General features: G+C 42.9%; 199 protein-coding genes, 1 tRNA gene, 1 CRISPR repeat array, 2 riboswitches and 1 other annotated feature. Of the genes, 86 read left to right on the top strand and 114 right to left on the bottom strand.

Annotation, left to right across the window (positions count from 1 at the left end; genetic code table 11):
* Positions 1-219: 219 nt before the first annotated feature.
* The 3 genes from pgsA to uvrY form a co-directional block, all read right to left on the bottom strand.
* Positions 220-777 carry a CDP-diacylglycerol--glycerol-3-phosphate 3-phosphatidyltransferase gene (gene pgsA, locus MHN79_RS01520; RefSeq protein WP_239171390.1) on the bottom strand — a complete coding sequence of 186 codons (558 nt, stop codon included), beginning with the start codon at positions 775-777 and terminating at the stop codon, positions 220-222.
* A gap of 83 nt (positions 778-860) precedes the next feature.
* Positions 861-2,693, bottom strand: a complete 1,833-nt coding sequence (uvrC, locus tag MHN79_RS01515) for an excinuclease ABC subunit UvrC (RefSeq protein WP_239171389.1) — start codon at positions 2,691-2,693, stop codon at positions 861-863.
* Positions 2,693-3,337, bottom strand: a complete 645-nt coding sequence (gene uvrY, locus MHN79_RS01510; protein ID WP_114785643.1) for a UvrY/SirA/GacA family response regulator transcription factor — start codon at positions 3,335-3,337, stop codon at positions 2,693-2,695. The genes uvrC and uvrY overlap by 1 nt, the downstream gene beginning before the upstream one ends.
* Positions 3,338-3,686: 349 nt before the next feature.
* On the opposite strand from uvrY, the gene MHN79_RS01505 reads away from it, so the two are divergent.
* From MHN79_RS01505 to MHN79_RS01495, 3 genes are all read left to right on the top strand, one after another.
* Positions 3,687-4,172, top strand: a complete 486-nt coding sequence (locus tag MHN79_RS01505; RefSeq protein ID WP_239171388.1) for a DUF3015 domain-containing protein — start codon at positions 3,687-3,689, stop codon at positions 4,170-4,172.
* Between the two features lie 108 nt (positions 4,173-4,280).
* Complete coding sequence (locus MHN79_RS01500) at positions 4,281-6,131, top strand: DUF4105 domain-containing protein (protein WP_239171387.1); 1,851 nt, start codon at positions 4,281-4,283, stop codon at positions 6,129-6,131.
* A gap of 53 nt (positions 6,132-6,184) precedes the next feature.
* Positions 6,185-8,548: a DNA polymerase II gene (locus tag MHN79_RS01495; RefSeq protein WP_239171386.1), complete on the top strand. Its 2,364-nt coding sequence runs from the start codon at positions 6,185-6,187 to the stop codon at positions 8,546-8,548.
* A 9-nt stretch (positions 8,549-8,557) separates the two neighbouring features.
* Here the strand turns inward: MHN79_RS01495 and MHN79_RS01490 are convergent, their stop codons facing one another.
* A complete protein-coding gene (locus MHN79_RS01490) occupies positions 8,558-9,325 on the bottom strand; it encodes a nucleotidyltransferase domain-containing protein (RefSeq protein ID WP_152430238.1) in 768 nt (255 codons plus the stop codon).
* 136 nt (positions 9,326-9,461) lie between these two features.
* Here MHN79_RS01490 and yeiP point away from each other — a divergent pair, with 136 nt between their 5' ends.
* A complete protein-coding gene (gene yeiP / locus MHN79_RS01485; RefSeq protein ID WP_239171385.1) occupies positions 9,462-10,028 on the top strand; it encodes an elongation factor P-like protein YeiP in 567 nt (188 codons plus the stop codon).
* A 2-nt stretch (positions 10,029-10,030) separates the two neighbouring features.
* A complete protein-coding gene (locus MHN79_RS01480) occupies positions 10,031-10,351 on the top strand; it encodes an HI1450 family dsDNA-mimic protein (protein ID WP_239171384.1) in 321 nt (106 codons plus the stop codon).
* 96 nt (positions 10,352-10,447) lie between these two features.
* On the opposite strand, the gene ihfA is transcribed toward MHN79_RS01480, so the two are convergent.
* Positions 10,448-10,744: an integration host factor subunit alpha gene (gene ihfA, locus MHN79_RS01475; protein ID WP_114785549.1), complete on the bottom strand. Its 297-nt coding sequence runs from the start codon at positions 10,742-10,744 to the stop codon at positions 10,448-10,450.
* A 568-nt stretch (positions 10,745-11,312) separates the two neighbouring features.
* Here ihfA and MHN79_RS01470 point away from each other — a divergent pair.
* From MHN79_RS01470 to MHN79_RS01445, 6 genes are all read left to right on the top strand, one after another.
* A complete protein-coding gene (locus MHN79_RS01470) occupies positions 11,313-11,552 on the top strand; it encodes a hypothetical protein (RefSeq protein ID WP_114785550.1) in 240 nt (79 codons plus the stop codon).
* A 181-nt stretch (positions 11,553-11,733) separates the two neighbouring features.
* Positions 11,734-12,285: a septation protein A gene (locus MHN79_RS01465; protein WP_239171383.1), complete on the top strand. Its 552-nt coding sequence runs from the start codon at positions 11,734-11,736 to the stop codon at positions 12,283-12,285.
* 112 nt (positions 12,286-12,397) lie between these two features.
* A complete protein-coding gene (gene yciA / locus MHN79_RS01460; protein ID WP_160926987.1) occupies positions 12,398-12,796 on the top strand; it encodes an acyl-CoA thioester hydrolase YciA in 399 nt (132 codons plus the stop codon).
* 111 nt (positions 12,797-12,907) lie between these two features.
* On the top strand, positions 12,908-13,204 hold the full coding sequence (locus MHN79_RS01455) for a YciI family protein (RefSeq protein ID WP_239171382.1): 297 nt from the start codon (positions 12,908-12,910) through the stop codon (positions 13,202-13,204).
* A gap of 1 nt (position 13,205) precedes the next feature.
* Positions 13,206-13,595 (top strand): GspS/AspS pilotin family protein, encoded by a 390-nt coding sequence (locus MHN79_RS01450; protein WP_239171381.1) that lies wholly within the window; start codon positions 13,206-13,208, stop codon positions 13,593-13,595.
* A gap of 390 nt (positions 13,596-13,985) precedes the next feature.
* The gene (locus MHN79_RS01445) at positions 13,986-14,201 is read left to right on the top strand and encodes a hypothetical protein (protein WP_239171380.1); all 216 of its coding nucleotides are present in this window, start codon (positions 13,986-13,988) and stop codon (positions 14,199-14,201) included.
* Between the two features lie 30 nt (positions 14,202-14,231).
* On the opposite strand, the gene MHN79_RS01440 is transcribed toward MHN79_RS01445, so the two are convergent.
* Positions 14,232-14,480 (bottom strand): DUF1289 domain-containing protein, encoded by a 249-nt coding sequence (locus MHN79_RS01440; RefSeq protein ID WP_239171379.1) that lies wholly within the window; start codon positions 14,478-14,480, stop codon positions 14,232-14,234.
* Positions 14,481-14,665: 185 nt separating this feature from the next.
* Here MHN79_RS01440 and MHN79_RS01435 point away from each other — a divergent pair, with 185 nt between their 5' ends.
* The 5 genes from MHN79_RS01435 to MHN79_RS01415 all read left to right on the top strand — a co-directional run bounded on the left by MHN79_RS01435 (position 14,666) and on the right by MHN79_RS01415 (position 19,552).
* Complete coding sequence (locus MHN79_RS01435) at positions 14,666-15,112, top strand: META domain-containing protein (protein ID WP_239171378.1); 447 nt, start codon at positions 14,666-14,668, stop codon at positions 15,110-15,112.
* A 359-nt stretch (positions 15,113-15,471) separates the two neighbouring features.
* Positions 15,472-16,614, top strand: a complete 1,143-nt coding sequence (locus MHN79_RS01430; RefSeq protein ID WP_239171377.1) for an ABC transporter substrate-binding protein — start codon at positions 15,472-15,474, stop codon at positions 16,612-16,614.
* A 20-nt stretch (positions 16,615-16,634) separates the two neighbouring features.
* On the top strand, positions 16,635-18,341 hold the full coding sequence (locus tag MHN79_RS01425; protein WP_239171376.1) for a thiamine ABC transporter permease: 1,707 nt from the start codon (positions 16,635-16,637) through the stop codon (positions 18,339-18,341).
* The gene (locus MHN79_RS01420) at positions 18,307-18,954 is read left to right on the top strand and encodes an ATP-binding cassette domain-containing protein (RefSeq protein ID WP_239171375.1); all 648 of its coding nucleotides are present in this window, start codon (positions 18,307-18,309) and stop codon (positions 18,952-18,954) included. The genes MHN79_RS01425 and MHN79_RS01420 overlap by 35 nt, the downstream gene beginning before the upstream one ends.
* Complete coding sequence (locus MHN79_RS01415) at positions 18,947-19,552, top strand: CDP-alcohol phosphatidyltransferase family protein (RefSeq protein WP_239171374.1); 606 nt, start codon at positions 18,947-18,949, stop codon at positions 19,550-19,552. The genes MHN79_RS01420 and MHN79_RS01415 overlap by 8 nt, the downstream gene beginning before the upstream one ends.
* Here MHN79_RS01415 and MHN79_RS01410 read toward each other — a convergent pair.
* The 3 genes from MHN79_RS01410 to MHN79_RS01400 form a co-directional block, all read right to left on the bottom strand.
* Positions 19,545-20,495: a class I SAM-dependent methyltransferase gene (locus tag MHN79_RS01410; protein WP_239171373.1), complete on the bottom strand. Its 951-nt coding sequence runs from the start codon at positions 20,493-20,495 to the stop codon at positions 19,545-19,547. The genes MHN79_RS01415 and MHN79_RS01410 overlap by 8 nt on opposite strands.
* Positions 20,496-20,510: 15 nt before the next feature.
* On the bottom strand, positions 20,511-21,203 hold the full coding sequence (locus tag MHN79_RS01405) for a TIGR01621 family pseudouridine synthase (RefSeq protein ID WP_239171372.1): 693 nt from the start codon (positions 21,201-21,203) through the stop codon (positions 20,511-20,513).
* Between the two features lie 127 nt (positions 21,204-21,330).
* A complete protein-coding gene (locus tag MHN79_RS01400) occupies positions 21,331-22,761 on the bottom strand; it encodes a sodium-dependent transporter (protein ID WP_160926967.1) in 1,431 nt (476 codons plus the stop codon).
* 396 nt (positions 22,762-23,157) lie between these two features.
* Here MHN79_RS01400 and cls point away from each other — a divergent pair, with 396 nt between their 5' ends.
* The 4 genes from cls (at position 23,158) to MHN79_RS01380 (ending at position 28,055) form a co-directional block, all read left to right on the top strand.
* A complete protein-coding gene (cls, locus tag MHN79_RS01395) occupies positions 23,158-24,612 on the top strand; it encodes a cardiolipin synthase (protein WP_239171371.1) in 1,455 nt (484 codons plus the stop codon).
* 123 nt (positions 24,613-24,735) lie between these two features.
* A complete protein-coding gene (locus MHN79_RS01390) occupies positions 24,736-25,929 on the top strand; it encodes a cystathionine beta-lyase (protein ID WP_239171370.1) in 1,194 nt (397 codons plus the stop codon).
* 333 nt (positions 25,930-26,262) lie between these two features.
* On the top strand, positions 26,263-27,189 hold the full coding sequence (locus MHN79_RS01385) for a triacylglycerol lipase (RefSeq protein ID WP_239171369.1): 927 nt from the start codon (positions 26,263-26,265) through the stop codon (positions 27,187-27,189).
* A gap of 11 nt (positions 27,190-27,200) precedes the next feature.
* The gene (locus MHN79_RS01380) at positions 27,201-28,055 is read left to right on the top strand and encodes a lipase secretion chaperone (RefSeq protein WP_239171368.1); all 855 of its coding nucleotides are present in this window, start codon (positions 27,201-27,203) and stop codon (positions 28,053-28,055) included.
* A gap of 123 nt (positions 28,056-28,178) precedes the next feature.
* On the opposite strand, the gene MHN79_RS01375 is transcribed toward MHN79_RS01380, so the two are convergent.
* From MHN79_RS01375 to MHN79_RS01360, 4 genes are all read right to left on the bottom strand, one after another.
* On the bottom strand, positions 28,179-28,982 hold the full coding sequence (locus MHN79_RS01375; protein WP_239171367.1) for a transporter substrate-binding domain-containing protein: 804 nt from the start codon (positions 28,980-28,982) through the stop codon (positions 28,179-28,181).
* 180 nt (positions 28,983-29,162) lie between these two features.
* The gene (locus MHN79_RS01370; protein WP_239171366.1) at positions 29,163-29,738 is read right to left on the bottom strand and encodes a hypothetical protein; all 576 of its coding nucleotides are present in this window, start codon (positions 29,736-29,738) and stop codon (positions 29,163-29,165) included.
* A gap of 120 nt (positions 29,739-29,858) precedes the next feature.
* Entirely contained in the window at positions 29,859-30,500 is a 642-nt protein-coding gene (locus MHN79_RS01365; protein WP_239171365.1) for a hypothetical protein, read from the bottom strand.
* Positions 30,490-33,171 carry a DUF2235 domain-containing protein gene (locus tag MHN79_RS01360; RefSeq protein ID WP_239171364.1) on the bottom strand — a complete coding sequence of 894 codons (2,682 nt, stop codon included), beginning with the start codon at positions 33,169-33,171 and terminating at the stop codon, positions 30,490-30,492. The genes MHN79_RS01365 and MHN79_RS01360 overlap by 11 nt, the downstream gene beginning before the upstream one ends.
* Before the next feature lie 360 nt (positions 33,172-33,531).
* Here MHN79_RS01360 and MHN79_RS01355 point away from each other — a divergent pair, with 360 nt between their 5' ends.
* Both MHN79_RS01355 and MHN79_RS01350 read left to right on the top strand, forming a co-directional pair.
* On the top strand, positions 33,532-34,152 hold the full coding sequence (locus MHN79_RS01355) for a hypothetical protein (RefSeq protein WP_239171363.1): 621 nt from the start codon (positions 33,532-33,534) through the stop codon (positions 34,150-34,152).
* A 76-nt stretch (positions 34,153-34,228) separates the two neighbouring features.
* A complete protein-coding gene (locus MHN79_RS01350; protein ID WP_239171362.1) occupies positions 34,229-34,489 on the top strand; it encodes a type II toxin-antitoxin system Phd/YefM family antitoxin in 261 nt (86 codons plus the stop codon).
* Here the strand turns inward: MHN79_RS01350 and MHN79_RS01345 are convergent.
* From MHN79_RS01345 to pspA, 7 genes are all read right to left on the bottom strand, one after another.
* Positions 34,482-35,054 carry a DNA-3-methyladenine glycosylase I gene (locus MHN79_RS01345; protein WP_239171361.1) on the bottom strand — a complete coding sequence of 191 codons (573 nt, stop codon included), beginning with the start codon at positions 35,052-35,054 and terminating at the stop codon, positions 34,482-34,484. The two genes, MHN79_RS01350 and MHN79_RS01345, sit on opposite strands and share 8 nt — an antisense overlap.
* A 64-nt stretch (positions 35,055-35,118) precedes the next feature.
* A complete protein-coding gene (locus MHN79_RS01340; RefSeq protein WP_239171360.1) occupies positions 35,119-38,220 on the bottom strand; it encodes an efflux RND transporter permease subunit in 3,102 nt (1,033 codons plus the stop codon).
* A complete protein-coding gene (locus MHN79_RS01335; protein ID WP_239171359.1) occupies positions 38,213-39,298 on the bottom strand; it encodes an efflux RND transporter periplasmic adaptor subunit in 1,086 nt (361 codons plus the stop codon). Before MHN79_RS01335 ends, MHN79_RS01340 begins: the two co-directional genes overlap by 8 nt.
* A gap of 1 nt (position 39,299) precedes the next feature.
* Positions 39,300-40,331: an efflux RND transporter periplasmic adaptor subunit gene (locus MHN79_RS01330; RefSeq protein ID WP_160926940.1), complete on the bottom strand. Its 1,032-nt coding sequence runs from the start codon at positions 40,329-40,331 to the stop codon at positions 39,300-39,302.
* Between the two features lie 199 nt (positions 40,332-40,530).
* Complete coding sequence (gene pspC, locus MHN79_RS01325) at positions 40,531-40,920, bottom strand: envelope stress response membrane protein PspC (protein ID WP_239171358.1); 390 nt, start codon at positions 40,918-40,920, stop codon at positions 40,531-40,533.
* Positions 40,913-41,146: an envelope stress response membrane protein PspB gene (pspB, locus tag MHN79_RS01320; RefSeq protein ID WP_239171357.1), complete on the bottom strand. Its 234-nt coding sequence runs from the start codon at positions 41,144-41,146 to the stop codon at positions 40,913-40,915. The genes pspC and pspB overlap by 8 nt, the downstream gene beginning before the upstream one ends.
* Positions 41,147-41,285: 139 nt before the next feature.
* On the bottom strand, positions 41,286-41,954 hold the full coding sequence (gene pspA, locus MHN79_RS01315; protein ID WP_239171356.1) for a phage shock protein PspA: 669 nt from the start codon (positions 41,952-41,954) through the stop codon (positions 41,286-41,288).
* Positions 41,955-42,167: 213 nt separating this feature from the next.
* Here pspA and pspF point away from each other — a divergent pair, with 213 nt between their 5' ends.
* The 7 genes from pspF to MHN79_RS01280 all read left to right on the top strand — a co-directional run bounded on the left by pspF (position 42,168) and on the right by MHN79_RS01280 (position 49,321).
* Positions 42,168-43,169 (top strand): phage shock protein operon transcriptional activator, encoded by a 1,002-nt coding sequence (pspF, locus tag MHN79_RS01310; RefSeq protein ID WP_239171355.1) that lies wholly within the window; start codon positions 42,168-42,170, stop codon positions 43,167-43,169.
* Positions 43,170-43,284: 115 nt separating this feature from the next.
* Positions 43,285-44,904: an ABC transporter substrate-binding protein gene (locus MHN79_RS01305; RefSeq protein WP_239171354.1), complete on the top strand. Its 1,620-nt coding sequence runs from the start codon at positions 43,285-43,287 to the stop codon at positions 44,902-44,904.
* Positions 44,904-45,866, top strand: coding sequence for an ABC transporter permease subunit (locus MHN79_RS01300; protein WP_239171353.1), 963 nt, complete (start codon positions 44,904-44,906; stop codon positions 45,864-45,866). The genes MHN79_RS01305 and MHN79_RS01300 overlap by 1 nt, the downstream gene beginning before the upstream one ends.
* Positions 45,853-46,740, top strand: coding sequence for a putrescine export ABC transporter permease SapC (gene sapC, locus MHN79_RS01295; protein ID WP_114785584.1), 888 nt, complete (start codon positions 45,853-45,855; stop codon positions 46,738-46,740). The genes MHN79_RS01300 and sapC overlap by 14 nt, the downstream gene beginning before the upstream one ends.
* Complete coding sequence (locus tag MHN79_RS01290; RefSeq protein ID WP_152430204.1) at positions 46,740-47,738, top strand: oligopeptide/dipeptide ABC transporter ATP-binding protein; 999 nt, start codon at positions 46,740-46,742, stop codon at positions 47,736-47,738. The genes sapC and MHN79_RS01290 overlap by 1 nt, the downstream gene beginning before the upstream one ends.
* The gene (locus MHN79_RS01285) at positions 47,735-48,520 is read left to right on the top strand and encodes an ATP-binding cassette domain-containing protein (protein ID WP_114785586.1); all 786 of its coding nucleotides are present in this window, start codon (positions 47,735-47,737) and stop codon (positions 48,518-48,520) included. The genes MHN79_RS01290 and MHN79_RS01285 overlap by 4 nt, the downstream gene beginning before the upstream one ends.
* A 30-nt stretch (positions 48,521-48,550) precedes the next feature.
* Complete coding sequence (locus MHN79_RS01280; protein ID WP_239171511.1) at positions 48,551-49,321, top strand: DUF2927 domain-containing protein; 771 nt, start codon at positions 48,551-48,553, stop codon at positions 49,319-49,321.
* Positions 49,322-49,350: 29 nt separating this feature from the next.
* On the opposite strand, the gene MHN79_RS01275 is transcribed toward MHN79_RS01280, so the two are convergent.
* Both MHN79_RS01275 and MHN79_RS01270 read right to left on the bottom strand, forming a co-directional pair.
* A complete protein-coding gene (locus tag MHN79_RS01275; RefSeq protein WP_239171352.1) occupies positions 49,351-49,740 on the bottom strand; it encodes a DUF2750 domain-containing protein in 390 nt (129 codons plus the stop codon).
* A 62-nt stretch (positions 49,741-49,802) separates the two neighbouring features.
* Positions 49,803-50,708, bottom strand: a complete 906-nt coding sequence (locus MHN79_RS01270) for a manganese-dependent inorganic pyrophosphatase (protein ID WP_239171351.1) — start codon at positions 50,706-50,708, stop codon at positions 49,803-49,805.
* Between the two features lie 185 nt (positions 50,709-50,893).
* On the opposite strand from MHN79_RS01270, the gene MHN79_RS01265 reads away from it, so the two are divergent.
* Positions 50,894-52,108 carry a putative manganese transporter gene (locus MHN79_RS01265; RefSeq protein WP_239171350.1) on the top strand — a complete coding sequence of 405 codons (1,215 nt, stop codon included), beginning with the start codon at positions 50,894-50,896 and terminating at the stop codon, positions 52,106-52,108.
* A gap of 12 nt (positions 52,109-52,120) precedes the next feature.
* Here MHN79_RS01265 and MHN79_RS01260 read toward each other — a convergent pair whose 3' ends face one another.
* The 10 genes from MHN79_RS01260 to MHN79_RS01215 form a co-directional block, all read right to left on the bottom strand.
* A complete protein-coding gene (locus MHN79_RS01260) occupies positions 52,121-53,641 on the bottom strand; it encodes an EAL domain-containing protein (RefSeq protein WP_239171349.1) in 1,521 nt (506 codons plus the stop codon).
* 185 nt (positions 53,642-53,826) lie between these two features.
* Positions 53,827-54,462, bottom strand: a complete 636-nt coding sequence (hisIE, locus tag MHN79_RS01255; protein ID WP_239171348.1) for a bifunctional phosphoribosyl-AMP cyclohydrolase/phosphoribosyl-ATP diphosphatase HisIE — start codon at positions 54,460-54,462, stop codon at positions 53,827-53,829.
* Entirely contained in the window at positions 54,459-55,232 is a 774-nt protein-coding gene (hisF, locus tag MHN79_RS01250) for an imidazole glycerol phosphate synthase subunit HisF (protein ID WP_239171347.1), read from the bottom strand. The genes hisIE and hisF overlap by 4 nt, the downstream gene beginning before the upstream one ends.
* Positions 55,214-55,951: a 1-(5-phosphoribosyl)-5-[(5-phosphoribosylamino)methylideneamino]imidazole-4-carboxamide isomerase gene (gene hisA / locus MHN79_RS01245; RefSeq protein ID WP_160926910.1), complete on the bottom strand. Its 738-nt coding sequence runs from the start codon at positions 55,949-55,951 to the stop codon at positions 55,214-55,216. The genes hisF and hisA overlap by 19 nt, the downstream gene beginning before the upstream one ends.
* A 12-nt stretch (positions 55,952-55,963) precedes the next feature.
* Positions 55,964-56,578, bottom strand: a complete 615-nt coding sequence (gene hisH, locus MHN79_RS01240) for an imidazole glycerol phosphate synthase subunit HisH (protein WP_239171346.1) — start codon at positions 56,576-56,578, stop codon at positions 55,964-55,966.
* A gap of 14 nt (positions 56,579-56,592) precedes the next feature.
* The gene (gene hisB, locus MHN79_RS01235; protein ID WP_239171345.1) at positions 56,593-57,666 is read right to left on the bottom strand and encodes a bifunctional histidinol-phosphatase/imidazoleglycerol-phosphate dehydratase HisB; all 1,074 of its coding nucleotides are present in this window, start codon (positions 57,664-57,666) and stop codon (positions 56,593-56,595) included.
* A 64-nt stretch (positions 57,667-57,730) separates the two neighbouring features.
* Complete coding sequence (gene hisC / locus MHN79_RS01230; protein ID WP_239171344.1) at positions 57,731-58,771, bottom strand: histidinol-phosphate transaminase; 1,041 nt, start codon at positions 58,769-58,771, stop codon at positions 57,731-57,733.
* A gap of 5 nt (positions 58,772-58,776) precedes the next feature.
* Positions 58,777-60,072: a histidinol dehydrogenase gene (hisD, locus tag MHN79_RS01225; RefSeq protein ID WP_239171343.1), complete on the bottom strand. Its 1,296-nt coding sequence runs from the start codon at positions 60,070-60,072 to the stop codon at positions 58,777-58,779.
* 5 nt (positions 60,073-60,077) lie between these two features.
* A complete protein-coding gene (hisG, locus tag MHN79_RS01220; protein ID WP_239171342.1) occupies positions 60,078-60,974 on the bottom strand; it encodes an ATP phosphoribosyltransferase in 897 nt (298 codons plus the stop codon).
* 44 nt (positions 60,975-61,018) lie between these two features.
* Positions 61,019-61,146: a sequence feature (His leader region), on the bottom strand.
* Positions 61,147-61,312: 166 nt separating this feature from the next.
* On the bottom strand, positions 61,313-62,914 hold the full coding sequence (locus MHN79_RS01215) for a Na+/H+ antiporter NhaC family protein (protein WP_239171341.1): 1,602 nt from the start codon (positions 62,912-62,914) through the stop codon (positions 61,313-61,315).
* A gap of 115 nt (positions 62,915-63,029) precedes the next feature.
* Positions 63,030-63,211: riboswitch (Lysine riboswitch) on the bottom strand.
* A gap of 608 nt (positions 63,212-63,819) precedes the next feature.
* Here MHN79_RS01215 and MHN79_RS01210 point away from each other — a divergent pair.
* Positions 63,820-64,227 carry an H-NS family nucleoid-associated regulatory protein gene (locus MHN79_RS01210; protein WP_152430190.1) on the top strand — a complete coding sequence of 136 codons (408 nt, stop codon included), beginning with the start codon at positions 63,820-63,822 and terminating at the stop codon, positions 64,225-64,227.
* A gap of 87 nt (positions 64,228-64,314) precedes the next feature.
* Here MHN79_RS01210 and MHN79_RS01205 read toward each other — a convergent pair whose 3' ends face one another.
* The gene (locus MHN79_RS01205; protein ID WP_160926892.1) at positions 64,315-65,619 is read right to left on the bottom strand and encodes an inosine/guanosine kinase; all 1,305 of its coding nucleotides are present in this window, start codon (positions 65,617-65,619) and stop codon (positions 64,315-64,317) included.
* 263 nt (positions 65,620-65,882) lie between these two features.
* On the opposite strand from MHN79_RS01205, the gene mnmA reads away from it, so the two are divergent.
* The 3 genes from mnmA to purB all read left to right on the top strand — a co-directional run bounded on the left by mnmA (position 65,883) and on the right by purB (position 69,149).
* Positions 65,883-67,004 carry a tRNA 2-thiouridine(34) synthase MnmA gene (mnmA, locus tag MHN79_RS01200; RefSeq protein ID WP_152430188.1) on the top strand — a complete coding sequence of 374 codons (1,122 nt, stop codon included), beginning with the start codon at positions 65,883-65,885 and terminating at the stop codon, positions 67,002-67,004.
* A gap of 11 nt (positions 67,005-67,015) precedes the next feature.
* A complete protein-coding gene (gene hflD / locus MHN79_RS01195) occupies positions 67,016-67,633 on the top strand; it encodes a high frequency lysogenization protein HflD (RefSeq protein ID WP_160926890.1) in 618 nt (205 codons plus the stop codon).
* 145 nt (positions 67,634-67,778) lie between these two features.
* Positions 67,779-69,149, top strand: a complete 1,371-nt coding sequence (gene purB / locus MHN79_RS01190) for an adenylosuccinate lyase (protein WP_239171340.1) — start codon at positions 67,779-67,781, stop codon at positions 69,147-69,149.
* 71 nt (positions 69,150-69,220) lie between these two features.
* On the opposite strand, the gene MHN79_RS01185 is transcribed toward purB, so the two are convergent.
* The 9 genes from MHN79_RS01185 to htpX form a co-directional block, all read right to left on the bottom strand.
* Entirely contained in the window at positions 69,221-69,760 is a 540-nt protein-coding gene (locus MHN79_RS01185) for a DUF3833 domain-containing protein (protein WP_239171339.1), read from the bottom strand.
* Positions 69,760-70,305 (bottom strand): chalcone isomerase family protein, encoded by a 546-nt coding sequence (locus tag MHN79_RS01180; RefSeq protein ID WP_239171338.1) that lies wholly within the window; start codon positions 70,303-70,305, stop codon positions 69,760-69,762. The genes MHN79_RS01185 and MHN79_RS01180 overlap by 1 nt, the downstream gene beginning before the upstream one ends.
* Complete coding sequence (locus MHN79_RS01175) at positions 70,259-70,780, bottom strand: DUF2878 domain-containing protein (protein WP_239171337.1); 522 nt, start codon at positions 70,778-70,780, stop codon at positions 70,259-70,261. The genes MHN79_RS01180 and MHN79_RS01175 overlap by 47 nt, the downstream gene beginning before the upstream one ends.
* Positions 70,781-70,802: 22 nt before the next feature.
* On the bottom strand, positions 70,803-72,050 hold the full coding sequence (locus tag MHN79_RS01170; RefSeq protein ID WP_239171336.1) for a cyclopropane-fatty-acyl-phospholipid synthase family protein: 1,248 nt from the start codon (positions 72,048-72,050) through the stop codon (positions 70,803-70,805).
* A gap of 15 nt (positions 72,051-72,065) precedes the next feature.
* Entirely contained in the window at positions 72,066-72,845 is a 780-nt protein-coding gene (locus tag MHN79_RS01165) for a DUF1365 family protein (RefSeq protein WP_239171335.1), read from the bottom strand.
* Between the two features lies 1 nt (position 72,846).
* Positions 72,847-74,127, bottom strand: a complete 1,281-nt coding sequence (locus MHN79_RS01160) for an NAD(P)/FAD-dependent oxidoreductase (protein WP_239171334.1) — start codon at positions 74,125-74,127, stop codon at positions 72,847-72,849.
* Positions 74,128-74,143: 16 nt separating this feature from the next.
* Positions 74,144-74,869: an SDR family oxidoreductase gene (locus MHN79_RS01155; protein ID WP_239171333.1), complete on the bottom strand. Its 726-nt coding sequence runs from the start codon at positions 74,867-74,869 to the stop codon at positions 74,144-74,146.
* On the bottom strand, positions 74,866-75,285 hold the full coding sequence (locus tag MHN79_RS01150; protein WP_239171332.1) for a nuclear transport factor 2 family protein: 420 nt from the start codon (positions 75,283-75,285) through the stop codon (positions 74,866-74,868). The genes MHN79_RS01155 and MHN79_RS01150 overlap by 4 nt, the downstream gene beginning before the upstream one ends.
* Positions 75,286-75,477: 192 nt before the next feature.
* Positions 75,478-76,338 carry a protease HtpX gene (gene htpX / locus MHN79_RS01145; RefSeq protein WP_239171331.1) on the bottom strand — a complete coding sequence of 287 codons (861 nt, stop codon included), beginning with the start codon at positions 76,336-76,338 and terminating at the stop codon, positions 75,478-75,480.
* A gap of 321 nt (positions 76,339-76,659) precedes the next feature.
* On the opposite strand from htpX, the gene MHN79_RS01140 reads away from it, so the two are divergent.
* The gene (locus MHN79_RS01140; protein WP_202408479.1) at positions 76,660-76,827 is read left to right on the top strand and encodes a hypothetical protein; all 168 of its coding nucleotides are present in this window, start codon (positions 76,660-76,662) and stop codon (positions 76,825-76,827) included.
* 64 nt (positions 76,828-76,891) lie between these two features.
* Here MHN79_RS01140 and bioD read toward each other — a convergent pair whose 3' ends face one another.
* The 4 genes from bioD to bioB are packed head-to-tail and all read right to left on the bottom strand — an operon-like array spanning position 76,892 to position 80,562.
* A complete protein-coding gene (gene bioD / locus MHN79_RS01135) occupies positions 76,892-77,578 on the bottom strand; it encodes a dethiobiotin synthase (RefSeq protein WP_239171330.1) in 687 nt (228 codons plus the stop codon).
* A complete protein-coding gene (gene bioC / locus MHN79_RS01130) occupies positions 77,575-78,378 on the bottom strand; it encodes a malonyl-ACP O-methyltransferase BioC (protein WP_239171329.1) in 804 nt (267 codons plus the stop codon). The genes bioD and bioC overlap by 4 nt, the downstream gene beginning before the upstream one ends.
* Complete coding sequence (locus tag MHN79_RS01125; RefSeq protein ID WP_239171510.1) at positions 78,378-79,523, bottom strand: 8-amino-7-oxononanoate synthase; 1,146 nt, start codon at positions 79,521-79,523, stop codon at positions 78,378-78,380. Before MHN79_RS01125 ends, bioC begins: the two co-directional genes overlap by 1 nt.
* Positions 79,510-80,562: a biotin synthase BioB gene (gene bioB / locus MHN79_RS01120; RefSeq protein ID WP_239171328.1), complete on the bottom strand. Its 1,053-nt coding sequence runs from the start codon at positions 80,560-80,562 to the stop codon at positions 79,510-79,512. Before bioB ends, MHN79_RS01125 begins: the two co-directional genes overlap by 14 nt.
* 121 nt (positions 80,563-80,683) lie before the next feature.
* On the opposite strand from bioB, the gene bioA reads away from it, so the two are divergent.
* Positions 80,684-81,961, top strand: coding sequence for an adenosylmethionine--8-amino-7-oxononanoate transaminase (gene bioA / locus MHN79_RS01115; RefSeq protein ID WP_239171327.1), 1,278 nt, complete (start codon positions 80,684-80,686; stop codon positions 81,959-81,961).
* Between the two features lie 64 nt (positions 81,962-82,025).
* On the opposite strand, the gene MHN79_RS01110 is transcribed toward bioA, so the two are convergent.
* Together MHN79_RS01110 and MHN79_RS01105 are read right to left on the bottom strand one after the other, a co-directional pair.
* Positions 82,026-82,691, bottom strand: a complete 666-nt coding sequence (locus MHN79_RS01110; RefSeq protein WP_239171326.1) for a DUF2057 family protein — start codon at positions 82,689-82,691, stop codon at positions 82,026-82,028.
* 73 nt (positions 82,692-82,764) lie between these two features.
* Complete coding sequence (locus MHN79_RS01105; protein WP_239171325.1) at positions 82,765-83,865, bottom strand: porin; 1,101 nt, start codon at positions 83,863-83,865, stop codon at positions 82,765-82,767.
* Positions 83,866-84,382: 517 nt separating this feature from the next.
* Here MHN79_RS01105 and dinG point away from each other — a divergent pair.
* The 6 genes from dinG to xthA all read left to right on the top strand — a co-directional run bounded on the left by dinG (position 84,383) and on the right by xthA (position 89,981).
* Positions 84,383-86,455, top strand: coding sequence for an ATP-dependent DNA helicase DinG (gene dinG, locus MHN79_RS01100; protein WP_239171324.1), 2,073 nt, complete (start codon positions 84,383-84,385; stop codon positions 86,453-86,455).
* 12 nt (positions 86,456-86,467) lie between these two features.
* Positions 86,468-87,247 (top strand): TSUP family transporter, encoded by a 780-nt coding sequence (locus MHN79_RS01095; RefSeq protein ID WP_239171323.1) that lies wholly within the window; start codon positions 86,468-86,470, stop codon positions 87,245-87,247.
* On the top strand, positions 87,244-87,789 hold the full coding sequence (locus tag MHN79_RS01090) for a primosomal replication protein (RefSeq protein WP_239171322.1): 546 nt from the start codon (positions 87,244-87,246) through the stop codon (positions 87,787-87,789). The genes MHN79_RS01095 and MHN79_RS01090 overlap by 4 nt, the downstream gene beginning before the upstream one ends.
* 1 nt (position 87,790) lies before the next feature.
* Positions 87,791-87,949, top strand: coding sequence for a pleiotropic regulatory protein RsmS (rsmS, locus tag MHN79_RS01085; protein ID WP_239171321.1), 159 nt, complete (start codon positions 87,791-87,793; stop codon positions 87,947-87,949).
* 20 nt (positions 87,950-87,969) lie between these two features.
* Positions 87,970-89,082: a cupin domain-containing protein gene (locus MHN79_RS01080; protein ID WP_239171509.1), complete on the top strand. Its 1,113-nt coding sequence runs from the start codon at positions 87,970-87,972 to the stop codon at positions 89,080-89,082.
* Between the two features lie 92 nt (positions 89,083-89,174).
* On the top strand, positions 89,175-89,981 hold the full coding sequence (gene xthA / locus MHN79_RS01075; RefSeq protein ID WP_160926850.1) for an exodeoxyribonuclease III: 807 nt from the start codon (positions 89,175-89,177) through the stop codon (positions 89,979-89,981).
* A gap of 94 nt (positions 89,982-90,075) precedes the next feature.
* Here the strand turns inward: xthA and fabV are convergent, their stop codons facing one another.
* The 6 genes from fabV to MHN79_RS01045 form a co-directional block, all read right to left on the bottom strand.
* Positions 90,076-91,278 carry an enoyl-ACP reductase FabV gene (fabV, locus tag MHN79_RS01070; RefSeq protein WP_239171320.1) on the bottom strand — a complete coding sequence of 401 codons (1,203 nt, stop codon included), beginning with the start codon at positions 91,276-91,278 and terminating at the stop codon, positions 90,076-90,078.
* Positions 91,279-91,455: 177 nt separating this feature from the next.
* Entirely contained in the window at positions 91,456-93,747 is a 2,292-nt protein-coding gene (locus MHN79_RS01065; protein WP_239171319.1) for an acyl-CoA dehydrogenase, read from the bottom strand.
* 57 nt (positions 93,748-93,804) lie between these two features.
* Positions 93,805-94,431 (bottom strand): TetR/AcrR family transcriptional regulator, encoded by a 627-nt coding sequence (locus MHN79_RS01060; RefSeq protein WP_160927789.1) that lies wholly within the window; start codon positions 94,429-94,431, stop codon positions 93,805-93,807.
* Between the two features lie 332 nt (positions 94,432-94,763).
* On the bottom strand, positions 94,764-95,171 hold the full coding sequence (locus MHN79_RS01055) for a GtrA family protein (protein WP_239171318.1): 408 nt from the start codon (positions 95,169-95,171) through the stop codon (positions 94,764-94,766).
* Positions 95,164-96,570 (bottom strand): glycosyltransferase family 39 protein, encoded by a 1,407-nt coding sequence (locus tag MHN79_RS01050; RefSeq protein ID WP_239171317.1) that lies wholly within the window; start codon positions 96,568-96,570, stop codon positions 95,164-95,166. Before MHN79_RS01050 ends, MHN79_RS01055 begins: the two co-directional genes overlap by 8 nt.
* A complete protein-coding gene (locus MHN79_RS01045; protein WP_239171316.1) occupies positions 96,560-97,567 on the bottom strand; it encodes a glycosyltransferase family 2 protein in 1,008 nt (335 codons plus the stop codon). The genes MHN79_RS01050 and MHN79_RS01045 overlap by 11 nt, the downstream gene beginning before the upstream one ends.
* Before the next feature lie 200 nt (positions 97,568-97,767).
* Here MHN79_RS01045 and MHN79_RS01040 point away from each other — a divergent pair, with 200 nt between their 5' ends.
* The 5 genes from MHN79_RS01040 (at position 97,768) to MHN79_RS01020 (ending at position 101,530) form a co-directional block, all read left to right on the top strand.
* Positions 97,768-98,442, top strand: a complete 675-nt coding sequence (locus MHN79_RS01040) for a response regulator transcription factor (RefSeq protein ID WP_239171315.1) — start codon at positions 97,768-97,770, stop codon at positions 98,440-98,442.
* Position 98,443: 1 nt separating this feature from the next.
* Positions 98,444-99,703, top strand: a complete 1,260-nt coding sequence (locus MHN79_RS01035; RefSeq protein ID WP_239171314.1) for a HAMP domain-containing sensor histidine kinase — start codon at positions 98,444-98,446, stop codon at positions 99,701-99,703.
* A gap of 66 nt (positions 99,704-99,769) precedes the next feature.
* Positions 99,770-100,663: a pyridoxal-phosphate dependent enzyme gene (locus tag MHN79_RS01030; RefSeq protein WP_239171313.1), complete on the top strand. Its 894-nt coding sequence runs from the start codon at positions 99,770-99,772 to the stop codon at positions 100,661-100,663.
* 102 nt (positions 100,664-100,765) lie between these two features.
* On the top strand, positions 100,766-101,077 hold the full coding sequence (locus MHN79_RS01025; protein WP_239171312.1) for a DUF1496 domain-containing protein: 312 nt from the start codon (positions 100,766-100,768) through the stop codon (positions 101,075-101,077).
* A 51-nt stretch (positions 101,078-101,128) separates the two neighbouring features.
* Positions 101,129-101,530 carry a PPC domain-containing DNA-binding protein gene (locus tag MHN79_RS01020; protein WP_239171311.1) on the top strand — a complete coding sequence of 134 codons (402 nt, stop codon included), beginning with the start codon at positions 101,129-101,131 and terminating at the stop codon, positions 101,528-101,530.
* A gap of 106 nt (positions 101,531-101,636) precedes the next feature.
* Here MHN79_RS01020 and MHN79_RS01015 read toward each other — a convergent pair whose 3' ends face one another.
* The 4 genes from MHN79_RS01015 to MHN79_RS20965 all read right to left on the bottom strand — a co-directional run bounded on the left by MHN79_RS01015 (position 101,637) and on the right by MHN79_RS20965 (position 115,572).
* Positions 101,637-106,169: a hypothetical protein gene (locus tag MHN79_RS01015; protein ID WP_239171310.1), complete on the bottom strand. Its 4,533-nt coding sequence runs from the start codon at positions 106,167-106,169 to the stop codon at positions 101,637-101,639.
* Positions 106,170-106,392: 223 nt separating this feature from the next.
* Positions 106,393-106,794, bottom strand: coding sequence for an apolipoprotein A1/A4/E family protein (locus MHN79_RS01010; protein ID WP_239171309.1), 402 nt, complete (start codon positions 106,792-106,794; stop codon positions 106,393-106,395).
* 230 nt (positions 106,795-107,024) lie between these two features.
* On the bottom strand, positions 107,025-107,969 hold the full coding sequence (locus MHN79_RS01005; protein WP_239171308.1) for a hypothetical protein: 945 nt from the start codon (positions 107,967-107,969) through the stop codon (positions 107,025-107,027).
* A gap of 82 nt (positions 107,970-108,051) precedes the next feature.
* Positions 108,052-115,572, bottom strand: coding sequence for a M91 family zinc metallopeptidase (locus MHN79_RS20965; RefSeq protein WP_239171307.1), 7,521 nt, complete (start codon positions 115,570-115,572; stop codon positions 108,052-108,054).
* Positions 115,573-115,886: 314 nt separating this feature from the next.
* Here MHN79_RS20965 and MHN79_RS00995 point away from each other — a divergent pair, with 314 nt between their 5' ends.
* On the top strand, positions 115,887-116,987 hold the full coding sequence (locus tag MHN79_RS00995; RefSeq protein ID WP_239171306.1) for a hypothetical protein: 1,101 nt from the start codon (positions 115,887-115,889) through the stop codon (positions 116,985-116,987).
* 98 nt (positions 116,988-117,085) lie between these two features.
* On the opposite strand, the gene MHN79_RS00990 is transcribed toward MHN79_RS00995, so the two are convergent.
* The 15 genes from MHN79_RS00990 to ptsP all read right to left on the bottom strand — a co-directional run bounded on the left by MHN79_RS00990 (position 117,086) and on the right by ptsP (position 136,779).
* Complete coding sequence (locus MHN79_RS00990; RefSeq protein ID WP_239171305.1) at positions 117,086-117,904, bottom strand: hypothetical protein; 819 nt, start codon at positions 117,902-117,904, stop codon at positions 117,086-117,088.
* 540 nt (positions 117,905-118,444) lie between these two features.
* Positions 118,445-118,915 (bottom strand): hypothetical protein, encoded by a 471-nt coding sequence (locus MHN79_RS00985; protein ID WP_239171304.1) that lies wholly within the window; start codon positions 118,913-118,915, stop codon positions 118,445-118,447.
* Positions 118,905-119,816 (bottom strand): hypothetical protein, encoded by a 912-nt coding sequence (locus tag MHN79_RS00980; RefSeq protein WP_239171303.1) that lies wholly within the window; start codon positions 119,814-119,816, stop codon positions 118,905-118,907. Before MHN79_RS00980 ends, MHN79_RS00985 begins: the two co-directional genes overlap by 11 nt.
* Before the next feature lie 258 nt (positions 119,817-120,074).
* Positions 120,075-121,690: a CRISPR direct-repeat array (repeat unit 32 nt; unit sequence GTTTCAATCCACGCACCTGTGGGAGGTGCGAC).
* 176 nt (positions 121,691-121,866) lie between these two features.
* Positions 121,867-122,160, bottom strand: a complete 294-nt coding sequence (gene cas2 / locus MHN79_RS00975) for a CRISPR-associated endonuclease Cas2 (protein ID WP_239171302.1) — start codon at positions 122,158-122,160, stop codon at positions 121,867-121,869.
* A gap of 12 nt (positions 122,161-122,172) precedes the next feature.
* Positions 122,173-123,204, bottom strand: a complete 1,032-nt coding sequence (gene cas1c, locus MHN79_RS00970) for a type I-C CRISPR-associated endonuclease Cas1c (RefSeq protein ID WP_239171301.1) — start codon at positions 123,202-123,204, stop codon at positions 122,173-122,175.
* Positions 123,201-123,824 carry a CRISPR-associated protein Cas4 gene (gene cas4, locus MHN79_RS00965; protein WP_239171300.1) on the bottom strand — a complete coding sequence of 208 codons (624 nt, stop codon included), beginning with the start codon at positions 123,822-123,824 and terminating at the stop codon, positions 123,201-123,203. The genes cas1c and cas4 overlap by 4 nt, the downstream gene beginning before the upstream one ends.
* Complete coding sequence (cas7c, locus tag MHN79_RS00960) at positions 123,824-124,693, bottom strand: type I-C CRISPR-associated protein Cas7/Csd2 (protein ID WP_239171299.1); 870 nt, start codon at positions 124,691-124,693, stop codon at positions 123,824-123,826. Before cas7c ends, cas4 begins: the two co-directional genes overlap by 1 nt.
* A gap of 16 nt (positions 124,694-124,709) precedes the next feature.
* Positions 124,710-126,677 (bottom strand): type I-C CRISPR-associated protein Cas8c/Csd1, encoded by a 1,968-nt coding sequence (gene cas8c, locus MHN79_RS00955; protein WP_239171298.1) that lies wholly within the window; start codon positions 126,675-126,677, stop codon positions 124,710-124,712.
* Positions 126,674-127,378: a type I-C CRISPR-associated protein Cas5c gene (gene cas5c / locus MHN79_RS00950; RefSeq protein ID WP_239171297.1), complete on the bottom strand. Its 705-nt coding sequence runs from the start codon at positions 127,376-127,378 to the stop codon at positions 126,674-126,676. The genes cas8c and cas5c overlap by 4 nt, the downstream gene beginning before the upstream one ends.
* A gap of 348 nt (positions 127,379-127,726) precedes the next feature.
* Positions 127,727-130,201, bottom strand: coding sequence for a CRISPR-associated helicase Cas3' (cas3, locus tag MHN79_RS00945; RefSeq protein WP_239171296.1), 2,475 nt, complete (start codon positions 130,199-130,201; stop codon positions 127,727-127,729).
* A gap of 581 nt (positions 130,202-130,782) precedes the next feature.
* Complete coding sequence (locus MHN79_RS00940; RefSeq protein WP_239171295.1) at positions 130,783-131,910, bottom strand: HNH endonuclease; 1,128 nt, start codon at positions 131,908-131,910, stop codon at positions 130,783-130,785.
* Between the two features lie 3 nt (positions 131,911-131,913).
* Positions 131,914-132,525 (bottom strand): class I SAM-dependent methyltransferase, encoded by a 612-nt coding sequence (locus tag MHN79_RS00935; RefSeq protein WP_239171294.1) that lies wholly within the window; start codon positions 132,523-132,525, stop codon positions 131,914-131,916.
* 237 nt (positions 132,526-132,762) lie between these two features.
* Positions 132,763-133,704, bottom strand: a complete 942-nt coding sequence (gene pfkB / locus MHN79_RS00930; RefSeq protein ID WP_239171293.1) for a 1-phosphofructokinase — start codon at positions 133,702-133,704, stop codon at positions 132,763-132,765.
* Positions 133,705-133,767: 63 nt separating this feature from the next.
* Entirely contained in the window at positions 133,768-134,238 is a 471-nt protein-coding gene (locus tag MHN79_RS00925; RefSeq protein ID WP_239171292.1) for a heme-degrading domain-containing protein, read from the bottom strand.
* Between the two features lie 30 nt (positions 134,239-134,268).
* Positions 134,269-136,779 carry a phosphoenolpyruvate--protein phosphotransferase gene (ptsP, locus tag MHN79_RS00920; RefSeq protein WP_239171291.1) on the bottom strand — a complete coding sequence of 837 codons (2,511 nt, stop codon included), beginning with the start codon at positions 136,777-136,779 and terminating at the stop codon, positions 134,269-134,271.
* 432 nt (positions 136,780-137,211) lie between these two features.
* On the opposite strand from ptsP, the gene MHN79_RS00915 reads away from it, so the two are divergent.
* The 4 genes from MHN79_RS00915 to MHN79_RS00900 all read left to right on the top strand — a co-directional run bounded on the left by MHN79_RS00915 (position 137,212) and on the right by MHN79_RS00900 (position 140,222).
* Positions 137,212-138,285 carry a PTS fructose transporter subunit EIIC gene (locus MHN79_RS00915; protein ID WP_239171290.1) on the top strand — a complete coding sequence of 358 codons (1,074 nt, stop codon included), beginning with the start codon at positions 137,212-137,214 and terminating at the stop codon, positions 138,283-138,285.
* Positions 138,286-138,357: 72 nt separating this feature from the next.
* Positions 138,358-138,681 carry a PTS fructose-like transporter subunit IIB gene (locus MHN79_RS00910; RefSeq protein WP_239171289.1) on the top strand — a complete coding sequence of 108 codons (324 nt, stop codon included), beginning with the start codon at positions 138,358-138,360 and terminating at the stop codon, positions 138,679-138,681.
* Positions 138,682-138,811: 130 nt separating this feature from the next.
* Positions 138,812-139,669, top strand: a complete 858-nt coding sequence (locus MHN79_RS00905) for an NAD(P)-dependent oxidoreductase (protein ID WP_239171288.1) — start codon at positions 138,812-138,814, stop codon at positions 139,667-139,669.
* 217 nt (positions 139,670-139,886) lie between these two features.
* Positions 139,887-140,222 carry a fructose PTS transporter subunit IIB gene (locus MHN79_RS00900; RefSeq protein ID WP_160926794.1) on the top strand — a complete coding sequence of 112 codons (336 nt, stop codon included), beginning with the start codon at positions 139,887-139,889 and terminating at the stop codon, positions 140,220-140,222.
* Here the strand turns inward: MHN79_RS00900 and MHN79_RS00895 are convergent.
* Positions 140,219-141,088 (bottom strand): AraC family transcriptional regulator, encoded by an 870-nt coding sequence (locus MHN79_RS00895; RefSeq protein ID WP_239171287.1) that lies wholly within the window; start codon positions 141,086-141,088, stop codon positions 140,219-140,221. The genes MHN79_RS00900 and MHN79_RS00895 overlap by 4 nt on opposite strands.
* Before the next feature lie 245 nt (positions 141,089-141,333).
* Between MHN79_RS00895 and MHN79_RS00890 the strand changes: the two genes are divergently transcribed.
* Both MHN79_RS00890 and manA read left to right on the top strand, forming a co-directional pair.
* Positions 141,334-142,101, top strand: a complete 768-nt coding sequence (locus MHN79_RS00890) for a phytanoyl-CoA dioxygenase family protein (protein ID WP_160926790.1) — start codon at positions 141,334-141,336, stop codon at positions 142,099-142,101.
* 50 nt (positions 142,102-142,151) lie between these two features.
* A complete protein-coding gene (gene manA / locus MHN79_RS00885; RefSeq protein ID WP_239171286.1) occupies positions 142,152-143,339 on the top strand; it encodes a mannose-6-phosphate isomerase, class I in 1,188 nt (395 codons plus the stop codon).
* 92 nt (positions 143,340-143,431) lie between these two features.
* On the opposite strand, the gene MHN79_RS00880 is transcribed toward manA, so the two are convergent.
* A tRNA-Ser gene (locus tag MHN79_RS00880) sits at positions 143,432-143,519 on the bottom strand.
* Positions 143,520-143,690: 171 nt separating this feature from the next.
* On the bottom strand, positions 143,691-146,117 hold the full coding sequence (locus MHN79_RS00875) for a hybrid sensor histidine kinase/response regulator (RefSeq protein WP_239171285.1): 2,427 nt from the start codon (positions 146,115-146,117) through the stop codon (positions 143,691-143,693).
* 122 nt (positions 146,118-146,239) lie between these two features.
* Here MHN79_RS00875 and MHN79_RS00870 point away from each other — a divergent pair, with 122 nt between their 5' ends.
* Positions 146,240-146,812, top strand: coding sequence for a UPF0149 family protein (locus tag MHN79_RS00870; protein ID WP_239171284.1), 573 nt, complete (start codon positions 146,240-146,242; stop codon positions 146,810-146,812).
* 69 nt (positions 146,813-146,881) lie between these two features.
* Here the strand turns inward: MHN79_RS00870 and MHN79_RS00865 are convergent, their stop codons facing one another.
* The 4 genes from MHN79_RS00865 to MHN79_RS00850 all read right to left on the bottom strand — a co-directional run bounded on the left by MHN79_RS00865 (position 146,882) and on the right by MHN79_RS00850 (position 152,634).
* Positions 146,882-148,105, bottom strand: a complete 1,224-nt coding sequence (locus MHN79_RS00865) for a serine protease (RefSeq protein WP_239171283.1) — start codon at positions 148,103-148,105, stop codon at positions 146,882-146,884.
* 299 nt (positions 148,106-148,404) lie between these two features.
* Positions 148,405-149,445 carry an ion channel gene (locus tag MHN79_RS00860; protein ID WP_239171282.1) on the bottom strand — a complete coding sequence of 347 codons (1,041 nt, stop codon included), beginning with the start codon at positions 149,443-149,445 and terminating at the stop codon, positions 148,405-148,407.
* Positions 149,446-149,594: 149 nt separating this feature from the next.
* The gene (locus tag MHN79_RS00855) at positions 149,595-150,371 is read right to left on the bottom strand and encodes a 2,3-dihydro-2,3-dihydroxybenzoate dehydrogenase (RefSeq protein WP_239171281.1); all 777 of its coding nucleotides are present in this window, start codon (positions 150,369-150,371) and stop codon (positions 149,595-149,597) included.
* Positions 150,372-150,507: 136 nt separating this feature from the next.
* The gene (locus tag MHN79_RS00850; RefSeq protein WP_239171280.1) at positions 150,508-152,634 is read right to left on the bottom strand and encodes a condensation domain-containing protein; all 2,127 of its coding nucleotides are present in this window, start codon (positions 152,632-152,634) and stop codon (positions 150,508-150,510) included.
* 395 nt (positions 152,635-153,029) lie between these two features.
* Here MHN79_RS00850 and MHN79_RS00845 point away from each other — a divergent pair, with 395 nt between their 5' ends.
* The 7 genes from MHN79_RS00845 (at position 153,030) to MHN79_RS00815 (ending at position 162,821) form a co-directional block, all read left to right on the top strand.
* Complete coding sequence (locus MHN79_RS00845) at positions 153,030-153,974, top strand: iron chelate uptake ABC transporter family permease subunit (protein ID WP_160926774.1); 945 nt, start codon at positions 153,030-153,032, stop codon at positions 153,972-153,974.
* Positions 153,971-154,924 (top strand): iron chelate uptake ABC transporter family permease subunit, encoded by a 954-nt coding sequence (locus tag MHN79_RS00840; RefSeq protein ID WP_275435831.1) that lies wholly within the window; start codon positions 153,971-153,973, stop codon positions 154,922-154,924. Before MHN79_RS00845 ends, MHN79_RS00840 begins: the two co-directional genes overlap by 4 nt.
* 56 nt (positions 154,925-154,980) lie before the next feature.
* Positions 154,981-155,949: a siderophore ABC transporter substrate-binding protein gene (locus MHN79_RS00835; RefSeq protein ID WP_239171279.1), complete on the top strand. Its 969-nt coding sequence runs from the start codon at positions 154,981-154,983 to the stop codon at positions 155,947-155,949.
* A 108-nt stretch (positions 155,950-156,057) separates the two neighbouring features.
* Positions 156,058-158,244 carry a TonB-dependent receptor gene (locus MHN79_RS00830; RefSeq protein ID WP_239171278.1) on the top strand — a complete coding sequence of 729 codons (2,187 nt, stop codon included), beginning with the start codon at positions 156,058-156,060 and terminating at the stop codon, positions 158,242-158,244.
* A gap of 73 nt (positions 158,245-158,317) precedes the next feature.
* Positions 158,318-161,452: an amino acid adenylation domain-containing protein gene (locus MHN79_RS00825; protein ID WP_239171277.1), complete on the top strand. Its 3,135-nt coding sequence runs from the start codon at positions 158,318-158,320 to the stop codon at positions 161,450-161,452.
* 3 nt (positions 161,453-161,455) lie between these two features.
* On the top strand, positions 161,456-162,214 hold the full coding sequence (locus MHN79_RS00820; RefSeq protein WP_239171276.1) for an alpha/beta fold hydrolase: 759 nt from the start codon (positions 161,456-161,458) through the stop codon (positions 162,212-162,214).
* A 127-nt stretch (positions 162,215-162,341) separates the two neighbouring features.
* On the top strand, positions 162,342-162,821 hold the full coding sequence (locus MHN79_RS00815) for a GNAT family N-acetyltransferase (protein WP_343283921.1): 480 nt from the start codon (positions 162,342-162,344) through the stop codon (positions 162,819-162,821).
* A gap of 97 nt (positions 162,822-162,918) precedes the next feature.
* Here MHN79_RS00815 and angU read toward each other — a convergent pair whose 3' ends face one another.
* Positions 162,919-164,244, bottom strand: a complete 1,326-nt coding sequence (gene angU / locus MHN79_RS00810; RefSeq protein WP_239171275.1) for an anguibactin biosynthesis histamine N-monooxygenase AngU — start codon at positions 164,242-164,244, stop codon at positions 162,919-162,921.
* Positions 164,245-164,366: 122 nt separating this feature from the next.
* Entirely contained in the window at positions 164,367-167,225 is a 2,859-nt protein-coding gene (locus MHN79_RS00805; protein ID WP_239171274.1) for a condensation domain-containing protein, read from the bottom strand.
* Positions 167,226-167,533: 308 nt separating this feature from the next.
* Between MHN79_RS00805 and MHN79_RS00800 the strand changes: the two genes are divergently transcribed.
* From MHN79_RS00800 to MHN79_RS00770, 7 genes are all read left to right on the top strand, one after another.
* Positions 167,534-168,400: an isochorismatase family protein gene (locus MHN79_RS00800; protein WP_239171273.1), complete on the top strand. Its 867-nt coding sequence runs from the start codon at positions 167,534-167,536 to the stop codon at positions 168,398-168,400.
* Positions 168,401-168,483: 83 nt separating this feature from the next.
* Positions 168,484-169,644, top strand: coding sequence for a histidine decarboxylase (locus MHN79_RS00795; RefSeq protein WP_239171272.1), 1,161 nt, complete (start codon positions 168,484-168,486; stop codon positions 169,642-169,644).
* Positions 169,645-169,758: 114 nt separating this feature from the next.
* Complete coding sequence (locus MHN79_RS00790; protein ID WP_239171271.1) at positions 169,759-171,369, top strand: ABC transporter ATP-binding protein; 1,611 nt, start codon at positions 169,759-169,761, stop codon at positions 171,367-171,369.
* Positions 171,366-173,021, top strand: a complete 1,656-nt coding sequence (locus tag MHN79_RS00785; RefSeq protein ID WP_239171270.1) for an ABC transporter ATP-binding protein — start codon at positions 171,366-171,368, stop codon at positions 173,019-173,021. Before MHN79_RS00790 ends, MHN79_RS00785 begins: the two co-directional genes overlap by 4 nt.
* Positions 173,022-173,210: 189 nt before the next feature.
* On the top strand, positions 173,211-174,278 hold the full coding sequence (locus MHN79_RS00780) for a 3-deoxy-7-phosphoheptulonate synthase (RefSeq protein ID WP_239171269.1): 1,068 nt from the start codon (positions 173,211-173,213) through the stop codon (positions 174,276-174,278).
* Between the two features lie 385 nt (positions 174,279-174,663).
* Positions 174,664-175,845, top strand: a complete 1,182-nt coding sequence (locus MHN79_RS00775; RefSeq protein WP_239171268.1) for an isochorismate synthase — start codon at positions 174,664-174,666, stop codon at positions 175,843-175,845.
* Positions 175,846-175,859: 14 nt separating this feature from the next.
* Positions 175,860-177,467: a (2,3-dihydroxybenzoyl)adenylate synthase gene (locus MHN79_RS00770; protein ID WP_239171267.1), complete on the top strand. Its 1,608-nt coding sequence runs from the start codon at positions 175,860-175,862 to the stop codon at positions 177,465-177,467.
* Positions 177,468-177,525: 58 nt separating this feature from the next.
* Here MHN79_RS00770 and MHN79_RS00765 read toward each other — a convergent pair whose 3' ends face one another.
* Positions 177,526-178,392 (bottom strand): isochorismatase family protein, encoded by an 867-nt coding sequence (locus MHN79_RS00765; RefSeq protein ID WP_160926743.1) that lies wholly within the window; start codon positions 178,390-178,392, stop codon positions 177,526-177,528.
* A 201-nt stretch (positions 178,393-178,593) separates the two neighbouring features.
* Positions 178,594-179,349, bottom strand: a complete 756-nt coding sequence (gene vctC, locus MHN79_RS00760) for an iron chelate ABC transporter ATP-binding protein VctC (protein ID WP_239171266.1) — start codon at positions 179,347-179,349, stop codon at positions 178,594-178,596.
* Positions 179,350-179,703: 354 nt separating this feature from the next.
* Here vctC and MHN79_RS00755 point away from each other — a divergent pair, with 354 nt between their 5' ends.
* Positions 179,704-179,859, top strand: a complete 156-nt coding sequence (locus MHN79_RS00755) for a DUF5993 family protein (RefSeq protein ID WP_239171265.1) — start codon at positions 179,704-179,706, stop codon at positions 179,857-179,859.
* Between the two features lie 11 nt (positions 179,860-179,870).
* Positions 179,871-180,410 carry a disulfide bond formation protein B gene (locus MHN79_RS00750; RefSeq protein ID WP_152430118.1) on the top strand — a complete coding sequence of 180 codons (540 nt, stop codon included), beginning with the start codon at positions 179,871-179,873 and terminating at the stop codon, positions 180,408-180,410.
* A 70-nt stretch (positions 180,411-180,480) separates the two neighbouring features.
* Here MHN79_RS00750 and nadA read toward each other — a convergent pair whose 3' ends face one another.
* The 16 genes from nadA to MHN79_RS00670 form a co-directional block, all read right to left on the bottom strand.
* On the bottom strand, positions 180,481-181,542 hold the full coding sequence (nadA, locus tag MHN79_RS00745) for a quinolinate synthase NadA (RefSeq protein ID WP_239171264.1): 1,062 nt from the start codon (positions 181,540-181,542) through the stop codon (positions 180,481-180,483).
* Positions 181,543-181,678: 136 nt separating this feature from the next.
* Positions 181,679-182,449, bottom strand: a complete 771-nt coding sequence (ybgF, locus tag MHN79_RS00740; protein WP_239171263.1) for a tol-pal system protein YbgF — start codon at positions 182,447-182,449, stop codon at positions 181,679-181,681.
* A 15-nt stretch (positions 182,450-182,464) separates the two neighbouring features.
* Positions 182,465-183,004 (bottom strand): peptidoglycan-associated lipoprotein Pal, encoded by a 540-nt coding sequence (pal, locus tag MHN79_RS00735; RefSeq protein ID WP_160926733.1) that lies wholly within the window; start codon positions 183,002-183,004, stop codon positions 182,465-182,467.
* Positions 183,005-183,040: 36 nt separating this feature from the next.
* Entirely contained in the window at positions 183,041-184,381 is a 1,341-nt protein-coding gene (gene tolB, locus MHN79_RS00730; RefSeq protein WP_239171506.1) for a Tol-Pal system beta propeller repeat protein TolB, read from the bottom strand.
* Positions 184,382-184,414: 33 nt separating this feature from the next.
* Positions 184,415-185,401 (bottom strand): cell envelope integrity protein TolA, encoded by a 987-nt coding sequence (tolA, locus tag MHN79_RS00725; RefSeq protein WP_239171262.1) that lies wholly within the window; start codon positions 185,399-185,401, stop codon positions 184,415-184,417.
* A 13-nt stretch (positions 185,402-185,414) separates the two neighbouring features.
* Entirely contained in the window at positions 185,415-185,858 is a 444-nt protein-coding gene (locus tag MHN79_RS00720; protein WP_239171261.1) for an ExbD/TolR family protein, read from the bottom strand.
* A 4-nt stretch (positions 185,859-185,862) separates the two neighbouring features.
* A complete protein-coding gene (gene tolQ / locus MHN79_RS00715) occupies positions 185,863-186,561 on the bottom strand; it encodes a protein TolQ (RefSeq protein WP_152430111.1) in 699 nt (232 codons plus the stop codon).
* Positions 186,551-186,970 (bottom strand): tol-pal system-associated acyl-CoA thioesterase, encoded by a 420-nt coding sequence (gene ybgC / locus MHN79_RS00710; RefSeq protein WP_239171260.1) that lies wholly within the window; start codon positions 186,968-186,970, stop codon positions 186,551-186,553. The genes tolQ and ybgC overlap by 11 nt, the downstream gene beginning before the upstream one ends.
* A gap of 162 nt (positions 186,971-187,132) precedes the next feature.
* Positions 187,133-187,435 (bottom strand): cyd operon protein YbgE, encoded by a 303-nt coding sequence (gene ybgE, locus MHN79_RS00705; RefSeq protein WP_239171259.1) that lies wholly within the window; start codon positions 187,433-187,435, stop codon positions 187,133-187,135.
* Positions 187,428-187,535 carry a cytochrome bd-I oxidase subunit CydX gene (gene cydX, locus MHN79_RS00700; protein ID WP_000270285.1) on the bottom strand — a complete coding sequence of 36 codons (108 nt, stop codon included), beginning with the start codon at positions 187,533-187,535 and terminating at the stop codon, positions 187,428-187,430. The genes ybgE and cydX overlap by 8 nt, the downstream gene beginning before the upstream one ends.
* A gap of 12 nt (positions 187,536-187,547) precedes the next feature.
* Positions 187,548-188,684 (bottom strand): cytochrome d ubiquinol oxidase subunit II, encoded by a 1,137-nt coding sequence (gene cydB / locus MHN79_RS00695; protein WP_239171258.1) that lies wholly within the window; start codon positions 188,682-188,684, stop codon positions 187,548-187,550.
* Positions 188,685-188,701: 17 nt separating this feature from the next.
* Entirely contained in the window at positions 188,702-190,288 is a 1,587-nt protein-coding gene (gene cydA / locus MHN79_RS00690; RefSeq protein WP_239171257.1) for a cytochrome ubiquinol oxidase subunit I, read from the bottom strand.
* 455 nt (positions 190,289-190,743) lie between these two features.
* A complete protein-coding gene (ruvB, locus tag MHN79_RS00685; RefSeq protein WP_114787158.1) occupies positions 190,744-191,748 on the bottom strand; it encodes a Holliday junction branch migration DNA helicase RuvB in 1,005 nt (334 codons plus the stop codon).
* A gap of 20 nt (positions 191,749-191,768) precedes the next feature.
* On the bottom strand, positions 191,769-192,386 hold the full coding sequence (gene ruvA / locus MHN79_RS00680) for a Holliday junction branch migration protein RuvA (protein WP_239171256.1): 618 nt from the start codon (positions 192,384-192,386) through the stop codon (positions 191,769-191,771).
* Positions 192,387-192,473: 87 nt separating this feature from the next.
* A complete protein-coding gene (gene ruvC, locus MHN79_RS00675) occupies positions 192,474-192,995 on the bottom strand; it encodes a crossover junction endodeoxyribonuclease RuvC (RefSeq protein WP_114787156.1) in 522 nt (173 codons plus the stop codon).
* A 68-nt stretch (positions 192,996-193,063) separates the two neighbouring features.
* Positions 193,064-194,797: an alpha-galactosidase gene (locus MHN79_RS00670; RefSeq protein WP_239171255.1), complete on the bottom strand. Its 1,734-nt coding sequence runs from the start codon at positions 194,795-194,797 to the stop codon at positions 193,064-193,066.
* Between the two features lie 143 nt (positions 194,798-194,940).
* Between MHN79_RS00670 and MHN79_RS00665 the strand changes: the two genes are divergently transcribed.
* A complete protein-coding gene (locus MHN79_RS00665) occupies positions 194,941-195,693 on the top strand; it encodes a transporter substrate-binding domain-containing protein (protein WP_239171254.1) in 753 nt (250 codons plus the stop codon).
* A gap of 44 nt (positions 195,694-195,737) precedes the next feature.
* Here MHN79_RS00665 and torA read toward each other — a convergent pair whose 3' ends face one another.
* Genes torA through torE form a run of 3 tightly spaced genes read right to left on the bottom strand, consistent with a single transcriptional unit; the run spans position 195,738 to position 199,637 of the window.
* Positions 195,738-198,200, bottom strand: a complete 2,463-nt coding sequence (gene torA / locus MHN79_RS00660; RefSeq protein ID WP_239171253.1) for a trimethylamine-N-oxide reductase TorA — start codon at positions 198,198-198,200, stop codon at positions 195,738-195,740.
* Positions 198,201-198,224: 24 nt separating this feature from the next.
* Entirely contained in the window at positions 198,225-199,409 is a 1,185-nt protein-coding gene (gene torC / locus MHN79_RS00655) for a pentaheme c-type cytochrome TorC (RefSeq protein WP_239171252.1), read from the bottom strand.
* 48 nt (positions 199,410-199,457) lie between these two features.
* Entirely contained in the window at positions 199,458-199,637 is a 180-nt protein-coding gene (torE, locus tag MHN79_RS00650; RefSeq protein ID WP_160926710.1) for a trimethylamine N-oxide reductase system protein TorE, read from the bottom strand.
* 417 nt (positions 199,638-200,054) lie between these two features.
* Here torE and MHN79_RS00645 point away from each other — a divergent pair, with 417 nt between their 5' ends.
* Entirely contained in the window at positions 200,055-200,849 is a 795-nt protein-coding gene (locus MHN79_RS00645; protein ID WP_239171251.1) for an ABC transporter permease, read from the top strand.
* Positions 200,850-200,979: 130 nt separating this feature from the next.
* Here the strand turns inward: MHN79_RS00645 and focA are convergent, their stop codons facing one another.
* The gene (focA, locus tag MHN79_RS00640; RefSeq protein WP_239171505.1) at positions 200,980-201,822 is read right to left on the bottom strand and encodes a formate transporter FocA; all 843 of its coding nucleotides are present in this window, start codon (positions 201,820-201,822) and stop codon (positions 200,980-200,982) included.
* A 287-nt stretch (positions 201,823-202,109) separates the two neighbouring features.
* Between focA and MHN79_RS00635 the strand changes: the two genes are divergently transcribed.
* Complete coding sequence (locus MHN79_RS00635; protein ID WP_239171250.1) at positions 202,110-202,352, top strand: TIGR02647 family protein; 243 nt, start codon at positions 202,110-202,112, stop codon at positions 202,350-202,352.
* 1 nt (position 202,353) lies between these two features.
* Here the strand turns inward: MHN79_RS00635 and MHN79_RS00630 are convergent, their stop codons facing one another.
* Positions 202,354-203,040, bottom strand: coding sequence for a transporter substrate-binding domain-containing protein (locus tag MHN79_RS00630; protein WP_239171249.1), 687 nt, complete (start codon positions 203,038-203,040; stop codon positions 202,354-202,356).
* A gap of 246 nt (positions 203,041-203,286) precedes the next feature.
* On the opposite strand from MHN79_RS00630, the gene MHN79_RS00625 reads away from it, so the two are divergent.
* Positions 203,287-204,108 carry an NAD-dependent epimerase/dehydratase family protein gene (locus tag MHN79_RS00625; protein WP_239171248.1) on the top strand — a complete coding sequence of 274 codons (822 nt, stop codon included), beginning with the start codon at positions 203,287-203,289 and terminating at the stop codon, positions 204,106-204,108.
* Positions 204,109-204,205: 97 nt separating this feature from the next.
* On the opposite strand, the gene clpA is transcribed toward MHN79_RS00625, so the two are convergent.
* Together clpA and clpS are read right to left on the bottom strand one after the other, a co-directional pair.
* On the bottom strand, positions 204,206-206,479 hold the full coding sequence (clpA, locus tag MHN79_RS00620) for an ATP-dependent Clp protease ATP-binding subunit ClpA (protein ID WP_114787148.1): 2,274 nt from the start codon (positions 206,477-206,479) through the stop codon (positions 204,206-204,208).
* A gap of 41 nt (positions 206,480-206,520) precedes the next feature.
* Positions 206,521-206,841 carry an ATP-dependent Clp protease adapter ClpS gene (gene clpS / locus MHN79_RS00615; protein WP_114787147.1) on the bottom strand — a complete coding sequence of 107 codons (321 nt, stop codon included), beginning with the start codon at positions 206,839-206,841 and terminating at the stop codon, positions 206,521-206,523.
* 466 nt (positions 206,842-207,307) lie between these two features.
* Between clpS and cspD the strand changes: the two genes are divergently transcribed.
* On the top strand, positions 207,308-207,529 hold the full coding sequence (gene cspD, locus MHN79_RS00610; RefSeq protein WP_114787146.1) for a cold shock domain-containing protein CspD: 222 nt from the start codon (positions 207,308-207,310) through the stop codon (positions 207,527-207,529).
* Between the two features lie 91 nt (positions 207,530-207,620).
* Here the strand turns inward: cspD and MHN79_RS00605 are convergent, their stop codons facing one another.
* Entirely contained in the window at positions 207,621-209,846 is a 2,226-nt protein-coding gene (locus MHN79_RS00605; protein ID WP_239171247.1) for an NADP-dependent isocitrate dehydrogenase, read from the bottom strand.
* 287 nt (positions 209,847-210,133) lie between these two features.
* Between MHN79_RS00605 and MHN79_RS00600 the strand changes: the two genes are divergently transcribed.
* The gene (locus MHN79_RS00600; RefSeq protein ID WP_239171246.1) at positions 210,134-210,826 is read left to right on the top strand and encodes a pseudouridine synthase; all 693 of its coding nucleotides are present in this window, start codon (positions 210,134-210,136) and stop codon (positions 210,824-210,826) included.
* A 61-nt stretch (positions 210,827-210,887) separates the two neighbouring features.
* On the opposite strand, the gene aspS is transcribed toward MHN79_RS00600, so the two are convergent.
* Complete coding sequence (gene aspS, locus MHN79_RS00595; RefSeq protein ID WP_239171245.1) at positions 210,888-212,666, bottom strand: aspartate--tRNA ligase; 1,779 nt, start codon at positions 212,664-212,666, stop codon at positions 210,888-210,890.
* A 262-nt stretch (positions 212,667-212,928) separates the two neighbouring features.
* On the opposite strand from aspS, the gene MHN79_RS00590 reads away from it, so the two are divergent.
* The 6 genes from MHN79_RS00590 to MHN79_RS00565 all read left to right on the top strand — a co-directional run bounded on the left by MHN79_RS00590 (position 212,929) and on the right by MHN79_RS00565 (position 219,219).
* The gene (locus MHN79_RS00590) at positions 212,929-213,795 is read left to right on the top strand and encodes a DUF72 domain-containing protein (RefSeq protein ID WP_239171244.1); all 867 of its coding nucleotides are present in this window, start codon (positions 212,929-212,931) and stop codon (positions 213,793-213,795) included.
* A gap of 190 nt (positions 213,796-213,985) precedes the next feature.
* On the top strand, positions 213,986-214,723 hold the full coding sequence (gene cmoA / locus MHN79_RS00585) for a carboxy-S-adenosyl-L-methionine synthase CmoA (protein WP_239171243.1): 738 nt from the start codon (positions 213,986-213,988) through the stop codon (positions 214,721-214,723).
* A 65-nt stretch (positions 214,724-214,788) separates the two neighbouring features.
* On the top strand, positions 214,789-215,763 hold the full coding sequence (gene cmoB / locus MHN79_RS00580; RefSeq protein ID WP_239171242.1) for a tRNA 5-methoxyuridine(34)/uridine 5-oxyacetic acid(34) synthase CmoB: 975 nt from the start codon (positions 214,789-214,791) through the stop codon (positions 215,761-215,763).
* 212 nt (positions 215,764-215,975) lie between these two features.
* Positions 215,976-216,722, top strand: coding sequence for a RimK/LysX family protein (locus MHN79_RS00575; RefSeq protein ID WP_239171241.1), 747 nt, complete (start codon positions 215,976-215,978; stop codon positions 216,720-216,722).
* 8 nt (positions 216,723-216,730) lie between these two features.
* Positions 216,731-218,236 (top strand): inactive transglutaminase family protein, encoded by a 1,506-nt coding sequence (locus tag MHN79_RS00570; protein ID WP_239171240.1) that lies wholly within the window; start codon positions 216,731-216,733, stop codon positions 218,234-218,236.
* Positions 218,237-218,238: 2 nt separating this feature from the next.
* Positions 218,239-219,219 carry an alpha-L-glutamate ligase-like protein gene (locus MHN79_RS00565; RefSeq protein WP_239171239.1) on the top strand — a complete coding sequence of 327 codons (981 nt, stop codon included), beginning with the start codon at positions 218,239-218,241 and terminating at the stop codon, positions 219,217-219,219.
* A 63-nt stretch (positions 219,220-219,282) separates the two neighbouring features.
* Here the strand turns inward: MHN79_RS00565 and mukB are convergent, their stop codons facing one another.
* The 4 genes from mukB to cmoM are packed head-to-tail and all read right to left on the bottom strand — an operon-like array spanning position 219,283 to position 226,564.
* On the bottom strand, positions 219,283-223,737 hold the full coding sequence (gene mukB, locus MHN79_RS00560; protein WP_239171238.1) for a chromosome partition protein MukB: 4,455 nt from the start codon (positions 223,735-223,737) through the stop codon (positions 219,283-219,285).
* Entirely contained in the window at positions 223,734-224,456 is a 723-nt protein-coding gene (mukE, locus tag MHN79_RS00555; protein WP_239171237.1) for a chromosome partition protein MukE, read from the bottom strand. Before mukE ends, mukB begins: the two co-directional genes overlap by 4 nt.
* On the bottom strand, positions 224,437-225,777 hold the full coding sequence (mukF, locus tag MHN79_RS00550) for a chromosome partition protein MukF (protein WP_239171236.1): 1,341 nt from the start codon (positions 225,775-225,777) through the stop codon (positions 224,437-224,439). Before mukF ends, mukE begins: the two co-directional genes overlap by 20 nt.
* A complete protein-coding gene (gene cmoM, locus MHN79_RS00545; protein WP_239171235.1) occupies positions 225,770-226,564 on the bottom strand; it encodes a tRNA uridine 5-oxyacetic acid(34) methyltransferase CmoM in 795 nt (264 codons plus the stop codon). Before cmoM ends, mukF begins: the two co-directional genes overlap by 8 nt.
* Positions 226,565-226,678: 114 nt before the next feature.
* On the opposite strand from cmoM, the gene elyC reads away from it, so the two are divergent.
* Positions 226,679-227,497, top strand: a complete 819-nt coding sequence (elyC, locus tag MHN79_RS00540; protein WP_239171234.1) for an envelope biogenesis factor ElyC — start codon at positions 226,679-226,681, stop codon at positions 227,495-227,497.
* Between the two features lie 41 nt (positions 227,498-227,538).
* Here elyC and torR read toward each other — a convergent pair whose 3' ends face one another.
* Positions 227,539-228,240, bottom strand: a complete 702-nt coding sequence (torR, locus tag MHN79_RS00535; RefSeq protein ID WP_239171233.1) for a two-component system response regulator TorR — start codon at positions 228,238-228,240, stop codon at positions 227,539-227,541.
* Positions 228,241-228,438: 198 nt separating this feature from the next.
* Here torR and torD point away from each other — a divergent pair, with 198 nt between their 5' ends.
* On the top strand, positions 228,439-229,086 hold the full coding sequence (gene torD, locus MHN79_RS00530; RefSeq protein ID WP_239171504.1) for a molecular chaperone TorD: 648 nt from the start codon (positions 228,439-228,441) through the stop codon (positions 229,084-229,086).
* A 216-nt stretch (positions 229,087-229,302) separates the two neighbouring features.
* Positions 229,303-230,310: an HTH-type transcriptional repressor PurR gene (gene purR / locus MHN79_RS00525; RefSeq protein WP_160926671.1), complete on the top strand. Its 1,008-nt coding sequence runs from the start codon at positions 229,303-229,305 to the stop codon at positions 230,308-230,310.
* 139 nt (positions 230,311-230,449) lie between these two features.
* A riboswitch (cyclic di-GMP riboswitch) is annotated at positions 230,450-230,536 on the top strand.
* The last annotated feature ends 150 nt before the right edge of the window (positions 230,537-230,686 follow it).

Here is a 230,686-nt window from a genome sequence, read left to right as displayed (position 1 = left end):
ATCGTTTCGCTTTTTGTTGCGTTCCTCTTGGGTACGGGATGCATTCTACGGATTCGAACTAATGAGTCAACACTATTTTTTATTTTTTGAATCGTTTGTCTAATTAAGCGTCAAAAAGCGTTAATTTGATTAATTTAGTCGCACAAATTCGTTGAATTTAACTAAGTTAGCTGTCGTAAAGTCTATACGATAACAAAAAAACGGGCCTAAGCCCGTTTTTCAATGGTGTTCCTCATTGAGAAGGTCATCTTTAGCAGCAATCAGATATTGAGCCATTGACCAGTAGGTCAGCACAGTAGCCACATATAGGCTAATATAGCCCAGCCATACCATCCAATCATCGTATCGCCAAATAAGTACCCACAGAGCAAACATCTGGCTGAGCGTTTTTACTTTGCCCACCCAAGAGACAGCGACGCTGGCTCGTTTGCCTATCTCAGCCATCCACTCTCGAAGCGCTGAGATAATGATCTCACGAGCAATCATAGTCACCGCAGGAATCGTCACCCAAATACTATGATAATGCTCGGTAATTAAAATCAGTGCACTCGCGACAAGCACTTTATCGGCTACGGGATCGATAAAAGCGCCAAAACGAGACATTTGTCCAAGCTTGCGTGCGAGCATTCCATCAAGCCAATCGGTGAAACCCGCGACCCAAAACACCATGGCAGCGGCAAGAGGTGCCCAACTGTAGGGAAGATAAAAAACAACGACAAACACCGGAATAAGAAGAAGTCGTAATAAAGATAAAATGTTTGGGATCGTTAAACGCATATTTATTGAGGCTCTTATCGTTTGCGTATCGTTATTGTTCTGTTCACTGCTTCACAACAGGACTCTATGGTGCGTGATTTTTTCTATTGTTTCAATGCTTGATAAATGTTTTCTGCTAAAGAGATACTAATCCCCGGAACTTTGGCGATTTCTTCCACGCTTGCGCGGCGAAGCTCTTGCAGCCCGCCCATAAACTTAAGCAAAGACTGACGACGTTTGGGCCCGACGCCTTCTATACCCTCCAACACACTGGTTTTTCTGGTTTTACCACGTTTTGCTCTGTGACCTGCTATGGCATGATTGTGGCTTTCATCTCGAATGTGCTGCATTAAATGCAGTGCAGGCGCGTCGCTTGGCAAGTGAAACTCTTCTCCTTGCGGTGTAATTAACGTCTCTAGACCGGGTTTTCGAGTCACACCTTTAGCAATGCCTATCAATCGAGGACGTTTTGGCCAGTCATACCAATAGTTGGAAATAATATCGACGGCACGATTAAGCTGCCCTTTTCCACCGTCAATAAATACAATATCTGGGATTCTTTCCACATCGATTTGTTTTGAGTAACGGCGTTCAAGCACTTGGCCCATGGCGGCATAATCATCGCCACCCGTAATTCCAGTGATATTATAGCGCCGGTATTCCTGTCTTAGCGGCCCTTCTTGGTTGAACACCACACAAGAAGCAATGGTACTTTCACCTTGAGTATGAGAAATATCAAAACATTCCATACGTAAGATACTATCCATATTGAGCAGTTCTCGAAGCGCCTTGAAGCGCTGCGAAATGGTCATTTTATGATTGATTTTGCTGGTCACCGCCGTCAAGGCATTGGTATTAGCCAGTTTAAGATATCGCGCCCTTGGGCCTGTTGGATTCATATGAAAATGAATCTTACGCCCTGCAATATCACACAAGGCTTGTTGCAATGGTTTCGCATCATCTATCAAATCAGCATTAGCAATAATTCTTGCAGGGATAGTACGTGCTTCGTTATGACTCAAGTAGTACTGACTAAGAAAGCTGTAGAAGACTTCTTGCTGGCTTGTATTACTGGGGATTTTGGGAAAATGGCTGCGACTGCCAAGTACTTTCCCTTGGCGAATCATTAAAATATGAATGCACGCGACACCATTTTCTTGAGCAAAGCCGAGCACATCCATATCTTCCTGAGAATCATGAGACACAAACTGCTGCTCTTGGACACGGCGTATCGCCTGTATTTGGTCGCGCAGCTTTGCGGCATCTTCAAATCTAAGTTGTTGGCTCGCTAGCTCCATCTTTTCAACAAGTGTAGATAAGACTTGCTGATCTTTGCCTTGCAGAAATAATCTAACCAAATTGACTAACTCTGCATAGTCTTGATCTGAGATGATGTCACTAACACAAGGTCCTGCGCAGCGACCGATTTGGTACATCAAACAAGGCCGAGTACGATTACTATACACAGTATCTTCACACTGTCTCATAGGAAGAATTTTTTGGATCAAATGCAGTGTTTCACGTACCGCTCCTGAATCTGGATAAGGCCCGAAGTATTCTCCCTTGCGTTTCTTTGCCCCGCGATGCATCGAAAGTCGAGGGTGTTTGTGCCCACTGATAAATATGTACGGGTAGGACTTATCATCTCTTAGCAACACATTGTATTTGGGCAGGTATTGCTTAATGTAATTGTGCTCTAATATCAGAGCTTCAGTTTCTGTATGAGTGACAGTGACATCAATTTGAGCAATATTACTCACTAGCGCGCGAGTTTTTTCACTATCAACTTTGGTACGGAAGTAACTAGAAAGGCGTTTTTTGAGGTCTTTGGCTTTTCCTACATAGATCACAACAGCCTCAGCGTTATACATTCTGTACACGCCGGGCTGATGGGTGACCGTCTTTAAAAAAGAAGCCGAGTCAAAAGGGTCGGTCACTACAAAGTCTCAGTATCTAACATTCCATGGCGAATGGCTAAATGGGTCAGCTCAACATCACCATTAATACCAAGCTTGTTAAATAACCGGTATCGGTAACTGTTCACTGTTTTAGGGCTTAAATTAAGTTGCTCGGATATATCGGTAACTTTTTGTCCTTTGGTGATCATCATCATTATTTGCAACTCACGCTCAGAAAGCTCTGCAAACGGATTCTCTGACGCAGAAGAAAATTGGCTCAATGCCATCTGCTGCGCGATATCGGGAGAGATATAACGCTGACCACTATTTACAATACGTATTGCGTTGACCATTTCATCTGGCCCCGCCCCTTTTGTCAGGTACCCTGCCGCACCTGCTTGCATCACTTTGGTTGGAAACGGATTCTCCGTATGAACAGTTAAAACGATGATCTTCACATCAGGATTAAAACGCAAGATTTTCTTGGTTGACTCTAAGCCCCCAATACCCGGCATGTTCATATCCATTAAAATGACATCAGTATGATTTGCCCGACACCACTTTACTGCGTCTTCACCGCTTTCAGCTTCCCCTGCTACGTTCATTCCACGGACGTCTTCAATAATACGTCGTATCCCTGTGCGAACCAGCTCGTGATCATCTACAAGGAAAACATTTATCAAACTTGTATCTCCACACTTTTTAATTCGCTCTGCAGCCACTAATAAAAGTGGATAACAGCATAGCTGCTTATTCTAACCTAATTATGGTTTGTTACTTAATCTGAATATGTGCCCAAACGCAAACTTTAGCAAGTACTTATTTTCATAACTGCAGCTTAACGCCCTAATAACACAATTATTGATAATTCTAGCCGTATATTACTGTAATAGCTACAAATTCAGCTTATAAACACATTCTCTTATCAGCGCCTTTGCAAGGAGCCAAAATCTAAACTATGACTAGAGGGTGCATTGTTCAGCAGCACATTTTATACGGAATTATCAAGACATTATTTTCTAAGGATATGTTATGAAAAAGCTTCTAGCAGCGACAGTTTTGGCCACTACATTACCTTTGTCTGGTTTGGCATTGGCAGACTCAGATGTGGGCTGTGGTTTCGGTACCATGGTATTTGATGGTAGTGAAGGAAAAGTGCCCAAAATTCTTGCAGCAACTACAAACGGCCTATTGGGCAACCAAACTTTTGGTATTACGTTTGGTACTCTAGGTTGTGATGGTACGGGTAAAGTCACCTCTTCAGAAAAACTCGCTATGTTTATCGATGGAAATATAGATAATCTCGCTCGTGATATGGCAAAGGGTCAAGGCGAAACCTTAGCGACACTCTCCGAAGTATGGGGAGTTGACGATGCTGACAAAGCAAAATTTAACTCTTTAGTACAAGACAACTTCTCTGATGTCTTTGTTTCAGAGAATGTTACCTCTCAAGAAGTTTTCGCTAATCTCAATAATGTAGTTGCAAGCGATAGCGAGCTTGCTCACTACGCTATCTAAGCTCGGTTACATCTTAATGCCACTTAGTCGAGTGGCATTTTCTCTCTATCAGCCATCAGGATAGGTCAAATTCCATCGCCATCAACAAAATATAAGAAGCTTTCCTTTATGAAGTCGTACCTTATCAAAAGTGCCTCACTGCTTAGCTTATATCTGTTTGTTCCAAACGCCTTTTCTGCCAACAAACTTGAGGTCAAGATGCTGGCTCAAGATCCCTATTGGCTCAAACTAGGCCATTACCTACCCAGTTTCTTATCCGGCTACCAAAGTACCATAGATAATGAACCATTCTTTATTTCGCCAAATGGCAAGCACTCACCAGAGCAAGAATTACAAGCAACCATAACCAAACTTTACTCAGAGGATCAAGAAATTGCCAAAGAGATGCAATGCCGTTTCCCAGCAAGATACTCTTGGCTAGAAAGCCTGCAAGGTAGACAAGCCACACTCTCATGCCCTGAATTAACCACGTGGAGAGAAATCATTGATCCAGAAGGCCTGACACTCGTATTCCCGACAGCATTTATGAATAACCCCTCTTCCATGTTCGGTCATACTCTGCTCCGTATCGATGCCAAGGATCAGACTCGACATAAAGAATTAGTCGCCTTTGCTGTCAACTTTGCCGCAGAGCCTGACAGTCAAGACAACTCTGCAGCATTTGCTATCAAGGGCTTAATTGGCCAGTACCCTGGTCGATTTGCCGTTATGCCCTACTATAAGAAAGTTCGCGAATATAACGACATTGAGTCAAGAGATATTTGGGAGTACAAGCTAAAACTTACCCCAAAAGAAGTAGAAAAAATATTACTCCATTTGTGGGAGATGCAAAACGCTGAGTTTGACTACTACTTTCTTGATGAAAACTGCTCTTATCAATTGCTGTCTTTGCTGGAAATTGCCCGAGAAGACTTGGCTCTAACAACAGAGTTTTCGGTGCAAGCAATTCCTTCAGACACAGTTCGCGTTCTCGCTGAAAACGATTTACTGGAGGCCCCCTATTATAGAGCCGCTTTCGGAACTCGACTTTTACATCAAGCCAATGAAGTCGATACGCGCCTGTTTGAAGCAGCTAAAAAGGCGACCCAAGGTAATTACCCAGATAAGTCTGAATTCTCAGATACAGAAAGAGCAGCAATACTAGAGCTTGCCTATGAATGGCTGAATTTCCAGCTTTATGATCAGGGTTTAGAGCGAGACCCAACCGCAAAAAGGCTAACTAAGCTCCTTTATCTAAGAAGCAAAATAAAAGTCCCTTCCCCATTTTCACCTGTTGAACAGCCGCTCGTCTCACCAGAGCAAGGTCATGCTTCTGCTCGATTTGGTTTGGGTTATCAATATTGGGACGACAAAAGCAATCAAACTACTCTGGAATGGCGAGCCGCGTATCATGACCTATTTGACTCTCAAGATGGCTTTATCGCGGGTGCGCAAATTAATTTTCTCGATACACAACTGACGCTCAGCCAAGAGGGCACAACTAGGCTGGATAGGTTTTACCTCTTCGATGCCATGGCGCTCGCCCCCAGCAACAGAGTTTTTAACAGCTGGTCTTGGAACATACGTACTGGGATGGATCGCCAACCAAAATCGGACGCCATGGACGAACGCTGGTTTGCCCAAGGCGGCTATGGTAAATCGTGGGGAGATTCAGATAAAACACATGTTTATACGCTATTATCCGGTGAGTTAAACGGTGGAAAACTCACTGACTATGACCTCGTTTCGGGAGTAGGTATTGAAGCTGGTGCTTTATTCCAGATAGCCACAGAGCATAGGCTTGGTTTACAAGCGCAATATCTTGCACTCATACATTCTGATCAAGATTCCCATTCAAACCTAAATATCAGTTGGAATTGGTCACTCACCTCCAATTTTGCGCTCAGAACTCAGATTGGTTATAAGCAATGGTATTCGGAAGATATTGGCATTAAGGTGAGTGGATTAATTTACTATTAGACTATTAGAGGCATGTGCTAAGCTAGCGGCGAATTACTATAAGAGCATTCCAAATGTCAATACAACATGGATTTTTGTTGACTCGCCAAGCCAGAGACATCTCAGGTCAAACCCAGATAGAGCTCTGGCTAAAAACAGAGAACGGCCCCGTTCAGCTCATTATCAACGGGGAAAAGTCTGTATTTTTTATTCCTCAAGAAGAGATGTTGCCATGCCAAACCTTGGTACGCTCTTTACACATTAACGCTGAAATCAAGGCCGTACCGCTTACCAGCTTTGATGGTATAAAACTCGCCGCTTGCTATTGCCAAACCATCAAGCAAGCACAACTACTCAGCCAAGAGCTCAAACAAAAGGACATACTGGTTCTTGAAGATGATATTCGTCTTGCAGATCGTTATTTAATGGAGCGCTTTATTCAAGGCGGCCTTGAATTTTCTGGAATACCAGAGCAAAAGCGAGGCTACACAAAGTTTCATCACACTCAATGCCGAAAATACGATTATACACCACAGTTAAAAGTGGTTTCCTTAGATATTGAGTGCTCAGAAAAAGGCATACTGTATTCGGTTGGGCTCGATAGCTCGATGGACAGTCGAGTCATCATGATAGGTCCCTATCAGGAATCGGAGACTCAGATCGAGTGGGTCGAAAACGAGCGCCAACTCTTAATTGCCATGATACGCTGGTTTGAACAATTTGACCCTGACGTCATTATTGGCTGGAATGTGATTGATTTTGATTTTCGAGTTCTGCACAAGCGCGCTCAGTGGCATAAGCTCAAATTGAACATAGGCCGAGCTAAACAGAATTGCTTCTTTCGAACCTCCTCAAATACCCAACAAGCTTTTGTGTCTATTCCGGGTAGAGTCGTGATGGACGGCATTGACACACTTAAAACGGCGACCTTTCACTTTCGCAGTTGGTCACTTGAATCTGTCTCTCAAGAGTTATTAGGCGAAGGGAAAAAAATCCATAATGTCCACGATAGAATGGATGAAATAAACCAGATGTTTCTTAAAGATAAGCCTTCTTTGGCAAAATATAACCTTCAAGACTGTGTCCTGGTAAATAAAATATTCTCTCAAACTCATTTACTTGAGTTTGCTATTGAGCGCTCGAAACTAACAGGCGTAGAGCTGGACCGTGTCGGAGGCTCAGTGGCAGCATTCACTAATTTATATCTGCCTCAACTTCACCGAGCAGGCTATGCCGCTCCCAATTTACACTCTGAGAACTGGTTCGCAAGCCCTGGTGGTTATGTCATGGATTCAATACCAAATCTTTATGATTCTGTTTTGGTACTTGATTTTAAGAGCCTTTATCCATCAATAATTCGATCGTTTCTGATTGACCCTATGGGCTTAATCGAAGGACTAAAATTAGAAGTTGGCAAGGGCGAACATCAAGCGGTAGAAGGTTTTCGAGGAGCACAGTTCCATCGCAGTAAACATTTTCTTCCGGCTATGATTGAAGATCTTTGGGCAGCTCGAGACCAAGCTAAAAGCAATAGCGAAGACGTATTTTCACAGGCCATTAAGATTATCATGAATTCATTTTACGGTGTGCTTGGGTCTTCTGGCTGCCGTTTCTTTGATACTCGCTTAGCATCAAGTATCACAATGCGTGGGCATGAAATCATGAAACAAACTAAGCAGTTAATTGAGCAACAAGGTTATCAAGTGATCTATGGTGATACCGATTCAACCTTTGTTGCCTTAAACGGTCAGTTCTCACAAGTGCAAGCTGATAAGATAGGGCTAAAGCTCGTAGACTGCATTAACGATTGGTGGACAAAGCACCTCAAAGAAAAATATAACCTGACCTCAATTCTTGAGATCGAGTATGAAACGCATTACAAAAAGTTTCTTATGCCCACGATTCGAGGCCAAGAAACAGGATCAAAAAAACGTTATGCCGGACTCATTGGCGACGGCGAGTCAGAAAAAATTGTATTCAAAGGTCTAGAAAGCGCTCGTACTGATTGGACTCCTCTATCCCAACATTTTCAGCGCCAGCTCTATTCGATGATCTTCCATGAACAAGATCCCTCAGACTTTGTTCGAGAGTTTGTCGAGCAGACATTAGCTGGAGAGTTCGATTCAGAAATGGTGTATCAGAAGCGCCTTCGGCGCAGACTCCATGAATATCAAAAAAATATTCCTCCACAAGTAAAGGCCGCTCGCTTAGCCGATGAAATAAACTCACAATTGGGAAGGCCTCTTCAATACCAAAATAAAGGCAGAATTGAGTATGTGATTACTATTAACGGGCCAGAGCCGCTGGAATACTTAAAAAGCCCTATCGATTATCAGCACTACATCGATAAGCAACTTAAGCCTGTCGCAGAAGCCATTCTGCCATTTGTGGGAATCAATTTTACTAGCCTATACGAGCCTCAGCTTGGTTTGTTCTAACAGAGATTGCTAGCCAATACGAAACTCTGTTTTTTGATACTGCTTGACCAGCCACTCTCCAAAGCCATCGAGGATACCTATAACAGAACGCTTGGCAATAAAACGACCTGACAGCAAAATCCCCAAGCGTTCTATCTCTACTTGCTTTTCTGGATAATAACGCAAAAAATTATTCCCGCACTCAATGGGATCATCAAACCAATTTTTGTCTTTATACATCACAAGAGAATAGCTGGCTCGAAGTAGCTTTTTCGCAATGATCACTTGGGCCTTGATTTGGTCTTCTGGTGTCGCTGAGCGCGCTATTCGATTACGATACACAGCAACCCAATTTTCGACATCCATGTTCCAGTGCTTGGCAACCTCCCAACTCGGTTCATAATCCCCAAAGCATTCTGCTAGGTTTTCACCGTAAACACAAACTGAACAATGGCGCAGCTGAAAGCCCAAAGAGAATATACTGTCAAGACTAGCGACTTCTTGAGCTAAAGCATTTGTTAGGGAAATCCCGTTGATAAATGGGTAAGCTTTTTGAAAACGAAACTTTATCGAATTAAACAAGGTTGTTCTTGTATCACTAAAGCTCTCATTTGACACTACTAGAGCATCAAGATTAGACAGGTTGGGTTCAGCTCGCTTTCGAGCAACACTCCCATAAATGTATACACTATGGAGATTCTCTCCCAGCCCACTCTTTAGAAAAGTCACAAGCTCATCCACCGCTGGCTGATACATTTCCTGAAGTGGCTGGTTAGGGTCGATAACTGAAAGATGCATATAATTGACTACATTAATTTTTAGACTCTGGTTCTTCTAATGTTCGCCCACACATTGGAACGAATCAAGATATTCCTTCGTTTAAACTCTGTGTATATAATACGACAATTCCATTCCATGCTAAGGATATATATTCATGCCAAGGGCAAGCGAGCTTAAAAAAGGTTTTGCTATCGAATCAAACAGCAAAACACTGCTAATCAAAGATATTGAAGTCACCACTCCTGGAGGTCGAGGAGGAGCAAAAATATATAAATTGCGCTGTTTGGATTTGTCTAGTGGTGGACGCGTCGATGAAAGGTTCAAGTCTGATGATGTGGTCGATACTGTCGACATGTTCAAACGAGCGGTTGCATTCTCATATATAGATGGTGATGAATACATATTCATGGACAATGAAGACTATACCCAGTTCACATTTAAGAAGTCTGATATTGAAGATGAGTTGCTATTTGTTACCGAGGAGATTCAAGGTCTTCACGTCATTGTTGTCGACAACAATGCCGTTGGTCTTGAGCTTCCCGCTTCCGTTGAGCTTGTGATTGAAGAAACGGATCCATCTATTAAAGGTGCTTCTGCTTCTGCAAGAACAAAACCCGCTCGCTTTGCGACTGGTTTGACAGTACAAGTTCCCGAATACATTGCAACAGGTGATCGTATTGTGATCAATACGGCTGAACGCAAATATATGAGCCGAGCGTAATTATGTCCACACTGATGTCCTATGACGACGCCATAGAAACAGCTTATGATATATTTCTCGAGATGGCACCAGACAATCTCGAACCTGCCGATGTCATCATTTTTACTGCGCAGTTCGATGACAGAGGAGCAGCAGAATTGGTTGAAACTGGCGATGACTGGTCACACCATGTCGGGTTCGATGTTGATAAAAGTCTGTACGCTGAAGTGAGAATAGGCTTAGTCAATGAGGAAGACGATACTCTTGATGACGTGTTTGCCCGTCTGCTAATCAGCAGAGATCCGGAACATAAGTTTTGCCACGCTCTGTGGAAACGTGACTAAACTAAAATACCACATATAACTAGAAGACGGGTCTAGTATCACTCCGTCTTCTAGAATATTAGTGTCCCAACTGAATAAGCAGTCAGCTTAAAAACTTCAGCCTTTCACCTTTGCATTTTCAACGCGAGCCTTCAATTTTTGCCCAGGGCGGAAGGTAACAACGCGGCGAGCACTAATTGGAATGTCTTCACCTGTCTTTGGGTTTCGACCCGGTCGTTCATTTTTTTCGCGTAGATCGAAATTTCCAAATCCAGACAGTTTTACCTGTTCGCCACTTTCCAGTGCCTTACGAATCTCTTCGAAAAACGCCTCAACCGTTTCCTTGGCATCCCGTTTACTGTATCCGAGCTTTTCAAACAGGTTCTCAGCCAAATCGGCCTTTGTGAGCGCCATAAAACTTTCCTCAAAGCTGTGTTTAACATTGCTGCCGTTTTCGGCAGCGCCAAAGCATTTTGCTCAGCCAATCAACAACATATCGGCCACACTTGGGAAAGTGTATGCCAACCTTCTGATTTACGCCAACTTTTTTATTGGCTGAATACGCCTTTAATGTTAATTCTATCATAATGAAAAACACATTTCATCCAGTACTGGTTCATTAAAAGCTTAATTTTCAATATATTAAAATGAAGAATAGCTTAATAATCAAACATGAAATAAGTGGTATCGGAGAAAATAAAATTTGTTCTTTTTTTCAATCTCAAAACGACTTGCAATTTGAAAACTGTCTGTTAACGACAAAAAGCAATAAGAATTGTGAATTTACATCCTCCGTTACTCGACTCCACGCTTTATCCTAACTAATTAAAAAGTATGAATAAAACTATGATAGGAGATAAACAATTAGCATTTGGCATTCATTATGCTTTGAGTAACTTATCAATCATAAGTGGCAACATTTTGTCGAAGCCACACCCTTTCTGAGCAGTTATCAGATTGGCATAGCTAGGAGAGGCCTGATATGGAACTTCATCGTCATACGTACTACAGACTTATTCATCATGGGATCAAATGTTTATTGGTAGATAGACTCGGCCACTTTACAGAGCATGAATACCATGACTACTTAAACCACATGACAGGCAAATCAAGCTGCTTTGCCATGAGTAACGAGGAGCTAAAGGTAGCCGTGTCAAATCTGCGAGAAGAGGGTTACCTCGAAGACATTAAACTCATGATCTCATCTCTAGAAGTGTATTAACAAAAAGCGGCTTGGCTGACCTTAGTCAGCTAAGCCGCAAAAAAACAGAGTCAAATAACTAGTTCTTCACTAGACATGTACCTAAGTTCCAACAAGTTTGTCTCATAATGCTTCCAAGGCCTATTTTCATCGCCCATATTTAGTTAGACTGTCTCCAATGTTGAAACTTTAGAAATTTGCAATGAAACAACTATTAGATTTTATCCCACTAATTATCTTTTTTGTGCTCTATAAGATGCAAGACATATATGTTGCGACTGGAGCACTGATTATTGCTACAGCAGTTCAGGTCATACTCACCTACTTGCTGTATAAAAAAGTAGAGAAAATGCAATTAATTACTTTCGTCATGGTTGCTTTGTTTGGCGGCATGACGATTTTCCTTCACGATGACAACTTCATCAAATGGAAAGTAACGATAGTATATGTGGTTTTTGCTCTTGGTCTTGCCATCAGTCATGCCATAGGTAAATCGGCAATCAAAGGGATGCTAGGCAAAGAGATTAGTCTCCCCGATAATGTGTGGGCAAAAGTAACTTGGGCTTGGGTTGTATTCTTTTCATTTTGTGCGGGCCTCAACATTTATGTCGCATACGAACTTCCCCTCGATGTATGGGTCAATTTCAAAGTATTTGGACTGTTAGCTGCAACCTTTGGTTTTACCGTCATTACTGGTGTTTATATATACAAACACTTACCAAAACAAAAATCCGAGTCGAATCCTGGTGACTAGTTTCATTGTGAATTGATATAATCATATTTAGATACGCAACAAGATCTAAATATCTCCCTAAGGGGCTTTTAGCGACCATTTTGGTCGCTGTTTTATTTTATGGATGTCAATTATGAGTCAAACCATCAGTTCTCCGCGTGGTCAACTTCTACTACGCACTTTAGCCATGCCTGCAGATACGAATGCGAACGGTGATATATTTGGGGGTTGGATAATGTCGCAACTCGATTTAGCAGGAGGTATTCTGGCAAAAGAGATTTCGGGAGGACGTATTGTCACTGTATCTGTATCTGGTATCACGTTTAAAAAGCCAGTCCGCGTTGGTGATGTCGTATGCTGCTACGGAAAATGTCGAAAAATCGGAAGAAGTTCGATGAATATCGACTTAGAAGTATGGGTAAAGCCCATAAAAGAGCATGGCATAGGAGAACGCTTCATGGTCTGTGATGCAACATTTAACTATGTTGCGATAGATACAGAAGGTAGACCTCGCGCAATCGAACAGAACTAATTTCACAGTTTATTGTCAGACCCTCTTTTAAAAGCTGTTACATTCTGTACAGTTAGGCTTAAAAGGCTTTAGGCAATGCCTCTCAACAAATTTAAATATGAGGACAGCAATATGTGGTACGTAATTTTTTCTCAAGATGTTGAAGATTCGCTCGAAAAAAGACTGGGTGCTCGACCTGCTCATTTAGCTCGTTTACAAGAGCTTCAAGACGAAGGCCGTCTACTCACGGCTGGCCCTATGCCAGCGATAGACTCAAATGACCCAGGTGAAGCTGGCTTCTCAGGTTCAACCGTTATTGCAGAATTTGAATCACTCCAACAAGCGCAAGACTGGGCAGATGCAGACCCTTACGTTGATGCTGGTGTTTATAAACAGGTGACAATTAAGCCGTACAAAAAAGTGTTCTAAAATGAAATTCAATATTATCCTCGGAATACTAGCAGCCTCTATAGTTGCTGGATGCTCCTCTTCAGGAGAACAACGTCAGCTTGAAATGTTAGCTCATAGCAGAGCCAGTGTAATCGCTGCAGAGCTTCCAATGGAGGTAGGCCCACTTTCTATCTTAAGAGCCAATTCTAAGGGGACTATGATAGAAATAATGATGGTTTACAATCAGGATGCCCCAAAAGCAAAACCAATTCAACATGTGCTCAAGACTAGCATTCAGAGTTACTGCAGCGATGAGGAAACTAAAGATAACTTGGATGTAGGCCTAACCTACAGAATAAAAATGCGCAATACTAGAGGTCAGTTAATGGTTGACCAAATTGTCTCGAAGCAAACATGTCAGGCCAAGTAATCACCTTTTCATACTCTAAACTGGGGCTTCGATAGCTGCAGCCCCAGCATGTCAAGAAAGGAAAGTCATTACTGTAATGACTTTCCTTTGCTCTATGCACGGCCATCATTTTAATCCTTTCTTCAAGATATTTTTTAAAACCCCTAGTGACATGGCCACAGATGAATATCATTCCATCGGTTGTTTTATGAACTTTTTATGACAGACAAAGTACTTCCTACATCGGTCTAATTATCTAAGTACAAGTTAGTCAACAATATTATCACTAGTTGATAAGCCAAATGCATATTGACTCAAAAGTAATCCATAACTTTCCACGATTTTCCAGTGTTGACGACTAACTTTCCCACTCCTAATGTTTGAGTGTGAGAGCAACGACAGGTGCCGCCAATGAAACGCGCAAGCAACTCCTACCGTTTACAGTTAATAAAAGAGATTGCAACAAAGAAAGAAAGGTTAGAGTGTAATGATCCTATGGCGAGCTATATCCATGAGCTTCTCGACACCAAGTCCAATCCTCAAAATCAGAACGAGCATCCTCATAGGTTTCATGGCAACCATTTCGATGAAAATATTGGCGGTTGGGTCAGTGATGACTGGGAATAGAAGCCCCTACAGACCATACATGGTGGCACGCTAAAACAAGTCTTGCTGGGGATTAATTGGTGACAGCGTCACTTCTTGTTCTTCCCTGTTGTTTGCCAATTTTCGCCTGTAACGTTGACGACAAAGCTTTATGATATGTAGCTGCTCTGCTGGCGAAAACGATAACCAATTGAAGCGCTCTTCTCGCTTGCGCATGCAGCCTTTACAATACCCCTTATCATCCGTGGTGCACACTCCTACACAAGGACTCGGCACAGAAAAAAGTTCTAACTGTTCCATAATATCCTCTCTGTACAGGTTTATTGCGCTAGATTGTACGTTCAATCGCTTAGCATATTACACTACGAAATGATAAATAAACCATGACTCTAGACTGACAAAACCTAAGCGTTTTCACCTATACTTTGAGGCATAAAAATCGTCTAATTGTCGATATAGGTATTTATATTCCGGAGTTTCCTACTATGAAGTTTAGTCCAAAAACATTACTTGCTGCTGTTGCTCTCCCTATTATGATGACAGCATGTGCAAGCAATGGTAGCGGCGAAAAACAAATTACAGCCCAAGATCTTCAGCATCATAATTGGGAACTGGTTAGTGTTGATGGTGAAATGATACCTTCAGTCGAAGGGCATAAAAAGCCGCGTCTAGAAATTGGTGAAAAGCTAATGGCAAATGGCAACGCTGGCTGCAATAATTTCTTTGGCCAAGCAGAGTTAAAAAATAACCAGTTGCGCATCGCCAAGATGGGCATGACGATGAAAATGTGTATCGGCGAATCAATGAACCTTGAGCAAACATTTTCTAAAACATTGTCACAATGGAGTGATATCACTCTGACTAAAGACAGCTTGGTACTAATGAACGAGACACACACTCTCACATTCAAGCTAAAAGACTGGAAAAAATAAGTTTAAACACCTCCCTTAACTCAAGCCCTTATGCTCTTCCTGTTCATAAGGGTTTTTCATATCCGACTCTAAACCTTCTGACTTTAATCTCACTTTTATGACTTACCGTGTTCATTGAGACACTGAATATTTGGGTAGAAGCCAAGAGATACATCAACTTTCCATAGATTTGTAAGAATACTTTATCGCGAGCAAACCTCAACGACCAGCAATCAACTAGCTTTGAGCAAGACTGGTTGTTTTTCCTTCACTTATCTCAAATAGTTAAAAAAAATAAATTTTTTCCGTCATAATGAATGAAAGCGACGGATAGAACGGTCTATCAAGGCGTCGGGAATACGATTTTTAAAAGGACCATCATGACAAAGCTGATCACACTTTTTTCTATTTTACTTTTCTCTCTAAACCTGATGGCAGAAACCAGTTGGCAAGACGTAACGCAGAAAGCAAACGGACAAACTGTTTACTTTCATGCTTGGGGAGGTAGTCAAGAAATTAACAACTACCTTAGGTGGGCAAACAAAAGGCTACAAAAAGAATATGGTGTGACACTCAAACATGTAAAGGTGTCTGATATCGCTGAAACGACCTCTCGTTTGATAGCAGAAAAAGCGGCCGAAAAAAACACACAAGGAAGCGTCGATTTGGTCTGGATCAATGGTGAAAACTTCAAATCCATGAAAAACAACCAATTATTATTTGGCCCTTTCGTTGAACGCCTACCAAACTGGGAAAAAGTGAACAAATCACTTCCTGTTGATAGCGATTTTTCAGAGCCTACAGAGGGACTTGAAGCTCCATGGGGAGTAGGCCAGCTCGTCTTTATCCATGACAAGGTCAAGTTAAACAATCCTCCCGCATCTTTCAATGAAATGCTTAGCTACGCAAAAGCGTTTCCAAATCGATTAAGCTACCCCAAGCCACCCGCCTTTCATGGCACAAGCTTCCTAAAGGCCTTACTTATCGAACTAACCAACAATGACCCTTCCCTATCGCAGCCAGTAGACAAGGTCGATTTTAATGCAGTCACTAGTTCGTTATGGCAATATTTAGATGAATTTCATAACGTTGCGTGGCGTAAAGGGCAACAATTTCCCGCAAGCGCGGCAGAAACCGTACAGTTGCTTGATGACGGCCAACTGGATCTTGCCATCACCTTCAACCCAAACTCTGTCTATTCTTCTCAAATCAGTGGCAATTTAGCCAAAACGACCGCCGTTTATGCAATGGATGCAGGTGCGCTTTCTAATATCCACTTTTTGGCTATTCCGTGGAATGCAAATGCCAAAGAAGGAGCGCTTATCGCTATTAATTTTTTGTTAAGCCCTGAGGCACAATCTCGAAAAGGTGACATCTCTGTATGGGGAGATCCATCAGTCCTAAACAACCAGTTCTTGACTGGAAGTGCTCAAAAAACTTCTCTATTTAAGTCGATTGCTGAACCACATCCAAGCTGGCAGACCGCGTTAGAGGATGAATGGCAAAAACGCTACGGCAACTAGAGCTGCAATGATATAGCCAAATGTATAGAGCCGCATATTTAGCATTAATCCTTATTTGCATTGTGCCGACTGTCCCTGGGCTAGTCGGTGTCATGCTCTCATCGTTAGGATACGTTCCACCAGTTGGACTATTCGATTGGTCATTGTCCCATTACGCCAATTTTTTTTCTTGGCCGGGGATCCATAAATCGGTTCTACTGACCCTATTTAGCGCTATTGTAAGTACCTATCTCTCGTGTTTTATCTGTTTTGCGATTTTGCAAAAGTTATGGTTAGGCAGACATTGGTCAAAAGTAGAAACTCTGCTTGCTCCCCTACTGGCTATGCCTCATGTTGCGTTTGCGATTGGTTTTGCATTTCTTTTTGCCCCGACAGGTATACTGGCACGCGTTTTAGTTGAGCTCACGGCTTTCACTCCAGATACACAAAACTCAGCATGGTTGGTACATGACCCTTATGCACTGGGCTTAACAATAGCGCTAACATTAAAAGAAGTGCCTTTTCTCCTTTTGATGAGTATTCCTGTTTTACATCAACTAAGCGTAGATCGAGTCCATAAGGTCAGTACTTCGCTTGGTTATTCACCGATACAAATGTGGTGGAAAGCCATTTTACCTCAGTGGCTAGTCAAGATGCGCTTTGCTCTGTTTGCTGTGATTGCTTACGGCGTATCTGTCGTTGACTTAAGTTTAATCCTTGGCCCAACCAATCCTCCTACACTTGCCGTTTTAGTATGGCAATGGTTTAGCGACCCAGATCTCTCCCTCATCCCACGAGCGGCAACCGGTGCCGTGATGCTCTTTTGCATAGCAAGTTTGTTATTAGCATTGGTTGTTCTAATAGAAAAAGTCGTTGTAGGATCTTGGGGAAATTGGCAGTTTTCTGGGCGACATGGCACTAATCTGCCTGGTAAAAGTGTATTTACTTTTTCAGTAATCTTGGCTGGGATTATGCTGCCACTGATGATCATTTGGAGTTTCGCTCAACGCTGGCGTTTCCCAGATATGCTTCCATCTCGCTATAGTATGAGATTTTGGACCAATGAGTGGGACAATATCCTCCCTACCATAGGGCAAAGTCTTGCTATTGCAGCCATGACGGCATGTATCGGCTTAATATTCGCCGTATTGGCACACGAATGTCGACTCAAGTTTAAAATACATTTACCCAAATATATTATTGCTTTACCTATGCTTATCCCTCAGCTTTCTATATTATTTGGCATTCAAGTAGCCAGCTTGTATTTGTCAGACAGCAGCTATTATCTATGGGTAATCTGGTCACATGTATTCTTCGCATTCCCCCTCATGTATTTGGCACTAGATGGCCCTTGGCATAGTTATAACCATCAATTTAGTAAAGTCGCACTAAGTTTGGGCCAAACGCCCCTCATGGTTTTTTTCAAAGTGAAGGTAAAATTGTTACTTCCCGCCATTTGGTATGCTTGGGCAGTTGGTGCCAGTGTCAGCTTAGCGCAATATTTACCGACTCTCATGTTGGGTGGGGGTCGAATCACAACAATAACCACAGAAGCCGTGGCTTTGTCGAGCGGCTTTGACAGGCGAGTCACCGCTATTTATGCCATTTGGCAAGCGTTGCTGCCATTTATTTTCTTCGCTACAGCTATTGGAATGAGTGCATTAGCAGGGCGTCGAACATACCGTAGAAAGACCAAAAGGGATACCGTTTCACATGACGCTGTCATTAGAAAACATCGCCATCTATAAAAATAATGGCGACAAACTGTTGTCAGACATAACATTTTCGGCCTCTGCAAACGAAGTGATCTGCCTAATGGGGCCAAGTGGGTGTGGAAAGTCTACATTGCTGAGTTTGATTGCTGGCCACTTAGGCCCTGAGTTTACTCACTCAGGTCATATTATGCTTAACGGACGAAATCTGGAAGTACTTGAACCACACAAAAGAAAGGTCGGTATTCTCTTTCAAGATGATCTTTTGTTCCCACACTTAAACATCTGGCAAAATCTCGCATTTGCCCTTCCAAACCATGTTAAAGGTGAGCAAAGGTATCAAGAAGCGCTATCGGCACTCAGCAAAGTCGAGCTTTCGCAGTTGGCAGAGTCTTTTCCTGACCAGATATCAGGAGGCCAACGCGCCCGAATTAGCTTGGTCAGAATGCTTCTTGCGAAACCTGATCTTGCATTGCTAGACGAACCCTTTAGCAAGTTGGACAAAGCGCTCAGAACGCAATTTCGCGACTGGGTCATGGAACAGCTCGCTCAAGCGAATATTCCAACCATTATGGTAACCCATGATGAGGACGACGTGCCGAAACATGGACGAGTGTTTACCTGGCCATGGAGTCTTTGCAATGCTTGATAGATTCAGTATAAAAATCATTCGCTCTCCACTCGCTTTATTGGCCGCCGGAATAGATAAGCTAGGAGTAACTGCCAACCAAACCACTCTTTTTGGCTTTGGAATAGGTGTGCTTGCCTTCCCCGCATTATATTTTACGCACTATGATCTGGCTTTAATTCTGATACTCCTCAATCGACTGTGTGATGGTTTAGATGGAGCATTAGCAAGGCGACAAGGGATCACTGACGCTGGCGGTTTTCTCGATATCAGCTTAGATTTCCTATTCTACTCTCTAATCCCATTTGGGTTTGTCGTCGCCAATCCAGAACAAAACGCGGTGGCAGGGGCATTTCTGATTTTTTCTTTTATCGGCACAGGGTCTAGTTTTCTCGCGTTTGCCGTCATGGCAAGTAAACGAGGGATTGAAAATCCAATCTATAAAAACAAATCGCTGTATTACATGAGTGGGCTAACAGAAGGCACTGAGACAATCGCTTGCTTTGTTGCCATGTGCCTAGTGCCTCAGTACTTCGCTATTATTGCCGTTGTGTTCGGTATTGCGTGCTGGTTTACAACCATAACTCGTATCTACTCAGGCTTTCAAACTCTTAAGTAGTCTCAGGGTGGTGCTCAAACAGCATCACCTTAAGGGCCGCATCACTGTCGATGTCTGAAAACTCCACTGGGTTGTCAAGGCGAGACTGATAGCGGATCTGCGGCGCCGCTTCTTGCATACTGGTGATCAAGAAATCGCCACTGACTTGTGGTGAGTTAACACAAGCCAATACTTTGCCTCTGTCAGCAAGTAACTCAGGGAGGCGACGCAGAATTCGAATATAATCTTTGCTCAGAGCAAAGCTGCCTTTTTGAAACGAGGGCGGGTCGATAACGACTAAGTCATAGGGACCTAATTTTCTGATTTTCCCCCATGATTTAAATATGTCGTAAGCCAAAAACTTCACTTGACTAAGGTTGTGGTCATTGAGTCTGTGATTATCTCGACCTTTATTCAACGAGGCTCTGGCCATATCAACATTCACTACCTGAGTCGCACCTCCTTCAATCGCCGCAACCGAGAATCCGCAGGTATAAGAAAACAGGTTGAGTACTCTTTTATTGCTCGCATGACTCTTAACCCAGTCACGGCCCAAGCGCATATCAAGGAACAAACCAAAGTTTTGATTTCGGCCAATATTCAACTGATATTTCAAACCCGACTCGATCACGATAGGCTTATCATTGAGTTCACCAAACACCACTTCCAAAGGCGCACCATCAAGATAACGATGCTGAATAGCTGCACAAGTTACCCCTTTCGCACGCCATGAGTCAGTTTGAGATAAGGTATCAATTCCCGCTTTTAGCACCTCGATGAAGGCTTCTTCAACGGGCTTAAATAGATTAATTAAAAGCTGACTGTCTACCCAATCGCACGTTATCTGCTCAAGTCCGGGGTAAACACGGCCTCTGCCATGAAACAAACGCCTAACTTCATCGGGTGCATTGAATAGTGCATCACTGACATGAGAAAAGAAAATAGGCAGCTTTGAAACCTGCATAGAAAAGTCCTGTTGTTATTTTATTGTTGGCCATGGCAAGTCCCAAGGAGAAAGCCAAGTTTGTATACTGTCACTTACACTTGTTTGGTGCCATTTCTCTTTGTCACTTGTCCAGTCTCTTGGATCACAGACAAACCGGAAGCTTTCACCTTGAAAATCAAACATAATCACAAAAGCGTGCAAGTATCCCCTGCTAGCTTGGCAGGAAGGATTGTAGATAGTATCACCAACGATTGGTGAACCTATCGATTTTAGAGCAACACGAATTTGATGGGTTTTTCCGGTAAAAGGTTTACAAATAAAGAGACGCTCTCCAGGCTCAGCACTGACCGAAAAGAATTGGGTGATAGCCGGATTAGACTGAGTATTTAAGAGTTTCCATGCGCTGCGGCGTGAACGTTCCATATCTCCTTTTACTAGGCCTTGCTTCTTTTTCGGCTTCTTACTGCCAATTGCCAAATAGAACTTAGCAACCTTGCGCTCTGCAAATAACTGTGAGAGCTCACTGGCAGCCTGCCTATTTCGCGCTAGTAGCAAAATGCCCGAGGTCATTTTATCTAATCTATGTATTAGATATAACGGCTTCCCATCTAATGACCTTGCCACTTCCTGAAGCAACATAGTATCACCATCATCTTTGTGAACTGACACTTGCGGGTGTTTATTGATGACGACAAAGTCGGAGTGACAAAAAAGAATATCAAACATAAAACGGCAACTTTAATTAGAAGGCATGAGTATACCTGTTATGCCTGCTAATTCCAGAAATTGGTGGGCGAGATAATAAAACAGGGGCCCAAGACCCCTGTGATTCTGGAATAGAGTCGAGTATCTATTAAAGCTTCTTAGAAAAGAGACCTGCGATAGCTATGATTCCAATGCCAAGCAACATGATCGCGCCTTTGCCGCTATCAAAACCTGACTTTATACCCATGACAGCAACGATGGCGATGGCAACAGGGATAATGTACTTAACTAGGTTATACCATAAGCCAAACAGTGGGAAAGGCACCTCACCATTGTTGGTGATCTCTTTCTCTAGATCCGCTTTGTTCAAACGCCATCCAGCAAAAATACACACCAACATTCCGCCTACCGCAAGGAAAATCTTGTCTGTGAGCAAGTCAAATATGTCAAACGCACCCGTGCCAAATAGCGTTGGACCTACTCCACCTAATGAAAGAGAGGCAAAGACACACAAAACTGACATCACAGCACTTGCTGAAAGTACCGCCGTTGAGCGCTTCATACCTTTTTCATCGATAAGGTAAGAAACAACCACTTCCAGTAGAGAAACAGAAGAAGTCAACGCCGCAACCGTCAAACCAATGAAGAACAACAAAGCAAGCAGAATACCAATGGCTCCGCCCATTTCAGCGAAAAGCTGAGGTACAACAACGAAGACCAAACCTGGACCTGCTGCCGGCTCCATACCAAATGCGAACATGGCAGGGAACATTGCAATACCCGCTAAAATAGCCACACCTGTATCCATCGCAGTGACCATACCTGTTGTCTGAACTAAGTTTTCTTTCTTCTTGAGGTAAGAGCCGTAAGTCATCATACAACCCATGCCAAGGCTAAGAGAGAAAAACGCTTGTCCTAGAGCGGCAAGTACCACACTACTATCGACTTTAGAGAAGTCTGGAGTAAACAAGAATTTAAGTCCAGCAGACGCTCCAGGAAGGGATAAACCTTTCACTGAAACAATAATCAGTATGACGAAAAGGAGTGGCATGAGTACCTTACCAGCCTTCTCAATACCACCTGATACCCCTCTCATGACGATAACAACATTCATCAAAAGATAAATGCCCATCCACATAATGGGTTGGATAGGATCTGAGATAAAGCCGCCAAAGCTATCTCCAATGGCACTCGGGGCACTCAGTAGTCCATCCCCGACCTTAAAGATATAGGCTAATGCCCAACCACCAACAACTGGGTAGAACCCCATGATGAGTAGACCACTTACCACGCCCATCACACCAGTAAATGTCCAACGGCGATCGGTCGATTTAAACGCACCAACCGCAGACAAGCCTGTTTTCCGTCCTATTGCGAACTCCGTCAGCATGACACTAAAGCCAATAAAGATGACGAAAACTAGGTATATGGCAACAAACGCACCACCACCACTTTCACCCGCAGTGTAAGGAAACTTCCATATATTGCCCAGACCAACCGCAGAGCCTGCAGCTGCCATTACGAAGCCTAATTTTGAACCCCACGTATCCCGAGGTTGCGTACTTGTACTCGTAGCCACGATTACTCCATTTATTAAGTTGTGTTTGCATACGTTAGGCGCTAAAAAGTGAGTGTATATATTTATATACACTATGAGAATTTTCATGAAGCCCTAACAACATGGCAATTAAAGCAGCTCTAAATTATAATTGGAAGGCCACCGTATAAAAAATGATAAATAATTAACATTTAGAACAGTTGAATTGTTGCTTTTTAACTATACGTTTCTTTTTACACATTAAGTATTAACACACCTTTAACATATTAATTGAGCTAGGCTCAATTACGTACAGCACGGATCACATTACTCAAATCAAATCTATGCTGACAAATGTTTATTGTTGTTGGGAACAACTCGCTTTACTATTTAACTTCTATCGCATTTATCCAATGAATTGATTTAAGTAGAAATTGAATGGAAAAGTTTTATCACTTTCTAACCTTAGCAAGCATCGCTGTGTATTGGTTGCTTGTTGTAGGCGTCACTCTGCGTGTTGTCTTTCAAAGGCGAGCTGTCAGTGTCTCCTTAGCTTGGTTAATGATCATCTATATCATCCCTATTGTGGGCGTTTTCTGCTATTTCTTATTTGGTGAGTTGAACCTAGGTAGAAAAAGAGCAGACAGAGCAAGAGAAATGCTCAAACCCTTTGCGAATTGGTTTACCAAACTCAATGATTGCCATGCGCACGACACACGGAATTTTGGTCGACATATCTATCGTATCGATGAGCTTTGTAACAACCGTCTCGGGCTGCCAGCTCTGAGCGGCAACACCCTCGCATTACAAGACTCTCCTGAACAGATTCTTCATTCCATCATTGACGATATTGAACATGCTCAAACCAGTATTCGTATGGTGTTTTACATCTGGCATCCCGGTGGCTTAGCCGATGCCGTTTCATCTGCCTTGATACAAGCATCAAAACGAGGCGTCAAAGTAAAACTGCTGCTTGACTCTGCTGGCAGCCCAAGATTTTTTAAAAGTCACTGGGTAGCAATGATGAGATCAGCCGGCATCGAGATAGTTCAAGCGCTTGAAGTCAGTCCTTGGCGAATTTTTTTGCGCCGTCTCGATTTACGCCAACACCGTAAAATCATAGTCATCGATGACGAGATAGCGTATACAGGCTCTATGAATCTGGTCGACCCAGCCTACTTTAAGCGAGGATCAGGAGTTGGCCAATGGATTGATATCATGGTGCGAATCACTGGGCCGACAGTTAACGTATTGTCAGCCATACATTGCTGGGATTGGGAGGTCGAAACAGGATCTCGTTCGCTCCCCCAGCCCCCAGTTTCCCGTTTAAGTGCCGATGACCCGTTACACCCAATACAAGTAGTCCCATCTGGCCCGGGAATGCCCGATCATTTAATATCGCAAGTACTCACCCTAGCAATGAATCAAGCAAACCGATCGGTGCGAATCACGACACCTTATTTTGTCCCCAGTGCTGGACTGCTTGAAACCCTAAAACTGACGGCTCAACGAGGCGTCATCGTTGAGTTGATAATCCCCCATAAAAATGACTCTTTGATGGTTCAATGGGCATCAAGAGCGTTTTATTCAGAGCTTCTAAAATCTGGAGTTAAAATTTTTGAGTTCTATGGTGGATTACTGCACACCAAATCTGTCGTGATCGACCAAGAATTTTGCTTAGTTGGCACAGTTAATATGGACATGCGCAGCCTATGGCTTAATTTTGAATTAACGCTTGCGATAGACGATCAAGCGTTCACTGAAAAAATGCACCTTTTGCAACAAAGTTACATCGAATCTTCTCATGAAGTGGTATTCAAAGACTGGCAAAAGCGCTCACTCTATTCTCGCTTTCTTGAACATGTTTACTACCAATTTAGCCCTTTACTCTAGGTATCAATAGCATTAAATAATTACAGATAACGCAATAATATAGAGAAACCCTCCGCAGCCGCTTGATATTCATGCATTGGCGTGGTTTAAATAAAGCAATGCATTTTTCGATAAGGACTTCCAATGCCTAAAGGCAAACAAACCCAATTAATCACTGCAGGGCGAAAGCAAAAGTGGACCAAAGGTGTGGTCAATCCCCCTATCCAGCGCGCATCGACTATCGTCTTTGAAACTGTGGCAGACAAGCGCCACGCCACAATCAACCGTGGTAATAAAGAGCTTTTCTACGGGCGACGAGGCACCCACACCCATTTCGCTTTCCAAGACGCTATGGCAGAAATCGAAGGTGGCGCGGGTTGTGCGTTATACCCATGTGGCACCGCAGCAGTGACTAATGCAATCCTCTCTTTTGTCGGAACCGGCGATCATATTTTAATGGTCGATACCTGCTATGAGCCGACCCGTGATTTTTGCGACAAAATCATGAAAAAAATGGGGGTGGACACCACTTACTACGACCCAGTTATCGGTAAAGATATTGAATCCCTCATCCAACCGAATACAAAAGTGCTTTTCTTAGAATCTCCTGGCTCAATTACTATGGAGGTCCAAGATGTTCCTACCCTTGCCAAGATTGCTCACAAGCACGATATTATCGTCATGCTCGACAATACTTGGGCTGCAGGTGTGCTATTCAATCCATTTGAGCATGGCGTCGACATTTCTATACAAGCTGCAACCAAGTATATTATCGGCCACTCAGATGTGATGCTTGGAACAGCAGTCGCCAGTGAAAAATACTGGGAACAGCTAAGGGAGCAAAGCTATTTAATGGGCCAATGCGTCTCGCCCGATGATGTCTATCTTGGACTGCGTGGCTTAAGAACATTAGATGTACGCTTAAGACAACATGCTGAAAACAGCCTTAAGGTTGCAAAGTGGCTTCAATCAAGATCAGAAGTAGATCATGTCCGCCACCCTGCCCTCGACACCTGCCCTGGTCATGAGTTTTTCAAACGGGATTTTAACGGAGGAAATGGCTTATTCTCCTTCGTTCTCAAAAACAGTGTACCTCAGGCAACCACGGCACTTTTAGATGGCATGACACATTTTAAAATGGGCTATTCGTGGGGTGGCTTTGAGAGCTTAATACTAGCTAACGAGCCCAATAGCTTTAAAACTTTACGACGTGTTGCGAATCCAAACTTTAATGGAACACTGGTTAGGCTGCATATAGGTTTAGAGAATGTAGACGACCTTATCGATGATTTAGAGAAGGGTTTAGAGCGCTACACCGCGAGCATACAAAATCAATAAACCCAAAAGCAGGATGTTGTTTTTCATCTATGCACCTTCCTGCTGTTATCACTCTCCCACATCATCTTTTCTTACCCAAGCTTCTTTCAGCAAATGAAAACTGATAGCACCACTTATTACGCCCAATCCACATGAGTGACATCATGTTAACAGCATGAAATTATTGAATATATTATCATTAAAATAAAAAGTTAAATTTATGTTAATATTTTGTGTTGTTTTTGTTTTTCAATTCGCAAATATCAAGGCAGAATAGACCTCAAACTTCGTATAAATGTTTGCCTCTTCTAATGTTTATTTACTCATCAGAGGTCAAACCAGAAGAGGTCAATTTTGAAAAACAAACTCGTACTTACTTTGCTCTGTTTCGTGTGTCTGGGGCTACCCACTTTGACTAACGCCAGCGGCTATACACAAACCAAGTATCCCATTGTGCTCGTTCACGGATTATTTGGCTTTGATACACTTGCCGGCGTTGATTACTTTTATGGCATTCCACACGCCCTTGCCCGAGGCGGCGCCGACGTTTATATCGCACAAGTTTCGGCAACCAACAGTTCAGAAGTACGCGGAGAACAACTGCTTGAGCAAGTTGAACTCTTACTGGCAGCCACTGGGGCTGAGAAAGTCAATCTATTCGGACACAGTCAAGGCAGTCCTACAGTTCGTTATGTGGCTTCAGTTAGACCCGATTTAATCGCTTCGGTTACCAGTATTGGCGGGGTTAATAAAGGCTCAAAAGTCGCTGACTTAGTGCGTAATACCGTGCCAAGAGACTCACGATTAGAAGCGCTGGCCGTTAAGCTATCGACAGGGCTAACAACAATCATCGGGCTTTTATCTGGCGGACGTGATCTTGACCAAGATCCGCTGGCAACCCTTGATGCGTTAACGACTGAAGGCTTAGCAAGATTTAACCAACACCACCCTCAAGGGGTGCCTAATACAGAATGTGGCAACGGGGAGTTTCTAGAAACGAACGGCGTCTACTATTACTCTTGGACAGGTGCTTCTTCCTTCACCAATATATTTGACCCTATTGATACGCCCTTAGCGATTCTTGGTCTCGCCTTTGATGGGCCTAACGATGGCTTGGTTGATGTGTGCAGCTCACACTTAGGCCAAGTCATTAGAGATGACTATCGAATGAACCATCTCGATGAGACTAATGGCCTGCTCGGTATACATCATCTATTTGAAACCGACCCTGTTTCTTTATACCGCCAACATGCCAATCGCCTAAAGCTACAAGGTTTATAGAGGATAAAGTTATGAATACCACTACTCTTGCCACGTTTGGATCCATCTCAATCTTGACGGGAGTGGTGTATTTTCTTTATCACTCACAAGACTCTGAGTCTCACATAACTCAGTCACCGTCACAAAGTGATACCCATATCGATACTTCTTCAACTCGAGATCTGCTCGACTATACGTTAACCAGCATGGGTGAACAGGATCTTACCCAAATCAGAGAGCGTTTATTTTCAGCCCCACAGCATGAGAAAGACTTAGCGATCGATGAGAGCCTGTTTGATACCTTCATCCTTTATAAAACGGCATTAGCTGAATTAGAGCCAAATGAATTTCACACTCTCAATCTATCAGCCTTACAACAACTCAACCAACAAATCCAAGATCTGCAAAACCATTATTTTACTCCGCAGCAAATTACCCTTTTGTTTGATGAGGAAAATCGCCTGCGCCAACTGGCCATCGACAAGATAGACATCAACACCAGTGACTTAGACCAAGCATCTAAAGCGCAGCTGCTGCAAGAAACGTTAGCTAATCAACCAGACTATATTCAACGCGCCGAACGAGATAACTTGCTGATGGCACAACTCAGTCAATCTCTTAAACAAGATCGACAAAACAAATACTTAACCCGAGTTAATCTCGTCGGTGAAGAAGGTGCGCAAAGACTTGAACAACTTGACCAACAAAGAGAAACATTTAACCAAAGCTTGGAAAACTACCTAGAAAAGAGACAAGACATACTTTCTTCCTCAGGCTTATCTGACGATATTAAAAATGACCAAATTGCAGATCTGAGGCAGCAAAGCTTTGATACTAAGCAATGGCGAAGAGTAGAAGCGCTAGAGCGTATTTATGATCAGCAGTGAAGTCCCAATCAGATCAACTAAGTCATCGACCTTTAAGGCTCATCATGGCTATCGGAGGCAGACATAATAGGTGAGTATGCTGCTACAAATTCAAGGATATTATTCACTCAGGCACACACCAGTCTAACGTGGTATCGAGTATTGATTGAGTGTTTCGGCCGTAAGCGGTGGAGAGGAGATAGACCATGGATTTAACTTGCTTTCTAAATAGCCTTGTTTTGAAAAAACCCTCAATGCCGCTTTATTGAATTTTTCGACAAACTTGATATCGGTTGTTGCCTTGGGGAATGCCACAAAGTACAACAGACGTTTGTCTTTCCATGCATACCTAACGCCCTCAATACCAAACTGTTTTGCACGAAATTCTCCTAACGAGCGGTTACTGTAATAGGCATCAATTCGGTTTGAGTCCAACATTCTCATTAAGTTGCCACTCTCATCTCTTTGAATCATGATTTTCATTGGTTTCAGCCCTTTATCAACCAATATTGCATTTAGATCTTCCAATGAATTCGATGTGTTTGATGGGCCAAAGACACCCACATGTAAGCCTTGAAGATCCTCGACAGTTTTAATGGCGGTTTTGTTTTCTGCTGAAAGGAAAACACCATATTCGGTCATCATAAAAGGAACGGAGAAATAAAAGTTTTCCGCCCGACTCTCAAACCAAGCAATTGGATATATAGCATCACCTTTACCTTCTGATATCAGAAACTTAGATCTTCTTGTTGGGAAGGTTTCAAAGCTGCACTCACTGCCTAACTCCAAACATACGTCATCGATCATATCTCGAAATGGACCAGAAGGGTGGCCTTCAAACTTGTAGCTAAATGGCGGAAACTCAAAAGTAAGAAAGCTTGTATTAGATGCGTAAGTCTGAAATGAGCCCAGCATTAGAGTAAGAATTACCGTACTTATTTTTGCCATCAAGCTGCCACCAATCTTGTACTAAACACTATGCAAGTTTAGCCTCAGTTCGTAACTAGGGTGTGGCAATTCGAGAAATTATTGGGTAGTTAACATAGCTTTGTTCAATACTTGCGATAGAGGCTTATATCACGATTGTACGTTTTCACCGCCAGTAAAACCTAGATGCCACTTAATCCATTAACCTTCAAATGGTTTGTCGGATATCTCACCCATACCTTCATAAAGAACAACTGATGTAGAGTAACCAAGCTTACTGAATGGCGTAGGTTTAACCCAACCATTGGGATCGGCATTATCGCGAACGGTGCAGTCATTTTGCTGGCGAGAGCTATTACAAGAGTATTTATACAGCACCATGATTCTAGGCCCATCAACCAGCACTTGCATTACAGGATTAGCTTTATGATTTTTATAGTAATTAGTTATAGTTTCGATCTTTTCCTTGGCCAGTACACTATCAATTACATCGTTAATACGATACCATTTCTTGTCATATATTTTCTCATAATCTCCCCACTCTGGTTTCCAACGTTTTTTCCATTCATCGGCCCAATAGCCACCTCCCCAACCACTCTCCCAACTCCCCTGAATTGCAGCCGGTATGCCAATACCAACATTAGAACTCTTACAGCAGCCCTGCACACCACCGTGTGCAAAATTACCGACGCCATCATAAATATCAGTAATCCACATATCACGTATAAACTGAGGGCCTCCTAGAGAACCTGACTGGCTGATTTTAGATACTGACACTGGCTCCTCACTAGAACAGCCAGCTAAACATATTGATAGGCAGGTTAGGATGAGCGCTCTAGTTATCATGCTATCACATACGTTTTTAGCGCCAATAAGACCTAAACGCCACTCAATCCATTAACCTTCAAATGGTTTGTCGGATATCTCACCCATACCTTCATAAAGAACAACTGATGTAGAGTAACCAAGCTTACTGAATGGCGTGGGTTTCACCCAACCATTGGGATCGGCATTCTCGCGAACGGTGCAATCATTTTGCGGGCGAGAGCTATTACAAGAGTATTTATACAGCACCATGATTTTAGGCCCATCAACCAACACTTGTATTACAGGAATGGCTTTGTGATTTTTGTAATAGTTTGTCATGGTCTTGATTTTCTGTTTTGCTAATTCGCTATCAATCACATCATCAACCCGATACCAATGTGGTGTTTCGTAAAATGGCCCCCAGTCATTGTTCCATTTAGCGCGCCATCTTTCTTTACTTTTAAAATCTACTCGCCAACCTTGCCGCCATTCGCCTTTGATTGCATTTGGCACACCAATACCAATTGAAGCACTCGCACAACAACCTTGAACCGCACCATAAGCGAAATTGGCGCCACCACCATAAATATCGCTTACCCACATATCTTTAATACCATGTGGTCCTGACAAACTGCCTGCATGACCTATCTTAGCTACGACGACTGGTTTTTCTTTAAAACAGCCAGTTAACAAAAGTGATAAAAAAATTATGGGGAGTGTTCTAACTATCATTGGTAAATACCACTCGTTTTAGTTGGTTAGATTCAGTTGTTACACCATTGACGGTTTTTTCGTAGAGAGTGTCAAACCCGGGGTTAATTACCGTATCGTGAGGTCTATGAATCCAATCTCGATCATTTTGGCGAATTTCTGCCATCCAATGTTCTGGGGTTATGCTACCAAGAGGCTGAGCTAAAAGCTTGTTATTTAGGGCAGTTAGTGAGACATCACTGCCAGTTAATACATCAAAATCTTGCGGTAATTGATAATCATCCATTTGCCACTTAATACCCATGACTTCACCTTGTTGTCTCATGCGCTCTAAAGACAAAGCTGATAAGCCATTACTGATAGGGTGATACACATAGTAATACAAACTTTGATTCACTTCTTTTAATACACCATACCGACCTTTTGCTCGGCACTCCTTCTCCCAAGCTTTCGCCTCTTTATCGATTAACACTTGCCTGCGACTCTCCGCAGCATGAGCATGTTGAGGGTTAGAACGGCGAATAGTTTCTGAGAATAAACCACTGATTGACTCGGTTTTGATCAATTCTCGATTAAAAGTGGCAGAGCGCGGCATACCATAACGCTCCGGCAAGCCTTGTTTGTCGTATTGATGCTTGGATGGGTAGCCACCACCAATGTCCGTATGACATCCCGCAAACGCCTCTTCATAAAAATGGCCTTGGAGCATACCTTTATTGCAACGCAGCGAAGTAAGCGGAAAATTTTTACGATATTCGTGATTGGCGGTGATATGAAACACTCGTTCGGCACACTTGGCATCAAGATCTAATTGGAAGTTACCTTCTTCATTATCCCCTGCCTGATAAAACGAGCCAACAGTATCAAACAAACCAACAAAACGAACACTGCAAGTGCGGCTTTCATCAGGGTAATAACCATGCTTTTCCTCAACGCTCTCGTCATCAATATGAGCGAGTAAATTCGGGAAAACCTCGCCATAAGATTCGCCATTTCGCGGCTTATTGTAATCAGGCAACCCATCTTTAATCGCATTTACAAAATGGCGAGCCAGCGCCGCCCCACGACTAAAACCAAACACATCAAATTCTATATGAGTAATGTTTTTAAACTCATCACTATCCACTAAGCTGTCAATAATATCGTAATACTGCTTGGTCCAGTTTTGCCATTTATAAAACGCGCCTGTCTCGCCTGAAATCAACTCCAATGTTCCATTGACAATATGATTAAGCGGCGGTGCAAGAAAAACCGACGCTGAAGGCAGACGATTTGGCTCCACGCCGAACGCTTGGCCTAAGTCGCTCTCATCGTCGCCTTCATCAATCATCGTTGGGTTTTGCCAAGCATCATCAACGGTACCCACTCCCGAGACATAAATTTTCTGCGAATCATCATCTAGTGGATAAGCTTCAAACAATCGTGCAACATTGGTGCGCGATTTAACCCCACGGCTTTCTTTGTATAAATCGTTGAGACGATTTTGGCCTGTGCCATCAAAAAACACACCAATACGCAGCGTCTTTTCCTGTACTTTTTGCACATTAAAAACAGGACTATGCTCTGGTATGCGCGCATCTTCAAAAAGATGCAACACCGAGGGCGATAGCTGGGGTTTAGCGTACTGCCCCCATACATTGCCATAAGGATAAGCTTTGCCAACGGTAAAGTCAGTTTGGGGACAAGGCTGCTCTGCTATTGATGTACCTGACTCAAAAAAAGCTTGCTCGCTGACATTTAGTGTATCCCCTGCTTTTAATGACATGGGATCACTTTCGTAAGCAGGGTTTAACTTCACCAGCGATTTGGGTGTAAGACCATATTGCGGCGCAATATCAGACCACATTTCAGGCTTACCATTAGACTTAATGCCAACGATATGAGTTTGTCTTGTGTTTTGAACCTCCTTCTGATTGACTTGTTCTCTTCCCAGTAAAGGCTCAGAGCACGCTGCAACTAGGGCATTGACATCGATTTTAGTCGCGTTTTCATCCAACCACGCTGGGTTAATTTCAGCCAGTTCATCATTGGTGAGTTTTTGACGGCGATAAAAGATATGTTGAGGCGCTGGCGGAGCCTGCTCTATTTTCACAGGCACCATTAACGTAGTGTAGGTGTGCTTGCTGATAAGCTCTTGACTGATCCCACTCGGTGCTGAGCGGGTAATTTGCCAAGCACTGCGACCTTTGCCGAGTATCGCCATTTCATAGACTAGCTGGCCATCATCAAAGTAATAATAATAACCGTGCGCTGCATGACCTAGCCTGTCATCACTCTCGACCACAGGGGTAAAAGGAATAAACTCGGCATTAATATGCTCAGAGTCGATAGGCTTTGGCGAAAGAGTATAAGATTGACTTATCCCCATATTTAAAAACCGCTCACAGATAAGTGATTTCTGCTCTGGTTTAAAGCATTTGGCAGTCAAAATAGTATGGCGATGAGGCTGTATCTCTTCGGCTTTTTTCCAGCTCTGGATGCGTGTTTCTTCAGGGGTTTTAGCCAAGCTGAACACACCCGTTTGCAAGGTGCTTAAACTGTCTTTTGGGGCATGAATTTTAATCCGGCATTCAAATTTTGCCACAGGGGTATTGTTGGTTTCAGCAATACGAGGTTGCGGCGATAATTTGATCTCTTCTTGAACAGGTGCATACCCTGCTCTTCGTGTTGGTCTAGGAAAATGTAGCGGCATACTCAGCACTCAACAAAGACAAAGGCCGTATTGTATCAATGCGCCATTAATTGCACATTAAGCGAAATGACTAATTTGGTAGGCATTTAGCCTAAACGGTAAGGAATTTGGAGTGCCTCTAAGATTTGGTGAGTTAAGAGTAGGTACTGGTTGGATAGGTTTTTATTCACTTGTTGCTAACTCAAAGCTCATACAAAAAGCTCTTCTAACGCCATTTCAAGCGCTTTTCCACTACCACCTCCCGGTTTTAGCGTATTCCATGTTCTTGATTACTCCTTACAACACTGCGCACTTGACTGCACATTGGTGGAAACTATCATTTTTAACAGCACAAACTTGCTATACCCTAAGGACGAAAACATGACCTGTGTAGACGTAGTTCAAGTTATAAAGGACCTAATTTTAGCAGGAGCAGCACTTACAGGGGCAATAGTTGCTGTTAAAGGATTAGGTACATGGAAAATGCAGCTAAAAGGACAGTCTGAATATGAGTTATCGCGAAGAATATTGGTCACTTTGTTCAGATACCGAGATGCGATCAATGGAGTGAGACATCCCGCTATGTGGGCACACGAGATAGCGAGTCCATCAGAGGAAGAAGCTAATGGCATGAATCAAGACGACATTAAATATTATGGTACTTCAAAAGCTTACCAAAACCGTTGGGTAAAAGTTCAAGATCAAAGAACTAATTTATACACAGACTTGGTTGAAGCTGAAGTAATCTGGGGGGATGAATTGAGTAAACTCTTTAAAAACGTATTTGATCTTGAGCATAAATTATTCACCTCCATTCATCAGTATCTGAAGCTGATTAATCCAAAAACTAGTAATGCTTCGAAAAAGGTTATAAAAATAGACTCTGAGATAATGTATGACGACCTAGGAAAAACGCCAGATAATTTCAAGTGTGAGATGCTAACAGCGATTAGTGCTATTGAAGACTATATAAAACCAAAGTTAAACCATGAAAAGGGGTAACAGAGTAATTGTTTCAATAGGCTTCTACTATTAGTGATAAAATACCTTATTTGTTTATTTCAACGGATCTGCTGTTATGAAAATACACCTCACTCCCTCACTAAAACGTCAAGCAACTAAAATTCTTGCAGATCTCCACAATACGAAAGAGCCTGTCTTAATTACCGAACATGGTAAGCCCTCAGCCTATTTAGTTGATGTTGAAGACTATGAATTTATGCAGAATCGATTAGCGATACTTGAAGGGATTTTACGAGGTGAACACGCGATAGCTCAAGGAGACTTTGTTAGTCACTCAGAAGCCAAGAACCGATTTTCAAAATGGTACACTAATTAGTTCCACCATTAACTCCCCTCTTCGGGCACTCCAACAAATGGTCATTGACCATGCCGACGGCTTGCATAAAGGCATAGCAGATGGTTTCACCGACAAATTTAAAACCATTCTTTTTTAAAAATTTACTCATAGCTTTGGATTGCTCTGTGGAAATGGGGACTTGCTCCATGGTGCTCCAGTGGTTGACTATGGGTTTGCCATCGACAAACTGCCACAAGGCGTTTGATAGGCTGCCGTATTCTTTCATCAGAGCCTTTGCGGCGCGCGCGTTACTAAAGACTGAGTTGATTTTTCCTTTGTGTTTAACCACATCAAATTGGTTGATGATCGCTTCGACCGATGTTTCATCACACTTGGCTAATTTGTCGATATCATAGTTTTGAAATGCCGCGCGGTAACCTTCTCGCTTTTTCAAAATCGTGATCCAACTTAAGCCTGCTTGTGCACCTTCTAGGGTAATAAACTCAAACAAGACTCGGTCGTCATAAACAGGAACGCCCCATTCTTTGTCGTGATAGTCTCTTTCGAGCGGATGATTCATTGCCCAAGCGCATGTGGTATCCATTTTCTTTCCTACGTCACTTATTAGTAGCGCCTCACTGTGGAGGCGCTTTTCTCTATCAATTCAATTAATTTGGCACTTGTACTTTATGGAAAATTCGATAGAGCACTGGCACAACAATTAGAGTCAATACGGTGGCAAACCCTAATCCAAACATAATGGTCACCGCCATGGGTTTGAAGAAGATATCAGGCAATAGCGGGATCATACCCAAAATAGTCGTGATTGCCGCCATGCACACAGGGCGCACACGGCTGAGCGAGGCATCCACTACCGCAAGGTAAGGATCTTTACCTGATTGCATCTCGATCTCAATTTGGTCCAAGAGAACAATACCGTTTTTCAGCAGCATTCCCGACAGGCTCAAGAAACCCAGCAGCGCCATAAAGCCAAATGGCGTATTCAGCGCAAGAAGCCCGGTTGTTACCCCTATGATGGCCAGTGGTACTGTGAGCCACACAATCAATGGCTCTTTGACTGTATTAAACAAGAATACTGTGATGAGGAACATAAATAAGTAACCCATCGGCATAGTGGTGAAGAGCGAGGCTTGCGCATCACCAGAAGACTCATACTCCCCGCCCCACTCCAGCGCATAACCTGAAGGCAGTTTAAGCGCTTCAATTTGAGGTTGCAGCCTCTTTTGCAATGTGGCGGCTGTTTCTTCTCCGAGCAAATCTGGGTCTGCCATTACAGTCAGCATACGCTTGCGGTTTTTACGCACTATGATCGGGTCTTCCCAACGCATGTCATAACCTAAGGTGACTTGCTGAAGTGGAATGTATTCACTCAGCGCTGGGCTCCAGATCTTCATGCCTTCGATGTTGCGAATATCAATCCGCTCTTCTTCAGGCAAACGCGCCACAATCGGCATTAACGTCGTACCATCGCGATACACACCCACAGACTTACCAGAGAAAGACATTGCCAAGAACTCATCAACATCAGCTTTGGTGATGCCATAGCGCCTTGCCTGACCTTCGTTAAATTGTGGCTCTAGCACTTTAGTTCGCTCGCGCCAGTCATGACGAATATTGGTCGCACCTGGGTCTGCGTGCATAATGTCTTCGATCTGTTTTGCGATGCTGCGCAGCACAGTGGGATCGGAACCAATCACACGCGCTTCAATTTTTGCGCCGCCCCCTGGGCCAAGTTCAATTTGCTTGAGCTTGTAGTTAATTTCAGGGAAATTTTGCTCCACATGCGCCCTAAAGTTGGACATCAAGGTTGCCAACTGCTCGTAGCTTGTCACCCGAGTCGTAATTTCACCATAAGCGGCATAGCTCTTTTCTGGCGCATAGGTCAGCATAAAGCGCTGCAAACCTTTACCTGCCGTGGTGGTGATATGCTCAACCCCTTCTTGGTCAGATAACCAAGACTCCAGCGCTTTAAGCTTGGTATTGGTCGCGCGAATATCCGTGCCCTCTGGCAGCCAAATATCGGCCTGAAACATAGGCGTAGTCGATGATGGGAAGAAAGACTGCTTCACAAAAGTAAAACCATAAATGCTTGCAGCAAGACCTAGAACCATCACAACTACGGTCAGCCAAGCGCGCTTCATACAAAATTCAAGGAACCCTTTGTAAAGGGTAAACACCATGCCTTTGTATGGATCGTTATCTTCGCCATCGGCATTGATTTTTTGCCCTTTAAAAAACATATCGGCAAAAAATGGCGTTAAAGAAATAGCGGTAAACCAGCTGAGCATCAAAGAGATAAGTAAAACCGTAAATAAGGTTCCACAATACTCTCCGGTTGAATCTTCCGATAAACCGATTGGCGCAAATGCGGTTACGGCAATCACGGTTGCACCGAGCAATGGCCATTTAGTTTGCGTGACAATATCGGTCGCCGCCTGCATTCGCGATCGCCCTTTTTGCGTGCCTATCAATATGCCTTCGACCACCACAATGGCATTATCAACCAACATACCAAGCGCGATCACCAATGCACCAAGAGATATACGTTGCAGATCAATCGCAAAGTACTTCATGAAAATGAAGGTACCAAAAACGGTCAGCAGAAGAATAAGCCCAATCAGTAGTCCAGAGCGAAGCCCCATAAAAAACAGCAGAACGATAATAACGATCGCAACCGCTTGACCAAGGCTGACCACAAAGCCGCTGACGGATTTGTCGACTTCTTTGGGCTGGCTATAGACTTCAGCAATCTCAACACCAACTGGCTGTTGGTATTTAAGCTCGGCAAGTCTTCGATCAAAGCGCTTACCCACTTCCACCACATTCACGCCTTGGGCAAAAGAAATGCCGACGTTAAGTGCAAGATGGCCGTTAAAGGTAATGATGTTATCTGGAACATCCACATAGCCGCGCTTGATTTCGGCTACATCTCGTAAGTAAATCAAACCCTGGGCACCGCTTTCTGTGATGATCAAGTCACCAAGCTGGTCGACGTTTTCAAACTCTCCCGTTGGTTGGATGCGGATATACTCATCGCCCACTCGAATTGCGCCAGCATCAGACACCACGTTTTGAGTCGACAACAAATTAAAGAAGGTATTGGGAGCCAAACCAAGACTGCTTAAGCGTTTCATCGAGACTTCAATAAACACCTGCTCTTGCTGCTGGCCCGATACCGATACCTTGCTCACGCCATCAATTAATTCCAGCTCTCGGCGCAGATAATCGACATAATCGAGCAGCTCTTTATATGAATAGCCATCACCTGTCACCGCCAGCAAGATGCCGTACACATCGCCAAAGTCATCAATCACTTTAGGGTCATTGACACCGGGAGGAAGCTGCACTTTGAGATCGTTGACTTTACGACGCAACTCATCCCAAATTTGTGGCAGGTCATCAGGCCCATAGTTGTTTTTCATCGAGACCGTAATTTGCGACAAACCACGGCTGGAGATGGAGTTCACTTCGTCAACATAGGTTAATTGCTGAATGGCTTTTTCAATCGGATATGTGACCTCTTCTTCGACCTGCTGCGGCGTTGCCCCTGGGTAAGAGGTCACCACCATGGCATCTTTAATAGTAAAGGCAGGGTCTTCTAGGCGCCCCAGACCAAAGAAAGCCGACACACCACCGATAAGGAAAATCAGCGAAATCATCCAGCTAATGACGCGATTACGAATGAAATAGGCGGCGATACCAGTAATGTTTTCATCTTGCGAAGACTGATGGTTTACTTGCTCACTCATTTCCCGTCTCCTGCTTAATCACTTCCACTTTCATTCCCTCTTGTAGTCTTGAAATGCCAGCAACAACCACTTGCTGCTGGTCTTTCAAACCGCTAACCACTTGCAAATCCGTTTTAGTGACTTTGCCAACGGTAACTTTTTGCTTACTCACTGTGTTGTTTTCACTCAGCAGCCAAACAAATTTATTGTCTCTACCTATATCATCCCCATCAGCATTGAACACAGCTTCAATCGGGATTAATACGCCATTGCTTCGGCTCATACCAATCTGATAGTTGTCTGTGGTCACCTCCACTGCCATACCATCTAAAATGTATTCTTGCTCTGGCATGGGCAGAGCTAAGGTAACGGTATAAGTGCCCGTATTCGGATCTGGCTCTGTGGTAAACTCTTTAATCTTTGCTGGGTATTCATTACCACTTGGCACTTTTACCAAGGCTTCGATACGAGACAAAGTCTCTGGCTCAGGCTGATTGGTGTAGAGGCTATCTGGAAGTTGAATCAGCACTTCAACGCTATCTATGCTGTGTATATTGACTACCTGCTGGCCAACCTGAACATTTTCAAATTGATCAAGATTAACCCGTGAAATAATCCCGTCCACAGGCGCTAATAGTTTGGTGAAAGATAATCTCAGCTCAGCGAGCTCCAATTCACTTAAAGCGATCAGGCGATTAGCGGCAATTTCATCGAACTGAGAACGCGCCAACAAGCCTTTAGCAACCAGAGGTTTTGAGCGTTTATATTGGCTATTGATGACTGAGTACTTAGCGCTCGCGTTATCAACATCTAGCTGATAGTCAGTTGGATCAAGCTCGGCTAGCACATCGCCTTTTCTCACTCTGTCGCCCTCTTTGACATTGAGCTTGCTGACTTCACCAGAGACTCGAAAACTCAAAGGAGCGCGCTCGGCGGCATTAGCTACCGCCGGAAAGTACAAACTGTCTTGCTCTACATCACTGCTGACTTGCACCGCTTTGACTTTAGGTATACCAAAGTCAACATACTCGACTTTCTTGCCACACCCAGTAAGAGCGATAGCGCAAGCGAGCACACTAAGACCTATAGATAACTTCATGTTATAGCCCTCTCTCCTTGACCCACTCACGAACCTTAATGCCGGGTTCAATGCCGTTCACTCCGGAAACAATAATAAGATCACCATCATCAAGACCACTTTTCACCTGACGCTTATCATCCAGTACTATGCTGACTTTCTCGACCACGCCAGAGGAGTCAACGCGCCAAACACACGTTTTTCCATCTTGTTCAAAAATGGCGGAGCTAGGAATTTTCGTCGCACCGATAGAATCGACTTTAACGTTCACCTCACCTGCCATTCCGGGAAGGATCCCTATATCCAGCGGACGCTCCATCACCATAGTCACTTTATAGGAACCAGTTTTGGGGTCTGCTTCTGTGTCTACCTCTTGGAACTCCAGCAGATAGCTCTTTTCAGGAAAAGCATCAAACTTCATGGTTGCGGTGAGATTAATTCCAGATGCGAAACGGTTTAACAAATGATCGGGCAACTGAAATTGCACCTTCATTAGACTATTGGTCTGGATGTTCATCACGCCTTGTTTGGCAGCGATATATTGATAAGTTTCAGCGGGTACAATTGATACTGTGCCATCATAGGGGGCGATAAGCTTGGTATAACGTAGGTTGGCGCGGGCCTGTTCTAGTGTCGCTTTTGCTGAATTGTGATTGGCTTTGGCTTGGTCAAAGTCTTGCTCGGACACCACTTTATCAAGGCGCAATTTTTTGTATCGCTCGTATTGAACATCGGCAAGGCGAAACTGAGCTTCCGCTTGCTTAGCAAGTAAGGCGTATTCATCCGGATTCAAGGTTGCCAGTACTTGCCCTTTCTCAACAGGTTGACCAGCTAAAACATCTATCGATTGCAGTTGGCCGGGAACTCGAAAGGTCAAAACGGCTTTATCGCCAGCTTCAGATGTCGCGGGAAAATGTCTTTCAAATTGTGCATTACCGACTGAAACAGTAAAGAGTTTTGCGGGCCGAGAGTCAGGTTCAGGAACGGGAGGTAACTCTTTACCGCAACCACCCAATAAAGCGGCTGCGGCAAGAAGCAATAGCTTTGATTGCATAATCAGTCATCCAATAGTCACATAGAAGTATTTAGGCCTGCGTCTTTTGGTTGAATGTTCGCCAACACAAAAACCAACCTAAGAGGTCAACAAGGCCAAAGATAGATGAATGATTATACGACTGCCAAATACTTACCAGTAAATTATTATAATAATTAGTTATTTTCTGTTAAATGTCACTCTAGCTCCCACAATTGATTTATAAACGACTAAATTCCTTGTTTACTTTGAAGGTTTCAGAGGTGACGTATGCTTCTATTTCGCGCACCTTACCTTCTAGTTGCTCAAAGTCGTTTTCAATCGTATTTAGCAATGCATCAGGAGTCTGGCCTTGTTGCCAAGGCTTGTTTTTTAGCTTGTGCTCCTGCTCGGCTTTAAGGGACATCACATAGTTATCAGGTTGCTTTTCTATCATAAAGGTCATGGCTATATAGGCGAGCAGCACTAGAAAGCTTCCCCCCAAAAGAGCGGCTGAGATGACTAGGATTCTGACAAGCCAAACTTCGCAACCAAAATAGTTGGCAATGCCAGCACATACACCGGAAAGTTTGCCGTTCTGTGTATCTCTATATAGCTCTCTGTTATTCATAACGGCGTCTCCAGTTAGGCGTTTCTGTATCTAGTATTCGCTCAAGAGTGTCGACACGTTTTTGCATCTGTTCTGCCTTTTCAGACAGTGTTTGCAGCCGATTAAAATCCTCTTCTGACAGGCCACCAGCGGTTTTTTTCTTGCTGCGGTAATGCAATATCAACCAAAGTGGTGCCACAAAAATCAAAAAAACAATCAATGGCCCTGCTAAAAAAAATGATGACATATAAAACTCCTAAATACGGATTGCTTAGCTCGATTGTCTGCCCTTAGCTAAGCAAGGATAACCGGTTTTTTGCGCTGTTATCGATGAAAGCAATTCATCTACCGATAACAGCTTGTGTGAGGCTGGATTTAATCAGTTACTACTTTTTGCCTTTGACTTGCTGCTTTAGGCTTTCAAGCTCTTTTTCAATGTCATCTTGAGCTTTAAGTTCAGCGAACTCTTGATCTAAAGACTTGGCTTCACCGGATTGCGCGTAGACATCGGCTTCAGCTTCCAACTCATCAATTTTTCGCGAGTACTGCTCAAATTTTGCCATGGCTTCAGAAGTACGTGCTGTATGCAAATGTTTTTGCACGTCACGGCGCCCTGTCGCGGTTTGAGAGCGAATCGCCAGCGCTTGCTGTTTGGCGCGAGTTTCTGTGATTTTACTTTCTAGCTTGGAGATTTCGCCAGTGAGTTTTTCGATTGTCTCCTCAACCAGCGTTTGTTCTGTGTGCAGGCCCTTGAGCATATCCTGCAATTTCTGCTTTTCTATCAGAGCGGCTCTGGCCAAATCTTCGCGCTCTTTGGTAAGCGCCAGCGTTGCTTTGTTTTGCCACTCATCAATTTGTTCATCAATCGCGTTAACTTTTCGTGCAAGCTCTTTTTGATCGGCTAAGGCTTTTGCTGAGTTAGTACGAACTTCAACCAGTGTGTCTTCCATCTCTTGGATGATAAGACGTATCATTTTTTCTGGATCTTCAGCCTTATCCAGTAGCGCGCTGATGTTTGAATTCACGATGTCAGCAAAACGAGAGAAAATACCCATGACTTAGCTCCTTATCCAATACTCTGGCCATTGTTGTTATAGCCAGATTATCAACATTATTCAGATGAATGTAATCCTTATTTCTATTCCAAGATACATGCCAATTTAAAAAGCCATATAAAACAAATAGTTAATATATTTTGCATTGATAACTCGATTCGTCTATGATGAATTTAACCAACATTAGGTAAATTTCACCAAGAGAGCGAGTGAATGCAACAAAACCTTATCGGCGAATCTCCAGCCTTTCTTGAAGTCCTCGACAAAGTCTCTAAACTCGCCTCAATAGAAAGACCCGTACTTATCATTGGAGAACGGGGAACCGGTAAAGAGCTTATCGCTCAGCGTTTGCACTACTTGTCTAAGCGCTGGGACCAGCCCCTCATCTCCCTCAATTGTGCCACTTTGAGTGAAGGCCTGATTGACTCTGAACTGTTCGGTCACGAACAAGGCGCTTTCACTGGCTCCAAGGGAAGACATAGAGGTCGCTTTGAGCGTGCTGAAAATGGCACCTTGTTTCTTGATGAACTAGCCACTGCGCCACTCTTGGTTCAAGAAAAACTGCTGAGAGTCATTGAATACGGTCAATATGAACGAGTGGGTGGGCACCAACTCCTTAACGCTAATGTTCGCCTCATTTGCGCTACCAATGCCAACCTCCCTGAAATGGCTGCAAAAGGTAACTTTCGAGCTGATCTGCTTGATCGGCTTGCTTTTGACGTGATTCATTTGCCGCCACTGCGCCAAAGAAAAGCGGACATTCTGTTACTGGCCGAATATTACGCCATTAGAATGTGTCGTGAGCTCGATCTTGAATACTTTGTTGGTTTCTCACAACACGCTGAACAAGCGCTACTTGACTATCAATGGCCGGGAAATGTCCGTGAACTAAAGAATGTTGTTGAAAGAGCCGTATACCAGAATAGCCGTCATCATGAGCCTATCGATAGCCTGATATTCGACCCCTTCATCAATCAGTGGCAAGAAGCCCAACCGATTGACGAGAAAAAAGTACCCATAGAGACAACAAACACAACCAGCTACCACTTCCCAATGGACTACAAAACATGGCAGCAAGATCAGGATATCGACCTACTCACTGCGGCATTAATGCAAAGCAAGTTTAACCAACGTAAAGCTGCCGATATGCTGGGTCTGAGCTATCATCAGCTAAGAGGCATGATAAGAAAGTATGACATTTCAACTGTGAGCTGATTTGTCTTATTGGACATAAAAGTCAATAAACCCTAACTAACAATGGTAAATTACTGAACTATTAGGGCATAATGGCACGTTATATCGTGCTTCGCCCATAACAATCGTTCTCGCTATGAAAGCATTTATTCAACTGACATTAAGTCTGTGTGGCCTTACCTTACTCTCCGCTTGTGGTGATGGCATTGATCACAATAAGATTCGTAAAACTGGCTTCGTCTACTGCGGCCAGGGTGGCCCTGACAGCTTTAATCCGCAACTTGTCGATAGCGGGATCGCTTCAGAAACCCTAAGCCCGCAAATTTTCGATACGCTGTTAACCCTTGACCCTAACAACTTCAAGCCAGTGGCAAACCTTGCGACCCGTTGGTCAGTAAATAAGGAAGGGACAGAGTATGTGTTTGATTTGCGTGAAGATGTCTCTTTTCAAACTACGCCATGGTTTTCACCGACACGCACACTGAACGCTGAAGATGTGGTCTTTAGCTTCAAACGTATTATCGATGAGAAACACCCTTATCATACTGTGGGGAATGGGCTCTATCCTTGGTTTAGCGGTATTGATTTCCAAGACCTTTTACTCGATGTTAAAGCACTCTCAGATCATCAGGTGCGCTTCACTTTGAGCCGCCCAGACAATACGTTTTTATCTAATATCGCGACCAGTCATGCGGTCATTCATTCAGCAGAATACGCCAGAAACCTCATGCTCGCCGATGACAAACCTAAAATAGACAGCCACCCTGTTGGTACTGGGCCGTTTTACTTAAACGATTATCAGGTAAACGACCTGATACGACTGAAACGTAACAATAGCTATTGGCAAGGCCAGCCCAAAATGAGTCAAATCGTGTTCGATATTTCTCATCGCGGCACCGGAACTTTAGCCAAGCTACTACGCAATGAATGTGACGTATTAAGCTCCCCCCTATCAAGCCAAATCCCGACGATCAAAAAACAAGAGAGCATCAAGCTTATGGTAAAGCCGGCGATGAATATCTCCTTTATCGCTGTCAACACCACTAATCCTGCACTCAATGATGCTAGAGTGAGAAAGGCGCTAAACTACGCCATCAATCGCCAGAACATACTTGAATCTGTCTATTATGGTACTGGTAGCCAAGCGTACTCGGTGCTTCCACCTAACTCTTGGGCCTATTTGAAAGACAGTGTCCAAATTCGCTACGACAGAAACTATGCCATTGCTTTACTCAAGGAAGCAGGGTTCGGTAAAGGTTTAGAGTTAACCATGTCGGTCCCACTTGAGCCAAGAGCCTATAACCCAAGCCCAAGAAAAACAGCGGAATTAATTCAAGCAAATTTTGCCGATATAGGCATCAAATTAAAGCTACTCACAGACGATCGCTTCGATCGGACTAACGTTGCTAATAACCAAGAAGTTGATCTCTATCTAACGGGCTGGATCGCCAATACAGGTGACCCTGATAACTTCCTAAGGCCTTTACTGTCTTGCGACTCTAAAAAAGTGGGGCTTAACGTCTCTAGCTGGTGTAACGCCGATTTCGACTTTTTGCTCGATCTAGCGCTTGAGGTCGACAAACCACGCTACCGACTCAATTTGTATAAACAAGCGCAAAACATACTTAACGAAGAATTTCCTGTCATTCCTCTTAGTCACGGGATGCAATTTCAGGCTTACGATTCGTCATTAAAAGGATTTAAGGTGAGCCCATTTAATGTCCAGCCTTTTGATACCGTAGAGAGGATAAAATAATGTTTCTCTACACGCTTAAACGCTTTAATCTTTTTATCATCACCTTACTTATCCTGTCTATGGTCGGCTTTAGTTTGCTTAGATTGGATCCTGACTCACCTTGGCTTATGGAAAGTTTTTGGCAAGGTTGGATGACCTATGTAGGTGAGTTAATGCACCTCAATTTCGGCGTGACCAAAAATGGGGTACCGATAGTGGATGAACTTGCTGTCGTGTTTCCAGCCACTCTTGAGTTATGCTTAATCGCTTTCGTTTTTTCTCTTCTGATTGGTATTCCAGTAGGGACGCTGGCTGGGATGAAACAAGGGAAATGGATCGATACTGCCATTTCATTTACTTCTATGTCAGGTTATTCAGCCCCTATTTTCTGGGTCGCACTGCTTATGATCATGGCATTCTCACTCCATTTTGAGTTTTTCCCGGTTGCAGGACGTTACGACCTCCTTTATGAAATCGACCACTTTACTGGATTTGCTGTCATAGACTCATTTTTAACTCAAGGTGAATACCGTGCAGATTCGCTCAAAAGCGTACTTGAGCATCTGATACTACCATGCTTGGTTCTGGCCTTAACACCAACCACTCAAGTTATCGGTTTGATGAGGGCATCGGTTGCCGATGTCATGAGCCAAAACTATATTCGAGCGGCAAAAATTAAAGGGCTTGCGACCTACGAAATTGTCACCCAACATGTGTTAAGAAACGCCATTCCCCCGATCATTCCTAAGATCGGGGTGCAGTTATCAAGCATGTTAACCCTCGCGATTATTACCGAATCCATTTTCAACTGGCCCGGTATTGGACGATGGCTATTAGATGCTTTATCTAATGAAGACTATGTTTCGATTCAAGCAGGGGTTATGGTAGTGGCAACCTTGGTACTGACGGCCAATATTTTATCGGATCTAATGGGTGCTATGGTCAACCCGCTAGTAAGGAAAGAGTGGTATGCTAACCGATAATATTTATCAGGAAGAGCGCATTCCTACGCAATTCGAGCGGTTCTGGCGCAGTTACCGTTCGAACGGGCTTTCAATGTTTGGACTATGGTGTCTGGGAATTATCATCATCATTACCCTAACCTCACCTTGGCTCACACCACATGATCCTCAGGCTCAAACTGGCGAACTGCTCATCCCTCCGTCATGGGATCCTTCCGGTACTGTGGAATATTTTCTAGGAACCGACGACCTAGGACGAGACATTCTTTCTCGCCTAATTGTCGGGTCTCAGCTTACTTTTGGTGCAGCGGTTATCATTACACTCGTCGCTACAATCGTAGGTTGCTTAATCGGTATTTTGGCGGGAATGACGAAAGGCCTGTTATCGAGTGTTCTCAACCACTTGCTCGATACGATAATGTCAATTCCTTCACTTCTGCTCGCTATCATATTTGTCGCTTTTCTTGGCTTTGGCGAGTTTAATATCCTCCTTGCGATATGTTTAGCCTTGATCCCTCGTTTCGTTCGTTCCATTTATATTGCGGTGCACACCGAAGTTGAAAAAGACTACATCATCGCCGCCCGTCTTGATGGCGCAAACGACTTTTATCTACTTTGGAACTCTATATTGCCCAATATACTGGTCGTTATCGCATCAGAAATTACTCTTGCACTATCAATAGCCATTTTAGATATCACAGCGCTTGGCTTTTTGGGGTTAGGCGCTCAAGCCCCGAGTACAGAATGGGGGGCCGTGCTTGGCGATTCCGTTGAGTTGATTTACCTAGCACCTTGGACAGTTACCTTGCCTGGTTTAGCCATTATGTTTACCGTTGTCGTGATCAACCTCGTGGGTGAAGGGGTCCGCCAAGCTCTCAATGCAGGGATAGAATAATGCCATTACTCGATATTCGTCATCTAACGATAGAAATTGAGACCCCTCAAGGGTTAGTAAAGGCGGTCGATCGCATGAGTCTAACCATGAACGAAGGTGAGATTCGTGGCTTAGTTGGAGAGTCAGGCTCAGGTAAAAGTCTTGTCGCAAAGGCCATTGTCGGTGTTTGCAAAGAGAACTGGAAAGTCACCGCTGATCGGATGCGTTTAGGTAATGTTGACTTGTTGCAACTCACAGCCAAAGAGCGTAGGCGAGTCATCGCCAGAGATATCGCGATGATATTTCAAGAGCCTTCTACGTGTCTTGACCCTTCTGAAGAAGTCGGCAAACAGTTAATCGAGTCCATACCCTCACATGCATTCTCAGGAAAATGGTGGGAGCGATTTAAGTGGCGTAAAAAACAAGCGATTACCTTATTGCACAAAGTAGGAATTAAGAATCACGTCGAGATCATGTCAAGCTATCCCTATGAGCTCACTGATGGTGAGTGCCAAATGGTTATGATAGCCATGGCGATCGCGGCTAAACCAAAACTTCTTATTGCCGATGAGCCGACCAATGATCTTGATCCTATCACTCAATCGCAAATATTGCGCTTGCTCAGTCGTATGAATCAAATCAATAACACATCGATCATGTTGATAGGACATGATCTTACAACAATCACGCAGTGGGCAACGAGAATTACCGTTATGTACTGTGGGCAATCTGTGGAGTCAGCCGACACGAAAAAGATTCTTGCCCAACCCAAGCATCCTTATACCGTTGCTCTGCTTAAAGCAATGCCAGATTTCAGCGAAGCTATTCCGCACAAACAGAAACTTGAGTCTCTACCGGGAGCCATACCTCCATTACAGCACTTACCTATTGGGTGTAGGCTTGGCCCACGTTGCCCGCATGCACAGCGCCAGTGTGTTGAAATGCCTAAAACTCGTCGAGTAAAAACACACAAATTCGCCTGCCACTTCCCGCTGAACATGGAGAAGAAAAAAGTATGAGTGCCTTACTAGAAGTCGATCAGCTCAGTAAAACCTTTGTCACCAGAGCGGGGCTTTTCCATAAAAAAGTTCATCAAGCCGTTAAACCAGTCAGTTTTAGGCTTGAAGTAGGACAAACATTAGGCTTAATTGGTCAGAATGGTTCAGGTAAATCAACACTTGCGAGAATGCTTGCGGGGGTCATTGAACCGACAGAAGGTGAGATAAAAGTTAATGGTGAGCGATTAGAGCACAAAGATTACTCTACCCGCTGTAAACTAATCAGGATGATATTCCAAGATCCCAATACCTCTCTCAATCCACGGCTGCAAATTGGGCATCTTCTCGAAGGACCACTGAAACGAAACACCGAGATGACACCCGAAGCGAGAATGTCGAGAGTAAAAGATGTGTTGCTTAAAGTGGGCTTACTTCCTGAACACGCCTACTTTTACCCTCAGATGCTCGCGGCAGGCCAAAAGCAAAGAATATGCTTAGCACGAGCTTTAATACTTCAACCTTCAGTCATCGTTGCTGACGAAGCGCTCAATGGATTGGATATGGCGATGCGCTCGCAAATCATTAATCTGTTCCTCGAGTTACAGGAGGAAATGGGCGTATCCTTCATATACGTTTCTCAGCATTTAGGCGTGGTGAAACACATCACAGACCAAGTGATGGTGATGCATGACGGTAAAGTCGTTGAAGCTGGCAATACTCAGGAGATCCTAACCTGTCCAAATAACATTATCACTCAACGTATGGTTGAGAGTCATTTCAACAAAGCCACATGCTTTAAATAAAGGCTCAGGGTAATGTACTGCGCACCACGGATGGTATTAGGCTTGTTACTTAGCTTGGGTGCAACTAGCAACGCCCTATGTGCGAACCAAACTTGGCTAGATACTGACTTTGTCAAACAAGCGTTTTTAGAAGTCGCGTTAAAAAATGAGTATTCTCAGGGTATCCAGCGTCTAACCAAATGGAACAAACCAATCCGAATATGGATTGAGCATAAAGTCGCAGATCAAGCTTTGCATAACCAACTGGCAAATACCCATATTCGCGATCTCTCCTCGATTACAGGACACAGGATCACGAGAGTGTCAAAACGAACCGATGCAAACATTGTGTGGATCTATACCCAGCAATCGAAGTGGTACAATGATATTAAACGAGAACTTGGAGAGGAGGCACTGAAGTACGCTCATGGCGCAATATGTAAAGCGGGATACAGAACGAACAAGACGACCAATGAAATTGACTCAGCAGTGATTATTATACCGGTTGATCAAGCAAGGGAACACGGTAAGCTGCTAGCTTGTATTGTTGAAGAAGTCACCCAAACAATGGGACTCCCTAACGATTCAAAAGCCGCCTACCCCTCCATATTTAATGATGAAACGCCCGAAGACCTGCTTTCTCCATTAGACGTGATATTGCTTAAAATACTTTACGAGCCAGAGCTAAAGTCAGGTATGAACTTGGTCGATACAAAACGCGCGGTCGATATTATACTCAAACGCTATCAGAACCAAGGTGTGTTGAAAAATGCAGTCAAAGAGGCGAAATCAACGGAGCTGTATAAGCTTATCGCCTACTGATATCACCTAAGTGTGGATTAGTAAATCAACTAACGTTTTTTCTCTGCCTTTCTCAGTTCGAATTCAAATTCATCTGGGTATACAACCAACCCTTCTTCATTCTGGTTAGGAAAGACCACCACTGATAAATCATCATCTTCTAAGCCACGTGTCCAACGACTGAACCACTTTGCGGTAGAAATGCACTCAGCTTTGCAGTGTTCCCATTCTCCTGTCGCCCATAAACTAGCAAATTCATGATGAGGCCAAATAGGGACACAATCTTCGTCTTCGGTATTAAGCATCACACAGCCATGCTCATCAGTGAGTATCCAAACCTTCTTGTGCTTAACGATTTCTTTGATTGCGTAGCTAAATCGCTCGTCTTCACGCATTTTAAGTACAGTTTCAATCTCTTGTGCTGATAGTGATTGTGACATTGAGTTTTCCTTAAATAAAACGCCTACATTTCTGCAGGCGCTTGACGATATTGACTAAGTAATTATACCAGTTCAGTTTGTAGCCAAGGCCAACCTTGTTTCTTACGACTCAAGGTATTTTCCATCATAAGCATGCCATCACACTCATGTTTAGCCAGTTTCTCTGCCCATTCCCCCTTATACAATAGTCGAGTTTGTGCAGTCGTAATATCGGTCAACATAACGGCAGCAAAAGCGAGATTATCTTGCACGCAGCGACGCTCTAAATCTTGCTCTAGCGCATCAATCATGCCATCAACCTGTTCTAGAGTTGCCAGTTCAACCTGACCTACCACGACATCACGACCATTGAATGGATAGCCTTTAAGATCTTTCTCAACTAACTCAGCAGCAGATAGCCCTTCAATGTTTGTTTTAGCGATCAATAAATCTTTTATGAAACTGTCAATATCACAAACATCTGCTATCTTGGCTAGCTCCTCTACTGCATCTTTATCTTTTTGCGTGCAAGTTGGAGAAGCAAAGCCAACCGTATCAGATAAGATGGCGGACATCATTAGTTTTGCTATTTGAGGGGTGATTTCATGCCCTTCAATTTTAAACATGTTGAAAAGTACAGTGTTGGTACAGCCTACTGGCCAAATCCAAGCTTCCATTGGATTAATCGTCATCACATCACCTAGCCTGTGGTGATCAACAATACCCAAAATTTCTGCCTCAGCCACGTCATCTGGAGCTTGGGCTAAATCTGAGTAATCGACTAACCAAATTTTTTCACCCGCAACAGAAGTGCGAAGCTCTGGTAGTTCAGCCCCAGCAACTTCAAGAATATGTTGAGTTTCGCGGTTTATTTCACCTTGGCGAATCGGCATGGCATCCAAACCACGTGCTTTTAGTAACTCAGTAGCTACTAATGCACTACAAATACTGTCACTATCAGGGTTCTTGTGACCTACAACTAGAATCATCTTTTTTCCTACTACGACTAAAATAGGCCCATATTGGGCAATTACTCACAAAGCGGGATACTTTACCTGAATTTTGAGATTTGTCATGGGTTAGAAAAAATAAATGCCCAAATCACAATTTTTTGTTGCAATAAGTGTCACACAAAACTAAATTGATAAGCATTATCATTTGCATTTGTAGCTCAATGAATTCGGTTAGACTCTCTTTCTCTCTGCCTGCATGGCTGAGCTTTTCCCAATTTCGTCCAGCCTATAAAAGGCTCCTGTTGCCGTCCATACTCATCGCCTTACTCTTAAATGACGCAACGCGAATGGTAACGGTAGTAACCCTCTCTGATGCTTTCTGGGCTGTTTCGGCTTATGTCGCTTTCACCCTTGCGATTTATCATTACCTCTCCCTATGGATGAGTAAAGACAATAAAGTCGTTAATCTCTACAAGAGTTCTCGAGCCTATCAAGTGCTGTTTGCCTCATTGCTTGGTGCCCTTCCGGGGTGTGGAGGCGCCATCATTGTGACCACACAATTTGTCAGTGGTAAAGTGGGCTTTGGTGCAATTGTCGCTGTATTGACATCAACAATGGGCGACGCTGCCTTCTTACTTATCGCCAGTAAGCCTGATATAGGCGTTCTGGTTGTCAGTATAGGTATTGTCGTTGGGTGCCTGTCTGGTTGGGTAGTCAATGCTATTCATGCCGATGACTTCTTACGTCCACTCAATCAAGATACCAGAGAAAGCTCTCAAATCTGCCTATCCCATAGTAACCAGCACAGTAGTTTTGAGAAAAAAGCCATTAACCTTCAAGGTGCATTTTGGAAATGGCTAATCGTTCCAGCGACCGTTGTTGCTTTATTGGGATCATTTCAAATCGACATTAATCAACTGCTTGCTTTACCCTCAGAGACGATGGAGTGGCTAGGAGCAATACTCATTGTGATCAGCATGTTACTTTGGTCGCTGACCAAAGAAATCAAGGATTATCGCTCTACTGTGTCTGAAGACACAAAGACCGTCACCTCTCACCCGTTACAAAAGGCGGCTCAAGACACCAATTTTGTTACCGCTTGGGTGATAGTCGCATTCATGTCTTTTGAATTATTGACTGCATTGGGTGATATCGACCTTGCAAGTGCCTTTTCTGGGTGGGGAGTGTGGATGCCTTTAGTCGGCCTTGCCGTGGGTATACTGCCTGGTTGTGGACCGCAAATACTGGTAACGAGTCTTTATATCTCAGGAACTGTTCCTCTTTCCACACAACTAGCCAATGCAATATCAAATGACGGCGACGCGTTATTCCCAGCAATCGCTCTTGCTCCAAGAGCTGCCCTTGCTGCAACCTTTTATTCGGCAATACCTGCCTTAATTGTGGGTTACAGCTATTACTTTATGTTTGAGAGGTAGCCATACATCAGATTAGCCGGAGTGTTGAATAAATTGGATAAAATCTTTGATAGGCATTGGCTTAGCAAAATAATAGCCTTGTAAACAATGAATATTGCGAGCTGTAAGATATTCAACTTGTTCAATGGTTTCGACACCTTCGGCTACAGTTGTCATCCCAAGCCTTGAGGCGAGATCCAACAAGTTTTCAACGATATGTGCAGACACTGAGTTTGTGCCTATCATGCGAATGAAACTTTGGTCGATTTTCAATACGTCAAACCGAAACTGATGCAAATACTTCAAACTCGAATGTCCAGTGCCAAAATCATCTATCGCTAACTGAATCTTGTTATCATGCAAAGCATTAAATAAGTTGCTAGCTTCCTGCGTATTTTCAATTAATTCTCGCTCTGTCAGCTCCAAGCATAATCGAACTTGATTGTGTGAGAAGGCGTTAAGAAACCTTAGGCTATCTGCCAAGAGATCAGAATTCACGCAGTGCTTAGCTGAGATATTAAATGATATTGTAAAACTATCGCTCAGTAACTTTTGATGAGGCGAAATCTGATCGCTCACCTGAGTCATAATTGATTGAGTCATTGGTATGATTAGGCCAGTCTCTTCCGCTAGAGGGATGAACAAATCAGGGCGGACAAGACCTTCTTGTGGGTCATCCCAACGCATTAATACTTCAGCACCGACAATCCTGTATTGGCGGTCAACGTAGGGCTGAATATAAGGGACAAACTCTTTGCTATGAATAGCTCGTTCTATCTTGTCCTTCATGGAATCGGGTTTTCCGGTAACCCAGTAGGTATACCAAGCGATTGCTGCGCAAAAGAGTATCAAAATAGCCATTGCGGTCTGCTTATGAGATACCATAAAGTCTAAATAGTCGTCATGTGATAACCATACACCCAAGGAGTATGGATAATGTTTGGAGTTGACTACTAAGGTGCTTTTTATCGGGCTTGTACTGACTTTACCTGTTTTATCTATCCAAGAATCGCCAATTTGTAAGTGAATCAATCTTTCTTGGCTAGTCAAGGTCAAAATATTTTTTAGGTAATAGCCAGCAACAGAAGAAGCAACGCTCACATTGCCATGAGTCATTACAAAACTAAGGGCAGGCTCCTTTGGATTGATAGGGGAGCTTGGTATAAGGACTAAAGAGTTATCAACCAGCCTATAATCGGGTAACGGAGAGTCAACTTTTCCAAGTAACGAACTGCAATATATTCGTCCATCTTTGATCAAAGTTATCATTCTAACATCGGGGATGATGACAACTAAGTCTCGAATATAAGGCAAAACCTCATCGCACTGCCCATGAGTAAACGGGTATGCTCTTTGAGCCGCAGCGTCCGCATTCCACAAAAGTCTATCAAGTAATACAATGCCAGATTGGAGCGAACGATTGGTTTCACGCTGTAGGCTGTCCTGTGCCAAAGCAAATAGAAGAATAGTACCAAGAACAACAGGTAGTAAGAATGCAAAAGAGGTAAGAACAAATCGTGTCAAAAGTGGGGCTGCCCTAAAGAAGTTGATCATTATCTCTTTCTCGATAATCAGTTAAGGCAATTATAGGCGTTGATTGTTTAGTATTATAAATATCAGTTGAAAATAGAACTAAATAAGTTGCTATTTACCCCCTACCCACATGTTGCATAGGCAGAAGATAAATAGCTTAAGTCACAGAAAAACAAGTCTAGAGTGAAAGTTAGGTAAAAACACCGTTAACCATGACGCTGCTTTAATTTGTTAATGACATCGTTCATTGAGAGGCCCTGATCCTGAAGTAATACCATAAGGTGATACACCAAATCTGCAGATTCACAGACCAACTCGGACTTGTCTCCCGATGTCGCAGCTAACGCGACCTCAACCCCTTCTTCACCCACTTTTTGCGAAATACGCTTAGTTCCTTTAGCGTAAAGGCTTGCCGTATAGGAAGATTCCGGATCGGCATTTTTTCTCGCTTCAAGCAAGCGCTCCAGTTGATTAAGCCATACCATTTGTGACTCTTCTTGAGGATCAATATCCCAACAAGTGGTGTTGCCTAAGTGACATGTAGGGCCAATAGGTTCAACTTTAACGAGCAGGGTGTCGTTATCACAATCTAAGGAAATATTAACCAGCTGTAACACATTGCCCGATGTCTCTCCTTTAGTCCAAAGGCGCTCCTTAGTTCGGGAGAAAAACGTTACCTTGCCTGTTTCGGCGGTTTTAGCCAACGCCTCCTGATTCATGTACCCCATCATAAGTACTTGGCTGGAACAAAAGTCCTGTATGATCGCGGGCACAAGTCCATCGACTTTACTCCAGTTGATTCGCTCGATTAGCAAGCTGGCTTCTTCCACTTTAAATGTCATAGCCGTACCTCAATACCCTGTTGTTTTAAATATTGTTTCAATTCACCAATATTAATCACTTGTTTATGGAAAACGGAGGCCGCTAACGCACCATCAACACTCGCTTCTAGATAGGCCTTAGCAAAGTGCTCCATTGTACCTGCCCCACCCGAGGCTATAAGTGGCACATTACACACCTGACGTACCATGTTGAGCTGCTCTATATCGTAACCATTTCGCACACCATCTTGGTTCATCATGTTAAGTACGATTTCGCCCGCACCTCGCTTTTGCACTTCTTGAACCCAATCACGAGTTTCCCACAACGTGGCCTTTGTGCGTTGTTCGTCACCGGTATACTGATAAACCTGATATCGACCTGAGGTTTTATCAAAATACGAGTCGATGCCGACCACGATGCACTGAACACCAAACTTATCCGCCAGTTCAGTAATCAATTCCGGCTTTGCTAGTGCGGGAGAGTTGATGGAAACTTTATCAGCACCAAACTCTAATATTCTCGAAGCATCTTGCGACGATTTAATACCACCAGCGACACAGAAAGGGATATCAATCACTTCAGCAACTCTCGCTACCCAGCTCTTATCCACTACACGGCCATCACTTGAAGCGGTGATATCGTAAAACACCAACTCGTCCGCTCCTTCTTCAGCGTATCGTTTTGCCAAAGGCACAATGTCGCCAATGATCTCATGGTTACGAAACTGAACACCTTTGACAACCTGCCCATCACGAACATCAAGACATGGGATTATTCGCTTTGCCAGCATGCAAATGCCTCCTCTGTTGTAAACTTACCATCAAGCAACGCACGACCAACAATCACGCCTGCCACACCACAGCCTTTCAAGGCTTCGATATCAGCAAGTGAACCTATTCCCCCTGAAGATTGAAACTGTACCTGCGGATACTGTTTACATAAATCAACATAAAGCTCAACGTTTGAGCCTTGCAAAGTGCCATCACGTGAAATATCGGTACACAGAACATGTTTTAAGCCCACTTTTAAGAAGTCTTCAATAAGCGCCTCAATGGTTACGCCAGAGTCTTCTTGCCAGCCGGAAACTGCTACCTTACGTACTCCATCTTGATCGATATTGATATCCAAAGCGAGAACGATTTTTTCAGCGCCATAGTTTTCCATCCAACCTTTTACCAGATCAGGTTGTTTAACTGCCGTCGAGCCAACAACAACTCGCTGCGCTCCTGCCTCTAGCAAATCCACGACATCTTGCTCGGTGCGAACACCGCCACCAATTTGAATATTTGCTGGAGTACTTGAAAGCAGCTTCGCAATCAAATCAAGCTGACGCGCAGCCGTATCTTTTGCGCCAGTCAGATCAACTAGGTGAAGCCAATTTGCACCCGCTTGGTGGTATAAGTTAAATTGTTCCACTGGATCCACTTTGTATTCGGTCACTCGACCATAATCACCTTGATAAAGGCGAACCACCTGTCCTTCGATTAAATCAAGAGCTGGAATAATCACAATCAATCCCTTTTATAGTTCTAAGAAGTTTTGGATAAGCTTTGCCCCTGCTTTCGAAGAGCGTTCAGGGTGAAACTGGACACCAAAATAGTTGCCGCTTTGCACCGCTGCTGAAAAAGGGCTGCCATAATCACTTTCAGCTATCGTGTCACTGCCGACTGGCATTGCAAAGCTGTGTACAAAGTAGAAATATTCCCCTTCTTCAATACCTTTAAATAAGGGATGACCTGTTTTAGCAGATACTGTATTCCAGCCCATATGAGGTAAAGGCAAATCGTCTGCCTCGAGCCGAATCACCTCGCTATCACAAAGTCCAAGACACTCAACAAACTCATCTGCTTTCTGGCCTTTTTCTTGAGAGGCCTTGGCCAAAAGTTGCATCCCTAAACAGATACCCAGAAGCGGCTTTTCGACTTGTTTAACCAAGCGGACAAGATCACGTTGTTGAAGGTTTTTCATCGCTTCACTTGCGGTGCCAACTCCGGGTAAAAACAATTTATCGGCCGATAACACAACCTGAGGATCACTTGAAATAGTCACTGGGTAACCCAGGCGTTCGATGGCAAACTTTACCGACGACACGTTGGCACAACCTGTATCGATAATAACCACTTTCTGTTCTTTCACTGCATGGTTCTCCTTCAAAGTACGCCTTTACTACTGGGTAACTCAGTACCTTCAACTTTAATCGCTTGGCGAACTGTGCGGCCAAAAGCTTTAAACAGACTTTCAACAATGTGGTGGTCGTTGTCGCCAGATGAAGAAAGATGTAGCGTACAAGCTAGTGTGTCTGTTAACGACCTGAAAAAGTGTCCAACCATTTCAGTAGATAAATCTCCTACTTGTTCACGGCTAAACTTCGCATCGAACTTCAAGTAAGGACGACCAGACAAGTCCAACGCGCATTGGGCCAAACACTCATCCATGGGTAAACTGAAGCCAAATCGACCAATACCACGTTTATCACCCAAGGCTTCTTTCAGTGCTTGTCCCAAAGCTAAAGCGGTATCTTCTACTGTGTGGTGATCGTCAATATGCAAATCACCATCGACTTTACACGCCATCTGAAACCCGCCGTGTGTCGCAATTTGATCCAGCATGTGATCAAAAAAGCCTAGTCCGGTTGAAATATCATTGCTTCCTTGCTGATCAAGGTTAACCGCAACTTTGATATCTGTTTCTTTAGTGGTGCGCACTACTTCTGCAACGCGTGCTTTGATAGTTAAGTCGTTGACAATCTGCTGCCAGCCCATTGTCTGTGGATTATATTGAATGCCTCTGATGGCCATATTTTCTGCTAATTGCAAATCCGTCTGACGATCACCAATAACAACTGAGTTCTGAAAATCAACCTTGCCTGCTCTGAGATACTCTTTAACAAGCCCTAGTTTGGGTTTGCGACACGAACAGTTGTCATGTTCAAAGTGTGGGCAAATCAGCACATCATCAAACTTTACCCCTTGAGATTCGAAGATGTCCATCATCATAGTATGTGGTCCATCGAAATCTTCTTGTGGGTAACTGTCTGTACCTAACCCATCTTGGTTGGTGACCATAACAAGACGATACCCCGCCTCTTGCAAGGACAATAAACTTGGAATGACAAAGGGCTCAAACTTGAGTTTGTCTAATCTATCTACCTGAAAATCAGTAGGTGGTTCTACTATCAAGGTTCCATCACGGTCGATAAAAAGGATTTTTTGTTGTTTGCTCACTCGAATTTCCTTATTGCAATTTTTAGCGCTCACCTTTAGTCAACGCACTTTATTTTTTCACTAACTATGAGTAGTAATTTCTTATAAAACCGAGCGTTTTTTCACACTCATCACGGTTACCAACACTGATACGCACACAGTTCTCAATCGGTGAATTGCGTAAAATAACACCTGTGTCCCATGCCGCTTTGAATAGGGCATCGCCATCTGGAAACTTAACCAATAAATAGTTACCCCAGCCTTCAAATACCTCTAGGCCCGAAATCATAGATAAGCCAACTTGCAAATAAGCGCGGTTGGCATTCAAATCCAGCACTTGGAATTTGGTTCGTGCTAAGCCCGCTTCAGACAGTGCTTGTGTGGCGATTTCGGAAACAGGAACTGGAACTGGGTATGGCGCAATGACTTTGAGCAGCACCTTGATTAGGTCTTGATTTGCTAGGGTAAATCCACAGCGCAGTCCTGCAAGAGCAAATGCCTTGGATAAAGTGCGCAAAATGGCCAGATTTGAGTATTGAGACAGCAAATCAACCGTTGAAGCTTCGGGACAAAAGTCAATGTAGGCCTCATCCATGACAACAATGGCACGCTCTTTAGTCATCTCAAGAAGTGCTACTATGTCTTCACGCTTAACTAAGTTCCCTGTCGGGTTGTTTGGAGAGCAAATAAAAATCAGTTTCACCTTGTCTAAGTTAGCTTCGATCTTGGTTAAATCGAGTTGCCAATCTGATGTCAACGGCACTATTTTTTGCTCAACTCCCATGGTTTCAGCACTGATTGAGTACATACCGTAAGTCGGTGGACAGTATAAAATCGCATCTTCTCTTGGCTCACAAAAAGCGCGCATTAGTAGCTCGATCCCTTCGTCGGCTCCACGAGTGGTAATGGTCTGCTCAGGCCTTACCCCAGCATAAGCGGCATAGGCAGAAATGAGCTCGTTAGGCTGGCACTCACTATAGCGATTAAGACGTGCAAAATCGGTTTTATATTCGTTATTGAATGGTGACTCGTTGGCATTGAGCCACACATCACCACTTCCCCCTATTCTGCGAGCAGACATATAGGGAGTAAGAGTTTGGATTTGTTTTCTTGCTAACTTTTCCATTGTGATTATCCTTTAGACTTCAATTTTTCGACTCGAATAGTCACTGCACGTTTATGAGCATCTAAGCCTTCCGCCTCTGCCATGGTTATCACAGTAGGGGCGAGATTTTTCAAGCCTTCAGCAGATAGCTCCTGTACTGTCATACGCTTAGAAAAGTCCGATAATCCAAGGCTCGAGTGCGTGCGGGTGTAACCATAAGTTGGAAGCACATGATTGGTTCCAGACGCATAGTCACCTGCTGATTCTGGGGACCAGTCACCAAGAAATATCGAACCCGCGTTATCAAGCAAAGGAAGAAGCTCGCGAGGATTTTTAGTCTGAACGATTAAATGCTCAGGACCGTAGTAATTGGATATTGATACAGCTTGGGTTAAAGACTCCGCGATAATCACTAGGCTAGACGCGAGCGCTTGTTCTGCAATTTCAGCACGAGGTAAATCTGTCAGTTGACGCCTAATTGCATCTGTAACTTGATCGGCAATAATTGGCGATGGTGTTACAAGCACTACCTGGGAATCGGGTCCATGTTCTGCCTGACTCAATAAGTCTGCCGCAACAAAGTCGGCTTCAGCACTTTCATCTGCAATAACAAGCACCTCTGAAGGCCCCGCTGGCATATCAATTGATGCTCCGCGAAAATCATTACTCACTTGACGTTTCGCTTCTGTCACATACGCATTACCCGGACCAAAAATTTTATCGACTTTTGAGACTGTCTCTGTACCGTATGCCATGGCCGCGATAGCTTGGCCACCACCCACATTGTAAACCTCATCAATACCACAGAGTTTAGCAACATAAAGGATCTCATCCGCAATCGGTGGTGGAGAGCAAAGCACCACTTTACGACAACCAGCAATCTTTGCTGGAACGCCCAGCATCAATACCGTTGAAGGTAATGGTGCGCTACCACCAGGTATGTACAGACCAACTTTCTGGATCGGGCGTGAAACTTGTTCGCACACTACTCCCGGTTGGGTTTCTACTTTAATTGGTTGTGGTTTTTGCGCGGTATGAAATTTGGAAATATTTGAGTAAGCCTGTTCAAGTGCTGCTTTCATTCGAGAGGATAAGCGTTGTGAGGCTTGTTCAATATCTTGAGAAGCGACTCGTATTGATTCAGGTTTAATACGGTCAAACTGTTCAGTAAGGGAAAATAACGCCTTATCACCGTCAGCCTTAACTTGCTCAATAACATTTGAAACAGCAGCGGTAATGCTCGCTCCATCGAGCATGGCAGGACGCTTCAAAATAGAATCTTGCTGTACTTGGCTTAAAGCTTCCCAGACAACGGTTTTCATTGCAACTACCCCATCATTTTTTCAATTGGCAGAACAAGGATTGAGCTGGCGCCCAGCTCTTTGAGCTGCTCCATCGTTTCCCAGAACAGGTTTTCCGTACTCACTAAGTGAATCGCAACTTTTTCTTTATCGGATGAGAGAGGAAGAACGGTTGGATCCTCAGCACCCGGAAGTAAGGCTTTTACCTGCTCTAACTGACCTACTGGTGCATGTAGCATGATATATTTTGATTCTTTAGCTTGTTGAACCCCTTGCATTCGCGTGAGAAGTTTTTCGATCAACGCTGTCTTATCTGCTTCAAAATCCCCCACACGCTGAATTAAAGTGGCTTTGGACTCAAAAATCACCTCTGCTTCCTTTAGTCCATTAGCTTCTAACGTTGCGCCTGTTGAGACAAGATCAGCAATCGCATCGGCTAAACCTGCTCGCGGTGCAACCTCGACCGATCCGGTTAACATGCAGGTGGAAAACGGAACACCTTGCTTATCCATATAGGCCTTAAGAAGTTGCGGGTAGGTGGTCGCAATACGCTTACCTGCCAGATCTTGAGGGCCGCTGTATTCTTCATCTTTATCGATTGCGATAGAGAGGCGGCAACCACCAAAATCTAGTCGGCGAAGTGGGATAAATTCACATGGTTCGCCAAGTGCTCGTCGATCTAAACGAACCTCCTCTAGTTCATTCTCACCAATAAAGCCAAGGTCTACGACACCATCCATAATTAAGCCGGGGATGTCATCATCACGAACAAGCAAAAGGTCGATTGGCATGTTCAAAGAGTGGACAACCAGACGCTCTCCCATGATATTGAACTTAACACCGCACTTTTTAAGTAGCTCTTGGCATTCTCTGCTCAAACGACCTTTTTTCTGAATCGCTATTCTCAAACGTTGTGTTGTCATTACTCGTTTCCCTGTATAAATCAAATCTTAAATCGTAAAAACCAAAAAACCCTCGGGAGTTATCTCCCGAGGGTTGAAATCTTGTGTTAGCGATTTATTCCTCCGGGAGCTTCTTGCCTCCCGGGTATGCGCACATCTCCCGAAAGACTAGTCTGGGTGATGATGGTGATGAATGTTCATTGTATAATTGCGCATACTTATATATTGTTCAGTTGGCTTGCTTAACAACCACCCTACCCAAGGATGATTTATTTTTCAACTAAAAATTAAAGATTTTTTGAATTTGTCTTATACAAATAAAAAGGGAGCATTTGCTCCCTTAAAAACTTTAAGTTCAATTATGCGTCTGGGCAACTCGCCATCTTAGTTTTAGACAAAGAAGACAGCAAAACACACACAGCAATAAAAGTCACAAAAGATGCCAAAAATGAAATGCCAATCGATGCTGTCATTCCAAGCGAAATGAAACCAACGCATGATACAGCAGCGACTGAAAGCGCATAGGGCAACTGTGTAGACACATGATCGATGTGATCACAACGCGCACCTGTTGATGACAATATCGTGGTATCAGATATCGGAGAGCAGTGATCACCAAAAACTGAACCAGCAAGCACAGCACTTAGCATAGGTAGCATTAAACCAATTTCTGTCGCAGCGGCCATATCACCAGCAATAGGTAACATGATACCAAAAGTGCCCCATGATGTTCCGGTTGAAAACGCCATAAGACCTGCGAGAAGGAAAAGAATAACAGGAAGCCAATGGACACCAATATTACCTTGTGCAAGAGTCGACAAATATTTACCGGTATTCATATCACCGATAATAGAGCCGATTGTCCAAGCGAATATTAGGATTAGGATCGCACCAAACATAGACTTAGCACCGATCCAAAGCGTACGAGAAATCTCACCTACGGCTATACCTTGCTTTATAACCGTGATTAATGCCAAAGCGAGTCCGACAAGACCACCATAAACCAGTGATGTTCCAACATCAGTATTTTCAAATGCACCAAGTAAAGTAAAAGGCTTACTATCAGCACTTAAAGACTGTCCTCCTGTGTAGAGCATAGATGCAACGGTCGCAGCGATAAGAAAAACAATAGGCAGAACTAGATCAGAGACTTTGCCCTTCTCACTTTGAGTGATATCGAGTTCTTCATTTATATCGTGAGCTTGTTGAGTGTCTTCTGCTTCTTGTTGCCCGAAACCACGACCTTGAGATGCCGCTATCTCATGTTTGCGCATTTTTCCGACATCAAGTCCAAACCAAGCAACGGCGAATACCATCAACAAAGCAAATACCGCATAAAAATTCATTGGAATCAAACGAACATATGCGCCTAAGGCGGAATATTCGGTAATCCCGTGTGAGACCAAGATACCACCTATAATCGTGATGATGTAAGCGCCCCAGCTTGATGCAGGCATAATCACACACATCGGAGCAGCGGTAGAGTCAAGAATATAAGCAAGTTTTGCTCGAGAAACGTAAAATCTATCTGTGACAGGACGAGATATAGCTCCAACTGCGAGGCTATTAAAGTAGTCATCAACAAAAATAAATACGCCTAAGAACGCAGCTAGTAGTTTTGAACCGCGTTTACTTTTGACTCTGGATTGAGCCCATTCAGCAAAAGCTAGAGTACCGCCAGATAAAGTCAGCAGTGCTGTCATCATACCCAGCAAGACTAGGAAGGCTAAAATACTCATATTCCAAGTATTTATACCGCCATCCTCAACGAATACGCTAGAAACTGTTGAGCCAACGTATCCTACTGTATTGCCAAGTGAATAGTCATTTAGAAGCGCTGCTCCTAAGATAATACCCACACCCAAAGATAAAAGGACGCGTCGAGTAATAATTGCCAAGCTCAGAGCCACTAGTGGTGGCAACAGCGATATCGGCGATGATGCAAAATCAATTAAATTCATGATCTTCAAAAACCAGTAATTAATGGTTAGAGATCTACTGCAGACTGATTGAAGGATTAATTCCAGAACAATAAGTGGCGGACGAAGCAAAAGATATTAGTTGACCTATCTTTAGCCCTACAGTAGCGCTCCATAGTGTTAAAAGTAATAGACTATGGCAGTGTTACCCCTTTCGGGTGCAACCCCAGCAAGCTCCTTTGATATGGAAACCCACTTCGGCAAAACAACCTTTCACGCTTGTTCATTGGCATCACCCCAACAAGCCCTACTTATTTGCCCTGCTCCTCTACCGCGATGATTGGGATTTGAAGCTAAAATTAGCAAAAAACCACGACAATTTAACAAAACCATCACAACGCATCGCTTCAGGTGCTCGCTATTGTACTTATCTAGGCCTTGATTTCAATAGAGTCAGCAAAATAACAAGTGTACCCAATATCAGGTTGTTAGTAAGTTTTTAATAGTTCATACATATTATTAATAGCTGCTATAATAACGAGCTGATTCATGTGATTAGAAAAACATCTTTGTTAATTATGCAATTAGTCTCTATTTCATATTTTTTCAGGCAAAGATATGAATAATAGAGTGTAAAAAAGTAATTTACTGAAAAATTCTTAGTGCAGTGATAACGATCATCAAACTGGGTAGCACTAAATAACATGTTTGTATAAATAAATATCACTCTATTATGAAACTTATTGGCAATAAGTATTGTCATAATCACAAAAGCTTCGATATTTTATGTAACAAATTTTAATCAGTTAATAAGAAAGGTCTCATTATTCTAATGTTAAGGCATTAAATAATAACTTTTTATAAGAATTTAACTATAAAATATTGTATTGCAGATAATACGGGTTTAATATTTATTCCATCGACTCCTTAATTAAGTGAGAAACTATATGTCGGAACTAACAAAAACTTTATTAAACATTCGTAGCCTACGTGCATTTGCTCGTGAGCTAACACTGGAACAGCTAGAAGAAGCCCTAGACAAACTATCAACTGTTGTCTCAGAGCGCAAAGAAGCAGAGGAAGCCGAGTTAGCGGAAAAAGCTGCACAAGAAGCTAAGCTAGCGGATATTGCTGAACAAATTAAACAGTTAGGGCTAGATAAAAACATGGTTATATCTGCATTAGCTGGAGAGTCTGCAGGTAAGCAGAAATCTAAGCGCGCACCGCGTCCTGCTAAATACAAGTATGTAGACAGTAACGGTGAGAAGAAAACTTGGACTGGCCAAGGTCGTACGCCTTCTGCAATTCAGGAAAAATTAGATGCTGGCAAATCTCTGGATGATTTCCTAATCTAATTACATATATAAATAAACTTTAAATATGTGATTTTATAATATAAAAAAGCCTCATTTGTATGAGGCTTTTTTATTGCCATCAATATGTTAGCGTTCCCAGTACGCTTCTTCTAAACTGTCTTCTCGCTCGGGTAATCCTCTCGATAAACGCGGAGAATGTTGTACTAGCACTTCATAACTAGCGCGATTAGAATATTTGCAAACCTGTGAAAATGACGAATAAGTCAAAAAAGTATGAGCATGCTTACTAGAATTAGGCACATTTTCTCTATGGTGTTTATTTGCTGCCATATCATGTAATAAAGCAGAAAGTGCAGCATCTCCTGCACCATTTGTATTCTTAATTTTCTCAGGCCCACCCATATAAGGTGATATATGAGAATAAACCTTAATTGGATTTTCACATGCTGCCTTTTCAGCTGGTCGACTAAATTCATAACGATTGAATTCAGCAATACTTCCAGGGAGCAAAGGAAGAGAGGTTTGACGTTTAGCTGCATCTTCTGTGTAACCAGCCATAAATAATCCGACCGGTCCCGCAGTACACAATACTAAATCGACCCATTCCAAAGCTTTATCGGAAGCAACAAGCGGATCAGACTCTCCGGTCAATGCTTCAGCTTCATCTTCATTCATGGCCACTACACTTACATGGTCTCGTAAAAACGCTTGCCAAAATATAGGATCATTCTGGATAACATATTTTGTCCCCAAGGTTAGTACAACCGGAACGTTATACTTTTTCGCATACTCAATAGCTTTCATTGTTGCATTCGGCATAGGATCGCCTTCTTTGCAACGAACTAAGTAAGATGTCAGCACTAATGCCGATGCATTTTTGAATATAGACTCAGGGATATTATTTGCATGAAGCTGATTCATCTGGCCTTCACTAATTGCGAAGGTCCTCTCACCATCATCTGAAATTAATGCAAAGCACCTTCCTATTGCACCATCAACACCCTGTAAATAGTTAAGGTCCATACGGCTAGAGGTATTACACAAATAGCGATAACCATAACTACCAATTTTAATATCCTGACTCATCACTCCCAAAAGTGTTGAGCGATCATCGGCAAGGACTGAATAATTATGAAGAGTATTACCTATGGTACCACCAGCGTACTCATTCGTAATTAAATTGTTTTCTTTCAACTCGTTATAGAGAGCTTCCGCTGTATCATCATCAATAACTAATGAGTGCCCTTTACTCAACTTATATCTATCAATAAGTTCCGAGTCCACTTTGGCTTCAATATCTACCAAAGTTTGATCAATACCAATAATGTGTGTACTCGATACCTTCTTACTTTGTTGAGACTGGCTAACCAGAGGATCACGTGTATGGACAGGAAAATAATGTTTAGATTTTCGTTGACCTGGGAACTTCATAGCAAATTTTTCTGAGTAAGGGATGAAAAAGGGTTTGGATTCTACCTTGCGCGATCAGATGCAGCAACCTTTCAATTGTAGCAAACGTTTGCATTATTAATAAAATAATAAATCACCGAATTCTACTGGCTTGCTTTGGCGAAAGTTAACGCTCCCCATGAACTATCAACTAAGAAATGAACGGTGTTTTCAACCGAGAAACTGTCACCCGCTAACGCTTTCTGTTAAGATTTGCCTCCAGTTAATTTGTGTGGTGTTTTGAAATGTCTCAGAACTATACTGACAACAGTAAAAAGAAAGTCATCGTGGGCATGTCTGGCGGTGTCGACTCATCCGTTTCCGCTTTTCTTCTCAAACAACAAGGCTATCAAGTAGAAGGCTTGTTCATGAAAAACTGGGAGGAAGATGATAACGAGGAATACTGTACAGCAGCCGAAGACTTAGCAGATGCGCAAGCGGTTTGTGACAAGTTGGGTATCTACCTACATAAAATTAACTTTGCTGCGGAATATTGGGACAATGTCTTTGAGTACTTTTTATCAGAATATAAAGCTGGACGTACTCCAAATCCTGACATCCTCTGCAACAAGGAAATAAAATTCAAAGCGTTTTTAGAATTTGCCGACGAGGTGCTTGATGCAGACTACATTGCAATGGGCCATTACGTGCGCCGGACGTTTTCAGACAATGTAGACGAAGTAAAAATGCTTCGTGGTTTAGACTCTAATAAAGATCAGAGCTATTTCCTATATACACTCAGCAATGAGCAAGTTGCTCGTAGCCTTTTTCCTGTTGGTGAATTAGAAAAGCCAGAAGTGCGAAGAATAGCAGAAGAGCAAGATCTCATTACCGCTAAGAAAAAAGATTCGACCGGTATTTGCTTTATTGGTGAGCGTAAGTTTACTGACTTTCTTTCACGTTATCTTCCAGCACAACCGGGAAAAATTGAAACTCCAGAGGGCAAGGTGATCGGTGAGCATCAAGGGCTTATGTATCACACTCTAGGTCAAAGAAAAGGCCTACATATAGGTGGGCAAAAAGGTGGCGGCGGTAATGAAGACCCTTGGTATGTCGCAGATAAAGACCTCAAGAGAAATGTACTGATTGCCGTGCAGGGTGCCGATCACCCTTTACTAAAGTCTCAAGGCTTAATTGCCTCACAACTGCATTGGGTCAATCGCAAAACAATCACAGAACCTTTCCAATGTTCCGTGAAAACACGTTATCGCCAAGCTGATATACCCTGCACCATTATTCCGGTTGATGACAACACCATTAAAGTCATATTTGATGATCCTCAAGTCGCTGTTACACCAGGCCAATCCGCTGTATTTTACCAAGGAGAAGCGTGCTTAGGTGGTGGCATTATTAAAGAACGTATTTAGGAGTACTGTCTGTGGCTAATGCACTTTATGACCAAACTATCGCTTTTGCCGGGATTTGCCAAGCTGTTGCTCTCGTTCAACAAGTAGCGAAAAACGGTCACTGTGACTCTGACGCATTTGAAGCATCGCTAAAAGCAATTCTAAACACCTCCCCAGCCAATACTGTGGGTGTTTTTGGTCGAGAGTCAAATTTAAAAATCGGGCTAGAATGCATTGTTAAAGGGATAGATAGTACCCCTTCGGGCAGTGAAGTTACTCGTTACATCATCAGTTTGATGGCACTTGAAAGGAAGCTAAGTGGACGTAAAGATGCGATGTCTCAACTGGGAGACCGAATCCAAATGATAGATAGGCAGCTTGATCATTTTGACTTATTAGATGAACAAATGCTGAGTAACCTCGCAAGTATCTATCTCGACGTTATCAGTCCAATAGGCCCAAGAATACAGGTAACAGGAACACCATCTGTACTACAGCAAATAAATAACCAGCACAAGGTCAGAGCTTTGTTACTTTCGGGTATTCGCAGTGCTGTTTTATGGCGCCAAGTAGGAGGCAAGAGGCGACACCTCATCTTTGGGCGAAAGAAAATGGTCGAACAAGCTCGAATCCTATTAGCAAGAATTTAAACATAATGGCCAACTTAGTTAGTTCAGAGTTGGCTGTTATATCCTAAAAACCACCACAGCAAACGTTTGCGCAATGTGCGTGACAATCGTGTAAGTTATTGGTATAAAGCTCACGACATTTAGACACTCAATTCAGGAGAACATCATGGAACTGTCAGCATTGACTGCTGTTTCACCAGTAGACGGCCGATACGGAAGCAAGACTATAGCTTTACGCGAGATTTTTAGTGAATATGGTCTACTTAAATACCGTACTATCGTCGAAATCCGTTGGTTACAAAAACTTGCAGCGACAGCCGAAATTGTAGAAGTCCCAGCTTTTAGTGCAGAAGCGAATCAGTTTTTAAACGAGCTTGCTGACAATTTCTCTGAGCAAGATGCACGTAGAATCAAAGAAATTGAGCGTACAACCAACCATGATGTCAAAGCGGTAGAGTATTTCCTGAAAGAAAAAGTTGCTGACATCCCTGAATTGCACGCTGTTAATGAATTTCTACATTTTGCTTGTACCTCTGAAGATATCAACAATACCTCTCATGCGCTAATGCTAAAAGAAGCGCGTGAGACTGTGATTCTGCCCGAAATACGCAACATCATTGATGCCATCAAAGCTCTTGCTGTTGAATATCGAGATATTCCACTGCTCTCTCGAACTCATGGTCAACCAGCGTCTCCATCAACTATGGGGAAGGAAATGGCCAATGTTGCGTACCGCATGGAGCGTCAGTATAAGCAAATTGCTAGTGTCGAAATTCTCGCAAAAATTAATGGTGCAGTAGGCAACTACAATGCCCATTTGTCCGCTTATCCAGAGTTAAACTGGCATCAGTTTTCTGAAGACTTCATCACTGAATCTCTGGGCGTGAGTTGGAATCCATACACAACTCAGATTGAGCCACACGATTACATCGCAGAATTGTTCGATGCCATTGCTCGATTCAATACCATATTGATTGATTTTGATAGAGATATTTGGGGTTATATTGCGCTGGGTCATTTCAAGCAAAAAACCATTGCGGGTGAGATTGGGTCTTCAACTATGCCTCATAAAGTCAACCCTATTGATTTTGAAAACTCAGAGGGTAACCTTGGTCTTGCTAATGCAGTGTTTGCACACTTAGCGCAGAAACTTCCAATCTCTCGCTGGCAGCGTGATCTAACGGACTCAACAGTCCTACGTAATTTAGGTGTTGGTGTCGGTTATGCAATCATTGCATATACGTCAACACTTAAAGGCATCAGCAAACTAGAAGTCAATCGTGATGCTCTTCTAGCAGAGCTCGATCAAAACTGGGAAGTGCTTGCAGAACCAGTTCAAACTGTTATGCGCCGCTATGGAATTGAAAAGCCTTATGAAAAACTAAAGGAACTCACTCGCGGTAAACGTGTTGATGGCGAAGCAATGAAACAGTTCATCGAAGGGCTAGCATTACCAGAACACGAGAAAGAACGTTTAAAACAAATGACGCCAGCTAATTACATAGGTCAAGCAATCGAGCTAACCGATAAGCTATAGAAAGCTTTCTCACTAACTAAAAAAGGACGGCTAGTTTGCCGTCCTTTTGTATTTTTGTACAATAAAGCTACTCACCTACTTGTCTTTTGAAAAAACAAAGTAATCTGTCCGACTTCGATGCCAAACTTCTTTATCTTAGTTAAATTGAATACATGGTTTTGATCTTGGCGATACAACCAATCGTCAAAAGACACCACCACAGTCGAGTCCTCTAGTTGAAGAGCAAAGTCATATTGCCACCGGAGAGCATTTCCGACTTGTGTTCCTTTTGCCATTCCAATGATGTCGTCTGCTCGTCCTTGATACTGACCTTGTTCTAGACGCTCTATACTCCATACGCGACGTGACTTTTCACCATCATCAAACACAAAGTCTTCCACAAGAGTAAGCGTGTTACCCTTTATTGTTCCAACTATGGCTACTTCAAATCTCCTTGTCTGCAGGTCAGTGTAATCTTGCACCATTCCCCAAGCTGTCGATTCTCCCTCGAAATATTCGAACAGATCGAAGTTAGGTTCATGTTCTCGATAGTCGTCAATGTCCGCGCTACAAGCAGTTAAGCCCAGAGCCATAAAAAGGGTATAAAATAAGCGTCTCACCTGCTTAAACATCAGTAACCCCCGATCAAATCTCGTCTCAAACTAGGATATTCGGTTTGAGGGGAAAGCCAAATAGCTAGAAACGCATCGTTAAATGCTTCTTCTTCTATCTTTCCGATCAACTCTGCTTTGTCGTTGGGTCGTGTGTAGAAAAATCGTCCATGATACCCATCGGTGACATAAGTCAAATTGTTACCCTCTTCAATATCTGGGAAGATAGCTTCAAGACGTTGAGCCCACAGGCTTATTGTACTTGATTCATACCCAAGTTTGTCCCACTGTTCAACGGTCGCCTTCACAAGCTGTTTCTGAGATATATCTCTTTGGTACGTAATGGAAAGTGCCAAAGGGTGCGGAGTGATGTCATCTCCAACAATATATCGACCATTGGGACTAAGAAGTTGCGACTTGTAAATGTCAAAGAATAACATCGACAACTGCGCCTGCCCCACACTAGACCATTGACTCCACTCATGTGGTGATTTTTCCAAGGCCGTTGAGGCTTTAGCACTAGCTGTCAGAGTTAGATAAGCTACCATCATCATTGCGTACTTCATGCCCATATACCCTTAGTATCATCAAGATAATAAGGAACCACTCAACCAGCAAAATGGCCACAACAGAAAAGAAAGGTAATCCAAACGCGACTGCGCCAAACTTCTCTCCCGCCATGTAGCTCAGTGCTCCAGCGATCCCTCCTATTGTTGATACGACCAACGCAGGGTAATGGCTCACAAATGGGTGTAAAAAGTGCACATACCAAGTAAACAACATCCAAAGAGCAGCAAGCCAAATTGGGAAGCCCTGATGCTCAAATTGAAACAGACCTAACATGATGTTTAAAAAGTCGACGATCAAACCTACGACTAAAATACTGGCCCAGTTTCGCCAGTGTAGCCATCCCTTAAAAGCCGATATAATCAGGGTTGTAACCACCAGAATTAACGTTAGATTCTGCCATTGATAATTACCAAAAACAGCGCATAGCCAAAGTACTTGGAACCATGTCGACGCTATGAGTAGCTGTTTCATCTTGTTCTCCGAATACTCAGAACTATGGACGTTGGAACGTCATGTGGACTGTACTGATCGACCGCGCTCGGAATCCACCCTCACAATAGCAAAAGTAATAGTTCCACATGCGGATAAACCTTTCATCGAACCCCAACTGTCGTACCCGCTTCTCAGAATAATTAAAGCGTGTATACCAGTCTCTTAATGTTCGAGCATAATCCTGGCCAATATCAAACAAATCTCTAAGTACCAGATCTGTGTGTTTAGTGGTCGCCTGGGTCAATGCCGTGATAGAAGGCAAAAAACCGCCAGGGAAAATGTACTTTTGAATGAAGTCGACGCTGTTGCTGTAATCGGCGTAACGCTGGTCGGCAATGGTAATCGCTTGAATAGCCATCAAGCCACCTGACTTAAGCAAAGACTGGCATTTTTCAAGGTATGAATTTAAAAACTGCTTGCCAACGGCTTCAATCATTTCAATCGATACTAGCTTGTCAAATTCGCCTTCAAGCAAACGATAATCTTTCTGCAATAAGGTGATCTTGCCTCCCAACCCTCTTTTTTCTATCTCTTGCTTTGCATACAGGTACTGCTGCTGCGAGATCGTCGTGGTGGTCACATGGCAACCATACTGCTCCGCCATGTATATAGCCATGGCGCCCCAACCCGTTCCAATTTCAATTACTGAATCGTTTTCACTCAGGTTGAGCTGCTGACACAAGCGCTCCATTTTGTTGATTTGAGCTTGCTCCAAAGTGTCCTGTTCTTTTCGATAAATACCTGATGAGTAAAGCATTTTCTGATCTAAGAATGTGTCATAAAGCTCATTACTCAAGTCATAGTGAGCTTGTATGTTCTTAGCAGAGTTAACCAATGTATTGCGATTGAGCCAGTGTCCGACTTGGTAGGCAAGTTTTGAGAACACACTGCTTTTCTTTTCAATCGAATCTAATGTTGCTAAATTTTGTGCCATCAGCTTCATCAGAGATGTCAAATCGCTACTTTCCCACCACCCATCCATATAAGCTTCACCTGCAGCTATGCTTCCTCCTTTGAGAAGTCGAGCATAAAAGGCAGGGTGTTTAACCTCAATTACCGCATGTGTTTCCCCATCAATTAAATCACCAAATCGTGTGGTAGAGTCTTCATCTGACCGTGATTCAAACGACTCTATGACAGTTAAGGAGCCATGTTGTAGCCTTTGCAAACAAGAAAATGCAAGGTTTCTTGCCGCTTTATATACAGGTGTTAATGCCTTGGGCAGAGGTAGCGTTTGTGAATTAATCATTGTGTCAGCTCCAAATTATTTTTCGACATTTCTATGATGAGTTGGTTGAGCTTCTTTACCCTGCCGATACTTAGGGTGAGAGTAAAAAGGGGCACCTTTGACCCAAAGCTTTAGTGCATGCCAATAAATCCCAACAAGCATTTTGACGGCGAGTACTGGTGTAACTATCAAATGCTTAAGTAGACTTCGAGAACTTAAAGTTCGCTGTTTCATTTTCATCGTGGCGTCAAATTGTTTGCCCTGACGATGGCACTCCAAATGGATAGATAAGTTTGGATTCATGGGCTTAATTTTCCATCGATATTCCTGGTCAATTGGATTAAATGGAGAGACATGAAATGCTTTTGAGTGAACCCAAGTATCCTCATTACATACATCCAACAGGTAGTAATATCTTTCATTCCATGGAGTATTACTTACCTCAGCAAGTAAGTAACGCCAACAATCCTGTTCGTCATAAATATAGTAAAAATTAACAGGACTGAAGTAGATGCCAAAATATCTGAGGTGAACCACAGCCTTCACACTCCCATTAAGACGCTCTCCCCCTAATTCGACAACCTTCTTAAGTACCGACTGTTTCAAGTCTCCGACTCCTAAGTAGTCACTGCGCTTGAACCTTGCCCAATGCCACCACTTGTCACCAAAGCCCCATATTTTTCTTTTGAGTCCTTCAAGCTCATCAAGATCCAGACACGGCATGAAGAGTGTATAGTCCAGCTCATGCTCTATCGGGGTGAAACGACGATGCCTCACATTACCAACAAGCAAACAACTTTTGAGCGCAGACGGCATATTAAGCCGCTCCCTTAGAACTGTGGCCTGAGCTGTAAGCCCTGACCCCTCGTACTACGTCTAGAGCACTTTTGACACCATCTTCATGAAAACCGTTGTACCAATAAGCCCCGCAGAACCAAGTGTTACAAACGCCATTAATTTCCTCTTTACGTGCTTGCGCTTTCATAGATTGACTATTAAATACCGGATGGTGATAGACGAAACGCCTGAGCACTTTACTCTGGTCTATTTGCTCGTTGCTATTTAGAGAGACACAAAAGGTTTGAGGCGCTGCTATGTGTTGCAGTATGTTCATATTGTAAGTCAACGTTGGGGCTAGTTTTTCTTCTTCTTCAGCGCCAGATAGTCGATAGTTCCATGATGCCCAAGCGGCTTTTCGTTTAGGCAGTATGCTTTCGTCAGTATGCAGCACCACGTCGTTAGCTTGGTATTCTAATTTGGATAGCACGGCATACTCAGCTGAGCTTGCGTCTTTCAGCATCTTAAGTGCTTGATCACTATGACAGGCAAAAATGACATGGTCAAAACGTTCACTGCGCCCATCAAAATGAACCGTAACACCCGCTTGGTCCCGAGTCACACCATCCACAGGTGTGTTAAGGCGAATTCTGTCTGAAAATCCTTTCGTCAAAGGGCCTATATATTCTCGCGATCCACCTTTTATGACGTACCATTGAGGACGATTAGTGATATCAAGCAATCCATGATTTAAAAAGAATCGTGCGAAGAAAGCCAGTGGAAAGGCTCTCATGTCAGCCAATGTAGAAGACCAAATTGCAGCGCCCATGGGAAGAATATAGTTGTCGCAAAAAAAACGACTAAACCCCTGAGACGTAAGGAACTCATCCAATGTTATGTCTTGGCATTCATTTTGGTTCGCAATAGCTTTAACCTGTTTATTGAATCGGAGTATTTCAAAAATAAAGCGATAAAACTTTGGATTTAGCCAATTACGCTTTTGGGCAAACAATGTCGATACCGTATGACCATTGTATTCAAGCCCATTTGCATCGTTTCTTACGCTGAAACTCATTTGACTCGCGATCCCACTCACACCGATTTCGTCCATCAATTCGATGAAATTAGGATAAGTCCTATCGTTAAAAACAATAAACCCAGTATCAACAGCGTAGCTCTCTCCGTCTAGCTGAACGTCGACCGTGGCTGTGTGGCCACCAATATAATCATTGGCTTCAAACAAAGTAACGTTATGCTCTTTATGTAAATAATACCCACATGTTAAGCCTGAGATCCCAGAACCGATTATCGCTACATTCATGTTATTATTCCTTTTTTCATTGGGTAAGTAGCTTAGCCGTCAGTACATTCTGCCAGCGGTATGGAAGCGCGCCGATTAAACGCAAAATGGATGTGAATTTTTTCGGGAAATATATGTGGCTGCGTCCCTTTGCTAGGCCTTCTCTAATTTCTCTCGATGCTCGTTCAGATGAAATTAACATCGGCATATCGAAGGTATTTTTGTCTGTAAGTGGTGTTTTGACAAAACCAGGATAAATGATAGATACGTCGATTCCCTGTGGTTTAAGATCAAGTTGAAGCGCCCTAGCAAGATAACTCACCGCCGCCTTTGACGCTCCGTATGCTTCTGCTCGTGGCAAAGCAACTTCACTCGCAATAGAGCCTACGATAGCCAATCTTTGGCCCCTACTAAAATGTGGCTGGCAAGCTTCGATCGCATTGGTAAGGCCCAGAACGTTAATGTCGAAGACGCGCTTTACTAGTTTGGCATCAAGCTGTCCATCGTCGATATATTCGCAATCCCCTGCGTTCAATATCCACAAATCAGGAATGTGTTCTAATGACGATAGCGTATGTTTTGTGGCATCAAGATCGGTGAGGTCGAACGCCAAAGTATGAATATTTGCAAACTGGGAACTCAATTCATTCAAACGTTCTTGGTTTCGACCACATGCGTACACAGCAGCGCCAGTTTTAGCGTAGTCGATCGCTAACTGAAGTCCGATTCCCGATGTTGCTCCCGTAATCAAGACCGTTTTCATTTGCCTAACCTCACTTTGATTGCTTTTATCAACGACCCCAGTAAAGGCAAATTTTCGTAGAGCATTTCTCCAAGATCGAAGTAATCTCTGTGATAGATGACCCGACCTTGAGAGAATTTTAAGTGGCTAACGCCGTTGACATAAACAGTAGACCCACTAGATAGCTTGGGGTGCTCTAATGCCATTTTCCAAGTCAGAAACCCACTGTCTCCAGATTGCTGGTGTTCTATAATATCGAAGTCACAACGTTTCACATTGCTGTACAGGGTTTGGAAATAGCTTTCTAGCTCCGTCCATCCCTCTAGTTTGTGCGCAGCATCTTCGAACACAACTTCTTGATGATATACATCTGACAACAGGTGAAGGTTTGACTTGTTAAGCTTTTGATAAACCTCGCCGACTGTTTCTACGTCCATTGGATCACCTCTCGTTATGTTATACACATAAATTTCTTGTACAACATACAAACAATAGGTGAAACCGAAAAGTTGTACAAATAAAATTTTGTATAACTTATACGGTGACTGTTTCAAAGGGATCAAAAAAAGGCCTAGTTATAAACTAAGCCTTTTCAATTTATTAGGGCATAATTGAACCTATAATCCCTTCTATAGATCGCGCAAAGCAGAAATTCGCTTATCAAGTGGTGGGTGGCTCATCAATAGCTCTGTCACTGAACGTTTACCATTGATACCAAATGCCATAATTGAACCCTCAAGTTGTGATTCATGGCTGAGTTTAAGACGCTCCAGAGCGGCAATCATTTTATGCTTACCCACCAGGTTAGCGGCGCCAGCATCGGCATGAAACTCTCGATGACGGCTATACCACATAGTGATAAAGCTTGCTAGGAATCCAAATACCAACTCTAAAACGATCGACACACCGAAATACACCATCATATTGCTACCACCCTCTTCTTCATCGTTTGAAGAAACAATGTTGGCGATAAAGCGCGATAAGAAAATCACGAATGTATTCACAACTCCTTGCATAAGCGTCATGGTGACCATATCTCCATTTGCAATATGGCTAACTTCATGTGCCAACACTGCTTCCGCTTCATCACGGGTCATATTGTGAAGTAAGCCAGTAGATACAGCGACTAAAGAGTCATCCCGCTTTGCTCCTGTTGCAAAAGCGTTAATATCCGCTGAATCATAGATGGCAACGGTTGGCATTCCAATTCCGACTTGTTGAGACTGGCGGCGGACAGTTTCAAGCAACCAATGCTCAGTTTCATTGCGAGGGCTTTCAACCACCATACCGCCAACAGAGCGAAGAGCCATCCCTTTAGACATCATCAAAGAAATGAACGCGCCACCAAAACCAAATACTACTGCCATAACAAGCAGGCCAGAAAGACTACCAGGCTGCATTCCTGTGACAGAATAGACAATATTTAAAACAACACTTAGGACCAATACGACGGCCAAGTTGGTTGCCAAAAACAAGATTACACGCTTCATTAATTTTCTCCGACATTGAACTCTTTATAGTGTTCTCAATTTAGGCGGGTTAGCATTTATTAACACAAAACCAGATAAAGACTCTACACCGTTTGAACACTGATTATCTCTTTATTAGATATAGTCTATTGCTTTTAATTACAAGTGGTAGAAGCAAATTGCAACATTTAGTTTCTCACCCGTAAAATTCAACATCAAAATGCCAGAGCATGAATCCATAAGTGAGCAATTCTGAGATTAGACTTTTGTCTTATTGCTCATAAATGCACACATGTTAGATTGGGTAGTGATAGGATACTCATGTGTAAAAAGGAAACAATCATGGCGGAGACACACAATTACCAAATGGCTATTGATTTATTATGTTGCCACCTCGATATCTCGGAAGAGGAAGCTAAACAACAGCTCGGTATTTGCTCACAGCAACAGATGCAAAAGCATGTGGCTGAAACTCATAAATCCCTCATGACTGTCAGTCAAGAAAGCTAATTCTCTATTGTAAAAGGCTGCATTTCATTAGCAGCCTTTTTTGCTCGTATTCAAACCGCATCAATTAGGACATGTCAAAAAGCGTCGTAACATCTAGATATTGGGCGAGGTTTTTCTGCTTAATGCTTGGAATGTATGGGATCTCACCAAGTTTAGGCGCTGAGATTTTATTCTCGAGCATTGTAATAATATCAGCATAATGTTCGGTACCTGGATTAATTCTATTCGCAACCCATCCAATGACTTTCAACCCATCAGCTTCTATCGCATCAAGGGTTAACATAGCATGACTTAAACAGCCAAGTTTAATACCCACTACCAAGATCACTGGTAGTTTTTCCTGTTGCACCCAACTAGAAAGACATTCTTCGCCACTGACTGGTACCCGCCATCCACCAGCTCCCTCAACCAACACAAAGTCTGCCTTTTCCTTATGAATTGACAGCTTATCGCTGAGCACAGAATATTGGATATCCACACCTTCACGCTGCGCGGCAATATGCGGCGATGTTGGAAGCTCAAGTGGATAAGGATTGATATCTTCATATTCGGTTTCAACAGTCGATGCCTTCTGCAGATACAAGGCATCTGAGTTACGAAATCCGAGCGCTGTTTCTTGGCTTCCCGCAGCAACGGGTTTGTAACCAATCGTTTTTACCTCTTTTTGCGCAAGTGCATTGAGAATCGCAGTAGAGGCTACGGTTTTACCAACATCAGTATCCGTACCCGCAATAAAAAAAGCATGAGTCATATATGAATTACCCCCAAACAAACCTGATATGTAGCAGGCACCAAACCTTTATCATTTCGAAATTTTTGATAAGCCTGCTCGACGTTTTGCAACATACTACGACTAGTCAATCCCTGAGACCGTCCATGCACATAGCTAGCACCAATCCCTTTTAAGTCCCGCATTAGTGAAAATGCAGAATCATACCAGACCGTAATAGTAGGCAAGTCTAACTGATGACAATCAGAGCCAGATTGCGCTAACGCAATTTTTATCTCATCTATACTGCAAAAGTCGTTAACATGCTGATACTTATCAATCACACGCCACGCTTCTCTCAGCTCAGATAAAGAGCCATCAAGTAAGGTAGAAAAATATATGCCGCCATTGGGCTTTAACACTCTGCGCATTTCACGCAGCGGCTGGGATAAATCATCACACCATTGCAATGCTAAGCTAGAAAACACCAAATCTACCGATTGAGAAGCAAAGGGTAAGGATTCCGCATCACCCAGTTGATAGCGCATCTGCTCTACCCCACAACGCTCTCTCGCTTTGTCCAGCATTTTCTGCGATAAATCACAACAAATGACATTGGCACCTCGCTCTCTCAATAAGGCGGCAAAATAGCCAGTCCCACAGCCAAGATCCAATACGGTTTTGCCGTTAATATCATTTGGCAATAGCTCAAGTAACCGAGTCCCCACTTCTCTTTGAAAAGCCGCATGAGAATCGTAGGTTTCTGCCGCCTTGCCAAACGCCTCGGCAACAGCCGATTTATCAACATATGGCAAGGAATAATCTAAAATCGCCTGTTCCATTACGCTACCTTTTCTATCACCTGCTCTACTGCATTGGCTAAGGCCCTGACTTGATTTACATTATGATTCGCGGTCAATGTTATTCTCAGGCGAGCGGCGCCTTTAGTAACAGTCGGCGGTCTGATCGCGGTTAGCCACAAGCCCATATCTGACAAAGCCTTGGCAATTTGTACTGATGCGCCACTATCACCAATCAAAAATGGCTTAATCGGTGTTTCGGTTTCAATATAGCCATCAAACACCGAAAATCTTTGCTGATACTCACTTTGTAATTCTGCAAGCTTATCGCGCCTCCACTGCTGGACGCGAACCATTTCAATGCTATGGCTGATAGCATAAGCAAGCGAAGGAGGCATAGCGGTTGAATAGACATGATGTCTGGCGAACTGGGTAAAATAATCACCTAAGTCTTGATTGCACATAACCGCTGCGCCAGACAGGCCAAGTGCTTTACCAAAAGTGACGACAAGGATCTCGGGTTTTACATTCGCATTATGGCAACTCCCTCTCCCTTCATTACCAAGCACACCAATGCCATGAGCATCATCAACCATAAGCCAAGAATTTACCTGAGTAATATTATGGATATCAGCAAGCGGGGCTAAGTCGCCGTCCATACTAAACACCCCTTCTGTCACCACTAAACCACCAGAAGTTAACCTTCTTTTAAGATGCCCAATATCATTGTGACGAAAGCGCTTCATCGTCGCGGAGGAATGTATGCCAGCTTCAATCAAAGAAGCATGATTTAACTTGTCTTGTACAAGCAAATCTCCTTCTTTCATCAAGCTAAACAATACGGCTTGATTGGCTGAAAAACCTGAAGAAAACAAGATCGCTCGTTCAAAGCCAAGCCAATCACAAAGCGAGGCTTCTAAATCGGCATGGGCTTTTGAAAAGCCTGTCACCAAAGGCGAAGCACCACTACCGTTACCGTATAAATCAATTCCTCGCTGCCACGCTTGCGAAAGGGTTTTATCCGCCGCTAAGCCGAGATAATCATTACTTGAAAAATTAATATGCCTCTTTGACTGAAAGGACAAACTAGCGGTATTTCCAGCTTCAATCGTGCGTATGTTTCTTGAAAGCCCCGAATCTAAACGTTTTTCCAATTGTTTGGAAATGCGAGTATTAAATGGTGGCATCATAGAATAGATCGCCTTTTTCCGGACGTGCCGCCACTCTCTCAACCACGCGGTCAAGTAAATCATTCTCCTCAATTTCATCTGGACGTTGTGAGACTTCATGTCGATTGATACCGAGCTTATCAAACAGCTGCATATCTTTATCTTCCGAAGGATTCGGGGTGGTGAGGAGTTTACATCCGTAGAAGATAGAGTTAGCTCCAGCCATAAAACACAGCGCTTGCATTTGCTCGTTCATATCTTCTCGACCAGCAGACAAACGGACAGCGGCATTGGGCATTAAAATGCGCGCTATGGCGATTAAGCGAATAAAATCGAAAGGTTCCACATCATCAACGTCCTCAAGTGGTGTTCCTTTTACTTTAACCAACATATTTATTGGCACACTTTCAGGGTGAGTAGGAAGGTTTGCCAGCTCGACTAGTAGCCCAGCACGATCATTGGCACTCTCACCCATGCCAATAATGCCTCCAGAACATATCTTCATTCCGGCATCCCTAACATGGGACAAGGTATCTAATCTGTCCTGATAGGTTCGCGTTGTGATAATGCTGCCGTAAAACTCTGGAGAGGTATCCAAATTATGGTTGTAGTAATCCAGCCCTGCATCAGCTAGCTCGTTTGCTTGATCTGGTGTCAACATGCCCAAAGTCATACAGGTTTCTAGCCCCATGCCTTTTACACCTTTAATCATTTCAGTTAGGTGCGGCATATCGCGCGCTTTAGGGTTTTTCCATGCTGCCCCCATACAAAAACGTGTTGACCCTGCACTTTTGGCTTTCTGCGCGGCATCAAGTACACGTTCAACTTCCATCAAACGCTCTTTTTCGATATCGGTTTGGTAGCGCGCACTCTGAGGGCAATATTTGCAATCTTCTGGACAAGCGCCCGTTTTGATCGAAAGCAGTGTACTCACTTGCACATAATTATGTTGTTGGTGCTGGCGATGAACCAATTGCGCTTCAAACAAAAGATCCATAAATGGCTTGGCCATTAATGCTCTGACTCCTTCAACAGTCCAGTTGTGACGTGCTTCCACATGACTTCCTTATAGTTTGTTGTAATGAATGGCTTGGCTAGTCTAACCACACCATGTACACTGTCAACAACTTTTAAAATCAAAAGTTTACATTTGTTTGTTTTTTAATCTATGGTTTTTTATGGATCTTGACTTTGATCGTCGCCACATCTGGCACCCGTACACTTCAACACTTAACCCTTTAACTTGCTACCCTGTCACTTCTGCTGATGGTGTATACGTTCATCTCGAAGACGGGCGACAGCTTGTCGATGGCATGTCATCTTGGTGGGCCGCTATTCATGGCTACAATCACCCGCAGCTTAATCAAGCCGCTCACACACAAATCGATAAAATGTCCCATGTGATGTTTGGCGGCATAACTCATGATCCTGCAATCAATTTGTGTAAAACCCTACTATCTATGGCTCCCGAAAATCTAGAGCAAGTCTTTTTAGCCGATTCGGGTTCTGTAGCCGTTGAAGTCAGTTTAAAAATGGCGCTTCAGTATTGGCATAGCAAAGGCCAGCAGCGCACTAAGTTTTTGACCCTAAGAGATGGTTACCATGGTGACACCTTTGCCGCTATGTCTGTCACCGATCCTGAAAACTCTATGCATTCTTTATATAAAGGATTCTTACCTGAGCATATTTTTGCTGCATCACCCAAAACCGGCTTTCACCAAGATTGGAACGAAAGTGATCTTGATGACTTTAGAGACAAAATAACCCGGCATCACCACGAGATTGCTGCTGTTATTCTTGAGCCAATGGTTCAAGGGGCGGGAGGGATGCGAATTTATCACCCCAAATTTTTACAGGGTGTTCGCGCTTTATGTGATGAGTTTGGTGTGTTGCTTATTCTTGATGAAATCGCAACAGGCTTTGGTCGCACAGGCAAGCTGTTTGCTTGTGAGCATGCTGGTATCAAACCAGATATTATGTGTGTAGGCAAAGCGCTGACAAGCGGCTATATGACGCTCTCTGCAACATTGACGTCAAAAGAGGTGGCAGATACAGTTTGTTCAGGAGAAGCAGGCTGCTTTATGCATGGCCCTACTTTTATGGCTAATCCGCTCGCCTGCGCTGTGGCGGGAAAAAGTCTTGAACTTTTGCAGCAAGGTGAGTGGCAAGCGCAAGTTGAAACAATTGAAGCGAATTTCGCGGCGCAGTTACCTAGATTGCTTAACTATGATTTGGTCAAAGATGTACGCTGGTTAGGTGCGATTGGCGTTGTGGAAACCAAGCGCCCTGTGAATATGGAAGCCATTCAAGCTTTATTTGTGGATCAAGGCGTTTGGATAAGACCCTTTGGCAAGCTTATCTATATGATGCCACCTTTTATCAGCCAAGCTAAGCATATACAGGCCCTAGTTGATGCGATAGAAAAAGCGCTTCAAGACCCGAGTTGTTTCCAGTAAAGCGAGCAACCTCCTTTCGAAAGAGTCGATAACCAAAAGGCCCATTGACTGGGCCTTTTTAGGATTAATCTTGTTCAATCATCCAACGTTTGAAGTTTTTACGCTCTTCATTACTGGCCTTTAAATACCACAGTTTTAACTGCAAAGTACTCTCGGTTTCGGTCACACCTGCAATGGTAGTGGTTTTGCGCTCACCAGAGGTTACGGCTTCACCTTGCTCTAGCTTGGCAAGCTCAGCTTTAAGCTCAACTACCTTGCCCGAATCAAATACTAGACCGCGTTCTTTATTATAGTTTTCAACCAGTAGCGGCACATTGGAATAGGGGAAAACACCCTCAGCAGGGGGCAGCATTTGCTGTGAATCTTCAACCGGCTTGCCGTCTATTGTGAACTCAAAGATAGGTTGTTTTTTATTTACGTTGCGATCTATTTTATTCAGCTTATTGGATACAAGCTCAACTTTAAGTGTTTGGGCACCAGTAAGGTCCAAAGTAACAATATAGGGGCGCGACGAGTAATACTTACGTTTGTTGTTGTCTTTAAGCTTGCCGGCAAACTCAAACACAAGCTGGTTTTCACCTTCTACAAAATCAAGGTTATCATCCTTAACTTTTTTACCATTTAACACTGGCACCGAAATACCACTGGCTAAGTCTAATTCAACCGCTAAAGCGGAGTAAGAAACAGCGGATGCCAATACAGCAAGAAGAAGAGTGTTGATCGTTTTCAATCTGGTATTCCTTTAAAAATAACAAAAGCCAACGCTAGGCGTTGGCTTAAATAATACCCTAATTAACAAGTAATTAGAATGTGTAGTATGCGCCTACCAAGAAAGTATCTGCATCTAGACCAGCACCTGAGGCAAGATCATCACTACTAGCGCCATCAAAGTCATTAGACGTTTCAGCCGTTTGGTACTCAGTAAAGATAGTTACGTTGTCTAGCAGTGAGTATTCTACACCTAGCACTAGGTTAGTAACATCACCGTTTGCGTTAACGTTAGTTCCAGACATTTCATCTAAAGCGATAACATCATAAGTTGCGTACAGACGAGTCTTATCAATTGTGTACTGAGCTGCTACGCCGTATGCATCACCATCAGTGTAAGCATAGTCATACTCTTTATCGCCAATCTTAACTTTGTCACCGAATAGACCAAATGAGTTTACACCTTCGTATTGAGCATAAGTCGCTGCAAAGAAGAAGCCACCGTATGTTACTGACGCAGATACACCACCTACTTGGTAATCAACAGTCTCAGATACTTCACCATTTACAAGAGAAGCACCAACAGAGAACATATCGTTGATAGCCCAATCTAAAGACGCACCGTAAGTGTTATCGATGTCTTTGTTAGCTTCTGTGTTAACATCAGCAACAAATACTAGACCATCTGTTAGCTCTGCTTTAAATACGATACCGTTGCCTTCAGACTCAGAACGGTGACCGCCCGCAGCGCCTAGGAATTGACCTTCGTTAGTGATATCACCTTTTTCAATCGCATCTGTTGAAGCTGCTAGATCACCCACTTCACCAATTGCAACACCCCAAGTATCAGTTTTAACACCAACATATAGGTCGTCGAACTTTGCGTTGTTATCTGTTTCTTCTGAATCAAAACCTGTGCTTGATTCAATTTCAAATGATGCAAAGCTAGTTAGTGTGTCGCTTACTTTGTGCTCAGCGTCTAATTGGATTTTACCCCAAACCATAACTGATGGGTCTGTCTCATCTTCAAATTGACCTGAACCTTTAACATTCGCGGCCTTGATATCCTTTGATGCTACAAACGCATCAACTTCACCAGATAGCGATACTTTAGAAGCATCTGTTGAATAAATTTCAGCCGCATTTACGTTTGCTGCCGCTGCTAGAACTGAAAGAGCTACTAGAGTCTTTTTCATAATAATCCACTGCCTTTTCTATAGAATGAAGGTAAACCTTTTGAGGTTTCCTTGATGTTTTTTGATGACAACTCCGAACTCTAACTGGTCAGATGTTGTCGCCATTAAATTGCGGGACTAGATTGCAAAAGAATTATCTCAGTGTCAAATACTATAAATAAAATGACTAAAAAAATGTAAAGATCATAAAAAACATGTACTTATTCTGACATGCAACCCCTATTAGAGTGCATTTTATACAAAAAAATCAAATTATCATTATTGAGAAAAACCGTGAAAATCGACATTTAAGCCTGATAAGTGTTTTGTTAGTGTTAATAAACAGAATAAATAACTAGTAAAAAATCACTTATAAAGAGATATCTTTCTTAGTCTCATTACGCTTGCTAAGTTTTTGAAGGTTCAGTTTTTTTTTGTGAAGAAGATCTACAATTTAAACGAAAGCACATTTTTCACTGCACTACTTACCGTTTAGGCAAATGTGCTATCATCGCCTTTCGACATCGAAGGCCTCCGTATGACAACCAGTAAAATTCAAAAAACCATTCGAACCAGCTACCAGAATTTGCAATCACAAATGGATAATTTTATTCCTCGTCGAGCTCAAAATTACCTGACGGCAGAAATTACGAAATCCTTGTGTGGTGACTATCATAAAACAACACGGATGATTGTCGCTGAGGCGGGAACCGGGATTGGAAAGTCTTTGTCTTACTTAATGGCAAGTATTCCGGTTGCTTTACATAACAACCGCAAGGTCGTCATTTCCACCGCCACGGTTGCACTTCAAGAACAACTGATCAATAAAGACTTACCTTTATACCGCAGGCTGATTGATAAAGAGTTTTCATTTATTCTCGCCAAAGGTAGGCAACGTTATTGCTGCGCCGAAAAGCTGGCGGCAGCCAGTGGTGTTGATGGTGGGCAAATAGCCATGTTTGATACCAAAGCCAAAGCAAAAGATATCGAACAACTGCAACTCATGTTTCAAAAACTGGCGCAAAACAAGTGGGATGGCGACAGAGATTCCTGGCCAAAGCCGATAGATGATGCAATTTGGCAATCTATTGTCAGTGATAAGCACAGCTGTAATCTGAGTATGCCAGCACATAGAAGCTGTCCATTTCAAAAAGCACGTGCAGAGCTGGATAAAACCGATGTGATCATCGCCAATCACAGTCTGGTCATGGCTGATGCCGATCTTGGCGGCGGCGTTATTCTTCCTGAACCAGAAAATACCATTTACGTCTTTGATGAAGCCCATCACCTTCCTCATGTTGCCAGAGATCATGCCTCTGCTGCGGCAAGTTTAAAAGGTGCGGCCGCTTGGCTCGAAAAACTCAATCAATCAGTGACAAAGTTTGCCAACCTTGCTGATGAGAAAAGAGTAGCTCGTTTTCGTAATGAGCTGCAAGCTTCAATCCAAGAGCTTATCCCATCACTCACGCAGCTTGCGAGCCGATTTGATGCAACGCAATTTGAAGATGGATGTTACCGCTTTGAACATGGTGAATTACCTGATTGGTTAGAGCAAGAATCAAAGCAGTTAAAGAGTCTAACGCAAAAAGGCGCACAATCAGTAACCAAAGTGGCAGAGTTGATTGCAGAAAGAGTCAAAGATGGCGAACTTTCCAATCGCTTGGCAGAGCCTGCATTGGCTGAACTTGGTTTTTTCATACAGCGTATGGATAATTTAGCGCAAGTATGGAGCCTGATGGCCCAGCCTCTAAGAGAAAAAGGAGCGCCTCTGGCTCGGTGGTTAGAATTAGCGCCAGAGCGGGAAGGTGACTTTGTGGTCAATGTCTCTCCTTTAGAAGTAGGCTGGCAGCTAGACCAACAAATTTGGAGCCGCTGCATTGGCGCGGTGTTGGTGTCAGCAACTTTGCGTGCTTTAAACTCGTTTGGCTTTTTTTGCCGCCAAGCAGGTATTAGTGAAAAACCAGAAGATGGTGTGAAATTCCTTGCCTTAGCCTCACCATTTGATTATCAGAATCAAGCAGAGCTGCTGATCCCTAAAATGCCATGCGAGCCATCAGCAACCCAGTTTACACAAGTCTTAGTCGACACCCTACCCGATCTTATCCAAGAAAATAAAGCCAATCTGGTTTTGTTTTCATCTTATTGGCAAATGAATCAGGTGTTTGATTCTATCGCACCATTATGTAAGAAAAGTGGCTGGTCAATACAAGTTCAAGGTAAAACCTCGCGCTCAGAAATTCTAAATAAACATAAAACCTTAGTTCAATGTCAGAAAACTAGCGTATTATTCGGCACTGGTAGCTTTTCAGAAGGTCTAGACTTACCCGGTGAATTGTTGGAAAACCTGATTATTACTAAGATACCTTTTGCGGTGCCTACGTCTCCTGTTGAACAGGCTCACGCAGAATACATTGAAAGTAAAGGCGGGAATCCTTTCATGCAGATAGCCGTGCCAGAAGCGAGTAAAAAATTGATTCAATCTGTCGGTCGATTACTGCGAAAAGAGCGTGATTTTGGTAGAGTAGTCATTCTTGATCGACGCTTAGTAACAAAGCGTTACGGACAAGCTCTAATTGATTCACTGCCACCGTTTAAACTTATCATCGAATAATTAAGATATTGTATGGAATTTTTTGAACCGACATTATTGTTGGTACTGGCCTTAATTGCCTTTTTGGCCGGATTTATTGATGCTGTTGCTGGCGGCGGTGGCATGCTGACCGTGCCTGCTCTGCTCTCCTTGGGGCTGCCCCCTCATATTGCGCTTGGCACCAATAAGCTAGCTGCAAGTTTTGCTTCTTCGACCGCCGCCTTTACCTACTACAAAAAACGTTTGTTCAAACCAAAATGTTGGAAACGTGCTTTTCTCTCCACGCTCATAGGGGCAACAGTCGGAACACTTGTGGTTGACCTTATCAGCACAGAGTGGCTGGAGAAAATTCTGCCACTTATTATTTTGCTTGCCGCTTTTTATACCATTTGGCACAAAACCCCAGTCAGTATAAGCAATGATATACCAGAGCCTTGCCCTAAGTTTAATAAAAAGCAGTATCTTCAAGGATTTAGTATTGGTTTCTACGATGGGCTGGCTGGACCGGGAACGGGCGCATTTTGGACAGTAAGCTCCATGGCTTTGTATCGCCTTAATATATTGCTGGCTTCTGGTTTATCCAAAGCAATGAACTTTACCAGTAATTTTACCTCTTTGGTCACCTTTGCAATACTTGGTCATATAGACTGGGTTTTGGGGCTAACAATGGGAATATGTTTGATGGCAGGTGCCTTTGTTGGTGCTCATTCAGCCATTCGTTTCGGTGCTAAGTTTATCCGACCTGTTTTTATTACCGTGGTAAGTGTATTGGCGGTTAAACTCGCTTACGAAGCTTGGTTTATGCCCGTATGACGAGTCTTAGTGTGCTGTCAGATTTATTGGGCCAACTGGAGTCTCAAGCAATCCAACGAGATAAGCAGTATGGTGATTACCATCGGCCTCTATTTGATCAAGCCTTATTTCACTGTCAGTCTGCACAATTGCATCCTTATATTGCAGAAGCCAAGCAAACATTTGATAAGCTCGCTACCCAAGTGAAGTTAGCCCCAAATCGCGCCCAAGTGAGTTATTTGGCGGAAAAGCTTATTTATCAAATTGATGCACTCAAAAAGGAACTAGATTCCTTTGATGTAAGGCAACAAGAAAACCGCCAAAGACCATCACAACAAAATGATCTCATTCAGCTCTACCAAAACCTTGCCCAACATCAAACGTGGGAATCACAACTCAAAGCCATTGTCACTCAGTCAGAGCAAATATACAGCCAAGCGACGGGCAAAGATAAAGGGCTTTCTTTTCAAAAACTCGAGGCCGCCCGAAGGCGCTTACAGCGCTGCCAACAAGCTAAACTCAGAATAGAAAAACACATTACCTATAAAGAGCGAAATCAGTAATATGTCATCTCCCGATCTGGAACAGGCACCGGATGAAATTAAACTTGCGGTAGACCTAATTTATCTCATCGAAAGCCACAACATAGACCCTAAAGTTGCGCTCGAAGCAATCAAGATAGTGAAGTCAGATTTAGAAAGAAAGCTGGAGGACAACCAGTGAGCTATTCATTAAACATCAATATGGAAGACTTCTTGGCCAATTATTGGCATAAGAAACCGACCATTATTAAAGCAGGCTTTTCCAATTTCATTGATCCAATATCGCCTGATGAGCTGGCAGGTTTGTCCATGGAAGACGAGATTGATTCACGTTTTATCAGTCACCAAGAAGGTAACTGGTCTGTCGAACATGGTCCGTTTGAAGACTCTCTATTTGAGAACTTACCACAAACTCATTGGCAATTAGTTGTTCAAGCGTGTAACCATTGGCACGCAGGCACAGCAAAACTGGTTCAGCCTTTTAAGGCTTTGCCTCAATGGTTGTTTGATGATTTGATGGTTTGTTACTCGGCCCCACAGGGTGGTGTTGGCCCCCATATCGACCAGTATGATGTATTCATTGTTCAAGGGAGCGGAAAACGTCATTGGCGCGTTGGTTCCAAAGATGAGGGGCAGTATCAAGAATCTATCCAAGCGGGCGCCCTTCGCCAAATCACTGGATTTGATGCCATTATAGATCAGGTTTTAATGCCAGGAGATATACTCTATATTCCCCCCGGGTTCCCACACGAAGGTGATACGCTTGAGCCAAGTATGAGCTACTCTGTTGGCTTTAGATCACCCAAAGAGCGCGAGTTATTAAGTCATTTTGCAGATTATATGATCGCGAATGATCAAGGTGATCAACATCTTCACAACCCAGATATGAAGCCTCAAACCAAGTATGGAGAAATCCAAACCAGCGACTTGGACAAGATGACGGCCATGTTGCGTAGCGCACTGCAATCCGACAGCGATATTCATCATAGTATTGGTGCCCTGCTCAGCCAGTCTCGCCATCAGCTTGATGTTATCGAGCCAGACACACCAGTCACTGCGATTGAAATACAAAGTCATTTAAAAGATCTAGGCTTACTGCGCAAAGTATCTGGGCTGAAAGCGCTTTATCTGCAAAATGCTGCTTCTTGCGTTTATATCAATGGCGAGACCTACCATACAGAGTCTGAGCACTTAGTGGACCTTTTATGTAACCAAACCCAAATAAGCTATCAAGATATCCAAGGTCAGCTAGCACAAGCCGATATTGAACTGCTTGTATCACTAGTCAATGCTGGTTTGTGGTATTTGGACTAGAAGCATTTAAACCAATTAATGAATACAGGCATTGTTATCTGTAGTAGCATGAATTATTTACCGCGAATTCCAGTTCCAAGGACTCTAATCATATGAAAGTCATATCATTTAATATCAATGGCCTAAGAGCCAGACTTCATCAGCTTCAAGCAATCATAGACAAACACCAGCCTGATGTCATCGGCCTACAAGAAATCAAAGTTCACGATGAAGCGTTCCCATTGCAAGAAGTCGAAGCCATGGGCTATAAGGTCTATTTTCATGGCCAGAAAGCACATTATGGTGTGGCCATGCTGTGTAAAAAAGAGCCTATTTCTATTCGTAAAGGATTTCCAACCGACAATGACGATCATCAAAAGCGCATGATCATGACAACGGTCGAGGATGACAATGGCGAAAAGGTCACCATCTTAAACGGCTATTTCCCTCAAGGCGAGAACATAGAGCACGAAACTAAGTTTCCATATAAGCGCCAGTTCTATAAAGACCTAATGATCTACTTAAATGAGCATCACAACAACAATGAACAGCTTATTGTGATGGGTGATATCAATATTAGTCCGTTAGACTCAGACATTGGTATCGGTGAACCAAATAGAAAACGTTGGCTCAAAACGGGCAAATGTTCGTTCCAGCCTATAGAAAGAGAGTGGCTACAAACTCTACTAGACTGGGGTTTTGTCGATACATTCCGCAAGATACACCCTGATACTAACGATCGTTTTTCATGGTTTGATTATCGCTCCAGAGGCTTTGATGATAACCGTGGCCTGCGAATTGACGTGATTTTAGCAACGCCGTCTCTAGCAGAGAAATGTATTGAGTCAGACATAGACTATGAACTGCGCGGTATAGAAAAGCCATCAGATCATGCGCCAATATGGTCATGCTTTAAGTAAAGCCTTCAGTTCCAGTAAAACTGGGGATAACAAAAGAGCTGGCACAATCTAATGTGCCAGCTCTTTAATTTTGATAGACGTGTTTTAGAGTCGATTAAATCGCAATAAAGTCGGCTTCAACCACAGGATTTACGTCAGCGTCGTAGTCCACACCCGTCACACCAAAACCGAATAGCTTTAAGAACTCTTCTTTGTACTCTACGTAATCGGTCAAATCTTTCAGATTTTCGCTGGTAATTTGTGGCCATAGGTCGCGGCAATGTTGTTGAATGTCATCACGCAGCTCCCAATCATCCAGACGCAGGCGATTTTTGTCATCCACTTCCGCAGCGCTACCATCAGCTTTATACAAACGCTCATTAAACATACGGAAGATCTGTTCCATACACCCTTCGTGTACACCCTCTTGGCGCATTTTCTTAAACACCATAGCGATATACAGTGGCATAACTGGAATTGCTGAACTTGCTTGAGTTACCACAGATTTGAGTACCGCAACATTAGCACTTCCGCCTGTTACTCCAAGCTTTTCATTTAGGGCTGTTGCCGCTCTATCTAGGTCCATTTTAGCTTTACCTAGAGCGCCGTCCCAGTAGATAGGCCAAGTTAACTCTGTACCGATGTAGCTGTAAGCAACGGTTTTGCAGCCTTCTGCCAATACACCTGCGTCAGACAAGGCATTGATCCAAAGTTCCCAGTCTTCACCGCCCATGACAGTCACTGTGTCTTGAATTTCTTGCTCAGTCGCTGGCTCAACGCTTGCTTCGATAATCACATCTTTATTGGTATCGACAGCCGTTGACGTATAAGTTTGACCAATTGGCTTTAGTGAAGAGCGAATCAATTCACCCGTTTCTGGCATTTTACGCACTGGCGATGCCAATGAGTAAACCACCATATCAATCTGGCCTAAGTCTTGTTTGATAAGCTCAATTGTTTTTTGCTTGGCTTCATTGGAAAAAGCATCGCCATTAAGGCTTTTTGCATACAGGCCTTCTTCACGAGCCAGCTTCTCAAATGCTGCCGCGTTATAGAAACCAGCCGTACCAGGCTTTTTCTCTGTACCTTCTTTTTCGAAGAAAACGCCGATAGTCGAAGCACCACCACCAAATGCCGCAGCGATACGAGAAGATAGACCGTAACCACTGGATGCACCGACAACTAACACACGTTTTGGAGCATTTGCAATTGGGCCTTGCGCCTTTGTATAAGCGATTTGTTCTTTTACGTTAGCTTCACAGCCCACTGGGTGTGTCGTTGTACAGATAAATCCACGAATTCTAGGTTTGATGATCATATTCAGCTTCCTTTAAAAAACCCCGCTAGGATAAAAGGTTCAGCAATTATTCGCATCTAATTTCTGTAAAAATCTACTCAAAATGCAAGTGGTTGGATGTCTTTCATCCAAGTTTTAGATTTCGAGCAAAAACAAAGGCACCGCTTGGGCGCCTTTGATTAGGAGGTATAGTAGATGTTAGGCAACACTATCGAGCTTTGCTTTGCCTTTCTTGGATTTGCCGCCCGTTGTTACTTGGCTCAAATCATGACTAAAGTCATCCACTTGAATAGCTTTATAGCGCAGCGCTTCAGCCGCCATAATTTGTTCCACTTCATCTTCATTGAACACATCTGCTGCCAGAGCTTGCTCGAGGCGCTCTTTAAGCGGTCCTTTGCGGTCGACTTTACCTTCCTGAGCTGCCCTCATAAGTTTTCTCTCAAGCCCTTTAATGCCGTACATGGCAAGGAAGGCTTCATCCATCAAACCAACCGCATCATCTTGCTCTTTGCCCACATAACAAAGATGAGTGAGTCGGTCGCGGTGAACGCCCGGAGTCATCAGACTTTCAGCTAGTTTTACCGTCAAGTCGTCACTTGGCTTGTTGAAATGATTACCAAGAGGGAATATCAAGCCTTTAAGCAACACACCAACCATTTTCTGTGGATAGTTACCAAACACTTCCGTCAGAGCTTGGGCAGCATTATGTAAACAGTGCTGAACAGAATAGTGAACATAATCCAAATCTTGCTGCTGACGCCCTTCGTCCTCATATTTCTTCAGCGCTGCTGAGCCCATATATAGGTAAGCCAGTACATCACCAAGACGAGCGGAAATCATCTCTTTACGTTTCAAATCGCCGCCCAACGTTGCCATGGCGATGTCTGCACTCACTGCCAAAGCGCGGCTGAGGCGAGTTAAGTCCTTGTAATACACTTGGGTTGGGCCGCTCATATCGGCTTTAACAAAGTAAGAGCCTGTCAGAGCCGCGCCGAATGCACCAAAAGTATTCTTAGCCGCGTGAGCTATATGCTTAAATAACAAGTCATCAAACTCTTTCGCACCCTGCTCTTGATCTTGGTTAGCCGCGGCTTCCATTTCCTTGAGAACGAACGGATGACAACGGGTTGCCCCTTGACCAAATATCATCAGATTACGAGTCAGGATATTCGCTCCTTCGACCGTGATCGCAACAGGAATACCAAGATAATGAGTAGCAAGATAATTCATAGGGCCATCTTGAATCGCGCGCCCGGCATGAATATCCATTGAATCATTTAAAATGGTACGGGCCATCTCTGTCATATGGTATTTAGCGATGGCGGTGACAATTCCCGGCTTTTCTTTTAAATCCAGCGATGTGGTAGTCAATGTGCGGCTGGCTTCTAGAAGATACGTCAAGCCACCGATTCGGCCCAGTGCTTCAGCGACTCCTTCGAACTTACCAATTGACATCCCAAACTGCTTACGTACATACGCATAAGCGCCTGTCGTACGTGCCGTTAAGTGACCAATTGCTGTGCCTAACGCTGGTAATGAAATACCACGCCCTGCTGACAAGCACTCAACTAGCATTCGCCAGCCTCTACCCGCGTACTCTTGTCCACCAATCAGCCATTCCATAGGAATAAAGACATCTTTGCCTCGGGTTGGGCCATTCATAAACGCTAATCCCATAGGATCGTGACGCTCGCCTATTTCGACCCCTTTGTGATCTGCAGGGATCAGCGCACAGGTAATACCGAGATCTTTCTTGTCACCAATCAAACCTTCAGGATCGTACATTTTAAAGGCAAGGCCCAATACGGTGGCCACTGGCGCAAGCGTGATATAACGCTTGTTCCAATTGAGGCGAATACCTAGTACCTTTTTATTCTTGTATCTCCCATAGCAAACCACGCCTTCATCTGGTATGCCACCAGCATCAGAACCTGCTTCAGGGCCTGTTAAAGCAAAACACGGAATATCGGTGCCATCAGCCAAGCGTGGGAGCCAGTAATCCTTCTGCTCTTGCGTGCCATAATGCGATAACAACTCACCTGGCCCAAGAGAGTTAGGAACCATAACCGATACCGCCGTACTGATACTGCGTGTCGCTATTTTGGTAACAATGGTTGAATTAGCAAGCGCTGAAAATTCACGTCCGCCATATTCTTTTGAAATAATTAACGAAAAGAAGCGTTCTTTACGCAAATATTCCCAAACCTCTTTTGGTAAATCTCTGTCATGCTTAACAATCTTGTGATCGTCTAGCATAGAGAGCAAAGTTTCCAACTCGTTATCAACAAAAGATTGCTCTTCCGCCGATAAACTTGGCATCGGGTATTTGTGCAGCTTAGAAAAGTCCGGGCGCCCAGAGAAAAGTTCGCCATCCCACCAAACACTGCCCGCTTCCATCGCTTCTCGTTCCGTACTGGAAAGAGGTGGCAGTACTTTCTTGAACATTTTAAAAGCGGGGTCGCTGACCCATTTTCTACGTAAAGAGCACATAATAAGTTCCTTTTGTCACGAGTTGGTGGTCCAACTTATAATTGTTGTATCCCATTCTTAATCAGCCGCCACACCAGCAGCTAAGTAAGGAATAAGCTGATCGACGATATATTTAGCGTCCATCTGCCTTTCGTAATCATTTTCTGCAATTTCCATCAAAGCTTGACTTGAAGCCATAGTGAAAACGCAAGTTCCGAGCGTAAAGTGAAGCCGCCAAAACAAGGTTTCTTGAGTCAGGTTTGGGTTCGCTTTGAGTACCGATTGAGTAAACAAAGATAAAGCTTCTTGATAACGAGTGGTGATAAACCAACGCAAATGACCTTGTACATCGGTATACCCTCTGCCAATCAATAACATAAATCGGCTTGTTCCATTTGGCCTTATATCATTGAGTGCTCGTAGTGGACCTCTCAACGACTCAAAGACATCTGACATCGAGTAACTGTGATTGAGGTTAAGTGTAATCAACGCATCTTGAACTGCAGGCATGAAGGCTTCTAGGTATCGGTTCAACACCGCACGCACTAAGGTCTTTTTATCACCAAAATGATAATTGACCGACGCTAGGTTAACGCCAGCCTTGCTAGTGATTGTCCGCAGTGACGTGTCATTAAAACCATGCTCGGCAAACAAGGCTTCAGCGACATCTAGGATTTTGTCTTTGGTCGTCTGTCTCATCGATATTTCAATCGCTCGTATTAAACATCTGTTTGAAATATACAACCGAAACAAGTATTCAACAAGTTATTAACATCACATTTTTTAACAATGGTCGGACCAGATGTGTAGGTTGGCTAACTTTAAAAAATAAAATAATTTTGCAAAATAATGGAACCGATTGAGAAGAGTTGAGTCTGACTATATGTAGTTAGCCAATATTTATAGAGTTTGCAGACTAATGAAGACCTTGCTTGCTCGACTTACGTGACTAATTTACGCTGCTTTTTCTTATATAACTCCTATGTTTTGTATCAGCCCAGGGCCGGATTGCTCTGGGCTTTTTTTATCAACTTGATTTATCGTGTTCTTATCGCTTCTTCTTTACCAAACACCCAATACTGGCTAAGTAAGAAATTGCTGACCATTCCAGATAAAACCCCACCAATGAAAGCAACCATTACACTTGTACTTTCATTCGTATAAAACAACATAATGAGCTTAAGCGTGGCTAAGTTAGGAAGTAAGGAGGCTGTTGCGCTTGTCATAAATTTCAGCCATTGGATCGCAGCATTAGCGCCAGTAACATTTACGAAGGTAAACGTCCTATTGCCTAACCAAGTAATAGTTGCCGCAAACAAAAATGAGGCGATGCGTGCTGTCAGAATTTCGAATTCCAACCCATAATACAAGGCTGAGAATAAAGCAGAGTCAGCGAGGAAACCCACTCCGCCTACGACAGCAAAACTTACTATTTTGCTACTCACCTGGGCGCTCACATCGATATAATACTCGCCGACTATGTTCCACAATATCGATAGAGCAATTCATCTTTTTACTATGAACGACCTCTTCAACAGCCTCTTTCTTACCAATAAGCTGCACTCTTTTTAAATGGTCTAAGACTTCGTAATTTTGAAGGTATTTCGCTTTTCCGCTGCTATAGAACTGGCCAGAAAATGGGCGCCGTCCAATATAGTAAGTGGGTACACTAGGGTCTATATCACGAAGCAGAACCTTATCACTTCGCCTATTACCTGTCCCTGACTGAATAAAGATTACCGCCCCAAGTAGAAGGATGGGTACAGCACCAGAAACAATCTTAAACCATTGATTATCATTGCCTTCGTCAGATAGTAAAATCGCAATCAGCACACTCATTGCAGGTATGCCCGGCAATACGTAAGCGGGTAAAATATTGCCCGCAAAGGTAAATAAAAGCATGGGTGATAGCATCCAAAAAATAAGAAAGCTCAACAACCCACTTTCAGGGTCAATACCTTTGCCCAACTGCTTACGCTTGTTCCACCACAGGATAGGGAGAATCAATGACCATGGCGCAGCCGCATAAAGCCAGAAGTACCAAATGGTGCCACGCGCTTCATTATGAGCAGTCCCATAGAGATCACCTTGCCAGCCACTGACAACAAATCGTTTTATGTGCTCACCGATAATGAAATAATTTAAAAAGCCCGGTGTGGCTCGCTCGGCAGCAATATACCAAGGAATAGAAATAGCCCCCATCACCAATAGCCCGCCAACCATTGGAAACCTTTGCCATAGCACTTTTAACGATCCCAAAAAGCCATGGTGCATCACAAGCCATGGAACAACAGCTAACCCTACCAGAACAATGACTAATGGCCCTTTTGCTAACAGACCGATTGCTAAACCTAAGAACGCAAGATAGCCCCATAACTTTGAGCCCTGCCAACACAAATAAAACCCTATTAGTGCTAGCGACATCCCCAAGGTAAGTGCGATATCTGTCATCACAGCACCAGCCGAAATAAGAAATACACCAGACGTTGATAAAACCAAGGCTGAGACTAGACCACTAAAGCCCACCCGCTTAGCGAAGTAGGCAACCAATCCTACAATTAGAACGCCCGCTAACCAATGCGGAAAGCGGACAGCAAACTCATTCACGCCAAATAGCTTGATACCCAGTGCGCTCATCCACGCAAAAAGAGGAGGTTTACCCCAAAATGGTACACCATAGTCAAACTGAGGCGTTATCCAATTATTGGTTTCAACCATTAACCTGGCCATTTCACCATAGCGCGCTTCGGTTGTATCCATAAGAGGGTAAGCGCCCAAGCTCAGCAATCGAGTAACTAAGGTCACGCCAAGTAAAATCCATAAATGCACCCGATTAAAACTCACGCTTTCTCTCCATTTGTTTAATAGTCGCAGAGGCTGATTTTTCTGTCACTGTGCGGATCAAATAGAGAGGACGAGCTTTGGCTTCGATAAAGATTCTTCCTACATATTCTCCCAGTAATCCTATCGATAACAACTGGATACCACCTAACGCAAGTTGTGTAACCATAAGTGACGGATATCCGCTGACAGCTTCTCCAAGTAATACCGTTTTCAAAACAATAAAACCGCCATAAATAAATGCCCCTAGTGCAATGGAGGCACCGATCAAAGTTGCTAGGCGTAGGGGGCGAATAGAAAATGAAGTGATGCCATCAATGGCTAAGCCAAGTAATTTGAGGTAATTCCACTTACTTTCACCACAATATCTTGCGTCACGCTTGAATGGAATCGTGGTATGGCTAAATCCCGGCCAAGCAAAAATGCCTTTCATGTATCGATTGCGCTCGGGAAGGCGATTAATATGATCGACAACTTCACGACTCAGAAGCCTAAAATCACCCACATTTTCTGGAATGTCAGATTTGACCAAACTGTTCATTAAGCGATAAAACAGGGCTGCTGAGGTTTTCTTCAGCCAGGTTTCGCCATGCCGCTCACTGCGCTGCATGTTGATAACATCATAGCCTTGACGCCATTTTGCTAACATACTGGGAATTAGCTCTGGAGGATCTTGTAAATCCGCATCAATGATTATCACAGCAAGCCCCCGACTATGCTCAAGTCCTGCACTCATCGCTGCTTCTTTGCCAAAATTTCGACTTAATTCGATACAACGAATTGAAGCAAAATCTGATTCAAAACTTGTCACGATCTCGCTACTTTTGTCCGTACTGCCATCATCGATATAGATAACTTCACTGGACTCAGACAAGCTTTCTAACACACACATAAGTCGATGGTGTAACTCGGGTAAAACGTCTTCTTCATTGTAAAAAGGCACAATAACCGACAAGGTTACGCCTCTTGATTGGTTTGGTAATGGTGTCACTAGTCCCATGCGGTACATCACTTTACTGGTGTACGTACTCTGATATTTCGTAATACGTACTGATTCCTAACATTAACCGAAGCGTTATCGCGCACACTTTTCACTTCAGTCCTAGACTTAAGCAAGCTTACCGACAGCAGTGTGAAAACAATGTCGTTGACATTTTTTTCACGTAATATCTGCTGTTATTAGTGTTTAAGGGGGGAGGTATGAATAAAATACTGCTGGTAGAAGACAATCGTGAAGTAGCGGGGGTGCTTTTTGACTATTTCGAAAGTCTTGGAATGGAGCTCGACTACGCGGATAATGGCGAGCTTGGTTTACAGCTAGCCCTTAATGAGAACTTCGATCTAATTCTTCTCGATCTTATGCTACCCCGTATGGATGGCTTAACTGTATGCAACGCGTTAAGAGATGCCGGTAACCATACCCCTATTCTTATGCTCACGGCACTGGATAATCGCGAAGATATGCTTAATGGATTTAAACATGGTGCGGACGACTACTTAACTAAGCCTTTCGATTTGGAGATCCTCGAGGCTCGCATCAAAGCACTCATTAAGCGTTACCGTGGTGAAGTGACGCAAAGTACTCTCAGTTTTGGAAGTCTTCGAGTTGACCAAAAAACTCGCCAAGCATACAGAGAAGGCCAAAAGCTCGCACTCAACCCTACGACTTACACCATCCTCGAACAGCTATGTCTGAAAGCCCCAGAAATTGTGACTCGGCGTGAAATATCTGAAAAACTCTGGCAAGAAAAAGAGCCCCATAATGACGTCCTGCGTAGCCACATTTATCAATTGCGTAATCAACTTGATAAGCCTTTCTCTCGCCCAATGCTAACAACCTTACCGAAAATAGGTTTTAGGCTTGAGGAAATATAGAATGAAACCCTTTCTTTCCAGTACTCGAACCCTCACAGGACGTCTAGCGCTCTTTTTTGCCACTATCTCCTGCGTCATTGGTGTCATTATCTCTATGATCTTTATGTTCTCGCTTGATTGGTCTGAAGATCGTGTCGGTGAGCGCCTTATTTTGATAGACAGAGACACAGCGGTAGAACGTTTCCTTAATGGTGAGAAAGGCATGATAGAAATTGACAGCCTAACCAAAGCCTACAATGATCTTTCTCTGTTGCCTGAGTTTTATCGCCAGTACACTGAGCAATATGATACCTATCTCGGCGAGGTAGATTCCGATGAGCACCCTAATGCTTACATGGTCTATAAAGGTTCGTATACCGATAAAGGCGAAGACAAAACCTTAGTGTTATTGTCTTTGATCGATAAAGTCGAATTTAACACCGATGAATTTGTTTATTCAGGCTTGCTCGTCATTACCCTAGTTTCTTTACTCATGTTCTTGTTTGGTACTTTGCTTTATCGCCTATCAGTGCGCCTGATTGAACCTGTCAATGAAATCGCTAAACAGTTACAAGAGCATTCAGGTGACGTAAGCCAAGCTTTTGTACTTGGCGAAGGCGCTGCAGATGAATTCCAAATACTCACTCAACAACTTAATCAATATCGACATGATTTGAACACTGCCATTAAACGAGAACAAGCATTTGCCCGCTATGCTAGTCATGAGTTAAGGACCCCCTTAACTGTTGTCAAAGGCGCAAATTCACTTCTCAGCCGCTCAGAACATTCTGAGTTTCAACACAGGCAAATCACGCGAATTGAAGAGGCCAGTACACAAATGACGGTCATGGTCGACGCTCTGCTATCCATAGTTCGTTACGAACGTAATATCGACGACTCACCATTACGCGAAATCAGCAAAGCTGAACTGGAGTCAATTATCTTCTCTCATACCGATCAAGCCAAGCAGAAATCTATCTCAATAGAAATGCAAATATCAGGGCAGCCTGAGGTTCGCGCAACACCAGCAGTCGTCACCATGATTGTGGGTAATCTTATCCGTAACGCTATCGCTGCAACAGCCAACGGTAAAATCGATGTTGAGCTGTCCCAGAACCGACTTTCCATCATCGACGACGGACCAGGATTAAATCAAAGTCCTGATGCCAATGGTCATGGTCTTGGGTTAATGATCGTTGATGACCTTTGCCAGCGTTACAAATGGCGCTTTAGTCTCACTAATCACCCCAATCGAGGATGTCTGGCGCAAATAGAATTTTAATTTATTGCTCTGATAAGCCAGATTTAAGAGTTACACTGCTTGTCTTGGCATTTAACAGAACCCCGAATGAAGATAAGCAACTCTCCCATTACTAAACACAAGTTTGAAGGTATTGAGTTTTTTCTAAAGCGAGATGATTTGCTCCACCCTCAGTTTAGTGGCAATAAAGCTCGTAAATTCATGTATCTACTGCAAAGTGTTAGACCTCAGGTTAAGACTTTAATAAGCTATGGCAGCCCTCAAGCTAACTCTCTTTATTCACTTGCAGCGCTTTGTAAACTGAAAGGTTGGACGCTTGAGTACTACGTTGACCGTATCCCTGATTGGCTGCGCAACAAACCAATCGGTAATTATGATGGCGCTATAAAACTTGGGGCTAAAGTGATTGCAGTGCATGATACCTCCCTTCATCCAGTAGACTTTATCCAAACTATCCGCTGTCCTGACTCAAGCTGTTTAGTCGTAGCCGAAGGAGGAAGGGAGCAAGACGCTCAAGTTGGAGTTAAAGGGTTAGCAGACGAAATTTATCGCTGGGGCCAATCGCAAGAATCTATGGATTTTGTTGTTGCTCTTCCCTCTGGTACGGGAACAACAAGCGCTTATCTGCAAAGCTTCCTTAAGCCTTATGGGACAGAGGTGATCACCTGTCCCTGTGTGGGCGGTAAAGATTACCTAATTGACCAGATTCAGTCTCTTGATGTTGAGCACCATCCAAACATTTTGCAACTTGATAGCAAACATCACTTTGGTAAGCTGTATCACAATGACTACCTAATATGGCAGGCTCTGCTCGAACAAACCCAAGTTGAATTTGATCTCTTGTACGACCCAATGATGTGGCAATGTTTACTCAATTGGCACCCAAATAATTCAGATAAAACCATTTTATATATCCACCAAGGAGGCGTACTTGGTAACGAAAGTATGCTGCCCAGATACCAAAGAAAGTTTGATCGCTAGTGCTTTTCTGGGTCATGATTTACTTTTGTGGCTGATGCTGTCGCCTTAACCCATATATCTGGTTACTCTTTACTAGTAGACCTTTATTGCTTAGGAGGCGATATGCGCAAATCATTTTTGGCCGTATTTTTAATTCTCGCAGGGCCAGCCTCTGCCAATATCATTACCACTCCAGGCAAAGCAGTGATTGCGATAGATAGCGGCAATGCAGGTAAAAGGGTTTGTTACTATCAAGATCAAGCGTATTCTTTGGGCGCAATTTTGCAGGTGGGAGAGCATTATATGACTTGCGATCGCGCAAATGATTTTGAGACTAACGGCGCGCTCAAATGGATTCCTCTAGAGCAAGCTAACCAAGCAAAACCTTCAGCGCAAGCTCCTGACCCAAATGTTAAAACCTATTCAATAAAATAAGTGGTATGAGACACTTGGCAAACACTCGCTACGCAAGGTTAGGAACAAATAATGATTGAACCTATCGTAATAAGGTTAACTAAAGGGCAAGACTTAAAAACACAAATCCAGTCTCTGGTGACCAAACATGCTATACAAGCAGGGTCCATCGCATCCTGTGTCGGGAGTTTAGCGCAAGTCAGCCTGCGCCTTGCTGGCGCCACACAATCAATTACTTTGACTCAACCCTTTGAGATTGTCTCTATGATGGGAACACTCACGCTGGGTCATCAACATATACACCTATCGGTTGCCGACGAAACGGGAAAGGTCATGGGTGGGCATTTACTGGACAATACCATCGTTGATACCACTGCCGAGCTGATAATTCACCACTATCCAAACCTGAAATTTTCTCGGCAGCACGATAGCGCAACTGGCTACAGTGAGTTGGTAATAGATACAAACGAGTAAAAAATAGGAGCCAGTTTGGCTCCTAGTGTATTTACTTATAAGAACTACAACTATTAAATTGTCAAATTTAGATACACTGATAGTCACACTGTATATATGACCGTCGCTAATTTCTATTTCTCTTTGCTGCCTTTATAAGATCGGTTACATCAAGTTCCTTGGCGTCATCTAAAATCACCTTTTGTATTAACTTAGCCATAAAGTCTTGGCTTGCCTCATCCAAGTACAAGCTATCAGGAGTGGCTCCCATATGACTGGCCGTATCCTTCATAGATTGAGCGACTTGCTCCATACTCTGGTCATTTGCCCTCTTGATTTTACTACGTTTAGCTAACTGTTTTTCAATAAAGTTAATGAAGTCTTGAAGTGTAAATTCTGTTAGTTGATGTTCGCCACTATCTGCTCTTGTTCGAAAGTGAATGTTGTCTTCAATTTCACTTCGAGCAAAGTCATTTTTCTTCGTCCGAAACTTATCAACTAACCACTGACTTTCATCACCATATAACATTTCAAAATTTCCTGTTTTTTTAGCTTCAACATAAGTAAGAAAAGCATTGCTTTCCAAGGTAAAATGGTTGTTTCTTATCGACCCTACTTCAAAAGTATGGCTATGGTGGGAAAAAGAATATGGATTCAAACTTGCGATTATTCCTTGACTCCCCACCCCCAAGTCTCCAACGTTGTCGAATTCTTGGCGATGTGCAAGTCTATAAGCAAATTCTTCGTTAGTATCCAGACTCTCCCAAACTGTGTTACCCCCACTATCTGGAAATGCCCCTTGTAAGCGATTCTCAAATTTATTGGTCTCTTTATTTAGTATTTTGCGATAGGTTACATTTAACTCTCGGTCATACGGGCTGGAAAATGCCCTACTTATGTTACCATTTGGGTTTTGTGGTGTTTTAGTTCCCCCCATACCCTCAGTACTTGCCCAAGCATTGACATTTCGTCTTGATGCAGTCTGATGCGCTTTTTTCCCTTGCTGCTCTATACCTATCCGGCGCCACTCATCTGAAGTTCTACGTTGTGGGAAAGGCAAATCCCCGTCTCTTACTTGTATATTAGACTGACCAGCACTTCGCATCTCTGCCGCTAAGTTTTCACAAGGATCGGTACTGACGCCAGTGGTTTCAAATCGGATGATATTTTCGCGGCGAGCTTGCCTTATTTGATAAACCTCTGCCGATCGCTTATTGGTTGCGAAACGAACATCCAGATAGCGAACATCGCGATAGCCTTCAGGTAATGTTCGAAGATCAGTTGCAATCTCTGATGCAGAGACACTAGGATCCCCAATCACAGTGATTGCACTATTTTCAGCGGGTAAGCTTGCTAAGTGGCTAGGCTGGATTTCTTCTATTGTCACCTTATTTAATAGTGGAGTAAGGCTAGATTCTGAGGTTTTCAATGAATCTAAATGTGCCTGCATCCTAGTCTTAGCAACTGAGTTTTTAACCATAATAGGCTGGATAAGCCTCCCCTGAGAAAGGTCTAGATCAAGCTGATAAACCGCTGCTTTTAGTGACTCAATTCCATCTTTTGGCACATAGATATGCCGAGACTCCGGTTGCTTAGTTATGACCGTTAATAGTAGCGGGTGATCATCGACTTTTTTCGAGACGCCAGAGTCATATCTAGAGGCAAAATGGCTGAGTATCTCGGAAATATTCTTCTCTTCGTCACCCAAAAGCCAATGCCGTGTTTGTTTCGCTGGGTCAAAAAATGTTAATCCTGCATTAGCTCCAGTCCCTTGTTTTGACAGAGATACTGCATGACTATGCGTACCAATCACAAAACTGACATCCTTATGTTTGGCTAGCTGAACTAGCAATTCTTTTTTGGCCTGAGAGAAGGTCATTTCTTCATCTAAGGCAACGAAATTACTTCCTCGACTTGGATCTTCAATCGCTCTGCGTGTTGCCAATCTTGCTTCATCACTACTTAAAACGAGAGACCTGTCCGTTACGATCGGCTGAGTACGATGAAGATTTTGAACATCATCGGCTATTAACCTGTTTTTTCGCAGCTCTTTAGGCAAATTATCTATCGGAGCGCCATTGAGCCGACTAATCGCATCTTTAAGTGCCAACCCTCGGCAAAGTCCGCTGGATTTTGAGTTTGGTAGTGATGTACCTGATGTAAAGTTCGCATGAGTCCCTCTTCTACCAATACGTCGAATCATTCCCTCTAACTTGTGATTAACTCCTCGCTTCGCTTGCAACGCATCTTGAGCTAATCCAGCCAATTTTTTCATGTACTCTGATGTTTCAATGCCTCTTGAAGTACTAGGCAGGCTTCCTAATGTTCTCATAGCCGACCTAGACAATGTAATGACATCCCCCACTCCGCCTAAAGGCTCCAATAAAAGATCGGCAATTGCCCAAGCTTTATCACTGCTGCTAGACCTTGGGTCCGTCAAAGTGACAATGGCGATCGTCATGTTACCTGCGATCAAAGCCAAGCCTAAATAAGGAAAAGGGATAGCGACAATATTTAAAATGCTGACCGCGAGCATTAAGTGATCTCTGATCTCATCCCACTGTTCTTGTAAAGAAAGATGCTGTAAATCAAATACTTTATCGTAGTATTCCGATATTGAATTGACTAAGTAATGAGAGAGGTTTCCTGACTTAATCTCTTCACCACCGACACGCACGTCAAAGTCCAAGATGGGGCCAGTAGGAATACGGGGAAGATCGGTATAAATCACCCCTCCCATGCCCGGCAAGCCGGGATGTATCACGCCTTTATTTGAAAGACCTCCCACATTTTTAGCGGCATCGAGAGCTGATTTACCTTCCGGCAATAAGCCATTTCGAATGGAAGCATATTGCGCTTTACTAAACTGGTAGCCCTCTAGCCAAACAAAGCCATTGAATGGCGAGTAAAGAAGTCCATTTTTGTTTAGATTAGCCTGCCAAGGGGATGAAGTATCATCAACCTGATAAGGAATAAACACTGTGCCAAATACTGTGTTGCCATCAAAAGCACACTTATAGGCGGGCTTTTTACCGGCAAGAAAGTCTTCGACCAGCTTCTTTTGATGTGACTGATGTGGACCATGGATAAACTCATGTGCATGAAGAGATAAACTCGTATCAAATACACGAGAAAAATAGTCACGTTTTGAGTCAAGTAACTGCTGAAAACGGAACGGTATTTCAGTATCCATGTCATATCGAGCGCGAGTAATCCGCTCCTTGATAGCCCTTCTATGCTCATCAGGCACGGCGCTCGCTGTCTGACCATTCTGAACGTGATGCCAAGGACCAGCAGGGATTTTTTGCATTAACATATCAGCAAGTGACATACGTTTTTTGCTATCGCCAAAAAGACTTGGGTTAGCTAAATAGGCGTATTCTCCCGCTAACCAAGCTTCACTTGGTATAGGTACATCAACAGTATCGATTTCAAAAACCGAATTCTCTGTAAGTACATCTGGGTAATCCTTTGAGAAATCCTGAACAAATTCTCTAACAACATCATTAAGCGAATTGGTGATATTGGCGTTTACAAGATCGGATAAGTTGAGTTCTGCAAACTCTTTAGCTTCTGCTATGCGCATTGGCTCAACTAAGTTTCTCGACTCTGATGAGTTTAAATAGCTATCCAGATCTCCACGCAAGCAATCATACATTGTGCGAAGTTTTACAACCTCTGACCAACCGCCACCTACTGGATCCAACTGAGGAGGATTGCCAGTGAACAAAGCAAGATCATAAGCAAAATAGGCAATCCTACCTCTTAGCCAAGTACAGGCTCTCGCAATCAATGGGTCTTGAGGGTTACGATCAAAATCCCCTTTATTAAACCTAAAGTAACCTTGTTTGCCCTTTTCCACTTCTTGATATCGAGATTGGGCGGAAAAACAGCGCTCGACTCGGTCTTTGGGCTCTGACTGGATTTGATTATAAGTCCACAATAATGGCTCTTTAATATTCTCTAGAGCAGGAGGCAAACCTATTAGATTTCGCGTTTCAGGATACTCTGTTTGATCTACCCGTTTACATGACACCTTCCCCCAATAAGTTTCTATACTCATAGGTTGAGATGAACCAAACACCTTACCTAATGGCAATATATGTAAAGCATCTGTGCTTTGATAGTTTTCATAATAGATTGGGCTAACTACAATTGCGGGACTTCTAGCACTCACTCCACTAGTAAGGTCTGGAAACCCAACTTTGAGAAGATCATCTAGCAGTTGATCATCTGCGTCACTCTCAAGGCTCCACTGCAAACTTAAACTACGTGTGGTTAAGTCATCGTCGATATAGTTCAATGCTATCGGATCTCCAACAAATCGGAGTCGAAGCCAATTGAGCATTTCCATCATAAATATTTCAGACGACAAATCATTAAGCTGATTAGGTGCCCGCCTTTCTATCTCATGACTCAAACTAGCGTGGACTCTTAGAATCGTTTGATTCTGAGCAGATAGCGGTCGAGTCTGTGAGGATGTATCTCTTCGACGCCGCCTTGAGCGACTAGGCGACTTTTCATCTGAAATACCATTCCATGATGAAGATAATGGTGTAGCCTGTATAATTTCGCCCACTTCTGGGCGTAGAGCAATGTCCCGTACATTGCCGTATATATAGGGGTTTTGTGGAAGGATTGAATGTTGTTCTTCGGTCATAAACTGAAGCTCCTCATTATATAAATTAATGTGAGCTTTCAGCCTATCGAAAATATATATTTCTGGATTGTAAATAGCTATGGATAATGTATTTGGTTTCTATTAAAACACTCACATATAATTAATGAAAAATTCAGTACTTTGATTTTAAAGTAATTCCCTACCTTTATTTTTGAGGAATATCCACTGTTGCTAGGATTTGTTCAGTTCAATAGGCGAACTATCATTTAAATACATCAAAAGCATTCTTTAAAGAATCGAAACTACTCTCAATGCGCTTATCAAGTTGGTAATCACTCACTTTTTCTTTCATATCGGCTACAGCAGAACCCACCTGTTTAGATATCTCTTCAGGGATAGACTCTATGTTGTGTTTAACTTCTTGAAATTCGGCCTCCACTTGGTCATGAATATCATGATACTGCTCACTTATCTCCTGCTTCAACAAATCAGCAGAATGTTCAAAAGTATCTTGTAAAGAATGCCAAAAGCTTTCCCCATGTGATTTGATACGATTAGCATCAATTGATGTAAGGCCAGATTCAGCAAACACCAATGGTGTTGCAAGAGAAGTTAAAGATTTGATTGGATTTGCTGATGAAGGTTCTAGAGACTCATCCGACACGATAAATTACCCTTAATATAAGACTTATGATATGGCATCGAATATAGCCAATCCAAACGATGAGAGAAAGTATAAATGAGGCAATGTATAATATAGGTAAAACTTCGAAAAATAACAACTAAAAGGACACCATAATATTAATAGATGTCCTAGTTAAAAAATAATCACACTCCTAGATTCCTCGTCAAGTTTACATTTTCCATAAAGTGTAAACTCAAGAAGAACTACAACTATAAAATAAAGTTGTCAGCTAAGCCGTTTACCCTGTTTACAGGTGTGAATTTGTAGTATGGATTAGCGTAGTTAGTGAGTGCTTTTAATTCACCTACAACCTTTTGATTCCATGGTCCCTTCGCCGTTGCTATATGTATTTTAGGGTCAATAGCACTGAATCCCATAGCGACCTGATAACCACCACCATTGGCCTGATATATAGTCGCAATTTTCTGACCGCCCACGTCCTCACTAACATGTGCATAGGCAACATGTCTCCACAATCGTTTTCCTTCTCCACCTTCCCCTCCAAAGTGAAGGAATCCGGATTCCTGAATATCGTCTACCACCAAATTACTCATAGGTGAACTTGTGTTTAACTCGAAAACGCTTGCATAGTCTGGATTGTTATAGCTTCTAGGTCGAGAAGCAATAGCTCTCAAGTTTGTAACAGCTTTGTTAGACAGTTCTCCGCTTTGTTCTGCCACGCTAATCGCAGCGTTGTAGCAGACATTATAATGCTCTGCGTGACTTAGGCTTTGCATCGTTATGCGCTTCTCTAATTCACCTAAGTTTTTGGGTTTAGTCGGCCACGAACTCGGGTTAAATGTTCTGGGATTAGCGGTATGACTGTCTGACACCAACCTTCTTGGATCAAGGGGATGATAACCCGAACCCACTTCAAAGCTGGGATCTTCCATATGAAGCAAAGATTCGGTATGAGTTTGATAAGTTGAATACGCAATTACGGGCCGATTAATTTCATCTGCCAAGTCCTGCGCAGTCCCTCTTTTAGCATAGCAACTCAAAAGATGTACGGGTCGAAATGGCTGTCCTCCTTGATGATACAGGTTGATCGGTGGCTTCATTCCTCGAAGGACTTGAGCTAATTCAGGACCAGTTAATGAAAAAGTGTTTTTATCGTCAATTACATATTTTCCAGAAGAATCTAGTTTCGCCACCTCTCCCATAACACGCAAAAAACACCGCCAATGCTGGCGGTGTCTGACTAAAAATAAATCGCTTCAAAAAGCTATCTTTAATTTATGGTGTAAGTTGAGGAGTAAAGCGACGAACAACATCTTCGTAATCTGAACCTATCGTACTTGCCCACGCTGTTGCTTGTTCGGTATCGTCAGCATCCGTAAAGGTTGTATGCTTTCCATGTCCACCTCTGACATGCGGATTGGTGAAACCCTCTCTATGCAGAGCATTTGCAAGAGTCTGACCAAATGGTTGTCTGCCAGCTGTCGCTTTTGCACTGTTAAATAACTCAACGCCACTGAAGTTAGCGATAGGTAAGACATCTGCAGAACCACAGCTCACTGTCCTAATATCAACATAATCGGTTGGTAATCCAGCAGATTTGAGTTCGCTCGCAATATCGCTGGCATTAACAGTTACTGCACGATTAAGATCAGCAGCTATGACGTCAGTCGCAATAGTACCGTGACCAACAATAGTAATAGAACTATCTTTCGTCATAGTCGATAGGCGGTTGTTATCTAGTGTTTCTATGCTGAAGTGGTTGTTCAGTATATCCAGACGCCTTTCTAACTGCGCCTGTCTGCGTACTTGCACTTGTACGAAATCAGTAGCAAATTGATGGCTTTTCCCAGCTTTTTTTAATTCATTAACCCAATACTGATTTATTGCATTCTGAATGGAAGTACCCGGTAAAGCCAGCTTCTTCGCAGCCGTTTTTATCGCTTGAGACGCAGTCCTTTCAACAAAATCTGCTCCTCCGGCAACAAGTTGTGAATATTCTTGTTGTAGAGTCTGCAAATGTCCCTCCATAACCGTTTTAGCTGCATTATCCTTAACAAATAGTGGCTCAGGAGTCCGACTTTGAATCATATCAATATCAAACTGCCCTAATGCCGTCTCAAGTGGGTCTTTACCGACAGCAGGAGCATAAACAAACCGCTTCTCCGGAGTTTTAGTAATCACAGTAAGAGATAGTGCATCAGCGCCTTTGGCAGGTAACATTCCACTCCTGTACTCAGAAGAGATGTAAGCTATCATGTCTTCAATTGCGCTGCGGTCACCAGCATTGCTCCACCGCCGAATCCCTTTCGCGGGGTCGTATAACGTTAGCCCAGACGCTCCCTTCGAAACCGATAACGCATGTTTAGGAGTTCCAATAACAAATGAGACGTTATCGTATTTTTCAAGCTGTGCTAGTAACTCCCCTTGTACTTGGGAGTAGGTCATATCACTATCAAGCGCGACATTAGCTCCCCTAGACGAGACTTCACTCCTAGTTACATGTCGTGCCTGATTTCGTGATATATCTGGTCGACCCGCAACAACTGGCTGAGTATGATGTAGTGCTGTCGCGTCTTGAACTACGGCAGGATTGCCATTTTTAAATAACACGGGCAAGTCATCTGCGACATTGCCATTAACTCGGGCTATAGCATCCTTAAATGCTAAACCACGGCACATTCCTTTTGAATCGGCTGCTGCGACAAGTTGTCCTCCAAGATCATCCCAACCTTTACCACCTGTCACTCTGCGCGCTATGCCCAAGAGTAGGTCGTCTCCTCCCTTCTGTTCAGAAATTGCCGTTCCTACTAGGTTACCTAGAGTGCGTTTGAAGTTAGCAGACTCAGGGCCAAACCTTTCTAGCGTCTCCATCAAAACTCGACTCGCTTTTTTCGAGAGGACAATGACATCACCAATAGAACCCAGTGCTTCCATAGCCATATCCGCAATCGCCCATGCTTTGTCGCTATTACTCGAACTAGAGCTTGTCAGCGTGACTATACTCACCGCAATGTTACCAGCAACCAAAGCTAACCCTAATTGAGGAACAGGGATGGCTATCAGGGATAAAATACCGATGGATGTTTGAAGATAACTATGTATTTCATCCCATTTATCTTGAAGTGAAAAATGCTTATCACTAAAAACGTGGTCAAAATACTCTGACATTGAGTTTTTCAGATAAACGGTAAGGTTTTCAGGATTGTAAGATTCACCACCAACTTTAGGGTCAAACCGTTTTAATGGGTCAACGGTATCATCATGACTTCCCAACCTCCCTTGACTCGGTTGCTTTTCCGCTAACCCTCGAGAAAATGCAGCCTTGCCCCCTCGGGTCAAGCCACTCCGTATAGCTCTCTGTTGAGACTCACTTAGCTCGTTGTTACTACTTTGAATCCAAGTAAAACCCTCTTGAGGCGAATAGAGTAAACCATCCTTATCAAGAGTATCGTATCGTCCATGTTGGTTATCATTTGATTCGAAAGGAATAAAGACCGACTGATACAATGTGTTCCCATCATAAGCACACTTATAAGCAGCGGTTTCTCCAGACAAAAATGATTCCAGCAACTGCTTATGGTTTCTTGGTATGTTTTCTCGATTCAAAAACTCTTGAGTATGAGCCTTGAATGTGATTTCCAACAATGTCGCTAGTTCAGTACTCTTCTCATCTAATATCTGCTGAAACTGAAATGGAATTTCAGACTCCATATCATGACGGGCTTGGGTCACAGCAGAGATAATCATTTTCTTATCATTACCAGAAATCGGCCCACCATTTTGACAATTTTGTACACAGCGCCACTCGCCTGCCGGAATTGTCTTCATCAACATATCAGAGAGCTTCATTGTGACGGGAGGGACGCTACGCAACACTGGAGAACCCAAATCTTCCTGTTTTGGTCTTATTATTTTAATAACTGAGTCACCCCTCAGAATGCGAGGGAACTGTCGGGCAACTTTTTCTGCCTCTCCGAGCAACAAAGCATTCATTGAAGTACCCACAATTGCCGCCAAGTTATTACTACCGAGTTCTCCTAACACCTTTTGAGAATGTGCAGCCATCCATGGTTCAAGATAATCTTTGCGCGACTCAGCTTCTATATGTCTCTCAATATCACCAATTAAGTGATTTACCGTACTCCTCATTTTCATATAACCAGAGTAACCCTCACCTTGTACTTCCAAAGATGGGGGACGTCCAATAAGCAAGGTATAGTCATATGCAAGATAGGCAATTGCACCTTTGAGATGATTCATAGCTAGAAGGATATCGGCAGAATCTGGCTCCCTCTCAAATTGCTGCGGCCCCAATACATAATGTGGACTCAGTTCTTGTCTCAGTTCTTCATAACGGTTGCGAGCTGAAACTATACGAGACATTCTATCTCTTGGCTCAGAGCTAATCTTATCGTGGACGCTTTTCAGTACAGTTTGAATTGATTCAATGGACGGTGGAACTTCAAACACTTCAAACCATCGTTTTCCCAATGATGTGTCAAGCCTACTGGATGAATCCGTACTTAAAAATTGGCCAAGATTCAATATGTACAATGCGTCACCATTGCTACCATTGCTGGCTTTAACTAATACTGGACTCGATGTATTGATGCTATCATCTAACTCGGGGAAGCCTATCTTTAGCAGATCATCTATGAGTGCAGTGTCAATACTTGTTTCAACGCCCCACCCTTCACCCAAACTTTTCAGGGGAAGATCAACATTGATATAATCTAACATCGAAGGATTGCGTTTACTTTTACTCTTTAGTTCATCAAGCATACGTAATTGGAGCTGTTCTGCTGAGCCTTTGTAGGCTGAAAAGTCTAACCTGTCCAATAATCTAGACTGTTTTGTAAGAACAGAACGAATAGCATATGCTCGGGCATTCTCAAGCCTATCAATGGTTCGAAGAACTGCAGCTTCTCGCCTTTCTTCACGTTCTATATCATCCGCTAACGCATCTGCGCGACTCTCTGCATCATCTGCTTCTCGCTGCGCTCCATCCATCCGAACATATCTTCTGTACTTGTCTTGATAATTCTCTCTACGACGCTTAAGGGAAACAATGTTACCCCTGATTTGGTCAAGTTCTGATCTTGCCTCTTCTAAGGTTTTTTGCTGTGAACTTGGCGCATACCTGTCTCCATCATGGCCGGTAAAACTCGAATCTCCGTAATCCAACCTTTTGATTACCGCTTGACCTTGTGCATGGTAGAAAGCCTCACGGTAGTCGTTTTCACTGATATAACGACCATTGCCGACTTGGACCGACTGTTCGATAAAGCTCGGGTCAGAAAAAGCCAGATGGACATCATTGGCATCGTAGTCAGCGCCTGCGACAAAATGTTCAAAGATCCCATGACTCAATGACTCTTTTTCTTCCTCACTTGCCCCTTCGGGCGCCAATTTCGCACCCAGCTCATCGATAGTGAACCAATCGTTTTGATAATTCACTTTCACAGGATGGCTATGGTAGTAGAGGTGTAGCATTTCGTGGAATAAAGCAATCGAGGGATCTCGCCTTAGCCAAGGTTTATCATTCGCTTGCTCATCGCTTTCTGCTGCGAGGGTATTCCATGGGTCAAAGAAAATCGTATTTTGTTCAGGGTTAGCATAAGTCGCGTAAAACGTTTGGCCATCTTCTTGGCGAAGACGCTCTTCTTCACTAGGCTGAGTGATCTTAATCCCCTGCTTATTCATCGACTCAATCAAGTCACGCCCAAAAGGGGTATCGGCGATTTTTGCAAGCGATTGATCGACTGCCTCTTTGAACTCCCGTTGCCCTCGGTCAATATCGGGATAGGCGTTAGAGATTGGGCTCGACTCATCTACAGCATCCAACTCTTCAGACGCCGATTCCCCCGCCAGTGTCTGTTTAATTTGTTCAACCACTTGCTGTTCGTCGCTGGTTAAATTCGGTGAAGGCTCCTTCACTAAATTCGCCGCGGTTTTCGCGCCAAGCGTAACTGGTACTGAGCCACCTGTAAGTAGCGCTTCCGTGCCCAGTACCTTAGCCCAAGAGCTAATTTTGACCTTATCTTGTTCTTTTTCCACCATGGCATTGTGCGCGTGCGCCGCCGCCGAGACCCCAGCAGCAAAGACAGTTTTCACCGTATTTCCAACTGGGATCATCACCATTTTAAAGCCCAGCTGCTCTAGCCTGTGGGTGATACGCGCTTTAATCACCTTACAAGGTTTATCTTCGCCTGGCATCACGCCTTGCTTAATTTTATGAACGTCATACCCAATACGGATCAAAGAAATTGGCACCTTAATACCCGCCCGAACCCCAATTTTAATTGGCGTCACCGTCAAGCCACCGACCACATCCATGCCGCCTTCAATAAAGCTGACCACCACACCGCGTGCCAACCGTTTTTGTGACCAACTAACAATAAACTCGGCCAGTGTTTTCTCCTGCGCAGCGTACTCTGCTGGGCTCATGGGTTTAATGGTTTGATCGCGATACGCATAGCGCCACTCGCCCGCAATTCGGGTCGAGAAAAAGATCCCTAAGGGGTCTTTCTCCGATACCAAGCCCGTTAGCATATTGCGCTCGGTCAATGCATGACGAATCACCTCGGTGTCTGGGATAAGCGCAGCGTCTGTATGCTCGGCTCCACGCAGGACCTCATTGGCACACATACCCCAGTCTTTAGCTACCCTCGATCTTCGCGAGAAAGGCCCAAGCGGTTGGCCAGTATGTTTAAGCGCAAGAGAATCCAGTTCATCGTAGGCATCTCGGGCGGCTAACCCAGCAAAGCGGGCTTTATGTATGATGCTATCTAGGCTACTGTCTTGATAATCTGATGCTTTTGTCGCGCGGGAACGCAGTCTCAGCGCCATTGCCCTAACCTTTTTATACGCTTCCCCTTTGCGCAGCGCATCTTCAATTTTCACCACAATCTTGCCAAGACTTTCCTGTCCTTCTTCAGATAAGACGTCTTGACCAACCCCAAGGAAGTACTCCATCGTCTTGTTAAACCTTTGCTCAGACAAACCCATGTCTTTGATGGTGGCTAAGATGTTCACCAGACGCTGACACTCTGAAACTGAGATTTGGTTCAATTGGGCGCCGCGACTTGAAGGCTCTTGCGCCAACAGGTTTTTCAATGTTTGTACGTCTCTGCCAAGTGAAGGGCGAATCTTTGTATCTGGTGTATCTTCACTAATTGACAGGCTTTGGAGCTGCTCCAAGAGCTGGGTTAAGGCGTCAACTTGATAGTGTTTAAGTACGTCTTTTAGCGCACCGTTTCCGCCGAGTGACACTTGCGCCAGCAGTGACTCTGATGCTTGCTGCGCTTTCTTAAGGCTAGGCTCAAGCACTTCTTGACGAGATTTCTCTGCCTCACCTGAACCATACTCAGATTGAGCGTTCGCCGCTTTGTTGATACCCGAGGTTGCCGCACTGCCCTCAGTCACCGTTTCCAATACATCAGTACTGCCGGCGGTATTATGTTTGCTCTTGGCTAGTGATTGTGCAGCGCCTAGCAAAGGCGCATAGTCATACTGCATACGAAACGCTGGCTGGATAAGCGTCCAACATAAGCTACGTACAATAGAGCGAATGATTTGATCTTCATCTGAGAGATTATGGTTAAGGGCTTTGTTTACTCCCTTGGCCATGGGTGAGCGCGCTTTATGCAATAAGTGCAACGCGGTAGGTGCCACATAGGTTGGAGTACGGGCCACTTGCATCGCCACTTTGGCCATTTTGTTTTTGGCCCCTTCGCCCATCTTGGCCACCGTGCTTTTGGTCGCTTTACCCGCTTTAATCGCTGCATCCTCAAACTTGAGGATCTGCTCACCCATAGCCACTTCTAAATCGGCAAGGTTAATGCTCTTACTTTCCTTGTCTTGTTCATGTTCTCCGCGCTGACGTTTTTCTTCTTTGCTCTGGCCTGCTTTTGAAATAAACATAGACGCAGCGTTGTCTTTAAAACTCGGATCAAACTGTTTTTGCTTGCCTTTAAAATCGTTTATCACCACTTCAAGTGCGTTCATCACCTGAACAAAATAGGCTTTGACTTCCGCTTCGCGTTTGAAGGTATTTCGCCAACCTTTGCGCTGTATCTTGTTCTTACTCGACTCAAGTTCATGACGCACGTCTTTGAGGCGCTCTCTCACGGCGTGTCTGCGCAAAGTGATATGACGACGCAGATTATCTGTGTCTTGGGTCAGGCCGTGTTTTTGTTTGTATCCCGCAGACACTCTCTCTTTCCAAGAATCCAGTTCTAGATTTTGGTCGTATTTAAAGGCTTTTAATGCCTCAGTGACCACTTTTAAACTACTATCAATATGTCTTGCAAGCTGATACGCATTGGCCCTATCAGATTCGGCCAATTCATCAATCCAGCCTTTCGACTTACTATTAGCGTCACTTATCATGGCATCAACGGGTGACGACAACTCAGCGGGTATATTGGTGATCGCTTCTTTGGCCTGTTTAAGCTCTGTGATTAAGTCACGCTGAATATCAATCTCTTGCTCATTGTACCCTTGCTCAATAAAGGTTTTGGCCTGCTCGTATTTGTCTTGCCACGCCTGCCAGACCAATTCAAGAGGGTCATCACTGGCCTTCAATGTTGTGATCCGCTGCTCTTTAGAAGCTGGCGCTACCTGCTTATCCATAGCCTCTAAAAACGGTGCTTGTGACTTATCCATGCGCTGAACCGACGCGCGGTTGGTTTCAATCGATGTTAGGCCTGAGCCAGCATAAAGAAGCGGGGTCGCCTCACGGGAAGAGGTGTTAAGAACGTTGTAGGGCACAAGCACTTTAGAGTCGTTAGGCACGGGATTATCCTTAATTTGCAATTGAGAAAACTGACAAACGATAACCAATCAAAACGACGATAGAACGTACAAAACGCGTAAGTGACAAAACCAAGGTCTATGGCATTTACTAGCAAAATATATCAGCGAGTTAACATGCTTTTTTATATGACAAACACTGATATGAAATTTGTTATTTCTGGTCTGACCAAATGTCTATATTTAACGACTCGTGGTGGAAATTATCATACGGTTTTTGGTTTTATAAAATAAATCACTGTTATACCGATAATACCTTGCTCCAAGATAGTAAAAGTTTAGTAATAGGCATTTTAATGAATATAAGAAAATTATCTTATTTAGCTGCAATATTAGTATCCTCATCCGCCCTAGCAGAAAGTACGTTTGTCATTGATGCAGGCAGTTCAGGCTCGAGACTATTCGAATATCAATACCACCAAGACACGTCATCTGATCATGGTTTACCTGTGATTGATGAACAAATTAAACATCAAAGTATCAAAGGTGGTGTACAAACTATCAAAGAGGAAAATTTAGACAATTATATTGATAGCCTATTTGCAGAAACCAAAACAACTCCAGATCACCTGTACTTTTATTCTACCGCTGGCATGCGAACCATTTCATCGACGGAGAGAAACTTGATTAATCAAAGAGTCAAAGATGCACTTGCCAAGCGCTTCCCTGATGCGGATATCAAAGTTAAAACAATCACGGGGCAGACAGAAGGTGCTTATGCTTGGCTAGCCGCCAACTACTATGATGAGTCTTTTATTAATGACCAGAAAACAAAAGGCATTATGGATCTTGGCGGAGCTTCAACTCAAATCACCTTTGAAACGAACACAGGTGATGATCTTATCAATGTCAACGTAGGAAATCTAAATTACACGCTTTCTTCAACCAGCTACCTTGGTTTGGGCCAAAACTTGGCGATTAGCAAATACTTTAATCAAGCAGCATGTTTTCCTAAAAATTATCCTTTACCCAATGATCAATTGGGAACTGGAAAATTTGGGGAATGCGCAGAAAAAGTTGAGCCTCTTATCAATGGTGTTCAAAGCGTTAGTGCCAAGAACGCGCAATCAGAAACAAGTACAGATTTTTATGCGATCAGCGGCTTCTTTTTTAATAGCTCTGAACTTGGGATAAACGACACTTACAGTCTGAGTAAACTCGAAGAAGCAGGCAAAGACTTCTGTTCCCAGAATTGGGAAGACGTAGAGCAAGGTAAAACAGATTACGAATTTAACCCTCACCTATATGCTGGCTGCTTTAATGCCGCTTATCAGCATACGTTAATTACCAAAGGCTACCAACTTACAGACGATACAAATAACATCACACCTGTAAGAGAACTCAAAGGCAACACCATCAGCTGGACACTAGGCCCCGTCCTCGCACCGGATTTGTGATAGGTTGATTGCAGATCGGAAGGGGCAAAGTTACTCAATTGAGAGTAATCTAACAAACCGAAAAAGCTGGGGTTCTGGCATAGAACCCCAATTAGATACTATTTAAATGTATTCACATAACTTTGTATTCTATCCGCGTTATTCATGGTTATATTTCCAGTCCATGTGAACTCTTTAAAAACAGTCAGCCCCGGGTTTGCTATCAATAGTTTTTCGATTAATTGATTGTTTTTCTCATAGGTTGAGAGATTTTTAGCTTTATTCTCATTGAGCATTTGATGGCAATAGATGCCACAAACTTTTACGTTTTTGGTCGCGTTATAACCTTCATAAGTTCTTATATTGGGTTTTCCAACGACCAGCACTTCGTTGTATTTACCGTTAGTACTATCGATAACACTTCTAGGAGCGTCAATCTTTGCATATGTCCCACCTTCAGGAGTGTAACCTTGCTTTCCTTGCCCTTTGAAATAGCTTTCGGTCAGGGCATAAGTATTCTTGGGCTTGTCTACCTCATTTCCAGCATGGTTTTGAAATTTCACATCATGTGGGGAAGTTGAAATGATATTTTGTGCTGGCGCTGCCAGAATCAAACCCACATCAGCCCATTGTGATCTAGAGTGTTGCCCTGTTTCTACAACCGAAGTACTGACAACATCCCAAGAGGACAAAAGTTCTTCCGCTTTTTGGCTTAGTAGTGGTGATTCTTGTTTGAAGTCACGTATGGTATGTACCAAAAATTGCTTTGGCTTAATATGGGCAGTATCAACTCTATCACGGCCCATTCTCTTATATGCATCCACAGTTTTGAGTGTATCTTCTTGTAGCTTTTGCCATTTAGGTAAAGCTGATTTATGGCTTTTATCACTCTTGGAGAAAATATTTGAGGTAATTGTTTGACCAAAAATTCGCATCATTAACCACTATGTTTAACTAAATAAATCAGGTATTGATTGTGCTGGAGCATTACCGACCCTAGCTTAACTTCAAAGCAAATGGCATGGATTCAAAGCACTACTCACAAAGGCGCACCAACGATTCAATAAAGAAAATCATTATCTATAGGTTTAATAAATCGCGTCTAATGAATTGTTGTGAAAAAAGTATGCAATATCGGGTAAGCTTGAGCGTGATTGGGGATGCAACAAGTCAAATAATGGTTCGACGAGCTCGAAAATTTTGCCAGTATGAACTGTTGAGCGTGTGCAAAAAAAGACATCAAGAACATGATCAATATTGCACGAAAGGGCAGAAATTTGCTGGTAAAGTCAGACCCCATTTCGCGGGTTCTCTAATAAGGTATAGCTGGCTCGGAAATGGACAAAAGTGAGTCAGTGACTTTACTAAATTAGCAATTCATAAATAACTTTAAGTATCGCAAACCGCGTTATTGAATGCTAGCGCACTGGTTTACATGCGCTAGCATGGTGGTGTGTACCAAGAAAACGAACGATAATCTATTCACACAGGCTAGGGTCTAAAACGTACGTCCGGCTTGAGGATTTTAATGTTACCTCTCGTTCGGAGGTGCATTCGATATAATCATATTGCTCTATTTTATCCCTAGTGCTGTTATCCAACCATATGGCAGAGGCAATACAGCTTAATACGATAATAGCTACAGCATATAGCCCTGCTTTCGTCGAAAATGGTATTTTTAATAACAACTCTGTTGATGGATGAAGCATAGCTAAGGGAATGACCGCTATAAAACCAAATATTATAACTCCAACAAAAGAAGCTATATTGTTCATTAAACCTGCTATTTTTGCTTTAGGAATTATACCGATTGAGTCATTAATAACCACTAACTCGTTGATTGAACTATAACTTAGCCACGCCATAAAAACTATAACAGGCCAACTAATCATCACTTTTAGCCAACGATTTCTTTTTATCCTTCGATTAAATTTGTTATTAGAAATCATCAATAACTTTCTCTACTTGATTTTTCATAGGTTCAGTGAATTTAAATTGGTCATCTAGTTTAGATATTTCTTTTCCAACAATAAATGCACTAATAGCAAAAATACCAAGTGTTACAGCGGTTGGCACGGCAAAGACAGTACTTAATGTTGCAACTCCCAGAATAGTTATTCCTTGAGCGATAACTCCAGCTGCAATACCCTTAGAAATATCTGCTGTATATTGCCCTACCACTTCACCGAGAGTCTTCTCATCATGTAGCATGTAATCCACAGCATTAACTGCACCACTGAAAACAAGTTCTACATAGATGTTACCTTTCAAGAAATTAATATTACCCTTGACAGTATTCAATGCGTAGCCGATTTTAAGCATTTGAGGTGTCGCTTCCTGCCAGCGAATACCGAGATCTAAATATCGAGGTTTGTAGTTTTCAACCACAATATTTGTTACTCCATTAATATCGACCGCTTTAGCTATTGCTCCCCACCCGCCAAGCTCTTTAGCAACTTCATAGGCCCCTTTTAAGCCCATGCTGACACCTGTGTAGTCTTTGCCTGTAGAAAGCTCTCCATGAGTGTCTTTCACGAGCAAATCTAAATACTCGTTTGCTTCTTCAACTGTCATAACAGCAATGCTGACATTGGTCTGTTGAGACGTATCCCACTGATATTCCTTAGCTTGCTCTTGTAAGTCCTTATTCCACTCTTTTTCAGTAAGATCGTAGGCTTGTTGTGCAGCGGCACGCTCAGCAAGAACACGTTCACGGTTTTCAGCCCAACGTTTCTCGTCCTTAGCGGTATAGGTAAATTCCGCTCTGCGCTCTTGACGTTGACGCTCCGCTCTTTCTCTTGTGGTTTCTTGCCTTTCTTCTGGGGCATATGGGAAAGATTCATACCTCATGTGAGTTGGCCTTAATAAAAAATAAGCCAAATCATATCAATATTTTCAATTATTTATCACGCCTAACAAGGCGTTTTGCGGCATTAACCTACCAAATAGTTATTTTGACTATCAAAACGCTCTAAGTGACAGGTTTAGTCGCTATCTTCGAGGATAAACACGGATAGAGTGGGAGGTACTTACGAATGGGGCATGATACGATTTAACGGAATTGGCTAGCTTATGGATAAAATTAGGAAGAGCAAAAGGAAAGATTTAACCCTTTCTTCAGCACCTGTGGGAGGTGCGACCCTTTCTATCAAAATACACCGAGGTTGGATGTAATATTTCAATCCACGCACCTGTGGGAGGTGCGACCTGATTTGGCAGCATTGGACACCCATGACCCACGTTTCAATCCACGCACCTGTGGGAGGTGCGACGGGAGTAAACATGCGACAGGCTCCCTATCGTTGGTTTCAATCCACGCACCTGTAAGAGGTGCGACCCATGCGATACGCTCACCTAGCCCCCGATCACCTAGTTTCAATCCACGCACCTGTGGGAGGTGCGACTAATCGCGGCATTATCAGAGTGATCATTTAGCTCAGTTTCAATCCACGCACCTGTGGGAGGTGCGACTGTCTTTGTGATTGCGTTTGCCAATTTTTTAAGGGTTTCAATCCACGCACCTGTGGGAGGTGCGACAATCTTGAGGTCAAGCAAACGAGCAACGGTCACTGTTTCAATCCACGCACCTGTGGGAGGTGCGACCTGATCGTTAATTTTTCAATTTGCTGAAAAAAACTGTTTCAATCCACGCACCTGTGGGAGGTGCGACCGGATAGCAAGTCGCCCAACGTGTTTCAACACTGGTTTCAATCCACGCACCTGTGGGAGGTGCGACGTTCTAAAAACTTTAATGTACCGATATGGTTCTGTTTCAATCCACGCACCTGTGGGAGGTGCGACGGGGTACGCAATACCACACCACTGCCATCGAGCAAGTTTCAATCCACGCACCTGTGGGAGGTGCGACAGTGTATCGAAACTACACGGTTGAATCAGTCGATGTTTCAATCCACGCACCTGTGGGAGGTGCGACTCCATCACATCCGCCGGTAAGGGGTTTATTCCATGTTTCAATCCACGCACCTGTGGGAGGTGCGACTCTTCATCGCTTCCTAGAGCCTCAAATGCCTTTAGGTTTCAATCCACGCACCTGTGGGAGGTGCGACGACATGGCCATTACTTTCTAACAGAGCCAAGATGTTTCAATCCACGCACCTGTGGGAGGTGCGACGTGAGTTTGCTTATGGTAAGCCGTCGCTTCGATGTTTCAATCCACGCACCTGTGGGAGGTGCGACTGGCCACCCACACAGGTTGGCAACTATCTGATGTAGTTTCAATCCACGCACCTGTGGGAGGTGCGACTCACCAACATTTCACTAAAACTCTGCTCTTCGTCGTTTCAATCCACGCACCTGTGGGAGGTGCGACCATCAACTCAATGGCTTGTATCTAAGGGGATCGTTGTTTCAATCCACGCACCTGTGGGAGGTGCGACGATGTGCCAATCCTGATAGCTATAGGTTTGGAATGTTTCAATCCACGCACCTGTGGGAGGTGCGACCACCAGCTTCAATGACTTCAAATATGACTCTATGGTTTCAATCCACGCACCTGTGGGAGGTGCGACAATCGATCATATTCGTGCACAAATATCAGAAAAGTTTCAATCCACGCACCTGTGGGAGGTGCGACCTCGTCACGGTTAAGCTGAGATAAGTAATTCTGGTTTCAATCCACGCACCTGTGGGAGGTGCGACCATGCATGGGCATGCTTCTGACAGTAAATCTAAGTTTCAATCCACGCACCTGTGGGAGGTGCGACTGCCTCTTGTTGAAGGCTGGTATAGACTAGCACTTTCTACAGTTTACCGCTAACTTTACACAGCAGAGCAAAAACTATTTTGTGTGAATCTATACAAATCAATATTTCCTATATTTTTAAAGAACTTATATAATCGCTAAATCCCCAGTGTTTAACTGAGAACTAAAGCCTAGCGATTATAAAATAAGGGTATCTCTGAATATGTCTATGGCAACTTTCGCACCGTGGTGTTCTACTTTGTTTTGCCAGTTTTTACCAAGCTTATAAAAACGCAAACTATCTACCTCAGGGTGGTAGATTGACAGCAGCTTATTTTTAAAGCGTAACCATTGTGCTGCATCTATTTCGCATTCAAAGACAGAATATTGCACTCTTACGCCATAGTCTAAGCAGACTTTTGCTAATTGCCTGAGGCGCTTTTGACCATCTTGACTATCAAAGGATACATCGTAGGTGACCAATATCATCATGGTTCACTCTCCTTATTTTTTGATCACAAATGGTGGGTAGTGAGCTAAATCACCGCGCATATGCCGTGCTAGTAACATGGCTTGAACATGCGGTAATAAGCCAATTTGTACCTTTTCTTGCAAGAAAGGGTGCATCACTTCTTCTTGTTTTTTAGCTTGATAAGCCTGAAAAACTGTCTTTCGCGCTTCATCTTTTATGGTTACACCGCCAAGACAATCTGTATCGAAATCCTTTGTGGTGAGGGTTTTATTGTTAAAGAGTTTTAAGGCAATGCTATCGACAATGTAGGCTCTAAACTCTTCTAACACATCGAGGGCGAGGCTATTTCTACCCGGTCGCTCTTTGTGCAAAAAACCAACTTGCGGATCTAGCCCCACACCTTGTAATGCACCACTGATCTCTTGACCTAATACAGAGTAGAGCAGTGAAATAACCGCATTGACTGGATCTTTAGGTGGCCTTCGAGTGCGCTTATCAAACAGCTGTTTACTTTCGTTGCCTTTAAACATCTCAGCGAACGCGGAGAAGTAATGCGATGCAGCTTCTCCCTCTAGCCCTAAAATTGTATCGTGGGCGGTCACACCTTTCAGTTGCTCAACAATTTGCTTTAAACGTTCAATGGCCTTTTCTAACTGTGGCGTAGTGGTATGATTGCGTCTAAAGCGTAAAAGCAACATACGAGAGGAACGTATTTTTGCGGTAACAATATGTTTGGCAAGATCGTTTGCGGCCTGTTCTTCAATACTAAACTGGTGCCTACGCAACAATACATTCCCCGTTTGTTTACCCACAACATTGGCGAGAAAACGGCCATGCATATCAAAAAAGCTAAGGTGTGTACCATTTTCACCACAAAACCCAAGTAACTGCGGCGAGACCATAATGTTGCCAAAACAAAATATATTGCCAATAGAATGAATGGGCAGCTGCATGAGTTTTTGCTTTTTTCCCTCCACTTTTTGTTCAATCAACAGGGTTTCACGCTGCTTATGTAAATAGGCACCGTCCTTGGTGATATAGAGTGAGTTTTGCAATTTCTTCATTCAACATCCGTGTTAAATAATGCGGTTATATAACCGCTTGAACCATCATTATTGGTTACATCTGGCTGACATATATCAACCAAAGAGCATGCCTTACAGTGTTTACCTTTGACTGGCGAAGGCGTTTTTACGTTTGCAAACAGCTGCTGCACTTGAGTTATTAAAGATTTTGTTCGCGTTCGTAGTTGATTGTCGAGTTTAATATCAATACGTTTGCGTATTTGCCAATACCAAAGTGCGCCGTTCGACACTTCAACCGCGAGCATTTCTTCAATACATAAGGCTTGGGCGCACAGCTGTACTTTGTCGATATCGCTGGCTTTTGGTTTACCTCTTTTGTACTCAACTGGGACGAATTGGCGACTGAGTTTGTGGTGTTCTAATAAGTCTAATTTCCCGGTCAGGCCTATTTGCGGGGCAGTCACGACTACGCCACGCTCAAAACGAACACCTTTACGCGTTTCTGGTTCGCCGTTATCAACTCGCTCATGTAACTGCCTCCCGTGTGCCGTTAGATAATTTTCTTGCCACACTTGCTCTAAGTGGATCAGCGCACATTGGCGCTGACAAAAAGCAAAGTGTTGTAGTGCCGATATGTTGATTAGGCGAACATCCATCATTAAAAGCCTTCGATCACTTCTGGCTCTAGTCCTTGTAAAGCGCTCACCAACGAATCATTTAATGCCGAAGTGTCGAGTGGTAAGCCTTGTTCAATGTGTGATCTTAATGTTTGGTGAACTTTTGCCGAAGAGTACTGGCCCGACTTGGAGTCATGCTGCCACCATATAAGGTGTGAAATGCCCATTGAGCCTTCGGGGCGTGCCGATGACGCATCGCCTTCAAACAGTTTTACCAACACATTTTTAATTTTATCAGCATCTTGATTAGTAAAACCTGTTTTTTCAGCCAATTGCGGTGTGATAGCACCAAAAGTCACATAGGTAGCGTTATCAACACGATGCTTCATTCCCATAGTATCTGATGACTTTTTAGTACCATCACCTTCACCACTGACACTTTTGGTAATTTGCGTGCTGGTAATGCTTACTGGCTCAATACTAAACGCACTTTGAATCGTTACAGGCCCACGGATTGGAATAGAAACACCGTCAGAACCCGTACCTTTAAACGCAAACACTTGACCAAATGCACGCACATCAAGCCATTTTTCACAGCATAATTTTGCAGCTTGTTCTGGCGCTGTTTTTTTACTGTTGAATGTATCCTTACCTAGACCGTAATCGTCTGATTCGGCACGATTACGTAAGCTTGTCATGCCATCGGTTTTCTTTTCGTCCGATTGAACAAAAATACTCTCTCCGGATTCTTGTAAACGGTCACGAAGTTTGCGCTTTAAACACACATCGGTAATTTCACCAAAACCATCGTAATCGGTACGAGGACGGTTGCCATTCAGTGGATCACCATTGGGATTAGCGTTTAACACGTTAAAAATTAATGCAAAGTCTATTTTATTTTGTAGAGTCATTATGATGTTCCTTTTCTTAAACTGTTTCTGCCAAATTATCTTTGGCTTGTTTGGCACTCACTTTCTTAACCCATTGACCTTTCTCTACTTTGTGAGTTTCCAACCATATCATTTGGTTATGAAATCCAAGCAAAAATTCGGGGCCGAGTTTTTGGTTTGAGATAAAGTCATCGGACTTAAACATACTGTGTATTTGACTAAACAGTGCTTTCGTTGCTTCGTCATATCCTTGGTAGTTGTTAAAAAGCCGCTGCTGATAGGGCATTAATGCATTATTGATATTTAGCCAAGTTGCAGCTGGTCTATTAACAAACTGGGTCATAAAACGCTCGGCCGTTGTTAAACGGTTTGCTTCACCATTTGAAAGCGCAATTTTTTCAACCTTGTTTGCCAACGCTAATAAACGACCAAACAAATAGTCACGACTGGTATTGTCTTGTTGTAATGCCATTGGGTATTCCTTCTGAAGAGTTGCATTTTTTGTTCGGATGTAAAACCCTTTGATCAGTGAGCAGGCAATGCCTAAATTTAGTAACCAAAGCCAAGTTTGATCTGACTTGTATGCAACTCGGTTGATTGCGCGATGAAACGCGCTTTGCATGATATCTTGCGGTATGGGTCTGCCCTCGACGATACACGGGTATAAACGCGTAATGAGGTTTTTCTTTAAGGTGTCTGCTGATTTAAGTACATCGCCGTATACGCCATCAAGCACCCTGTATAAACTCGGAGCACTCTTCACCCATTGCCACTGTTCATTGATTTTGACTCTTTGTTGCCAGCCGAAATCGAGTTGCCATTGCTCTAATCGCTCTAAAAACTCTTTGGCGATAGTTTTACGGTAATACACAATACCCATTCGCCCGGGCGTGGCGGAATCTAGCCCTAGCAATGCAATTTGTTCGTTATCGTCCAGCTGGTTTTTATTTTTTATACCGTTAAAGTAACGTTTTAGCTGATTAGCATAAGCTTGACCTAGATCCTGTGTGTGATCTACGCTGTCTGTTTGTTCTAAGAAACTGGCTAAGTCATTTAGGTCTAGTTCGTTGAATTCAGGTACCTCTTTACCCGATATCGCCCACGCTAAGTAAACTTGATCACCATTTCTAAACACACTTTGTTTAGCCAACAAACAACGAAGTGCGTTGTGTGCTTTTTGTGTCACTTCAAAGCTAATATTGCAAGCCTCGTCATTTGATAAAAAACGGCCTCGAAAGGTATAACCGCTCTTGTCATTCGCTGAAATTAACTTGGCTTTATCACCACTGTGACGAATTTTTGCAGGGTGATTACTCGCCACCAGCTTGTTTTCACCTGTTGCGTAGCACAAAGCGGTGTCATCACCATTTTCGCTATCAAAAGCAATCCAACTTTGTTGAATATTTGGGTCAAGCCAAGTTTTCGACTGTGGATTACCGGGTATTTCAACGCTCCAACATACAAGTGCGGAGCCTTGGTCAAATAAACCTTTTTCTTTTGGTAAAATTTTTAGTAATGCAGGGAGTTCCCCTCCATTTACCCATTTAGTTAGCAATTGTCCAGCGTGTGCATGCAATACCTTTTCTGCAATTAAGTCTGCAACCACAGTGCCTTTTTCAATATATTGATACACTGCTCGTACGGCGGAATGGCTATGCTTTGAGTCACACCAAGCTTTTAATTGCGTTTTATAAAGCGCAAAACCAGACTTTTTAATACCACCAAATTCAGCGTAGTCTTTCGCAATATACTGAATTTTATCGGCCAGTGCGTGCGCACATAAGCCACTACTGCGCCCAGCTGATTGCTCTGTTGCAGGTAAGACAACTTGCGTTTTTTCAAGAACCTCTGCACGAAGAAATTTACCTTGACTGTTGATGGAAATATGAATATGTGCGTTTTGGAGCGTGTGACAAATCGGCATCACTTGCTGTTCAAATGGTAAATTAGCATTGCGTTTTTCAAGCTCATCATAGGTTTTGTAAAGCGTGGTTAACCAAGTCATAAGCTAGTCTCCGTTTGCTCTGCACTCAGTAAATTTTGTTCAAGCTCAAAACTTTTTGCACTCATTTTTCTCACATGACGCGTGACTGGACATGCTGTTACATGGGGATATTCAATAACACCGTTTCTCATAACACCATGCCAAAATCGACTGATCAGTTCATTGTTTCCCGTTTCGTCAGGGTAGCCAAAACTGTGGAACATTAAGCCAAAACCAAGCTCATCAGTTGCGTCGTAAGCACTTTCTCCTTCACCAAATACGCAAGGTTCAACATAACCTTGGCAATCGCGAGTACCTAAAAAGATATCTTGTCGCCCGCCTTTTTCTAGCATGCGTTTTGCAATGGAGAAATGCTTACCATCTATACGATCTTTCTCTAATTCCGGGCGATGCTTATTCCACTCAAAATGGGCTTCAACTTGGTATTCAACGTCATGTAAAAAGGTATAGTAAGCTAGAGTATTCCCTCCCCCCCAGTTCAATGGCTTAGTTCCCTTTGTTTGGGTGCGCAGTGGCTTTATCACTCTGACTCGGTCAACATGCCAAACTAGCGTTGGCTTCCAGTAAATTGACTTTAACACTCCCTTTATCGCCTCATAAGTCGGAAGGTGATACGTACATTTTTCACCGCCTACTTTTGTTATGGGGTCGGTAAATAGTGCGTATTTACCCCATAGCCTAAAGCTAATGCTGTTTTTCACTTGGCTCTCCCTTAGTTTAAATACCAAGAAATTGTTAACAAAACTGCTAAAAGCGACATGATAAAGGCTAAAATATAGAACCTATCTTTTTGTAACAACCTCAACTCTTCAATAAATTTTGGCAACCATTCCATGACTTACCTCGCTAGATGTTTTCCATACTCTAGCGAATAAAAGTGAAACACTCAACAAATTCACTTCAGTAGATAAAATATTATAGAGACATAAATTAGATTGACATTTATCATCTCTCACGTAAAATTTTCTTGTCGCCTCTAACTACATACAGGCGTGGATTGAAATAGTAGCTAAAACATTATTTTTATTGATAGGGGGGGGCTTTCCCCCTCAAATTTCATAAAGTCTCATATACCCACTAACCTCTAAACTCAAACCAAAGTCTTGACTGTAAAATTCTTCGCTCAAATAAAAAACAGCTTCGTCCTGCGCTATTGAATACACAGCCTGCTTCTCGTTAAGTTTTTGCCAAACATTGGGAAAGATATTCACACTGTATTTTTGCGCCAATTTTAGTAAGCGGTGATAGGTTTCAGTATCAAAACGTTTATCGAGCGCACACAATTGTGTGATTATGCTTCGCGCTTCATCATTAAATGGCACGATTACGGAATGCACAGGTGCATCAATGGCTTTAAACTGTTTAGCGGCAGTCATGAAAGACTGCCTCAGTTCAAACAGTGTTTTATTGATATTTCTTTGATTACCACTTAGCAAGTTAAGTATACTTTGGCCTTGTTTAGTGGGATAAGTCATCTCTTTAAGGCGAGCATAAAAATAGTATTGAAAATACTGACTCATTGCTTTCGGTTTAAGTAAGTCTTCTTCAGAAAACTCAGTGAATATGCGGTTTGAAGAAGCAATTCCTTTTTTAATATCTTCTAGCATGCCTACATTTTCTTGGGCAGGGTTCAGTACAAACACATAGCCTTTTTGCTGCTTACCATTTCTGTTACACCGCCCTGCTGCTTGTGCGATTGAGTCAAGGCCAGCAACAAATCGAATAACGCAGCCAAAATCAACATCAACTCCCGCTTCAATAAGCTGAGTGCTAATACACAAAGTTGCCAGTCCTCTTTCTAGACGCACTCTGACTTCATCTAAAATTTCTTTACGATGCGCCGAACACATGCCGGTGCTTAAATGGAATATTTTTGTTTCATTAATAGCTTGGCTTTGCAACGCTTGGAATAAAGCTTTTGCCCAAGCTTTGGTGTTTACAATCACTAAACAGCTTTGTACCGCTGTTAATTGCTTAAGAACTAGTTCAGTAATCTCGGTTTCATTCCAACCACCTTTTTTAGTTAGGTTGTTTAAACATACTCGCTCTAGCTGTTGATAGAGCTTGCCGATATTTGGAGTGAGCTCATTTTCAAGTGGTAGTTGTAGTTCACCAAACGATTTTATCTGTTCAGGTAGCTGGTTAAGCAAAGGCTGCGTGGCAGTGCACATAAGTGCTGTGGTATTACAGAAACGCGTTAAATAATTAATGGTGTTATTGAATAAATGCACACAACGAATAGGGAGTGTTTGAATTTCATCAAAAATCAATACCGCATTGCTCAGTTGGTGCATACGCCTTGAACTGCGTGTACCGGTTGCAAACATACTTTCAAGAAATTGAACCATTGTAGTAAGCACTATGGGCTTATCCCAATTTTCACAGGCGAGTTTTGAACGCCATGTTTGTTGCTCTGGCTCCAGGCTTGAATGATGTTCTAGTACCCAATCATCGGCATTCTCCTCACCTAAAACACCACGAGTGGCATTGGCATTTTGTTCGATGATAGAGGTAAATGGGATGATGTAAATGATCCTATCTAGGTTGTGCTTTTGAGCATGATGCAAAGCAAAGCGCAGGCTAGCATATGTTTTACCGCCCCCCGTAGGCACAGTTAAACTGTATATTCCTGTTTCATCTTGCGCACGCTGAAAACAATTTTCTGATATTTGTGCACGAATATGATCGATTGAATTATCTGGCTTAAGCTGTGCGATAAAGCTTTCAATTTTATCGCAGGCATAAGCCCAATTAGTTTGGTTAAAACGTTCAGGTTTATTTCTTGGCTGCTCAAAATCGGCACTATCAATTCGGTCAGCATCAATTAAGCAACTAAACAGCATTTTGGTGAACATGCCAAGGTAATAATCATGTTCAATTGCTGAAAGCTCGAACTTATCAAACATACCTTTGATATGTTGGCTACTTTCTAGAATTAACTCAAAACTCGCTAGAGACTGCGCTTGCGAGAGTAACTCCAGATCAGCATTTTTAACGCATTCATTTTGATGGGTTAGTTCATCAGGCTTTTTTATTCGGTTTGCAAAAACATTCTCATTTTCTGACAAACTATCAATCAGACCACTATGGTGAGAAGCAATACACATGCTTAGTGCTTGAATAACGGCAATGCCATAAGGTGCAAGTACTTGGTCTTGTTGCTTTAATTTCCCTAAGTGAGGCCACAAAGTTTTTAATACCCATTGTGCGCCCGCACTTGAGTGGTCAATTTTGCCTTTTAGACGTTTGCTGTTTTGGGTTTCACCGCTTCCCTCATCATTATCAGGATTGTAGCTTGTATGTTCAGTAATAATAAGACGCATGTAGTTTTGAAATACACTGCTATATTTACCAAAATCATGCATTAAACCAATTAGCTGCCCTAGTTCGGCAAAGCCTATTTTTTCAGCAAGCCTGCCAGACAATTTGCTAACCGCTTTTAAATGAGCATAAACACTTTGGTGATGTCCATACTCAAGATCTGGATGGGCGATATAATATTCACTCGAGCTTAATTCATCCATCACCACCGCTCCCACTGTATAACGTTCTTAATAAAACTATCGCAAGCCAATCGCATTAACATTTATAGATATTTACTTCTATTTTCATCAATATCTAAGTTAAGTAACACACAGATTGTTAAATTTATGGCTCAGGAATTATCTAACTATCGCGCTGAATAATGCTGGCTTGACCTTGACAAGCTGGTTCCTATTCTTGATTATCAATCACACCCATTTATGAGAAATCAATTGCATATATTCTAATAAGGAACAGTATTGGTCAATCAAAATATGAGCGAAGTTGAATCTAAGAAAGGGAGTTGGTCGAAATAGCGTTGAAGTAGAGATAGGTTTGAAGGTTATATTTGCGAGTTGAGTAACGCTTTTAGTGTTAATGGGTTCTTGTCTTTTGTTTCTTATTACTTTTTGTGTATCAAATCTACCCGCTGATGTTTGTTTTAACCGAGACCTGTACATCACTTTAGGTCAATAGAAATAGAAAAATATCAACTTACCAATACGAAAGGAGGCATTCAGGATGATGCCTTACCCATCTCATCGCGTTAAAATACGCACAGCGTGTCAACTTCAGCCCTCATTCACAGCCCTTTAAACAGCTCTCCGCGATGGTAACGAAGGTATGGCTTATGTTCAGCCATAACATTAAACGACATATCTTCTCTGAGACCCAGTACTTCCGGTGTTTCAAGGTAGTGTGAAATCAGCACTTTGCCACTGTCATCAAACGATATAAAACCAAGATCAAAAGCTTTATCCAAATTAGCCAATAATAATAAGCCATTGAACTTATCCAACCTTTCTTGATGATTTGAATCTCGCCAAGGTTTGATATGAGAAGCGAGTAACATTTGAGTATTTCGATAGCCAGTGACGGCGCAGCCACCCCACATTTGCAGCAATTGAGCTCTAAAGTGGCCTTGGCCAACCCTAGCACTTACCATGATGCTTTTTTCTGTATCGGTAAGCGTTTTATCCACCATAACTTGTCGAATATCTGCATTCAGATCGATTTGGGCGAGCTCGACTAAAAAGCGTTGATAATGGGATAATGCCTCACTATACAAACCTTGTTCTTTTTCATCTGTCAGTTTAAAAATATCCAACTGCCGCACTTTGTCTTCATACTTGGTAAACTGCCTGTAGGACTTTATACTGGTAATAGGTTCACAGATGTCACCTGTATCCATAAGCCAATTGGAAATTGAGCCTTGTATTACGCCAAGGTATTTCCCAGCCGTTTCCTCTGTTTTCCCAACGTCCATTAGCCATTGGCGATAGCGAGAAGACATATCAGAAAAGTTCGAAATCAAGGCATCTTTAAGCTCATTGGTCACAATAAAACTCCTCATATAATCAAAGAGTTCTTGGTCAAGATAAGCAAAGGCTATCGCTTTTGCAGAGTAACGACTGGTAGAAGCTTCTTCATATCCCGCGTTATAGGATAAATGCCAAAAGCCCTCACTTCGCAAAAAGAAATAAGGATTTTCAGGGGTATTTTTGTCATTTCCTTGAGCAAACTTTTCAAAGTGCTGCGTAAATCTATCTTTAAGGACTTGGTTAAACTCAATTTTATTTGAGGTAATGACACTTGCTTGAATTAAATCCATAACCGCCAATAGCATGCACACTTTATGTGGGCTTTTTTTACCATTAGCGTTATTCATAGTCAGGCTTCGAAATTTATCTAAGTAATATTGATACGACACAAGTTAATATTCCTTCAATGAACCCACTTTTTTGATAACCACCGTCTGCCACCTGATATCCTCTCGATTGAGTGAATCGTCATCCGTTGCAACATGATAAATCTCAAAACCGGCGCTAGAGCATAAAAGGCTTAGCTCATTGACAGAAACACCAAAAGTCTCACGACCATCTTTAAACTCACCATCACGCAAAGTCACTATTAGAGTCCCATTACTTGCTAGCAATTCGTGTAGTCTTTTTATGGCAACGGTTCGCTGCTTATGATCTAAATGCATCCAAACTGCAGATAAGAGTATCAAGTCATAGTGGTTTGAGCTGGTTGTTACATTCTGCAAATGAGGTAGCGAGTCCTCTACCCAACATATTGGTTGAGTGCTGCTTTTCTTTGCCAATTGCAGAAACTTTTTACACGGCTCGACGGCTACTACTGAACATTCTTGAGCCGCAAACCATCTGGCGTCTCTGCCAGAGCCAGCACCAACATCTAATACGTTAGCCCCACATTTGGGCCAGAAAGTAGACCACGACCTATGGACAGTTTCGAACTCAAGCGAGTCATATTGCTTTGCTAAGCGCATGGCATGTTTATGGTAAAAATGTAATGTCGAATTCATAAATCAAACCTTTCGCAAGCAAGGCAAGTTGCAATGATACATCTCGGAGAACTCAACGCCCCAAAAATTAGCTTTTACATCATATGTTTATTAGGGCTTATAATAAACGGAAACTAAGCAGATTTCTTCGATGAGATTATTTTATTTAAATAAACTAGGTTAATTCATTTCTTCAAACCAAAACACCAAAGCTTCACACTAGCTTTGGTGTCCTCGCAGAGAGTTTGTGGATGAGGGCTAGGCCTTATACTCTTTTACCTTAATTCGCTTGAGCATTGCTTCGAGTTCGGCTGGTGAGGATAAGCCAACGCCTGTTTGTGAGACGGCTAGTGCGCCCATGGCCGTTGCGTTGGCGAGTTGTTTGTTAGGCTGGTTAAACTGGCTGGCCCAACAAAATGCGGCGACAACGGAATCGCCTGCACCTACTGTGCTAACAGGCTTTAGGACTGGAGGGGTTGATAGGAGCACCTGTTTCTGGTTTACCCAAATTAGGCCTTTCTCGCCCATCGAAAGTAATACATTATCGATTCCTTGGTTAACCAGTTCCATAGCAGCCGCAGCGCCCTCAGAGACGGTAACAATCGGCTTGCCAAGTAATTCAGATATTTCTGTCTCGTTGGGTTTGATCATCCATGGCTTGGCGCTAATCCCTTGGCGTAACATCTCCTTGCTACTGTCCAAAACAACTTTTTTACCAAGACTTTTTAGCTCTTTAATCCAACTAACAACAATATGGGGGTCGAGATTGCTCGGTAAACTACCGGAGAAAATAAAGCCTTGGTGAGTATTGGCAAGCTTTAGCAGCCGCTTGTGTAAAAGCTTAATATCATCTTGGGTGACGGCAAAGCCATTAAAGTTGATATCTGTAGTATCGCCTGAGCTATCATGGATTTTGATATTGGTTCGATTGGTTCCTGCAACCATAACAAAGTTGTTATTTAAACCACGTTGCTTAAACATGGCTTCAAACAATTCGCTATTATTTTGCCCCAAAAAGCCGGTTAATGTGACTTGTGCGCCCAGATCAGATAACACCCTGCCTACATTAATGCCTTTACCGGCAGCGTCACGCTGCTCCTCTCTCACTGTATTGACTTGGTTAACCGCAAATCCGTTAGCCGTCGCAGACAGGTCAATGGCAGGGTTGAGCGTGACTGTGACCCATTTTGTTTGTTTCACAACATTTCCTTTCGTTGATGCATAGCGTTTGTGAGAAGCAGCGCTTAATCAAAAAGTCCATCACTAGCGCGCCTGACTGGCAAGGTATTGAGTTAGGGTATCGACCACGAGTTGATGATCCTCATATTGAGGCAGACCAGACACAGAAATCGCCCCGACCACACCGGTGCCTTTGACCATAATTGGAAAGCTTCCGCCGTAAGGTGCAAACTGCTTCTCATCAACAAAAGCAGCTTGCTCTATCGTCTTTCCTTTGGCTTGGTAATATTGCCCCATATACCAAGAACTATGCTGAAAGCGCTCAACCACATTGCGTTTTCGCTCAATCCAAGCTTGATTGTCTGGGGTCGTATTGGGCATAGCAAAACTAAAAAGACAGTGGCGGTTTTTGACTATTTCTATCGCGACAGCAACTGAGCGCTGCTCTGCATTTTCTTTTAATAAACACCCTAGCTCCCAAGCGGTTTGGTGATCAAAAGATTGAAATTGCAGCTTAGCCTCTTGGGCAAGTAATTGGTTTAAGTCAGTGATCATAAACGCTCCTTCACACGCATAATAAATGGCTTATACTAGTTCAAGCTCTTGTTTTAAAAGCGTTTCGACTTGTTCAGCTGTACTTGCAGTCATTAACCTATCTCTAAAATCAGCGTGCATAATTTTACGGGCCAGCTTAGAGAAAATCTTCATATGTTGATCGCCTGCGGCATGTTTGTTTAGGGTTAACATAATAATGAATTGAGCTTGTTCATCGCCCCATTCAATTGGCTTGGCCAAACGGCACACACTAATGGCGGATTGTTCAATATGCTCACTCTTGGTATGAGGAATGGCAAAACCAAACCCTAGACCGGTTGAGAAAACATCTTCACGCGCCCAGAGATCATCTGCCAATTTATTTGGATAACGACAGCGCCCAGTCACAAACAAGTTATCCGCCAAGGTTTTGATCACTTCTTCTTTACTGCGAAGATCGCAATCTAGGCTAATACAGTCTTTTGATACCATAGGCGCTTGAGTTTGGTTCATTCGAAACTGGGCTAAGACGTGCTCGACTTCATGTATGGTTCGACAATCCATCGCTCGATTAAGCAGTTGGCGACACTCTCGGCTATCGAGTTTTGAAATACGCTCTTTGGTTGCCGCAATACTTGGGGCACTCATACTGATCTCATCAAGGCCTAAGCCAACCAATAAGGGTAATACGGAGCCTTTCGCGCCTAGCTCACCACATAAGCCAATCCACTTACCATGCCTATGCACCTCACGCACAACATGATCTAGGGTACGTAAAAATGCAGGATTCAAACTGTTGTAGTGTTTGGTGACTTTGTCATTGTCACGGTCGACCGCCATTAAATATTGAGTTAAATCGTTGGAGCCAATGGAGAAAAAGTCAACTTCCTCACAGCACTGATCTATGATGAAGGCCACTGAGGGGACTTCAAGCATAATGCCAAGCGGTACTCGCTCAGCAAAGGGGACTTCTTCTTTGCGCAATGCTTGACGCACTTCCGACAAGACGTCTTTCACCCATAAAATCTCTTCCATGGAAGAAATCATCGGGATCATAATTTTTAAATTGCCGTGGGCCGACGCTCGCAAGATAGCGCGCAGCTGAGTTTTGAATAGGTCAATAAACTCAGAGTAAATGCGCACCGCGCGATAGCCCAAAAAGGGGTTGCTTTCAGCGGGGATGTTTAAGTAGCCAACGGGCTTATCACCACCAATATCTAAGGTTCTAACTATGATGGTTTTGCCGTCAGCCGACTCAATCGCCTGACAAAAAATATTGTACAGTTCGTTTTCATCCGGCGCACATGAGCGGTCCATATAAAGCATTTCAGTGCGAAACAAACCCACAGACTCAGCGCCTTGCTTAAACGCTGGGTGCGCTTCCACTGAGTGGGCAATATTGGCGGCAACTTCAATCGCTTTACCATCATGAGTTTTGGCGGCTAACTCTCGATATTTCGCCTGCCGAGTAGCCACTATGTCTTTTACTTTTTGCTCTTGCGCGTAATAACGCTCAACCGAGTCGGTAATTTCAGTCACAACCGCGCCTAAATGCCCATCGATGATAACTGGCTGGCCGACATTTTCGCTAAGTTGCTTAGTATCCAAACCAATAATGGTTGGTATAGCAAAAGAACGAGCCAAGATCACAGTGTGGGATGTGCTGCCGCCACTTGTCAGTATTAGTCCTTTAAGTAAAGATTTGTCGAGTTCTAAAAACTGGCTGGGCGTCAAATCTTCCGCTAAGCATACCGTTGGCTCAGACAATTGCGTTTGGCTGGCAAAACGCTCATCACCATAAATACTCTGGAGCAATTGATAGCACACATCTCGGATATCAAGCTCACGTTCAATCATATATTGGCTGGCGGACTTTTTGACCATATCCGTAAAATGTTGCGCAGTGGTAATAATGGCGTTAGCGCAGCTTTGGCCTTGAGTCAGGTGGCTGGTTAAGGTTTGTTGAAACTCAACATCATTGGCAATCGACAAATGCGCTTTTAACACCTCACTTTCCGTGCACTGCGCAGATTCTAATTGGATTGAAATGGACTTGATCACCGACCCCAAGCCATTTTTCATTTGCAACTGTTCATCACTAAGAGCAAGCACGGGTGGCAAGTCATTAAGCTTATCAAAGCTTATTGCACCCATAACTGAAAGCGTCCCACGCCCAACCCCTTGACTGACTGAACGGCCCTGATTATGTTTAACTTCTAGGTTGACAAAGTTGCGCGGTAATGGCATTAGGTCAATATGATGTCCATTTTCATTGCCTTGTAACGGCGTATCGCAGTGAGGAAATTCATGGTTCAAAAATCGCTGTAGCTGCTCCATCGCCACATCTTCATCTTGACCTTTGATGGTAATTAAGCACTCATCACCAAGTAATGTGTCTGTTCCAATAAGAGACAATACACTTTTCGCATTGCCGCTCATTCCTGTGCGCTGATTTTGCCAAGTAATATCTGAGGAAAATTGGTTACATAGCGCTTCAACATGGCTAGCTGGGCGAGCATGGACCCCATTGGATAATTCACAAGAAAAAGAGAGGGTTTTCATTTCGTACTGTCCTTTTACTTCAACGCCACACATGGAGAGGATTTCAAAACAATACCAAATCACCCCATTTCAGCTATTGGATAAAAACACTAATTACTGGATTTTTGTTATGTAAGCATCTAAGTGTGAAGGAAATCAAATTTACTATCCAATGTATTTTATCTAGACCTAAAACTAGGGCGATACAGCAATTGTGATATTTATTCTATTGATTGGTGGGTGTTTTTTTGGTTTTTAGCGATAAAAATGATTCTGGACAAGAATGTAGATAGAGATCAAATTTTTCCTAAAGCCTAACAAAAGTCCAGCAAATAGCACAAAAATCCTCTAACTAGACAGCACAAATGCTCACAATATTAGCTTCAAAGCTCAATCCGCTGAACCTCAGTGAAACCGATCCAATAGAAACATTTTGGCCACAAGGACAGGTCTATGAACGATTTAATCACTATTTTGAAGGACACCAGACGACACCTGATGACAGGCGTATCCCATATGATCCCATTCGTTGTCGCAGGCGGAATTCTGCTCGCAACCTCTGTGATGTTATATGGTGAAGGGGCTGTGCCAAAGGAAGGAACAAGATTGCACGACCTCTTTTCCATAGGTGTCGCGGGTTTTCAGCTCATGATACCGATTCTGGCCGCTTATATCGGTTACTCCATTGCAGATCGCTCTGCGCTTGCTCCATCTGCAATCGCCGCATTTATCGGCGCTAATATGTATAACACAGGCTTTTTTGGGGCAATTTTTGCGGGTCTGCTCGGCGGCATTGTGGTGTTTTATTTGAAAAAGATAAAAGTCCCACCGTTTGCACGCTCTATCATGCCGATTTTTGTCATACCCATTATAGGCACCTTTATTACCGCTGGCGCGATTGTATGGGGTATCGGTGAACCTATTGGTAATGCAACCGCTGCATTAACCGACTTTTTAAAAAGCATGCAAAACGAGAGCATTATTCTACTGGCCATCATTATGGGCGGCATGATCGCCTTTGATATGGGTGGTCCAGTCAACAAAGTGGCGTTTGCCTTTGTCATTTTGTGTGTTGGTGAGGGTATTTATAATGTTGCAGGTATATCCTCTGTCGCTATCGCCATTCCACCAATCGGTATGGGCCTTGCGACGTTTTTAAACAAAAAGCTCTATGACTCAAGCGAACAAGAAGCTGGCCGAGCATCCATCCTCATGGGCACTATGGGGATCACAGAAGGTGCCATTCCGTTCGCTGCAGGCGATCCTATTCGCGTTATTCCTTCGATTATGATTGGTACTGCCACTGGCGCGGTAACCGCAGCTCTGATTGGTGTAGAAAGCTATGCCGCATGGGGCGGTCTGATCGTTTTGCCTGTCGTCGATGGTCGCATAGGTTTTATCCTCGCTTTGGCTGTGGGCTCATTTGTCACCGCATTGCTGGTCAACTTCTTAAAAGCTCGCCGACCAGTCATTGAAGAGGCTGAAGAAGAGTCCGACGATATCGACCTAGATATTGAAATCGGCTGAACTCATTCAAAGGAAGCTGGCCTTTAGCGCCATAAAATCCTTGCTATACAAATAAAGATAAGGAACAAGATTATGACTCATATTGTGGCAGTCACAGCATGCCCCTCAGGCGTTGCACATACCTACATGGCAGCAGAAGCTATCGAAGCTGCAGCAAAAGCGAAAGGCTGGCAATGTAAAGTAGAGACCCAAGGCTCGATTGGTATAGAAAATGAGCTCACGGAAGAGGACATTAAGGCAGCAGATATCGTTATTCTAACCAAAGACATAGATATTAAAAACAGCCAACGCTTTGAAGGTAAAACCATTGTTCGCATTGGCGTAAGCGATGCAGTAAAGCGTGCCGACGTCGTGATGAGCAAAATAGAAGCTCATTTGTCCAAATCTACGGCTTAGGTAGACGTTATATACATATCATTAAATTGATAGGGGCCGAGAGTCTCTCGCTATCGTACAGGCCCCGATTGAATTTACATCCTTCTACATAGCTAGGATTTGACTACCAAGTCACAGCAGGAGAATCATTGTGACCCCCAAAATACTCATTACCGGCGCAAAGGGCTTTTTCGGTACTCGCTTTATCAATCGATATAAAGCAGAGTTTGATATACTCGGTTTAGGCTCTGACCAACTTGATATCACAGACAATGACGCTGTAACAAAAGCATTTGCTGAATTTAAGCCTGACTATGTGATTCACGCCGCCGCCATCGCCGCTACGGATTTTTGTAACCAGCATCCTGATCTTGCCTACAAGGTAAATGTGCAAGGCGCAATTAACGTGGCGAATGCATGTAAGCAGTATGGCTCAAAGCTGGTTTTTATTTCTACAGAGCAGGTATTTAACGGTAACCCTGAAGCCGGCCCATACAGCGAAACGGATCAACCCATTCCTGATACCGTATATGGGCAGAACAAACTCGAAGCAGAGCAAAAACTACTCACTATCCTCGATGAGGTATGGATTCTACGCTTCACATGGTTATTTGGCTTACCAGAGCGTCACACCAGTATTAACCCCAACGTGATATGGAATGCTCTGCAAGCGCTTATCAATGGTCAAGTCATGAAAGAGCGTAGCAATGAATTTCGAGGACTGACTTATGTTCATGAGCTTATTGAACAATTTCCAAGGATCTTTACGATTCCGTATGGCACCTATCATACGGGTGCACACAACTCAGCCAGCAGGTTTGAAATAGCACAACACATCCTCACTGAACTTGGTCAGCAAGCACGTTTATCAGACATACTAGAAGTCAATGATGCACCAAGAACACGAGATGTACGCTTGAACACAAACAAGCTTGCGCAGCATGGTCTGCATTTTACTGAAAGCAAAAATGCCATCAGTCAGTGCCTCAAAGAATTCCACTTTAGATAGATGATATCGAATAGAGCTTTGTTTTTAACGCTCTCGCAACTGAGTACGATGCAGATTCGATTCGCTATTTAATCGAATTCAACATCAACAATTACGTGATTTTAATTCCATTTATAGTGTCAAAAGTTAACAATTTGAACACAAATGGTATGGGTTAAGGTCAAATGGCAGTGACATCACTGCCTAAAACCAAACAATATAAACAGGGAGCGCCAATATGAAGATCGTGGGAGTTACCGCATGTATTAGTGGCGTAGCACATACCTATATGGCCGCCGAAGTACTTGAAAAAACCTGCAAGAAAGCGGGCTACAATATATCGGTTGAAACCCAAGGCGCATTAGGTAGTGAGAATCACCTTGAAGAAAACGTGATTGGTGAAGCAGATGTGGCTGTTATCATCGCAGATATCAATATCGAGGGAGTTGAACGATTTAGTCATACACGCATTGTCCGTTGCTCCATCGCCCATTTTTTAAAAAACAGCACTCAGGTTCTGCAAGCAATTGAAAAAATACGTAATGCTCCGCCCAACGCCGAATTGATCCTTTAACCACCAACTTTAATGCTAGAACTCAAATACTGCGTGCGATACTCCGATGGAGATCGTGCGGTTTGGTTTCTAAACACCCGACAAAAATAGTTACTGTCTTTAAATCCACAGCGATGCGCCACTTCCTTCACTTTCATGTCGTATTCAATCAGTAAGTACTTAGCCCGCTCAAGGCGAACATGATTTAGGTATTCGTTAAATTTAAGTTGACCTTCTTTCTGAAATAATTGCGATAAATAATTAGGAGAAACATAAAAGTGCTGAGCTACAGACTCCCGTGTCAACGGCTCATGATAATGCTGTTCTAGATGTTCTCTCACTGCTTCAAACAGTGCGTGACTTTTCGAGATGGTCTCCACTGGCCTCTCAATAAGATCCAGAATATGGCTAAGCAAGCTGCTTATCAGCAGGCGCTTCGTTTCTTGACTTTCAGGCTGCTTGATAGCTTCTTCTATCGCGTTGAGAATGCAAGCCCCAATTCTTGGCCCGCGACGAAAAACACTTTCTTTAATCGCTGAGTCAAACTGCTGACCATCCCAACTTAACAAACTCATACCAAAGCTTTGCTTGCCCGCCATAACCGTCAGAGTGACAACTGGTTTATCCCACAGTGGTTTATTCCAACTTTCTGCTGGTAAATACAGCACTCCTCCCTGCTTTAACGTACAGCGAGTATCGGTCCCCTGATTGCTGCCGACCTCCATATCTAGCTCACCTATTAATACCATTTCCACCCGCGGAAAATGAACCTGATACGCCAACTGGGGTGGTTTAGGCAAGCTCCCTGCGAAGAAAACATGGCTGATATTTTCAGTGTGCTTTGCGTAGTGGTTGAGGGCGTCATGTAAATATTTTTTATCTAGCATAATCGATCATTATGTCTTGTCTGTCGGGTAACAATATTTTCTATTTTAACGCTTGAAAACGTTGTCCTGTTTAACTTTAAACACAATAATCGAGCCGATAAAAATAGGATACGTTATAAATCACACTTTCCATTAAAGCCAACAAAAGTCCAGCTTTTCGAACAATTACCCTGCTTAAATACTTTGCTCAGTCAATTAATTTGGTTATCGAAGTCAGAACCCAATAACTTGAGAAGGTACCCATCATGACACAAACCGCTCAACAGTATTTAAACGCACTAGGTGCTGACCTAGAGCTCTCTGAGAAAATGAAGCGAGAGCTTGATACGCTTGGCTTTACTATCATCGAAAACGTTGTGGATCCAGATTGGCTCCAAGAAATGCGCCGCACCATCGACATGTTAGTCGAACGCGAAGGTGAAAACCTCGCTATTGAGCACCATCAAGAAGAAGGGGTTACTCGAGTTGCCAACCTTATCAATAAAGGAACGGTATGGGAAAAAGTCTGGGCACACCCACTGGCACTCGCAGCATGTAAGCATATTTTTGGTGGTGGCTTCAAAATCTCAAGCCTTAATGCTAGAGAAGCCCACCCTGATTGTGGCCACCAACCACTCCATGCCGATTGGAAAAAGCCGCGACCGGACTTTCCTAAAGTCCATCTGGTGAATTCAATTTGGGCAGTAGACGACTTAACACGCGAAAATGGCGCACCACGCATCATTCCTAGCACCCACCTTCGAAAAGAGCTGCCGGAAGAGGTGCTAGACAATGTTGACAGCGAGCACCCAGATCAAGTCTACCTAGAGTGCCCTGCCGGCAGTGTGATGATTTTTAACGCACATACCTGGCATGGCGGAACCATCAACTATGCAGGGACGCGGCGTCGAGTATTACATGGTTTGTATATTGACCGTGATGATGTGCCTCAGCAAGACCAGAAAAAATGGCTCACCAAACACACTGCAAGCCGATTAACGCCTGCACAGAAGTGGTTGTTAGATGTTGATTAATAAAGGTGTTTAGTCACTCTCGGTTGTTAAGGATTAAGGGAATAACCTATATGTCTGTTTATAAGCTCAATAATGTTATTCAAACCTACTCTTGGGGAAGTATAAGGTCATTGCATGAGATGTTTAATGTCGAAAACCCTGACCATAAACCACAAGCCGAAATGTGGATGGGCGCCCACCCAGGTGGGTGCTCCCGTGTTTTAGATCAAGACATTAGTCTCACAGCATTACTGTCAGGCAACTCAACCACAATGCTCGGTAGCTATACCGCTCTGCGCTATGGCAAACTTCCCTATCTGCTTAAGGTTATCGCAGCAGATTCACCCTTATCTATTCAAGTTCACCCAAATAAACAACAAGCCGAGGCTGGTTTCCAACGCGAAAATGAACTTGGCATCCCTATTAACGCCAATAATCGCAACTACAAGGATTCCAACCATAAGCCTGAGCTCGTCTATGCTTTAACGTTTTTTTCTGCTTTAAATGGTTTTAGGCCTATTGATGAAATCATTCATCTGTTTGAAGAAGCGAATATTCAACCTTTAAGGCCATTGCTTCAAATGCTCAGAGACCAGCCTAATGAAGCTAGTCTAGGTTCCTTGTTTACAAAGATACTTACCCTTGCCGGTGACGACAAACAAAGCGCACTGTCTGAGCTGACACTTGCGGTTGAAATGCCCCCAAAAAGTCGTTTAGCAAAAGAGGCATGGCAGACAATAAAAATATTAATGGCTCACTATCAAGGCGATGTGGGATTATTTGCACCTTTATTGCTAAACATTGTTGAGTTAGCGCCCGGAGAAGCCATGTTTCTTCATGCTCAAACACCTCATGCCTATCTATCAGGTACCGCTTTAGAAATCATGGCCAACTCAGACAACGTACTAAGAGCAGGCCTTACTAAAAAGCACATTGATATCAAAGAGCTTATCAATAATCTGTCTGTAAGGCCGACCCAAGCTTCTCGCTTAATTATGTCGCCAATAGAAAAACCTTTTCGGCTCACTTATCCTATCCCTGTTGATGATTTTTGTTTTGATATTGTGTTATCGACAGCCGAGCAGCAAGTCTTCTATATAAGAAGTGCAGAAGTACTGTTCTGCATCGAAGGACAAATATTGATTGAGACTGAGCAGCATTCAGTGAGGTTAGAAAAGGGAGAGTCGGCATTTATCACCTGTGATTGTCATTCATATCACATCAGTGGTGTGGGTAAACTTGCACGAGCATACAACTAAAACATTGAAAAATTTAGGATGGTATTGACACAGAGGAGTAATATCTCCACCAAATACAACAAACCCCAGCATTTCTGCTAGGGTTTTGAATGTGGCGGTGAGTGAGAGATTCGAACTCTCGATACGTTGCCGTATACACACTTTCCAGGCGTGCTCCTTCAGCCACTCGGACAACTCACCGAAATAAATTGTGGTTGATTTCGATAACCAACGAGGCGCTAATTTAATGATTCTATTGGGGTAGGTCAAGCTTCTTTCGGAAAAAAAGTCTTGCTCGTTGATCGTTTGATTATTTAATAGCTGATTCGAGCGGATTTTCTCCGCTCTTTAGCTTTGAAGCATTATAGATGTCTAACCGCAGTAGTCGTTAAGAGAAACAGTAAGAACATCTAAATCAGACTGAGCTGGCGCTTCTTTATGAGAGAGTTTCTCTTGTACCGCATTAAGGGTTTGTATCAATAAATCATCTTTTGGATTAGCAATTTCGTTTCTTATTCGTTGGAAATACTCTTCAGCATTCACAAAATCTTTATCATCTAGAGCCATAAAAAAGTTAACCAGAAGAGGCTCCATATGTTGTGGCTCTACTTCTTTTTTCTCTCTCAGGCCCGGCTTGTATTGGTATAAACGGTCAGAAAAACGATACAAGGCATCATCAAGCTCTGTTTCATCAATAGGTTTGGAAATGACATAATCAACCCCAGAACCGACCATACGCTCGCGAGTCTCTTTAAACACGTCAGCTGTACAACCTAGTATAACGATTTTTGCCTTTGAACTGGTTAATGCCCTAATCGCTATGGTCGCTTCAACACCGTCCATGATCGGCATGTGATTATCCATTAAAATTAAATCGTAATTATTGTTTACCAGCTTTTCTAAACAAATCTCACCATTCTCAGCCACTTCACACTCAAAGCCTTTGCTCGTCATAAAGGTGTTCATAATGATGGCATTGGTTCGGTTATCTTCAACGATAAGCGCTTTTAAGCCCTGATAATTGAGGTTCTTGTGCTCTTCTATTTCAAGAGAATGTGGCTCACAAGGTGCCATACCCAAGGTGACTTTAAAGCTCGTCCCGATACCAAGCTCACTGGTTACCGTTATCTCCCCACCCATGAGCTCTGAGATTTGTTTGACGATTGCAAGACCAAGACCGGTGCCGCCAAATCGCCTCGTTGTCGATGATTCTGCCTGTTCAAATGGACTAAAGATTTTGTTATGTGCTTCTTTGGCAATCCCTATACCGGTATCACGGACCTTAATTTCTAAAAAGTTACGACTTTGTTGACTGAACTCGCGAAAATAGACTTCCACATAACCACGTGATGTAAATTTTACCGCGTTATTAAGAAGATTAAACAAGACTTGGCGAAGACGCGCTTTATCTGACATATACCAACGACCCTGAGGAACCTCAGAGTAGACTTTAAATTGCAGTCCTTTTTCAGCACACAAAGTAAAGTAGACGCTGTTCACGCTGCCCAATATAGACTCGAGCGGGAATGGATGCTCTTCCAATTCCAAGAAGCCTTGCTCGATTTTTGAGAAGTCTAGAATTTCATTAAGTAAGGTCATCATATGATCGCCCGAATCATACAAGGTTTTCATATGCTTCAGCTGCTCTTTGCTTAAGTCGGTTTTCATTAATATTTGCGCCGTACCCAGTACGCCGTTCATAGGTGTTCGAATCTCGTGAGACAGTGTTGCCAAGAAGGCACTTTTGGCTTTTGTCGAAGCCTGCGCTTTTTGTTTTTCTTGTTCTAAGAATTTGGTTTTTTGATTAAAGTTATCAATCAGTTGGCGAATTTCATCTTGGCTATTGTAGCGCACATCGATGGCTCCGGTTCGCGAGTCATTGACTTTTTCAGCGATGAGCACAATTGGAGAAATAAGGAAACGATTGATGAGCACATACCCCATTACCACACACATCAGCATTATGGGAATGATGCCCGCTTCGACTTTTGTTACCACATAAAACGCTTCTTCATCCACTAGGCGATTGGCATTCACAACGTCTATATTCCACTGAAAATCGCCAAATTCTGTACTGCTCATGTAAATGTTTTTTACAACCTGAAAATTGTAGTCGGTAATAACATCACCGTAAGAGTCTCTCAGTACAATACCTAACTCATAATCTTGAGCATGTTCACTAACAAATTCGACCAAACTCTCTAATGAGACATCTATGGTCGCCACGCCAGCTGGCTCACCGTCCTGAAAATAAGGTGATGATGCCGTGATCATTTGCACGTGGGTAAAGGGGTCGATATACACTTGCGACCAAATCACTGTGCCAGGAGGTTTATCAACAACAGCGGTATACCATATCTCATTGTCATAACCACCGGATTCAGGGTTATCCCATGAAAAAACCTGATCGACTAGACCATCGCTAGCACGGTTAAAGAACAAACTGCTATAAGCTTTTTTCTTATCAATTGAGTATGGTATTGGCCAAAGCCCACCACTAACCACCACGCCATCAAGCACTGAAAATAGCTCGTAAAGCATTTCTACCTGATGTACCTGAGATTCATCTGTATTACCAATACCAACCACGCTCTGCAAAATACCAACGGAGCTATTGAGCGGCTCTTCTATTTCACTCGCAATCAACTCGGTTCTCAAGTCGAGATTCTTTTCCAATTGCTCTCTAATTGGTGGCTCAACAACGAGATAGCTCACTGAACCAATGATCGCAATCACGATGGCTAAATACACAGTGAGGGCTAAAAAGCTCTTTCTTTTTAGCGAAGAACGTATTTCCATAAGCCTTTGAATTTTTACCGTTTGGCTTAAATTATAGCGAATATACGCAGGCTGTGGCCTTTTTATGTCTGGTTTGGACTGTTAATATTATCTCAAATTGACATGACCGCTTGGTATTTACTTTGACACTAAACGAAATACTCGCCCAACCCGAGCTAAAAGATAGACTTATCAACGAACCTAAGACTCAAGGTTTTGTAACTGCCATGGCAGCCGCACCTAACCTGCTTCCCCCTCAAGAATGGATTCCTTTTCTTTGGGGAGGTGAAGAAGTGTCACCATTTGGCGATGGTGAGCAGCTCGAGAGCTACATTGAATTAGTGATTGCAATGTGGAACGAATATCGCCCAGACCTTCTTGAAGACCAATGGGTCTGGCCAGAAAAGTGTAAACTTGATGATGCCGATATTGTAAACCAACAAGCTCGCGATTTTTGTGAAGGTTTACTTCAAGGCTGGCAGTTAACTAAAGATGACTGGGAAGCTATCATGCCTGAAAACAGCGAAGACAACGCGTTACTCGGTGGCGTTTTGTTATCGATTAGTATGCTTTATGACCCAGAAACTTGCCTCGCAACACTAGACGAACAAGGGATTGAAGGCCTAGAGCAATTTGAAGAAATCTTCAATGCCATTCCACCTATGCTGTGTGGACTCACTGCTCGCGGCGCCTTACTGGTCGATCAAGATATGTAACGTAAAAGCCGGCGCTAAAAACGCCGGCTTTTTGTTTGTCTTCAACCATAGGTTTAAAGGTGCTCTGTATTAGCGCTGTCTTTTAGCTCGTAAACCAAAGCCAAACATTGCTAGTAGTATCATCGCCAAAGAAGTCGAACCACCTGATTTTCCAGAGCCTTCCTGTTTCTTTTCAGTGATATAGACCATGTTCATAGACAACTCACTTACCACTGTATGATCAGTTTCGATCTGAATATTCGCAGTATCTTGACCTGCAGGGAAGGCTGCAGCGGCATCCACGTCCACATCAATGGTACACGTATCACCAATCTCTATAGTTGTTGTACAGCTGTTTGCCACTTCAGTAACGCCGTCAGGCCAAGTTATTGACCTAATATCAAAGCGTTCATTACTGCGATTAGTTAATGGCAAACTGACACGGCGTTTCTCTGCTTTAGACATAAAGATTGTATTTTGTGTGTAGCTGACACCAGCAGTATACTTTTCTATGAACTTACCACTTTGATTAAAGTAACCGACGTTGGCATAAACACCATAGGCATTATCTCTAGCGCAACCATCTCCCCAACTGACAACACCATACTGCTTGTATCCGCCATTCTCTTTAATGACTAAAGGTCCGCCACTGTCACCTTCGCATGAATCCTTACCACCGTCCTCTAAACCTGCACAGATAGCATCATCGCCAATGTCAGAATAATACCATTTGTCTTCATAAATTTTTCCTATGTTCTGGCAAGTCGCTTTATCAACGAAGGGGATATCAACCTGATGTAATTGGTCAGGTCCAAAGCCGTTCTCCGAGAGTCTCCCCCAGCCCGCAACGGAAAAAACATCTGTTGTGGTAAGATTGTTAGCATCACTAAAAGAAGCAAGGTTCACTTTTGGAGCCACAATGTCATTTTCAAGCTCAATAATTGCAATATCATTATCAACCCCGCCATCCCTATATCCCGGATGCATATAATAGGCAGTTGCAGCCAGCCTCGAATGCGAAGTGTCTTTATCATTCAGATCATAAAGACCAACATAAAGACTCAGATCACTCGCACTAAGTCCATAAACGCAATGAGCGGCAGTCAACACATATCGCCCTCCAATATAACTACCACCGCAAGAATAGCCATCACTGCGTTTAAGGTAAGTCATAAAAGGCCAATCTACTTTATCTGCTGGACTGCCTCCAACGATTCTCGGACTGACCATTCTTTGTGCTGAATCAGAGCTTTGAGCATACGCGCCAGAAAATGTTATTAGTCCTATAGCCACTGACAATATTTTAGCTTTCATATAGTTATTATTTCCATCTTATTTTTATTTCAGAAAAATACGAAAGAATAATAAATAGGAAAAATAATGCAAAGATAATATTGATAATTGCATGTTTTTGTAACCAGCATCTCGTTTCTGGGATTAAGCAACATTGTTATTAATAGAAATGTGCTTACTACAGATGGGTTTCATTACACAAAACAACCAAAAGAAGACCGATAATCTCATTTCAAATAATTATATAAGTCAGGTAATAAACTAAATATTGGTTGATTATTGAACTGTCTGCACGTATGGATAGGCCTACAGCCTTGTCACTACTTTTCCTTCAATAACTTCCAGTTAAAAACATCTATACGCTCATCAGCGATATAAAATAAACGGCTGCCCGCTGACACAGAGGTTGCCAATTCAGGGTTAAGCTTAATACCAGAGCCAGTATCTATGGCGATCAGCGTCGCTTGGTATTCTTTCTTTATAAATGTGAAAAGAGATTCAACACGAGTGTCAGCGGCGTCTTGTGGGTAAAGCACAGAATATTGTGTCATACCTCGAGTGGAAGCGAGTAGCTCTTGGTGGAGTGCACTGGAGCCTGGATCTACCGCCGATTTAGCAAGCATTTCAGCGCCCACCGCTGGAATGCATTCCGCTTTTGGGCAATGCTGACTGAGTAAATGGCCTAAGGCTTCATCTTTAAAATACGCCAAAAGATGAGCGTTAGGGTTGATATTGGCGCAATAGAGAGCAGCTGATAAAGTAATATCATCTTCAAGATTATCAACAATGATGCAGCTTGCCTCGCCCACATTGGTTAGTTTCATTTCTTGTGAATCGGTGTAACTGGTCACTTTGACAAAGCCAATTTGACCAGGCAACGGATTTTCAATCTCAGACCGACAGCACAACACTATCGGGCGTTTCCCTTCTTCTTCATGCTGCAACATACGAATGAGGTGTATTGTACGCTGGCCATTCCAACCCAAAAGTAATATGTGGTTATCCATCCTAATTCTCCGCTTACCTAATATACCTGCCCGCCAATACTCTATTGCTCCAGATGCCGCTCGCCCCAAAACCGCTGCAAATAAACTTAAACCGCCCGGAATGACAAATAACGCAACAACCCATTTACCTGCATTCGATGAAGGTGATAAATCGCCATAACCTACAGTTGAGGCGGTCACCATCAAATAATACATAAACTGTGAGCCGTTTAGTGTCAGATCAGCTTCGCCAGCAAGCCAAAGCAGCCACCATGAAAGCCCAACATACAAAACGCTTAAAATAAAAATATTTTTATTGCTAATATGAAAGACATGCGACTCAAACCATTTTTTGACGACTAACCATATACCCATAGGCGCACCATAGATTCAGTAAGGTAGACGAATATAAAACAAACTAAGATTTATCAAAGATAAACAACAGTCACAAATCTATAAATGTGATTTATATCGAGTAATAAGATAGAGCTAGATACTTGGACACTACTCTGCTGATATTAGAATCAGTTATCAAGAGTTGCCCCACCATCGACTCTCAAATCGTGCATTGTGATGTGGCCAGCTGCATCAGAAAGCAAAAACAAAATGGCGTTAGCTATATCTTGGGGCTCAGCCAATTTTGCAAGCGGAATTCCCAGACGAAATTGACTAGAGTCCCCTGCTATGACTTCAGTTTCTCCATAGCTCTCGGTCCAAAGTTGCCTTTGCATCGGCGTATCTGTCGAACCAGGACTCACTATATTGCAACGTATACCAAAAGGCGCAAGCTCTATCCCCATGCATTTTACCATCATATGTAAGGCTGCCTTTGATGCACCATAAGCACCGATTGAATGTCTTGGAGTATTAGCAGCATTTGATCCAACAATTACCATGGCACCTGTTTTTCTAAATTTCATTGAACTAGCGACGGATCTCATAAGAGCAAGAACACCAAACGTATTCACATCAAAGGTCTGTTTCACCACTTCCATCGGTAACTCATGTAAGGCACCAACATGCAGCATGCCTGCACAGCATACTAAATGATCAAAAGGGCACTGCTTTTGCCAAACTTCTACACGCTCCGTGACTTCCTCTTGGTTCGACAAATCCAGCCAATGGCATTCAAACTTGTCAGGATAGGTATGTGCTAACCGTTCAGTATTACTAACAAGTAATTCTATTTGTTTGTCAGCCACTATGACTCTTGCACCTTCACGGAGCAAACTTTCCAATACAGATAAACCAATTCCGGTTGCTGCACCAACAAGCAGTACATTTTTATTTTCTAATAACATCGTAATTTCCATGATACGAAGAGAAAGTGCCCCAATTGAACAAATACACGATGAATAATGGTGTTAGGTCAGTCAAAACCAGGGCACGTAAAACGCAATAGCCTAAAAAAGAATGCATAGACTAATGCGTTAACTATTAGGCTACTTGGGGATTTTCAACCATCTTAGATGTTAGGATTGACTTCATTTTGCTACCAATTTCCAAAATCTGTTCCTTGCTATAGCGCGCTGTTTGGTAAGTTACAATTAAGCGTAAAGACCGTTCGCTACCCACAAGGTTTTCCATAATTTCAAAGTGAAGGCCGAACAATGATTCTGTTTTGTTAGGTAGGATCTGCTGATAAGAGACCGACTCACCATTTGGTTTTTGTAATGAGCCGTAAAGCGCATTATCCGCATGAATTTGGGCATAAACATCAAAAAGTAAACCATTTTTAGGATCTAACCCCAGCTCACGCTGTACGATATCGATAGGTACGGTTGCGTGCTGCATAGAATCATTAATCGTCCGGGTCACATCTTCAACCAGTTCTTCAAAGCCTTGTTCGGGCTTAAATTGAATACGGTGGGCAACCATAGTGGTAAAGTATCCTACTGAATCGAAATACTTAGCATCATCACGACCAGATGCTGATGTACCAATAACTAAATCCTTCAGATCGCCAACAGAATGTAGCGCCTTTGCAATAGCCGAATACACGACACTAAAGGTCGATGAGTTATACTCTCTAGCGAGCCCAGAAACGACCCTATGCGCATCAATACCGAGGTCAATTTCTACCCAGTTCGCCGCAATAGGATTAACGGTTTCATTCAATTGCTCGGGCAATGAATTTCTCAGGTTTAGACCTGGTGTCGCATCCTGTAAGTGATTGACCCAATAGCGAATATCATCTTGATTTGGACCTCGAGAACCTTGTGTAAGTGCATACTCATCTATGCTATAAGCCGGCTTATCCCATGTAGGAGACTGCCCTTGGAGACGAGCCAAATAAGCATGAGAAAGCTCTGGCATTAAGTTATTTAGTGACCATTCATCAATAATCATATGATGAATAAGGAAAGATAAGGTTTGTTGGTTGGTCTGTTTGTCCCTAAAAAATCGAATACGTAACCCGAGTTCTTTCGATAGGTCGAATACATAGCCAGCTTCAGACTCTAAACTGGCACCAGCAGACTCTCCGCTTCCCCAAAACCATGAGTATTCCGCCAAATCTCTTTCGTCAATAACATGTTGTTCAATACGGCTCCCCCTACCGACAAACAAGGTTCTTAAACCAGTATGACGAATCATCAAATCGTTAAACGCATGCTTGAATGCCAGCTCATCAACGTCAGCGTCAAAGCGTATAGCAAAGGGCAAGTTAAAGATCGCACATTGACCAGTTGCGATATGCGCATCCCATAAGAAGCTTTGGGCAAGAGACAAGGGACGTTGGAGATCAGACACTAACGGAGTAGTCGAGGAGTTGATCTTTTCTGCCGTTACCTTGACTTGATTGGCACAAAGAGCAAGCGCTTGAGCGCTAGGAGACTTAAAAAAGTCATTAAAGCTTATCTCTATGCCATGATTAGTAATGAGATTACCAATAATCCTAGTCGCGAGAAGCGAGTGACCGCCGACTTCAAAAAAGTCATCATCCAATTCAACATTAGGATCGTTAAGGCTTGCTTTAAACTCATCTAAAATAATCTGCTCGATGTTACTGTTACAAACGGTTTCGTCTTTACCTTGTATTAGATTAACTGGCTTTGGATTTAATTTTTGAGGAACACTTGAACTACTTATTGCTTGATAGTTTGCTTCGAGACAACTAACGATATCATCAACGCAAAGGTTATCATTTAATATTGGGTGAATAGCAATACATAAATAGTGCGCTTGCGTTGTTTGTAAAATGTATACCTTAAACGGAGACTGATTTTCGGGCTCCCATGCAGTGGTTGCCAAGTTAAATACTGAGTCCGACACATCGTCATCTGCTATTTGTCTGACGTCTAAAAACTGCTCTGTTTCTTTTGAGTGCCACTTCTCAAGTTCAAAATCCTCAGAAAAGCCAAAACGCAAATTTAGCTTAAAATCAGTTAAAACCAACTTTTTAACCGCTTCCTCCATCACCCCGGAATCATCAAAAAAGTCAATAGTATAGGGAAAAACTTTCCATTCTTGACTCTCAGGATCTTGCAGTTGCTTCATCCATACCTGTTCTTCATGTTCACTAATTGATAGTAAGGCCTTTTGTTCATTTTTAACGTTATACATGTTCATCCTGATTCACATTTTGTGCATATGTAATGCTATTGTTTAGATTTTTTAAAAATAGGTGTAAATTTGCTTACGCAACAAAGATAATGATGATAGTATTGATTATCATTTAGATTGATATTTTTCGTCAAGTGAATAATTTTATTAATATAAATTTTGTAACTGTGCTTATAAAAAAATCTATTAGTAGCTTCTTTAGCTATCAGATTTCCCCTACTTTAAATGATGAATTGAGAGTTTAAGCGTGATTATTTTTCCAGTTATATATGCGTACAAAAGTGCTTTTATCGTTCTTAATTTTCACATCTTAGCCATATTAAAACTATGGATTTATTCGCCTAACTCTAAGTGCTTTATAAATATATTAACTTGGGTTTCAGAGTAGGTATAAAGTGACACCTCGTATATTTTTCTCATTCTCACTACTATGCTTTGCTTCTGTTTTTATTGGCGCAAGTCAAATTGATTGGCCTTTACTGATAAGCCTAAACGAGCAAGCTTGGTTACCTATAACAGCAAGTCGGCTGCCAAGACTTATTGCTCTGATTCTCACTGGTGCAGGGTTAGCAACATGTGGGGTTATTCTTCAACACATTGTTAGAAACCGTTTTGTAGAACCTGGTACTACAGGGGGCCTTGATGCTGCAAAACTAGGTATTTTAGTCTCGATTGTCGTTCTTCCCTCATCGGATAAACTCGACCGTATGATCTTCGCTGTCATTTTCTGTTTTGCTGCTGGCCTTATCTACATCGCAATAGTGCGCAAAATTAAATTCAGTAATTCAGCATTGGTTCCCGTTATTGGTTTAATGTTCGGTAGTGTACTTAGTGCCCTAGCTGAATTTTACGCCTATCAAAATAATATTTTGCAAAGCATGACGGGATGGTTGATTGGCGACTTCTCTAAAGTCGTCCAAGGTCATTATGAAATTATCTACTTCATTTTACCTATCACTCTTTTGACTTACCTTTATGCCCACCGATTTACAGTAATGGGAATGGGTGAAGATATGGCATCTAACTTAGGCATAAACTACGGAGCAATGGCAGCACTCGGTTTAATACTTGTCTCAACGACCATTGCCATCACTGTCGTAACGGTCGGTGCTATTCACTTCGTCGGCCTAGTTATCCCTAACCTTGTTGCTATGAGATATGGAGATCACCTAAAAAACACACTTCCTATCGTCGCCTTGGGTGGTGCTGCACTATTGATATTCTGTGACATCGTTAGTCGATTGATCATATTCCCATTTGAGGTTCCAATCGGTCTAACCGCCAGTGCTCTCGGTGGGGTGATTTTTTTGATGCTGCTTATCAAAGGAGTAAGACATTGATATCACGCCACTTAAACCTTATTGTTTGCTTGGCACTGGTCAGCATGTTGTCTTTAACCTTTGTCCTAGCTAATTCTGGCTTAGATTTCAATTACATTATCCCTAAGAGGCTGATAAAGTTAAGTGCCATTATCATCGGTGGAAGCTGTGTTGCCATATCAGCGGTGATATTTCAAACCTTAGCCAATAATCGTATTTTAACTCCATCTATCATGGGATACGAATCAATTTATCTGGTATGGCAGGCGCTTATTTTATTGATGGCAGGCGCGGCTGGTATTGCAGCCCTTGGTACTCTTGGTAATTTCGCTGTTTCAACACTACTTATTTTATTGTATTCATTTGCGATTCAGCACTGGGTTTTAAATAGATTCAAACAAGATATGCACCAAGTGCTACTAATTGGTTTCGTGATCACTATGGTACTGACCACACTTGCCCAATTTATTCAACTGCGGATAAGTCCGGGAGAGTTCTCTATTTTTCAGGGACTGAGCTACACATCATTTGAGAGAGCTAATCCTTCCACTCTTTTGTTTGCCATTGGCACAGTCGCTCTGTTGGGTATGTTTGCTCCAAAGTGGGCACGTGAGTTAGACATTATTGCGCTTGGTCGAGATCAAGCCACATCATTAGGGCTCAACCATGCTCACTACATTCCAAAGTATTTTTCAATTGTGGCTGTTTTAGTCGCCATTTCGACTAGTCTTATCGGTCCAACTGCATTCATGGGTATTTTTATTGCCAATATTGCTTATCGCGTCTGTGATCGTACGCGACATACTCACATATTGCCCATCGCATGTTGTATCGCAACTGTAATGTTTTTAACTGCCCAACTGATGGTTGAGCACCTATTTAACTATAAAACGACAATCTCTATCTTGGTCAACGTTCTCTGTGGGGGGTATTTCCTTTTCATAACACTGAGAGCAAGAAGTCATCTATAGAGAAAACGACTTGACCATTTATTGGTCACCCACTGATAACAAAAAGGAGATCATCCATGTTTAGGAGCACTCTTACCTTGGCTGTTGCATTGGCCTGTGGATCACTTGCCGGTCTAACTGGCTGCGAACAACAAGCGACTCAACCGCAACAAATTCAGCCATTGGAGGCGCCGATTGTGATCAAACACAATATGGGTGAAACCACTATATCTAATCGACCACAACGTGTCGCTGCGCTTGATATGAACGAGGTGGATTTCTTAGATCAATTGAATGTTCCCGTCGCAGGTATGGTAAAAGATTTCGTGCCACATTTTTTATCGAAGTACAAAAACGACTCTAAAATTGCAGATCTAGGCGCAATTGTACAACCAAACATGGAAAAAATTTACGCACTCAAGCCAGATTTGGTACTGATGACCCCACTTCATGCAAATCAATATGAGGAACTATCACAACTTGCTCCTACCCTTCATTTCGATATTGACTACCGCAATAGTAAAGGGCACCACGTCGAAGTTATAAAAAATCACCTCATTGAGCTAGGTGAAATTTTTGACAAGCAAGAACTTGCAAAACAAAAAGTAGCGGAGATAGATGCCAAAGTAGAGCAAGTAAGGGAGCTTACTACGCAACGATCAGAAAAAGCCCTAGTCGTGATGCACAACAACGGCGCCTTCAGCTCATTTGGCATTGAGTCTCGTTATGGTTTTGTCTTCGACATCCTTGGGGTGAAACCCGCGAGCACAGAAGTTGAAGCAAGCTTGCATGGCCAACCCATTTCCAGTGAGTTCATCAACCAAACTAATCCTGACATTCTTTATATTATCGACCGTACTGCTGTAATGGAGGGCAAACCCACCATTGACGTGCAACACTTGGCAAATCCACTATTGCGTGACACCAAAGCATGGAAAAATGGAAATGTCGTTTTTGTTGATGCGGATGCTTGGTACATCACCTCAGCCAGTGTGACCTCATTGCAAATTGTCATTGATGACATCATCAAAGGCTATCAAAGCTAATAGACAAATTTAATAAAAAAAGCTGGGCCACAAGAAGCCCAGCAAGCATAAACCCGCGTTTAAAAGCGTAGGAGTGAGCCAAATTATACTTAATAAAGGAATTACCACATGACTTTTCACTATCAAAAGATAGCGACTTGCCCAGAAAACAACACATTGAATGTAAAACTTAGCCCAAGCCGAATCGCACTCTTAGTTGCGGTTCAATTTGGTACTGCAGCGTTGCCAGTCAGCCTTGCACATGCAGAAGAACAAGCTGACGAATCAATAACAGTATACGGCCAAGCAAACAAAGCTTATGCGGCTGGACAAATATCGACCACTAGCAACATGGGAATGTTAGGGGATAAAGACTTTATGGAGACGCCTTTTAATACGATTGGCTATACCGAAAAGCAAATACAAGATCAGCATGCCCAAGATATCTCCGAGGTAATTTCAGCCTCTGATCCATCGGTCTTTACTAGTGGTGCCACAGGGCTCAATCTTGAAAGCATTAAAATACGTGGGTTTGATTCCGCTGTTGGCGATATGATGTTTAATGGCTTGTACGGCATTGCCCCATACTACCGTAGTACACCAGAAATGTACCAGCGTATTGATGTACTGAAAGGGCCTTCTTCCCTGCTAAACGGCATGCCGCCAAATGGTTCGGTCGGCGGTGCGATTAACCTTGTGCCCAAGCGCGCCCAAGAAACCCCCACAACCTCTTTTACTGGCACTTATATGTCCGACTCGCAATTTGGAGGCCATCTTGATCTGGGCCGGCGTTTCGGTTCCGACAACCAATTTGGTCTGCGTTTTAATGGCGTATTTCGAGATGGTGACGCCTCCGTAGATAATCAAGAGAAACAATCTCAACTTGCTTCACTAGGGCTTGATTGGCGAGGCAATAATGCCATGATAGAAGCAGATTTATACATTAGTAAAGAACATGTTGACGGCCCCACTCGAGGCTTAAGTGTAGGAAGCAATGTGACAGAATTGCCATCTCCGCCTTCTTCTAATACTGCCCTTGCACCTGATTGGGCCTATAACGATAGTCAAGATAAAGGGATCATGGTTCGTGGTGAGCTAGACATTAACTCACATATCACAACCTATACGGCCATAGGGGCTAGCCGCACCGATTTTAAGTCAAATATTCCGTCGATTATAGAACTGACTGACTCAGAGGGAAATCTAAAGATTACTCAAGGTTCTGTCGATCTTAAGAGTACGCGCACTTCTGGTGAAATTGGTGTTCGCAGTAATTTTAGCACTGGTCCGGTAGAACATCAGTTAGTTATTAACAGCACCTATTTCAATGAAGATAAGAAAGATTCTCCTACTAGAGCTATGAGTTCTAATACAGGGGAAACCAATATCTACAACCCTTCATGGATAGTTGAAAATCAAAGCTATAACTCCTTCGAACTTCCGGTTGATTCTACCCAAGTAAGCTACGGCATTGCCGATACTTTGTCCTTTGCTAATGAGACTTTCCTTTTAACACTTGGCATAAGACATCAAAGTGTCGACTACAGAAATGCCGTGGGTACAAATGGAAGTACCCCACCCATGACTAAACTAAAAGAAAGCGCCATTACACCAGCTATTGCCGCTTTATATAAGTTCTCGCCTACCGTTTCTTTGTATGCCAACTATGCGGAGGGGCTTACCAATGGAACAACTGTCACAAAGACCCAGTACACCAATTATGGTGAAAGCTTCGCTCCGCAGAAAACGAAACAAACTGAAGTGGGCCTAAAGCTGGATTTGAACACCTTTGCCCATACACTGAGCGTATTTGAGACCAAAGAACCGGGGGAATACGAAAAAGACAACACACTTTCTTACGATGCAGAGCAGCGTAATCGAGGGGTTGAGTGGGGCTTTTATGGCACCCTATGGGAAGACTATTCTTTGGCTGGCGGCATAGCTTATACCGATGCCGAGCTCACCAAGTCCGCAGATGACAATACACAAGGAAAACAAGCCCCGAAGGTGCCCAAAGTCCAAGCAAAGCTGTCCCTGGAGTGGAACCTGCCAACAATGCGAGAACTTACTTTAATTGGCCAAGCCCAATATATGTCCAAACAGTATATTAACGAGCAAAACACGCTATCTGTTTCTGGTGAGACAATCTTTGACCTTGGTGCGCGTTATCAGTCCAAGATTGCTGAGAAAAACGTGACTTGGCGCCTTGCGGTTAATAACGTGACCGATGAAGACTATTGGACCACGACTCATTATGCTGACCTTGCGCTAGGCGCTCCACGCACTGTTATGTTATCAGCTAGCGTAGACTTCTAGTCCTAACCACTTATGCCCTTAATTAAGTGTTAAGGGCAATTTTACTCTCTTTTGCTTTTTACGAGACTCAATTATGACCCAAAGCGAGCTTTTATCTGCCCAATCAATCGCTAAACTTTCGCTGTCTTCGAACCAGAACTGGACGCTAGCAATACAAAGGCAGCGCGCCGAACAGCAATCTATTAGCAGTTTTATTTATCAAGAATATGATTACCATAATATCGACGCTGATCGACTTGAAGTCGCTATCAGAATGCTAGTCGCCAATCATCCAATGCTAAATGCTGAGATCAGTGATAACTTCCAAATTCTCCTTACAACCAAGAGTCACGTAGACATCACCGTCAAGGACTTAAGTCATCAGTCTGAACAAACGATATCTGAACAACTTGAACAAGTTCGTACAGCGCAAGTCACAGAGCACAGTACAAGTACAATTACCACTCAACTAAGCCTTCTACCAGACAGTAAAATTAGGCTACATGTGCGCTTTAATTCGATTATCGTTGACCAGCCAAGCGTCACACTTTTCTTTAAACAACTAGAGCAAATATTGGCGGGTAAAACGCCCGAATTTGCCGATTTAGAGCAGGTAGTGAGCATCCATAAACAGTCACTAAGTGACGAGCAAGATCATGCGCATAGCAACTTGGACTACTGGCGCGAACAAGTTCTATCTTTGCCCACTTCAGCTAATCTTCCAACCATTTGTGAACCAGACAAACTCACAGACACAGGCATAACTAGGCGGACACTTAAATTGTCATCCATACAATGGAATGAGTTCGTCAGATGTAGTCAGCAATACAAGATCCGAGCTGAGATTGCACTCGCCAGCGTATTCTCCGCCATCTTGTCTCTCTGGAGCAAACAACAAGACTTAATGTTACGTATTGACCTCAATCAAGGGCTCGCGACTGATCATCTCATTGGTCAACATACACAACCTTTGATTCTTGGTTTCCAAGGAAGCGGGCAAGATTTTCTGTCACTAGCAAAAGCCAATCAGCAGCAATTTGAGCAATCTTATACACAAAGGCAGACGCCAATTTTTGAGTTTATACATCAGCTCACTAACTTCTCTGAAGGCCACCGATATCCAGCCAATATCGCGTTTTCTAGTGAACTATCTCCTAATACAGCACAAGATAGTGTGTTGGGTATGCCTATTTGGGGATGTCGCCAGTCTGCCAATACTTGGTTGTCATTACATGCCTGCATAGAGCACGGTGAGCTTACCTTGCATTGGGATAGCCTAGATTACCTGTTTCCCCGAGATATGGTGCAAAATATGCTGACAAGCTACGGCAATCTGCTGGAATCTCTTTGCCAATCGAGTGAAAACTGGACAACGACACTAGCAGCAAAATTGCCTAGAAATCAGGAGTTAATTCGCAGCTCGATTATACTTGACGCAGCGAGTCATGCGCTTCCCAATGGGCTGCTTCATGACAGGTTCTGGCAACATGCCATTATCTCCCCTACTGCACCCGCTGTGATTCATGGCAAAGATTCCATCGACTATCAAACATTAGCACAATATGCACAGTGCTGTGCAGGTGCCCTACTTTCAGCAGGGGTAAAACCGGGTGATAGAGTTGCCGTCACCATGGATAAAGGCATCGGACAAATTGTTTCAGTATTGAGCATTTTATATGCAGGTGGTATTTATGTTCCTGTCTCTCCTGACCAGCCCCAAGAGAGGCGTGAAAAAATTTACAAGGGTGCCGGAATTAATGTAATTCTGATCGATACAACAAATGAACAGACCCCAAAAACAAGCCAAGAATTTCAGTATTTGGATTGGACTATTGCTTACCAACAAGATCCACTTATGGAGCCTCAGAGAGTACAACCAGATGAGCCTGCTTACATTATTTATACTTCTGGTTCTACAGGTACACCGAAAGGCGTCGTGATTTCTCACCAAGGTGCACTCAATACGTGTATTGCATTAAATGATAAATATAGGGTGAACAACAAAGATAGAGTACTTGCGCTATCTGCGTTACATTTTGATTTATCGGTCTATGATATTTTTGGTCTACTGTCAGCCGGAGGCGCCGTCGTATTAGTTGATGAAGAACAACGGCGAGATCCGAGTGCTTGGGTTAAAGCGATCGAATCTCATCAAGTAACAATGTGGAATAGCGTACCAGCTTTATTTGATATGCTACTTACCTACGCAAGTTCATTCAAATCCTCTGCCCCTGAAAGACTGCGTCTAGCCATGCTATCTGGAGACTGGATCGGATTAGATTTACCACAGCGCTATCGTGATCATCGAGCGGATGGATTGTTTATCGCTATGGGTGGTGCGACGGAAGCTTCCATATGGTCAAACGTATGTGATGTCGAGCAAGTATCAGACCATTGGCGTTCTATTCCGTATGGTCGTCCTCTCCCTCGACAGAAGTATCGTGTCGTGGACGACTTAGGTCGTGATTGTCCAGATTGGGTTGCTGGAGAACTTTGGATTGGTGGAGACGGTGTCGCTCTTGGCTATTTTAATGACGACCAAAAAACCCAAGCTCAGTTTTTGGAGATTAATGGTGAAATTTGGTACCGCACTGGTGACATGGGTTGTTATTGGCCCGATGGCACACTTGAGTTTCTAGGACGCCAAGATAAACAGGTTAAAGTGGGTGGATATCGCATTGAACTCGGCGAGATTGAAGTAGCACTGAATAGTATCGATGGTATACAACGCGCCGTTACCATAGCCCTAGGCAACAAAGATAAAACATTGGCCGCTTTTGTTGTTTTAGAAACTGAACAAACCTTGTTAGATGCTGAAACAGTGCAAAACTTACTGAGCAAACTGCTACCCAGCTATATGGTTCCTCAGCGTATCTTATTCCTTGATACCTTACCACTTACAGGAAATGGTAAGGTCGATCATAAAGCTTTAGCGCAAATGACTAGCCGAAAGACGAAGTCCAATATTCTGCAGGATAAACCGCTCCTCACCGACACTGAGATAAAAGTTGGTAAAGTTTGGAGTGACATTCTCAACCAAACGGGATTGAACAAATCGAGTAACTTCTTCCAATTGGGTGGAGATACATATTGCGCATTAGAGTTTGTAAAACGTTGTCATGAAATGGGATACCCTATAAAGCTGTCTATGCTTTATCGTTACCCTGATCTAGAGCCAATGGCGCTTATTATGGATAGGTGTCGACTCGCCAGCCTTCAGAGGGCATAGTCAATGAATCCGTTGGTAACACTTGCTCATTCTGAAGAAGAGTCTGAAAGTACACACTATATAATCTGTCCATATGCGGGAGGAGCAAGTAGTGCGTTTAGAACCTGGCGTGCTCTTTCCCTGCAGAATGAGACCGTTTCTATTATGGTTTACCCAGGAAGAGAGAATAGAATTGATGAACCTTTACTACATAAAGTTAGTCTATTAGCGCAAGATGTAGTGCAAACCATACTCAATAATAAATTGGCCATCGAAAAGGTCACCCTTGTCGGCCACAGCATGGGGACACAAGTCGCCCATGAAGCGTGTAAAATGCTGGTTAAACTGGGTCATTCACCCAAAGGATTAGTCTTATCTGGGTGTCATGCACCTCATATAGAGGGAAGGCACCTAGTTGGTGATTGTGATGATAGGACTTTTGTCGAGCATCTTATTGATATGGGGGGCTGTGACCACAGTTTGGCCGAAAATCCAAGCTGGTGGCCAATCTTCTTACCCGCACTTAGGGCTGATTTCGCAGCGACAGAAGACTACTTATTTACCAGTCCACCAAGCCGTGAAAATCGACTTACTGTCCCAACAATTCTTATTTCAGGTGACGAGGATCGAGAAGCTTACTACTCTGAAGTCGATGCTTGGCAATCTTGGTGCAGTCATGTGGTGTCGCATCAGGTTATCAAAGGCGATCATTTCTATGCGACTTCTCAACCTGAGAGAATGTTGGAGTGTATGCGAGCATTGTCCAAACAACTCGCTCACTAACCCTCTAAAATGGCCATCTGAATGATGGCTATTTTTAAATCCGTAATAAAACGATGCATTGATACTCTATCGATACTCATATAAGCTCATGAAATATATCATTAATGTCATATTAACTAAGGAGTAAATGATGGAGCTTCGAGCGTTCACTCCCAGAGATCACAAGTACCTTATTAACTGGATCAATTCGGAGAAGCTCAATTATCAATGGGGAGGCCCAACATTTAGGTTCCCTCTCGATAATACCCAGCTCAATCAACACTACACTCAAGCCAATGTGTTCCCATTTATATTCACAAAAGAGGGAAAAGCGGTGGGTTATGTCGAATTAGTCCAGGTTTCAGAGGAACTCTGCCGTATATGTCGAGTATTTGTACCAAATCATGTTCGCGGGAACGGCATTGCAAAGCTAATGCTAAAACAGCTGATCAAGCAGGCGAAGGAAAGGCATCACGTAAAAACACTATCACTTTTAGTATTTGAAACAAACACTATTGCAAAACGTTGCTACGAATCATTAGGGTTTGTCGCTATATCTCATGAGAAAGGTACGCAATCATGGGACGGAGAATTATGGAATTTACTAACCATGGAGAAATCAATCTAAAATGCGATGGTCAAAATCCATTTTTGCTCTAATAGAATCTGAGTAAGGGCACATCCACAATAGCCTAATAGCGTGCCCTTATTCTTATCAATCGTAATTACTTCAGGCTGGGTGCTCCATAGTTCTGGAACGCTGACTTAGCAGGTAGTCGATAGGCTTCTCTACCTAATAATTGGTTGATTATTGATGCATTACGATAGGCGCCCATACCAAGATCTGGACCTCCAACACCATGCTGGAAGATTTCCGCATTTTGGATAAAAATACGTCCGCTACCTTGGTCACAACGCTGAGCAATAAAGTCTTGCTCCACAATGCAATCTCCATAATCATCGGTTGCAAGTACAGAGCCTTTTAGCGCTTCCAACCAACTTGGCCATTGGTGTACATAACCCGTCGCACAAATTACTGCATTAGTGCTAAACGAAAACTCCCTCTCTTGCTGAGATTGAAAGCATAAAACTTCAAAACTTTTACCATTATCAGTAGTAATGATTTCATTGACCTGGCTGTTGGAATAAAGATTGAGACCAGCTTCGCGTCCACCAATAGATCGTTCATATAGTAAGTCGAAGATGTCGGCAATTGTATAGCCACTGATCCCTTTATAAAGAAGCCCCTGCCCCGAGACAATATCTCGACGCTTTTCACGAGGCAAAGAATGAAAATACTCCATGTACGCTGGTGTAAAGCACTCCTGCCCCAGCTTGGAAGCCTCCATGGGATGAAAGCCTGCCGAGCGGGTGATCCAATTCACTCTTGCACCTGCATTAATTTGCTGCTCTGTCAGATCTCTATACAGGTTGAGTACACACTCAGCAGCACTTTGACCAGAACCAACAACAGTAACGCTTTGACACTTATTTAGTTGCTCTCGTAAATGGGCAAACTCGGCTGAATGTTGAACTAGCGAGTGATTTGCCTTCGTTGCCCATTCAGGTAACCATGGTACGGTCCCCACCCCAACAGAAAGATCTCGACTGTAGCGTGTGATTTGCTGGCCATCATGAGATTGACTATCGATAACAAAACACTCTTTTTGCTCGAGATATCTTACATTAACTACAGTTTCCCCATAGATACAGTTTTGTAACTGTCCAGCAGCCCATTTACAGTAATGGTTGTATTCACTCCTGGGAACAAGAAAAGTCTCGTAGTAATAAAATTGATATAAACGATCATGATGCTTGAGGTAGTTTAAGTAACTTAGTGGATGAGTTGGATCGGCCATAGTCACTAGATCAGCCAAAAATGGAACTTGTAATGTGGCGCCGGGAAGTAGCATCCCACTGTGCCAACTGAACTCTTTCTTACACTCAATAAACTCGGCATCAAGCTCGCAGTGATGAGATGTCAATGCCGCTAGCCCCAAATTGAATGGTCCAATACCAACACCAATAATATCTTTTATAGTTATATCCACTTTTTTTCCTTGGTATAAAATTAAAACAATGGAATGATTCGGCGGTTAGGTAGCTCCAAGCATTTATTGTATACCGCCTGAACCGAGTAAATGTTATTACATGCGTTTAGCTAAAACAGAACTCAAACAGCCATTTGCTGCTCGGCCAAAGCACTAACTTCATTAGCATCACGGCAACGAATAAGCTGCATGATAGGTAAATCCAGTTGCAACTGACTGTTTAACTCTGCACTGATTTGCTTGAGATGATTGGGTCTTAATCCTAACTGAGTAAACTGCAAATCATCGCCCCAATCAGCCTGTTGCTCTACCCCTATAACTCTGCAATACAAATCAAAAATAGCTTTCTGAAGCGAGTTTGAATTATTGGGCGGTAAATCAAAAAACTCAGAGACTCTAGAATTTGTTAATCCGATATGTTCAAGCGGTATTGCCGTAAATTGAGTACTTTCTGCCATATGATTTAACAGGGCGTCAATATGGTTCAATACTGACTTAACTAAATCATCATTTATCGCTTCTACAGCATAATCAATACTAAACGTAATCGCACCATCTGCTTGGGCAACAAATCGAACATCCATTGCAACTTGGGGTGTTTGAGTGATCCCGCGCTGCAATATCATTTGTGAGTCATTACTAACAGCTGGCCATGACAATCCATTGGTGATAACTATGGGTAAAGTGGGAGCAGGTCCACAGCGATCAAACAAAATACGCGCTAGGTCCACTCCGGAAAATGACAGATGTCCAAGCCCTTCCAATGTATCCGATTGTAAACTTATTGCGCGTTGAACAAAGCTTTCCAAATGACCTTCCCATTGCAATGCAATAAAGCTTGATTGGCTGGAGTAGCTAGCTGTCATCATAGGTAGCACGGGCACAGCAACGCAAAGCTTGCCATCATTAACATAAACTGCAAGAGCCTCCATCGCAGCGGCCATCATCACAGTATTCTTATATAGGCCCTGCTTGCCGCCGACTCGAATAAGTTTTTTGACTGTATCTTTGTTGATTTCTAGGCTCTGGCGTTGGTAGCGGGATCGAGATATTAATTCAAGTGGTTTCTTCCATGGAAAGTCAATAGGGCCCTCAACTGAAGAGAGCTTTTTCAGCCAATAGTTTTCATCTTCAGCTCGTTTTGTTGGGCTTTCGATCTCTTCGTTCTCTGATTCTAGAGCAGGAATCAATGGAACTTGTTCGTTAAACAATTCAACGAGCAAGGAAGCAATAGAACGAGCATCAAGAACTAAAGCATCAAAACGCGCAAATACATAAGTGGTATTATCAGGCAAACAAAATGTCGTAATATTCCAGAGTGGCTGCTCAAGTTCAAACATAGTATGACTATATTCGTACCTGAATCGTACAAGTTCGTTATCTATTTCTTGTTCTGTACAGTGACTTAAATCGAAGTGACTTATGTTAACTTGAGGGCATTTACTGATATGAAGTTTGAGTGTATTGCTATCAATAAAGGCTCTGAGGCAGGGATATTTGACCACCATTTTCGACAATCTACGACGAATACTAGCAGGTGACAAACTACCTCTGTACTCTAATACCTCCTGCATCGCAACGCCACCCAATGGCATCTGTGTTGTCCTACCCAACAAGTAAGCACGCTGCATAGGGTTCAGATCACTAGTTAAGCTTGATTCACAAACTAACCTAGACTGCAGACTTTCCAAAGGCACGTCTAATAAACAGGGATCAGCAATAACACTTTTAGTCAGTGCAATGAAATGTTCAAACATCGCTGATGTCCATTCCTCAGGCATAGCTTCCTGACGAACATCCCAATTGATCATCAAGCCACCATCAATGCTGACTACTTGAGAGTCAAGCGCAACCTGAGAGCCTTGCGAAATCGTCCAGTTCATTTTGCCAAAGTATTTGTGGACACGAGATGAGAAGAGGTCACCACTGGGTAAATCTATTGCGGAAGTAAATACTATCGGGGCAAGCTGTGCTTGGCCGTGATTTACTGATAAGTCCCGCATTATATTAACACCATCATATCGACTGTGTCCCAGCGCTAATGCCATTCTATCCGCTATGCCATTACAAAATTCAAGTAATGTTTTGGCCCCATGTAGATCAACACTCAAAACAACAAAATTGACAAAATCTCCCACTATGTTTTCTGTTCCCAGCTCAATAGGCGGACGCCAAAACGTGGGGACATTGACTCTAAAAGTCTCGTCTCCTGTTGCCTTACCCAAGGCACGCGCAAAGATACCAAGCATTAAATTCGAAGGAGTAATAGATCGTTGTCGAGCAAGATTTACAAGTGCATTACGCTGAACTGAATCAAACCAGGCTGAGTAATGTTGACTATCTGCTTGATCAGGAATTACATCTGGAAATGGCAAAGATGGGGCTGGAGCAATTGTATCTAGTTGGGACTTCCACCATGCCTTATCTGCCTTTCTCTGACGCTTTAACTCAGGATCAGCCTTTGACTTTTCATGCCAAGAGAAAAAAGTCGACATTTGGTTATTATTCGGAGCTATCCCTTCGTAGAACATAGCTAGGTCTTCAATCATTATCCGACAACTATCTGGGTCCACAGCGATCATGTCAGTATCTATATGCAAGCGAAAATGAGTATCAGATATTAAACTAACCGAGAATCGAGCGGCCTGACCTCGAGTTAAGTCAAGTGTTTGATGTGCCCATTCATGTCGCTTCTCAGCCAATGCTCTTTCCCTATCTTCAACACATAGGTGTGAAAAATCATCCACTTCTAAAAAGCTATCGTTAGGAACGTCAAGAATCGAACATTCTCCTGACGGTACGATGGTTAAGCGCAACATCTCATGCCTGTGATACAAGCTCACTAATGCGGAGCTGAGCTTTGAAAGATCAATATTCTCGCCATCGAATTCTATATATAAATGTGATGCGACTCCGCCAAGTTGAGCATTCGATTCCCTTCCAAACCAACACGCAGCCTGCATAGGTGTCATTTGACTCATTATGGTTTTTCCCTTGTTGACAATTCATTTGTTAAGCGCCATTATTTTGCAAACAATAATCATTTTCAATAAAAACTTAATTATTATTAGCTAGATAAGAGAAACATGTCACCTATAGCTGGGTTTCTCATTTGGATTAGAGCCTCAAATGGCAGGTTAGATGTACATAGTGGATAGATAAGAACCTATGTGCATTTAGGTATGTTGACACACGGAATCGGCATAGTGCACTAAAATGAAACTTGTTGCAATAATCTCTTTATCAATTTGCCTTGTTGAAGGCCAAAGAAAATTAAAGGAATAAGGCCATGCCATTACCAACAAACGTCAGCTATCCAATGCCAACTAGGACCTCATTTTTAAATAAAACCGACTGGCAGCTCGAAGCCAACAGAGCGGTGCTACTGATACATGACATGCAGCGCTACTTTGTTGATATTTACGAGTCTGATTCAGTTTTACTCCCCACTTTGTTAGGCAATATTGCCAAAATAAAAGAATGGGCTAAACAAAAAAACATACCTGTTGTTTATACGCAGATAACGTTTAACACCATAACTCATGACCATCCGCTAATTGAGGATTTTTGGGGCTTCGAAGAGATTCCCCCTTGTTCAAAAATGATTACATCTTTCGTCGCACCCGAAGAAGGGGATATTTTAATTGACAAATCACACTATAGCGCAATGCAATCAGACGAATTGGCTCAGCACCTTAAAGAATTAGGGCGAGACCAACTTTTGATCACAGGTTTGTATGCCAATCTGGGCTGTAGAATAACGGTAACGGATGCACTTAAAAAAAATATACAAGCTTTTCTCGTCAGTGATGCAATTGCAGATTTGTCTTATCAAGATCATCTAAATGCTCTGAATTATGTCGCCAACTATACGGGTTACGTAATCAACACACAAACGGTGCTAGAACCCAAACCAGTAGTGACTTATCAATGGCTTTGTGAAAAAGTTAATGCTTTACTTGATGACGCGAAACATTTAGACCCAGAAAAAAACTTAATCAATTGTGGCTTTGACTCACTTCGCATGATACGACTGATTACAGAGCTCAACCAGCTTGGCATCAATATTAATTATCAAGAGTTAAGTAATGACCCCTGCCTTACTAGTTGGTGGGCGATTTTAGAAGAAAAGAGAAGTGTCATAGTAATCGGATAATATAAAAATAATATTTATTTTTTAGGCGCACAAATTATTCAGTGCGCCTAAAACCATTTAGACCATGTATAATAGGCAATATAATGAAACTATCTAATGAGGATCTCTGTAAACTCAATAATTTTTGGATTTATTGTAAGGAAAATCAATATTTTAACGTCGGCTACCCTGAATCAGCAGATTTTGATTATTCTATACTCGAAAAGTTTATGGAATTCTCCCTAAATAATTGTGGTGATTGGAGAGAAGAGAGTAACTACAAACTGAATACTTTCGAATTTGAGAAAGAAGTTATGGAATTCTTTGCCAATTTATTTAGAATACCTTACATGGATAGTTGGGGGTATATATCTAATGGTGGTACCGAGGGAAATTTATTTTCATGCTATTTAGCTCGTGAGTTATTTCCAACAGGTACTATATACTACTCTGAAGAGACTCATTATTCCGTAGATAAAATTGTTCGACTACTTAATATTCCTGCAAAAAAAATACGTGCTTTATCTAATGGTGAAATAGACTACAAACACTTAGTAGAAAATATTAGAAATGACAAACAAAATAACCCTATTATTTTTGCAAACATTGGAACTACTATGCGTGGTGCAATAGATAATATTGAAAGAATCCAGCATGATATCGCATTATTAGGAATTGAAAGAAAAGATTATTATATTCACGCTGATGCTGCACTTAGTGGAATGATCATGCCCTATGTGGATGAACCTCATCCTTTTTCTTTTGAGGATGGCATTGATTCAATCAGTGTTTCAGGACATAAGATGATTGGATCACCTATCCCTTGTGGTGTAGTGCTTGCAAAACGCCATATGGTGGACAAGGTTTCTGTTGAGGTTGATTATATCTCATCACGCGATCAGACCATTAGTGGTTCAAGGAATGGTCATAACGCTTTGTTTATGTGGACTGCAATAAAAAGTCATTCAACGTCAGATTGGCGGCGAAAGGTAAGGTTGTGTTTTGAAATGGCTGACTACACCATTGATAGGCTTCAGCAAGCAGGTATAAGAGCGTGGAGAAATAAAAATTCTAATACTGTTGTTTTCCCATCTCCTTCAGAAGCTGTGTGGCGTAAGCACTCTCTCGCGACATCAAGAGACGTTGCACACATAATAACAATGCCACACCTTGACTGTAGAGAAAAACTAAATCCGCTTATCGAAGATATCATTTATGACTTGCAGCCTGAATCTAGGCTGCCGAGTGTCAGTGGTCAGAATTAACAAATCATCCCACAACGTCAGATAATTAGGCTTAACTATGAAACTTACTAAGGGCTTTAGTTGCTCAATAAACACATTTTACTCCGATTTGAATATCAGTGGAGGAGAATTTGAATGATAAATAAGATCGGCCAGTACTACGTTACTTCAACGTTAATGCCCGCTTTAAAGCCATCAATAGGAAAACTTACTCTCGGCACTTTTGCTGAAGCTTTGGCCGCACTAACAAAGATTGGAGCATTGCTATGTTTAATACAGCTTATCGATGATCTCTCCAGTCAATGGGTATATGGCGCTATAGGGCTGTGGTTAGTCAGTGCTTTAATCTCATCATGTGCTTCTTGGCTAGTTCATGATGCCGAATCGTTATTTTCTGCGCGAGTGCGTCGTCAAGTTGCAAAACACTTGACGCGACTGCCAAGTAAAACCCTATCCCGATATGGTGACAATCAACTTCGTCGCTTGGCTTCGGAGGATATCAATACTTTACATCATATGATTGCTCATCTGCCTGGTGAGTTTATTACCTTCATCCTCGTCCCATGTGTTTCTATTATCATTATGCTCAACCTAGCAGGACCAGTCGCACTCATCACATTACTTCCAGGTCTAATGGCATCGTTATACTATCTCGTGTTTTTACCAAAATTCGCGGCCAAATATGGCGCAGAACGAATGAATATCATGGGAGACATTGTTACGGCAGTAAATGATTATGTCCGAGGTATTCGTGTTAACCGAATTTATGGCAGCCAGTCTGGGGCAATGGCAAATTATAATGACTCCACCCAACGTTTTACCCATGGCATAGTCAAGTGGGTTGGAAGCGTTGCCTTGCCTGCAGCCATAGCAATTTCTCTACTCCAAGCCGTTGCCACATTTGCACTTGCATATACGGTTACATATCAGATGACACCAGCAGCAATGGCTTCCGTCTTTTTCTTTGGACTCGCTGTCGTCACACCCGTGCTCAAACTCGGCCATGGGCTAGATTATGTTGCCGCTGGTAAAAATGCCGCTAAAGCTATCAGCGAGTTTTTACGCGAAACGCCCATTGACTATGGAAGTAATAACCTTAATACCACACCACATTCTTTAAAAATATCCGACATCACTGTTATTAATAACTCAAAAACGATAATACGGGATCTCACCTACTCTTTTTCATCTGGCACGGTAACTTCTATTATGGGGCCAAGCGGAGCAGGTAAGACTACATTGTTGCGTATTTTAGCGGGTCAAGAAAAGCCTAATGCTGGGAGTATAACCATAGATAACCTTGACGTATCGCAACTCTCCGAAGAGTCACGACACAATGCCATACGTTATCTCCCACAGAATATGGGTGTGCTCAAAACAACGATAAAGCAAAACTTGCTATTGACAGCTCCCGACGCATCGGACGACATGCTTCGCGACGCATTGGATGCTGCTCAATTGGATTTAGATCTCAATTCAGATGCCAGCATACTTTCTGGAGGGCAACAGCAAAGAGTTGCTTTAGCAAGCGTATTTCTATGTGATGCCAAGTTTTTCCTTCTAGATGAGCCCACTAGTGCTCTTGATCAGGAAGTGGCAACAGTCGTTATGAATAATTTGATCGAGTTAGCACACAAAAAAAATAAGAGCATTGTTTTAGTAACCCATGATTCGAAGCTTGCACAAATGACTGACTTTACTCTCTCATTAAATTATAACGCTCAACTACAGGATGAAGAAGTATGAAAAACGACCACCATTCTTCAAACCAAGCACTTCCAAAGTCAGCAAAACAACGCTTGTATCGAGTTGGTGCTGGTTGGACACTTGTCGCTGCATTTGAAGCCATCGCATATGTTATTCTCGCATTAGCGATTGTCAAACAAGAGAGTCCTATGAGCGTTATAATCGCCGCTGGTATTGCTGTTGCTGTAACCATTTTTGTCACACGTTCAGGGTTTCTTTCTGGAGCTCGCCTAGCAGGCGATCTCTATTCAGCATTAGGTCAGTCGCTAAGTTCTGCCAAATTGGCCTGGTTTAATGAAAAACATCGTACACAGGTTACTCAATTGGCCGAGCGTGGTATACCAGGTTTCATGGCAATTCCTGCTCATCAACTGCAAACCTTTTTGCATGCTCCATTGCTACCCATATTCTTGGTTATTGGTATTGGCATTGTCGGCGGCTTAAACCTCGCCATCTTTAGTGCTGTATTACTAAGTATGTCTTTATGGATACAATACAAAGCACAGCAACGCCTGAGCAGCTCAGATAGTGACAGGCATAAAGCTGACGACCAAGCTACTCAATCGACTTTAGAGCTTATTGACCACCTAGATTTATTGCGTTCTACCGCTGGCCCTGCAGGTTCGCTTGAACGTATCGAGCTAAACTGGACAGCACAAGAAAAAGTGTATTCCAAAATAAATCGCGCTGCATCTATGGCAACGTTAGTATCAACATTTGCCACAATTCTGCCACTTGCTGGGGTCACCACTTATTTAGTCTATACAAGCACTACACAACCATTATTAATTTTGGCCTTATTGATACTGATAACTAGATCGTCGGCGCCGTTAAGTGAACTAGCTTTATCAGGCTTCGCGATCAATGATGTTAAAGCTTCAATCAAAAACTACCATCAGTTAACACAAGTCCCTGTCTTATCAGAGCCACATAAAGATGTAGCAAAAGAGCCCAAGCACAATAATTTGAACGTGAATAATGTTAGCTACTTAGATATTCTAAAATCGGTATCAGCAAAAATAAACGCAGGTGAAACTGTTGTTATCAATGGGCCAAGCGGTGGCGGTAAGAGTACCTTACTGGGTTTACTTATGAGGTTTGATGATCCGAGCCGGGGTACTGTTTCAATTGGTGACATAGATATGAAAACGATTAAGTACAAAAACTTAACCCAACATATTGCTTATGTCGCTCAAGACCCTATCGTTTTTACTGGCACATTAGCTGAAAATATTCGTTTGGGTAACCCTAACGCAAGTGATCAAGAAGTTGAGTCATTTGCCAAATTAGCACAGTTAGAAGATGTTATAGGCCGTTCCGAACAAGGCATACATCAAACTGTCGGTCAAAGAGGAACAGCGTTATCCGGAGGGGAAAGACAAAGAGTCGCTATCGCTAGAGCGCTAATCAAACAGGCGCCTGTCGTTATTTTTGATGAGGCAACATCAGCTCTTGATCAGGATACCGAGCGACAAATTGCAAAACATATAAAATCGCTAAATTCTACCGTCATTGTCGTTACACATAGAGAGGCGGCCATTTGGCACCCAAGTATAGAGCTTACAGTCAAAAATCAACGCGTCATTACAAAACAGCATCGGACTGAGAGTCAATATAGCGAAACATCCGCAGTCAATACTCAGCCAGCCTAAGTATGGTAGGAGCTACTGAGTTTTAATATCTACGAGTCACAGGATTAAAGATCAGCAGCTCCTTATTAACAATCTATATAAAAATAATTAGGCGTGTTTTAGTGCACTGATCCCAATGTCACCCATTTCTGTCTTCATAACTAACTATTGAAGCCTTAAATTAGTAACCCGATTTAACGGATAACATCCATGAATGCTTTACATAATGTCATCAATGCTAAGTCATTAATGCCTTTACCAAACCTAGAGAGTATTTTAGGCCAGACCAGTAATACTTCTGAACTTCAAAGATTTATAGTTGATCAAAGAAAAGAGATCGCAGGTATAATATCAGGGGATGACCCCCGATTGCTTGTGATTATAGGCCCCTGTTCAATTCATGACCCCAATTCTGCTATCGAGTATGCAACTAGATTATCTAAGATTCAAAGTGCCTATAAAGATACTTTGAAGCTTGTAATGCGAACGTACTTTGAAAAGCCCCGAACACGTAACGGCTGGAAAGGTTTTATTGTCGACCCAGACTTGAATGGCGAATTTAATATACTCAGCGGTATTTATAGAAGCCGCCAATTAATGCAATCGATTTTGGAGCTGGGTATCCCAACAGCAAATGAGTTCCTAGACCCCAATATCGCACTCTACATTGCAGATTTAGTATGCTGGGGTGCTATTGGTGCCCGCACAACTGAATCACAGCCACATCGACAATTAGCATCAGGCCTTCAATGCCCTATCGGCTTTAAGAACGGAACTAATGGCAATGTAGACATTTCCATTGACGCGATACATGCGGCGCATGATAGCCACCTTTTGTTGGCTAAAGCAAACAACAATCAGGACATAGCAATACAAACACAGGGCAATAACAATTGCCATATTATCCTCCGAGGAGGAATAGAGCCAAATTACTCTTCAAAACATGTAAAAAAAGCTTCGCAGCAATTAATAGACAATGATTTATCTCCACGGGTTGTAATCGATTGTAGTCATGCAAACAGCGGGAAAATAGCTAAAAATCAACTATCTGTGGGACATGATATTGCTCTTCAAATCGCCCTAGGCGAGAAAAATATCGCAGGCGTTATGTGTGAAAGCTTCTTGAACGGAGGTAACCAGAAAATTAATCATGGTGTTCTTAACTATGGTCAATCGATTACCGATGAATGCTTGGATTGGGAAGACACACTAGTTTTCTTGGATCAGCTAAACGAGGCAGTAAAAAAACAGAACATATTGACTGCAGTCGAAGCTTAATATGATTGGCTCAGGAAATATTCCTGAGCCAATCCAATTTAGGCGCCTTACTCTGGCTGCTATGTATGCTTGAATTCAAAAAGAGAAGATACACACCACTGGGCTCTCAGCACAAACTATAAAGTTATCTATAAGATCTGACATTAGTGTTATTTAAATCACTAGTTGATATTAATTATCAATTGCTATTGATAATCAATCTAATTTATAATTCGCTCAGATTATTTAAACATACCATATGCATCCCAACACTAAATAACTAAGGATCCTGACTATTTTCTAAAGGTAAACTTATGTACTCATTGATGGCGTACCTTTACCTAATTCCCCCAATTCGGGCTCAGTAGTTATATGGGAAAAAATAAAACATGAATAAGGATCGTCTATGAAACGAGAAGTTGTTGGCTTTTCACAAATGGCCAACGAAATAGTTACTAAAAAATTGCATGATTCACCGTTTTTCTTTGCCTCCCCTACCAATTCAATGCTTGGAGTTGGGATTCAAACTCAGTTGAGGAAGTCCATACCATTTGCACAATTGGCAAGCACTGCTCAGACACTTCTTGAAAAAGCGAAAACGAAACAAAATAGTAACCCTGTCTTGTTTGCTACCGTTCCATTTGACGAAGGTACTCCCACCCAATTCTGCATTCCTGAAACTCTCTACATATCAGGTAGTACAAGTAATTATCGTGCTCAGCAAGACTTATCGCAGACGGCAAAAGTTATTTCACCTCCAAGCGGTGATGAGTATAAAAATGGTGTTTCACACTTACTTAATCTTTTTAATACCAGTGAATTATCGAAAGTTGTACTATCTCGCTCTGTAAAAATCGCGACAGATAACAATATTGATCAGTGTTCTTTGCTGAAAAATCTATTATCCATCAATGCTAATGGTTACACTTACTGCTCTCAAATATCAGAATGTTCAAAGCTAATGGGAGCAAGCCCAGAGCTACTCCTATCAAAACAAGGTCGCCATGTCTTATCCAATCCACTCGCAGGATCCCGCCCAAAATCTAGCTGCAAAACTAAAAATGAAAGTGCATGTGCTTCACTGTTAGACACACAGAAAGACTTGAATGAACACAGTTTCGTTGTTGAGGAAGTAGAAAGAGTACTAGGTCAGTATTGCCATAATCTATACACACCGATGTTCCCATCAGTGATTGAGACAGAGACGATGCTGCACTTATCAACAGTGTTAAAAGGTGAAACGCAAGAGCCTAACATTAGCTCTCTCAAGATTGCAGCCGATCTCCACCCTACTCCCGCAGTATGTGGCTTTCCTCGCCAATCAGCCTATAGAGCAATAAAAGAGATTGAACGCTTTGAACGTGGATACTTTACTGGGATGGTCGGATGGTGCGATGCAAGAGGTAACGGTGAGTGGGTGGTGACTATCAGGTGCGCTGAGGTTAGTCAAAATTCTATGTCAATCTATGCTGGCGCAGGGATAGTTAATGAGTCTTCGCCACAAAGTGAGCTTGAAGAAACAGGCGCGAAGATGACTACAATTTTGCGTGCAGCGGGCATTAAAGTTGACGACTTACTCACGGCATAAAATAAGAGGTAATCATGTCCAATATTGATTTTACACCATGGCCAGAAAACATGAGCCAAAGGTATAAACAGCTTGGGTACTGGCAAGACAAAACGCTTTTCGATCATCTGAACAAAGTGGCTGTTGATACACCTGATGCAGAAGCCGTGCGTTGTGGAGACAATACATACAGCTACCGTAATTTGATAGATCGAATCTACCAACTATCTGCTGGATTCTGTAAACTAGGCCTTAACTCAGGTGATAATGTCATTCTACAAATGGATAACCGCGTTGAGTTTTACTTATGTTTCTTTGCGCTTACTCTAAAAGGAATCAAACCTGTCCTTGCGCTTCCAGCCCACCGTTATCTGGAAGTCAGCTATTTCTGTACACATGTAAATGCAAGAGCTTATATTTTTTCCGATAACGTAACTGGCAAGACTGCACAGGCCACAGCCACTAAACTCCTCAAGGAATGTACAAATCTCGACTTTGCCATTACAACAGACCAAGCTACACACAATGAGATTACATCGCTTGTCGATTTATTCATTGAACCCTGTAGCAAACAAGAAGCAAGTGCTGATAATGTCGCCTTTTTCCAGCTATCTGGCGGCACAACAGGGACACCTAAGCTAATCCCAAGAACGCATAATGACTACGCCTATAGTATACTGGGTAGTAACAAAATATGTCAGTTTGACGCCCAAACGCGATATCTCTGCACACTTCCTGCCGCTCATAACTTCCCGCTGAGCTCACCAGGCTCTCTGGGTACTTTCTTCTCTGGTGGGCTGGTAATCCTGAGCTCTAATGGCTCTCCGGAGCACAACTTTTCACTGATTGAAAAGCATAAAGTGACTACCTGTGCTCTTGTACCGCCGCTAGCGCTACTCTGGATGCAACATGCGGAAGAGTCCACTAAAGACATATCCAGCTTAAATCTGATTCAGGTAGGCGGTGCAAAATTTAGTGAAAATGCGGCAAACAAAATATCCGATATTCTGGGCTGTCGACTGCAACAAGTATTCGGAATGGCAGAAGGCCTAGTGAATTATACACGCTTAGATGACCCCATCGATGTCATCACCAAAACTCAAGGACGTCCGATTTCAGAACATGATGAGATAATGATTGTCAATGATGAAGGAATACCAGTGCCTATTGGTGAAGAAGGTCACCTTATGACTAGAGGCCCATATACAATTAGAGGTTACTACCGGGCTCCAGAACATAACCAACGATCGTTCAATCAGGACGGCTTTTACGCCACTGGAGATCTGGTCCGTCAGACGCGAGAAGGCAACATTATTGTAACCGGTAGGGATAAAGATCAAATTAATCGGGGAGGAGAGAAAATAGCCGCCGAAGAAGTTGAAAACCTAATACTCAAACACCAAGGTGTACATGATGTTGCTTTAATTGCGGTAAGCGATGAATTTTTGGGAGAAAAGAGCTGTGCAATTATTGTCGCTAACCCAAATGAAACTCTCAAACCAGTGACAATCAAAAAGTTTTTACATGCACAAGGTATCGCTGATTATAAGATCCCAGATCATATAAAGTTTTGTCAACAATTACCAAAAACACCTGTAGGTAAAATAAACAAGAAAGCGCTAAGAGACCTATATGGCTCTTAAACTCTATACTATTTCCCCCTACTCATTGTAGGGGGCAATACGTTCCAATCTCGCTGCGCTAAGCTGGAACTTGTGCAATATCCCACCAATCTTTTATCGTGTTTTTCGCCACCATTTCTGACAATTCAATGTCAAAGCCACTTTTCTTCCAACGACTGTGTAACGTCATTACTCGTATCGAGTCAAGACCGAGGAAGATTAGATTTTCATCAACTTCGACTTCTTCTAACTCTACTTCTAAAATATCGGCAACATCTTGTCGCATGCTTTCTAAGCTCACTTCTCCATGTGAGACACAAGGAGCAACGGCTTCAACAAATTGATCAACGGATTTTACATTACCTGTCCGGCCAGCAACATATTGCAGAGTAAACAAATGATCTTCCGATGAAAAATCCGCGATAGCATCACCAATAACAAAAGGCTTTATATCCAACATGAATCCATCAAGCGCTGTAGAGAGAATACCAATATGCCCATATACTCCAACGATGATCAACTGATCCTTCTGCTCTTCCCTCATCCATTCCAGTAAGGGCGTTTTCTTAAAAGCACTGTAGCGCCATTTGGTATATTGAATGTCTCCCGATTGAGGCGCTATTTCAGGCACTATTTCTGTATCTTTTGTCAGTCCTGTTCCCCAAAAGTCGGTCAGTAGAGCCCTTTCATTGGGATCCTGATCTGCGGGTTGAGCGGTATATACTACTGGTATTCCAGCAGACCTAGCGCTTTCAATTACTTTATTAACATTAACCAAAAGCTCAGGAACAGGAGGCAATGCCTGATCAAAAAAGTTGAGAAAATAAGCTTGTAAATCATGTACGAGAACAACCGCTTTTTTCACATCTACTTCCCAATCAGCTTTATTAACCGGAAATAAATCAGTATGAGGCATTGTGTAGGAAGCGATCTTAGGAATGGCCATCGAATTATCCTTATAGTAACTATTTCTTTGATAGTCAGAAATACTTAAATGCATAGAAAGAAAATAAAAATGATATTAAAAATCAATAGCATTTATAGGTTATTCTAAAACAATTGGTAATATGAAATCAATTGATAAGTATAGAAATAAGTGACTTTCGAAACATTAACAAAGAAAATGAATTATTTGGGTGCATTTCAATCAATGGTAGGTGCACATGCGTTTACCGTTCACCTCAATGATGTTGAATGGCGTCTCATATATATTGCTTAAAACATCAACGTTTATAACATCATCCACCTCACCACTTGCTACTACTTGGCCTTGTTTGAGCGCGATAATGGAATCAGAGTAACAAGCAGCAAAGTTGATATCGTGGATGACAACAACCACTGCTTTATTCATTTCTCTCGCTAAACGTTGAATGTTTTTCATTATTTTTAACGAGTGCTTTATATCTAGGTTGTTGAGAGGCTCATCTAGAAATATATAATCGGTATCCTGAGCAATTACCATTGCTATATAAGCAAGCTGTCGCTGTCCACCACTTAGCTCATCAAGAAATTTTCCTCTGATGATAGATAAACCTAGGTATTCCATTGAACGGTTAATCACTGCGTGATCCTGTTCTGTCAATTTTCCTTGAGAATACGGGAAACGCCCAAACGCAACTATTTCTTCTACCGTAAAACGCATGTTGACAGAATTCGACTGACGTAAAACAGACAGGTGCTTGGCTAACTCTTTGCAGCTCCAGTCTTTTAGTTCTTTACAATCGACGATTATGCTACCACTGTCAGGCTCTGATAAGCGTGAAGCCATAGATAAAAATGTACTTTTCCCAGCACCATTTGGACCTATGATAGACGTCACCTTACCCTTCTCAAACTTTGCATTGGCTTGATCAACAACCTTACTTTTCCCGTAGTTCTTAGATAGATTTTTAATTACTATCATTTTCAATACCTTGTGTGATAAAACTTTTATTGTCGTAGGTACACTGTAATTTTCTAAAGACTAAGTACTGTGCGCCAACAAAAACGCATTTCAACAAGTAATGAATACTACAATTACTAGTCACAGCATACAAACTTAAGATAAGTATTTTCAATAATTTAGGTGTTATTTCTTAAATTGTTCTACCTTTTACTTCAAAGCAACAAGCATACTCACCAGCTTTACCTTTGAATACTGGAATCTTAAGTTAGGTATTTGACTGTCGAAACAATGGAGACACAGACCCATATTTACGACTAGAGCCAAACAACTGTTAGCAAATCTAGTTCACGAAACCAAACTAAGGATCATTCTATGATGTCTTTACTATTTCTTATGCTATTTATCACCATGCTTTGTGCCTTTACCGGCAAGAAGTCTTTAAGCTTTGGCATGTTTGCCGTAACGGTGTTAGTCAGCGTGTACTGGTTCCATCATCATGCAAATGATGCACTTTCTATTTTATTGTAAGGGGAAGCGCTATGAATCGTGATCACGTCAGTCTACTCAATACCTTGGGCCTATTTGGTATGACTTTAGTGCTATTAATTGGGTTTGTTCTCCAATTTGCACTAAATGAGCTGCCCTGCCCGCTTTGTCTTCTTCAGCGCATCGGTTTTATCATGGTAATGTTTGGTTTCTTGCTCAACGTAAAATACGGCCCTGAGCAGCGCCACTATGGAATTGTACTAATAGGCGCACTATTTGGCGCAGCAACTTCACTTCGCCAAATTTCCTTACATGTCATTCCGGGAACACCTGGCTATGGCAGCCCTGTTTTGGGTATGCATTATTATACTTGGGCATTTGTCTTGTTTGCCGCAACTATTTTTGCCGTCGCGGTACTCTTAATGATGTGGCGTGAAGAATGGAGCTCGAAACCTTTCACCATGAATGGCCTTGGTAAGTGGGTTTGTTTGCTTGCTCTAGCAGTCGTGGCGCTAAACATACTGTCCACTTTTGCTGAATGTGGACCCTACCAGTGTCCGGATAACCCTGTCAGTTATTGGCTATTAAGTTAATTTCCCGATAAAATAAGAAAAGCCAGCGTTCAAGCTGGCTTTTACAATCTATATTGTATAACTCGGATGCTTAAGCGTTACCTTTTACTGCAAGATTCAGCTGCTCAGCAAAATCAAGCATGCGATTCAGTGGGATGAGAGATTTTACTCTTAGCGCTTCATCAACAAAAATTTCATGCTTTTCTCCACCCTGAGTCAGCGCCTCTTCAATAGCCTGAAGGCCATTCATCGCCATCCAAGGACAATGAGCGCAACTTCTACAAGTCGCACCCGCCCCCGCTGTAGGTGCTTCGATTAATTCCTTCTCTGGCACCAATTGTTGCATTTTAAAGAAAATACCTTTGTCGGTTGCAACAATCATCTTGGTTTGAGGCAACTGTTTAGCCGCTTTAATAAGCTGACTTGTTGAACCAACCGCATCAGCCAAAGCAACCACACTTGCAGGAGACTCTGGGTGGACTAAAACGGCCGCCTCTGGGTATACGGCTTTCATTTTGCGTAATGCATCAGCAGAAAACTCATCGTGAACCACACACTCGCCATGCCAAAGCAGCATATCTGCCCCAGTTTGATTAGCGATATATGAGCCTAAGTGGCGATCTGGCCCCCAAATGATTGGTTTTCCCTCGGCATCAAGGTGCTCGATAATATCCAACGCAATGCTAGAAGTGACCACCCAGTCAGCTCGAGCTTTAACGGCCGCAGAAGTGTTAGCGTACACAACGACGGTATGATCTGGATGAGCATCGCAAAATTCTGAAAATTTATCAGCAGGACAGCCTAAATCAAGGGAGCACTCTGCCTCAAGTGTTGGCATAAGGATGCGCTTTTCTGGGGTCAATATTTTTGCCGATTCTCCCATAAAGCGAACACCGCCAATAACTAAGGTACTAGCAGGGTGACGATTACCAAACTTTGCCATCTCTAATGAATCGCCAACAAAGCCACCTGTCTCTTCAGCCAATGCCTGAATTTCAGGATCCGTGTAGTAGTGCGCAATCAGCACCGCATCTTTTTCTTTCAGCAAAGACTTAATATTTTTTATGTGTGTCTGCTTTTGTTCATCAGACAACGGGATAGGCTTGGGTGGAAATGGATAGACGGTTTCAACTGTATCTAAAATGTGGCTCATTGCTCTTGCTCTAGGCAACTTTTAATAATCCGCATATTCTAACCCCACTGAGTTAGGGATGCCAGTTTCAAGCATAATTAGTTGCCAAGTGTTCAATACCATGACAAAAAAAGGAGCGATGTACGCTCCCTATTATCTATTTGATCCGCTCTTCGGCAAGCTTAGCTGATGCACTGCTAGGATATTCATCAATAACCTGCTGATAGTACTTAGTCGCCTGTGTGGCATTATCATTGCGCTTTGATATATCCCCGAGCTTAACTAGAGCGTCGGCCCGTTTATTAGACTTAGGATACGAAACAACCGCAGCAAAACTCTTAACGGCTTCTTTGTCTTGCTTTTTAGCAAAGTAAAGCTGTCCTAGCCAATAGTGCGCATTAGGAGAAAAGGTAGAATCTGGATAATCTTTTTGAAACTGTTGAAAAGCTGAAATAGCACCTGCGTAGTCACGCTTCTTTAAGATAAGATCGACAGCGTTTTGATAAGCGGTTTGCTCATCAAGGTTAGTACTAAACTTACCTTTAGGTGCAACACTTTCTTTGGCCGCTTCAGCAACAGGTGCAGAGCTCACTTGTCCCCGAAGTTTATCAAGCTCGATAAAAAGCTCGCGCTGCCTTTCAAGCATTTGCTGCATATCGTAGCTATTTTTTTCAAGCTGACCACGAAGATCATTAATCTCCAGTGCCATATCGTCAAGCTGCTGCTGCATTTGCAGTTGCATACGATTACGATTTTCGAGCAAGCGCTCAAGACGTTGAACCTCTGTTTCATTTGCCGAACTGGCAGAAGAAGAGCCCAAAGTATTATTGCCACTCACGTCTGATACTGGAGCTGGTACAGCGAACACTGGGCTCGCTGTACTTGCCAGTAACATAAGCGTAATGACGCGCTTAAGGTTACTGAACATATGACTTATCCTTGATTAGTATACTAGAACCGCACGGCGGTTTTTAGCGTATACATCTTCAGATTGACCCATTAGAAGAGGCTTCTCTTCTCCGTAGCTCACGATAGAGATCTGATCAGCTTGAACACCTAGAGCTTGCAGGTACTTAGCAACGGCGTTTGCGCGACGCTCACCAAGTGCAATGTTGTATTCTGGAGTACCACGCTCATCAGCATGACCTTCGACAGTCACTTTCATTGATGGGTTTTTGCTTAAGTAAGAAGCGTGAGCAGCCAACATTTCTTCGTAGTCACTAGCAATAGTAGAGTTGTCAAACGCAAAGTAGATAGTTTGAGACTCACGAAGCGCCTGCTCTTTTAGCTCTTCTTCAGAAAGCTGACCATTTTCACCAATTGGCGAAACCACTGTGGTATCAACACCGTTTGCTGAGCCAGAAGTTGATTGGTTCGTTTCAGAGCCAGTAGAATTTGCTGCGTCATCGCTTGAACTACATGCTGTAACTGCAAGTACTGGCAGCGCAATTAATAGCCCTTTAAGAACTTTGTTTAGTTGCATTGTTATATTTTCCTTCGTTTTGATACATATTACTGGCTACAAATACGGTGACCATGCCGGGGCACGCACACGACCATTTGTTGCTGGTAATCGAGCTTTAAAGCGTCCATCGATCGAAACCATCGAAAGTACATTAGTTTCGTTATAGATGGAACTGTAAATTACCATACCACCATTAGGTGAGATGCTCGGTGATTCATCTAGCAAAGTTTTGGTTAAAACCTGAACAGACCCTGTTTCCAAGTCCTGTTTTGCTAAGTGGAACCCGGAGTTGGTACGATTGACCATAACCAAGAACCGCCCATCTGGCGTGATCTGCCCACCCAGATTTTGACGTCCCTGCCAAGTCAAACGATTCGTTGAACCACTGGCCAAATCTACTTTATATATTTGTGGTTTACCACCCCGATCTGAGGTAAAGATCAATGATTTACCATCAGGATGCCAAAAAGGTTCAGTATTATTTGATCTACCACGCGTAATTTGGGTCAACTTACGAGTATTCAGATCCAATGTATAAACCTGTAAGCTGCCTGTTTTGGACAGAACTAGCGCGAGTTTATTGCCATCTGGAGAAAACCGTGGCGCACCATTATGACGAGGATAAGAAGTGATCTTTTCACGTTTCCCCGTGTAGATATTCATAATGAATATTTCAGCTTGGCCATTTTGGAAACTAACATAAGCGAGCTGTTTCCCGTCTGGCGACCAAGCAGGTGACATTAATGGCTGCTTTGAGCGCAACACCAATCTTTCGTTGTAACCATCATAGTCGGCAACTCTTAGCTGATAGGCATAGCTGTCCTTATCATTAACAACCACATAAGCGACACGAGTTAAAAATGCGCCGCGCTCACCCGTTAGTTCTTCATACACTAAATCAGAAATACGATGTGCGTACTCTCGTAATCTCTCACCTGGCACAGTCGCACGCTTACTAAATAGGATATGATCCTTTGACACCACCAACTCCCCATCAGAGCTCAAAGCTTTACTTTGACCTTGGGTCAGTTGTCCTCGAACAACATCAATCAGCTGATATTGGATAACATAGTCACCATCGGCATTTTGTGTAATGGTTCCTGTTAATAGAGAATCAACACCTAAACTTGTCCATTTTTCAAAATCAACTTGGCTATCACTGTATGGTGTTTGTGGCATCTTACCTGTAGGTACCGGGCTAAATTTACCACTTCTCTGTAGGTCTGAAGCGATGACCGCGGAAACATCATGAGGCAAAGGTGAAGCCCCTTGCCATTTAAACGGCACAATAGCAATTGGCCGAGCTGAATCAATACCGTCTGTAATGACGATTTCAAGCTTAGCACTTGCCAACATAGGTTGTAACAAGACTAACAAGCTCAACAATTGAAGCATAATGCGCTTGATATTAATTTTCACTATAATTCCCTATAGTTTGAATCTAAAGTTGAAATCTCTGAACTCTCGTTGTAACTGAGCCTCTTTCGGAAAGTCAAACTCTTTTGCCTGAACAATTGCTGACTTCGCAGCTCGACAAAGACTTGAATCACCTCCAATAACTTTGGCGGAAGAAACAATAGCTTTGTAGTCACCCGTTGGTATGAGGCGTATATTCAACACACACTCTTTACCGAAAAAAGAATCTTCCTTTAGCAGGTTTTGCTCAATAGTAAGTTTATATTTTTCGATAAACCTAGACCTTTCATCCGCAAGAAACTGAGATTGGGCCGCGCTATTGTGCTCCGCTTCAGTCTCCAAACCAGAGAATATATTATTCAGCGCAGCTTCTTGCTCTTTGCGCTCTTTTTCTATTCGCTCCAGACGCTGTTTTTCTTTGCGAGCTTTTTCTGCCGCCTCTTTGGCTGCCTTTTCTTTGGCAACCCGCTCTTTTTCTGCTTTTTGAGCCGCTTTTTCGCGTGCGATTCTCTCTTTCTCCGCTTTCGCTACAGCGGCTTCTTTAGCCTTACGCTCCGCCTCTAGCTTAGCGGCCCGCTCCTTTTCTTGGCGAACACGCTGCTCTTCCGCTTTACGTTCTTTTTCTTTTTGCTGTCTTACTTTCTCAGCTTCACGAGCAGCTTTTGCTTCACGGGCTTGCTGCTCCTTTAACTTGCGGATACGCTCTTCTTCTGCTTTGCGACTCTTTTCTAATTGCTCACTTTCACGGCGCAATTTATCTAGGCGTTGTTGCTCTTTCTTTGCAGCGGCTTCTCTTTGGCTTCGTATTTGTTGGGCTTGCTGACGAACAAGGCTGGGATCAATCACCACCGCCTCAACCATTTTGCCTGATGGCTCTGGTTTAGACATAGTAAAATCTGTCCCCCATATAAGGGCAACCACCAACAATGCATGTAGCAATACAGAGATAACTATCGACTTAGCGTAACCACTCTTTTTTTTCGGCTTACTATCTTTCATAACCAGAGCGCGCTTATTCCTTTATCTCGGTGAGTAAGCCAACCTTAGGGATCCCCGCTCGACTTAATTCATCTAAAACCAATACAACTTCTGCATACGGAGTCGCAGCATCACCACCAACAGCCACAGGAGAATCAGGCTTGAGTGATAGCTCAGCCTTGATGCGAACAATGACGTCTTGTAGTGAAAGACCGCGAGTCACCTCTTCATCGTTAACGCTTACACCAAGATTACCCTCTCGATCGATCTCAACAATGATAAAACTGGCATCACTGTCACCTGCAAGGTCAGAAGTAGACTTAGCAGTTGAGGTTTTAGGTAACTCAACATCCACACCTTGAGTGACAAAAGGTGACGTCACCATAAAGATGATAAGCAGAACCAACATAACGTCAATATAGGGAACAACGTTAATTTCTGCCGTCATTTTACGTTTTTTAGGTTGATAACCAGCCATGATGTTAGCCCCTGCTGGCAGAATCACGACCAGCCATAGCTTGGCGGTGCAAGATGCTATGAAATTCTTCAGAGAAAGTGGCATAGCTATGCTCTAACTTACCGACTTTGTTGCTTAATCGGTTATAGGCCATGACGGCCGGAATTGCAGCAAACAAACCCATGGCTGTCGCAACCAGTGCCTCTGCAATACCTGGCGCAACCATAGCTAGGGTCGCTTGCTTGACTTCGCCCAAGGCAATAAAGGCATGCATAATACCCCACACGGTGCCAAATAAGCCGATATATGGACTAATAGAGCCAACAGTGGCAAGAAACGGCAAGTTGGTTTCCAACTCATCGACTTCACGAGCAACCGCGACTCGCATCGCACGGCCTGTACCTTCCATAATAAAATCAGGCGACTCCGAATTAGTTTTTCTTAAACGTGCAAATTCGGTGAAACCCGAGTAAAAGATTTCCTCGGTTCCGCTAATGTCGTCTTTGCGCTTTTTGGCATTTTGATAAAGAGCAGCCAGGTCAGCGCCTGACCAAAATTGATCCTCAAAAGTTTCAGCGCCTTTTGCAGCTTGAGACAAAACTTTACTGCGTTTAATGATCATCGCCCAAGAAACGATAGACATGCCCAACAACGTAAGCATCACTATTTTTACTAAAAGGCCTGCTTGAAGAAATAAATCAAGCATTGAGATATCAGCGGTCACTTTGAATTAACTCCATAATAATTTTTTGAGGAAAAGCTATCGGCTTCATTTTTTCACTATCGATGCATGCTACCTTAACCATTGCTTTACACAATATATCTCCATCATGATTTACGATCTCCTGACAGAAGGTAACCGAGGCTTTCTGAGCCTTTGCAACAGTCGCTTTAACGATTAGGCGGTCTTCTAGATAAGCGCCTTGTAAAAAGTCCATCTCCACATGTCGGACTACAAAAACAATATTTTGTTCCCTCAAGCTTTTGTGTGTCACGCCAATGTGAGCTAACCACTCAGAGCGGCAACGTTCGAAGTATTTCAGAAAATTGGCATGATAAGCCAAACCTCCTACATCTGTATCTTCGTAGTAGATAGTCACCGGAAATTCGAATACAGGTTGATTGGTGTCCACGTTTTTCTCTTGGTCAGCATGATTAACGATACTATACCTTACTCCAATACCCGTTAGGCAAGGAATAATGGCGTATTTTCATCGCATGAAACAAAAATAGCACGACTGATCATATCAGTAGTGCTATCTGTTGAATAACTACGCTTACTTGAGCAAGAAAAGTCAGAAAAACCTAGTCATAGTTAAATATGAAAGGATAGATACAGAAAAATAAGGACTAAATAGAACTTGCCAGTACCAGTTTCTTGGCTTGAAACTCAAACCAAACACCATACTCGAACACATGGCCCAAATCATGAGTGGCGAAACAACTGCGTTGAATCCGCCAATTTGGTCAGCATATAGTTTTGGATCCCACATAAGGAGGGCCACATGATAAAAACCAAGTATCAAGGATAAAGCTCTAAACAGAGCTTTATCCAACGGAGCATGCAGCTTAGCCACTCGCTCGGCAATACTATTCACTGTCTTTATCCATCATTTCAGTATGCTCTAACCAAAGCGCATTAATGATGCCAAATGCACAAGCCAGTAATACTCCCAAAATCCACGCGAAATACCACATAGTCTTTGCTCCTTAGTACAGTGAATCTTTGTTGTCTTCGATAAACTTATTATCTAGACGCCCGAACATTTTGTAGTATGTCCATGAGGTGTAGCCAAGGATCACAGGAACCATGATAAAGGCAACGCCTGTCATTAAGTTGAGCGTCAGCTCAGACGAGGTCGCATCCCACATGGTTAAACTGTGGTTAGGCATTAAATCTGAGGGCATGATGAATGGGAACATTGCTAAGCCAGCCGTGAAAATAATGCCTGCGTTCCCTATACTTGAAGCAAAGAAGGCAACTCCACCACGATCAAGACGTGAGGCAATCACAGTGATCAAGGACATAACCACTCCCAAGATTGGCGCAGCCCACATAAGTGGATATTGCTCAAAATTGTTCATCCACGCACCAGCCTCACGAACGACTTCTTTCGCTAATGGGTTAGATGCCGCACCATGGTCCATTACGCTGGTAATCACATAACCTTCAATACTTTGAATCCAAAAGCCAGCAGCGACAAAAGCTGCAACCGTCAATAAACCCATAATCTGCGCAACGCTGCGCGAACGAGCATGCACAGCATCCGTTGTTTTTAGTTGTAGCCAAGTTGCACCTTGCATAATGATCATAAACAAGCTGACTAAGCCACAAAGCAGTGCAAATGGGTTGAGCAATTCAAAGAAAGAACCGTGGTATGTTGGCATTAAAAAGTCTGTCAGTTGGAAAGGGACTCCTTGAAGCAGGTTACCAAAAGCCACACCGAAAATAACCGGAGGGACAAATCCACTGACTGAAATACAGACGTCCCAAGTTGAACGCCATTTTTCGTCTTCAATTTTTGAGCGATACGCCAAGCCTAGTGGGCGAAGCCACAAAGCCGCCAGCGTAAGGATCATCGCAAGGTAAAAACCTGAAAAAGAGGTGGCATAGACCAAGGGCCATGCGGCGAACAACGCACCACCTGCGGTAACAAGCCAAACTTGGTTACCTTCCCAGTGGGGAGCGATAGAGTTAATCATCACTCGTCTTTCACTGTCTGTTTTGCCAATCACAGGTACCAGTGCGCCAACACCCATATCAAAGCCATCTGTTACTGCGAAGCCGACCAGAAGAACACCGATCAAAACCCACCAGATAAGTCGTAAGATTTCATAATCAAACATATGTTTTTCTCCGTGCTTTACGCGTCAACTTGGCGGCTGACTTTATCTTCAACAGAATTGATATCCTGCTCAAAATGATAACGCCCCGTTTTTAAACTGCTCGGGCCTTTACGGGCAAATTTAAGCATGAGGTAAACTTCAGCAATCAAGAACACAGTGTAAAGGCCTAAAATTGCAAACAAAGACGTCCAGATTTCCCCAGTGGTCAAAGCAGACGCAGCCACATCTACAGGAAGGATTTCCCCGACAGCCCATGGCTGACGGCCAAATTCAGCAACAAACCAACCTGCTTCAATAGCAATCCAAGGTAGAGGAATACTAAGCAAAGCTGCTTTTAGAACCCAAGGTTTCTGTTCAATTTTCTGACGGCAAGTTTGCACAAATGCGGCACCAAAGACGAATAGCATGATGAAGCCACACGCAACCATGATTCTAAACGACCAAAATAGCGGCCACACTGTTGGTATCGAGTCATCGGCTGCTGCTTGAATCTGTTCTTCAGATGCATCTACCACATTTTCTGTGTAACGTTTAAGTAATAAGCCGTAACCCAAATCACCTTTCACTTCATCAAACGCCGCCATATTTTCTTGCGATTTATCGCCTTCACGCAGCTTTTCTAATAGGCCATAGGCATACATACCATTACGGATCCTATCCACGTGTTCTTCTCTTAAGTCGCGAAGCCCTGTAACTTGCTCATCAATAGAACGTGTCGCGATGATACCCATAACATAAGGAATCTTTATTGCGTAATCAGTATGCATTGTGTCTTGGTTTGGTATACCAAACAATGTGAATGATGCTGGCGCAGGCTCTGTATGCCACTCAGCTTCAACCGCAGCCAGTTTTACCTTCTGCACTTCACCTAGTTCATAACCGGACTCATCACCAAGCACAATCACGGACAGAATTGACGCCATACCAAAGGATGCAGCTATCGCGAACGAACGACGAGCAAAAGCTATATCACGTCCTTTAAGCAAGTAATAACCACTAATACCCAGCACAAACATCGCACCAGTGGTGTAACCAGAAGCAACAGTGTGAACGAATTTAACTTGAGCGACAGGGTTGAGGACCACTTCAGCAAAGCTCACCATTTCCATCCGCATGGTTTCAAAGTTGAATTCTGCACCGACTGGGTTTTGCATCCAACCGTTTGCAACCAGAATCCAAAGAGCAGAGAAGTTCGAACCAAGAGCTACTAACCAAGTAACGGCAAGGTGCTGTCGTTTGGTCAGTCGATCCCAACCAAAGAAGAACAGGCCAACAAACGTTGATTCAAGGAAGAAAGCCACCAAAGCTTCAATGGCGAGCGGAGCCCCAAAAATATCGCCGACGTAGTGAGAATAATATGACCAGTTAGTACCAAACTGGAACTCCATGGTTAAACCCGTGGCAACGCCCAGAACAAAGTTTATCCCAAAAAGCTTACCCCAGAACTTAGTCATATCCTTATAAATTTGCTTGTCCGTCATTACGTACAAAGACTCCATAATGGCTAGTAGGAACGCCATACCGAGAGTCAATGGTACAAAGAGGAAGTGATACATCGCAGTCAGTGCAAACTGCAACCGCGACAGATCGACGACATCAATCATGTTTACTCCTTTGTGCCTATACTGACACTTTCTACATTTATGCAGCACAGTAAACATTGAGACGAATGAGACAATGTTGCCAAAAAACAGCATGTTGTTGCAAAAATGTACCGTAACGGTTAGTTAATTGTTAAGCTTTAGCTAATATAGCTTGTGCTAATACTACTGCTAATAACCACCTCTTTCAAAAGGTTTGTTTTTAGGCTTAGCTTTGATTTACATCAAGTTTTGCTTGACATTCTTGCTCAAAAAACAATCAACTTGATCTACATCAATAGTTTACACGAGCTTTTGTTAATTTGCGGTTATTTTAGGCAGGAAGAGAATGTTTATGACAAACAACTGATTAACATCTGACAATTTTAAGTTACTTTTCTGACATTATGAATATTCTATTATTGTGAGAATTATCACAAACAAGACGAGCCAGCCACCAAAAGACTGACCCTGGAAACTTATTTTTCAATACCGAAATGTAAATACGCTCTGTCAGTAGCAATACGACCTCTGGGCGTTCTTTGTAAGTATCCTTGTTGAATCAAGTAAGGTTCTAAGACATCCTCTATGGTGTCTTTTTCTTCTCCGATTGCCGCAGCCATGTTATCCAAACCAACGGGACCACCAGCAAACTTCTCCATAATGGCAAGCAGCAATTTTCTGTCCATATAGTCAAAGCCTTGTACATCGACATCGAGCATATTCAATGCTTTATCAGCTATATCTGCACAGATATGACCATTACCTTTCACTTCTGCATAGTCTCGAACACGACGAAGTAAACGGTTAGCAATACGTGGGGTTCCTCGAGCTCGACGAGCGACTTCAAGCGCACCTTCTTTTTCCATGGATAAACCGAGGCAATCCGCACTGCGCTGAACAATATGCTGCAGATCAGCAACCTTGTAATACTCTAATCGCTGAGTGATACCAAAGCGGTCTCGTAAGGGCGAGGTCAAGGATCCTGCTCGTGTTGTCGCGCCGATTAAAGTGAAGGGCGGCAAATCAATTTTGATCGACCGAGCAGCGGGGCCTTCTCCAATCATGATATCAAGTTGATAGTCTTCCATGGCTGGATACAAGACTTCCTCAACCATGGGACTCAGCCGATGAATCTCATCAATAAAGAGAACGTCATTCTCCTCTAAATTGGTCAGTAATGCAGCCAAATCGCCAGCTTTTTCGAGAACCGGACCAGACGTTGTACGAATATTAACACCCATTTCATTGGCAACAATATTTGCTAATGTGGTTTTTCCTAGCCCAGGCGGCCCGAAAATCAGCAGGTGATCCAAAGCTTCATGCCTAAGGTTGGCCGCTTTGATAAAAATTTCCATTTGATCACGGACATGATCTTGCCCTTGGTAATCTGCCAGCTTTTTAGGGCGAATAGCCCTATCGATGACATCTTCATCTTTATAGACGGCACTATCGGGGGCAATTAAGCGATCAGCTTCAATCATTAAACGTTCCTAACCCTGTACTAAACCATAGACTTTAGAGCTTCGCGGATAAGCTCTTCACTACTCATATCTTGAGTTTGCACTTGAGAGATCACCTTAGAAGCTTGAGTCGGTTTATAACCTAATGCAAGTAGTGCACTGACTGCTTCTTCTTCCGCATTATTCGAACTCGAACGCTCTATAGCATCAACAGGCGCTGCATCAGTGTGAGGCGTAAATAGATCACCCGCTCCCCATCCCTTGAGCCTATCTTTCATTTCTACTACCAAACGTTCAGCAGTCTTTTTACCAACACCTGGCAACTTCACAAGTGTCGAGATATCTTCGCGCTCTACACTGGATACAAATTGACTGGCTGTCATACCAGATAATATTCCCAACCCAAGTTTGGGTCCGACACCATTTGCTTTGATCACTTCTCTAAACAGAGCACGCTCTTTGACGGTATTGAAGCCATAAAGCAGTTGCGCATCTTCTCGCACAACAAAATGCGTATAGATAACGGCTTCTTCGCCTATGTTTGGCAATTCATAGAAACAACTCATCGGCATTTGCACTTCATAGCCAATGCCATTGACTTCAATTAATAGCTCTGGGGGTTGCTTCTCTAATAAATTTCCACGCAAACGTCCAATCACAATCCATACTCTTTACTGGAGAATTTATGACAGAATAATAAAGAACTGGATAAACATCCAGTTCTTTATTTGTTGAATACTACAGAGTTAACGATATCGACCTCTTCGGGCACTCACCGCCTGTCCAGCAAGAGCCACCAAGGTTTTGTTGGTATTGGCATGGCATATTGCCGCGCCGAGTGCATCCGCTGCATCTGCTTGCGGTTTAGCAGGCAACTTCAAAATAGACTGAACCATGTGTTGAACTTGATCTTTATCTGCTCCCCCCGTTCCCACTACAGCCTGCTTTATTAAGCGAGCGGCATATTCATATACTGGTAATTCGGCATTAACCGCCGCAACAATGGCACTGCCTCGCGCTTGACCAAGTTTCAATGCAGAGTCCGCATTTCTTGCCATAAAAACTTGTTCAATGGCAAAAACATCTGGTTGAAACTGGGTAATGATTTCGGTCACACCGGCATAAATTTGTTTAAGACGTCCCGGTAAATCTTTTTCTGAAGTACGAATACAACCACTACCCAAATAATGCAGATGACGCCCTACTTGACGAATCACACCATAACCTGTGATCCGAGAGCCTGGGTCGATACCCAAGATGATTGACATAATATCAATGAGACCTATTGGTTAAAACACTCGGTATAGTAGCCCAGCACAACCATATTAGCGAGGCTTCACCTTTGTCGTTTGGTTAAAATAGCTTTGCTCGACAGAGCCTTTACTTCGACCTCAAACACATCAGTGCGTTGTACATTAAGCTTCATGCCGCTCCAGTAATCATGCCAATCTACCGGCCTAGTCGACGTCAAACATATTGTCTGCTTACAGGCTTGGAAGTTAAATAGACAATGTAAATCATTTCGATCATTCATCCTTAAATAGGCATGATCGAGAGACAACGAAGAAAACCGAGCGGAATTTTGGTTGTGTTTATGACGCACAAAAAGGCGAGACAAAGTACTTTTCGCAAAATGATTCAGCTTGGTCAGTGGATCGCCGGACATTAACACGCCTCCACATGCGAGCAGTGCATTGCGATGAAATTCAACATGTGTCTGCTCTAGTGGGGTATTTGGCAAAGTAATTAAAGTGGCGCAACCTGATGCTATCTGCCAAAGCCTTCTATGTTGCCAACTGCGAAAAAAAGCTTCACGAGCACCCTCGATAAAACACTTATTATCGGAGTCTCGGCAACTAGAGACTCGCATCGCATCAACCATTCCCAGCGATGGCCACAGAGGTGCATTACAGCCTAAAATCAGAGCGTTGCCAACTCCATCATTGATGGCTTCCATTCCTAATCGATAAGCTTCCACTCCTGTGATCCCATCCTGCTGACGACAACCTCTTACCGAGCCCCAATATAAGGCATCCAACTTAAACAGCTGGATGCCCCACTCTTTTCGCATAGTAGCCAATATGTGAGTGAGATGCTCTTGAACATCCGGGTTAGTCGTATCTAGTATGTATCCGGATTTAGATCGCCCTCCTTCATAAGCGATATCCTCGACTCGGAGTAAAGAGCCGTCCGAGTGAGTGACCAACCAGTCATCACTATGATGACGAAAAACCTCTGACTCTTCGTGAACAACAAACGGCGCGAGCCAGAGTGCAGGTTTTTTCCCACAGCGCTTAATTTCCTTGGACAATGACTTTATCCCAGAAGGAAATTGATCGGATGGAACAAGCCAGTCTCCTATACAAGCTTGATAACCCACATCAATCATCACATAGTCGAGACTTTCAAAACCATCTTCAACTTGACTAAAGTTATCCTTTACAACGCTCTCTGAGACATCAGGTGGATAGCACCAAACTAAAGGTGCATCTTTTTTCACCCCTTTTTTCTCGCTATGGTGGCAAGAAACAAGATGTGTGTACTCCGTAAAAAGCTCAGCTAATGAATCTCCTTTTAAAATCGCGATAGATTCTAATTGATTGGATGACCAATCTTGCGGACACGTTTCTTCAGCGTCGATACAAATTTTGATCCATTGATGCTGCTCTACTTCGACTAATTCAAAATAGCCAGCAAAGCGATAACAAGAAGTGAAGCCAAACAAGGTATAACAAGTCGCCTCTTCTACCAGTAAATAGTTGTAATAACGTTTGGACGACGAAGCGGAATAAAGTTGATAAGGACTAAATTGATCTGAATGTGTTCCTACATCTTCAGGATTATCGACAGTTCCAGTTGTTTGGCTAGACATTTGAAATCCGTCACCAAGCAAGACGGCATTGTGATCAAACACAAATTCAGTGATCGCCAAAACGTAGCTGCTACTGCAGGGATCATTGCTCAGCCCTTGGTAAACGAACGTTACCTCGTTTGTGTCTACTTGTGCATGCAAGTTAATGTCTCTTACTCGCAGGTTATGGCCGTTCTCCAGCGTCACTGAAAACGACATACAGATTTCCTTTAGTTTTATGATGTTTCTTTATTTACATTAGGTTACTCCAATTTTTCTGTCTATTTTTCAGTTTGAGACCTTCTGTTTTATCCTGAACTAAACTAGTTATAAGCAGTTATAAAACCAAGCTGGGTGAGAGAGTGAACAAGTTTAAAAATCTACAACTATATGCTTTACTTATCATGAGCTTAATGTATGGCCGCTCCGTATTAGCTGAAGATGAACGTCTTAGGGTGTCGCAAGATCTTTGGCCACCTTATATAGTAAATTCAGCCTACGGCAGTGGTATTGCCTATGATTTAGTCACTGGCGCACTCGACGCTGCAGAACTTGAGTTCGACTATACGGTAAAACCTTGGTCTCGTGTGCTCAAGGAAACGCTGGGCGGACAAAATGATGTCATCATTGCTATCTGGAAAACAGAACAAAGGGAAAAAGATTATCTTTTAACGGATAGCTATATGAATAACCGGATGGTATTTGTTTCACGTAGTGATACTAAATTTGAATATGAGTCATTAGAAAGTTTGAAAGGAATGAGAGTGGCTCTTATTAACGATTATGCCTACGCGGGAAATTTACGCCAATACCCAGATATGATCCCTATCAATTCTCTCGATTTGGCTAACAGTATACGACAAGTACTGACACAGCGAGCAGATGTCCTAGTCACCGACGAAGCGGTAGGAAGATGGGCAGTACAAGAGATGAGAGTTGGAAAAGGCAAACTGTACTTTAGTCGCAGCCATCTTGATTCCACACCCTTACACGCAGCGGTTCGAAGGGATCATCCACAAGCTCAAGAGATTGTCTCCAAACTTAATCAATACTTCAAAGACAACGCGAAAATCAGGCTCCAAGATATCAAAATTAAATATGGCTTAACTGATTAGGGGACCAAGTGCTTCCTCATTGGCTCACACTTGGTCATAGTCGCCTAAGCCACTTCCGTGGGACCGCCAAATGAAGTCACTGGAGGCACTTTACCTGTGTATTTTTCAAAATTGACAATACAAGTGTTGGCAGAGGTCGCCTGTGCTAACTCTGAAGAACCCAGATCAAGCGTCAATGTATTTGGATCACCGTAAGTACACATCGCCCCTTCTTTTTCATTTAATGGCCCATACCAAGCGCCTTCTTCAATTCGGATCACACCCTGCGCATAGCTATCACTTAATACGGCTCCTGCTAACAATTGGCCACGGTCGTTAAACACGCGTACCAAATCACCATCTTTGATTCCCTTTTTCTTTGCGTCTTTTGGATTAATATAGACTGGCTCACGACCTTGAACCGTATAGGTTGAACGAAACTCTTCTGACTCACACATTTGGGAATGGAGACGTTTATCAGGGTGACAAGATTGAAGCCAGAACGGGAATTTATCCGAGCCTGGACCACCATGTGAACGCTCAGTTTTTTCAAACCACATTGGGTGCTCTTGGCATTTTTCGTACCCGTAACGACCAATCTTACGCGATGTGATTTCAATAAAGCCAGAAGGCGTACCCAGTGCATTTAATTCAGGATCTTCCCTGAAATCAGCATGGCGAACCCAAGGTTTGCCTTCGCCAAAATCAAGTACGCTTTGCTGCCAAAAAATGTCAAAATCAGGGAGTTCAAATTTACCTTTATTCGCGTCACGACAATCATTGTATAAGGAACGCACCCACTGCATTTCATCCATACCTCGAGTGTACTCTTTATGGCGTCCAAAACGACGAGTCAATTCGGTGAAAATATCGAAGTCTGTTTTAGATTGAAATAAAGGATCAACCAAACGATGCATAGCTATCAAGCCTTTGCCCGAATACGAACCATAGACATCAATATCATTACGCTCAAATTGTGTACAAGCTGGTAAGACAATATCTGAAAAGCGACAAGTCGCAGTCCAAGCAAAATCAATCGTTACAACCGTCTGAAGCTGTTTGAACGCTTTCTTCATCCGATTACGATCTTGATGATGGTGCCAAGGGTTATTACCCGAAATCACCATCATTTTATACGCTGGAAGTTTAACCTTACTGCCGTTATAGCGAATTTCCTTGCCTGGTTCGAGAAGGCAATCAATCCAACGAGCCACAGGAATAGTTTTGCTAAAACCATTAAAATCATTATTGTCCCACTTGGGTTTCATCCCCTGATCTAGGTTTCTGGGAAAACCACCGGGAGCTGCAAATCCTGTAGAAGGTACGCCGATACCAGAGTAATGATGGCCATAAGATATGCCTCCTCCTGGTAAACCAACCTGTCCCACCATCGCAGCCACAACCGCGGCCGCCCAATATGGCTGTTCACCATGCTCCTGACGTTGGATACACCAGCCCATCATGATCTGTGTTCTTCCGTTCACAAGCATTCTGGCAAACTCTTGGATCTTGTCTGCGCTTATCCCACAAATCTCAGCTGCCCACTGCGGCGTTTTTTCGACCTTGTCTTTACTTTGTCCCTGTACATACTTGATAAAGTCTTCAAAGCCAAGGCAATACGTATCGATAAACTTTTTGTCATACAAGTCTTCATTGTATAGAACATGACAAACCGCGAGCATAAATGCCACATCTGTCATTGGGTTGATATATAAGTGAGAATTTTGCAAAAAGCGTTGAGTTTTGTTTTTTACTGGATCAATCGAGATTACATTAATCTCTCCTTTGGCCGCTTTTTCTTTTAGTTGCTCCAAATAAGGAAAGGATTGATGGGTTTCGCAGTTCCAGCCAACCTGCAAGTTCTTAACGGGATCATTGGCCCATAAAATGATGTTATCAGAGTTATCCAGTATCTCCGACCAAGAGGTTCCCTGAGCGTAGACTTCTGTTGAGCCAAGTACATATGGCAAAATGGTTTGCCCTGCTCCTGTCGAGTAGTCTCCAACCTTGGTGATAAAATTGCCATGCATACCAACCGCTCGCTGCATATGACTAGTACAACTATGAAACTGACCTGTCTGACGCCAACCTGTTTGTCCTGCATGTAACGCCCACGGGCCATAGTCTTTCTGCACTCTCTCTAACTCACGATAGAACAAATCAAGAGCTTCATCCCATGTCACGCGTACGAAGCGATTATCCCCACGTGTCTCTGCACCATATTTATGCTTTTTCAACCAATCTAGCCGTACCATTGGATAACGGATACGAGAAGGGTTATAAATGATGCCTTTGATACCATTGATCATGTCCGTAGGGTTTGTATCACTCTCCAATGGCTTAATTTCCTGCACCTTTCCGGCGTATATTCGTGCACGAAACGCTCCCCAGTGAGACCCGGACACTTTCCAAGTGCCGCTAGTTTCTGCTGATCTTGCTGAAGTTGAGACTAATAAACTAGGACCAATAACTGATGCTGCACTGGTTGTTGCGACACCTTTAAGAAAATTTCGACGTGTAATAGCCATTTCAATAACTCCATCCAATGCGCATTAGTGGTGACCTTCAGAAAAATCTGATGAATGCTTTTGAAGATACTTCAATACAAGAGCTTCACTATCGGTATCAAAATTGACAAAGGCAAGCATACCGTTGAACATGCCCGGCCATGTATTGGCATCAAAGTGAGCCTCATCCGGTTGTGTATGGCAGACAGAGCAATTGGTTTTGTATGCTTGGCTAGCTTTTTCCCAGATAGGCGTGACATCATTAAGCATGGCTTCTTTTTTCATCCATACCGTTGCGGCCACTTTTTCCCATGGCAACCCAGTGAGTTCATCAACCTTTTTCTCACCCTTTACAACAATTTCATCGCTCGTTGATGCCTCTTTTACCAGTGAACCAACTGCGATATTCATACCAAAATCTTCTTGAATTACTCGTCCGAAGCCCTTTGCTTTTCGCCAACCATCAATTTCAACCTTAACCATATTGCCTTTCTCTGCAAGAACCTTAACCTCTGATGCCGGATTGAGAAGACCTGCTTCTTGTTCGCCTTGCTGATCAAAATAAACGGGCAAATGACGCACACTTACCAGTGACTCACCGACTGAATAATCTGTGCTAGATGTCATCTGCTCAAGCTCGCCGACTATTCCACCAATGCTTTCCATACCCGCTGGCAATTGATGAGCAATGCCTTTGTGGCAATCAACGCAACTTTGGTCTTTTTCAGCCGCTTGCTTCATCTGTATTCGCGCTGCTGGTGACATTTGCTCAAAATCCATCGATTGGTAATTGTGACAATTTTTGCACTCTAATGACTTGTTGGCCGAAAAACGATCCCATTCATGCTTGGCTAATTCAATTCGTCGCTCTTCAAACGCACCCGGCTCATTGTAGTTACCAAATACTTGAGCAAACACCTCTTTAGATGCCTGCATTTTTCTTGCTATTTTATCTGTCCAGTTATGTGGAACATGACAATCAGGACAGGTTGCTCTCACCCCAGAGTGATTTTTCCAGTGAACGGTATCTTGAAGTTCAACATACACATTGTCGCGCATGGTATGGCAACTGATACAAAACTCTTCGGTATTCGTCGCTTCTAGAGCAGTGTTAAAGCCACCCCAAAAAATAACGCCAGCAATAAAGCCACCCATAGTCAACACACCTAAACTGATGTGAACAGCAGGACGCATCATTGTTCGCCACAACTTAACAAAAAATGCTTTCATGATTAACTCTCTAATTTCAGGCTTAACAGTATGGAAAAATGACTCAGACTACATGCCATGCATTCCAGGGGGGCCCAGAAAAAACACCTGTAACATCCATATGATGAAGCCATAGCCGCCAACAAGGACCACACTTAAGACAGGAAAGAGAACCACAGTGATGAAGAGGAACGCTTTCCACTCTAGAGAACGTTTCTCACCACTCTCTGTATCGTTAAATTCACTCATAAACATGCCCACATATCATTCGGTTTATTAGATTGAGTTCATAATTATGATGATACTATTTCCCAATCATTGATAAAAAGATTAGACCATACTTTTTGTGTGGTTCAAGGGAATCAGCCCTCTAACAATGAGATAACTGACAATTTATTGATCTCATCCAGATATGTGTCTGATTAAACAAATTTATGTAGACACAAATACAGTTATGAAGAAATATTAACAGTGTAAGAAACAGGAAGTTTCTTTATAACATTCTGATATTATTGTTTTTGTCTGGCTCTGTTTGCGTGTGACGCCATCTTTGATAGTTTTTTTCAACAGTGTTTAGAGCTAGGAAGCTTACAGACTCTAACTCATGATCATCAGAACTGACCATAGAACCCATTGACGGATAGCATTGTAGATAAGGAGTTTTAAATGAATAGTGGTGTGATAGATATTCCTTGGCCACTCTTATTTCTGTTCTTTTCGACCCTAACAATTCCTCTTTTTATCAACCGTTATTTTAGGCTTAAGATTGAGCGCGATATCGTCATTAGTATTGTCAGAATGACAATTCAACTACTTATGGTGGGACTCTATTTAGAATACTTGTTCAATACTAACAACGCCGTAATAAACATGTTGTGGTTACTCGTTATGACCTTGATAGGGGCGAGCGCTATTATTAGTAAAGCAAACCTTCCCCATAAAAGAGTGATCTACCCTGTGTCAGCGAGTTTGCTTATCGGCCTAATACCAATCCTAGCAGTATTATGCATAGTCATTATAAAGCCAGTGCCCCTCTTCAATGCTCAATACATCATACCTCTAGCAGGAATGTTGCTGGGTAACTCACTGAGCGGAAATATTGTGGGATTACAAAACTTATTCACTACCATGGATTCACGTCGAGGCGAGTACGAAGCAGCGATTGCGCTTGGAGCTTCAGCTCGGTTTGCTACTCAATCTTTTGTCAGTGACGCAATAAGAAAATCGTTAGCGCCAACTCTAGCATCCATGACAACGACAGGCTTAGTGACATTGCCTGGGATGATGACAGGTCAGATTTTAGGGGGGGCAAATCCGATTATAGCGATCAAATATCAGCTCTTGATCATGATCGCTATATTTGTCATGTTGTCGATATCCCTGAGTCTCACTCTGACACTCACCATTCGCAACTGCATCAACAAAGAAGGGAGAATATTGGTTAACTTCAAACCCCAATAATAAGTCTCGAGGTTATCCACAGAATCTGTGGATAACCGTGTCATAGCTTTCAGGATAAGTTCTCGAGCTGAGCAATAAATATCTTGTATGTGCCATAATCTCCAAGACAAGATTACCGCTAGGCATAGTGTTAGTCTTTAAGATAAATCATCCAGTACCATACGCCGACAAAAATACCGCCACCTATTATGTTTCCTAAGGTTACAGGTATTAAATTATTCATTACAAAATTCACCAAATTCAAGTCTGCGTAATCAGACGGATTAACCCCTGTCATTTGCCAAAACTCAGAAGGTGCAAAGAACTTGATACCTATTGCCATGGGTACCTGAAACATATTTGCTATACAATGCTCAAACCCAGAGGAAACAAACATAGCCACTGGCAATATCATCACCGCAATTTTGTCAGTTAATGTACGTCCACTAAATGTCATCCAAACGGCAATACATACCAATACGTTGCACATAATGCCTAGAGCGACGGCCGAGATAAAATCATGATGGAGTTTATGCTGTGAAATCGCCATTGCGTTGAGCCCAACTTGGCCGCCATCAAACATGTATTGCTTGGTCAGCAACATGCATACAACTAAAAGCAAGGCTCCTATAAGATTACCGCTATAAACTATCAGCCAATTTTTAAACAGCATTTTCCAACTGATTTTGCCACTAGCGCGAGCAACCAGAGTCAATACTGAGCTGGTGAACAACTCTCCGCCTGTCACTACAACCAGTATCAAACCTAAGCTAAATGCCAGTCCACCAATGAGCCTAGTCATACCCCATGGAAGATCAGCTGCTCCTGTGGTAACAATTGTGTAGAAGACAAAAGCAATACCAATGTGAATACCAGCTGAAATGGCTAACAGAAAAGACTTAATAGGATCTTTGGTTACCTTACCAACACCAATTTCTGCCGCACGTTCAGCCATTTGCGGGGGTAACAAAGAATCAAAGTGGTTCAAGTTCATCATAAAACATCTTTTATTTTGTGGTTTTATGGCCGCGAATGATCACTGTTATCACTCTAATTTTCAAGTGCTAATTTTCATATCAAGAAATTAAATTATGTCATTTCAATCCAGCGTTAAGACCAGCCTAACAATAAGAATAATCAAGGATGATACGATTTAACTTAATCACTACCGAGTTAAGCATCGAATATCAGGTAACAGATAACATTTCTTGCTAGCCAGCGTTGCCCTGTATCCCTACAGAGATTAAGGTTGCTGTGTAGCATGTTATGGAGAAGACAAATATGAAATATACAGCGGACAAAATGGCTGAACTAAACCTATTACTTCAGTTTGATATTCGAAGTGCAGCAACAGGGATAAAAGTACATCAAGATGCCACCGATGAGATACAGGCGGCGGTTAGCAGACTTTTTAATAAGGGGCTATGCACACAACCAGATGGAGGTTATCTCACTGACGAAGGCATTGAGGTTGCGGAACATGCAGATAAAGTACTCCGAGTACTCTCCAGCGAAATCGCCTAGCTCACTGAGCCATGTTATCATCAGCATCGGTTGGCTTGCTCAACCGATGAATAATCGACTCGATATCAATCTTTTCTAAGCCTTGATTGAAAATCCTCTTCAGATCAACTCCTCTCGGTTCATTACGAAAAGCAACATAGATTTGTTTGTCGTCCAATAACCTAGTGTTCATTTGCAAATGCTGTCTTAAGAAAGCTTCCTGAGAGTCCTCACTGATCAAATGCTCTAGCACATTCGAATCTATTACCGCAGCATCTAAACGTCTTTTGGCTACCTTATGAATATTCTTAGTATCATTACTCGATGCCTCTACATCGAGCTCTCCGTTTGCAACCATATCATCGAACTCTTTAGTATTGACGTACCCTTGAACGACACCAATGCGAAGCGTTTTTAGATCGACTAATTTACTCCATGTTACTGGGAAACTAGAATTTTCGACTAAGCCTAGTGGCCCGCTACCAATCGAATCTGAAAAAACAAAGTCTTGGGTATCAAAGAAATACTCGGGGAAATATCCGATATATTTTTCAGATTTCGTGGCTAATGAAACCGCCCTCACCCAAGGCTCGAAATCTACGATTAGGTCATAGCCCATAACAGAGAAAGCCTCGCGAGCAATGGCGATAGAATAGCCATTTTCACGTAAATTCTCCCCCGAGTAAGGAGGCCAATCTAAAGACGTCATATATACCTTGTTGCTAGCCGAGACTAGAACAGGTATGAATCCAAGCCAACACAGTAAAAGCAACTTCATCCAATTCCAACAATTTGTACCCAGTTACACATCTATTAATAATAGAGTTAATGATGTTTAGCCACAGCGAAGCAATGTCTCATATATGAGACGTTAAGCCTAAAAAAACTATGGTTGATTATTGATTGGATCTCTTAGATAGTAATCAAACTAGGCCGAGACTATGACGAGATAAGTATGAAAGACATATTAATTATTGGTGGTGGGTGGCTTGGTAAACCACTCGCTCACTATCTACAAACGATTGGCCATAGAGTAGCGGTTAGCCGAACTACCGAAGCTGGCGTATTTGAAATCAATGATTTACTTCTTACTGGTACATTAATCGACCTAAAAAGTGATGTAAACACTATCACGAATAGTATTAAAAGTGCTCAACCTGAACTTGTTATTGGCTGCTTTCCACCAGGATTTAGATCCGGCGATGGAGAAAAATACACGCGATACTGGGATAAACTGGTTAAAGCATGTCAATCAGCGCATGTGGAAAAAATCATAATGGTTAGCTCGACCGGCGTTTATCCTGAAGTTACAAAGACAATGACAGAGGACGATGCCTCTCTGTCTATCGCCTCACACAACAAGGATTTCACTCTAAAGTCCAAGGTTATGCTTCAAGCAGAGCAACATGTAATTGACTCAGGCATAAAATACGCAATTGTTCGTTGTAGTGGCCTTGTGGGTCCAGATCGCCACCCTAGCCGCTTTGTTGGTAAAATGAAACAAGTTAGCTCAAGTGCACCAGCAAACATGTTACATCTTACTGATGCGATTGGCGTGGTCAGTTTCATGTCTACATTAACGTCAAACGCCATTGTTAACGCCACAACGCCTAATACCGTGAGTAAAGCCGAGTTTTACCAAGCCGCACTCGATAGTGCTCAATCTAAGCACTCGTTGCCCCCCGTAGTCCAACAAGATGATAAGCGTATCAGCTCAACTCACGTAGAAGAGCTGGGATACAAATTCCATTATCAGCACACGTTAGAGCTAGTCTAAGACATACTCAATACACCACTAAAGAAAAGGTAGTTATCAGTCAAATTAAAAAAGCCAGAGCGCTGGACACTCTGGCTTTAAGTTGCTCGTCATAGAATTAATGAACGGCGACTTCTTTTTGGCTCATATACTTGAACTTGAGCTGATCTTTTCTCAAGTCGACCTTCACTGTCCCACCATCAACTAGAGCACCAAACAAGAGTTCGTTTGCAAGTGGCTTTTTGAGCTGTTCTTGAATAACGCGCCCCATTGGTCTTGCGCCCATCGCTTTGTCATAGCCTTTAAGAGCTAGCCAATGGCGAGCCTTGTCTGAAACCTCAAGTGACACACCTCTTGCATCGAGTTGAGCTTGCAGTTCAACAATGAACTTATCAACCACTTGATGAATGACATTCTCATCCAAACTGTTAAACCAAATAACATTGTCCAAGCGGTTACGAAACTCTGGTGTGAAGACTTTTTTAATCTCTGACATCGCATCATGGCTATGATCTTGTTGGATCAGACCAATCGATTTTTTGACTGTCTCCTGAACACCCGCATTAGTTGTCATCACTAAAATAACGTTACGAAAATCCGCTTTACGGCCATTGTTATCCGTGAGCGTACCGTTATCCATAACCTGCAACAACAGATTGAAAATGTCTGGGTGAGCTTTTTCTATTTCATCCAACAGAACAACAGAGTGTGGATGTTTGATAACGGCATCGGTCAATAAACCGCCTTGATCGTAACCAACATAACCAGGAGGTGCACCAATTAATCGGCTAACAGAGTGCCTTTCACCGTACTCAGACATGTCAAAGCGCAATAGCTCGATCCCCATTAGCTTAGAAAGCTGAAGCGTAACTTCAGTCTTACCAACGCCTGTGGGCCCAGCAAACAAGAAAGAACCAACGGGTTTATTATCGGCACCCAGTCCTGCTCTAGTCAGTTTGATAGCCTCGCTCAAGACATCGATAGCATCGTCTTGACCGAAGACCAGCATCTTCATCTTATCATCAAGATTTTGCAGGATTTCTTTATCGGAAGAAGATACTGACTTCTCTGGAATACGTGCCATTTTGGCAACCATAGCTTCGATGTCAGCGACCCCGACGGTTTTCTTGCGACGGCTTGCCGGGGCAAGGCGATGACGCGCACCCGCCTCATCAATCACATCAATGGCTTTGTCAGGTAAATGACGCTCATTGATGTATTTTGCAGAAAGCTCAACAGCAGCGCGAAGTGCCTTATTGGTGTAGCGAACTTCGTGGTGTGCTTCATACTTAGGTTTGAGCCCCATTAAAATTTTCGTCGTGTCGTCAAGTGATGGTTCAACAATATCTATTTTTTGGAAGCGACGTGAAAGAGCGCGCTCTTTGTCAAAAATATTGCTGTATTCCTGATAGGTTGTAGAACCTATACAACGTAGTTTGCCACTACTCAGCAGGGGTTTTATCAGATTTGCCGCATCGACCTGACCGCCTGAAGCTGCACCAGCCCCAATGATGGTATGAATCTCGTCGATGAACAGTATGGCATCATCTTCTTTTTCCAGCTGTTTGAGAATTGCTTTGAAACGTTTCTCAAAATCACCTCGATACTTGGTACCTGCAAGTAAGGATCCAATATCTAGAGAATAAATAACGCTTTGTTTTATGATTTCGGGAACTTGCCCTTCGACAATTCTCCAAGCCAGTCCTTCAGCAATAGCGGTTTTACCGACACCAGCCTCGCCGACTAATAAAGGATTGTTTTTACGACGACGACATAAAACTTGTATTGTTCTCTCAAGCTCTTTGTCTCGACCAATTAGAGGATCAATCTGACCTTGTTTAGCCAGCAAATTGAGGTTAGATGCAAAGCTTTCTAAACGCTCTTCGGATCCCGACTCTTCAGCACTATCGTTACTACTGTATGAATCGGAAGAAGATGAATCGTCACTTGAACTAGACGCTTTAGTAATACCATGAGAAATGAAGTTGACGATATCGAGGCGACTAATGTCATTCTTCTTCATTAAATAAGCTGCATGAGATTCTTGCTCACTAAAAATAGCAACCAGAACATTGGCACCTGTCACTTCGCTTCGACCAGATGATTGCACGTGAAATACTGCACGCTGTAGGACACGCTGAAAACTCAGTGTCGGTTGCGTTTCTCTTGTTTCATCATTTTCTGGTATCAATGGTGTTGTTTGATCGATAAAGATATCTAACTCATTCCTCAGTGAGTCGATATCCGCCTGACAGGCCAGCAAAGCCTCTCTGGCCGCATCATTTTCTAACAATGCTAGCAGGAGGTGCTCGACAGTCATGAACTCATGTCGCTTGTCTCTGGCACGAGAGAATGCGCCATTGAGACTCGACTCTAACTCTTTATTCAACATAAGTACCTCCTTAGCAGCAACTTAAATTGCTTGGTTAAGCTCTACACTTGCTCCATTGTACAAAGCAAGGGATGCTCGTTTTCCTGAGAATACATTGTAACTTGCGCTACTTTTGTTTCTGCGACCTCTGCAGTATACGTGCCACAAATCGCTTTACCTTCGTAATGCACTTTAAGCATTACTTGTGTCGCTCTATCTATATCCATCGAAAAAAAACGCTCTAGGATCTCAATTACAAAGTCCATCGGGGTGTAATCGTCATTGTTTAGAACGACATTGTACCGAGATGGTGGCGACACTTTAGTCTTTTCAATCTCCAGTAAATCGTGGTCTGGAGAAACCCATTCAAATTGCTTGCTCATGACTCTTCGTGTTTAAAACAACGTCCCTTTCATATGATTTTAACACTTCAATGCGTTTTATATGTAGATCTATCTCTTATAGTGCGGCCAAATTGAGCAAAGCAAATTTACGCCCTTACTTAGAGACTAATGCAGCAATTGTATCGCTGCAAATAAAAGATTTGTATCTGGCTGAATTATCTATCTAATTGATTAAAAAGAAACCAAAAACCCTTTTCTTTATTATAAAGTACTGGCCGCAGTGTGAAAATAGTTGCAAGAACGTAAACGATAAAGGTGACTTGTTTACAAATATGCACAGTTCAAGCAATTTTCACTATTGACTGCTCCCAAGCATTGACTACATTGGTCACATAGTGACTGGAAATTTAGCAGCGGCTGAATGATTATTCACTGTTATGTTTACACACGGATTGTTCGTGTAATCACACAACGTTAGTAACAATATGCATGAGGGATGTATAGCATGGCTACAGGTACAGTAAAATGGTTTAACAACGCCAAAGGATTTGGTTTTATCTGTCCGGAAGGAGAAGATGGAGATGTATTCGCCCATTATTCAACTATCAAAATGGATGGGTATCGTACACTGAAAGCGGGCCAACAAGTAACATTTGAAGTGGAGGAAGGGCCAAAAGGATACCACGCAAGTTCAGTGGTTCCCGTGGAAGCCCAAGCCGTTAAATAATTCGCTGCTAGATTTCACCATCCGGTACTCAAGGTACCAAACACAAAAAAACCGCCGATAAACTCGGCGGTTTCAAATCTACAGAACAATATTAACCGTTAATAATGGCATTTAGTGTTTCACTTGGACGCATAAGTTTTGCGGCTTTATCAAAGTCTGGCGCATAATAGCCACCCAACTCGCCCGCTTTACCCTGTGCACCATTTAACTCAGCGACAATATCTGCCTCTTTTGAAGACAGGGCTTGAGCAATTGGAGCGAACTCTTCTGCTAGTGAGGCGTCGGACGTCTGTTTAGCAAGTGCCTGTGCCCAGTATGTAGCAAGGTAATAATGACTACCACGGTTATCTAACTCACCCACTTTTCTCGACGGTGACTTATTATTATCCAGGAACTCGCCCGTTGCGAGATCTAGAGCATCCGCAAGTACCTTAGCTTTTACGTTACCCGTTACCGTACTAAGATGCTCCAACGAAGCCGCTAATGCTAAAAACTCACCCAATGAATCCCATCTTAAATGGTTTTCTTTCTCCACTTGCTGTACGTGCTTAGGCGCTGAACCGCCAGCTCCCGTTTCAAACAAGCCACCACCATTCATCAGAGGTACGATAGACAACATTTTAGCTGATGTACCTAGTTCCAATATAGGGAATAGATCAGTCAAGTAATCACGTAGAACGTTACCTGTTACAGAGATAGTATCTAGGCCAAGTTTAATACGTTCTAGAGAAAACTTACACGCTTCGAGTGGTGCTAATACTTTGATATCTAGACCAGAAGTATCATGCTGCGGTAGATAGGTGTTCACCTTCTTGATAAGTTGAGCATCATGCGCTCGATTTTCATCTAGCCAGAATACTGCTGGAGCTCCTGTCGCGCGCGCGCGAGTAACCGCCAGTTTTACCCAATCTTGAATAGGTGCATCTTTTACTTGGCACATGCGGAAAATATCACCTTCTTCCACCACTTGCTCAAGCAAAACAGCACCTGCAGAATCTACCACTTTAATCGTACCTGCTTGATCAAGAATAAATGTTTTATCATGCGAGCCGTACTCTTCTGCTTTTTGAGCCATTAAGCCAACATTGGGCACACTACCCATTGTGGTTGGATCAAACGCACCATTTTCCTTACAGAAATCAATAACCGCTTGATAAATACTGGCGTAGCTACGATCTGGGATCATCGCTTTAGTATCGCTCTGCTTTCCATCTGGACCCCACATTTGTCCAGACGAACGAAGCATGGCAGGCATTGACGCATCGACAATGATATCACTCGGTACGTGCAAGTTAGTGATACCACGGTCAGAGTCAACCATGGCTAGCGGAGGCTGAGTGCGATAAACGTCTTGAATTGCCGCTTCAATTTCTGCTTTTTGATCAGCAGGAAGGGAGGCTATTTTAGCGTAAACATCACCAATTCCGTTGTTTACATCAACGCCCAATTGCTCAAATACATCCCCGTATTTGGCAAATACCTCTTTGTAATATACGCGAACCGCATGACCAAAAATAACAGGGTCAGAGACCTTCATCATGGTTGCTTTCATGTGCAGCGACAGTAAGACGCCCTGTTTTTTGGCATCTTCAATTTCGGACTCGAAAAACTCAATCAAGGCTTTCTTGTTCATCACAGAGCAATCGATAATTTCTTTATCTTGTATTGCGAAAGGCGCCTTCAGCTCTTTGATCTGGCCATCCTTGGAGGTAAATTCGATCTTAACTTGCGTCGCACCATTGACTGTGTGTGACTTTTCACTGCCAAAGAAATCATTCCCAGACATACTAGAAACGTGAGACTTTGAGTCTTTTGCCCAAGCACCCATTGAATGTGGGTTTTTCTTCGCGTAGTTCTTAACAGATAAAGGGGCGCGGCGGTCAGAGTTACCTTCTCGAAGCACTGGGTTTACGGCGCTACCTTTAATCTTATCGTACGTCGCCTTAATGTCTTTTTCTTCTTGCGTACTTGGCTCTTCTGGGTAATTAGGCAATTTGTAACCTTTCGCTTGTAGCTCTTTGATTGCGGCTTGCAACTGCGGGATAGAAGCTGAAATGTTAGGCAGTTTAATGATATTCGCCTCTGGCGTTTTAGCCAGCTCACCAAGCTCAGTCAACGCATCGTTAATACGCTGCTGCTCTGTTAAATACTTAGGAAAGTTTGCAAGAATACGACCGGCAAGAGAGATATCACGAGTCTCAACTTCAATACCAGAAGAAGCAGTAAATGACTGAATAATAGGCAATAGTGAATACGTTGCTAAAGCTGGGGCTTCGTCTGTGATAGTGTAAATAATTGTAGGTTTTTCTGTAGGCATGAAATTTCCCTATCCGTTCTTGCAAAGCGCGTCAGTAGACGGCTTTGGTTGATGTATCCGTATGTAAGTCACTTACAAACGGCTTTGTTGTCTCTTTTGTCTTTTCCTTACGACTAGTTTTAGCGTAAGATCCGTGAGAACAATACGTTATAATTAAACAAAATTGGTACGATAGTCTATCGTTTTGCGGTTTCAATCCTGTCTTCGGGCGCGCACATGATAGCTTAAAACAGCTAAGTTTAAAATTTTCACCCACACTTCATTCACAATTTTGCAAGGTAGTTAACATGTCATCACGCTCTCAACGTGAGTCTTCTAAAACCAATCGTCACCCTAGTAAATCAGGTTTTAAACACTCAAAGAGAGACTGGCAAAACAAATCCCGTTCAGCCCCTGTCAAGAATAAAGCCAAACGCAATACTCAGCCAGTTACACCTAAAAATCGCACTATTATTCTCTTTAACAAGCCTTTTGACACTCTTAGCCAGTTTACTGATGGTCAAGGCCGAAAGACGCTGGCCGACTATATTTCAGTCAAAGAGGTTTACGCAGCGGGTCGATTAGATCGTGACAGTGAAGGACTGATGGTGCTAACAAATGACGGCATACTACAAGCCAAGCTTACCCAACCAAAATCAAAATCTACCAAAACCTATTGGGTACAAGTGGATGGCACACCTGAAGAAAAAGACTTAGACAAACTACGTAAAGGCGTCGAACTCAAAGACGGAATGACACTTCCCGCACAAATAGAAGTCATCCCGCAGCCCGATGTTTGGCCTCGTAATCCTCCAGTTCGTTTTCGGGCCAATATCCCAACCACATGGCTAGCGATCACCATAATTGAAGGTCGTAATCGCCAAGTAAGAAGAATGACAGCCCATATTGGCCACCCTACATTACGTCTTATTCGCTATTCAATGGGAGAATTTAGCCTTGGCGATCTAAAGCCTGGGGAATGGAAAAAGGTAACCATTTAAAAAGACGCTTCATAGAAGCGCCTTTTTCTTTGGGACAGTAAAAACTATTGGAGTATATTGACTAAGCGTCGTTTTTCTCTTTTTCAACCGTCACTGCAATCGCTAGCTCTTCCAATGCAGCAGGGTTAGCCAGACTTGGCGCATCCGTTAACAAACAAGCTGCCGCCGTTGTCTTTGGAAAAGCAATCACATCGCGGATGTTCTCAGTTCCGCACAACAGCATAACTAAGCGGTCAAGGCCAAAAGCTAAACCTGCATGTGGCGGAGTACCAAACTTAAGCGCATCCAGTAAGAAACCAAATTTCTGCTGTTGCTCTTCGGCTTCAATACCCAAAATATCAAATACTGCCGCCTGCATTTCAGCGTTATGAATACGTACAGAGCCACCACCCACTTCATAGCCGTTAATCACCATATCATAGGCATTAGAATTGGCTGATGCTGGGTTCGTTTTCAGTTCTTGAGCATTAACCCCCAGCGGTGATGTGAATGGGTGATGCATGGCATGGAGGTTACCTTCATCGTCTTCCTCAAACATTGGGAAGTCCACAACCCATAATGGTGCCCACGCGGACTCATCGGTAAGTTCTAAGTCTTTACCCAATATAAGGCGAAGTGCTCCCATGGCTTCCGATACCGTGTTCGCTTTGTCTGCACCAAATAAAATAATATCGCCAGATTGAGCTTGGGTGCGATCTAAGATGCCTTCAATTACTTCTTCGTTCAAGAATTTAGCAACGGGTGACTGAATACCATCCATACCCCCTGCGCGATCATTCACTTTCATCCAGGCTAAGCCTTTGGCACCATAGATTCCAACGAACTCACCATAACCATCGATTTGCTTACGAGTTAACGAAGCACCACCTGGCACTCGAATAACAGCAACACGGCCTTTCTCATCATTAGCTGGACCAGAGAAAACTTTGAATTCAACATCTTTAACTAGGTCAGCAACGTCAACTAACTCTAGTGGGTTACGCAAATCAGGCTTATCTGAACCAAAACGACGCATAGCTTCAGCAAAAGGCATTACTGGGAAATCACCCAAATCGACATCAAGCAGCTCTTGCCACATATCACGAACCATTTTCTCTGTGGTGGCTCTGACCTCATCTGCCGTCATAAATGAAGTTTCAATATCGATCTGAGTAAACTCTGGTTGGCGGTCAGCACGCAAGTCTTCATCACGGAAGCACTTTACGATCTGATAGTAACGATCAAAACCAGACATCATTAGCAACTGTTTAAAAAGCTGCGGAGATTGAGGTAGCGCGTAAAAGCTGCCTTTATGAACACGACTTGGAACTAAATAATCACGAGCACCTTCAGGGGTCGCTTTGGTGAGTACTGGTGTTTCAATGTCAAGAAAACCATTTTCATCTAGGAATCGACGCACGAAGCTAGACGCTTTGGCGCGCAGCTTAATACGATCACTCATTTCTGGGCGACGTAAGTCCAAGTAACGGTACTTAAGGCGTTGCTCTTCTGTATTTTTTTGATTGAAGTCTAAAGGAAGAACATCTGCGCGGTTTATAATTTCTAAACCTTTAGCAATAACTTCGACTTCCCCAGTCGCCATGTCTTTGTTGACCTGACTATCCGGACGGACTCGAACTTCACCGGTAAGCTTGATACAGAACTCATTACGAAGTGTATTGGCCACTTCATACGCATCTGCCATATCTGGATCCACCACTACCTGAACAATGCCTTCACGATCTCGCATATCAATGAAAATTAGTCCACCTAAATCGCGGCGACGATTAACCCAACCGCAAAGTTCTACAGTTTGTCCTGCAAGGGACTTGTTCAAGTGACCACAGTAATGGGTACGCATAATGAATTTCCCAATCTCTTTTAGTATGTTAATTACTACCCATCGGTGATAACTTTACCGATAGTGCAAAGCTCCATTTATACGCTGAAAGTGTCTTAAAATCGACTATTCAGCGCACAACTTATTGCGATTTATCATCTATTGGTGCTTTTTACGCCAATAGAGGTCTAAAACAATAGCAATACGAAAAATTGGCGCTGATTATAGCCTTATTCAGGGTGATTCGGCAAAATTCTCATCAATCATTATTCGAAATACAGATATGAATGCTTATCCAGTCAGGCTTGGACTCACTATGTGGTCTCATAATAATTGGCAACAAACTTTTTACGGCAGTGGCACAAAGCCCAACGAGCGATTAGAAAAATACGCCAGCGTCTTTCATACGGTAGAAGGCAATACCACGTTTTACGCGACACCTAATGCCGCAACAATACGTAACTGGCACGCATCAACACATGATGAGTTCCGCTTTACCTTTAAGTTACCCAAAAACATCACACATCAGCAGATGTTGCGCGGTTGCAAAGAGGAATTGTGTGATTTTATATCCATCATGGAACCATTACATCATCGAATTGGGCAATGGACAGTTCAGTTGCCAGCGGCTTTTGGCCCCGAACATTTGAGCCAACTTAAACAATTTTGTGCCCTATTTCCTAAAGAATTTCCCATTGGCATAGAAGTCAGACATCCTGCTTTTTTCTTAAAAGGCGATGCAGAACGCGCACTTAATGCTTGGCTCATAGAACAAAAATACGATCGAATTATAATGGACAGTCGGCCTGTATTTGCCGCAAAACCGGATAACGACGCCATTATCGATGCTCAAAAGAAAAAACCTAAGGTTCCGGTTCACGCACTGGCTACAGCCAGCAATCCTATGGTGAGGTTTATCGGCCACCCATTAGAAAACAACAACTATGACTTTTTTGTCCCTTGGCTATCCAAACTTGCAGACTGGGTAAGCCAAGGTAAACAGCCTTATTTAATGATACACACCGCAGATAATATCCTTGCACCTGAGTTGGCAGCAAATCTTTATCGACAGCTGCAGGAAAAAGTAACACTGCCAGACCTTAATTGTTTCCCTGCCTATAAAGAAAACAAACAGATAAAAATGTTTTAGCTGTAGACTCAATGAACTCTTTTTAGTCAACAATGGCGTATCTCAACAATAATCTAGCTTGTGTGGAAGTCAGCTAGTTATGACGTACAACGCTTGGTACATGACAGAAGACGAAAATTCACATAAAATGTGCCGTTTTTTAAATCTGTAGGACTGTAAGGCTGATAGCCTTTAGTTGAGAGAAGCTGTTATGAACCCTAAGAGTAACCCCGATACTATATTTTCGACACCAATCGATAAAATTGGGGATTTTACCTTTGATGAACGTGTCGCCGAAGTATTCCCTGATATGATTCAGCGCTCTGTACCCGGCTATAGTAATATTATCTCAGCCATCGGCATGTTAGCAGAGCGCTTTGTCAAACCTTATTCCAATATTTATGATTTAGGGTGCTCACTGGGTGCAGCCACGCTATCCATGCGTCGAAACATCACCCAAGAAGGATGCCAAATTATTGCGGTCGATAACTCTTCAGCTATGGTTGAGCGCTGCAAACTCCACATCAACGCTTACCGCAGTGATACTCCCGTAAATGTCATAGAAGCCGATATTCGCGATATTGAAATCGATAATGCTTCAGTAGTCGTACTTAACTTTACGCTGCAGTTTTTATCAGCTGACGATCGCTATGCGCTACTGGAAAATATATACAAGGGTTTGCGTCCCGGCGGAATTTTGATTATTTCAGAAAAATTTGTCTTTGAAGATACCGTATCCAATGAGCTCCTTGTCGACTTACATCACGATTTTAAACGTGCCAATGGCTACAGCGAACTCGAAATTAGCCAAAAGCGCAGTGCGATAGAGAACATCATGCGCCCTGACTCCAAAAACACACATAAAGAGCGTTTCGCAAAGATTGGCTATAGTAGCTTCGATGTTTGGTTTCAGTGCTTTAATTTTGGTTCAATGTTTGCGATAAAATAGTCAAACATTGCACTTACTCCTTACATTTACACAAACATTCTCAACTCTATTATCAGTGAAATATTATGTTTAACTTTGCCAATTTTTATAAGTTAATTGCAACCGATACTCGCCTTCAGCCATGGCTTAATGTCTTGCCACAGCAGCTTACAGATTGGCAAAATTCAGAACATGGTGATTTTGGTCGCTGGCTCAAAGCCCTTAATAAAATCCCTGTTGGTTCTCCTGACCAAATCGATATAAAAAATTCAGTTACCTTGTCCAACGATACGCCTTTGGAATCGGGTGAGCTTAAGAAGCTAGAAAATCTATTGCGCACTTTCCATCCATGGCGTAAAGGTCCGTATCACCTACATGGTATTCATATTGATACAGAATGGCGAAGCGACTGGAAGTGGAACCGGGTTCTACCTCATATCTCACCCCTAAAAGAGCGCAACGTTCTCGATGTAGGCTGCGGTAACGGCTATCATATGTGGCGAATATTAGGAGAAGGCGCCCGCCTATGCGTAGGAATCGATCCTTCCCATTTGTTCCTTGTACAATTTGAGGCGGTACGTAAACTCATGGGGGATCATCAGGGTGCCCACCTTTTGCCACTTGGAATCGAGCAGCTCCCCAAACTAGAGGCCTTCGACACTGTGTTTAGCATGGGTGTTCTCTATCACCGTCGTTCACCGCTTGATCACCTCATTCAGCTCAAGGACCAACTTGTTGCCGGAGGAGAGTTGGTACTTGAAACTCTGGTTATTGAAGGCGATGAAACCTCTGTGCTCGTCCCAACAGATCGATACGCACAAATGCGTAATGTATACTTTTTTCCCTCAGCAAAAGCTCTCAAAGTTTGGTTGGAACAGGTCGGCTTTGAAAATGTGACTATCGCCGAAGAAAATATTACAACGACCGATGAGCAACGCACTACCTCATGGATGACGCACAATTCGCTACCTGATTATCTCGATCCCAAGGATCCAAGTAGAACCATAGAAGGTCATCCTGCTCCTCGTCGTGCTACTCTTGTCGCGAAAAAACCTCACTAAGACAATTTTTGACAGACTCTTAACCTTTCGAGTCTGTCTCCCCCTTAATCTAAAGATTGAAAAGATTTAGAATCTTCTGATGAATACAACTCTTTCATATAGGGAAGAAAACAACTCATTGCAGTGAAGTCAGGATAGTTTCACTCTGCGGGTATTGGCGGTTTTAATCTTTAAACTAATCAGAACACTTTAACCTATTATTAGGATTTTTAATGTTAACCAAATTGGCTCCGGTAATTGCTATAACACTTGTTTCCGGTTGTACTCTTACTAACAGTGAACAATATCATCAAGAAACCTTGGCTGCGATCCAAGCTTCCGAAACCAATTCCGCGCAAAGATTTGACCAAATACATGCGCAGATGTCTGATAAAGATAATCAAATTTCCACTCTAACAGCAAAAGTTGACTCACTTAGCTCTGAAGTTCGAAAACTCAGACAACAAACTTTAATCCAGGCTGGCAAACCACGAGTAGACCACATACCGTCAGCGTCTACAAAGACCCAAGCTCATTCAACTAAATCACTGATGCTCGGTGAAATTGAAAAAGTTGTCATAGGCTCCGTAGAGCCGAAATTTGATGCTCGTATCGATACTGGTTCAGAAACATCATCTCTGAATGCTGTCGATGTCGAAGAGTTTGAACGTAATGGCAAAAATTGGATACGCTTTCATCTCTCCGATGGTATAACACCACTGGATGATAACAATTGGATTGAAGCCCCCATTATTCGTTATGCAAAGATACGTCAGGCAACAAATTGTCAACTAGAACGGCGTCCTGTGGTTGAATTGTGGGTTAGATTGGGCAAGATTCACGAAAAAACACAGTTTACTTTGGCAGATCGCTCCCAAATGATCCATCCTGTGTTGCTAGGTCGCGATTTCATCCGAGACATTGCAGTGGTGGATGTAAGTAAAAAATACATTCAAACGGAACTTGAACAAAAAAAATAAGGTAGCTTATGACGTCTAAAGTCCCCTTTTATATATCTGTCGCCTTCCTCATAGTAGCAGGTATTGCTCTGAGTATGTTTCGTCACCAGACATATGGTGTACCTTGGACTCCCGGTGAAACTCGCCAGATCTGGGATATAGAAGCTCGTGTTGAATTTAACGCTCAATCTAAACCAGTCAAAGCCTCGTTGGCCATTCCTCACACACAAAATGGCTTTACTTTGATCAACGAATCCTCTTCATCCTCTGGTTATGGTGTGTCCTACATAAAGTCTGAGTCAGGGCGCCGTGCTGAATGGTCAATCCGACAGGCTGCTGGAGCCCAAACGATATATTACAAAGCTCAATTTCTTGTTGACCCTCAAGCAAAAGTAAAAACACAAGCACCTACAAAGAAAATCATTTCACCAACCTTTGATGGACCTACCGAAGCTGCCGCGATATCCATTATAGAGCGAGCCAATAAGAGTTCTGCGGACGATGTTACTTTCACCAGAGAACTGATTAAAATCCTCAACGACTCAGACAGTCAAAATGCAGGACTGCTGCTCAATAAAATGGATAAGGTTTCTGCCGTTGATAAAATTCTCGCCTATGCAAAAGTTCCGAGCAAAATTGTTGGTGTTATCGAACTAGAGGACGGCCGCCGCCGTCAAACTATTGAGCTGATGAACCAAATCTGGGATGGAAGTGAATGGGTGCTATTTAATCCCAAAAATGCCACTCAAGCCATTAATGAGAATATATTAGTCTGGGATGAGTCAAACGTATCACTTCTAGATATCGTCGGTGGGCAAAATAGTCAGGTTCACTTTTCGATGATTGCTCAAGATGTCTCACCCAAGCAAGCAACACTGGATAAAGTCGAAGCGGATGGCCTGCTGAACTTCTCCATACACAGTTTACCGCTTGAAGAACAAGCTATGTTTAAGACCATAATGCTTATTCCTATTGGCGCTCTCATTGTGGTATTCCTGCGCGTGATTATTGGACTTAAAACTTCAGGAACTTTCATGCCTGTGCTAATAGCAGTGGCTTTCGTACAAACCCAACTGCTGACAGGAATCGTCGGATTTTTATTGATCGTGGGTACAGGGTTGATTATCCGCAGCTACCTCTCTAGGCTAAACTTATTACTCGTCGCCAGAATATCTGCCGTTATTATCACTGTAATTATGATTATTTCCGTATTTACGGTTGTCGCATTTAAGATTGGCTTGACCGAAGGTCTTTCAATTACCTTCTTCCCTATGATTATTCTATCGTGGACTATTGAACGTATGTCGATTCTATGGGAAGAAGAAGGCGCGAAGGAAGTGATTCTTCAAGGTGGTGGTTCGCTTGCCACTGCGACGCTTGTGTACCTCGCCATGACCAATTCGTACATTCAGCATCTGACGTTTAACTTTATTGGTCTTCAGCTGATTGTATTAGCAGGTATCTTGCTACTTGGAACATACACAGGGTATCGCCTGACCGAGCTAAGGCGCTTTAAGCCATTAGCGGAGGACTAACTATGCTGTCACGATTAACTTCGCAGTTTACGTCACCTAATAAGTTACGCTCCAATGGTATTATGGGGATGAACCAACGCAACCATAGCTATATAGGTCGGTACAACGATCGCTCTAAATACCCTTTGGTCGATGACAAACTTAAGACTAAGATTATTGCTCAGCAGCATGGAGCTACTACACCTGAGCTGATCGGTGTTATCAGCCATCAAGCGGAAGTTAAGAACATCCACAATATGGTTAAGGATTGGCCTGGTTTTGTCATTAAACCAGCTCAGGGAAGTGGTGGTAAAGGTATCTTAGTCGTCACGTCTCACCAAAATGGAGTCTACACTAAACCCTCTGGCGCATCGATCAATAAACAAGATGTTGAAAGACATATAAGTAATGCATTGGCTGGCCTATTCTCACTTGGGGGGAAAAACGATGTTGCGGTTGTTGAAAATCTGATTAAATTTGATGACTGTTTTAATGGCTTTAGCTACGAAGGTGTGCCCGATGTTCGTATCATCGTATTTAAAGGCTACCCAGTGATGGCCATGATGAGGTGTTCGACCGCAGCGTCTGATGGCAAAGCAAACCTTCACCAAGGTGCCGTGGGTGTGGGTATTGATATTGCCACAGGCAAAGCGATTAGAGCTGTACAATTCGATCACCCTATCACTCACCACCCGGATACAAACAAAGATCTTTCGACGTTACAAGTACCACATTGGGAGCGTTTATTAACCCTTGCATCCAGTGCTTGGGAAATGACGGGGCTTGGTTATATGGGGACAGACATGGTACTTGATAAAGAAGAAGGTCCCATGGTTCTGGAACTCAATGCTCGGCCTGGGCTCGCGATTCAAATTGCAAATGGTGCCGGTCTGCTGCCTCGCTTACATCATATAGAAAACTTGGGAGCACCGAGAGTCTACCCAGATTCAAGCGAGAGAGTTGCCTACGCAGCGAAACAATTTGGTTCATCCGCACAGTTCTAGCTAAGTTTATAAACGAAAAAAAGCTGCTCTACTGAGCAGCTTTTTTTGACTCGGGTATAACCGTTACTCAATGAGCGCTTCTTCAGTTTCTTCCCCCTGTTCAGGTTGAGCGAAACCTCGTAAACCAACGACATGAACATGCTCGTGATCTTTAAACACCTTACGAACCAATTTATAGGTTGTACCCTTTTCTGGGCTGATATTTTCTGGGGCAGCAATAAGCAGCTGCATATCCAAGCGATCACACAGTTCAAATAACGTGGAGATAGATTTAGCGTCCAAACGCGCTGCTTCATCCAAGAATAGTAAACGACATGGAACAATATCTTTGCTTCGCAAACGTCTCGATTCTTCTTCCCAACTTTGAACAACCATAAGCAAGATAGATTGACCCGTACCTATTGCTTCACCAGTAGAAAGAGCACCCGACTCAGCTTGTAACCAACCATCAGAACCACGGCAAACTTCAACACTCAATTCTAGATAATTGCGGTAATCTAGCAGTTCCTCACCTAATACTTGCGGGCTACGTTGTCCCATATCAATGTGAGGGTTAACACGCTGGAATAACTTTGCCATTGCCTCAGAAAATGTATGTCGAGTCGTTTCAAACAAATCCTTGTGTTGCTCTTGTTGCAACGCTAACCCGTTGAGTAAAACTTCATGACTCTCACGAATTTTGACGTTCAGGCGCACACCTTTGACTTGTCCAAACGCGATGTTCGATAGCCCTTGGTTGAGCATACGAATACGGTTTTGCTCCCGCTGAATGGTTTTCTTAATAATACTGGCGACCGATTCAGAGCTAATCGCCAAGCGGTTTTCACGCTGAGTTAGCTCTTCGGTTAACCTAGCTAATTCAACTTCCATCTCTTCAATCGCTTCAACTGGATCGTCTGTACGAATAATGTCTTGGCGAATTCGCTCTCGCAAATGTTGATAAACAGCGATGTAAAAAAGCACTTTACGCTCTGGACGGGCATTATCTTCTGAAAGACGAAGGGCATCGCGTAAGTCATCATTATCGGCAACAGCAAGACGCAAAGCACCAAGCGATTTATCCGACATAGAGCGAAGCTCATCTGCCGACAAATAGGCCAGTTCACGTTTATGTAATCGACGTTCTACGTCATTTTCACGAGCTAAGCGTAATACGGAGCACCAACCAGCCTTGGCTGCCACAACGAAGGTTCGAAACTCAACATAGTCCTTTTGAACTTTCTTAAGACGTTTTGCTAGCCCTTTCATTTCTAATTCAGTCGATGTGATCGTTTTTTCCAGTTCACTTTTTCGGCTGCGTGAGGTGTGCATACGTTCTTGCAACTCGTCACGGCGACGAATCGCCCGATCTTTAGCACCTTCGTCAGCGTGAACACCAAACTCTTGAAGCTCTTGCTTAAACTCTTGTACTGTTTCTTGTTTCGCTTGATGAGAACTCTTTAATGATGCCAGCACCTGATGGTATTGGTTCATTTGACCCTGTGACTGCTTTAACTCATCACGAGCACGCGTGCGTTGCCGCTCTGCTTGAACAAGCTTAGTTTTAAGTTGTTCGCTCAATTCACTACTTTTATCGAGCAACTCAAGCGAGTCTGAATATGAAAAATGATGACGACGCTCAACAAGATCAGATACGGCGAAAATACGCTTTTTAAGCTCCTGTAATTGAGAATCTTGCGCTCGGTACTCAGCTTCAAGAGCATCAAATTCTTCCGGATCGACCTCAAGAGCAGAAGCGACTTTTTTCAGTTGGTCGATCGACTTGGCATGACTGGCTAAAAAGCTCTTGGCGTCGGCCAATTGAGCCATTTTTTCTTCAAGATCTTCAAAACGTAATGCCAATGACTCATCTTCAATTAACACCATGACAGGTGCCAACTTATCAAGCAAAGTGAGCGCTTGTTTGCTCGAGACTAGCTGGGCGCTATTTTGTTGAACCCTCGCATCTAAGTCTGTCAAATCTCGTACAATTTGATTGCGCTTATCGCGAACTGCAGCCAAAGCTTGTTCTGGATCAGATTCAAAGGCTACCTGAATATGCTGCGCGACAAATTGGTTAAACGTTTGATATAGGCGCTGCAATTTCTGTGAATCGAATGCGGCTTTAGCATGTTGCTCAACGACGTCCTCTCGTTCATCACGCAGTATTTCCAAGCGCTGCTCTCGGGCTGCTCGGCCAAACAACGGAATCTCCGGCAGACGCGAATAGCGCATTTGTCGATCGTTCATACGAACACAAACTGCGCCTTGTAACTCCTCTGCATCAAACGAACTATCATCAAAGGCATCAATGTCACCTTCAATGATATAAAGGTCTTCAGGGCAGTCATCAAGCTCAATAAGTTTTGTTTCAATATCAGTCAGATCTGAAACAACAATCGCATGTCGCGAAGGACCATACATGGCACTAAAATAAGGCGCATCATCAATGGTAATATCATCATAGATTTCTGATAACAATACACCGCCTAGTGTGTCCGCTAGCCCTTTCAAACGCGGATCATTTGAGCCACCTGGCGATGCAAGCCTTTCAATTTCATTGTCCAGTTGAACTCGACGCTCAGCTAGTTTTTCTTTCTCTAATGTCTGCCGCTTTTCTTGCTCCAAAACGATTTGCATATGCGACATAACCGCTTGCTTATCGTATAAGTCCGCGCCACTTTGCTCTTTAAGATTTTCTAAAGCATCATGAGCTGCGATCCAAGGAGGAGCAATCTCTTCTAAACGGTTGATCTCAGCCGACAGATCTTGCTCACTACGACGTTTGTCAGTTCGGCTCTCACGCAGCGTTTCCAACTCAAGCTCCAGAGACTCGACTTGCGCCAACTTTGCCTCACGCTCTTGTTCGAGTGTGGATTCGTCCGTCAATTGAATATGGTACTGTTTATGATAGGTATCAAGCGCTTCCTTAGCCTGTTGTTGCTGACTGAGACGACGTTCCAAGTCTCGATGCTGCGCGTACCACTGCTTTTCGTTACCAATGATTTGCTCGGCGTCTCTAGCTTGATTGATGAGCTGCTTAGAAAGCGTAGAAGCCTCCTTACGTTCTACGCCAGCACCCAAAATTTTTCTAACCAGTTGCAAAGCTAATTCAAATTGTTCAACCGCAGCCGATGACATATCGAGCTTGTGTTTGACAGCAAGTAAAGAGGAGGTGCTCTCAGATTCTTGAGCTTTGAGGTGAGAGACAACGGCTTGAGCGCTGTCGGCGGTAAGTTCATCATCCCCAAGTAATAACTTAGCTTTTTCTAACGCTTGAACCGCTTGCTGATATTGAAGCGCTCGCGTTTGCTGAACATCTAGTGCTTGTTGGTAATCGGCGAGCTGAGTTTTTAAGCTATCCACTTCTTCTTCAGCAATGGAAGCCTGCTCTTCGATGATGAGTACACGTTCTTGAGCCTCTTCCACCACTATCATCTGTTCTTCAAGGCGCTCACTTAGCTCTAGCAAATCCTCTTGATAGCGTTCAATTTTTTCTTGCTGACGAAGGGCATTTTGTACCAATTGCAGATGATCAGAAGCCGCCTGATAATCTTGCTCTAAGCCAGATTCCGTCTCAATTAAAAGCTCAAGTTCTTGTTGAACTCGGTTAAGTAAATTGTTTTGCTCAACCAAAGTTTCTCGAGAGCCGAACAGCTCGGAACGAAATGAGAGAGTTTGCTCTAATTTGCTGCGACGTTCATTAGCATGGCGCATGTAGTCAGCCGCAACATAGTTCGTTGATTCTGTGATAAGGTGTTTAAACAAATCGCGGTCAGCTTGCGTTGTTTTGATAGCCTCAAGTGTCATGCGATTTTCTCGCAGTGCCGACTCCATATCTTGGAAGGCTTTCTTAACCCCGCAATTTTGAGGTAACAAGTAGTCACGTAGCGAGCGTGTAATTGCGCTAGAAATACCACCATAGAGTGACGCTTCAATCAGTCGATAAAATTTCGAACGATCGCCCGAGTTACGCAATTTTTTGGGGATAACGCCAAACTCGAACATCTGAGCGTGATAATCAACAATCGAGTTAAATACTTTAAGCTGCACCCCCTCATAGTCAGCGATACATTGCTTGATCTCATTAATTTGACGCACCCGAGCTTGGGTATCGGAAACACTTTCAATCAAGATATCGGTTGGCTTGACGTGACTTGGCAACCCTTGAATTACAAAGGGTTTGATATCAACTTTCTTATCTCGGCCAGCTACTTGCTGCAACTTAACGGCAAAAAGCAAACGTTGATTACGTGAGTTGACCACATCCAAAGCAGCGTAGCAGGCGCCAGGCTGCAATTTGCCATACAGCCCCTTATCTCGAGAAGATTGACTACTGCCTGCTTCTGTTGTGTTGCGAAAATGCAGTAAGGTTTGATCCGGAATGAGCGCGGTAATAAAAGCAGCCATTGTGGTTGATTTGCCCGCCCCATTGCCACCTGACAGTGTGGTTACCAAACCGTCGATATCAAATGTTCTGGCAAAAAAGCCGTTCCAATTGACCATGGTCAGAGATTGATATTTACCTCTTTCAATCATGCGTCACCTTCTTCTACATTATCTGACTGATAAGACTCTTCATTTTTTTCTGTCAATAAACTCACTTGACTTGGTTCTTTGGTATGGACCACAGCTTCACCATCTCGAATCAAACGCAGTTGCGCTTCGCGAATATCATCACCGACACGGACATCAGCGCCAAAGCGAAAAACAGATTCGCTAATACTAAATTTTCCCGTTTCACCGATATTGATGATCATGCCAAGGCGTCTTAGGCGACGAAGAGACGTTCGTACCTTGTCAAACAGCTTCTCTTTATCTAAGTCTGAGCCTGTCGCTCTGTTAGTCACTAGCTTCATGAGTTTTTTCTCATCAGATAGGGCTAATAGCTCTTCATAAAGCTCTTGGTTAGTAAAAATACCCTCATGGGCCAATCGCTCAGGGCTTAGGTATAAGAAACACAACACCTTACCAACCAACATGTCTAACTCAGACAAGACGCTTCTATTGATAAGAGAAGTAGAGCGAGGACGAAGATAGAAAAAACCTTCAGGTGCTTTGATAAGCTCAGTGTTGTAACGCTGGTAGAACGAAGATAATTCAACTTCAAAATCAGACAACAAGGCGTGATTGTCGAGGTCATCGGTTGATATGTGTCTGCCAGAGCGCAATAAGCTATCTAACATTGGAAATAAGGGATTTGAAATCGCTTTGGCCAGTTTCTCTGGCATGTAGTCATTAGTATCTGTCGATGACATTTGCTTGTACCTTTGCACCGTATTGGTTGATCACATGCCAATCAGGCTGGATCGCCTGATAATCGGACTCGGAATAGCCGAGGCGTACTGCTTGATCAATGACAATACGTGCTAAATCAAAATGGTGGGTTCTGGGGTGTTGGGCTAAATAATCTTTCAATACGACACCCAAGTGGATTGGTGTACCTTGCTCTTTGTGGACTTTTAGCATGCTACTTATGCGTTCAGACAGATCATTATTTACTTTTTGATATTCTTCATATTCCACTTCCAAAGGCACTTGACCTGTAACTTCATCATCTCTCAACACTAGGGCTTCGTCCCTAAGATCAACCAACCTTTCTGCATCGGCGTAAGTAAGAAACCAAGGAGATTCATCATAGTCTTTGACTGACTGACGCAAACGCGTGCTGAAAGCACGATTTTTATCCATATCAATCGCAGTCCTGATAAACTTGTGCACGTGTCTGTCGTAGCCGATCCATAAATCAATCGCCTGTTGCCCCCAACTGGTTATCCGGTCCAGTTTCATTTGTAATCCAAATAACGCCTCTTCGATAAACTGCAACGATTCTTGCCCATAAACAATCTCTTGAATGTCTAAGATCTGAGTTTGCAATTCATCACTGGCCGCTTGCAGGGTGTCTTGGAGCTCACGCAGAGTATTTGATGTTTCAGAAAGTAAAGCTTCGCAATTATTGATGGCTTCGCGCCAATCTTTGTTAAGCAGCTCAGCAATTTGAATTTTGACTGCCTGCTGCTGCTCATCCATCACTCGTTGGTTGAGATCAATTTGATCAAAAATTTCACCGACAGAGTATTTTAAGACACCAAAGACATTCTTCTTCCAATGAGCGGGCGTTCCACCTTTCTGTGCTGCTTCAATCGCTTTTGACATTTCATCAGCAACCATGGATAGCTGGATTGAAAGACGCAACTTAGAAAACTCTCGATGACGAAGATAGTAGTCAGTCACTCCAACCGCCAATGGTGAGAGTCGATAAATACTGGCACCATCGTTAATTTCACTAGTAAAACGACTTATTAACCTCTGCTTTACCATGTCATTAATCGCATTGTTGGCTCTAAATGCGGTCGCTTCACCTGTGGATTCAAACAAACGAGTGACAATGGCAAAAGCATCATGCAATTCGCCTTCACCCAACTCTTCGTCAAATTTTTCATTACTCAACACAGCGATTGCAATCAGGAAAGCCAAACGCTCGGTCGTCAAGTTTAATGAAAAGTCGTGCTGCTTTACCCACCCGACAAGTTCATCAATTGGCTGTTCAGCAGCAGTATTGGCAAGTATCTCACCCATTATCATTCCTGTTCTTTTTTGCCCATACGTGTATGTAGCGACCCATTGATAGATAAGGTTCCTGACGACATAACTTTCTTTCAAGCGCCACTACGTCTTGTGGTTGGAAATCACCCATGTATTCCCTGTTTCCAATATAATCACTAAAACATCGGATACCCGCTTTACCACAAATCTCAAAACCAGACGTCTCTATCCATTGATACACTTCCTCTGGTTTGAGTCCTCTCTGTGGCTGCAATTTAAACCTCTTTCGATGCGGCATACCGTCCAATATATGTGGGATATTGCCGCACACAACATTCTTATAAACCAACCCGTGATGGTTATAGAACATGATGGATGCAGCTCCACCAGGTTTTACTCTATTCAGCAAGTATTGCAGCGCTGATTTTGGATCGACCAACCATTCCATCACAGCATGGAACATCAATACATCAACAGATTCTTGGAGATGCTTTCCTATGCTCTGCACGGGTGAATGAACCAAACGATACTGCTTAAGCAATCCGTTTTTTTCAATCTCTTGACGAGCTAATTGCAACATTTCCGAAGATATATCACACAAAGTAATTCGATGTCCGAGTTTAGCTAGCTTTTGAGAAATTTGCGCTAATCCTCCACCAGCATCGAGCACAGAGAGACTTTTCCTGCTACCATTAATGGCGGAAAGTAATTGTTCAAGTTCTTCCCAAACAATCACTTGGCGTATTTCACCTTTATCGGACCCGTAGATATTTTTTGCAAACTTGTGCGCGATGTCGTCGAAATTGCGATCTTCAGTCACGGTAGGTTAAGTTATTATGTCGTGTCATTCTGCTATTTTGTCACATAGAAAGCAGATATAAAGAAAGATTCTCTTAAATTGAAACCAATTGGTGTTTTTTCGGACTATTTAAGTATGTTTGAGCTTAAAAAAGTGGTGTCATCACTGTTAATGCCTTTACCACTCATGCTGATGATCGGGATTGTCGGCCTGACACTCATTATGTTTACTCGAAAGCAAAAAACTGGGTGTTTTGTCGTTCTCTTTTCCTTTGTCGGTATTTTTCTGATCTCTTTTCAGCCTATTGCATCAAGGCTTCTTCTCCCCCTAGAACGTCAATATACCGCATTCTTTCCAGTAGATGACACCATAGATTACGTTATGGTTCTTGGTAGTGGGCATGTGGTAGACGATAAGATTCCCCCGACTTCCGAACTCAGCCGAACCGGCCTAATGCGACTTTCCGAAGGGATAAGAGTGATGAGAATGTATCCCGGTTCAAAATTGATTTTATCTGGGTATGCTGGGGGATCTGATGTCAGCAACGCTAGGATGATGGCAAAAGTAGCGCTAGCCTTAGGCGTTGCCAAATCCGATATTATTTTGTTGGAAACAGCGAGAGATACGTGGGAAGAGGCTCGGCAAGCCGCAGCATTTGTAAAACGGAAAAAGCTCGTTATTGTGACATCAGCGAGTCATATGAGAAGAGCGCTAAATGAGTTTTACTCTGCAGGATTAAAGCCCTATCCAGCACCAACTAACTATCTCGCTCAACGCAATGTAGAACAAGCCTGGGCCAAATATTCGCCCAAAGCAGTTTACCTCGAACAAACTGAAATTTACTGGCATGAAACGCTCGGATTGATATGGCAAACTCTGCGCGACTGGGCTTCAAACAATGACCACAAGGCAGGAATAGCCTCTGATAACCCTGTATCTGATGGCGACGCCTAACATTCTTTGTATACCGAGCATATCTCGGTATACTCTTTATTTTAGTCTCCCGCGAACATATAGCCTTCGCCATGCACTGTAACAAATAGCTGAGGGTTTTTGGGATCACATTCCATTTTGGCTCTCATCCGTCTAATGAGAACATCTATCGTGCGGTCATTAGGTGCTGCAACCCTGTGGCTGATCATATTAAGAATTTTCTCACGACTTAGTACCTGATTGGGATAAGAAGATAGCGCCACCAACAACTCATACTCTGCCTTAGTCAGTTTCACAGGCTTACCTTCTTTTGTTAAAGAGCGCCTTGGTATATCGAATGTCCAGTGCGCAAAACGAACTAACTTATTAGCACTTGCAGCCGGTTTAGCTTGGCGAGCAGAGCCTATGCGCCAGAGTAAATTTTTGACTCGAACCACTAACTCTCTCAATTCAAAGGGTTTGGTCACATAGTCATCAGCTCCCATTTCCAGGCCAACGATCTTATCTATGTTTTCAGTACGCCCAGTCACTAAGATGATCCCTATATCTGACTGGCTTCTAAGTTCACGAGTCAGCAAAAGTCCATCTTCACCTGGCAGATTAATATCCAGTAGCACTAAGTCAATACTGCTGCTTTTTATTAATTCGCGCATCTCTTCACCATTTTCAGCTTCAAATACTCGATAACCTTCATGCTGAAAATAGCCAACTAATTTACTACGAGTCACTGCGTCATCTTCGACAATTAATACGTGATAACCCATTTACACCACTGCATACACCTAACCTATTGACTCGTATTCTATTCATAAGCTGTCATAATTCTAGTATTTGTGTCGGTTATAAGTGCATACGCACTCTTTTTTTGATTTGAAACAACCTAAACGACACCGAACTGATATTTTATGGATAACACAAGTTTTATCCCAGATAGCTTACATAACTGTGGAGAGTATTATCTAATGGACGACATCAAATCCTTAAATGAGAAGCGCGCCGAAATCTATTGGTGGTTATCAAGTTTATTCGCCAGAGAACTTTCTGCTGAGGTACTTGAAGAGTACCATTCCCCCCAAGTTCGCGCCTTCCTAACAGCGCTTGGGCAGAATGAGCATTTAAGGCCATATATAAACAAACTAATAGATGCGCTTAATCGTGTGCTCAGCAGGAACAATGCCCAACTCGAACTAGCGGCTGACTTTTGTAATCTGTTTCTTAAATCCGATAAAGATTCTGCCCTACCCTACGCATCTATCTATATTGGCGATTCAGGACTGCTCAATGATATACCTGCCACAGAAATGGAAAACTTAATGTACCAGTATCAAATAGAGGTGAATAAAAGCCTTAATGAGCCGGCTGATCACATTGCTGTAGAATTAGACTTTCTCGGCCACCTAATCATTTGCTCCAACAAGCTAATGCAACCGAAGGAGATGGAAACTTCGATGCAGGAACAAGCACAATTTATTGAAGCCCGTCTTCTCTCTTGGATCCCCTCGTTTGTAGATAAGTGTCAGAAACTGGATAATTTCGGCTTTTATGCATCAGTGACAGAAGTCACTCTTGCGTTTATCAAACAGGATTACTCATTTCTAAAAGGTGAGTAATTAGACACAAATATGTGATGGAAAGCCTACTAGAATTTAGGTTTTTGTTTGCCCTTAAAGCCTTTGCGATATAAAATCGAGAACGAAAACGATAAAAACTGACAGAACTAGAGATAAACCGCTAAATAGGGCGGTTTTTGTGTTTCTGATACTTACTGCCCACTTACACAAATTTTTGATGCAAGTTCACGGCAGTCATCGACAGGACAGAACCTTATGGCCACTATCAAAGACGTAGCACGCTTAGCCGGCGTGTCGACAACAACTGTTTCTCATGTAATAAATAAAACTCGCTTTGTTGCAGAAGCAACTCAAGAAAAAGTGATGGAGGCAGTGACTGAATTAAACTATGCTCCAAGCGCTGTAGCGAGAAGCCTAAAGTGTAACAGTACCCGTACTATTGGCATGCTTGTCACTCAATCTACTAATCTTTTCTTTTCTGAAGTCATCGATGGTGTAGAGAGCTATTGTTACCGCCAAGGCTATACTCTCATACTGTGTAACACTGGTGGAATATATGAGAAGCAACGTGATTATATACGTATGCTCGCCGAAAAACGTGTTGATGGTATTCTAGTAATGTGTTCCGACCTAACCGAAGAACTCAGTGAAATGCTTGACCGCCAAAAGGATATCCCTAAAGTCATCATGGACTGGGGTCCAGAAAGCTCTCAAGCCGATAAAATAATCGATAACTCCGAAGAAGGCGGCTATCTAGCAACAAAATTCCTAATTGAACACGGTCATAAAGATATCGCATGTCTTAGTGGGCACTTTGAGAAAGCAGCGTGCCAAGAACGTATACAAGGGTTTCGCCGAGCAATGAGTGAAGCTAACTTAAAAATTAACGAGGACTGGATTCTCGAAGGCAACTTCGAATGCGATACTGCCGTGCTCGCCGCAGATAAAATTGTCGCAATGGATAACAAACCAACGGCTGTCTTTTGTTTCAATGATACTATGGCTCTTGGTCTAATGAGCAGACTGCAGCAAAAAGGAATTAAAATACCTGAACAGATTTCAGTTATCGGCTATGACAATATAGAGCTCGCTGAATACTTCTCTCCACCACTTACTACTGTGCACCAACCTAAACGTCGCGTAGGCAAAAATGCGTTTGAAATTCTTTTGGAACGTATCAAAGATAAAGAGCATGAAAAGCGTGTTTTCGAAATGCATCCAGAGATTGTGATTCGTGATACGGTTTACAATCTAAGTGAATGAATACGAACCGGCTGATAAGTTAAACTATTAGCCGACTCTATCATTTTGACACAAAATATTTGGATCGATATCACACTTATTCAATCACGTTGTGATACTTACCTCAAATCTTATTTATTCTTAAATTGTTCGACTAATGCCACGAACAGGGCAAACCAACTCGAAAGAGTGGGACGCAAAGCTTCCGGCCTGACTCAGGGAACTGAAAGGTAGCGGAGTTGCCGATGGGCAAAAATGCAAACTATCATACCGTTTAAAACAATACATGGACTAGTGATTTGATGTTTCGGTAGCCACATGTGTCTGTTCTAAAAAATGTATGACTTCTTTATCAACATTTTACCTGCATTATTTTGCTAATCTCTCGGACCTGGCT

The organism is Vibrio sp. Of14-4, from assembly GCF_022347625.1.
GTDB classification, from domain to species: Bacteria; Pseudomonadota; Gammaproteobacteria; order Enterobacterales; family Vibrionaceae; genus Vibrio; species Vibrio pristinus.
This window is presented reverse-complemented; position numbering and strand designations above follow the sequence as displayed.

Excerpts from the sequence above, each read along its gene's own strand:
- pgsA (WP_239171390.1), bottom strand. The coding sequence starts at position 777 with ATGCGTTTAACGATCCCAAACATTTTATCTTTATTACGACTTCTTCTT.
- MHN79_RS01505 (WP_239171388.1), top strand. The coding sequence starts at position 3,687 with ATGAAAAAGCTTCTAGCAGCGACAGTTTTGGCCACTACATTACCTTTG.
- MHN79_RS01500 (WP_239171387.1), top strand. The coding sequence starts at position 4,281 with ATGAAGTCGTACCTTATCAAAAGTGCCTCACTGCTTAGCTTATATCTG.
- MHN79_RS01495 (WP_239171386.1), top strand. The coding sequence starts at position 6,185 with ATGTCAATACAACATGGATTTTTGTTGACTCGCCAAGCCAGAGACATC.
- MHN79_RS01490 (WP_152430238.1), bottom strand. The coding sequence starts at position 9,325 with ATGCATCTTTCAGTTATCGACCCTAACCAGCCACTTCAGGAAATGTAT.
- yeiP (WP_239171385.1), top strand. The coding sequence starts at position 9,462 with ATGCCAAGGGCAAGCGAGCTTAAAAAAGGTTTTGCTATCGAATCAAAC.
- MHN79_RS01480 (WP_239171384.1), top strand. The coding sequence starts at position 10,031 with ATGTCCACACTGATGTCCTATGACGACGCCATAGAAACAGCTTATGAT.
- ihfA (WP_114785549.1), bottom strand. The coding sequence starts at position 10,744 with ATGGCGCTCACAAAGGCCGATTTGGCTGAGAACCTGTTTGAAAAGCTC.
- MHN79_RS01470 (WP_114785550.1), top strand. The coding sequence starts at position 11,313 with ATGGAACTTCATCGTCATACGTACTACAGACTTATTCATCATGGGATC.
- MHN79_RS01465 (WP_239171383.1), top strand. The coding sequence starts at position 11,734 with ATGAAACAACTATTAGATTTTATCCCACTAATTATCTTTTTTGTGCTC.
- yciA (WP_160926987.1), top strand. The coding sequence starts at position 12,398 with ATGAGTCAAACCATCAGTTCTCCGCGTGGTCAACTTCTACTACGCACT.
- MHN79_RS01455 (WP_239171382.1), top strand. The coding sequence starts at position 12,908 with ATGTGGTACGTAATTTTTTCTCAAGATGTTGAAGATTCGCTCGAAAAA.
- MHN79_RS01450 (WP_239171381.1), top strand. The coding sequence starts at position 13,206 with ATGAAATTCAATATTATCCTCGGAATACTAGCAGCCTCTATAGTTGCT.
- MHN79_RS01445 (WP_239171380.1), top strand. The coding sequence starts at position 13,986 with ATGAAACGCGCAAGCAACTCCTACCGTTTACAGTTAATAAAAGAGATT.
- MHN79_RS01440 (WP_239171379.1), bottom strand. The coding sequence starts at position 14,480 with ATGGAACAGTTAGAACTTTTTTCTGTGCCGAGTCCTTGTGTAGGAGTG.
- MHN79_RS01435 (WP_239171378.1), top strand. The coding sequence starts at position 14,666 with ATGAAGTTTAGTCCAAAAACATTACTTGCTGCTGTTGCTCTCCCTATT.
- MHN79_RS01430 (WP_239171377.1), top strand. The coding sequence starts at position 15,472 with ATGACAAAGCTGATCACACTTTTTTCTATTTTACTTTTCTCTCTAAAC.
- MHN79_RS01425 (WP_239171376.1), top strand. The coding sequence starts at position 16,635 with ATGTATAGAGCCGCATATTTAGCATTAATCCTTATTTGCATTGTGCCG.
- MHN79_RS01420 (WP_239171375.1), top strand. The coding sequence starts at position 18,307 with ATGACGCTGTCATTAGAAAACATCGCCATCTATAAAAATAATGGCGAC.
- MHN79_RS01415 (WP_239171374.1), top strand. The coding sequence starts at position 18,947 with ATGCTTGATAGATTCAGTATAAAAATCATTCGCTCTCCACTCGCTTTA.
- MHN79_RS01410 (WP_239171373.1), bottom strand. The coding sequence starts at position 20,495 with ATGCAGGTTTCAAAGCTGCCTATTTTCTTTTCTCATGTCAGTGATGCA.
- MHN79_RS01405 (WP_239171372.1), bottom strand. The coding sequence starts at position 21,203 with ATGTTTGATATTCTTTTTTGTCACTCCGACTTTGTCGTCATCAATAAA.
- cls (WP_239171371.1), top strand. The coding sequence starts at position 23,158 with ATGGAAAAGTTTTATCACTTTCTAACCTTAGCAAGCATCGCTGTGTAT.
- MHN79_RS01390 (WP_239171370.1), top strand. The coding sequence starts at position 24,736 with ATGCCTAAAGGCAAACAAACCCAATTAATCACTGCAGGGCGAAAGCAA.
- MHN79_RS01380 (WP_239171368.1), top strand. The coding sequence starts at position 27,201 with ATGAATACCACTACTCTTGCCACGTTTGGATCCATCTCAATCTTGACG.
- MHN79_RS01375 (WP_239171367.1), bottom strand. The coding sequence starts at position 28,982 with ATGGCAAAAATAAGTACGGTAATTCTTACTCTAATGCTGGGCTCATTT.
- MHN79_RS01365 (WP_239171365.1), bottom strand. The coding sequence starts at position 30,500 with ATGATAGTTAGAACACTCCCCATAATTTTTTTATCACTTTTGTTAACT.
- MHN79_RS01360 (WP_239171364.1), bottom strand. The coding sequence starts at position 33,171 with ATGCCGCTACATTTTCCTAGACCAACACGAAGAGCAGGGTATGCACCT.
- MHN79_RS01355 (WP_239171363.1), top strand. The coding sequence starts at position 33,532 with ATGACCTGTGTAGACGTAGTTCAAGTTATAAAGGACCTAATTTTAGCA.
- MHN79_RS01350 (WP_239171362.1), top strand. The coding sequence starts at position 34,229 with ATGAAAATACACCTCACTCCCTCACTAAAACGTCAAGCAACTAAAATT.
- MHN79_RS01345 (WP_239171361.1), bottom strand. The coding sequence starts at position 35,054 with ATGGATACCACATGCGCTTGGGCAATGAATCATCCGCTCGAAAGAGAC.
- MHN79_RS01340 (WP_239171360.1), bottom strand. The coding sequence starts at position 38,220 with ATGAGTGAGCAAGTAAACCATCAGTCTTCGCAAGATGAAAACATTACT.
- MHN79_RS01335 (WP_239171359.1), bottom strand. The coding sequence starts at position 39,298 with ATGAAGTTATCTATAGGTCTTAGTGTGCTCGCTTGCGCTATCGCTCTT.
- MHN79_RS01330 (WP_160926940.1), bottom strand. The coding sequence starts at position 40,331 with ATGCAATCAAAGCTATTGCTTCTTGCCGCAGCCGCTTTATTGGGTGGT.
- pspC (WP_239171358.1), bottom strand. The coding sequence starts at position 40,920 with ATGAATAACAGAGAGCTATATAGAGATACACAGAACGGCAAACTTTCC.
- pspB (WP_239171357.1), bottom strand. The coding sequence starts at position 41,146 with ATGTCATCATTTTTTTTAGCAGGGCCATTGATTGTTTTTTTGATTTTT.
- pspA (WP_239171356.1), bottom strand. The coding sequence starts at position 41,954 with ATGGGTATTTTCTCTCGTTTTGCTGACATCGTGAATTCAAACATCAGC.
- pspF (WP_239171355.1), top strand. The coding sequence starts at position 42,168 with ATGCAACAAAACCTTATCGGCGAATCTCCAGCCTTTCTTGAAGTCCTC.
- MHN79_RS01305 (WP_239171354.1), top strand. The coding sequence starts at position 43,285 with ATGAAAGCATTTATTCAACTGACATTAAGTCTGTGTGGCCTTACCTTA.
- MHN79_RS01300 (WP_239171353.1), top strand. The coding sequence starts at position 44,904 with ATGTTTCTCTACACGCTTAAACGCTTTAATCTTTTTATCATCACCTTA.
- sapC (WP_114785584.1), top strand. The coding sequence starts at position 45,853 with ATGCTAACCGATAATATTTATCAGGAAGAGCGCATTCCTACGCAATTC.
- MHN79_RS01290 (WP_152430204.1), top strand. The coding sequence starts at position 46,740 with ATGCCATTACTCGATATTCGTCATCTAACGATAGAAATTGAGACCCCT.
- MHN79_RS01285 (WP_114785586.1), top strand. The coding sequence starts at position 47,735 with ATGAGTGCCTTACTAGAAGTCGATCAGCTCAGTAAAACCTTTGTCACC.
- MHN79_RS01280 (WP_239171511.1), top strand. The coding sequence starts at position 48,551 with ATGGTATTAGGCTTGTTACTTAGCTTGGGTGCAACTAGCAACGCCCTA.
- MHN79_RS01275 (WP_239171352.1), bottom strand. The coding sequence starts at position 49,740 with ATGTCACAATCACTATCAGCACAAGAGATTGAAACTGTACTTAAAATG.
- MHN79_RS01270 (WP_239171351.1), bottom strand. The coding sequence starts at position 50,708 with ATGATTCTAGTTGTAGGTCACAAGAACCCTGATAGTGACAGTATTTGT.
- MHN79_RS01265 (WP_239171350.1), top strand. The coding sequence starts at position 50,894 with ATGAATTCGGTTAGACTCTCTTTCTCTCTGCCTGCATGGCTGAGCTTT.
- MHN79_RS01260 (WP_239171349.1), bottom strand. The coding sequence starts at position 53,641 with ATGATCAACTTCTTTAGGGCAGCCCCACTTTTGACACGATTTGTTCTT.
- hisIE (WP_239171348.1), bottom strand. The coding sequence starts at position 54,462 with ATGACATTTAAAGTGGAAGAAGCCAGCTTGCTAATCGAGCGAATCAAC.
- hisF (WP_239171347.1), bottom strand. The coding sequence starts at position 55,232 with ATGCTGGCAAAGCGAATAATCCCATGTCTTGATGTTCGTGATGGGCAG.
- hisC (WP_239171344.1), bottom strand. The coding sequence starts at position 58,771 with ATGGAAAAGTTAGCAAGAAAACAAATCCAAACTCTTACTCCCTATATG.
- hisD (WP_239171343.1), bottom strand. The coding sequence starts at position 60,072 with ATGAAAACCGTTGTCTGGGAAGCTTTAAGCCAAGTACAGCAAGATTCT.
- hisG (WP_239171342.1), bottom strand. The coding sequence starts at position 60,974 with ATGACAACACAACGTTTGAGAATAGCGATTCAGAAAAAAGGTCGTTTG.
- MHN79_RS01215 (WP_239171341.1), bottom strand. The coding sequence starts at position 62,914 with ATGAATTTAATTGATTTTGCATCATCGCCGATATCGCTGTTGCCACCA.
- MHN79_RS01210 (WP_152430190.1), top strand. The coding sequence starts at position 63,820 with ATGTCGGAACTAACAAAAACTTTATTAAACATTCGTAGCCTACGTGCA.
- MHN79_RS01205 (WP_160926892.1), bottom strand. The coding sequence starts at position 65,619 with ATGAAGTTCCCAGGTCAACGAAAATCTAAACATTATTTTCCTGTCCAT.
- mnmA (WP_152430188.1), top strand. The coding sequence starts at position 65,883 with ATGTCTCAGAACTATACTGACAACAGTAAAAAGAAAGTCATCGTGGGC.
- purB (WP_239171340.1), top strand. The coding sequence starts at position 67,779 with ATGGAACTGTCAGCATTGACTGCTGTTTCACCAGTAGACGGCCGATAC.
- MHN79_RS01185 (WP_239171339.1), bottom strand. The coding sequence starts at position 69,760 with ATGTTTAAGCAGGTGAGACGCTTATTTTATACCCTTTTTATGGCTCTG.
- MHN79_RS01180 (WP_239171338.1), bottom strand. The coding sequence starts at position 70,305 with ATGAAGTACGCAATGATGATGGTAGCTTATCTAACTCTGACAGCTAGT.
- MHN79_RS01175 (WP_239171337.1), bottom strand. The coding sequence starts at position 70,780 with ATGAAACAGCTACTCATAGCGTCGACATGGTTCCAAGTACTTTGGCTA.
- MHN79_RS01170 (WP_239171336.1), bottom strand. The coding sequence starts at position 72,050 with ATGATTAATTCACAAACGCTACCTCTGCCCAAGGCATTAACACCTGTA.
- MHN79_RS01165 (WP_239171335.1), bottom strand. The coding sequence starts at position 72,845 with ATGCCGTCTGCGCTCAAAAGTTGTTTGCTTGTTGGTAATGTGAGGCAT.
- MHN79_RS01160 (WP_239171334.1), bottom strand. The coding sequence starts at position 74,127 with ATGAATGTAGCGATAATCGGTTCTGGGATCTCAGGCTTAACATGTGGG.
- MHN79_RS01155 (WP_239171333.1), bottom strand. The coding sequence starts at position 74,869 with ATGAAAACGGTCTTGATTACGGGAGCAACATCGGGAATCGGACTTCAG.
- MHN79_RS01150 (WP_239171332.1), bottom strand. The coding sequence starts at position 75,285 with ATGGACGTAGAAACAGTCGGCGAGGTTTATCAAAAGCTTAACAAGTCA.
- htpX (WP_239171331.1), bottom strand. The coding sequence starts at position 76,338 with ATGAAGCGTGTAATCTTGTTTTTGGCAACCAACTTGGCCGTCGTATTG.
- MHN79_RS01140 (WP_202408479.1), top strand. The coding sequence starts at position 76,660 with ATGGCGGAGACACACAATTACCAAATGGCTATTGATTTATTATGTTGC.
- bioD (WP_239171330.1), bottom strand. The coding sequence starts at position 77,578 with ATGACTCATGCTTTTTTTATTGCGGGTACGGATACTGATGTTGGTAAA.
- bioC (WP_239171329.1), bottom strand. The coding sequence starts at position 78,378 with ATGGAACAGGCGATTTTAGATTATTCCTTGCCATATGTTGATAAATCG.
- MHN79_RS01125 (WP_239171510.1), bottom strand. The coding sequence starts at position 79,523 with ATGCCACCATTTAATACTCGCATTTCCAAACAATTGGAAAAACGTTTA.
- bioA (WP_239171327.1), top strand. The coding sequence starts at position 80,684 with ATGGATCTTGACTTTGATCGTCGCCACATCTGGCACCCGTACACTTCA.
- MHN79_RS01105 (WP_239171325.1), bottom strand. The coding sequence starts at position 83,865 with ATGAAAAAGACTCTAGTAGCTCTTTCAGTTCTAGCAGCGGCAGCAAAC.
- dinG (WP_239171324.1), top strand. The coding sequence starts at position 84,383 with ATGACAACCAGTAAAATTCAAAAAACCATTCGAACCAGCTACCAGAAT.
- MHN79_RS01095 (WP_239171323.1), top strand. The coding sequence starts at position 86,468 with ATGGAATTTTTTGAACCGACATTATTGTTGGTACTGGCCTTAATTGCC.
- MHN79_RS01090 (WP_239171322.1), top strand. The coding sequence starts at position 87,244 with ATGACGAGTCTTAGTGTGCTGTCAGATTTATTGGGCCAACTGGAGTCT.
- rsmS (WP_239171321.1), top strand. The coding sequence starts at position 87,791 with ATGTCATCTCCCGATCTGGAACAGGCACCGGATGAAATTAAACTTGCG.
- MHN79_RS01080 (WP_239171509.1), top strand. The coding sequence starts at position 87,970 with ATGGAAGACTTCTTGGCCAATTATTGGCATAAGAAACCGACCATTATT.
- xthA (WP_160926850.1), top strand. The coding sequence starts at position 89,175 with ATGAAAGTCATATCATTTAATATCAATGGCCTAAGAGCCAGACTTCAT.
- fabV (WP_239171320.1), bottom strand. The coding sequence starts at position 91,278 with ATGATCATCAAACCTAGAATTCGTGGATTTATCTGTACAACGACACAC.
- MHN79_RS01065 (WP_239171319.1), bottom strand. The coding sequence starts at position 93,747 with ATGTGCTCTTTACGTAGAAAATGGGTCAGCGACCCCGCTTTTAAAATG.
- MHN79_RS01045 (WP_239171316.1), bottom strand. The coding sequence starts at position 97,567 with ATGGGACTAGTGACACCATTACCAAACCAATCAAGAGGCGTAACCTTG.
- MHN79_RS01040 (WP_239171315.1), top strand. The coding sequence starts at position 97,768 with ATGAATAAAATACTGCTGGTAGAAGACAATCGTGAAGTAGCGGGGGTG.
- MHN79_RS01035 (WP_239171314.1), top strand. The coding sequence starts at position 98,444 with ATGAAACCCTTTCTTTCCAGTACTCGAACCCTCACAGGACGTCTAGCG.
- MHN79_RS01030 (WP_239171313.1), top strand. The coding sequence starts at position 99,770 with ATGAAGATAAGCAACTCTCCCATTACTAAACACAAGTTTGAAGGTATT.
- MHN79_RS01025 (WP_239171312.1), top strand. The coding sequence starts at position 100,766 with ATGCGCAAATCATTTTTGGCCGTATTTTTAATTCTCGCAGGGCCAGCC.
- MHN79_RS01020 (WP_239171311.1), top strand. The coding sequence starts at position 101,129 with ATGATTGAACCTATCGTAATAAGGTTAACTAAAGGGCAAGACTTAAAA.
- MHN79_RS01015 (WP_239171310.1), bottom strand. The coding sequence starts at position 106,169 with ATGACCGAAGAACAACATTCAATCCTTCCACAAAACCCCTATATATAC.
- MHN79_RS00995 (WP_239171306.1), top strand. The coding sequence starts at position 115,887 with ATGAATATAAGAAAATTATCTTATTTAGCTGCAATATTAGTATCCTCA.
- MHN79_RS00990 (WP_239171305.1), bottom strand. The coding sequence starts at position 117,904 with ATGATGCGAATTTTTGGTCAAACAATTACCTCAAATATTTTCTCCAAG.
- MHN79_RS00985 (WP_239171304.1), bottom strand. The coding sequence starts at position 118,915 with ATGATTTCTAATAACAAATTTAATCGAAGGATAAAAAGAAATCGTTGG.
- MHN79_RS00980 (WP_239171303.1), bottom strand. The coding sequence starts at position 119,816 with ATGAGGTATGAATCTTTCCCATATGCCCCAGAAGAAAGGCAAGAAACC.
- cas2 (WP_239171302.1), bottom strand. The coding sequence starts at position 122,160 with ATGATGATATTGGTCACCTACGATGTATCCTTTGATAGTCAAGATGGT.
- cas1c (WP_239171301.1), bottom strand. The coding sequence starts at position 123,204 with ATGAAGAAATTGCAAAACTCACTCTATATCACCAAGGACGGTGCCTAT.
- cas4 (WP_239171300.1), bottom strand. The coding sequence starts at position 123,824 with ATGATGGATGTTCGCCTAATCAACATATCGGCACTACAACACTTTGCT.
- cas7c (WP_239171299.1), bottom strand. The coding sequence starts at position 124,693 with ATGACTCTACAAAATAAAATAGACTTTGCATTAATTTTTAACGTGTTA.
- cas8c (WP_239171298.1), bottom strand. The coding sequence starts at position 126,677 with ATGACTTGGTTAACCACGCTTTACAAAACCTATGATGAGCTTGAAAAA.
- cas3 (WP_239171296.1), bottom strand. The coding sequence starts at position 130,201 with ATGGATGAATTAAGCTCGAGTGAATATTATATCGCCCATCCAGATCTT.
- MHN79_RS00935 (WP_239171294.1), bottom strand. The coding sequence starts at position 132,525 with ATGAATTCGACATTACATTTTTACCATAAACATGCCATGCGCTTAGCA.
- MHN79_RS00925 (WP_239171292.1), bottom strand. The coding sequence starts at position 134,238 with ATGATCACTGACTTAAACCAATTACTTGCCCAAGAGGCTAAGCTGCAA.
- ptsP (WP_239171291.1), bottom strand. The coding sequence starts at position 136,779 with ATGAAAACCCTCTCTTTTTCTTGTGAATTATCCAATGGGGTCCATGCT.
- MHN79_RS00915 (WP_239171290.1), top strand. The coding sequence starts at position 137,212 with ATGAACGATTTAATCACTATTTTGAAGGACACCAGACGACACCTGATG.
- MHN79_RS00910 (WP_239171289.1), top strand. The coding sequence starts at position 138,358 with ATGACTCATATTGTGGCAGTCACAGCATGCCCCTCAGGCGTTGCACAT.
- MHN79_RS00900 (WP_160926794.1), top strand. The coding sequence starts at position 139,887 with ATGAAGATCGTGGGAGTTACCGCATGTATTAGTGGCGTAGCACATACC.
- MHN79_RS00895 (WP_239171287.1), bottom strand. The coding sequence starts at position 141,088 with ATGCTAGATAAAAAATATTTACATGACGCCCTCAACCACTACGCAAAG.
- MHN79_RS00890 (WP_160926790.1), top strand. The coding sequence starts at position 141,334 with ATGACACAAACCGCTCAACAGTATTTAAACGCACTAGGTGCTGACCTA.
- manA (WP_239171286.1), top strand. The coding sequence starts at position 142,152 with ATGTCTGTTTATAAGCTCAATAATGTTATTCAAACCTACTCTTGGGGA.
- MHN79_RS00875 (WP_239171285.1), bottom strand. The coding sequence starts at position 146,117 with ATGGAAATACGTTCTTCGCTAAAAAGAAAGAGCTTTTTAGCCCTCACT.
- MHN79_RS00865 (WP_239171283.1), bottom strand. The coding sequence starts at position 148,105 with ATGAAAGCTAAAATATTGTCAGTGGCTATAGGACTAATAACATTTTCT.
- MHN79_RS00860 (WP_239171282.1), bottom strand. The coding sequence starts at position 149,445 with ATGGGTATATGGTTAGTCGTCAAAAAATGGTTTGAGTCGCATGTCTTT.
- MHN79_RS00855 (WP_239171281.1), bottom strand. The coding sequence starts at position 150,371 with ATGTTATTAGAAAATAAAAATGTACTGCTTGTTGGTGCAGCAACCGGA.
- MHN79_RS00850 (WP_239171280.1), bottom strand. The coding sequence starts at position 152,634 with ATGTATAACGTTAAAAATGAACAAAAGGCCTTACTATCAATTAGTGAA.
- MHN79_RS00835 (WP_239171279.1), top strand. The coding sequence starts at position 154,981 with ATGTTTAGGAGCACTCTTACCTTGGCTGTTGCATTGGCCTGTGGATCA.
- MHN79_RS00830 (WP_239171278.1), top strand. The coding sequence starts at position 156,058 with ATGACTTTTCACTATCAAAAGATAGCGACTTGCCCAGAAAACAACACA.
- MHN79_RS00825 (WP_239171277.1), top strand. The coding sequence starts at position 158,318 with ATGACCCAAAGCGAGCTTTTATCTGCCCAATCAATCGCTAAACTTTCG.
- MHN79_RS00820 (WP_239171276.1), top strand. The coding sequence starts at position 161,456 with ATGAATCCGTTGGTAACACTTGCTCATTCTGAAGAAGAGTCTGAAAGT.
- MHN79_RS00815 (WP_343283921.1), top strand. The coding sequence starts at position 162,342 with ATGATGGAGCTTCGAGCGTTCACTCCCAGAGATCACAAGTACCTTATT.
- MHN79_RS00805 (WP_239171274.1), bottom strand. The coding sequence starts at position 167,225 with ATGAGTCAAATGACACCTATGCAGGCTGCGTGTTGGTTTGGAAGGGAA.
- MHN79_RS00800 (WP_239171273.1), top strand. The coding sequence starts at position 167,534 with ATGCCATTACCAACAAACGTCAGCTATCCAATGCCAACTAGGACCTCA.
- MHN79_RS00795 (WP_239171272.1), top strand. The coding sequence starts at position 168,484 with ATGAAACTATCTAATGAGGATCTCTGTAAACTCAATAATTTTTGGATT.
- MHN79_RS00790 (WP_239171271.1), top strand. The coding sequence starts at position 169,759 with ATGATAAATAAGATCGGCCAGTACTACGTTACTTCAACGTTAATGCCC.
- MHN79_RS00785 (WP_239171270.1), top strand. The coding sequence starts at position 171,366 with ATGAAAAACGACCACCATTCTTCAAACCAAGCACTTCCAAAGTCAGCA.
- MHN79_RS00780 (WP_239171269.1), top strand. The coding sequence starts at position 173,211 with ATGAATGCTTTACATAATGTCATCAATGCTAAGTCATTAATGCCTTTA.
- MHN79_RS00775 (WP_239171268.1), top strand. The coding sequence starts at position 174,664 with ATGAAACGAGAAGTTGTTGGCTTTTCACAAATGGCCAACGAAATAGTT.
- MHN79_RS00770 (WP_239171267.1), top strand. The coding sequence starts at position 175,860 with ATGTCCAATATTGATTTTACACCATGGCCAGAAAACATGAGCCAAAGG.
- MHN79_RS00765 (WP_160926743.1), bottom strand. The coding sequence starts at position 178,392 with ATGGCCATTCCTAAGATCGCTTCCTACACAATGCCTCATACTGATTTA.
- vctC (WP_239171266.1), bottom strand. The coding sequence starts at position 179,349 with ATGATAGTAATTAAAAATCTATCTAAGAACTACGGGAAAAGTAAGGTT.
- MHN79_RS00755 (WP_239171265.1), top strand. The coding sequence starts at position 179,704 with ATGATGTCTTTACTATTTCTTATGCTATTTATCACCATGCTTTGTGCC.
- MHN79_RS00750 (WP_152430118.1), top strand. The coding sequence starts at position 179,871 with ATGAATCGTGATCACGTCAGTCTACTCAATACCTTGGGCCTATTTGGT.
- nadA (WP_239171264.1), bottom strand. The coding sequence starts at position 181,542 with ATGAGCCACATTTTAGATACAGTTGAAACCGTCTATCCATTTCCACCC.
- ybgF (WP_239171263.1), bottom strand. The coding sequence starts at position 182,449 with ATGTTCAGTAACCTTAAGCGCGTCATTACGCTTATGTTACTGGCAAGT.
- pal (WP_160926733.1), bottom strand. The coding sequence starts at position 183,004 with ATGCAACTAAACAAAGTTCTTAAAGGGCTATTAATTGCGCTGCCAGTA.
- tolB (WP_239171506.1), bottom strand. The coding sequence starts at position 184,381 with ATGCTTCAATTGTTGAGCTTGTTAGTCTTGTTACAACCTATGTTGGCA.
- tolA (WP_239171262.1), bottom strand. The coding sequence starts at position 185,401 with ATGAAAGATAGTAAGCCGAAAAAAAAGAGTGGTTACGCTAAGTCGATA.
- MHN79_RS00720 (WP_239171261.1), bottom strand. The coding sequence starts at position 185,858 with ATGGCTGGTTATCAACCTAAAAAACGTAAAATGACGGCAGAAATTAAC.
- cydX (WP_000270285.1), bottom strand. The coding sequence starts at position 187,535 with ATGTGGTATTTCGCGTGGATTTTGGGAGTATTACTGGCTTGTGCATTT.
- cydB (WP_239171258.1), bottom strand. The coding sequence starts at position 188,684 with ATGTTTGATTATGAAATCTTACGACTTATCTGGTGGGTTTTGATCGGT.
- cydA (WP_239171257.1), bottom strand. The coding sequence starts at position 190,288 with ATGATTGATGTCGTCGATCTGTCGCGGTTGCAGTTTGCACTGACTGCG.
- ruvB (WP_114787158.1), bottom strand. The coding sequence starts at position 191,748 with ATGATTGAAGCTGATCGCTTAATTGCCCCCGATAGTGCCGTCTATAAA.
- ruvC (WP_114787156.1), bottom strand. The coding sequence starts at position 192,995 with ATGTCAATCATCTTGGGTATCGACCCAGGCTCTCGGATCACAGGTTAT.
- MHN79_RS00670 (WP_239171255.1), bottom strand. The coding sequence starts at position 194,797 with ATGTCGTTTTCAGTGACGCTGGAGAACGGCCATAACCTGCGAGTAAGA.
- torA (WP_239171253.1), bottom strand. The coding sequence starts at position 198,200 with ATGGCTATTACACGTCGAAATTTTCTTAAAGGTGTCGCAACAACCAGT.
- torC (WP_239171252.1), bottom strand. The coding sequence starts at position 199,409 with ATGAAAGCATTTTTTGTTAAGTTGTGGCGAACAATGATGCGTCCTGCT.
- torE (WP_160926710.1), bottom strand. The coding sequence starts at position 199,637 with ATGAGTGAATTTAACGATACAGAGAGTGGTGAGAAACGTTCTCTAGAG.
- MHN79_RS00645 (WP_239171251.1), top strand. The coding sequence starts at position 200,055 with ATGAATAGTGGTGTGATAGATATTCCTTGGCCACTCTTATTTCTGTTC.
- focA (WP_239171505.1), bottom strand. The coding sequence starts at position 201,822 with ATGAACTTGAACCACTTTGATTCTTTGTTACCCCCGCAAATGGCTGAA.
- MHN79_RS00635 (WP_239171250.1), top strand. The coding sequence starts at position 202,110 with ATGAAATATACAGCGGACAAAATGGCTGAACTAAACCTATTACTTCAG.
- MHN79_RS00630 (WP_239171249.1), bottom strand. The coding sequence starts at position 203,040 with ATGACGTCTTTAGATTGGCCTCCTTACTCGGGGGAGAATTTACGTGAA.
- MHN79_RS00625 (WP_239171248.1), top strand. The coding sequence starts at position 203,287 with ATGAAAGACATATTAATTATTGGTGGTGGGTGGCTTGGTAAACCACTC.
- clpA (WP_114787148.1), bottom strand. The coding sequence starts at position 206,479 with ATGTTGAATAAAGAGTTAGAGTCGAGTCTCAATGGCGCATTCTCTCGT.
- clpS (WP_114787147.1), bottom strand. The coding sequence starts at position 206,841 with ATGAGCAAGCAATTTGAATGGGTTTCTCCAGACCACGATTTACTGGAG.
- cspD (WP_114787146.1), top strand. The coding sequence starts at position 207,308 with ATGGCTACAGGTACAGTAAAATGGTTTAACAACGCCAAAGGATTTGGT.
- MHN79_RS00605 (WP_239171247.1), bottom strand. The coding sequence starts at position 209,846 with ATGCCTACAGAAAAACCTACAATTATTTACACTATCACAGACGAAGCC.
- MHN79_RS00600 (WP_239171246.1), top strand. The coding sequence starts at position 210,134 with ATGTCATCACGCTCTCAACGTGAGTCTTCTAAAACCAATCGTCACCCT.
- aspS (WP_239171245.1), bottom strand. The coding sequence starts at position 212,666 with ATGCGTACCCATTACTGTGGTCACTTGAACAAGTCCCTTGCAGGACAA.
- MHN79_RS00590 (WP_239171244.1), top strand. The coding sequence starts at position 212,929 with ATGAATGCTTATCCAGTCAGGCTTGGACTCACTATGTGGTCTCATAAT.
- cmoA (WP_239171243.1), top strand. The coding sequence starts at position 213,986 with ATGAACCCTAAGAGTAACCCCGATACTATATTTTCGACACCAATCGAT.
- cmoB (WP_239171242.1), top strand. The coding sequence starts at position 214,789 with ATGTTTAACTTTGCCAATTTTTATAAGTTAATTGCAACCGATACTCGC.
- MHN79_RS00575 (WP_239171241.1), top strand. The coding sequence starts at position 215,976 with ATGTTAACCAAATTGGCTCCGGTAATTGCTATAACACTTGTTTCCGGT.
- MHN79_RS00570 (WP_239171240.1), top strand. The coding sequence starts at position 216,731 with ATGACGTCTAAAGTCCCCTTTTATATATCTGTCGCCTTCCTCATAGTA.
- MHN79_RS00565 (WP_239171239.1), top strand. The coding sequence starts at position 218,239 with ATGCTGTCACGATTAACTTCGCAGTTTACGTCACCTAATAAGTTACGC.
- mukB (WP_239171238.1), bottom strand. The coding sequence starts at position 223,737 with ATGATTGAAAGAGGTAAATATCAATCTCTGACCATGGTCAATTGGAAC.
- mukE (WP_239171237.1), bottom strand. The coding sequence starts at position 224,456 with ATGTCATCGACAGATACTAATGACTACATGCCAGAGAAACTGGCCAAA.
- mukF (WP_239171236.1), bottom strand. The coding sequence starts at position 225,777 with ATGGGTGAGATACTTGCCAATACTGCTGCTGAACAGCCAATTGATGAA.
- elyC (WP_239171234.1), top strand. The coding sequence starts at position 226,679 with ATGTTTGAGCTTAAAAAAGTGGTGTCATCACTGTTAATGCCTTTACCA.
- torR (WP_239171233.1), bottom strand. The coding sequence starts at position 228,240 with ATGGGTTATCACGTATTAATTGTCGAAGATGACGCAGTGACTCGTAGT.
- torD (WP_239171504.1), top strand. The coding sequence starts at position 228,439 with ATGGACGACATCAAATCCTTAAATGAGAAGCGCGCCGAAATCTATTGG.
- purR (WP_160926671.1), top strand. The coding sequence starts at position 229,303 with ATGGCCACTATCAAAGACGTAGCACGCTTAGCCGGCGTGTCGACAACA.